The organism is Pseudomonas sp. 210_17 TE3656 (assembly GCF_054821965.1).
In genome coordinates, this window is sequence record NZ_JBTRBC010000001.1 from 4,778,462 (window position 1) to 5,004,906 (window position 226,445).

The 226,445-nt window shown below is 61.5% G+C and carries 204 protein-coding genes, 3 pseudogenes and 1 riboswitch (2 of these 208 running past the window's edge); of the genes and pseudogenes, 94 read left to right on the forward strand and 113 right to left on the reverse strand.

The annotated features are described in order from the left end of the window. The 4 genes in view from ACVI9W_RS22230 to ACVI9W_RS22245 are tightly spaced (at most 37 nt apart) and all read right to left on the reverse strand, a layout consistent with a single transcriptional unit that may run on beyond the window. A protein-coding gene (locus ACVI9W_RS22230) for an FAD-binding oxidoreductase (RefSeq protein ID WP_461531222.1) crosses the window boundary here: on the reverse strand, window positions 1–525 show its 5' portion. Its footprint begins 1,044 nt before the window's first position; only the first 525 of its 1,569 coding nucleotides appear in the window; the start codon lies at window positions 523–525; its stop codon lies off the left edge, out of view. A gap of 11 nt (window positions 526–536) precedes the next feature. Further along, window positions 537–1,226, reverse strand: a complete 690-nt coding sequence (locus ACVI9W_RS22235; RefSeq protein WP_461531223.1) for a hypothetical protein — start codon at window positions 1,224–1,226, stop codon at window positions 537–539. Between the two features lie 13 nt (window positions 1,227–1,239). Further along, window positions 1,240–1,575, reverse strand: a complete 336-nt coding sequence (locus ACVI9W_RS22240) for a c-type cytochrome (protein WP_157192086.1) — start codon at window positions 1,573–1,575, stop codon at window positions 1,240–1,242. Window positions 1,576–1,612: 37 nt separating this feature from the next. Next, entirely contained in the window at window positions 1,613–3,088 is a 1,476-nt protein-coding gene (locus ACVI9W_RS22245; protein WP_461531224.1) for an aldehyde dehydrogenase family protein, read from the reverse strand. A 332-nt stretch (window positions 3,089–3,420) separates the two neighbouring features. Here ACVI9W_RS22245 and ACVI9W_RS22250 point away from each other — a divergent pair, with 332 nt between their 5' ends. Beyond that, window positions 3,421–5,259 carry a sigma 54-interacting transcriptional regulator gene (locus ACVI9W_RS22250; RefSeq protein WP_461531225.1) on the forward strand — a complete coding sequence of 613 codons (1,839 nt, stop codon included), beginning with the start codon at window positions 3,421–3,423 and terminating at the stop codon, window positions 5,257–5,259. Between the two features lie 16 nt (window positions 5,260–5,275). Here ACVI9W_RS22250 and ACVI9W_RS22255 read toward each other — a convergent pair whose 3' ends face one another. Together ACVI9W_RS22255 and ACVI9W_RS22260 are read right to left on the reverse strand one after the other, a co-directional pair. After that, the gene (locus tag ACVI9W_RS22255) at window positions 5,276–6,199 is read right to left on the reverse strand and encodes a SphA family protein (RefSeq protein WP_461531226.1); all 924 of its coding nucleotides are present in this window, start codon (window positions 6,197–6,199) and stop codon (window positions 5,276–5,278) included. 275 nt (window positions 6,200–6,474) lie between these two features. Further along, on the reverse strand, window positions 6,475–7,353 hold the full coding sequence (locus tag ACVI9W_RS22260; RefSeq protein ID WP_038609764.1) for a helix-turn-helix domain-containing protein: 879 nt from the start codon (window positions 7,351–7,353) through the stop codon (window positions 6,475–6,477). A gap of 166 nt (window positions 7,354–7,519) precedes the next feature. Here ACVI9W_RS22260 and pobA point away from each other — a divergent pair, with 166 nt between their 5' ends. Both pobA and tatA read left to right on the forward strand, forming a co-directional pair. After that, window positions 7,520–8,707, forward strand: a complete 1,188-nt coding sequence (gene pobA, locus ACVI9W_RS22265; protein ID WP_461531227.1) for a 4-hydroxybenzoate 3-monooxygenase — start codon at window positions 7,520–7,522, stop codon at window positions 8,705–8,707. Between the two features lie 17 nt (window positions 8,708–8,724). Then, a complete protein-coding gene (tatA, locus tag ACVI9W_RS22270; protein ID WP_461531228.1) occupies window positions 8,725–8,901 on the forward strand; it encodes a twin-arginine translocase TatA/TatE family subunit in 177 nt (58 codons plus the stop codon). A 14-nt stretch (window positions 8,902–8,915) separates the two neighbouring features. Here tatA and ACVI9W_RS22275 read toward each other — a convergent pair whose 3' ends face one another. Continuing rightward, entirely contained in the window at window positions 8,916–9,590 is a 675-nt protein-coding gene (locus tag ACVI9W_RS22275) for an ankyrin repeat domain-containing protein (protein ID WP_461531229.1), read from the reverse strand. A gap of 78 nt (window positions 9,591–9,668) precedes the next feature. Between ACVI9W_RS22275 and ACVI9W_RS22280 the strand changes: the two genes are divergently transcribed. Beyond that, window positions 9,669–10,550, forward strand: coding sequence for a LysR substrate-binding domain-containing protein (locus ACVI9W_RS22280; protein WP_157192091.1), 882 nt, complete (start codon window positions 9,669–9,671; stop codon window positions 10,548–10,550). On the opposite strand, the gene ACVI9W_RS22285 is transcribed toward ACVI9W_RS22280, so the two are convergent. The 3 genes from ACVI9W_RS22285 to ACVI9W_RS22295 all read right to left on the reverse strand — a co-directional run bounded on the left by ACVI9W_RS22285 (window position 10,551) and on the right by ACVI9W_RS22295 (window position 13,301). After that, entirely contained in the window at window positions 10,551–11,189 is a 639-nt protein-coding gene (locus tag ACVI9W_RS22285; protein ID WP_461531230.1) for an START domain-containing protein, read from the reverse strand. It lies immediately after the preceding gene. A gap of 111 nt (window positions 11,190–11,300) precedes the next feature. Continuing rightward, window positions 11,301–12,137 carry a bifunctional allantoicase/(S)-ureidoglycine aminohydrolase gene (locus tag ACVI9W_RS22290; protein WP_342625052.1) on the reverse strand — a complete coding sequence of 279 codons (837 nt, stop codon included), beginning with the start codon at window positions 12,135–12,137 and terminating at the stop codon, window positions 11,301–11,303. Window positions 12,138–12,320: 183 nt separating this feature from the next. Beyond that, window positions 12,321–13,301: an aliphatic sulfonate ABC transporter substrate-binding protein gene (locus ACVI9W_RS22295; protein ID WP_191833567.1), complete on the reverse strand. Its 981-nt coding sequence runs from the start codon at window positions 13,299–13,301 to the stop codon at window positions 12,321–12,323. A 214-nt stretch (window positions 13,302–13,515) separates the two neighbouring features. Here ACVI9W_RS22295 and ACVI9W_RS22300 point away from each other — a divergent pair, with 214 nt between their 5' ends. Next, complete coding sequence (locus tag ACVI9W_RS22300) at window positions 13,516–13,977, forward strand: FAD/FMN-containing dehydrogenase (protein WP_191833566.1); 462 nt, start codon at window positions 13,516–13,518, stop codon at window positions 13,975–13,977. A gap of 2 nt (window positions 13,978–13,979) precedes the next feature. On the opposite strand, the gene ACVI9W_RS22305 is transcribed toward ACVI9W_RS22300, so the two are convergent. Continuing rightward, the gene (locus ACVI9W_RS22305; protein ID WP_461531231.1) at window positions 13,980–14,450 is read right to left on the reverse strand and encodes an Lrp/AsnC family transcriptional regulator; all 471 of its coding nucleotides are present in this window, start codon (window positions 14,448–14,450) and stop codon (window positions 13,980–13,982) included. Between the two features lie 100 nt (window positions 14,451–14,550). Here ACVI9W_RS22305 and rarD (ACVI9W_RS22310) point away from each other — a divergent pair, with 100 nt between their 5' ends. Beyond that, complete coding sequence (rarD, locus tag ACVI9W_RS22310) at window positions 14,551–15,489, forward strand: EamA family transporter RarD (RefSeq protein WP_461531232.1); 939 nt, start codon at window positions 14,551–14,553, stop codon at window positions 15,487–15,489. Here rarD (ACVI9W_RS22310) and ACVI9W_RS22315 read toward each other — a convergent pair. Next, window positions 15,453–16,457 carry a GlxA family transcriptional regulator gene (locus ACVI9W_RS22315; protein ID WP_461531233.1) on the reverse strand — a complete coding sequence of 335 codons (1,005 nt, stop codon included), beginning with the start codon at window positions 16,455–16,457 and terminating at the stop codon, window positions 15,453–15,455. The two genes, rarD (ACVI9W_RS22310) and ACVI9W_RS22315, sit on opposite strands and share 37 nt — an antisense overlap. Before the next feature lie 219 nt (window positions 16,458–16,676). Between ACVI9W_RS22315 and ACVI9W_RS22320 the strand changes: the two genes are divergently transcribed. The 6 genes from ACVI9W_RS22320 (at window position 16,677) to ACVI9W_RS22345 (ending at window position 22,819) form a co-directional block, all read left to right on the forward strand. Next, window positions 16,677–17,240 carry a hypothetical protein gene (locus ACVI9W_RS22320; RefSeq protein WP_038609787.1) on the forward strand — a complete coding sequence of 188 codons (564 nt, stop codon included), beginning with the start codon at window positions 16,677–16,679 and terminating at the stop codon, window positions 17,238–17,240. Window positions 17,241–17,356: 116 nt separating this feature from the next. Next, on the forward strand, window positions 17,357–18,082 hold the full coding sequence (locus tag ACVI9W_RS22325) for an IclR family transcriptional regulator (protein WP_038609790.1): 726 nt from the start codon (window positions 17,357–17,359) through the stop codon (window positions 18,080–18,082). A gap of 20 nt (window positions 18,083–18,102) precedes the next feature. After that, complete coding sequence (gene hutG / locus ACVI9W_RS22330; protein WP_461531234.1) at window positions 18,103–19,041, forward strand: formimidoylglutamase; 939 nt, start codon at window positions 18,103–18,105, stop codon at window positions 19,039–19,041. A gap of 46 nt (window positions 19,042–19,087) precedes the next feature. Further along, on the forward strand, window positions 19,088–20,296 hold the full coding sequence (gene gltS / locus ACVI9W_RS22335) for a sodium/glutamate symporter (RefSeq protein WP_461531235.1): 1,209 nt from the start codon (window positions 19,088–19,090) through the stop codon (window positions 20,294–20,296). A gap of 162 nt (window positions 20,297–20,458) precedes the next feature. Further along, a complete protein-coding gene (nspC, locus tag ACVI9W_RS22340; RefSeq protein ID WP_461531858.1) occupies window positions 20,459–21,556 on the forward strand; it encodes a carboxynorspermidine decarboxylase in 1,098 nt (365 codons plus the stop codon). A 27-nt stretch (window positions 21,557–21,583) separates the two neighbouring features. Further along, on the forward strand, window positions 21,584–22,819 hold the full coding sequence (locus ACVI9W_RS22345; RefSeq protein WP_038609797.1) for a saccharopine dehydrogenase family protein: 1,236 nt from the start codon (window positions 21,584–21,586) through the stop codon (window positions 22,817–22,819). Window positions 22,820–23,694: 875 nt separating this feature from the next. Here the strand turns inward: ACVI9W_RS22345 and ACVI9W_RS22350 are convergent. The 19 genes from ACVI9W_RS22350 to ACVI9W_RS22440 form a co-directional block, all read right to left on the reverse strand. Next, window positions 23,695–24,126, reverse strand: a complete 432-nt coding sequence (locus tag ACVI9W_RS22350; RefSeq protein WP_461531236.1) for an MAPEG family protein — start codon at window positions 24,124–24,126, stop codon at window positions 23,695–23,697. Between the two features lie 69 nt (window positions 24,127–24,195). Further along, on the reverse strand, window positions 24,196–25,872 hold the full coding sequence (locus tag ACVI9W_RS22355) for an MFS transporter (protein ID WP_461531237.1): 1,677 nt from the start codon (window positions 25,870–25,872) through the stop codon (window positions 24,196–24,198). Window positions 25,873–26,074: 202 nt separating this feature from the next. Then, entirely contained in the window at window positions 26,075–28,210 is a 2,136-nt protein-coding gene (locus tag ACVI9W_RS22360; protein ID WP_461531238.1) for a TonB-dependent receptor, read from the reverse strand. Window positions 28,211–28,316: 106 nt separating this feature from the next. Further along, window positions 28,317–28,523: riboswitch (cobalamin riboswitch) on the reverse strand. A gap of 108 nt (window positions 28,524–28,631) precedes the next feature. Then, window positions 28,632–29,195 carry a GNAT family N-acetyltransferase gene (locus ACVI9W_RS22365; protein WP_461531239.1) on the reverse strand — a complete coding sequence of 188 codons (564 nt, stop codon included), beginning with the start codon at window positions 29,193–29,195 and terminating at the stop codon, window positions 28,632–28,634. Between the two features lie 85 nt (window positions 29,196–29,280). Then, window positions 29,281–30,378 (reverse strand): type VI secretion system protein TssA, encoded by a 1,098-nt coding sequence (gene tssA / locus ACVI9W_RS22370; protein ID WP_461531240.1) that lies wholly within the window; start codon window positions 30,376–30,378, stop codon window positions 29,281–29,283. 94 nt (window positions 30,379–30,472) lie between these two features. Further along, the gene (locus ACVI9W_RS22375) at window positions 30,473–30,991 is read right to left on the reverse strand and encodes an Hcp family type VI secretion system effector (RefSeq protein ID WP_045183963.1); all 519 of its coding nucleotides are present in this window, start codon (window positions 30,989–30,991) and stop codon (window positions 30,473–30,475) included. A gap of 145 nt (window positions 30,992–31,136) precedes the next feature. Beyond that, entirely contained in the window at window positions 31,137–33,632 is a 2,496-nt protein-coding gene (gene tssM, locus ACVI9W_RS22380; protein WP_461531241.1) for a type VI secretion system membrane subunit TssM, read from the reverse strand. Then, a complete protein-coding gene (gene tagF / locus ACVI9W_RS22385) occupies window positions 33,629–34,552 on the reverse strand; it encodes a type VI secretion system-associated protein TagF (RefSeq protein WP_461531242.1) in 924 nt (307 codons plus the stop codon). The genes tssM and tagF overlap by 4 nt, the downstream gene beginning before the upstream one ends. Next, the gene (locus ACVI9W_RS22390; RefSeq protein WP_461531243.1) at window positions 34,549–38,367 is read right to left on the reverse strand and encodes a type VI secretion protein IcmF/TssM N-terminal domain-containing protein; all 3,819 of its coding nucleotides are present in this window, start codon (window positions 38,365–38,367) and stop codon (window positions 34,549–34,551) included. The genes tagF and ACVI9W_RS22390 overlap by 4 nt, the downstream gene beginning before the upstream one ends. Before the next feature lie 30 nt (window positions 38,368–38,397). Then, on the reverse strand, window positions 38,398–39,111 hold the full coding sequence (gene icmH, locus ACVI9W_RS22395) for a type IVB secretion system protein IcmH/DotU (RefSeq protein ID WP_157192110.1): 714 nt from the start codon (window positions 39,109–39,111) through the stop codon (window positions 38,398–38,400). After that, window positions 39,108–40,451 (reverse strand): type VI secretion system baseplate subunit TssK, encoded by a 1,344-nt coding sequence (tssK, locus tag ACVI9W_RS22400; protein ID WP_461531244.1) that lies wholly within the window; start codon window positions 40,449–40,451, stop codon window positions 39,108–39,110. The genes icmH and tssK overlap by 4 nt, the downstream gene beginning before the upstream one ends. Beyond that, window positions 40,448–41,200: a type VI secretion system lipoprotein TssJ gene (gene tssJ / locus ACVI9W_RS22405; RefSeq protein ID WP_461531245.1), complete on the reverse strand. Its 753-nt coding sequence runs from the start codon at window positions 41,198–41,200 to the stop codon at window positions 40,448–40,450. Before tssJ ends, tssK begins: the two co-directional genes overlap by 4 nt. 23 nt (window positions 41,201–41,223) lie before the next feature. Then, complete coding sequence (gene tssH, locus ACVI9W_RS22410; protein ID WP_461531246.1) at window positions 41,224–43,827, reverse strand: type VI secretion system ATPase TssH; 2,604 nt, start codon at window positions 43,825–43,827, stop codon at window positions 41,224–41,226. Beyond that, window positions 43,824–44,894 (reverse strand): type VI secretion system baseplate subunit TssG, encoded by a 1,071-nt coding sequence (gene tssG, locus ACVI9W_RS22415; protein WP_461531247.1) that lies wholly within the window; start codon window positions 44,892–44,894, stop codon window positions 43,824–43,826. Before tssG ends, tssH begins: the two co-directional genes overlap by 4 nt. Beyond that, complete coding sequence (gene tssF, locus ACVI9W_RS22420; RefSeq protein WP_461531248.1) at window positions 44,858–46,678, reverse strand: type VI secretion system baseplate subunit TssF; 1,821 nt, start codon at window positions 46,676–46,678, stop codon at window positions 44,858–44,860. Before tssF ends, tssG begins: the two co-directional genes overlap by 37 nt. Further along, entirely contained in the window at window positions 46,678–47,160 is a 483-nt protein-coding gene (gene tssE / locus ACVI9W_RS22425) for a type VI secretion system baseplate subunit TssE (RefSeq protein WP_461531249.1), read from the reverse strand. The genes tssF and tssE overlap by 1 nt, the downstream gene beginning before the upstream one ends. 28 nt (window positions 47,161–47,188) lie before the next feature. Next, the gene (tssC, locus tag ACVI9W_RS22430; RefSeq protein WP_157192117.1) at window positions 47,189–48,691 is read right to left on the reverse strand and encodes a type VI secretion system contractile sheath large subunit; all 1,503 of its coding nucleotides are present in this window, start codon (window positions 48,689–48,691) and stop codon (window positions 47,189–47,191) included. Between the two features lie 14 nt (window positions 48,692–48,705). Continuing rightward, complete coding sequence (gene tssB / locus ACVI9W_RS22435) at window positions 48,706–49,239, reverse strand: type VI secretion system contractile sheath small subunit (protein ID WP_157192118.1); 534 nt, start codon at window positions 49,237–49,239, stop codon at window positions 48,706–48,708. Window positions 49,240–49,306: 67 nt separating this feature from the next. After that, window positions 49,307–50,056, reverse strand: a complete 750-nt coding sequence (locus tag ACVI9W_RS22440) for a hypothetical protein (protein WP_157192119.1) — start codon at window positions 50,054–50,056, stop codon at window positions 49,307–49,309. A 648-nt stretch (window positions 50,057–50,704) separates the two neighbouring features. Here ACVI9W_RS22440 and ACVI9W_RS22445 point away from each other — a divergent pair. Then, window positions 50,705–51,415, forward strand: coding sequence for a hypothetical protein (locus ACVI9W_RS22445; RefSeq protein ID WP_157192120.1), 711 nt, complete (start codon window positions 50,705–50,707; stop codon window positions 51,413–51,415). Between the two features lie 162 nt (window positions 51,416–51,577). Here ACVI9W_RS22445 and ACVI9W_RS22450 read toward each other — a convergent pair whose 3' ends face one another. The 4 genes from ACVI9W_RS22450 to ACVI9W_RS22465 form a co-directional block, all read right to left on the reverse strand. Beyond that, window positions 51,578–52,054 carry a hypothetical protein gene (locus ACVI9W_RS22450; protein WP_232478260.1) on the reverse strand — a complete coding sequence of 159 codons (477 nt, stop codon included), beginning with the start codon at window positions 52,052–52,054 and terminating at the stop codon, window positions 51,578–51,580. A 653-nt stretch (window positions 52,055–52,707) separates the two neighbouring features. Further along, window positions 52,708–53,823 (reverse strand): ADP-ribosylarginine hydrolase Tri1, encoded by a 1,116-nt coding sequence (gene tri1, locus ACVI9W_RS22455; RefSeq protein ID WP_461531859.1) that lies wholly within the window; start codon window positions 53,821–53,823, stop codon window positions 52,708–52,710. Window positions 53,824–54,013: 190 nt separating this feature from the next. Beyond that, window positions 54,014–54,289 (reverse strand): DUF6966 domain-containing protein, encoded by a 276-nt coding sequence (locus tag ACVI9W_RS22460; protein ID WP_157192121.1) that lies wholly within the window; start codon window positions 54,287–54,289, stop codon window positions 54,014–54,016. Beyond that, complete coding sequence (locus ACVI9W_RS22465; protein ID WP_157192122.1) at window positions 54,286–55,644, reverse strand: DUF6861 domain-containing protein; 1,359 nt, start codon at window positions 55,642–55,644, stop codon at window positions 54,286–54,288. Before ACVI9W_RS22465 ends, ACVI9W_RS22460 begins: the two co-directional genes overlap by 4 nt. Window positions 55,645–56,256: 612 nt before the next feature. On the opposite strand from ACVI9W_RS22465, the gene ACVI9W_RS22470 reads away from it, so the two are divergent. The 11 genes and pseudogenes from ACVI9W_RS22470 (at window position 56,257) to ACVI9W_RS22520 (ending at window position 68,503) form a co-directional block, all read left to right on the forward strand. Next, on the forward strand, window positions 56,257–58,110 hold the full coding sequence (locus ACVI9W_RS22470) for a type VI secretion system Vgr family protein (protein ID WP_461531250.1): 1,854 nt from the start codon (window positions 56,257–56,259) through the stop codon (window positions 58,108–58,110). An 11-nt stretch (window positions 58,111–58,121) separates the two neighbouring features. Further along, the gene (locus tag ACVI9W_RS22475; RefSeq protein ID WP_461531251.1) at window positions 58,122–58,706 is read left to right on the forward strand and encodes a hypothetical protein; all 585 of its coding nucleotides are present in this window, start codon (window positions 58,122–58,124) and stop codon (window positions 58,704–58,706) included. 37 nt (window positions 58,707–58,743) lie between these two features. Then, window positions 58,744–59,211 carry a DcrB-related protein gene (locus ACVI9W_RS22480; protein ID WP_461531252.1) on the forward strand — a complete coding sequence of 156 codons (468 nt, stop codon included), beginning with the start codon at window positions 58,744–58,746 and terminating at the stop codon, window positions 59,209–59,211. A gap of 6 nt (window positions 59,212–59,217) precedes the next feature. After that, window positions 59,218–63,417, forward strand: a complete 4,200-nt coding sequence (locus ACVI9W_RS22485) for an RHS repeat-associated core domain-containing protein (protein ID WP_461531253.1) — start codon at window positions 59,218–59,220, stop codon at window positions 63,415–63,417. Further along, complete coding sequence (locus ACVI9W_RS22490) at window positions 63,414–63,788, forward strand: hypothetical protein (protein ID WP_461531254.1); 375 nt, start codon at window positions 63,414–63,416, stop codon at window positions 63,786–63,788. Before ACVI9W_RS22485 ends, ACVI9W_RS22490 begins: the two co-directional genes overlap by 4 nt. Before the next feature lie 109 nt (window positions 63,789–63,897). Then, window positions 63,898–65,579: pseudogene (locus tag ACVI9W_RS22495) on the forward strand (RHS repeat domain-containing protein); the annotation flags it as partial. Beyond that, complete coding sequence (locus ACVI9W_RS22500) at window positions 65,579–66,142, forward strand: hypothetical protein (RefSeq protein WP_461531255.1); 564 nt, start codon at window positions 65,579–65,581, stop codon at window positions 66,140–66,142. The pseudogene ACVI9W_RS22495 and the gene ACVI9W_RS22500, both read left to right, overlap by 1 nt. Next, on the forward strand, window positions 66,142–66,480 hold the full coding sequence (locus ACVI9W_RS22505; protein WP_425356109.1) for an AHH domain-containing protein: 339 nt from the start codon (window positions 66,142–66,144) through the stop codon (window positions 66,478–66,480). Before ACVI9W_RS22500 ends, ACVI9W_RS22505 begins: the two co-directional genes overlap by 1 nt. Window positions 66,481–66,498: 18 nt before the next feature. After that, window positions 66,499–67,080: an imm11 family protein gene (locus ACVI9W_RS22510; RefSeq protein ID WP_461531256.1), complete on the forward strand. Its 582-nt coding sequence runs from the start codon at window positions 66,499–66,501 to the stop codon at window positions 67,078–67,080. Window positions 67,081–67,176: 96 nt separating this feature from the next. Continuing rightward, window positions 67,177–68,216 (forward strand): annotated as a pseudogene (locus tag ACVI9W_RS22515) (type IV secretion protein Rhs); the annotation flags it as partial. Window positions 68,217–68,269: 53 nt separating this feature from the next. Next, on the forward strand, window positions 68,270–68,503 hold the full coding sequence (locus ACVI9W_RS22520; protein ID WP_461531257.1) for a hypothetical protein: 234 nt from the start codon (window positions 68,270–68,272) through the stop codon (window positions 68,501–68,503). Window positions 68,504–68,514: 11 nt separating this feature from the next. Here ACVI9W_RS22520 and ACVI9W_RS22525 read toward each other — a convergent pair whose 3' ends face one another. The 8 genes from ACVI9W_RS22525 to ACVI9W_RS22560 all read right to left on the reverse strand — a co-directional run bounded on the left by ACVI9W_RS22525 (window position 68,515) and on the right by ACVI9W_RS22560 (window position 78,666). After that, complete coding sequence (locus ACVI9W_RS22525) at window positions 68,515–72,216, reverse strand: hypothetical protein (protein ID WP_461531258.1); 3,702 nt, start codon at window positions 72,214–72,216, stop codon at window positions 68,515–68,517. A gap of 260 nt (window positions 72,217–72,476) precedes the next feature. After that, window positions 72,477–73,376, reverse strand: coding sequence for a lipid A hydroxylase LpxO (gene lpxO, locus ACVI9W_RS22530; RefSeq protein WP_461531259.1), 900 nt, complete (start codon window positions 73,374–73,376; stop codon window positions 72,477–72,479). 193 nt (window positions 73,377–73,569) lie between these two features. After that, a complete protein-coding gene (locus ACVI9W_RS22535) occupies window positions 73,570–74,475 on the reverse strand; it encodes a MurR/RpiR family transcriptional regulator (protein ID WP_342625086.1) in 906 nt (301 codons plus the stop codon). 82 nt (window positions 74,476–74,557) lie between these two features. Then, on the reverse strand, window positions 74,558–75,322 hold the full coding sequence (locus ACVI9W_RS22540; protein WP_461531260.1) for an ABC transporter ATP-binding protein: 765 nt from the start codon (window positions 75,320–75,322) through the stop codon (window positions 74,558–74,560). A gap of 19 nt (window positions 75,323–75,341) precedes the next feature. Beyond that, on the reverse strand, window positions 75,342–76,454 hold the full coding sequence (locus ACVI9W_RS22545; protein ID WP_461531261.1) for a succinylglutamate desuccinylase/aspartoacylase family protein: 1,113 nt from the start codon (window positions 76,452–76,454) through the stop codon (window positions 75,342–75,344). Window positions 76,455–76,463: 9 nt separating this feature from the next. Next, complete coding sequence (locus tag ACVI9W_RS22550; RefSeq protein ID WP_461531262.1) at window positions 76,464–77,162, reverse strand: ABC transporter permease; 699 nt, start codon at window positions 77,160–77,162, stop codon at window positions 76,464–76,466. 13 nt (window positions 77,163–77,175) lie between these two features. Continuing rightward, window positions 77,176–77,865 carry an ABC transporter permease gene (locus ACVI9W_RS22555; RefSeq protein WP_461531263.1) on the reverse strand — a complete coding sequence of 230 codons (690 nt, stop codon included), beginning with the start codon at window positions 77,863–77,865 and terminating at the stop codon, window positions 77,176–77,178. Between the two features lie 24 nt (window positions 77,866–77,889). After that, the gene (locus tag ACVI9W_RS22560; protein ID WP_461531264.1) at window positions 77,890–78,666 is read right to left on the reverse strand and encodes an ABC transporter substrate-binding protein; all 777 of its coding nucleotides are present in this window, start codon (window positions 78,664–78,666) and stop codon (window positions 77,890–77,892) included. A gap of 160 nt (window positions 78,667–78,826) precedes the next feature. On the opposite strand from ACVI9W_RS22560, the gene thpR reads away from it, so the two are divergent. After that, a complete protein-coding gene (thpR, locus tag ACVI9W_RS22565) occupies window positions 78,827–79,375 on the forward strand; it encodes an RNA 2',3'-cyclic phosphodiesterase (RefSeq protein WP_461531265.1) in 549 nt (182 codons plus the stop codon). A 398-nt stretch (window positions 79,376–79,773) separates the two neighbouring features. Further along, window positions 79,774–80,244: a hypothetical protein gene (locus ACVI9W_RS22570; protein ID WP_461531266.1), complete on the forward strand. Its 471-nt coding sequence runs from the start codon at window positions 79,774–79,776 to the stop codon at window positions 80,242–80,244. 149 nt (window positions 80,245–80,393) lie between these two features. Here the strand turns inward: ACVI9W_RS22570 and ACVI9W_RS22575 are convergent, their stop codons facing one another. From ACVI9W_RS22575 to ACVI9W_RS22590, 4 genes are all read right to left on the reverse strand, one after another. Then, window positions 80,394–82,835: a TonB-dependent siderophore receptor gene (locus ACVI9W_RS22575; protein WP_461531267.1), complete on the reverse strand. Its 2,442-nt coding sequence runs from the start codon at window positions 82,833–82,835 to the stop codon at window positions 80,394–80,396. Window positions 82,836–82,928: 93 nt separating this feature from the next. Next, entirely contained in the window at window positions 82,929–83,906 is a 978-nt protein-coding gene (locus ACVI9W_RS22580) for a FecR domain-containing protein (protein ID WP_461531268.1), read from the reverse strand. Next, on the reverse strand, window positions 83,903–84,409 hold the full coding sequence (locus tag ACVI9W_RS22585) for a sigma-70 family RNA polymerase sigma factor (RefSeq protein ID WP_157192139.1): 507 nt from the start codon (window positions 84,407–84,409) through the stop codon (window positions 83,903–83,905). Before ACVI9W_RS22585 ends, ACVI9W_RS22580 begins: the two co-directional genes overlap by 4 nt. 123 nt (window positions 84,410–84,532) lie before the next feature. Further along, a complete protein-coding gene (locus ACVI9W_RS22590) occupies window positions 84,533–85,735 on the reverse strand; it encodes an NAD(P)/FAD-dependent oxidoreductase (RefSeq protein ID WP_461531269.1) in 1,203 nt (400 codons plus the stop codon). A 300-nt stretch (window positions 85,736–86,035) separates the two neighbouring features. Here ACVI9W_RS22590 and ACVI9W_RS22595 point away from each other — a divergent pair, with 300 nt between their 5' ends. Beyond that, a complete protein-coding gene (locus tag ACVI9W_RS22595; protein WP_461531270.1) occupies window positions 86,036–86,581 on the forward strand; it encodes an RrF2 family transcriptional regulator in 546 nt (181 codons plus the stop codon). Between the two features lie 132 nt (window positions 86,582–86,713). On the opposite strand, the gene ACVI9W_RS22600 is transcribed toward ACVI9W_RS22595, so the two are convergent. Then, window positions 86,714–87,328 (reverse strand): cell wall hydrolase, encoded by a 615-nt coding sequence (locus ACVI9W_RS22600; RefSeq protein ID WP_461531271.1) that lies wholly within the window; start codon window positions 87,326–87,328, stop codon window positions 86,714–86,716. A gap of 134 nt (window positions 87,329–87,462) precedes the next feature. On the opposite strand from ACVI9W_RS22600, the gene ACVI9W_RS22605 reads away from it, so the two are divergent. Continuing rightward, a complete protein-coding gene (locus ACVI9W_RS22605; RefSeq protein ID WP_157192143.1) occupies window positions 87,463–88,314 on the forward strand; it encodes a CAP domain-containing protein in 852 nt (283 codons plus the stop codon). A 9-nt stretch (window positions 88,315–88,323) separates the two neighbouring features. Here the strand turns inward: ACVI9W_RS22605 and ACVI9W_RS22610 are convergent, their stop codons facing one another. After that, window positions 88,324–89,769, reverse strand: coding sequence for a SulP family inorganic anion transporter (locus ACVI9W_RS22610; RefSeq protein ID WP_461531272.1), 1,446 nt, complete (start codon window positions 89,767–89,769; stop codon window positions 88,324–88,326). A gap of 83 nt (window positions 89,770–89,852) precedes the next feature. On the opposite strand from ACVI9W_RS22610, the gene ACVI9W_RS22615 reads away from it, so the two are divergent. Further along, window positions 89,853–90,206, forward strand: a complete 354-nt coding sequence (locus ACVI9W_RS22615) for an SH3 domain-containing protein (RefSeq protein ID WP_461531273.1) — start codon at window positions 89,853–89,855, stop codon at window positions 90,204–90,206. Between the two features lie 104 nt (window positions 90,207–90,310). On the opposite strand, the gene argC is transcribed toward ACVI9W_RS22615, so the two are convergent. Next, the gene (gene argC, locus ACVI9W_RS22620) at window positions 90,311–91,243 is read right to left on the reverse strand and encodes an N-acetyl-gamma-glutamyl-phosphate reductase (protein ID WP_461531274.1); all 933 of its coding nucleotides are present in this window, start codon (window positions 91,241–91,243) and stop codon (window positions 90,311–90,313) included. A 111-nt stretch (window positions 91,244–91,354) separates the two neighbouring features. On the opposite strand from argC, the gene ACVI9W_RS22625 reads away from it, so the two are divergent. Beyond that, window positions 91,355–92,248, forward strand: coding sequence for a LysR family transcriptional regulator (locus ACVI9W_RS22625; protein ID WP_038609864.1), 894 nt, complete (start codon window positions 91,355–91,357; stop codon window positions 92,246–92,248). Here the strand turns inward: ACVI9W_RS22625 and ACVI9W_RS22630 are convergent. Together ACVI9W_RS22630 and fusA are read right to left on the reverse strand one after the other, a co-directional pair. Next, entirely contained in the window at window positions 92,245–92,967 is a 723-nt protein-coding gene (locus ACVI9W_RS22630; RefSeq protein ID WP_461531275.1) for a GNAT family N-acetyltransferase, read from the reverse strand. The genes ACVI9W_RS22625 and ACVI9W_RS22630 overlap by 4 nt on opposite strands. Window positions 92,968–93,095: 128 nt before the next feature. Continuing rightward, on the reverse strand, window positions 93,096–95,201 hold the full coding sequence (gene fusA, locus ACVI9W_RS22635) for an elongation factor G (protein WP_461531276.1): 2,106 nt from the start codon (window positions 95,199–95,201) through the stop codon (window positions 93,096–93,098). A gap of 186 nt (window positions 95,202–95,387) precedes the next feature. Between fusA and dsdA the strand changes: the two genes are divergently transcribed. Further along, entirely contained in the window at window positions 95,388–96,740 is a 1,353-nt protein-coding gene (gene dsdA, locus ACVI9W_RS22640; protein WP_461531277.1) for a D-serine ammonia-lyase, read from the forward strand. A gap of 2 nt (window positions 96,741–96,742) precedes the next feature. Continuing rightward, on the forward strand, window positions 96,743–97,675 hold the full coding sequence (gene dsdC / locus ACVI9W_RS22645) for a DNA-binding transcriptional regulator DsdC (RefSeq protein WP_461531278.1): 933 nt from the start codon (window positions 96,743–96,745) through the stop codon (window positions 97,673–97,675). Between the two features lie 18 nt (window positions 97,676–97,693). Here the strand turns inward: dsdC and ACVI9W_RS22650 are convergent, their stop codons facing one another. The 4 genes from ACVI9W_RS22650 to ACVI9W_RS22665 all read right to left on the reverse strand — a co-directional run bounded on the left by ACVI9W_RS22650 (window position 97,694) and on the right by ACVI9W_RS22665 (window position 101,493). Next, the gene (locus ACVI9W_RS22650; RefSeq protein WP_461531279.1) at window positions 97,694–97,957 is read right to left on the reverse strand and encodes an Ada metal-binding domain-containing protein; all 264 of its coding nucleotides are present in this window, start codon (window positions 97,955–97,957) and stop codon (window positions 97,694–97,696) included. An 88-nt stretch (window positions 97,958–98,045) separates the two neighbouring features. After that, window positions 98,046–98,732 carry a TIGR04211 family SH3 domain-containing protein gene (locus ACVI9W_RS22655; protein WP_461531280.1) on the reverse strand — a complete coding sequence of 229 codons (687 nt, stop codon included), beginning with the start codon at window positions 98,730–98,732 and terminating at the stop codon, window positions 98,046–98,048. A 180-nt stretch (window positions 98,733–98,912) separates the two neighbouring features. Next, window positions 98,913–100,286 (reverse strand): nucleotide 5'-monophosphate nucleosidase PpnN, encoded by a 1,374-nt coding sequence (gene ppnN, locus ACVI9W_RS22660; RefSeq protein ID WP_157192153.1) that lies wholly within the window; start codon window positions 100,284–100,286, stop codon window positions 98,913–98,915. A gap of 85 nt (window positions 100,287–100,371) precedes the next feature. After that, a complete protein-coding gene (locus ACVI9W_RS22665) occupies window positions 100,372–101,493 on the reverse strand; it encodes a DmpA family aminopeptidase (protein ID WP_461531281.1) in 1,122 nt (373 codons plus the stop codon). 178 nt (window positions 101,494–101,671) lie between these two features. On the opposite strand from ACVI9W_RS22665, the gene ACVI9W_RS22670 reads away from it, so the two are divergent. Together ACVI9W_RS22670 and ACVI9W_RS22675 are read left to right on the forward strand one after the other, a co-directional pair. Then, entirely contained in the window at window positions 101,672–102,466 is a 795-nt protein-coding gene (locus ACVI9W_RS22670; RefSeq protein ID WP_461531282.1) for a helix-turn-helix transcriptional regulator, read from the forward strand. Window positions 102,467–102,469: 3 nt separating this feature from the next. Next, window positions 102,470–103,093, forward strand: a complete 624-nt coding sequence (locus tag ACVI9W_RS22675; RefSeq protein WP_461531283.1) for a glutathione S-transferase family protein — start codon at window positions 102,470–102,472, stop codon at window positions 103,091–103,093. A gap of 5 nt (window positions 103,094–103,098) precedes the next feature. Here the strand turns inward: ACVI9W_RS22675 and ampC are convergent, their stop codons facing one another. After that, window positions 103,099–104,265 carry a class C beta-lactamase gene (gene ampC / locus ACVI9W_RS22680; protein ID WP_461531860.1) on the reverse strand — a complete coding sequence of 389 codons (1,167 nt, stop codon included), beginning with the start codon at window positions 104,263–104,265 and terminating at the stop codon, window positions 103,099–103,101. Window positions 104,266–104,398: 133 nt separating this feature from the next. Here ampC and ACVI9W_RS22685 point away from each other — a divergent pair, with 133 nt between their 5' ends. After that, window positions 104,399–105,322 (forward strand): LysR family transcriptional regulator, encoded by a 924-nt coding sequence (locus tag ACVI9W_RS22685; RefSeq protein ID WP_461531284.1) that lies wholly within the window; start codon window positions 104,399–104,401, stop codon window positions 105,320–105,322. Between the two features lie 25 nt (window positions 105,323–105,347). On the opposite strand, the gene ACVI9W_RS22690 is transcribed toward ACVI9W_RS22685, so the two are convergent. The 3 genes from ACVI9W_RS22690 to ACVI9W_RS22700 form a co-directional block, all read right to left on the reverse strand. Continuing rightward, complete coding sequence (locus ACVI9W_RS22690) at window positions 105,348–107,960, reverse strand: DUF4132 domain-containing protein (protein ID WP_461531285.1); 2,613 nt, start codon at window positions 107,958–107,960, stop codon at window positions 105,348–105,350. 3 nt (window positions 107,961–107,963) lie between these two features. Then, window positions 107,964–108,341, reverse strand: a complete 378-nt coding sequence (locus ACVI9W_RS22695; protein ID WP_461531286.1) for a hypothetical protein — start codon at window positions 108,339–108,341, stop codon at window positions 107,964–107,966. 81 nt (window positions 108,342–108,422) lie between these two features. Beyond that, entirely contained in the window at window positions 108,423–109,235 is an 813-nt protein-coding gene (locus tag ACVI9W_RS22700; RefSeq protein ID WP_461531287.1) for an AraC family transcriptional regulator, read from the reverse strand. Between the two features lie 79 nt (window positions 109,236–109,314). On the opposite strand from ACVI9W_RS22700, the gene ACVI9W_RS22705 reads away from it, so the two are divergent. Both ACVI9W_RS22705 and ACVI9W_RS22710 read left to right on the forward strand, forming a co-directional pair. Next, window positions 109,315–110,277 carry a bile acid:sodium symporter family protein gene (locus ACVI9W_RS22705; RefSeq protein ID WP_461531288.1) on the forward strand — a complete coding sequence of 321 codons (963 nt, stop codon included), beginning with the start codon at window positions 109,315–109,317 and terminating at the stop codon, window positions 110,275–110,277. A 115-nt stretch (window positions 110,278–110,392) separates the two neighbouring features. Continuing rightward, on the forward strand, window positions 110,393–111,535 hold the full coding sequence (locus ACVI9W_RS22710) for a DUF1624 domain-containing protein (RefSeq protein WP_461531289.1): 1,143 nt from the start codon (window positions 110,393–110,395) through the stop codon (window positions 111,533–111,535). A gap of 7 nt (window positions 111,536–111,542) precedes the next feature. Here ACVI9W_RS22710 and ACVI9W_RS22715 read toward each other — a convergent pair whose 3' ends face one another. Next, window positions 111,543–112,271 (reverse strand): DUF899 domain-containing protein, encoded by a 729-nt coding sequence (locus ACVI9W_RS22715; RefSeq protein ID WP_461531290.1) that lies wholly within the window; start codon window positions 112,269–112,271, stop codon window positions 111,543–111,545. Between the two features lie 242 nt (window positions 112,272–112,513). On the opposite strand from ACVI9W_RS22715, the gene ACVI9W_RS22720 reads away from it, so the two are divergent. Together ACVI9W_RS22720 and ACVI9W_RS22725 are read left to right on the forward strand one after the other, a co-directional pair. Further along, window positions 112,514–113,164, forward strand: coding sequence for a c-type cytochrome (locus tag ACVI9W_RS22720; protein WP_157192162.1), 651 nt, complete (start codon window positions 112,514–112,516; stop codon window positions 113,162–113,164). Further along, window positions 113,161–114,072 (forward strand): c-type cytochrome, encoded by a 912-nt coding sequence (locus ACVI9W_RS22725; protein ID WP_461531291.1) that lies wholly within the window; start codon window positions 113,161–113,163, stop codon window positions 114,070–114,072. The genes ACVI9W_RS22720 and ACVI9W_RS22725 overlap by 4 nt, the downstream gene beginning before the upstream one ends. Before the next feature lie 55 nt (window positions 114,073–114,127). Here the strand turns inward: ACVI9W_RS22725 and ACVI9W_RS22730 are convergent, their stop codons facing one another. Further along, window positions 114,128–114,559, reverse strand: a complete 432-nt coding sequence (locus tag ACVI9W_RS22730) for a hypothetical protein (RefSeq protein ID WP_038609905.1) — start codon at window positions 114,557–114,559, stop codon at window positions 114,128–114,130. 155 nt (window positions 114,560–114,714) lie between these two features. On the opposite strand from ACVI9W_RS22730, the gene ACVI9W_RS22735 reads away from it, so the two are divergent. Then, window positions 114,715–115,002, forward strand: a complete 288-nt coding sequence (locus tag ACVI9W_RS22735; RefSeq protein ID WP_461531292.1) for a hypothetical protein — start codon at window positions 114,715–114,717, stop codon at window positions 115,000–115,002. A gap of 7 nt (window positions 115,003–115,009) precedes the next feature. Here ACVI9W_RS22735 and ACVI9W_RS22740 read toward each other — a convergent pair whose 3' ends face one another. Beyond that, window positions 115,010–115,501 (reverse strand): DUF2938 domain-containing protein, encoded by a 492-nt coding sequence (locus ACVI9W_RS22740; RefSeq protein WP_461531293.1) that lies wholly within the window; start codon window positions 115,499–115,501, stop codon window positions 115,010–115,012. A gap of 209 nt (window positions 115,502–115,710) precedes the next feature. Between ACVI9W_RS22740 and ACVI9W_RS22745 the strand changes: the two genes are divergently transcribed. After that, entirely contained in the window at window positions 115,711–116,208 is a 498-nt protein-coding gene (locus ACVI9W_RS22745) for a PaaI family thioesterase (RefSeq protein ID WP_342625122.1), read from the forward strand. Between the two features lie 17 nt (window positions 116,209–116,225). Here ACVI9W_RS22745 and ACVI9W_RS22750 read toward each other — a convergent pair whose 3' ends face one another. The 3 genes from ACVI9W_RS22750 to ACVI9W_RS22760 all read right to left on the reverse strand — a co-directional run bounded on the left by ACVI9W_RS22750 (window position 116,226) and on the right by ACVI9W_RS22760 (window position 118,716). Next, window positions 116,226–117,374 carry a M14 family metallopeptidase gene (locus ACVI9W_RS22750; protein WP_461531294.1) on the reverse strand — a complete coding sequence of 383 codons (1,149 nt, stop codon included), beginning with the start codon at window positions 117,372–117,374 and terminating at the stop codon, window positions 116,226–116,228. A 48-nt stretch (window positions 117,375–117,422) separates the two neighbouring features. Then, window positions 117,423–117,935, reverse strand: coding sequence for a DUF4880 domain-containing protein (locus ACVI9W_RS22755; RefSeq protein ID WP_038609918.1), 513 nt, complete (start codon window positions 117,933–117,935; stop codon window positions 117,423–117,425). A gap of 448 nt (window positions 117,936–118,383) precedes the next feature. Next, complete coding sequence (locus tag ACVI9W_RS22760) at window positions 118,384–118,716, reverse strand: DUF6124 family protein (RefSeq protein ID WP_461531295.1); 333 nt, start codon at window positions 118,714–118,716, stop codon at window positions 118,384–118,386. 164 nt (window positions 118,717–118,880) lie between these two features. Between ACVI9W_RS22760 and ACVI9W_RS22765 the strand changes: the two genes are divergently transcribed. Beyond that, the gene (locus ACVI9W_RS22765; protein ID WP_461531296.1) at window positions 118,881–119,507 is read left to right on the forward strand and encodes a LexA family protein; all 627 of its coding nucleotides are present in this window, start codon (window positions 118,881–118,883) and stop codon (window positions 119,505–119,507) included. Between the two features lie 109 nt (window positions 119,508–119,616). On the opposite strand, the gene ACVI9W_RS22770 is transcribed toward ACVI9W_RS22765, so the two are convergent. The 4 genes from ACVI9W_RS22770 to ACVI9W_RS22785 are packed head-to-tail and all read right to left on the reverse strand — an operon-like array spanning window position 119,617 to window position 125,180. Further along, window positions 119,617–121,572: an acetyl/propionyl/methylcrotonyl-CoA carboxylase subunit alpha gene (locus ACVI9W_RS22770; protein ID WP_461531297.1), complete on the reverse strand. Its 1,956-nt coding sequence runs from the start codon at window positions 121,570–121,572 to the stop codon at window positions 119,617–119,619. Then, window positions 121,569–122,387, reverse strand: coding sequence for a gamma-carboxygeranoyl-CoA hydratase (locus tag ACVI9W_RS22775; protein WP_157192169.1), 819 nt, complete (start codon window positions 122,385–122,387; stop codon window positions 121,569–121,571). Before ACVI9W_RS22775 ends, ACVI9W_RS22770 begins: the two co-directional genes overlap by 4 nt. Before the next feature lie 2 nt (window positions 122,388–122,389). Continuing rightward, on the reverse strand, window positions 122,390–123,997 hold the full coding sequence (locus tag ACVI9W_RS22780) for a carboxyl transferase domain-containing protein (RefSeq protein WP_461531298.1): 1,608 nt from the start codon (window positions 123,995–123,997) through the stop codon (window positions 122,390–122,392). A 19-nt stretch (window positions 123,998–124,016) separates the two neighbouring features. Further along, window positions 124,017–125,180: an isovaleryl-CoA dehydrogenase gene (locus ACVI9W_RS22785; RefSeq protein ID WP_461531299.1), complete on the reverse strand. Its 1,164-nt coding sequence runs from the start codon at window positions 125,178–125,180 to the stop codon at window positions 124,017–124,019. A 207-nt stretch (window positions 125,181–125,387) separates the two neighbouring features. Here ACVI9W_RS22785 and ACVI9W_RS22790 point away from each other — a divergent pair, with 207 nt between their 5' ends. After that, complete coding sequence (locus ACVI9W_RS22790; RefSeq protein WP_461531300.1) at window positions 125,388–127,061, forward strand: AMP-binding protein; 1,674 nt, start codon at window positions 125,388–125,390, stop codon at window positions 127,059–127,061. A gap of 102 nt (window positions 127,062–127,163) precedes the next feature. On the opposite strand, the gene ACVI9W_RS22795 is transcribed toward ACVI9W_RS22790, so the two are convergent. After that, window positions 127,164–127,331, reverse strand: a complete 168-nt coding sequence (locus ACVI9W_RS22795) for a hypothetical protein (protein ID WP_422419743.1) — start codon at window positions 127,329–127,331, stop codon at window positions 127,164–127,166. A 142-nt stretch (window positions 127,332–127,473) separates the two neighbouring features. Between ACVI9W_RS22795 and ACVI9W_RS22800 the strand changes: the two genes are divergently transcribed. The 14 genes from ACVI9W_RS22800 to ACVI9W_RS22865 all read left to right on the forward strand — a co-directional run bounded on the left by ACVI9W_RS22800 (window position 127,474) and on the right by ACVI9W_RS22865 (window position 145,312). After that, window positions 127,474–129,498 (forward strand): alpha-1,4-glucan--maltose-1-phosphate maltosyltransferase, encoded by a 2,025-nt coding sequence (locus ACVI9W_RS22800; protein ID WP_461531301.1) that lies wholly within the window; start codon window positions 127,474–127,476, stop codon window positions 129,496–129,498. Window positions 129,499–129,511: 13 nt separating this feature from the next. Next, window positions 129,512–132,820 (forward strand): maltose alpha-D-glucosyltransferase, encoded by a 3,309-nt coding sequence (treS, locus tag ACVI9W_RS22805; protein ID WP_461531302.1) that lies wholly within the window; start codon window positions 129,512–129,514, stop codon window positions 132,818–132,820. Then, window positions 132,821–135,031, forward strand: a complete 2,211-nt coding sequence (glgB, locus tag ACVI9W_RS22810; RefSeq protein ID WP_461531303.1) for a 1,4-alpha-glucan branching protein GlgB — start codon at window positions 132,821–132,823, stop codon at window positions 135,029–135,031. Between the two features lie 181 nt (window positions 135,032–135,212). Next, window positions 135,213–135,506 (forward strand): transposase, encoded by a 294-nt coding sequence (locus ACVI9W_RS22815; RefSeq protein ID WP_038608001.1) that lies wholly within the window; start codon window positions 135,213–135,215, stop codon window positions 135,504–135,506. Then, window positions 135,503–136,363, forward strand: a complete 861-nt coding sequence (locus ACVI9W_RS22820; RefSeq protein ID WP_461531304.1) for an IS3 family transposase — start codon at window positions 135,503–135,505, stop codon at window positions 136,361–136,363. The genes ACVI9W_RS22815 and ACVI9W_RS22820 overlap by 4 nt, the downstream gene beginning before the upstream one ends. A 144-nt stretch (window positions 136,364–136,507) precedes the next feature. Then, window positions 136,508–136,951: a CopD family copper resistance protein gene (locus ACVI9W_RS22825; RefSeq protein ID WP_191832077.1), complete on the forward strand. Its 444-nt coding sequence runs from the start codon at window positions 136,508–136,510 to the stop codon at window positions 136,949–136,951. Window positions 136,952–137,040: 89 nt separating this feature from the next. Next, window positions 137,041–138,387, forward strand: coding sequence for an oxygen-independent coproporphyrinogen III oxidase (locus tag ACVI9W_RS22830; RefSeq protein ID WP_461531305.1), 1,347 nt, complete (start codon window positions 137,041–137,043; stop codon window positions 138,385–138,387). Beyond that, a complete protein-coding gene (gene hemN / locus ACVI9W_RS22835; RefSeq protein WP_461531306.1) occupies window positions 138,371–139,759 on the forward strand; it encodes an oxygen-independent coproporphyrinogen III oxidase in 1,389 nt (462 codons plus the stop codon). Before ACVI9W_RS22830 ends, hemN begins: the two co-directional genes overlap by 17 nt. 100 nt (window positions 139,760–139,859) lie before the next feature. Next, window positions 139,860–140,663 (forward strand): AAA family ATPase, encoded by an 804-nt coding sequence (locus tag ACVI9W_RS22840; RefSeq protein ID WP_461531307.1) that lies wholly within the window; start codon window positions 139,860–139,862, stop codon window positions 140,661–140,663. Next, window positions 140,647–141,228 (forward strand): cytochrome c oxidase subunit 3, encoded by a 582-nt coding sequence (locus tag ACVI9W_RS22845; RefSeq protein WP_461531308.1) that lies wholly within the window; start codon window positions 140,647–140,649, stop codon window positions 141,226–141,228. The genes ACVI9W_RS22840 and ACVI9W_RS22845 overlap by 17 nt, the downstream gene beginning before the upstream one ends. 9 nt (window positions 141,229–141,237) lie before the next feature. Beyond that, window positions 141,238–141,486, forward strand: a complete 249-nt coding sequence (locus ACVI9W_RS22850; protein ID WP_461531309.1) for a cytochrome C oxidase subunit IV family protein — start codon at window positions 141,238–141,240, stop codon at window positions 141,484–141,486. 97 nt (window positions 141,487–141,583) lie between these two features. Next, window positions 141,584–142,024, forward strand: coding sequence for a c-type cytochrome (locus tag ACVI9W_RS22855; protein WP_038609979.1), 441 nt, complete (start codon window positions 141,584–141,586; stop codon window positions 142,022–142,024). 3 nt (window positions 142,025–142,027) lie between these two features. After that, entirely contained in the window at window positions 142,028–143,455 is a 1,428-nt protein-coding gene (locus tag ACVI9W_RS22860; RefSeq protein ID WP_038609981.1) for a cbb3-type cytochrome c oxidase subunit I, read from the forward strand. Between the two features lie 18 nt (window positions 143,456–143,473). Then, window positions 143,474–145,312 carry a nitric oxide reductase activation protein NorD gene (locus tag ACVI9W_RS22865; protein ID WP_461531310.1) on the forward strand — a complete coding sequence of 613 codons (1,839 nt, stop codon included), beginning with the start codon at window positions 143,474–143,476 and terminating at the stop codon, window positions 145,310–145,312. Window positions 145,313–145,314: 2 nt separating this feature from the next. On the opposite strand, the gene ACVI9W_RS22870 is transcribed toward ACVI9W_RS22865, so the two are convergent. Next, window positions 145,315–145,506 carry a hypothetical protein gene (locus tag ACVI9W_RS22870; RefSeq protein ID WP_038609987.1) on the reverse strand — a complete coding sequence of 64 codons (192 nt, stop codon included), beginning with the start codon at window positions 145,504–145,506 and terminating at the stop codon, window positions 145,315–145,317. Then, the gene (locus ACVI9W_RS22875; RefSeq protein WP_461531311.1) at window positions 145,503–146,186 is read right to left on the reverse strand and encodes a Crp/Fnr family transcriptional regulator; all 684 of its coding nucleotides are present in this window, start codon (window positions 146,184–146,186) and stop codon (window positions 145,503–145,505) included. Before ACVI9W_RS22875 ends, ACVI9W_RS22870 begins: the two co-directional genes overlap by 4 nt. 479 nt (window positions 146,187–146,665) lie before the next feature. Here ACVI9W_RS22875 and ACVI9W_RS22880 point away from each other — a divergent pair, with 479 nt between their 5' ends. Beyond that, window positions 146,666–147,856, forward strand: coding sequence for an NnrS family protein (locus ACVI9W_RS22880; RefSeq protein WP_461531312.1), 1,191 nt, complete (start codon window positions 146,666–146,668; stop codon window positions 147,854–147,856). A 25-nt stretch (window positions 147,857–147,881) separates the two neighbouring features. Further along, window positions 147,882–148,319, forward strand: a complete 438-nt coding sequence (locus tag ACVI9W_RS22885) for a CopD family copper resistance protein (RefSeq protein ID WP_461531313.1) — start codon at window positions 147,882–147,884, stop codon at window positions 148,317–148,319. A gap of 81 nt (window positions 148,320–148,400) precedes the next feature. Here the strand turns inward: ACVI9W_RS22885 and ytfE are convergent, their stop codons facing one another. After that, on the reverse strand, window positions 148,401–149,066 hold the full coding sequence (gene ytfE, locus ACVI9W_RS22890; RefSeq protein ID WP_461531314.1) for an iron-sulfur cluster repair protein YtfE: 666 nt from the start codon (window positions 149,064–149,066) through the stop codon (window positions 148,401–148,403). Between the two features lie 153 nt (window positions 149,067–149,219). On the opposite strand from ytfE, the gene norR reads away from it, so the two are divergent. The 7 genes from norR to ubiT all read left to right on the forward strand — a co-directional run bounded on the left by norR (window position 149,220) and on the right by ubiT (window position 155,854). Then, window positions 149,220–150,749, forward strand: a complete 1,530-nt coding sequence (gene norR / locus ACVI9W_RS22895; protein ID WP_461531315.1) for a nitric oxide reductase transcriptional regulator NorR — start codon at window positions 149,220–149,222, stop codon at window positions 150,747–150,749. A gap of 81 nt (window positions 150,750–150,830) precedes the next feature. Then, window positions 150,831–151,478: a pyridoxamine 5'-phosphate oxidase gene (gene pdxH / locus ACVI9W_RS22900; RefSeq protein WP_461531316.1), complete on the forward strand. Its 648-nt coding sequence runs from the start codon at window positions 150,831–150,833 to the stop codon at window positions 151,476–151,478. A gap of 96 nt (window positions 151,479–151,574) precedes the next feature. Next, window positions 151,575–152,129 carry a molybdenum cofactor biosynthesis protein B gene (moaB, locus tag ACVI9W_RS22905; RefSeq protein ID WP_461531317.1) on the forward strand — a complete coding sequence of 185 codons (555 nt, stop codon included), beginning with the start codon at window positions 151,575–151,577 and terminating at the stop codon, window positions 152,127–152,129. Next, window positions 152,126–153,361, forward strand: a complete 1,236-nt coding sequence (locus tag ACVI9W_RS22910) for a molybdopterin molybdotransferase MoeA (protein ID WP_461531318.1) — start codon at window positions 152,126–152,128, stop codon at window positions 153,359–153,361. Before moaB ends, ACVI9W_RS22910 begins: the two co-directional genes overlap by 4 nt. A 132-nt stretch (window positions 153,362–153,493) precedes the next feature. Continuing rightward, window positions 153,494–154,489 (forward strand): ubiquinone anaerobic biosynthesis protein UbiU, encoded by a 996-nt coding sequence (gene ubiU, locus ACVI9W_RS22915; protein WP_038610010.1) that lies wholly within the window; start codon window positions 153,494–153,496, stop codon window positions 154,487–154,489. Between the two features lie 10 nt (window positions 154,490–154,499). After that, window positions 154,500–155,390 carry a U32 family peptidase gene (locus ACVI9W_RS22920; protein WP_461531319.1) on the forward strand — a complete coding sequence of 297 codons (891 nt, stop codon included), beginning with the start codon at window positions 154,500–154,502 and terminating at the stop codon, window positions 155,388–155,390. Next, a complete protein-coding gene (ubiT, locus tag ACVI9W_RS22925; RefSeq protein WP_038610015.1) occupies window positions 155,384–155,854 on the forward strand; it encodes a ubiquinone anaerobic biosynthesis accessory factor UbiT in 471 nt (156 codons plus the stop codon). The genes ACVI9W_RS22920 and ubiT overlap by 7 nt, the downstream gene beginning before the upstream one ends. A gap of 55 nt (window positions 155,855–155,909) precedes the next feature. Here the strand turns inward: ubiT and ACVI9W_RS22930 are convergent, their stop codons facing one another. The 4 genes from ACVI9W_RS22930 to ACVI9W_RS22945 all read right to left on the reverse strand — a co-directional run bounded on the left by ACVI9W_RS22930 (window position 155,910) and on the right by ACVI9W_RS22945 (window position 159,512). Then, a complete protein-coding gene (locus ACVI9W_RS22930; protein WP_422416108.1) occupies window positions 155,910–156,284 on the reverse strand; it encodes a putative zinc-binding protein in 375 nt (124 codons plus the stop codon). Window positions 156,285–156,308: 24 nt separating this feature from the next. Next, window positions 156,309–156,986, reverse strand: a complete 678-nt coding sequence (locus ACVI9W_RS22935) for a Crp/Fnr family transcriptional regulator (RefSeq protein WP_461531320.1) — start codon at window positions 156,984–156,986, stop codon at window positions 156,309–156,311. Between the two features lie 79 nt (window positions 156,987–157,065). After that, window positions 157,066–157,713 (reverse strand): two-component system response regulator NarL, encoded by a 648-nt coding sequence (gene narL / locus ACVI9W_RS22940; RefSeq protein ID WP_461531321.1) that lies wholly within the window; start codon window positions 157,711–157,713, stop codon window positions 157,066–157,068. Then, window positions 157,710–159,512: a HAMP domain-containing protein gene (locus tag ACVI9W_RS22945; protein WP_038610032.1), complete on the reverse strand. Its 1,803-nt coding sequence runs from the start codon at window positions 159,510–159,512 to the stop codon at window positions 157,710–157,712. Before ACVI9W_RS22945 ends, narL begins: the two co-directional genes overlap by 4 nt. Window positions 159,513–159,827: 315 nt before the next feature. On the opposite strand from ACVI9W_RS22945, the gene ACVI9W_RS22950 reads away from it, so the two are divergent. The 11 genes from ACVI9W_RS22950 to ACVI9W_RS23000 all read left to right on the forward strand — a co-directional run bounded on the left by ACVI9W_RS22950 (window position 159,828) and on the right by ACVI9W_RS23000 (window position 174,383). After that, a complete protein-coding gene (locus ACVI9W_RS22950; RefSeq protein ID WP_461531322.1) occupies window positions 159,828–161,123 on the forward strand; it encodes an MFS transporter in 1,296 nt (431 codons plus the stop codon). Next, window positions 161,110–162,507 carry a NarK family nitrate/nitrite MFS transporter gene (locus tag ACVI9W_RS22955; RefSeq protein WP_157192197.1) on the forward strand — a complete coding sequence of 466 codons (1,398 nt, stop codon included), beginning with the start codon at window positions 161,110–161,112 and terminating at the stop codon, window positions 162,505–162,507. The genes ACVI9W_RS22950 and ACVI9W_RS22955 overlap by 14 nt, the downstream gene beginning before the upstream one ends. A gap of 69 nt (window positions 162,508–162,576) precedes the next feature. Beyond that, the gene (locus ACVI9W_RS22960) at window positions 162,577–166,344 is read left to right on the forward strand and encodes a nitrate reductase subunit alpha (RefSeq protein ID WP_461531323.1); all 3,768 of its coding nucleotides are present in this window, start codon (window positions 162,577–162,579) and stop codon (window positions 166,342–166,344) included. An 11-nt stretch (window positions 166,345–166,355) separates the two neighbouring features. Beyond that, entirely contained in the window at window positions 166,356–167,894 is a 1,539-nt protein-coding gene (gene narH / locus ACVI9W_RS22965; RefSeq protein ID WP_038610041.1) for a nitrate reductase subunit beta, read from the forward strand. A gap of 2 nt (window positions 167,895–167,896) precedes the next feature. Continuing rightward, window positions 167,897–168,652 (forward strand): nitrate reductase molybdenum cofactor assembly chaperone, encoded by a 756-nt coding sequence (gene narJ / locus ACVI9W_RS22970; protein WP_038610044.1) that lies wholly within the window; start codon window positions 167,897–167,899, stop codon window positions 168,650–168,652. Next, complete coding sequence (narI, locus tag ACVI9W_RS22975) at window positions 168,645–169,325, forward strand: respiratory nitrate reductase subunit gamma (RefSeq protein WP_038610047.1); 681 nt, start codon at window positions 168,645–168,647, stop codon at window positions 169,323–169,325. The genes narJ and narI overlap by 8 nt, the downstream gene beginning before the upstream one ends. A gap of 10 nt (window positions 169,326–169,335) precedes the next feature. Beyond that, window positions 169,336–170,259, forward strand: coding sequence for a peptidylprolyl isomerase (locus ACVI9W_RS22980; protein WP_461531324.1), 924 nt, complete (start codon window positions 169,336–169,338; stop codon window positions 170,257–170,259). Window positions 170,260–170,281: 22 nt separating this feature from the next. Further along, the gene (gene moaA / locus ACVI9W_RS22985) at window positions 170,282–171,274 is read left to right on the forward strand and encodes a GTP 3',8-cyclase MoaA (protein WP_461531325.1); all 993 of its coding nucleotides are present in this window, start codon (window positions 170,282–170,284) and stop codon (window positions 171,272–171,274) included. 204 nt (window positions 171,275–171,478) lie between these two features. After that, window positions 171,479–173,491: a ribonucleoside triphosphate reductase gene (locus ACVI9W_RS22990; RefSeq protein ID WP_461531326.1), complete on the forward strand. Its 2,013-nt coding sequence runs from the start codon at window positions 171,479–171,481 to the stop codon at window positions 173,489–173,491. 32 nt (window positions 173,492–173,523) lie between these two features. Next, window positions 173,524–173,691: an anaerobic ribonucleoside-triphosphate reductase gene (nrdD, locus tag ACVI9W_RS22995; RefSeq protein ID WP_038610059.1), complete on the forward strand. Its 168-nt coding sequence runs from the start codon at window positions 173,524–173,526 to the stop codon at window positions 173,689–173,691. Further along, window positions 173,688–174,383 (forward strand): anaerobic ribonucleoside-triphosphate reductase activating protein, encoded by a 696-nt coding sequence (locus tag ACVI9W_RS23000; RefSeq protein ID WP_461531327.1) that lies wholly within the window; start codon window positions 173,688–173,690, stop codon window positions 174,381–174,383. The genes nrdD and ACVI9W_RS23000 overlap by 4 nt, the downstream gene beginning before the upstream one ends. Before the next feature lie 20 nt (window positions 174,384–174,403). On the opposite strand, the gene ACVI9W_RS23005 is transcribed toward ACVI9W_RS23000, so the two are convergent. Genes ACVI9W_RS23005 through ACVI9W_RS23020 form a run of 4 tightly spaced genes read right to left on the reverse strand, consistent with a single transcriptional unit; the run spans window position 174,404 to window position 177,518 of the window. After that, entirely contained in the window at window positions 174,404–175,783 is a 1,380-nt protein-coding gene (locus ACVI9W_RS23005; RefSeq protein ID WP_461531328.1) for a 4Fe-4S binding protein, read from the reverse strand. Further along, window positions 175,771–176,625, reverse strand: a complete 855-nt coding sequence (locus tag ACVI9W_RS23010; RefSeq protein ID WP_461531329.1) for an FTR1 family iron permease — start codon at window positions 176,623–176,625, stop codon at window positions 175,771–175,773. Before ACVI9W_RS23010 ends, ACVI9W_RS23005 begins: the two co-directional genes overlap by 13 nt. A gap of 23 nt (window positions 176,626–176,648) precedes the next feature. Then, complete coding sequence (locus ACVI9W_RS23015) at window positions 176,649–176,987, reverse strand: cupredoxin domain-containing protein (protein WP_038610070.1); 339 nt, start codon at window positions 176,985–176,987, stop codon at window positions 176,649–176,651. After that, window positions 176,988–177,518, reverse strand: a complete 531-nt coding sequence (locus tag ACVI9W_RS23020; RefSeq protein ID WP_461531330.1) for an iron transporter — start codon at window positions 177,516–177,518, stop codon at window positions 176,988–176,990. A 176-nt stretch (window positions 177,519–177,694) separates the two neighbouring features. Between ACVI9W_RS23020 and ACVI9W_RS23025 the strand changes: the two genes are divergently transcribed. After that, a complete protein-coding gene (locus tag ACVI9W_RS23025; protein WP_075226491.1) occupies window positions 177,695–177,949 on the forward strand; it encodes a DUF3079 domain-containing protein in 255 nt (84 codons plus the stop codon). 10 nt (window positions 177,950–177,959) lie between these two features. On the opposite strand, the gene ACVI9W_RS23030 is transcribed toward ACVI9W_RS23025, so the two are convergent. The 3 genes from ACVI9W_RS23030 to ACVI9W_RS23040 all read right to left on the reverse strand — a co-directional run bounded on the left by ACVI9W_RS23030 (window position 177,960) and on the right by ACVI9W_RS23040 (window position 179,435). After that, window positions 177,960–178,208 carry a hypothetical protein gene (locus tag ACVI9W_RS23030; protein ID WP_157192210.1) on the reverse strand — a complete coding sequence of 83 codons (249 nt, stop codon included), beginning with the start codon at window positions 178,206–178,208 and terminating at the stop codon, window positions 177,960–177,962. Between the two features lie 135 nt (window positions 178,209–178,343). Then, window positions 178,344–178,865 (reverse strand): lactoylglutathione lyase, encoded by a 522-nt coding sequence (gene gloA, locus ACVI9W_RS23035; protein WP_461531331.1) that lies wholly within the window; start codon window positions 178,863–178,865, stop codon window positions 178,344–178,346. Window positions 178,866–179,075: 210 nt separating this feature from the next. Next, on the reverse strand, window positions 179,076–179,435 hold the full coding sequence (locus tag ACVI9W_RS23040) for a histone-like nucleoid-structuring protein, MvaT/MvaU family (protein WP_038610081.1): 360 nt from the start codon (window positions 179,433–179,435) through the stop codon (window positions 179,076–179,078). A gap of 364 nt (window positions 179,436–179,799) precedes the next feature. On the opposite strand from ACVI9W_RS23040, the gene ACVI9W_RS23045 reads away from it, so the two are divergent. Together ACVI9W_RS23045 and cobF are read left to right on the forward strand one after the other, a co-directional pair. Continuing rightward, the gene (locus ACVI9W_RS23045) at window positions 179,800–181,089 is read left to right on the forward strand and encodes an OprD family porin (RefSeq protein WP_461531332.1); all 1,290 of its coding nucleotides are present in this window, start codon (window positions 179,800–179,802) and stop codon (window positions 181,087–181,089) included. Window positions 181,090–181,157: 68 nt separating this feature from the next. Then, entirely contained in the window at window positions 181,158–181,907 is a 750-nt protein-coding gene (cobF, locus tag ACVI9W_RS23050; protein ID WP_461531333.1) for a precorrin-6A synthase (deacetylating), read from the forward strand. On the opposite strand, the gene ACVI9W_RS23055 is transcribed toward cobF, so the two are convergent. Further along, the gene (locus ACVI9W_RS23055) at window positions 181,873–183,192 is read right to left on the reverse strand and encodes a glycosyltransferase (protein WP_461531334.1); all 1,320 of its coding nucleotides are present in this window, start codon (window positions 183,190–183,192) and stop codon (window positions 181,873–181,875) included. The genes cobF and ACVI9W_RS23055 overlap by 35 nt on opposite strands. A gap of 42 nt (window positions 183,193–183,234) precedes the next feature. After that, a complete protein-coding gene (locus ACVI9W_RS23060) occupies window positions 183,235–183,597 on the reverse strand; it encodes a response regulator (RefSeq protein WP_461531335.1) in 363 nt (120 codons plus the stop codon). A 276-nt stretch (window positions 183,598–183,873) separates the two neighbouring features. Between ACVI9W_RS23060 and ACVI9W_RS23065 the strand changes: the two genes are divergently transcribed. The 4 genes from ACVI9W_RS23065 to ACVI9W_RS23080 are packed head-to-tail and all read left to right on the forward strand — an operon-like array spanning window position 183,874 to window position 189,933. Further along, window positions 183,874–187,368, forward strand: coding sequence for a response regulator (locus ACVI9W_RS23065; protein WP_461531336.1), 3,495 nt, complete (start codon window positions 183,874–183,876; stop codon window positions 187,366–187,368). Further along, complete coding sequence (locus ACVI9W_RS23070) at window positions 187,365–188,186, forward strand: CheR family methyltransferase (RefSeq protein ID WP_461531337.1); 822 nt, start codon at window positions 187,365–187,367, stop codon at window positions 188,184–188,186. Before ACVI9W_RS23065 ends, ACVI9W_RS23070 begins: the two co-directional genes overlap by 4 nt. Next, complete coding sequence (locus tag ACVI9W_RS23075; protein WP_342622553.1) at window positions 188,183–188,758, forward strand: chemotaxis protein CheB; 576 nt, start codon at window positions 188,183–188,185, stop codon at window positions 188,756–188,758. Before ACVI9W_RS23070 ends, ACVI9W_RS23075 begins: the two co-directional genes overlap by 4 nt. Next, a complete protein-coding gene (locus ACVI9W_RS23080) occupies window positions 188,752–189,933 on the forward strand; it encodes a hybrid sensor histidine kinase/response regulator (RefSeq protein ID WP_461531338.1) in 1,182 nt (393 codons plus the stop codon). The genes ACVI9W_RS23075 and ACVI9W_RS23080 overlap by 7 nt, the downstream gene beginning before the upstream one ends. Window positions 189,934–190,039: 106 nt before the next feature. Here the strand turns inward: ACVI9W_RS23080 and ACVI9W_RS23085 are convergent, their stop codons facing one another. The 3 genes from ACVI9W_RS23085 to ACVI9W_RS23095 are packed head-to-tail and all read right to left on the reverse strand — an operon-like array spanning window position 190,040 to window position 192,695. Then, window positions 190,040–190,633: a TetR/AcrR family transcriptional regulator gene (locus ACVI9W_RS23085; RefSeq protein ID WP_461531339.1), complete on the reverse strand. Its 594-nt coding sequence runs from the start codon at window positions 190,631–190,633 to the stop codon at window positions 190,040–190,042. A gap of 11 nt (window positions 190,634–190,644) precedes the next feature. Continuing rightward, window positions 190,645–191,493: a 3-hydroxybutyryl-CoA dehydrogenase gene (locus tag ACVI9W_RS23090; protein ID WP_038610104.1), complete on the reverse strand. Its 849-nt coding sequence runs from the start codon at window positions 191,491–191,493 to the stop codon at window positions 190,645–190,647. Between the two features lie 17 nt (window positions 191,494–191,510). Then, the gene (locus tag ACVI9W_RS23095; RefSeq protein ID WP_422418602.1) at window positions 191,511–192,695 is read right to left on the reverse strand and encodes an acetyl-CoA C-acyltransferase family protein; all 1,185 of its coding nucleotides are present in this window, start codon (window positions 192,693–192,695) and stop codon (window positions 191,511–191,513) included. A 167-nt stretch (window positions 192,696–192,862) separates the two neighbouring features. Here ACVI9W_RS23095 and ACVI9W_RS23100 point away from each other — a divergent pair, with 167 nt between their 5' ends. Beyond that, the gene (locus ACVI9W_RS23100) at window positions 192,863–193,876 is read left to right on the forward strand and encodes an AraC family transcriptional regulator (RefSeq protein ID WP_461531340.1); all 1,014 of its coding nucleotides are present in this window, start codon (window positions 192,863–192,865) and stop codon (window positions 193,874–193,876) included. Here the strand turns inward: ACVI9W_RS23100 and ACVI9W_RS23105 are convergent. Continuing rightward, a complete protein-coding gene (locus ACVI9W_RS23105; protein ID WP_422418598.1) occupies window positions 193,853–194,755 on the reverse strand; it encodes a dihydrodipicolinate synthase family protein in 903 nt (300 codons plus the stop codon). The genes ACVI9W_RS23100 and ACVI9W_RS23105 overlap by 24 nt on opposite strands. Window positions 194,756–194,792: 37 nt before the next feature. After that, window positions 194,793–195,575, reverse strand: coding sequence for an aldolase (locus tag ACVI9W_RS23110; RefSeq protein ID WP_107023150.1), 783 nt, complete (start codon window positions 195,573–195,575; stop codon window positions 194,793–194,795). Between the two features lie 159 nt (window positions 195,576–195,734). Between ACVI9W_RS23110 and ACVI9W_RS23115 the strand changes: the two genes are divergently transcribed. Next, window positions 195,735–196,277, forward strand: a complete 543-nt coding sequence (locus tag ACVI9W_RS23115) for a helix-turn-helix domain-containing protein (RefSeq protein WP_157192226.1) — start codon at window positions 195,735–195,737, stop codon at window positions 196,275–196,277. Between the two features lie 5 nt (window positions 196,278–196,282). Then, window positions 196,283–197,068: an AraC family transcriptional regulator gene (locus ACVI9W_RS23120; RefSeq protein WP_461531341.1), complete on the forward strand. Its 786-nt coding sequence runs from the start codon at window positions 196,283–196,285 to the stop codon at window positions 197,066–197,068. Here ACVI9W_RS23120 and ACVI9W_RS23125 read toward each other — a convergent pair. Then, window positions 197,057–197,644: a LysE family translocator gene (locus ACVI9W_RS23125; RefSeq protein ID WP_461531342.1), complete on the reverse strand. Its 588-nt coding sequence runs from the start codon at window positions 197,642–197,644 to the stop codon at window positions 197,057–197,059. The two genes, ACVI9W_RS23120 and ACVI9W_RS23125, sit on opposite strands and share 12 nt — an antisense overlap. A 265-nt stretch (window positions 197,645–197,909) precedes the next feature. On the opposite strand from ACVI9W_RS23125, the gene ACVI9W_RS23130 reads away from it, so the two are divergent. Further along, window positions 197,910–199,481 (forward strand): TerC family protein, encoded by a 1,572-nt coding sequence (locus tag ACVI9W_RS23130; RefSeq protein ID WP_461531343.1) that lies wholly within the window; start codon window positions 197,910–197,912, stop codon window positions 199,479–199,481. Here ACVI9W_RS23130 and rarD (ACVI9W_RS23135) read toward each other — a convergent pair. Beyond that, the gene (rarD, locus tag ACVI9W_RS23135; RefSeq protein ID WP_191832014.1) at window positions 199,444–200,331 is read right to left on the reverse strand and encodes an EamA family transporter RarD; all 888 of its coding nucleotides are present in this window, start codon (window positions 200,329–200,331) and stop codon (window positions 199,444–199,446) included. The two genes, ACVI9W_RS23130 and rarD (ACVI9W_RS23135), sit on opposite strands and share 38 nt — an antisense overlap. 32 nt (window positions 200,332–200,363) lie before the next feature. Then, window positions 200,364–201,944 carry an EAL domain-containing protein gene (locus ACVI9W_RS23140; RefSeq protein WP_461531344.1) on the reverse strand — a complete coding sequence of 527 codons (1,581 nt, stop codon included), beginning with the start codon at window positions 201,942–201,944 and terminating at the stop codon, window positions 200,364–200,366. Between the two features lie 310 nt (window positions 201,945–202,254). Between ACVI9W_RS23140 and hppD the strand changes: the two genes are divergently transcribed. Next, window positions 202,255–203,331: a 4-hydroxyphenylpyruvate dioxygenase gene (hppD, locus tag ACVI9W_RS23145; protein WP_038616518.1), complete on the forward strand. Its 1,077-nt coding sequence runs from the start codon at window positions 202,255–202,257 to the stop codon at window positions 203,329–203,331. Window positions 203,332–203,392: 61 nt separating this feature from the next. Here the strand turns inward: hppD and ACVI9W_RS23150 are convergent, their stop codons facing one another. Both ACVI9W_RS23150 and ACVI9W_RS23155 read right to left on the reverse strand, forming a co-directional pair. Next, the gene (locus tag ACVI9W_RS23150; RefSeq protein WP_461531345.1) at window positions 203,393–204,097 is read right to left on the reverse strand and encodes a CSS-motif domain-containing protein; all 705 of its coding nucleotides are present in this window, start codon (window positions 204,095–204,097) and stop codon (window positions 203,393–203,395) included. Between the two features lie 207 nt (window positions 204,098–204,304). After that, window positions 204,305–205,009 carry a type 1 glutamine amidotransferase domain-containing protein gene (locus ACVI9W_RS23155; RefSeq protein WP_461531346.1) on the reverse strand — a complete coding sequence of 235 codons (705 nt, stop codon included), beginning with the start codon at window positions 205,007–205,009 and terminating at the stop codon, window positions 204,305–204,307. Between the two features lie 153 nt (window positions 205,010–205,162). Here ACVI9W_RS23155 and ACVI9W_RS23160 point away from each other — a divergent pair, with 153 nt between their 5' ends. Continuing rightward, window positions 205,163–205,621 (forward strand): nucleoside deaminase, encoded by a 459-nt coding sequence (locus ACVI9W_RS23160; protein WP_461531347.1) that lies wholly within the window; start codon window positions 205,163–205,165, stop codon window positions 205,619–205,621. Here ACVI9W_RS23160 and ACVI9W_RS23165 read toward each other — a convergent pair. The 10 genes from ACVI9W_RS23165 to ACVI9W_RS23210 all read right to left on the reverse strand — a co-directional run bounded on the left by ACVI9W_RS23165 (window position 205,618) and on the right by ACVI9W_RS23210 (window position 219,303). Continuing rightward, complete coding sequence (locus ACVI9W_RS23165) at window positions 205,618–206,571, reverse strand: lysylphosphatidylglycerol synthase domain-containing protein (RefSeq protein ID WP_461531348.1); 954 nt, start codon at window positions 206,569–206,571, stop codon at window positions 205,618–205,620. The two genes, ACVI9W_RS23160 and ACVI9W_RS23165, sit on opposite strands and share 4 nt — an antisense overlap. Continuing rightward, window positions 206,568–207,779: a cardiolipin synthase ClsB gene (gene clsB, locus ACVI9W_RS23170; protein ID WP_461531349.1), complete on the reverse strand. Its 1,212-nt coding sequence runs from the start codon at window positions 207,777–207,779 to the stop codon at window positions 206,568–206,570. The genes ACVI9W_RS23165 and clsB overlap by 4 nt, the downstream gene beginning before the upstream one ends. Beyond that, window positions 207,776–208,531 (reverse strand): endonuclease/exonuclease/phosphatase family protein, encoded by a 756-nt coding sequence (locus tag ACVI9W_RS23175; RefSeq protein ID WP_461531861.1) that lies wholly within the window; start codon window positions 208,529–208,531, stop codon window positions 207,776–207,778. The genes clsB and ACVI9W_RS23175 overlap by 4 nt, the downstream gene beginning before the upstream one ends. A gap of 182 nt (window positions 208,532–208,713) precedes the next feature. After that, the gene (locus ACVI9W_RS23180) at window positions 208,714–209,769 is read right to left on the reverse strand and encodes a tetratricopeptide repeat protein (RefSeq protein ID WP_461531350.1); all 1,056 of its coding nucleotides are present in this window, start codon (window positions 209,767–209,769) and stop codon (window positions 208,714–208,716) included. A gap of 890 nt (window positions 209,770–210,659) precedes the next feature. Then, window positions 210,660–212,087, reverse strand: coding sequence for an efflux transporter outer membrane subunit (locus ACVI9W_RS23185; protein WP_461531351.1), 1,428 nt, complete (start codon window positions 212,085–212,087; stop codon window positions 210,660–210,662). Further along, a complete protein-coding gene (locus ACVI9W_RS23190) occupies window positions 212,084–215,263 on the reverse strand; it encodes an efflux RND transporter permease subunit (protein WP_461531352.1) in 3,180 nt (1,059 codons plus the stop codon). Before ACVI9W_RS23190 ends, ACVI9W_RS23185 begins: the two co-directional genes overlap by 4 nt. Window positions 215,264–215,275: 12 nt before the next feature. Then, entirely contained in the window at window positions 215,276–216,517 is a 1,242-nt protein-coding gene (gene mexE, locus ACVI9W_RS23195) for a multidrug efflux RND transporter periplasmic adaptor subunit MexE (RefSeq protein ID WP_191833753.1), read from the reverse strand. A gap of 195 nt (window positions 216,518–216,712) precedes the next feature. Further along, window positions 216,713–217,009 carry a hypothetical protein gene (locus tag ACVI9W_RS23200; RefSeq protein WP_461531353.1) on the reverse strand — a complete coding sequence of 99 codons (297 nt, stop codon included), beginning with the start codon at window positions 217,007–217,009 and terminating at the stop codon, window positions 216,713–216,715. Window positions 217,010–217,116: 107 nt separating this feature from the next. Next, on the reverse strand, window positions 217,117–218,355 hold the full coding sequence (locus tag ACVI9W_RS23205; RefSeq protein ID WP_461531354.1) for an NADH:flavin oxidoreductase/NADH oxidase family protein: 1,239 nt from the start codon (window positions 218,353–218,355) through the stop codon (window positions 217,117–217,119). A gap of 117 nt (window positions 218,356–218,472) precedes the next feature. Next, a complete protein-coding gene (locus tag ACVI9W_RS23210) occupies window positions 218,473–219,303 on the reverse strand; it encodes an alpha/beta fold hydrolase (protein ID WP_461531355.1) in 831 nt (276 codons plus the stop codon). 90 nt (window positions 219,304–219,393) lie between these two features. On the opposite strand from ACVI9W_RS23210, the gene ACVI9W_RS23215 reads away from it, so the two are divergent. From ACVI9W_RS23215 to ACVI9W_RS23225, 3 genes are all read left to right on the forward strand, one after another. Beyond that, window positions 219,394–219,804 (forward strand): MerR family transcriptional regulator, encoded by a 411-nt coding sequence (locus tag ACVI9W_RS23215; RefSeq protein ID WP_038610160.1) that lies wholly within the window; start codon window positions 219,394–219,396, stop codon window positions 219,802–219,804. A 180-nt stretch (window positions 219,805–219,984) separates the two neighbouring features. Further along, the gene (locus tag ACVI9W_RS23220; protein ID WP_461531356.1) at window positions 219,985–220,680 is read left to right on the forward strand and encodes a tRNA (adenine(22)-N(1))-methyltransferase; all 696 of its coding nucleotides are present in this window, start codon (window positions 219,985–219,987) and stop codon (window positions 220,678–220,680) included. 134 nt (window positions 220,681–220,814) lie between these two features. After that, window positions 220,815–221,915 (forward strand): DUF3616 domain-containing protein, encoded by a 1,101-nt coding sequence (locus ACVI9W_RS23225; protein WP_461531357.1) that lies wholly within the window; start codon window positions 220,815–220,817, stop codon window positions 221,913–221,915. Window positions 221,916–221,921: 6 nt separating this feature from the next. Here ACVI9W_RS23225 and ACVI9W_RS23230 read toward each other — a convergent pair whose 3' ends face one another. From ACVI9W_RS23230 to ACVI9W_RS23240, 3 genes are all read right to left on the reverse strand, one after another. Next, window positions 221,922–222,323 carry a hypothetical protein gene (locus ACVI9W_RS23230; protein WP_461531358.1) on the reverse strand — a complete coding sequence of 134 codons (402 nt, stop codon included), beginning with the start codon at window positions 222,321–222,323 and terminating at the stop codon, window positions 221,922–221,924. A gap of 155 nt (window positions 222,324–222,478) precedes the next feature. Next, on the reverse strand, window positions 222,479–223,048 hold the full coding sequence (locus ACVI9W_RS23235) for an HD domain-containing protein (RefSeq protein WP_461531359.1): 570 nt from the start codon (window positions 223,046–223,048) through the stop codon (window positions 222,479–222,481). An 85-nt stretch (window positions 223,049–223,133) separates the two neighbouring features. Further along, the gene (locus ACVI9W_RS23240; protein ID WP_461531360.1) at window positions 223,134–223,691 is read right to left on the reverse strand and encodes a helix-turn-helix domain-containing protein; all 558 of its coding nucleotides are present in this window, start codon (window positions 223,689–223,691) and stop codon (window positions 223,134–223,136) included. Between the two features lie 689 nt (window positions 223,692–224,380). Here ACVI9W_RS23240 and ACVI9W_RS23245 point away from each other — a divergent pair. Then, window positions 224,381–224,794 (forward strand): hypothetical protein, encoded by a 414-nt coding sequence (locus ACVI9W_RS23245; RefSeq protein ID WP_461531361.1) that lies wholly within the window; start codon window positions 224,381–224,383, stop codon window positions 224,792–224,794. A 68-nt stretch (window positions 224,795–224,862) separates the two neighbouring features. Here ACVI9W_RS23245 and ACVI9W_RS23250 read toward each other — a convergent pair. The 3 genes and pseudogenes from ACVI9W_RS23250 to ACVI9W_RS23260 all read right to left on the reverse strand — a co-directional run. Continuing rightward, window positions 224,863–225,004, reverse strand: a pseudogene (locus ACVI9W_RS23250) (GNAT family N-acetyltransferase); the annotation flags it as partial. Window positions 225,005–225,243: 239 nt separating this feature from the next. Further along, window positions 225,244–225,585 (reverse strand): DUF6124 family protein, encoded by a 342-nt coding sequence (locus ACVI9W_RS23255; protein ID WP_461531362.1) that lies wholly within the window; start codon window positions 225,583–225,585, stop codon window positions 225,244–225,246. Window positions 225,586–225,866: 281 nt separating this feature from the next. Further along, window positions 225,867–226,445 carry the 3' portion of a peptidoglycan-binding protein gene (locus tag ACVI9W_RS23260; RefSeq protein ID WP_461531363.1) on the reverse strand. The gene runs 354 nt beyond the window's last position, so the window shows 579 of its 933 coding nt (coding positions 355–933); its start codon lies beyond the right edge, outside the window — the gene reads right to left on this strand; the stop codon is at window positions 225,867–225,869.

The window sequence follows — 226,445 nt, forward strand, 5'->3', positions numbered from 1 at the left end:
GGGCGTGTAGCCGACGCCACGGTCCATGGTGTTGCCCAACGGCCCGGCAATCGCCGAGGGCGCGGAAAACGACAGCATCAGCGGCAGCTTGTGCTCCTGGATGTAGTCGTAGAGCTGCTGGTAAGTCACCCCGGGTTCGACCAGGGCGGTACACAGTTCAGGGTCGACGTGAAGGATCTTGTTCATTTTCTTCAGGTCGAGGATCACCTGGCCGCGCTGGCCGGGAGCGGCCGAGCCATAGCCGAAGTTGCGGCCGGTGGAGATGGTCCAGACCGGAATCTTGAACTGGTTGCAGATCTTCACCACGCCCTGCACCTGTTCCACCGTGGTGGCGGTGACGGCAGCGGCGGGCGCATGTTCGGCGTTGTCCACGGCCATCATGATCTTGTTGTAGGGGATCAGCTGATCGTCCTTGACCAGGACGTTGTCGTCGCCCAGCAGGGCGCGGAACTGCGCCAGGGCTTGCTCGAAACGGGCGGCATCGACGCCGCGGGGCAGCAGGGTATTGGCGGTTGCTTGGCTCATGTGGGAATCCTTCAGACTGCGATCGAGAACGACACATAGGTGCCGGTCAGTGCCGAGGGGCGGCTGGCAAGCAGCGGCGCCTGGCCGGTGTCGGTGCTGCCGAGTACGGCGAGGGCGTAACCGAGAGTGGCCGCCCATTGGTCGCCAGCCACGCCGCGCTTGGCGCTGGCCAGTTGCAAGGTCGGCGCCGGGCTGTGCAGGCGCTGCTCGTGCAGGCTGAAACCCTGGCCGCAGGCATGCAGTTGCTGGCCCAGCTGCAACGCGCAACCGTGGGAGGCCTGGGCGCTGAGCAGGCGGTGGCGTGATTGCCCGGCATGGGTGCTGTGCTGGCCCAGCCACTGCACGCGTGCGCCGGCGCTACGCGCCAGGTCGACGATCAGCGCAGCGCTGGCATCGTCGAGCAGGCCGATCAGGCGCTGCGCTTGGCCGTTGGCAAGGCGCTGCTGCAGCTCAAGCATGACTGCCAGCTCCAGGCCTGCGGGTATCACCTGCAGCTGCGGGGCGGCCGGGCTAGCCTGCAGACCCTGGACAAAGGCCGAGCGGGCGACCTCGGCACTGACCAGCGCCAGGCTCGCGGCCTGGGCGTGAGCGGAGCGGCCCAGCACGCTGTTGGCCAGGCTCAGGCTGGAACTGCTCAGGGCAACACCGGCCAGGCCGCCAATGGCCATGCCCTTGAGCAGCGAACGACGTTCGACATTCATCATCACAGCACCCTCAAGGCTTGGCCGCTGGCGCGGGGGATTTGGAGAGGTAGTCGCCGACCTGTTGCAGGGCGTTGTCGTCGATGAACGAAGCGGGGAAGGCAGGCATGGCACGAAACCCGTTGCGCACGATGGCGCTGATGTAGGCCGCGGGCAGCTGCCGGCCTTTGAGCTGCGGGCCGACCTGGCCTTCATGGCAGTGGCCGCAGACTTTCGCATAGACATTCTCGCCGCCTTTCCACACCCCGTCGCCATCGGCGGCGGCAGTGCCGGCTAGCAGGATCAAGGGCAGGGCAAGGCAGGTGGTGACGGTCCGTCGCACAGCCTGGCGGTTGGGCAGTAGGGACATTGCGGACTCCTTATTGTTATGGGGGTAGGTCAGGCAATCAGAACGGGTATTGGCGCGGCTGGTGCTGCACGGTGATCCAGTGGTCGGTGGTGAACTCTTCGATCGCCCAGTCACCGTTGAAACGCCCCAGCCCGGAGTTTTTCTCGCCGCCGAACGGGGCGTTGGGCTCGTCGTTGACCGGGATGTCGTTGATGTGGCTCATGCCGGCGTGCAGGCGTTGGGCGAACTGCACCGCACGTTCCAGGCTGGCGCTGAACACCGCGCTGGACAGCCCGTATTCGCTGCGGTTGGCCAGCTCCAGGGCATGTTCGGCATCGCGTGCAGCCTGGATACCCACCAGCGGGCCGAAGATCTCGTCGTGGGCGATGTTCATCTCGGCGCTGACGTTGCCGAACACATGCGGCGGCAGCACGTTGCCCTTGGCCTGGCCACCGAGCAGCAGCCGGGCACCTTCGGCCTGCGCGGTGGCAATCTTGTCTTGCAGGCCTTCCAGCTGCCGGGCGTTGATCACCGGGCCGATCACCGTGCCGGGCAGGTTCGGGTCGCCGCAGGGCAGGGCCTTGACCCGCTCGACAAAGCGTTGGGTGAACGCTTCGAGCAGTGGCTGCTCGACGATGATGCGGTTGACCGCCATGCAGATCTGGCCCTGGTGCAGGAACTTGCCCACCACCGCGGCATGGACGGCCTGTTCCAGGTCGGCATCGGCCAGGACCACGAACGGGCTGTTGCCGCCCAGTTCCAGCGCCAGGTGCTTGAGGTGCTCGCCACCGCTGGCGATACGGCCGATGTTGCGCCCGACCTGGGTCGAACCGGTAAACGAGATGAACGCAGGCACCGGGTGTTCGACAAAGGCGTCACCGATCTCGGCACCGGCACCCACCACCACGCTCAGCGCACCGGCTGGCAGGCCGGCCTCTTCGAAGATGCGTGCCAGCAGCAGGCCGCCGCTGACCGGCGTGTCGCTGGCCGGCTTGACCACCACGGTATTGCCCAGGGCCAAGGCCGGTGCCAGGGAACGGGCGGTCAGGTGCAGGGGGAAGTTCCACGGGCTGATCACCCCGACTACCCCCAGTGGCTTGCGGTACACCCGGCTTTCCTTGCCGGGAATGTTGGAGCTGACAATGCGCCCGTGGACGCGGCTGGGCAGGCTTGCCGACTCCAGGGTGATGGCGCGGGCGGCGCCCCATTCGATCTGGGCCTTGATCCGGGTGCTGCCGGACTCGCGGATGATCCAGTCGATGATTTCCTCACGACGCTCATCGAAGATGCGCACGGCCTGGAGCATCACCTGGCTGCGCGCGGCGGGGGACTGTGCGGCCCAGTCAGGCTGGACCTGACGGGCGCTGCGGTACGCCGCGTCGAGGTCGTCGCGGTTGGCCATGGGAATCTGCAGCAGGGTCTGCTGGTTGAACGGGTCGACTACCGTCAGCGCGCGCTCGGCGCTGCCAGCACGCCAGTGTCCGGCCAGCGGCTGCAGGTGAAGGTTCTGGTAGGCAGGGCGGGTAGGGGTCATCGGTTTCTCTCTTATTGTGTCGAAAAGGTTTCGATGAACAGCCCATAGCTACTATCGTGCCATGTCGTTTTAATGGTTAAAAATATATATAAAACAAATAGTTATATTGTTTTTGTATGAGGGCTTGGAAAGCGCTGACAGCAGCAGGTGCGAAAATTTATGCAGAGAAGTCGCCGAATGCAGAAAGCTCGACGCAGGTGCCGCCAAGGAAAAAATCCGGGCGGTAATCGGTCATTTGCGCGCCTGGACGTTACCCTTGGCCTGTTGGCTGATTGACCGGGCCGAGGTGGGGGGCATACTGCAAGCCTTACCTTCTGCCTTTGGTATTGCCTATGACTACTACAACACCTGGCAAGCCTGGCCGTACCGTCGATGAAGCGTTTTTCCGACAGGTACTGGGCCGCCACAAAAGCCTGATCGTCGACCGCACCAACCAGTTCGGCGCCACTGGCCTGCCTTCGGCCGAACAGCTGGCGCAGTCCGTGGCGTTCGCGCCGCAGGACGGCAGTATCTGGCTGTGTGGCCAGCGCATGATGCTGCTGCAAGGCTCGGCCTTCGGCGCCATTCGCCGTGAACTGATCGAGGCCCTGGGCCTGGACAAGGCTCGCGGTCTGCTCACCCGCATTGGCTGGCAGGCGGGCGCGCGCGATGCCGCCCAGGTCAGCGAGCAGTGGCCCGAGGGCGATCACGCCAGCCTCTACAGTGCCGGCCCGCGCCTGCACATGCTCGAAGGCATGGTCAATGTCGAAGTCGTGCGCTTTGAGATCGATTCGGGCATCGGCCACTTTTATTCCGAGTTTCTCTGGCACAACTCCCTGGAGGTCGATGAGCACATCGCCGCCTACGGCCTGGGCGGGGAGCCAGCGTGCTGGATGGAGATCGGCTATGCCAGCGGCTACGCCTCGTCACTGCTCGGGCGCCTGGTGGTGTTTCGCGAGCTGCAGTGCCGGGCCATGGGCCATCCGGCATGCCGCATCGTCGGCAAACCGGCAGAGCAGTGGGAAGACATCGATGTCGACCTGGCCTACCTGGACCCTGGCGACTTTCTCAGCCGCAGCACTTATACCTCGGCAGTCGACACCCGTGTCGCCGAGCTCGACGTGCCAGCCGACGGCAAGCAACTGGTGGGTATCTCCGCCAGCTTCGTCGCCGCCAGCCAGTTGTTGCAGCGCGTGGCGCCGACCCAGGCCACGGTGCTGTTGACCGGTGAGTCCGGGGTGGGCAAGGAACTGTTCGCCCATACCTTGCACCAGGCCAGCCGGCGTCAGCACACACCGATGGTGGCGCTGAATTGCGCAACCCTGCCGGAAAACCTGGTCGAGGCCGAACTCTTCGGTGTCGAACGCGGCGCCTTCACCGGTGCCGAGCGTTCGCGGCCCGGGCGTTTCGAAAGGGCCAATGGCGGTACGCTGTTCCTCGATGAGATCGGCACCTTGAGCCTGCATGCCCAGAGCAAGATTTTGCGCGCGCTGCAGGAGGGCGAGATCGAGCGAGTTGGCGGCACGTCGTCGATCCAGGTCGATGTGCGGGTGATTGCCGCGACCAATCTCGACCTGCGCAAGGAGGTCGAAGCGGGGCGTTTTCGTGAGGACCTGTTCTATCGCTTGAACGTCTTCCCCATTCACTTGCCCCCGCTGCGCGAGCGGCGCGAAGACATTCCGTTGCTGATGAGCTATTTCCTGCGGCGCTTCAGCCAACGCCACGGCCGGCAGTTGGCGGGCTTCAGCATGCGTCTGGTCAATGCGCTGTTGACCTATCGTTTCCCCGGCAATATTCGCGAGCTGCAGAACCTGGTGGAGCGCGGGGTGATTGCCGCCAGCGATGGTGAGGTAATTGATGTGGTGCACCTGGCCGAGGCCGGCGCGCCGTTGATTGACTCGGCCATCAGCCTGACCGCCGAGGGGCGCCTGGCCCTGGATAGCGCTGCACCTCGGGCCACCGTCAGGGACACTGAAACAGAGCAAGGCCAGAGCGCAACTGAAGCCCCGGAACTCGCCAGCCTGCAGGCCTTCTTCGCCGGCCAGGAGCGGGTGCTGGGCACCTCGCTGGAGGAAATCGAGCGACGCCTGGTGCGTCTGGCGCTGGACCGCTCGGGCGGCAACGTGACAGCGGCGGCACAGATGCTCGGTATGAGCCGGGCCCAGGTCAGCTACCGGCTCAAGGGCAGCTGACCCGGATGGCTGAGGGTTAAAGCGGCGTGGTGAACTTGAACCAGTAAGTCTGGCCCTCGGCGCGGTTGCGTACGCCGGATTCGTCCTGCCATTTGGCGCTGAACATCCAGCCTTGCTTGCTGCTGTATTGCACGGCGGGGCCGATCGAGAACGAGCGCCCGCGGTTGCCGTCACTGGCCTCGACCAGGGCGGCGGCTGCGCAATCGCCGGCGCTGCACTTGTCGTCGCTGACCTGCTGGTAGGCATGCCCGCCAACCCCCAGTACCCAACCGTTGCCCAGGCCCCAGCCGAGGGTGTAATCGGCGTGCAGCTCGCGGCCCGACTGATAGTCGGTGGCCTTGTTCTCGAAGTTGTAGTCGTACATCAGGCGCACATCGGCATTCAGTCCGGCGGGGTCGAGGTAGGTCATCGCCAGCACGCCTTGCACCGTGTAGTAGTGGTTGCCGAGGTTGATCAGATCATCCTTGTCGTACTCGCTGGCCGTGGGCAGGACGAAGTCGACGCCGGTGGCGATGTGCAGCTTGTCACTGGGGTGAAAGCCGATCACCGGCCCCAGATGGGCGTCACCGATGCCGCGCTTGTGATCGTGCGGGCCGCCCTTGACGTTCAGGCGCATGTCATTGAGCGGCAGCAGGGCGTGAAAGCCCAGGTCGCCGCCAAACACTTTCTGTTCCGTAACCCAGACGAAACGCGGTACCAGCGTGGTAACACGCAGGTCGATATCGGCGGCCTTGTCACCGCTATTGTCGCGCAGGCTGTCGGCCAGGTAATTGCCAACGAACAGCTGACCGTAGGTGCCCGGTGGCGGCAGGATACCCATGCCATAGAGCTCGATGCCCATGGGCCAGGAGGAGATGCCGCCTTCGGTGGCCTGGGCCTGCCAGGTGGAGGTGGCCAGCAGCAGGCTGGCGGCGAGGTGCAGCGGGGCGCGTTTGAACATGAGAGGGTCAACCTTATTGTTATGGGTACGGCGCCGTGCAGCGCCTGCACGGGCCCTCTCAAGTTCTGTGCCAGATTTATATTCTTTATATATCAATCGCTTACTGAATTTGTCCGGCTGTGTATGTGCTGTGTTGTTAGTGTTTGTTAAGAAATTTCAGCAGGTTGTAGAAAAGTCGGGAGCGCTTTGGCCCCTCCTCGGTGGGAGCGGGCTTGCCCCGCGAAGCGATGTGGCTGACAGATCGCAATCGCGGGGCAAGCCCGCTCCCACAGCAATCACGACACCCCGGCCTGGCGAAACGCATTCGGCGTCTGCCCGCAGAGACGACGGAAAAAGCGCGAAAAGTAGGTCGGGTCACTGAAGCCCAGACTGTCCGACAGCTGGCTGATGCTCATGTTGGTGTAGATCAGGTTGCGCCGGGCTTCGAGCAGCAAGCGCTGGTGAATGATCTGCAGTGCGGTCTGCCCGGCAAGTTCACGGCAGAGATTGTTCAGGTGCACGCTGGAGACACCCAGGCGATGCGCGAACAACTCGACCGACAGGTGTTCGCGGTAGTGCTGTTCGACCAGCTTGATAAAGCGCGCAAGCAATTGCTGATTACGCTCGTCACGGTTGCTCGACAGGGTGTTCTGCTGGCTGCGGCGGCTGATCCAGACCATCAGTGAAGTAACCAGCGAATGCAGCAGCAGCTCGCGTGCCGGGGCGCTGCCTTCGTATTCCTGGTGCAACACCCTGATCAGGGTGTGCAAGGCGCGGCGGTCTGCGCCCAGCCGATAACAGCCCGTCGAGGCCAGCACCGTGAGCGGTGCACCTAGCTGCGCTTCCAGTTGCGCCACCAGTGGTGCGCCGAGGGTCAGCACGTAGCCATCGATGTCTTCGGAAAACTGAAAGCCGTGGACGGTCATCGGCGGGATCACCTGTATCGCCGCTTCGCGCACTGTGTTGCGCCGCCCTTCAAGCTCGATCACGGCCTGGCCGCGACGCACATACAACAGCTGAAACAGGTCGGCATGGCGATGCGCTTTGATCTCCCAGTGGTGCAGGCTGCTGCGTTTGGGGATCGATTCACAGTGCAGCAGGTCGGGCGTCGGCCAGGCCTGGCTTTCGCCATACAGCTTGAACACGGGGATTCTGGGGAGGCTGGATCTTGTCATTGTGGGCCTGTCCGATAATCGAACTGTATTTGTAAAAGTGCAATTCGCAGGAGGAATATCACCTTTTTATCCGATTTTTGTCAGCAAAAATGCAGGGGCACACAACAACAATAGCTGCCAGGCGCTCGCGTCCCCAAGCCTGGAGCCCCAAAGCGAGACAAGAATAATGAGAACTCAGGTAGCCATTATCGGTGCCGGCCCCTCGGGCCTTCTGCTGGGCCAGCTGCTGCACAAGGCTGGCATCGACACGGTGATCGTCGAACGTCAGACCCCGGAGTATGTACTCGGGCGCATCCGTGCCGGTGTGCTCGAGCAAGGCACCGTCGATCTGCTGCGTGAAGCCGGTGTGTCCGAGCGCATGGACGCTGAAGGCCTGGTGCACGATGGCGTCGAACTGTTGGTGGGCGGCAAACGCATTCGCGTCGACCTCAAGAAGCTGACCGGCGGCAAGACGGTGATGGTCTACGGCCAGACCGAAGTCACCCGCGACCTGATGCAGGCTCGTGCAGTCAGCGGCGCGCCGATCATCTATGCGGCCGACAATGTGCAACCGCACGAGATGAAAGGCGAGCAACCCTACGTCACCTACGAGAAAGACGGCCAGACCCATCGCATCGATTGCGATTACATCGCCGGTTGCGACGGCTTCCACGGGGTGGCGCGCAAGAGCATTCCCGAAGCCGTGCTGACCCACTATGAGCGCGTCTATCCTTTCGGCTGGCTGGGACTGCTGTCCGACACTCCGCCGGTCAACCATGAACTGATCTATGCCCATCACGACCGTGGCTTTGTGCTGTGCAGCCAGCGCTCGTTGACCCGCAGCCGTTATTACCTGCAAGTGCCGCTGACCGATCACGTAGACGACTGGTCGGACGAGCGCTTCTGGAACGAGCTCAAGGCGCGCTTGCCCGAGGAGGTTGGTGAACGCCTGGTCACCGGCCCCGCGCTGGAAAAAAGCATCGCGCCGCTGCGCAGCTATGTGGTCGAACCGATGCAGTACGGCAAGCTGTTCCTGGTCGGTGACGCCGCCCACATCGTCCCGCCTACCGGCGCCAAAGGCCTGAACCTGGCGGCTTCGGATGTCTGCTATCTGTATCGGATCCTGGTCAAGGTCTATCGCGAGGGCCGTACCGACCTGCTTGATAGCTACTCGGAACTGGCCTTGCGCCGGGTCTGGAAAGGCGAGCGCTTCAGCTGGTTCATGACCAACCTGCTGCACGATTTCGGCGAGCACAAGGACGCCTGGGATCAGAAGATGCAGCAGGCTGACCGTGAGTACTTCTTCAACTCGCACGCCGGTCTGGTCAACATCGCCGAGAACTACGTGGGCCTGCCGTTCGAAGACATCGAATAAGCGAAGGAGGGTGGAGCATGGGTGTGTTCGACTGGAAACACTGGGGAGTACTGCTGGTTGTGGTGGTACTGGTGTTCGGCAGCAAGCGGCTCAAGACCCTGGGCAGTGATCTGGGGGAGTCGATCAAGGGCTTTCGTCGTTCGGTGAATATTGACGAAGAGCCAACGCCTCCCGCCAAGATCGATAAGGTTTGAAGCGCATCGCGGGGCTAGCCCCGCGATGCTGCCTCCAGAATCTTCACCATCGCCGTATAGCCACGCTTGCGTGCATGCGCCAACGGCGTCACCCCATCTTTGTCGGCAATGTTCACATCGGCCCCGGCCTTGACCAGCATCTCGACAATCTCCACATGACGCGGTCCGCCGTCGCTGAGCACGATGGCTTCCATCAAGGCCGTCCAGTGCAGGCGATTGAGGTGATTCACGTCGACACCGGCGTCAATCAGGGTGCGCACGTTGTCGACATGACCACGCTCGGCCGCCGGGATCAGCGCCGTACCGCCATAGCGGTTGGTGCTCTTGAGGTCGGCGCCGTGGGCCAGGGTCAGGCGCAGGATCTGGTTGAAACCACGCGCACCGGCATACAGGTAAGGGCTGTCGTCGATGTTGTCCTTGGCATTGACGTCGGCCCCGGCCTCGATCAGCACCCGTGCCGCTTCGACCTGGTTGCGATGGGTCGCCAGCAACAGCGGCGTGCGCCCCAGCTTGTCGCGGGCTTCGCGGTTGGCGCCTTGTTCAAGCAGGCTGCGTACGCGCGCGGCGTCGCCGTTGTCAGCGGCTTCGCGCAGCTGGCTTTCCAGCACGCCGCCTTCGGCGCTGGCGGTGATCGAGGTCATCATGGCCAATAGGAATGCGAAAAAAACGTTGAGGTGTTCCAGGCGCATCCGCTGGTCTCCGTGGGTTGTCCCGTGAATGGGGGCATGATAGAAATCGTGCTCGCCATTTAGAAGTTAAATATTTACATGGACATCAGTGTAAAACCGAATAGGTCGTTGTTCGATCTGGACCTGCTTCGGGCCATTGTCGTGGTGGCCGACTGCGGAAGTTTCACCACCGCGGCTGCGCGCCTGCACTCCACCCAGTCGACCGTCAGCCAGAAAGTACGGCGCCTGGAAGACATGGTCGGCCACCGCCTGCTGGTGCGTGGCAATCGCGATGTATTGCCCACCGATGCCGGCCAGACATTGCTCGGTTACGCCCGTCACATGCTGGCCCTCAATGACCAGATGCTCGAAGCCCTGGCCGGCGCCACCGTAGGCGTGACCGTGCGCCTGGGGGTGCCGGAGGATTTTGTCGGTGGGCGCACCACCAACGCCTTGTCGGCGTTCAATCGCAAATACCAGCAGGTCAAGCTGGAGGTCACCAGCGGCCTGTGCCGTGACCTGAGCCAGAGCTACGACAACGGTGAACTCGACCTGGTATTGCTCAAGCAGCGACGCAACAGCCGCGAAGGGGTGGCCTGCTGGCCGGAAGAGTTGCAGTGGATCGACAGCGCCAGCACGCCCTCGATCGACCTCGACCCGATTCCACTGGTGACCTTTCCGCCGCGGGGGCTGTACCGCGACGACATGATCAACGCCATCGAAAGCATGGGCCGGCGCTGGCGCATCAGCTTCACCAGCTCGAGCCTCAGTGGTATCCAGGCCGCGGTGGCCGATGGCATGGGCATCAGCCTGCTGCCGCCGCGCGCGGCGACCCGCGAGCATGCGGTGCTGGGTGAGCAGAACGGCCTGCCGGTGATCGACAGCTACGAAATCGTCATCGTCCATCGACCGACCGCCGATCCGATGGTCAAGGAGTTGGCGGGGGTGTTGGCGAGTCTGCTGGAAGCCCATGAGGTGTAGTCATTCTTCGGGTGTTTCCTGCTCGGGGCGCAGGCCTTGACGCTCCGCCACCGCCCGCAAGGTGCGCAGTGAAACCATGGGCGCATCGATGACGAATTCGTTGGCCAGCCACGAGGGAATGTCCCCGGCCGGCTCGGCCTCCAGTTGATAGGTCACTTCGGTGAGCTGCTCACCTTTGGGGATCAGGGTCCACAGGCCCTTGAGCTGGCGGACGCGGATCAGTCCCGGTTGCCGTTCTACCTTGCCGGCTACGGCGCTGAGGTGGCGGATCAGCCCACCATCGTCGCTGTGCTCGGTCTGCACCTTGATCACGATGTCGCGCGGGCTGGCCGGCCAGGGCAGTTCGGTGGTCAGGTACACCCAGGTGCTGTCGCCTTCGATGTCCAGCAGGCGCATGCTGGCGCAGCCGTATAACCATTTGCACGCCACCCGCAGGTTCTCTTGCAGGTCACTCAGGGTGCGCACATCGGCCTTGATCAGGGTCACGCCGCGAAAGCGCTGGTACTTCGAACCGGCCACATCATCCAGATACACCTGAATGCCGTCTTCGTCCTTGGCCAGCTGCCAGTTATCTGCCGCCTGGACTAGGCTGCACAGCAACAGGGCCAGGATTGCGCCGCAGAGGGATCTGGAGTTCATGGGCGCAGGCTCCAAGGCGGGCGGGCGTCAGGTCTCTCCAGCATAGGCCAGCGTCACGGCAACGAAAAAGCCCGCCAGTAACGGCGGGCTTCTTGTGCATCGAGCCTGGGCTTAGCGCTGAGGGTTCAGCACCAGGTTCATATGACGGTTTACATCTTTGTACAGCAGGTAGCGGAACGGACCTGGGCCGCCGGAGTAGCAGGCTTGTGGGCAGAAGGCGCGCAGCCACATGAAGTCACCGGCCTCGACCTCGACCCAGTCCTGGTTCAGGCGGTACACCGCTTTACCTTCCAGCACGTACAGGCCGTGTTCCATGACGTGGGTTTCAGCGAACGGAATGACGCCGCCCGGCTGGAAGGTCACGATGTTGACGTGCATGTCGTGGCGCATGTCGGCCATGTCGACGAAGCGCGTGGTAACCCAGGCGCCGTCGGTGCCCGGCATCGGGATCGGCGCGATGTCCTTCTCGTTGGTGACGAAGGCTTCCGGCAGCGCCAGACCTTCAACCACCTGGTAGTGCTTGCGGATCCAGTGGAAGGTGACGTTCTTGCCGCTGGTGTTGCGCAGGCTCCAGTCGGCCGCCGGCGGAATGAAGGCGTAGCCGCCTTCTTTCAGGGTGTAAGGCTTGCCCTGCAGGGTGATGTCGACTTCGCCTTCGACGACGAACAGCACCGCTTCGGCGTTCTTGTCCAGCTCAGGGCGCTCGCTGCCGCCTTCTGGCGCCAGCTCCACGATGTATTGCGAGAAGGTTTCCGAGAAACCGGTCAGCGGACGGGCGATGACCCACATGCGCATCTTGTCCCAGAACGGCAGGTGGCTGGTGACGATGTCACGCATCACGCCCTTGGGGATCACGGCATAGGCTTCGGTAAACATGGCACGGTCTGTCAGCAGCTCGGTTTGAGCCGGGTGCCCACCGTGAGGGGCGTAGTAAGAAGATTTCGACATGGACAGTCTCGACTTGTTGTTGTGTCCCCGTGCCTGGCAGCGCCGGCCGGCGCTGCGTGGGGATGCATTGACACGATATAGACAAGGTCGTGCTATCCACAAATTAAATGTTGAAATACCCGGTATTTGATTAGTGAATGCCGATCGGGCTTATCCGCGAGTCGGCATTACCGGTCAGTCAGCTCAGGGCAGCACCGAGACCGGGTACACCGCATCGGCCACCCGCAGGGCTTTGGGAATCAGGCCCAGGCCCTGGAAAGTGTCGGCCAGTTTCTGTTGTTCGGCGGTGATTTTGCTGTCGATCGGCACGGCATTGTAGTTGCGCCGTTCACTGGCCACCTGCAGTACGTCGGCGCCGATGCCCAGTTGCGGGGCGAGCAGGGCGGCGACTTCATCGGGTTTGTGGTTGGCCCAGTCGCTGACCTTGGCCAGTTCGCTGAAGAAGGTCTTGAGCAGGGCGCGGTTGTTGTCGGCAAAGGCGGCAGACGACAAATAGAAGGTGCGGTTGTTGGACAGTCCGCTGCCGTCACGCAGGTTTTTCAGCCCCGGTTGTTTTTCTGCGGCGGCCAGGAACGGGTCCCACAGGGTCACGGCCTGGACACTGCCCGACTGCAGCGCCGCCACCGCGTCGGCGGCGTTGTTGACGTAGGCCGGGGTGATGTCCTTGTAGCTCAGGCCGGCATCCTGCAGGGCCACGGCCAGCAGGTACTGGGCGTTCCAGCCGCGGCCGGTGGCCACGCGCTGACCCTTGAGGGCCTGGACGTTGGCAATCTTGTCCTGCTCACGGACCACCAGGCCGATGCCGCGTGGGTAAGGTTGCTCGGCGGCCAGGTACACCACCGGCTTGCCCGCCGCCTGGGCGAACACCGACGGCGCATCGGCAGCGTGGCCCAGGTCGATGGCGCCGGTGCTCAATGCCTCCAGCAGTTGCGGGCCGGCGGCAAACTCGTACCAGCTGACGCTCACGCCTTGTGGCGCCAGGGCTTTTTCCAGGGCGCCGCTGCCTTTGAGAATGTTGATGCTGTTGAATTTCTGGTAGCCGATGCGCAGGGTTTTGCTGGGCTCGGCCACGGCGCTTTGGCCGGGTAACAGCAGTGCGGCGAAGGCGGCAATCAAGCCGCCAGTGAGTAAGCGGCGCAGGGGCGAGTGGGGCTGTTGCGGCATGGGCGGACTCCAGAGACTCAAGGACGGTTGGTGTCCAAAAATATAAGCAGCCCGGTTAAGTGCTTCAATTTGTTTATTCTGTTTAGTTAGATTGTTTTGTTATTTTTATATCCTTTTGTTTTATTTGTTTCAGGGTTTTCTCATGCATGGACTGGCTCGGCGGCAACGGCCTACCATGCACGCTGCATTCTCTTACAAGCCATTGAGGTCACTTGTGAAATACGCCATAGCACTACTGTTGAGCCTGTCCCCGCTGCTGGCCCAGGCGGTCGAAGTCGGCGAGCGCCTGGCGCCCTGGACCCTGCTTGACCAGTACGACCAGGCCTACAGCCTCAACGACCAGACCCGCACCTTGCTGGTGGCGCGCAACATGGATGGCGCCAAGCTGGTCAAGGCGGCCCTGGCCGACCGTCCCAAGGGCTACCTGGAAGCCCGCCAGACCGTGTTCGTCGCGGACATCCAGCGCATGCCGGCGCTGATTTCCAGGCTCTTTGCCATCCCGGCCATGCGCGACTACAGCTACCGGGTGCTGCTGGACCGTGAGGGCAGCGTGGCTACGCGCTATGCCGGTGCCGAAGACAAGGTGCTGTGGTTGCAACTGGACAAGGGGCAGGTGGTCAGTCAGCGGGAGTTCGCCACGGCCGAAGAGTTACGTCAGGCGCTAGAGCAGAATTGACTTCATCGCGGGGCAATCGGCACATGCAAGGTCGATTTCACCCGCTCCAGCACGACAATGGTGCGAAACCACTTCACATTCGGGTTGTCATGAAACAGCCGTTGAGCGAGTGCCTGAAACTCGCTCATGCTCGCCACCGTCAGCACCAGCATGAAGTCAGCATCGCCGGTGACGTAGTAGCACTGCTGGATCTCGGGCCCGGAGAAGGCCTGTTTCATCAGCTCAAGGTCTGCCGACTGGGTGCGGTCGGCATGCACCTCGACCATCAAGGTAATTACCTGACCGACTTTTTCCGGATCGACCACTGCCGCGTTGGCCTGGATAAAGCCGGCTGTCTTCAGCCGCTGGATGCGCCGCTGCACGGAGGCTGACGACAGGTGTACCCGCTCGGCCAGTTCCCGCAGCGGCAGGCTGTTGTCCTGCTGCAGGATGTTGAGCAGGGCAAGGTCGAAATCATCCAGTGCAGGTTTCATGTGCAAAAATTTCTCATCTTCAGGGTGAAAAACGAGGGCACTTATCGGGCGCTACGCAATAAATTATCACCAACCGAACCGCTACGTGAAGGATGCCGCCATGCACTCGCCCGCTATCCCCAATGCCGCCCTGGGCGTGCTGCTCAACGTACTGGCGTCGGTGCTGTTTGCCGTGATGTATGCCTATACCCATTTGCTCGAACCCTTGGCCGGCGACGAAATCTACGGCTGGCGAATTCTCCTGACTGTGCCCTGCCTGACCCTGATGGTGTTCGCCAGCGGCCACTGGCACGAAGTGCGCCGGCTTGTTCGGCGGGTGTTTGAAGAGCGCTGGTTCTGGGCGGTGCGTCTGTTATCGGCGGCGTTGCTCGGGGTGCAGTTGTGGTTGTTCATGTGGGCGCCGATCAATGGCTACGGCCTGGATGTTTCGCTTGGCTACTTCCTCATGCCACTGACCATGGTGATCGTCGGCCGTCTGGCCTTCAACGACAACATCAGTCGCCTGCAACTGCTGGCCTGTGCGCTTGCGGCGCTGGGCATCATCAACCAGATCGCCATTGCCAAGGCCATCACCTGGCCGGTGCTGGCGGTGGGGTTGGGGTATCCGCTGTACTTCTGGCTGCGCCGGGTCAGCGACAGCAACAACATGGGCGGCCTGTGGTTCGACATGAGCCTGAGCCTGCCGGTCAGCCTGTTTTTCGTGCTCAAGGGCGGCGTAGTGCTGAGCGTTGCCGCCAGTGGCTCAAACTTGCCGTGGCTGGTCGCCGGGCTGGGGGCGATCAGTGCATCTGCGCTGGCCTTGCAAGCGCTGTCAGGGCCACGCTTGAACCTGACCCTGTTCGGCCTGCTGATCTATGTCGAACCAATTCTGCTGGTGCTGGCCGCGATCCTCCTGGGGGAAAGCATCGCCGCGGCGCAATGGCCCACCTACATCGCCATCTGGCTGGCGGTGCTGGTGCTGGTGGTGGAGGGCGGCTTGAGCCTGAACAGCAGTCGCCGTGGTTACTCGCCCAGCCGCTGTTCACGCGAAGGCGGGTAGCCGAAGTAGGCGCTGTAGCACTTGCTGAAATGCGACACCGAGACAAAGCCACAGGCTATCGCCACATCCATCAACGGCAGATCGGAATACTGCAGCAGGCGCCGACTTTTGGTGATGCGCAGTTCCATGTAGTAGCGGCTGGGCGAGGTGCCCAGTTGCGCCTGGAACAGCCGGTCGATCTGGCGGCGCGAGCGACCGCTGTAGGTGGCCAGCTGATCCAGGCTCAGGGTTTCTTCCAGGTTGTTTTCCATCAGTTCGACGATGGTCCGCAGCGGTGCGCTCATGGATTTTTTCGAACTGCTGTCGACCCGCCGAAAGCGTGCCCCGGAGAACGCCAGAATCTCCTCGACCCCGGCCGCCAGTGCTTCACCCTGTTGCAGCTTGAGCAGCGCCAGCATCATCTCCAGCGCGCCGTTGGGGCTGGCGGCGGTCAAGCGGTCGCGGTCGAGGACAAAACTGGCCGGGGTAATCGTGCTTTGCGTGAGCTCGGCCAGGCTCGCTCGCTGTTCGGGGTGGATGGTGCAGTTGTAGCCTGTCAGTACCCCGGCACGCCCGAGAAAGTAGGCACCGTTCCACAGCCCGCCCAAAGCCAGACCATGGCTTGCCGCCTCGCTCAGCAGACGGTCCAGCTGCGGGTATTTGAGCGGTGTGCGCAAGCCGCCACAGACTACCAGCATGTCCAGGTTATCCAGGGTGTTGCGCTCAAGGCCTGTGGCATAGATCTCCAGCCCCAGGTCGCTGATCACCCGTTCGGCCCCCAGTGACAGCGGTGTGCTGACAAACAGTTCGTTTTGCAACAGGTTGGCGGTGACCAGCACATCCATGGCCACGGTGAAACTGGCCATGGAGAAATTCTCCAGCAGCAGGAAGCCGACGCGGTAGGCGGGCGAAGAGGGCCCCTGCGGGTGCTTGAGGTTCAGCATGTTTGTTGTACTGGATTTCTGGCTGAAGTGGCGAGGGGTGGGCAATTTCGGCTCCGCGCAGGCATAGAGGGGTAAAGCATGCGCTGCTGATCATGCCTGACAACCAGGGGGATGCGAATACACCGCAGGCTCATCTTTGCGCGCCAGAGCCTCTTGGGGTAACCGGCTGGCGTCTGGTCGTTGTAGGATCCATGAATCATTGCGGCAAGGCTTGATGCAAAAATGCCGGAATCCGACGCCTGACCCCTACAGCAGAGTCGCGACATGCCCTCATCCCATCTTGACCCGCTGCGCCGGGTGATCGAACAGCTTCAGGTCGCAGCAGCGCCTGAACCGTGGCAGTTGAAGACGCGATTGACCATTGCCGGTCTGCTGGAAATCGGCTTTGACCGTGACAGCGAACTGCTGCTGGTCGCCTCCAGCTCCGGGCGCAGTGTGATCGATTGCCAGACCGGCGAGAAAGTCGCCCGCGACCGCACCGACAACCTCGGCAGCGACCGCCACCTGGAAACCCGCGGCATCGGCCCGTTGCACGAGCGGGTGATCCGCATGGCCGGTATCAATGGCGGCGGTCTGCCGCTGGCCACCGCCGATGGCTGGATGGTCGAGGACATCGTTCTGGCCTGGCCCGAGCAGCACCTGCTGCTGGTTGAACCGGGGTCGTGGCTGCACGGCGCGCGCTACAACCGGCCAGCGCTGTTCCACAAGCTGGGGGTCGAACTGGAGGTGAGGGCGTTCGGGTTTTCCTACACCGGCTTGAGCCTGGTGATTGCCACCGCGGGAGAGATAGTGGTCTACGGGCGCTGCGGCAAGTCCTTGTCGGCCTGATCCTGCCTGCCGTTTACACACCCCTCATCGTTTTTAATTGCGAAATTTCCCACTTAGTGGGAATCCTGTTTCACCCTTTGGGAAAAGCCTGTGCACCATGTTCGCAAGGAGCACATATGAACTACAACACGCCCACCGATCGCCTGCTGCAGATCCTCGTTGCCCTTGGCCAGGCCGATGAGGCGCTGTCGGCCAAGGAACTGAGCCTGCAACTGGCACAGCCCCTGAGCAGCACCTATCGGCACCTGAAAACCCTGCTGCGCTGGGGCCTGGCGGAAGACAACGGCCATGGCCGCTACCTGCCGGGGCCGGCCTGCCTGCAGCTGGCGAACAAGTTCGACCGTGAAGCGTTGCTGGTATCGCAAGCCCTGCCTGAGCTCAAGCGCCTGGCCGAGTTGAGCCGGGAAAGCGTTGCGCTGATGGTGCCGAGTAATGGCCAGGCGATTTGCATCGAGCTGATCGACAGCCCGCAGCCGCTGCGTTGCTGCTATCAGAAAGGCCTGGCCCAGCCGCTGCTGGTGGGGGCTTCGGCGCGGGTGTTGCTGGCGCATATGGCGCCGGAACGCAGCGAGGCGATCCTCCACGAACAGGGCGTCGATGCTGACGGCATCGCGGTCTATCTGCAGAGCTTCATTGCAATTCGCGACCAGGGCTATGCCGTCAGCCTTGGCGAAATCGACGACGGTATCTGGGGCGTCAGCGCCCCGGTGCTCGACAGCCGCAACCGTTTGCACGGTGCAATCAGCCTGATGGCCCCGGCCATTCGTGCCCAGCAAAACAGCGAACGCCTGACCCGCTGGACCCGCGAGGTCGCCCTGCGTGTAGGCGCGCGGCTGGACTGAATCAACCTGGAGTACCCCGCATGACCGCACATCTCGCCATGCCCGTGTGGCAAGGCCGTATTGACGCTGACGAAGGCTCGTCGGCACTGCGCTGGCACCAGTGGGTGCAGCCCTGCAGCAGCGCGCAAGCGCCCGGCAGCGCCCTGGTGGGCCTGGCGTGCGACGAAGGTGTCAGCCGCAACCAGGGCCGCAGCGGCGCCCGCCAGGGGCCAGAGGCCTTGCGCAAAGCCCTGGCCAACCTGGCCTGGCGTGGCCAGCGGGCACTGTACGACAGCGGCGACATCGCCTGTGTCGGCTCTGACCTTGAGGGCGCGCAGCAGGCCTACGCCGAGCGTGTCAGCCAACTGCTCGATCAGGGCCATCTGCCTCTGGGGCTGGGCGGCGGCCACGAGATTGCCTACGCCAGCTTTCTGGGCCTGGCCGAACACCTGCGCCAGCGCGAGGCGCGCCCGCGTATCGGCATCCTCAACTTCGACGCCCACTTCGACCTGCGCCACGCCGCGCAAAGCAGCTCCGGCACGCCGTTCCGGCAGATCGCCGAGTACTGCCAGCAGGCCGGCCTGGACTTTGACTACTGCTGCCTGGGCGTGAGTGAGTTGAACAACACCCAGGCGCTGTTCGATCAGGCCCGGCGCCTGAACGTGCGCTATCGCCTCGACCGGCAGATGCAGCCGTGGAATGTCCCGGCCATCGAAGCCTTTGTCGATGAGTTCTTGAGCGGCATCGATCACTTGTACATGACTGTCTGCCTGGACGTGCTGCCTGCCAGCCAGGCGCCCGGCGTGAGTGCGCCGTCGGCCCATGGCGTCGACCTGATGGTGGTCGAGCACCTGGTCCGCCGGGCCAAGGCCAGCGGCAAGCTGCGCATGGCCGACGTTGCCGAACTCAATCCGGGCCTCGATCAGGACCAGCGCACTGCACGCATCGGCGCGCGGCTGCTGGCCAGCCTGGCCGACTAAGCCTTTCTCCCCATTAATCCAAGTATAAAAACAAGAGTATTCACCCATGCTGACCCTGCAACTCGATGCATTGACCACCGTCGCCCTGGCCCTTGTGCTGCTGGCGCTGGGGGCGCAACTGAAAAAGCACAGCTATTGGCTGCGCCAACTCTGTGTACCGGCCCCGGTGATCGGCGGCTTCGGCTTTGCCCTGGTGGTGTGGCTGCTGCGTAACCAGCAATGGCTGGACATCAAGCTCGACACCGCGATGCAAACCCCGCTGATGGTGGCGTTTTTCACCACCGTCGGCCTGGGCGGCAGCCTTGGCCTGCTGCGCCAGGGCGGCAAAATCCTCTTCGTCTACCTCGGCGCCTGCTGGGGCCTGGCCTTGCTGCAGAACGTAGTGGGTGTCGGTATGGCCGAACTGCTCGGCATCGATCCGTTGCTGGGGATCATGGCCGGTGCGGTGTCGCTGGAAGGCGGTTTTGGAGCCGCGGCGGCCTTCGGACCGATTGCCGAGAGCCTCGGTACCAGTGGTGCGACTACCGCAGCGCTGGCCTCGGCGACTTTCGGTATGGTCGCTGGCGGCTTGCTCGGCAGCCCGGTGGCGCGCTTCCTGATCGACCGTAAAAAGCTGGCGGTCAAGGCCGATCAGGTCGACACCCTGCAGGCCCTGGAAAAAGCCAACGAAGCCCCGAGCGCGCCCCTGGATGCCGCCGTGCTGCTGCGTCTGTTGACCTGCATGCTGGTGATCATGGTGCTCGGCTTCTGGATCGGCGATGCCTTGAAGGAGCACCTGGGCATCGTCCTGCCGGTGTATGTCGGTGCGATGTTCGTTGCCATCATCCTGCGTAACCTCAACGACCGTGCACGTGTCATCGAGATACCGGACAACGCGGTCAGTACGGTGGGCGACATCAGCCTGGGCATGTTCCTGACCATGGCGATGATGAGCCTGAAGTTCTGGGAGCTGGAACAGCTGGGCCTGCCGTTGCTGGTGATCCTGGTGGTGCAGGTGCTGATCATGGTGTTGCTGTGCGTTTTCGTGCTGTTCCGCCTGTTTGGCGGCAACTATGACGCCGCAGTGCTGTGTGCCGGCTACATGGGCCATGGTCTGGGCGCTACGCCGAATGCGGTGGCCAACATGGGCGCCATCTGTGACCACTACAAGGTGTTCTCCTACAAGGCCTTCATTATCGTGCCGCTGTGTGGCGCGGTATTGATCGACATCGTTGCCTTGCCGTTGATTACCTGGTTCATCAACGCCTTCGCCTGATCGAAAGCCCCACAGGTGGCTGAAATGCCACCTGCAACAGGCCCGAAACACGGCCCACACGACCACTGACTTGGCGAAAATCGCTTTTCTCCCTTTCGAGTTCCGTCAAGGGAGGGCACAATGCGTGTCCTTTTTTTGGCCGGCCTTGCCGGGGGCCTCGAAATGATCAAAACGCCGTATTACCTCATCGACAAAACCAAGCTGCTGCGCAACATGGAGAAGATCGCCTACGTGCGTGAAAACTCCGGCGCCAAGGCCCTGCTGGCACTCAAGTGCTTCGCCACCTGGTCGGTGTTCGACCTGATGCAGCAGTACATGGACGGCACTACCTCGTCGTCGCTCTACGAGCTCAAACTGGGCCGTCAGAAGTTCGCCGGCGAAGCGCACGCCTACAGCGTGGCCTGGGCCGACGACGAGATCGGCGAGATGGTCGAGAACTGCGACAAGATCATCTTCAACTCCATCGGCCAGCTGCAACGCTTTGCCGAACAGACCGAAGGCACTGTGCGTGGCCTGCGCGTCAACCCACAGGTGAGCAGCTCCGACTACCTGCTGGCCGACCCGGCGCGTCCGTTCAGCCGCCTGGGTGAATGGGATCCGGTGAAAGTCGAAGAGGTAATCGAGCAGATCTCCGGCTTCATGTTCCACAACAACTGCGAGAACGACGACTTCGGTCTGTTCGACCAGATGCTCAGCACCATCGAAGAACGCTTCGGCCACCTGCTGCACAAGGTCGAGTGGGTAAGCCTGGGCGGCGGTATCCACTTCACCGGTGAAGACTATGCGCTGGACGCTTTCTGCGCGCGCCTGAAGGCCTTCTCCGAGAAGTACGGCGTGCAGGTCTACCTGGAGCCGGGCGAAGCGGCGATCACCCAGAGCGCCTCGCTGGAAGTGACCGTGCTCGACACCCTGTACAACGGCAAGCACCTGGCCGTGGTCGACAGCTCGATCGAAGCGCACATGCTCGACCTGCTGATCTACCGCCTCAACGCTAAGCTCGCGCCAAGCACCGGCGATCACACCTACATGGTGTGCGGCAAGTCCTGCCTGGCTGGCGACATCTTCGGCGAATACCAATTTGATCGTCCGCTGGCCATCGGCGATCGGCTGTCGTTTGTTGACGCAGCGGGTTACACCATGGTCAAGAAAAACTGGTTCAACGGCCTGAAAATGCCGTCCATCGTAGTGAAACAACTCGACGGTACAGTCGAGGTGGTTCGTGAATTCGGGTTCGAAGACTACTTGTCCAGCCTGTCGTAAGCTGGCAGTAAAGGAGAGAAAGAGAAATTGAAGAAGAACGTTCTTATCATTGGTGCAGGAGGTGTCGCCAAGGTGGTGGCCCACAAGTGCGCGCAGCACAACGACGAACTCGGTCGTATTGCTATCGCGTCGCGCAACATCTCCAAATGCCAGGCCATCATCGACAGCGTCAAGGCCAAGGGCAGCCTCAAACAGCCTGCTGAAATCAAGGCATTTGCACTCAATGCCCTGGATGTCGAAGCGACCAAAGCGCTGATCCGCGAAACCGAATCGCAGATCGTCATCAACGTCGGCTCCGCCTTCCTCAACATGTCGGTGCTGCGTGCCTGCATCGATACCGGCGTGGCCTACCTGGACACCGCCATCCACGAAGAACCGGGCAAAATCTGCGAAACCCCGCCCTGGTATGGCAACTACGAGTGGAAACACCTCGAAGAGTGCCAGCAGAAGAACATTACCGCCATTCTCGGCGTAGGCTTCGACCCGGGTGTGGTCAACGCTTATGCGGCGCTGGCGCAACAACAGTATTTCGACCGCATTGATTCGATCGACATTCTCGACGTCAATGCCGGCTCACATGGCAAGTACTTCGCCACCAACTTCGACCCGGAAATCAACTTCCGCGAGTTCACCGGGCAGGTGTGGAGCTGGCAGAACAGCCAGTGGACCAGCAACACCATGTTCGAAGTCAAGCGTACCGACGACCTGCCAGTGGTAGGTTCGCAAAACCTGTACCTGACCGGCCACGATGAAGTGCACTCGCTGTCGAAGAACCTCGACGTACCGAACGTGCGCTTCTGGATGAGCTTTGGCGAGCACTACATCAACGTGTTCACCGTGCTGAAGAACCTTGGCCTGCTCTCCGAGCAGCCGGTCAAGACCGCTGAAGGCCTGGAAGTGGTGCCGCTGAAAGTGGTCAAGGCCGTACTGCCTGATCCGTCCTCGCTGGCGCCGGGCTACACCGGCAAGACCTGCATCGGTGACCTGGTCAAGGGCACCAAGGATGGCCAGCCACGTGAGATCTTCATCTACAACGTGGCCGACCATGAAGAGGCCTACGCCGAGACCGACAGCCAGGGTATTTCCTACACCGCAGGCGTTCCGCCAGTGGCGGCAGCCTTGCTGGTCGCCCGTGGTGAGTGGGATGTGCAGCGCATGGCCAACGTCGAGGAGCTGCCGGCTGAGCCGTTCCTCAAGGCGCTGGACGTGATGGGCTTGCCGACTCGCATCAAAGACGAGAACGGTGACCGTCCCTGGAGCTGATTGAGTTTTAGCTCACAGGTTGCACCCGAGCGGGATTGGCACAGTGCCAATCCCGTTTTTTTTGGGCTCTTCACGGAATTCCGGGGGGCTATGATCCTTGGGTTGGGTTTTGATTGCTGTGGTTGTGAGCTTATCCATTTTGTGTGGCGATGTTGCCGGCCCCTTCCGCCTTTACGGCGGGTCCCTTTTGTCTTGGCAAAAGGAACCAAAACCGCTGGCTCCTGCATCCGGCCCTACGCTGCGCTCCGGGTTCCTTCGCTACGGCACCTTCCGGGGCCACGCGGCCTACGACTTGCTTCGCCAAGTCTACGGCTCGCGCTCTTCGGCTACGCCGAAGGTGCTACGCACTGGCCCCTACAGGCACCTCCACTCAGCCTCCTGAAGTCGCAGTCCGCAGCGCTCGAACTTACGCGCACGAAGATCAAGAGCGAGAGCGAGTCGAGCTTGCTTTGCAAGCGGGTTTGCCCCGCGTGACTGGCTCCGCCAATATCTAATTTCGAAGATGCGTCAGTGCAGGCGCCGCCCGTAACTTAGCGACTTCAGGAGGCCGAGTGGAGGTGTCTGGAGGGGGCTGGTGCGCAGCACCCTTCGGCCAAAGCCGAAGTTCGCGAGCCGTAGACTTGGCGAAGCAAGTCGTAGGCCGCGATGCCCCTGGAAGGCACCGTAGCGAGGGGACCCGGAGCGCAGCGTAGGGCCGTATGTAGGAGCCAGCGGTTTTGCCTACTTTTTCCAAGAAAAAAGTAGGCCGCCGTAAGGGCGGAAGGGGCCGGCAGCATCGCCACACAAAATGGATAAGCTCACAACCACATCATCCCAACCCAACCCAAGGATCATAGCCCCCGGGATTCCGAGAAGAACCCTTGTTTGCGGGACGCTCAAAGGTGGCGCACGGCCCCCATAGTCACCATAGCGGCCAGCCCCAACAGACAGACGATCGCCACCGCGTAGGCAATCGTGCGCCACGGCTGCCAGCGTGCCAGGAAGCACAGGGTGTGCACCACCCGTGCGGCCGTGAACACGACCATCAGCCCGACGGTCAGCGCAGCGGGAGGATTGAACACCAGGCACAGCGCGCCGAGGACAAAGAACAACGGAATGTTCTCAAGGTCATTGGCCCAGGCCTGCGCCGCGCGGCTGACTTGTGGCAACTCCTCCGGGCTGGCCTGGCGTCCGACAAAACCGGCGTCTTCGGCATTCTTGAAGGTCATACGGCTGATGCGATAGAAACCCTGGTAGCAGGAAATCGCCAGCATCTTCACAAAGAGTACGACGACACACAAAGCAAAGACGCTCATAACATCGTGCATGTTCATTCCATTGACAGCGGGTGGGGCGCGATCATCGCCCAACCCGCAGGGCTGCGTACAGTGTCGGCTTCAGGTGTGATGTATTTCCCGGTCCTTGGTTTCCGGCAGGAAGCATATGCCGAGGACGGCGGTCATCACCGCGATCACGATCGGGTACCACAGCCCGTAGTAGATATCCCCGGTCGCCGCCACCATGGCGAATGCCACCGTGGGCAGGAAACCGCCGAACCAGCCGTTGCCGATGTGGTAGGGCAGCGACATCGAGGTGTAGCGGATGCGCGCCGGGAACAGCTCCACCAGCCAGGCGGCAATCGGGCCGTAGACCATGGTCACGTAGATCACCAGGATGGTCAGCAGGAGCAATACCATCGGGTAGTTGGTCTTGGCCGGGTCGGCTTTTTCGGGGTATCCCGCGTCCTTGAGCGCGCCAGTGAGGGTCGCGACGAAGGCATCGTTCTGAACCTTGAAATCGGCAGCCGGCATGCCGGTGCCCTCGAAGCTCTGCAGCACTTTGTCACCGATTCGGATCTGCGCAACGACGCCAGGCTCGGCCTTTACGTTCTCGTAGGGAATGGCCCGTTTGGCCAGCACGCTTTTGGCCAGATCGCAGGAGCTGGTGAATTTGGCTTTGCCCACCGGGTCGAACTGGAACGAGCACTGGTTGGGATCGGCGATCACCGTCACCGGGTTCTTCTCCTGGGCGAGGAATACATCGGGGTTCCCGTACTCGGTCAACGCTTTGAAGATCGGGAAGTAGGTCAGCGCCGCGATGATGCAGCCGGCCATGATGATGCCCTTGCGCCCGATGCGGTCTGACAGGCTGCCGAACAGGATGAAGAACGGCGTGCCGATCAGCAGCGAGCCGGCGATCAGCAGGTTGGCGGTTTGTGGGTCGATCTTGAGGGTCTGCAACAGGAAGAACAGCGCATAGAACTGGCCGGTGTACCAGACCACCGCCTGGCCGGCGGTGCCGCCCAGCAGGGCCATGATCACCACCTTGAGGTTGTCCCAGCGGGCGAAGGATTCGGTCAGTGGCGCTTTGGAGGCTTTGCCTTCGGCCTTCATCTTGACGAACACCGGCGATTCACTCAGTTGCAGACGGATGTACACCGAAATGATCAGCAGCAGAATCGACAGCAGGAACGGAATCCGCCAGCCCCAGGCCTCGAAGGCTTCGGTACCGAGAATCGTGCGGCAGGCGAGGATTACCAGCAACGACAGGAACAGGCCGAGGGTCGCGGTGGTCTGGATCCACGAGGTGAAGTAGCCACGTTTGCCTTTCGGCGCGTGTTCGGCCACGTAGGTTGCAGCGCCGCCGTACTCACCCCCAAGCGCCAGGCCTTGCAACAGGCGCAGGCTGATCAGGATGATCGGCGCGGCCACGCCGATGGTGCTGTAACTGGGTAGCAAGCCGACGATCGCGGTGGACACGCCCATGATCACAATGGTTATCAGGAAGGTGTACTTGCGCCCGATCATGTCGCCCAGACGCCCGAACACAATGGCGCCGAAGGGCCGTACGGCAAAGCCTGCAGCGAAGGCGAGGAGGGCGAAGATGAACGAGGTGGTTTCGTTGACACCGGCGAAGAAGTGCTTGGCGATGATCGCCGCGAGCGAGCCGTAGAGGTAGAAGTCGTACCACTCGAAAACGGTACCCAGGGACGATGCGAAGATAACCTTGCGCTCCTCCTTGGTGATCCCGCGGTTGGGTGTACTGCCACTGGAAGTGGTGTCGATGGCCGCCATGAGTGTTCTCCGTATTGTTCTTGTAGGCCGGAGTACCCACGCGCGCTACCGCACCCTGGCCCTGGGGGTGGCGGTCTCGCAATGCTGCAAGGCTTCTTGAAGCATAATCATGTTTTCCCGGTTATCCACTTGGCTTGCTGCGGTGGGAGCGGGCTTGCCCCGCGATGCAATGTGACTGAACAACCGCAATCGCGGGGCAATGTCAGAAGCTGTAATCCAGCGTCGCGAAGTACGAGCGCGGCTCACCCATCAACCACTGCTCGCCACTGTGGGCGGTGGCGGCGTAACGGCGGTCCAGCAGGTTGTTCAACTGCAGGCCCAGGCGTACATCCGGCAGTACCTGCCAGCCGAGATTGGCATCGACCACGGTAAAACCGGGAACCGTCTGGGTGTTGGCGATGTTGGCGTAGCGCTCATCGACATAGCGCAGGCCGATGCCGGCATCCACCCCATACCCCAGACCTTTGCTCACCCACAGGTTGGCAGTGCGCCGCGGCACATTGCTCGGGCGGTTGCCCGCACGCGACAGCGACTGGCCGCTCACGGTCTGGTCGAAATCGTCGTACCTGGCACGTACCACCGAGGCGTTGGCCGAGACCTGCCACTGGTTGGCCAGGGCCAGTTCCAGGGTCGCTTCCAGGCCGTCGGAAGTCTGCTGTCCGGCCTGCTGTTTCTGGTGGGTGATCGGGTCGTCGACCAGCAGCTTCTTCTTGACGATGTGATAGGCCGCCAGCGTCCACTCGCCACGGCCGTCCCAGAACAGTTGCTTGAGGCCGAACTCGGTCTGCCTGGCTTCGGTCAGGTCGAAGTTCTGCTGGCTGGGGCTGAGGGTGACCAGGTCGCTGACACCATCTTCGCTGGTGGAGTACTGGCCATACAGCGACAGTTCATCGGTTACCGCAAACACCAGCCCGGCACGCCAGTTGCCACCGTTGAGGCTGCGGTCGGTGCGGCTGTTGTCGACCAGGTTGTCACGGTCGATGTGGTTCTGGTCGCGGCGAACGCCGGTCACCAGCGACCAGCGTTCAGACAGCTGGGTGCGGTTTTCGGCGAACAGGGCAAAGGTGCGGGTGGTGCTCTGGGATTGCGGACGGGTCAGGCTGTTGCTGTGGAAGTAGCCTGGCGCCGGGTTCCACGGATCGATGAAGTCGCCGCCGATATCGTTGTACGGTGAGTTGCTGTTGATGCCGAAGCGGATACGGTTGAACTCGGCGCCGACCACGGTCTTGCTGGCCAGGCCGAACAGCGTGTGATCGAAGGTAAAGCTCTGGCGATCGCCGACCTGTTCCTGGTCGTGTTTGATCTCCAGGTAGCTGCCGCGCTGCAGTTGCCCCTGCGCGCTGTCCCAGGTGTAGTCTTCGGCGTTGCGCCAGTGCCGACGGCTCTTGATGTAGTACAGCTGGTTGCTGGCACTGATCGAATCGCTGAGGGTCCAGTCGGTGTTCAGGCGGGTCCACTCGTCGTGGTAGCGCTGCTCGTCATCGCGCACGTTGTAGTTCTTCTTGCGCAGGCTGTCGCGGTAGTGGCCGTCAATCAGCGGTGTGCCGAAGTAGTTCATCGGCTCGGCGTCGCCACGTTCGTGGGCCAGGGTGAAGCTCAGGTCGTCGCTGGCGTCAAAACGCAGGGCGGCGCTCATGGCCAGGTTTTTCGAGTCGCCGCGATCCACCCAGCCGTTGCTTTGCTGGCGGTTGAGGGTCACCCGGTAGCTCAGGCGCTCGCTCAGCGAACCGCCACTGTCCAGGCCCAGTTGCTGACGGTCATAGGCGCCGTAGCCCAGGCGCAGCTGGTTGTGAATCTCACCGGCGAAGGGCTTCTTCGGAATCACATTGATCACCGCGCCGGTGGCGCCTTCGCCATAGAGTACCGAAGCCGGGCCACGGATGATGTCGATGCGCTCGACCATCCACGGGTCGACCGGAAAGGTCTGGGTGCCGGCACCGGTGTACATTCGCGAGCCGTCGAACAGGGTCATCACCGAGCCGTGGCCTTCAAAGCCACGGGCCGAGAGGGCGGTGTTGCCGTTGCCCGGGGTGGCCACCGAGGTGATGCCCGGTGAGCGACTGACGGCGTCCTGAACCGTGCGATTGTTGCGCCCTTCGATTACCTCGGCACTGATGCTGCTGGTGCTCGCCGGGGTGTCCATGGCGCTGAGGTTCAGGCGCGAACCGGCTGGCAGTGGCGTGGCCAGGCTGATGGGGACGTTGTCGCTGCTGCTGGTGATGGCCGTCGAGGGCAGGGCCAGGGTGCCGGTTTCAGCGGCGTAGGTTGGCAAGGAGAATGCCAGGCAAGGCGCCAGGGCATTGGCCGCCAGGGTATGAAGCTTGGAGTAACGGGACATGTCGTTCCACAATCTGCTGGAAGAATGAATCCCGGAGGGAACAACGCATGGAGGAATTGCGCGCGCAGGCGCCCGCAAACCGGCCTGCGCCCGCCCACCGCGGGGTTGCCAAACGAAGCTTCAGGCCGGTCTCCGGGCTTGCGAGGGTCATGAAGGCCTTCACCTTCCCATGCCAGGGCACAGTGGTGTTTCGAAGGCTTCGCTCGCTTACCGTTGCGGGGGCAGCGCCGGACTGGTCACTTTGAGTGACGCACCGGCTTCCCGTTTCACCCTGCGCACGGCGGCGCAGGACACCTGAAACTGGCGCGCATCTGAACATTGAAAGTCTTTGCAGTCAATGAGTTGCAAAAGCTTCGCGGGGCAAGCCCGCTCCCACCGGGACTCTTGCAGCCTCGGTGGGAGCGGGCTTGCCCCGCGATAATCAACGTCCGCGCTTGCGCGACACTACTGCCTCGATGTTCTTGCGCCCGATCAGCATGGGTTGCGGTTGCTGGGGTTGCTCCAGCCACTTGTACATCACCAGGCAATCGACCAACCCCAGACGCGCATGCCGATACGCCCGCGGCAAGCGCCCGACCACCTCGAAACCCAGCTTTTGCCACAAGGCCACCGCCACCTCATTGCTCGACACTACCGAGTTGAACTGCATGGCCAGAAAACCCTGTTCGCGGGCCAGGCGTTGCGAGTGCTCGCACATCAACCGGGCGACACCGCGCCCACGCGCAGCGTCGCTGACCATGTAGCCGCAATTGCTTACATGATTGCCCGGGCCGGCGGCATTGGCCTTGAGGTAGTAGGAACCGAGCAGTTCGCCATCCTCTTCGGCCACCAGGGTGTGCAGCGGTGCCTCCAGCCACAGCTGACGCGCCTGTTCCTGGCTCATGGCCGGGTCAAAGGCATAGGTTTCGCGGGCAGCGACAATGGCCTGGAAGGTCGGCCAGAAGCGGTCGAAGTCGGCGGTGGTCATGGGGCGGATGTTGATCATGGCGGTTCCTGGCAAGGTGAACCGCGAGTCTGAAAGCGTTGGTGCCGGCATGCAACTGTTTGTGCATGCCGCCCTCGCCAGCGGATCAGGTACGCGGTTCGCGGGTGCCAAGCACATCGCGAATGTTATCGACCACATTGCTGTCCTTGATCACATCGCTCAGCCAGCCTTCGAGCGGCATGTTGCCCCACTTGATCGCCCGTTCGATCAGATAAGGCACCGGGCTCTGCGGCTCGCTGTGCTTGAAGAACTGGGCAATACCGGCAAGCATGGTGAAGGCTTCGTCGCGGGTCAGTGGCGTGGTCCGCATCGGGGCGGCTGGCGCGTCCTGGACAAGGTTGTTCATGGTGACACCTGGCGCGGGGGAAGGGGAGGTGTCGGCGACCGCTTCAGTCGGTGTCGGCACGGGCGGGCTGAGTTCGATGCCACGGTCTTTCAGCAGTTTCTCCGCCAGTTGGCTGGCCCGCGCGAGGATGTCGACGAGGCTCGCGAAGCTTGGCGCTTCAGCACCGAACAGGCGGTCTATGGTCTGTTGTAGCTGGCGGCAGGCCGTGAGGCTGTCGGCGATCTGCAAGGCCTTTTGGCGCAAGTGGTCCGAGTCGCTGAGCACCACCGAGCGCTGGAAGATCTCGGCGTTGATCTTGCCTTCGTCGAGGGCCACCTGCATGGCCTTGGGGTTCTGCAGGGCGAGGTTTTCCACGTGACGGGATTCGTCATAACGAAGCACGCCGAAATGCTGCCCTTGAGTAATGGGCAAACCACCGACGATGTCGGTGAGTGAGGTTTTCAGCCAGGACAGCCGCGCGGCGCGTTCGTCCAGGCCTTCTTCCAAAGAGGGGTAAAGGGTGTCCCAGAAGGACTGCAGGATCTGCTCGGCCAGGTTCAGGCCGAAGGTGATGCCCTCGAAGTGATGGCGTTGCGCCATGCCTTCGTTGAGCCAGGCCACCAGCATCAGGTCCTTGCTCTGTTGCGTCAGCCCTTGGGCCGACAGGTTGATGGTCAGGTCCCAGTCGGCGGATTTCAGGTCGGTTTGCCAGTCGCCCAGGGTCAGGTAGTCGGGATCTGCCCGGCGAGCCTCCTTGATCTGGTCGAACAAGGTGGAAAAGCTCAAGTCTTCGCCGCTCCCGCCCTCAATCGGCGCTGTCAGTCCGGCCAGCGAAAAGTCGTTGAGAAATTCAGCCATAAAGCACTCTGCTCAGAATTAAGGAGCACCGCGCCCAGCAACTGGCCGCGGTGCCGAACACGGGCCGCTGACGCGGCCCGCTGGTACTACCGACTCAAGCGAAGACTTTGTTGGCAGTCCGGTCCCAGCCGCCGGTGACGTTGCCGCCGCCCTGGCCGTCGGCACGGCTCTGCTGGGTGTAAGTGGTTTTGATCCGGGCGAAGTTGAAGCTGATTTCTTCAATTGGCAGGTCGCTGACGGCTTTGTCTTCGCCGCCCTGGTTGCCACCGGCAACGGCTTTGACCGAAGACACCACGACTTCTTCCAGGTTGATGGTCAGGTAGGTGACCTTGTCGCCGCCGGCGCGGTTGACGTTCAACTGGATCTTGGCGATGTGCGTGCCTTTGCAGCAGGCTTCGAACAGTTTGGCCGAAGCCTTGTCCACTGCCTTGCGGATGCTGAAGTCGCTCAGGGCAACACGCTCGGACGAAGCACCGCCCGAGGAACTGGCGGTCGCCGAGGTGGCCTGGGTGGCGCCGTACTCGTAGCCCAGCACTTCGATCCAGTCCTTGTGCTTGTCATCCAGTACTTCGCCAGGGATGCCGTCGATTTGGATATATGCGTCAAATGCCATTTCTAAACTCTCCTTTCCTTCATATAAAGGGGCGCCTGGGACGTCCCTTCGTTTGACCTCTTTGAGCGAGTCAACAGAGGTAGCTTGCCGCTGCCTTGACCTCCTCCTGTGAGGGCTCGGCAGCCGGTTCTTTACAGCCGCGGCCTCAATTGAGCCCGCGGACTTCGATTTCTACCCGACGATTGGGCTCCAGGCAGTTGATCAACTGCGCCCTGGGCATCTGCATGTCGCAGTTGACCAGAGGCTTGCGGCTGCCTTCGCCCTGGGCATCGACCAGTTCGCCAGGCACACCCTTGCCGACCAGGTAGGTACGGATGGTCTGTGCCCGTTGCCGGGAAACCTGCAGGTTGCTTTGCGGGTCGCCCAACTGGTCGGCGTGCCCGGAGATAATGATTTTGCCGATGTTGGGGGTGTTCAACAGTTTGTTGGCGATGGCACTCAACTGGTTCTGGCCTTCGCTTTTGAGGCTCTGGAAGTCGGCACGGGCGAAGGCGAACAAGGTGTCCGACTCCAGGGTGATGGTCTCGATCGAGCGCAGCGACTGGGTCAGCAGGCTGTTGATGTAGTTGCGCGAGCTGGAGATCAAAAAGGCGTTGTCGAGGATCCGTGGCACGTCCGCTTCGCGAATCTGGTCGCTGTAGAATTCGATCTGGCGGCTGGCGTACACGTAGTCCTGATTGGCCCCGGCCTGAGTGCCGGCAGCGGCCATGGTTTTGCCGGTCTGGCGGGCAATCGCCGGGTACCAGTAGTCGGGAATTTTTGCTTTCAGGAAGGCCGGGTCGGCTTTCTCGCGCTGGGCGGGCGAGAGCATGACGTAGGTGTCGAGGGTCGCCTTGCCGAAGTCGGCGATCGACTGGGCGCGGTTGTCGTGCGGCAGCGCCTCGGGTTCGACACTGTCGACGCCGGTCACTGGCATCAGCTCGCGGCTGTTGCGCTGATAGACTTTGAGGGTGGTCAGCAGGTACAGCGAGCGGGTCAGGTTGTCTGCCGTCGGCTTGAGCATCACGCTTTCCAGCCAGCTGAAGTAACGGCTGCGCAACAGCGGTTCGACCGCATGGCCCTGGTACAGCCCCAGGCGCAGGCGCAGCGGTACGCCCTGGTCGTGGTGCTGCTGATAGTAGTGGGACGTCCAGAAACGCAGGCGGTCCAGGCTGTTCCAGGCGGTGTACTGGCCGCTGGCTTGGCTGTCTTGTGCGACGGCCTCGGTGAGCTCGGCGGAGATCTCGGCAAGGGTGCTGCGGTTGTTGTAATACGACCAGCCCCACAGGCTGCACAACAGCACCGCTGCCAGGCTGGCGCCACCGATCCAGGCGGCCTTGCGCCGGCGTTGACGATGGTTGCTGGTGTACAGCGCCACCAGATGCTGGTCGGGGATGATCACCTTGCGAAACAGGCTGTTGATGAACAGCGGGCCCGGCTGGCCGTTGCCGCTGGCCGCTGGCTGGTCGTGCTGCAGCGCGAAGCGCTCGCTGACCCACTGGGTATGGCCGCCCGGTTGCGGTTGGTCGGCGTCCAGTGCGCTGGTGAAGTAGAAACCGCGCAGCAGTTCGGCGTTCTGGTAGGGGTTGGCGCGCAACAGGCTGTCGACAAACTGTTGCAGGCGTGGTTTGAGCGCCGCCAACTCCAGCGGGAAGCGGTAGGCCGCGTTGTTCTGGCGGGTGACCTGGATGTCCTGCAGCACCAGTTGCTGGCGTGCCACCTGTTGCCAGTAGCCGACCAGCTCATCCATCGCCTGGCCGAAGCGTTGCCCCCAATCGGCCTGTTCATAGCCCTTGTGCGAGAAGGTCTTGCCCATCACTTCACCACGGGCGCTGTCATCGAGCTGGCGGTAGAAGGCGGCGAAGCCGGGGATCAGGTCGCATTTGGTGAACACCAGGTAGACCGGCAGGCGTACTTCCAGCAGCGCGCAGCTTTCCTGGATGCGTTCGCGCAGACGCTTGGCCAGGCGCTCCTGGTCCTCGGGCGAGGACTGCAGAATGTCGGCGATGCTGACGCTGACGATCAGGCCATTAAGTGGGCGGCGCTGACGCTGCTGGCGCAACAGTTGCAGAAACGCACGCCACTTGCCGGCTTCCTCGGGGCTGTTCATGTAACGCCCGGCGGTGTCCAGCAGCACGGCTTCGGCGCTGAAGAACCAATCGCAGTTGCGTGTTCCACCCAGGCCGGCGACCCGTGCACCTTCGCGCTCGGCATAGGGGAAGCTGAGTCCCGACTGGTAGATCATCGTGCTTTTGCCGGCAGCCGGCTGGCCGATCACCAGGTACCAGGGCAGGGCATACAGCACATCCTTGGTCGGGGTGCCACGCGGCTTGTTGCTGTGCAGGCGTTCGATGCTTTGCAGCAGGCGCTCACGCAGCAGGCTGACCTCCTCGCGGTCGGCCGGGTTGGCGTTGAGCACCGCCTGGTCAGCGTCGTCACGCAGCAGCGCTTCGAGGTTGTGGTGTTGCGATGCGCCACGGTAGAGCAGCAGGACATAGCCCGCCGACAGCAACAGGAACAGACCGATACCTGCCAGCAGGCTGTGCAACGAGGCAAACCCCAGGCTGCGCCCAATGGCCCAGACGACAAAGATCGTCAGGAAAAAGCACACCCCTAGAATGTAGGGTTGGTAGCGCAAGCAGTAGTATTTGATCTTGTTCATACAAACGTGGCATCCAGCGCGTCGACAAAGCGGTCGATAACGTGATCAAGGGGGCGGTCGATATCAGTCAGCGGTGTGCTGCGCCGCGAGGTTTCGAGCAGTTCGCCGGGCGCCAGCAGCTCAATGTGTTGTGCGGCCTCAGCGGTTGCGCTCAGCACGCGGTAGGCGTTGGCACTGTGACGGGAAGGAAAGCTGTACAGCTTCGGGCGCATGAAGTCGTCGGCCAGCAGGCTGACGGGCGGGACGTTGCCGCCGCGCATGCGCGTCAGCCAGGTCACCCACAGGTCGGCGGTCGGGTTCTTCAAACCACGTTGCGCCGGCAACGGCAGGCCGATTCCAGCCTCGCAAGCGTTGTGCAGCAGTGGCGCCAATGCCTGTAGCCGGGTCAGTGCCACAGTGCTGTCGAACGCCGGGTATGTATCGTTCAAGGCTGTGGTGATATCAGCGAAACTGAAGTCCTGCAGGAACTTGGCATGTACCCGGCGAAACAGATCGAAGTCCTGCCCTTGCAGAGGCCGCATTGCCTTGATGCGTTCGAACAGCGACGCGCTGAAACTGCCTTGCACGGCCATGTGCAGCAACGGTTTGATCTGCGCGCAGAACAGCTCGCCAAGGGTAAAGGGGTTGACCAGTGGTTCGCCGTCCTGGGGCTTGATCAGCTGAAAAATGAAGAACGGATAGCGCCGGTTGCTGGCGTCGTGCGAGCTGATCAGGCCACCCAGCAGCCAGTTGCCGTTGCCTGCGCGGTAGCTGAAAAAACACACCGGCAAACGCTCGAACAGCGTCGGCCAGTCGTCGCGATGACGCATGGCCGCCAGCGCGCCCTGCAGCCAGGCGTCGAACTCGCAGACTTCCTCCGCCGCGCCATGCAGGCTGACGAAGTCCGCGCTCGCCGGGAGCTTGCCGAAGCAGCCGATCACCGTGCGGACCTGCCAGCGTCATTGAGAGCGCTCAGTGCTTTGACGTCGCCAAGGTCGGTCAGCTTGACGCCACCGAAGTTGCGCACCACCAGGCTGACCCGGCCACTGGCGGTGTTCCAGCTGAAGCGCTGCTGGATGCCGTCGAGGTCGTCGACCCGGGCGCTTTCGTTCATGCGCAACAGGCCCCAGCGTCCGGGAAAGTCGAACACGCTGATGCGCTCGCCAGTCAAGGTGACGACGTCCAGACGAGCGCCCGGTGTCGGCGTGGTGGCCGGCCAGGAGAAGCGGCTCCAGCTGCTGCGACCGTTGCGGTAATGCTGCTGCTGGCCATCGAGGGTGAAAACGATGTCGGTGAACTGCGCCGAGGGTTCGAGCATGATTTCGAAGCCGTTGTCGCGGTCCGACAGGCTGGCAATCACCTGGCCCACCGAGCTGGCCTTGTCGATGCTGTTGATCATGTTCGGGTTCACCAGCGCCGTGGCCTTGGCGCCGCTGCCCAGCCCCAGGCCTTCACCGCCGGACAGGTTGCCGATTTCGTTGCGCTTGAAGGTCGGCAGCAGCCCCGACTCGGGGTCGACGAAGCGCTGCAGGTCTTTGATCGAGGCTTCGTTGCGGCTAGCGGTGGAGATCGGGTAGCGGTGCGCCATGACCTGTTCCCAGGGCTTGGCGATCTGCTGCGCCCAGGCCTTGGCGATCTGCGCGCCGGCCGGGTCACGCAGGGTTTCCCAGGCGTACTGGATCGGCAGGCTGAACAGGCTCTGCAGCGAACGCGACAGGCCGCCCTGACTGGTGTCGACGCTGGTCTCGACATAGTTGCGCACGTTGCTCACTTCGCTCGGCTGGCCTTCGAGGGTCTCGCTGATCAGCTGTTTACTGCTCTTGCCGACGTCCTGGGAGCGCTGGATGTTGTTCATGCGCACCTTGAGCTTGCGCAGGGCCGCCAGGTAGCGATCCATGATGGTGCTGTCGGCGCCTTCGGCATTGTGTTCGGCGAACACCCGCGCCACCGGTTCGAAGCGCTTGGCCAGGCTGCCGTCGTCGACTGCCGGCAGTGGCGAGGTCAGGGCATCGGGCAAGGCGTTCTTGTCATCGAAGACGCCGGTGACTTTGCCCCAGAAGCCGTCATTGGCTTTGCTACCCGATTGCGGTGTTTGTCGAGGGGCAGGGAGGTCCCACTGGGTGTTGTCGTTGACCGCCGTCAGGAGGACCTTCACTGGCGAGTTCTGCACATCGCTGAGCAGCGACAATTGCTGTGTAGCGCTAGCCAGGTCGGCGAAATGCCGCACGCCCACGCTGCTGATCAGGCTGTACCAGGCCTGGGTGTAGTCGCGCTTGTAGCGGGTCATGAACTCGCGGATGAAGTTGGCCTTCTGCACGATGCTGTCACCGCCCTCGCCATCGAGTACCCAGTCCGACTCGTTACGCAGGTTGCCGGACACCAGCTTGATCAGCTCGGGTTTGACGAACGACTCCCAGCCCTGGCGGGTGAAGATCGCCGGTACGGCTTCGGAGGCATACAGCAACGAACGGCCGGGCATTGGTACCAGGTCGTTGAGGCTCAGGGCCGGGAACTGCCGGCTCGACTCCAGCTGCAGGCGCAGGTATTCACGGTCTACCAGCGAGCTGGAGATCATGAACGATTTCAGGCTCTGGCGGGTCTCGCTGACCAGCTGTTCGTTGCGCGGCAGGGCAGGGGCCTGACCTTGCTTGAGCAGTTGCACGTACACCGGCGAGTTCTGTGCGATGACCGCGCTATCAACCGGCGTGGTTTCGCTGGCCGACGCGGCCCAGGCCTGGGGCAGCGTCGAGGCGACGAACACCGGCTCCGGATGCGCTTTCGGGTCGGTCAGCACCAGGTACAGCTTCAAGGCGTTGTAGGCCTCGATGATGGACGCCACCTGCTGCTCATCCAGACGCCCGAGCATCTCTTCGGAAAGCGACAGCCCACCGGTGGTGGCGGACAACTCCGCCGCATCGCTGGTGGTGGCCGGGTTGAGCGGGGCGACGTAGGCGCCGGCGCGGGTCTTGCTCAGTGCCTGTTTGGCCTTGGCGCTCAGCCGCGCATTGAGTTTGTTGGCTGTACTGCCCTTGGCTGTCGGGGCGGGGGTGAAGTCCAGCTGTTGGTTCATGCTGTTGGCGAAGGTATTGAACGCGCGCATCTGTACCTGCATGCGCAAGGCTATCGGCTCCAGCGCCTGGGTGCGCAGTTGCTGCAGGTAGGCGCTCTGAGTGGCGTTGTAGACCGAATCGCCGCGATACAGCCCGGCACTCAAGGGCAGCGGCACACCTTTGAGGCGATGCGCTTCGACCGCCGCCATCTGCTGACGCAGCAGTTCCAGGCCCTGGCCTGCGGCAAGCCGTTGCTCGCGCTCAGGCGACTGCTGCAGCTCGATCAGTTGCTGACGCAAACCGGCCAGCCACTGACGGTTGTTGACGAACGCAAAGCTCTGCCAGCCGACCAGCGCTACGCCCGCCACCAGCGCCAGACCGATCAGTACCGGGCTGAACCCTTGCTTGCGGCCCAGGCGCGACTGATACAGAGTCAGGTCGCGGTCGGGGAAGATCACCCGGCGGAAGGTGTCGGTAATGAAGTAGCTGCGGTTGCCGTTGGGCTTGCCGCTGTCTTTAGCTTGACCTTGGCCGTCGGCAGCCGGTTGCAGGGCAAAGGATTCGGCGATGTCGTCCTCATAGACCTGGCTCAGCTGTTGCTCGGTCTGCAGGGCGCTGGTGAAGTACAGGCCACGCAACAACAGCGGGGTGCCACCCTGGCGGCCGCTGGCGAAGTGCTGTAGGAACTGCTCCAGCACCCCGGAGAGTTCGGTGAAATACTGCGGGAAGTGCAGCAGCGTGCTGTCGGCATCCGGGCCAAGGGCAATCATCTGCGCGTCGACATGCTGGCGGATGCGACGGTGCAGGTTGTTCAGGCGGGCGTTGAGCACCGTGCGCAAGCCATCGTTGTGGATTTGCCCAAGGCTGAAGGTCATGCCCAGCGGTTGCTGGCGCTCGTGCAGGTCCAGGCCCTCGAAGGCCTGGCGGAAGCCCGGCAACTGGTCGGTCTTGCTCAGCATCAGGTAGATCGGCGGGTTGGCGTCCAGGCACTCGGCGTATTCTTCGACACGCGACACCAACTGCGCGGCCAGGCTATCGCGCTCCTCGGCGCTTGCCGCCAGCAACTCGGGCAGGCTCACCACCAGCACCAGGCCGTTGATTGCGGCTTTGCCGCGTTGCTTTCTGAGGGTGCGCAGAAACGCCGAGAACTCACTGGCCGACTGGTCATCGTGCAGATAGCGGCCGGCCGTATCGATCATCACCGCATCGGGGCTGAAGTACCAATCGCAGTGCTGCGTGCCGCTTTCACCGTCGCTGCCGGTGGCGACACTGGCGGACAGGCCGGAGTGGGTCAGCAGCGAGGTTTTGCCTGCCGCCGACATGCCAACCACCAGGTACCAGGGCAGGTCCGACAGCGCCGCCGAGCCGCCACCACCGGCAGAGCGGTCGGTGCGTAGCATGGCGATGGCATGCTTGAGGCGGTCACGCAGAACCTGTTGGTCGCGGAACTCGCCGGTGGCATTCCATGAGCGATCGGCTTCGATCTGCAACAGGTTTTCCAGGTTGTGCTCGGCGCGGATACGCTGGTACTGACGCAGCACGATGACCAGCAGGAAGCAGGCGCTGATGATCGCCATTGCTTCGAGCACATGCTCACCCAGCCACGGCACTTGCGGGGCCACCAGCCAGCAGGCCAGCAGACTTGCCAGCCACAGCAGCGGCACGATAAACCAGAAACTCTTCAACAAACGCAATAATGTTTTCATGTCTTCCTGACCCGGTTACCTGACCTGTGCTCAGGCACTGAACAGCTGGCTGATTTGTTCGGACAGTGCCGCAACGTCCTTGTCCAGCAACCAGTCGAGCGTCAGGTAGACAGCGACGCAGACCAGTGCGATCAACGCCATGTACACCCACACCGGCACCTCGTAGCGGAGCATTTGCGACACCTGGTCGGGCAACGCCCAGTCCGGCGACAGCGCTTTGGGCGGCTTGCGGTAGCGGGCGATGTCCTGGCCCAGGGTATTGGCCAGGTAGCGCAGCTGGTCCTTCTGGCCGAGGCTGAACTTGCCTTCGAACCCCAGGGCCAGGCACAGGTGATAGACCTCCAGCACGTCGAGGTTGTGCTTGACGTCGGCGCGCAGCGTATCGATCTTCTCGAAGAAGCCTTGCCCGGCCAGGTGCACGCCGAAATAGCGGAACTGCAGGGGCTGCAGCTCGAAGTGCCGACGCAGTTCGTTGTCACCGGAACGCAGTACGCTTTCATCGAGGAAGGCGCACAGGGCGTATTGGGTGTCCTTGACTTGCTCGACGCTGTAGTTGGCCGCGCGGGCATCGCGCTCCAGCTCGGCGAAGAAGCGCTCGACACTGCTCTCGAAGGCATTGATCGAGGTCACCTGGCGGCCACGGCGAACGATCAGCGCCATGCTGATGAAGTCTTGCACCAGGTCTTTGAGGCCCGGCTTGTCGTTGGCGGCCGTCACGGCGCCCTGGATTACGGCTTCGGTCATTTGAGCACCGCCATCAGTTCAAGCTTGAGGTTGGTAAAGGCGCTGGGCGCGTAGAAACAGATGGTCTGGGCATTCATCATTCGCTCATAGACCAGGCCATGGGGTTCGATGGTGAAGTACTGATTGTCCAGGCGCACCGGTATGGCGTTGGGCAGGCGCGTCGAGTGGTTGAGGGTGACGCCGGGCATGGCGCTGTTGACCACCACTTCGATGTCTTCCGGCGAGCCGACCTTGAAGGCCCGCGGCACCAGCTCCAGCAGGCTGGCGCCGGGCATGTCGGCGTGCACCGAAATATAGAAGTCGGCCTCGGTCAGGCGCGGATCGAGCAACTGTCCCTGCCAGTACGAAGGCTTGGTTTGCGTCAGGTGGATGACGACGCACTGGTTGGGCACGACGTTGTCGAGCAGCACCCGGATCATCTCGTCGAGCTTGACCAGCGACGCCGCCGGGTCGTGGTGGTCGTACTCGGGGATGTCGTTGAGCTGGGTGTCGAGGGTGAACGTCAGCAGGCCGCCGGCAAGGTCGGCGAGGAACAGGTACAGGCGTTCCGGGTGCAGCCGCGGGTGGGCCAGCAAGTGGGCGAGTTGCGGGTAGGCGCGGTTGACGGTGTTCAGCAGCCAGAACAGGGTGACATCGCTGGAGCCGAACTCGGCGATCTGGTCGGCACGTTCGCGGCGCCGCCCCGACAGCGCCTTGCTCTTGGCGTGCAGCGCGCCGAGCAGACGCTTGCCCATGCCCACCAGGGTGTCGTGGCTGCCCAGGTGCAGGGTCGGGTGAACGAAGTGCGGGTCGAGGTTGAAGCCGCCCATGTTGTTACGTGACAGCCTGGCTACCGGGCAATAGCTGTAGCCATCGAGGTTGTCGCCATCGACCAGCATCACCACGTTCAGACGCAGGCTGGTGATTTCGTTTTCCAGGTCGCCTTCGTTGAGGTCTGGCAGGGTGTCGAACTGCTTGCGAAAACGCCGCGCGCTCTTGTGCTCCTGACCGTCCTCGACGTAGTTCAGGCCAAACGGCTCGGGCAGTTTCAGCGCGGCGTAGACTTTCAGGTCATTGCCTTTGAGCAGGTCCTTGAGGTCCCGGGCAGCGGGTAGCGGGTCGTGCTGCGGCGCGTCGAACAGGCTGCCATCGGGGAACACCAGCTTCAGCCGCTTCAGCTGCAGGGAGCCGTTGGCCAGGGCATCCTCGTCCACCTGCAAGGCTTGTACCCCCCAGTGAAACGGGGTGCTGCGCAGCGTCGCCTCAGCCAGCTGATGCTGGTGGAACTCATCCTGGTACTGGAAGTGCTGAGGCAGCAGGAACATGCCCTCTGACCACATCACCCGGCTCTGCTTGCTCATTTGACGCTTTCCAATAAAGAGTTGAAGGTTGAATCCATGGCCTTTTGCGCCGACTGGCCGGCAACGTCCCCGGCCTTCTCCAGCACGGCATCCTCAACCTTGTCGGTGATGCTGTTCTGCGCAGGCTCAGCGGCCTGCTGGCGAGCGGCGGCCAGCTGTTCGGCGGAGGGCGGCTTGTTGAGGACATCGACGCCGCGCAGGGCGGTGATATCGGTTTTGTCCACCAGCACCCGCAAACCGTCGGAGGAGAACCAGATGCCATCCTTGCGAAGCGAATTGGCGTCGAAGGCGACCTTCCAGCGGCCGTTGTCATCAACCCGGAAGAACGCTGCCACGCCCACGTAGCGCGCGCCCGGGCTCAGCGGCCACTGGTCGATCTGGCCGATGCCCGGCAGCAGCGTGATCTCGCGGCTTTCGACCAGGGTGTTGCCCAGGGCTTTCTTCGGGTCGTCCCAGAGGCTATCGGCGTCGGTCGAGGTGAAGCGTTCGAGGCTGGTCAACTGGTAGACCCGCATCACCACCGACAGCGGCGTACCGCTGGCGTCGGGGTTCAGCTGGTTACCGCCGTCGGCGGTGAGAATGACTTTTTCGCTGTCGGCGAGCATGTCGGCGGCCCAGGTGTCGTCCATGCGCTTGCCGATGCGGTCGGTGACGCCACAGCCGGCGAGCACCAGCACCATTGCCATTGCCGTCAGGTGCCTGAACTGCACCGGCCTTGCCGGTGGCTTCCCTGTTTGTCTGTATTCCATGGTGTTTACCTGTAGGTACTCGCTCAGGCCAGGCGATAGGCGAAATCGCCGTCGCTGCCCAGTTCGATCGTCAGCCGCTCGATCGGACTGTCCTGGGCCATGCGCTCCAGCACGCGCTGGGCGAGCTCCGGCATCAGGGTCCTGGACAGGATGTTGTCGATGTTGCGCGCACCGCTGTCGACTTCGGTGCAGCGCGAAGCGATGGCCTTGACCAGGGCGTCGTCGTAGCTCAGCACGGCCTGGTGATTGCGTTCGAAACGCTTGCGGATGCGCTCCAGCTTGAGCGCGACGATGCGCTCGAGGATCGCGTCCTGCACCGGGTAGAAGGGGACGATGCTCAGGCGCCCGAGGAACGCCGGTTTGAACACCCGGTTCAACTCCTCGCGCAACCCTTCGACGATGGCGTCGGGCGTCGGCGGGCACTCGGTGTTCAGGCAGTCGTGCATGATGCGTTCGGTGCCGGTGTTGGAGGTGAGGATGATCACCGTGTTGCGGAAGTTGATCTCGCGCCCCTCGCCATCGTCGAGCACGCCCTTGTCGAACACCTGGAAGAACAGTTCGAGCACATCCGGGTGGGCTTTTTCCACCTCGTCGAGTAACACCACGCTGTAAGGCTTGCGGCGCACCGCTTCGGTCAGCACGCCGCCTTCGCCGTAACCGACGTAGCCGGGCGGCGAGCCCTTGAGGCTCGACACGGTGTGGGCCTCCTGGTACTCGGACATGTTGATGGTGATCAGGTTGCGCTCGCCGCCATACAGGGTGTCGGCCAGGGCCAGCGCGGTTTCGGTCTTGCCGACGCCGCTGGGGCCGAGCAAGAGGAACACGCCGATGGGTTTGTTGGGGTCTTCCATGCGCGCGCGGGAAATCTTGATGCGCTTGCCGATCTCGTGCAGGGCGTGGTCCTGACCCAGCACCCGCTCACCGAGCAGGGCCGGCAGGCGTTGCACGGTGTCGATTTCGTCACGCAGCATCTTGCCCAGCGGAATGCCGGTCCAGCCACTGATCACCTGGGCAATGGCACTGCCATCGACCAGGGCGTGAACCAGCGGTTGATCGCCTTGCACGCGGCTCAACTCGGCGCGCAGCGCGGCGATATCGCTGGCATCGGCCGATTCGCCGGTCGAGGCGTCGAGGGCCTTGAGACGCTCGACCAGCTCCAGCTCCTGCTGCCATTGCTGTTCCAGGCGCTGACATTGTTGCTGCTCGACCTGCAGCGCTTCCTGCAGTGCAGCCAGGCGTCGTGCGTGGTCGTGGCCTTTAGTGGTTTCCTGGGCCAGGACGCTGATTTCTGCCTGAAGGTTGTCGATCTGGCGCTTGCAGTCTTCCAGCGCTCCGGGTTGCGAGGATTGCGCCAGGGCAATCCGCGCGCAGGCGGTGTCGAGCACACTGACCGCCTTGTCCGGCAACTGGCGGCCGGTGATGTAACGGTTGGACAGGCGCACGGCCTGGACCAGGGCTTCGTCCATCACCGCGACCTTGTGATGCTCCTGCATCTTGCCCAGCAGGCCACGGAGCATGTAGATCGCCTTGTCTTCATCCGGCTCTTCGACCTTCACCACCTGGAAGCGGCGCGCCAGGGCGGCGTCCTTTTCAAAGTACTTTTTGTACTCGGCCCAGGTGGTTGCGGCGATGGTGCGCAACTCGCCGCGGGCCAGGGCGGGTTTGAGCAGGTTGGCGGCGTCGTTTTGCCCGGCCTGGCCGCCGGAACCGATCAGGGTGTGCGCTTCGTCAATGAACAGGATGATCGGGTGCAGGCTGCGTTTGACCTCTTCGATCACCGCCTTGAGGCGGTTCTCGAACTCGCCCTTGACCCCTGCACCGGCCTGCAGCAGGCCCAGGTCCAGGGTGTGCAAGGCGACATCCTTGAGCACTGCCGGCACGTCACCTTGCGCGATGCGCAGGGCCAGGCCTTCGACCACAGCGGTTTTGCCGACCCCGGCTTCACCGGTGAGGATCGGGTTGTTCTGGCGACGGCGGGTGAGGATGTCGACCATCTGCCGTACCTCGAACTCGCGGCCCAGCACCGGATCGATGCGGCCTTCGCGGGCGCTTTGGGTCAGGTTGATGGTGTACTGGTCCAGCGCCGGGGTCTTGCCATTGGCTTTGCCGACAGCAGCGACAGGCGTGGCCGGGCTGGCGAGGGGGCTGGCCAGTTTCGACTCGGCACTGCCTTCGACCAGCGCGGCGAAGTTGAGCCGCAGGTGGTCGGCGTTGATTTTGTCCAGCTCTGGTGCCGAGTCGATCACCACCCGGCGCAGCTCGGCGTCATTGAGCAGGGCCTGCAGCAGGTGGCCGGTGCGGATCTGCCCCTGGCCGAATTCGATCGAGGCCAGCATCCAGGCCTGTTCGATCATCCGGGTGATGTGTGGCGACAGTGCCGGTGTGCGGGTATTGCCCTTCTTGAAGGTGCCCAGCGCCGTCACCAGTTGCGCCTGCAAGCGCTCGGCAACCACATCGTAGTGGCGCAGGATGGCCGGCAGGTCGTTGTCGTTGCTGTCGAGCAGTTGCAACAGCAGGTGCTCGATCTCGACATCGTAATGCTGCTCCGACAGGCACAGGGCCGCCGCGCTTTCAGTGGCCGTGCGGCTGGTTTCATTCAGCTTGGCGAACAGAGACTTCAGGTTCACAGGGCGACCCCATCAAAAGGAATTTGGAAAACGGCGCAACGCGAAGGCTCGACGTCGGCACCTGGGCGTTTGAGCCAGCCCAGCCAGCCCAGGCGAACATTGCCGCCACGGCCCAGGCGGGCCAGCGGAACGGCGTCGGACTTGAGTTGCGGGGCGATGTGGAAATCCAGCTCGGCCCCGACATAAAAACGCACCAGCTCGACCAGCCGGCGGTAGTCCGCGGTGCCAGGCTGGAAGCGTTGATAATCGGCCAGCGCCAGTGGCCCCAGCTCGATACGCACGCACGACTGGTAGTCCCAGACCCGGTTCCCGGCCACGGCGCTTTGCCCCAGGCGGGCGTTCTTGCGGCCTAACTGCGTGCATTGCGTGGCGTCGAGCTTCAGCCAGCGACCGGCAAACGGCTTGACCTTCACGGGCAGCGAAAAGTAGAAGCCGAGCATCACTTCCAGGTTCAGCGCATTGCGTGGCTTCTGGCTGAACAGGCCGGAAAAGTAACTGAACAGCTCGCGGCGCAACGGCGATTCGCGGCGCTCGAACTTCTGCTGCTGTGCCTGCGGCCCCAGGCCCACCAGGTTGAGCAGGTAGCGATCAAAGCCCGAGGTGCCGTTGCGCTCGTGCTCGATGTAGAACTTGTACTTCTGCCAGGCCTCGTAGAACAGCGTGGTCATGCGATGGGAAAAGATGTCGAGAAACGCATGGGCGGCGTCGTCGCGGTACTGAATGTGCCGCTCCAGCAACAGCTCGGTATACGGGCGCGGCAAGACCCCGGACGGGCCCACCAGCCCCATGAACGTGACCTGGACTTCCGACAGCGGCAGACCGGTGGCCGACACCTTGCCTTCGCGTTCGAAGTGCAGGTCGCTGACCTCGCTGGCGGGAAAATTCAGCGACAGCTGCGAGCGAAACCGCAACGGGTCCTCGTGCGGTCGGGTAGCCAGGTCCATGCGCCCGGTTCTGCTGTAATGCAGGCGGAGCAATCGCACCAACTGAAAGAATTCGAATCGGTGCGGCTCGGCCCTTGCCTGATCAATCAGACCAGGGGCTGATCGCCGGTTCGTGCGGGCCATTGGACGACTCTCTTCTCACGTTGCAAGGTGCGTAGGGTTAATTGGGTGAAGCTGTTCATCGAGCAGTACTGGCCAAAGAAGTGATCCAGCACCATGCCGAACAGGAACACGCCGCTACCGGTGTACTGGCTTTCATCGAAGGTCAGGGTGATGCCTACGCCGCGCACGAAGTTCGGCCGCGGGTGGCCGATGCGCGCCACTACCGGCTCGCTGCTGACGGCTTTGATACCGTTGATCTGTTTGCGGATCGCCGAAACGTTGCGGTAGTTGTAGAGCGACAGCAGCTCCAGCAGCACTTCGCGGCCCTGCGACACCAGCGACATATGGTTGAGCGACAGGTGCGAGATCAGCCGCCAGATCAGGCCGTTGCCCAGCGGTACGCGCACCGAGGCGGTGGGTTTGCGCAGGCAGCGGATGTCCTGGATCACCGAGTTGGCGGGCATATTGAAGTCGCCGCGTTCGCCGCCGAAAGGCAGCATCAGCGGCACATCACGGTTGCTGCAGGTCAGGCTGATGCTCAAGGTGTCGCTGTTGCCGTCGATCAACTCAAGGTCGCGATCCACCACACGGATCAGCATGTTCGAGCCTTCGCGCTGGGCGTGGCGGCGGACGATCCAGAAGCTGTTGTCCTGGCCCTGGTCCTCGCGCGGTTCGAAGAACGGATGGCAGGTGCCGACCTGATCGATGCCACCCAGCTTCCTGACCCGACGCACGCGGTCGATCGACACCACTTCGGCAGCGTTGTGCAGGCGGATATCCGGCGTTACCGCATATTCGTGCTGGGTGTGCGACAACTTGATCGGCTCCGCCTGCTGGCGGAACAGATTGATGATCGGCGTGCAGTTGAGCTTGAAGTTGTTGCGTCCGATGTTCTGCGTCAGCCGCGCCAGGCGTTCGCTCAGGTCGTAGTCGGCGAAGTAGAAGTTGATCTCTACGTGCTCGAGGTCCTTGCCCTGAAGAATGCGCGAGAAGCCCGACAGGTCGAAGAACATGAACTTGTCGGGGAAGGTGAAGTACTCGTGCAGCAGGCGATAACCGAGGAATGAGCGTTCGGAGTAGTCCACCAGGCCTTCGTCACGGGAATAACCCACGGCTTTCAGCGCGTCTGCCGGCAAGGCGACTTCGCGAGCGCGGCCCTGGTCCTGGAAACTCAGGGTGGCCTTGGCCAGGTTGTTGAACAGCAGTTCGTACAGCTGCAGCATCAGGGTGCTTTCGCCGTCGAGGAAAAAGCGCAGGCTGTCGAGCTCCATCTTGCCGAACATCACGTCCGAGGTGGCTGCCAGGCGGATACGCAGGCGTGCGACCAGGTCGGCGCTGTGGCCGTTGAAGGCCGAGCGTTCCATCTCGACGAAAGAGGCCTGTTGCACCGACACCGGCCAGACTTCCACCGGATAGCAAGTGCGAAACTTGCACACCACGCCTTCCACCGGGTTGGCATGCAGTTCGGTGTGGCGCGCCACGCGATAGGCTTCGGTGACCTTTTCCTGCTTGCCCAGGTTGAACTCGACGATCGACATCGACGGAGTAGGGCGCAGGTAATGCGGATAGAGCACTTCCAGAAACGATTCGACAATCTCGGGAAACTCGTCATCGAGCTTCTTGTGCACCCGTGCGGCGAGGAACGAAAACGCCTCGATCAGCCGCTCGGTATGCGGGTCCTCGCAGTTGTCCCCCTCGATCAGCAAGCGCGAGGCGATTTTCGGATACTGTGCAGCAAACTCCTGGCCGAGAAAGCGCAGGTGCGACAGTTCCTTTTCGTAATAGGGCAGCAGATCGTCGAGCATCAGTTGAGGTTCTGCACTTTGTATTCCTGGGTGTTGACCTGCAGCACCGCGTCAAACGAGACGTGGCGGCTGATGTCCTGCAGACGCAGCACGGCGTCTACCCGGAAGGTCAACATGCGATGGCCGGTTTGCTGGGCGAGCAACTGCACCCGGACGCTGCGAAAGCGCCGGTCGCCAGTGGTAATGGCCTTCTCCAACTGGCGTTGGATCAACGCGCGATCCTGCGGGTCGAGCACGCTCTTGCTGATGAAATCGGGCATGCCGTAGTCAAGGATGGTGCCGTGCAGGTGGGTGAACCCCTCCAGCTCGTTGGCGACCAGGGACTGACGAGTGTTCACCAGAATCTCCAGGTCGCGAACGATGCTGGCCTTGTAGTCGGCAAGCGAACATGAGCGCTGCGCAGACGCTTCCACCGATTGATACGGACGGTCGTCCAGCAATCGGTCCAGCAGCGAGGGCAACAGCCGGTGTTGGTTGCTCATGTTTTCTATCCTTGAAAACAGTCGTCGGTCAGCCGCGGGTCGATTGCGGTAGTTCGGCGACCAGCCGCAACGATGCGGTCAGTTCATCCAGTTGATAGTGCGGCCGCAGGTAGGTCACAGCCTTGTAAACACCTGGCTTGCCCGGCACCTCGAAGACCTCGGCGCGCGCTTCGCGCAGCGGGAACTTGGCCTTGGCTTCCTGGCTGGCGGTGTCATCGAGCAACACATAGCTGGCCAGCCATTTGTTGAGGAACAACTCGACGTCCTTGCGCGAGGCGAAGCTGCCGATCTTGTCGCGCATGATTGCCTTCATGTAGTGGGCAATGCGCGAGGTGGCGAAGATGTATTGCAGCTGCGCCGACAGGCGTGCGTTGGCATTGGCGATGTCGGTGTTGTACTGCTTCTGCTTCTGCGTCGACTGGGTACCGAAGAACGCCGCATAGTCGGTGCCCTTGCAGTGCACCAGCGGAATGAAACCCAGATCCGAGAGCTCTTTTTCGCGGCGGTCGGTGATGGCGATCTCGGTAGGGCACTTGAGGGCGATTTCACCGTCGTCGGTCTTGAAGGTATGGGTCGGCAGGCCTTCGACCAGACCGCCACCTTCGACCCCGCGGATCGCCACACACCAGCCGTAGCGCGAGAACGCATCGGTGACCCGGGTGCCCAGTGCATAGGCGGCGTTCATCCACAGGTACTTGTTGTGATCGCGGCCGTCGACGCTTTCAACGAAGTTGAATTCTTCCACCGGGGTGGTATCCGGACCGTAGGGCAGACGGCCGAGCACGTGCGGCAGGGTCAGGCCGACATAGCGCGAGTCTTCGGAGGCGCGGAACGACTTCCACTTGGCGTATTCGACGGTGTCGAAGATCTTCGCCAGGTCACGCGGGCCGGCCATGTCAGTGAACGAGTCCCAGCCGAACAGCTCCGGCGAAGCCGCCGAAATGAACGGCGCGTGGGCGGCAGCGGCGACGTGGGAAATCTCTTCGAGCAGGTACATGTCTTCCGGGTTGCGGTTGAACTCGTAGTCCCCCAGCAACATGCCGAACGGCGCACCACCGAAGGTGCCGTACTCTTCTTCGTAGATCTTCTTGAACAGCGCGCTCTGGTCGAATTCGGAGGCGGCCTTGAGGTCGCGCACCAGGTCCTTCTTCGAGGCGTTGAGCAGGTGAATCTTCAGCGTGGTGCTGGTCTCGGTCTGGTCGACCTGGTACTTCAGGCCGCGCCAGGAGGCTTCCAGCTGCTGGAACTCACGGGCATGCATGATTTCGTTCATCTGCTCGGAGAGCATCGCGTCGATCTCGGCGATACGCGCATCGAGCACCGCGATCAGGTCTTTGCTCGGCGTCATTTCGCCTTCCAGCACCTGGCCCACCAGTTCGCCGATCAGGTCGCGGGTGCGGGTGCGCTCGGTCTCGGAGCGGGCCACGCGGCTTTGCGAGATGATGCTGTCGAGCAGCGAGGATTGCGGGGCGAAGGCTTCCACTTCCACCAGATCGCTGGCCTGTTGCGGCACGGCTTGCTTGTCGGTCATCGTCAGGCTCCTGCTTACGCGTTGCGATCAGTGGCGGGAACTTCGGCGTCGCGACCGAATTCCTTGCCCAGGGTTTTGAGCTTCTCGGTGTTCTGCAACACGTCCATCAGCAGCTCTTCGAGCTTGTCGTTGCCGCCCATCTTGTTGCGCAGGTCTGCCAGCTTGTTGCGCACCTCCAACAACTTGCGCAGCGGCTCGACCTGCTTGACCACGTTCTGCGGCTCGAAGTCTTCGAGGCTGTTGAAGTTCAGCTCGACCCCCAGCTGGGTACCGTTCTTGGCCAGGGTGTTGTCGACGCGGTAGGTCAGGCGTGGCTTGATGCCCTTGAGCACGCCGTTGAAATTGTCGCGGTCGATGAACACGAACTTGCGGTCCTTGAGCTTGGGCAAAGGCTCCAGCGGGTTGCCGGAGAAATCGCCCAGCACACCGACGACAAACGGCAGCTCTTTCTTTTCCTGAGCATCGCCGATATCGACGTCATAAGTGATATGGACCCGAGGCGCGCGGACGCGGTCGAGTTTGTGCTGGGTACTTTCCTTCTTCGCCATCGTGATCTCCTGTGCGAGCAATGCGCTGCAAATCGTTTGCGTAGCGGTCTTTATGCTTGACCGCGGGTTACAGTCCTTCGATCGTCAGCAGCAGGCGCTGACGGATTTCGTCATTCATTTCCAAGATGTTGTCGCGGCTGACCAGCTCTTCGAAGCTGGTGTTGCCGGCAATCTGCGTGCTGCTGCGGATGACGGATTCATCGGGCAGTTCCGAGCGTACCGGCGAGCTGATGATGCAGAACGGCAAGTCGCCAAAGCCCTTGAGGCGTTCGAAACTCAGGGCAAAGCGCAGGCCTTCGAACAGGCGGCTCAAGCCGGGCGACTTGCTCAGGCAGTAGAACAACACCAGGTAATGCACCACGAAACGGTACAACTCGGCGCTGCTGCGATTGGGGTCTTTGATCACGCTGCGAAACTGTGCGAGGTCGAAAGAGCTGAAGCCCACGACCCAGCGCACCGGGCTGGTGATACGGATGCTCTGACCGCTTTGCGCGAGCACTTTGTCGTATTCCAGCGGGAACAGTTCGGGGGTGGTGCTGATCAGGTTGAGCGGGACTTCCAGCTCGCTGACCAGCTGGAAAGGGGAGGCCGAGCCGATGCGCTCGTAGAGCTCGATGAGCTCCTTGAAGTGGTGCTGGGTTTCGCGGCCGCTGCTGCGTTGCGCGCCCTGCAGGTATTCACCGAACAGCGTTTGCGGACGGATCAGCAGGGCCAGGGTCGAGAGATAGTCCGACGCCTGCGCTTTCAGCGCATCGGAAATCACCCGGGTCTGGCTACGCAGCCTGATCAGTGCTTCGACATCAAACGTCTGTGTCATCGGTGCATCGTCCTTGAGCCTTCTTGTTCGTCCCGTAACACCGGTACGCATGGAAGCTGAATCACATCTCCCACGCACTTTGGTGCGATTCTGGGAGTGGTACTGGCACTTGAATATCGAGTTGCCAGCAATGTCCTGTAGGGCAGTCTTCTTGGGGAGAAGTTCCTGAGAGTCGGGCAATTTTTTCGTGATTTTGTGATGTACCGCAATGATGTCTTAGTGCTACTAAATAGTGGCCTTTTGGTATTCTAATTAAGTTTTACCCAATAAAATCAGATGGTTAGGCGGTGTTTGTTGGATCCAATCCGCAGTGCGGATTTTTTTCGAAAAAGTGAACCAGGTCCGTTTTTGAGAAAGGTTTTTTCGAAAATGAACAGGAAGGTCGGGAGAGAAGGGCGACTGAATGATGGCACTGTAGGAGCGGGCTTGCCCCGCGATTAGGCCGGTAGAACTCCCGCTGCCTGCACTACGCCCGCTTAGCTTTTTAAAATTGGCTCATGGATTACTGGTTGGTACGGCCGACATGGCAGTTATTGTGGTTGTTTTCATGATTTAGCGGTGGGAGTGGCTATTCAGCTAATTGTAAGTGAAAATGCTACGCGGCTTGGGACTTCCATTGATAACTATTTGGCAGGCAAGGATTGACTTATGTTCGCGGCTGAGGCGGAAAGTTTCTTTTCCAGAATACTGGCGACATGGTTTTTTTTTACTATGTTTGCTTTTTTTGCTGCGGCTCTTCTGCCCGGTCTGTTAACTGTTCCTGCGGTCATTGCTTGTATGGGGTTGACCTATTGGTGTGTCGACTGCGCCTATCGCACTGAGCGGTTTGGGAGGTTCGCGGCTTTTCGACTTTTCAGTATCCTTGGACTTGCTCCAGTAATAGGGTTCGTTTGTGCTTTGATGACCGCAAGCAAAGAGTTGAAGCTAGGCCCTCTACTCTCGGTGGCGTTCGGCTGTATTCCAGTGATTATCGCTGTGGTTGCCTACCTGGCCGTTTATCAATGGTGCGGCCAACATAATGATCTGGTTGTTCGGGGGCAGCGCGTGGAAGTGGCTGAAGTCGCTCCGCGCCGTGGAAGTACTGTGATGCTAAGTGGTTTGGCGGCAGGGCTAAGTAGCATGATCTATCCTATGGTTAAATCCCATAATATATCTACTGTGGCGCTGGTTCTTGCAGTTGTGGCTCTTTCCTTGTTTGTTATTTTCTATTATCGCAACAACATCGCCGCGTTCAGAGAGTTAAAAGAACGTGAAACACGCGAACGCTGCCATTACACCTTCATGAATGTCGAAGAGATCCGAGAGAGACGCGTGGCGTCTTTGCTCGGCCGGATTTTTGCTGTCAGAACCCGCCGTTAAGGTCGGCCAAGAAATCAGTTATAAAGAAGGGTGCCGAGTTAATGGGCCCTCTTTCCATGCTGAGCCTGCAAAAATAGTTGAATTCACACATAACATCGACTGGTGGCGCCTATCCGGGAAGTTGGCGCACTTTGACAGGTACTACGGAGTTCTGTTCGGGGCTTACCGGCCGTCCACCTGGATGCAGACTTCTTTGTCACCGATTATCTTGCAAGGCCAGTTATCATTGATGTAACGGCTCGGTTTGAAGCAGGCACGCTCATCGTTTACCCAGAATAGTTGCCAGGCAGAACCTGATATTAGTAGTTTTGGGCAAGGTGAATAGTTTCTGGCTAGTAGTGTCAGCGTGGTAGCTATTATTAGTGCGGGCACTATGTAAAGTATTATTTTTATAGATGAGCTGAACATTAGGTTTTGGAAGCGATAAAGTTTCGATGAGCGCGGGGGGTCGAATTTTTTTCCGTTCCAGGCTGCGATGGATGCCCCTACGACTGCAATAAGAACGGCCGGTGGTGCCATGAGCAGGCCAAACGCCAAGTAGGGCACCTCTATGACAGGTGCGTCACGGTAGAGACGTCCGTAAATAGGGAGAACATTGGTCCAGAGCCAGTAAAGAGAAAATACCCCGATAAGCAGCATGCCGGGTATAAACACCAGGGCAAGTAGCCTGAGTTTCGTTGCGGATATTTCAGTCAGTGAATTCAAATTTTTTGAGCCAGTATTGATTGAATTTGCTTTTGTACTGAGTGACTAATTGGTCGCCTTGGAGACTTGTTGATTTCAGCGAAATCATTGTCGAGAAGTCATCATGCGCGAGAAAGAATTTTTCATTGTCTATGAGAATTTCCCAAACGCGAATGTCCACTGAATCTGACTTTTTACAATCTTTCCATTTAGCAAGCCAATAATGGTTGCTGCGTAAGCTGGAAAGTCACCCCAGTCGACGCATGATGTCAGGTTGAGGCAAAGCCTTCCGGAGTGCATGGTTTCAATGCCAATGGCATCTAGCCTGGTTGAGTTGTCCATCAAAAATATCTCCGTCGCTGAAGGTCTTCTTCGCTGAAGAGGTTGGTTCGATGAAGAGGTAGTGACCAGGAATATCGCACCACTGCATGGGTGTGCGCATCTGGCCGCGTTCAGCAGCGCTGATCAGGGGCTCCAGTGCGAAGCTGAGTTCATGACCACGGGGCCCCTGGTTCTCAGCACGTCAATGGAGGCCCGTAGTTTCAGCGATTTTTCTTTCAGTGATTCAATGTTCATGCACGACCTTGGCTGAACTTGAAGCGTGTGTCTCAGCGACTCCCATAGATAAGATCATCCATCTCATCATGAAGCGGTGCGCGTTCGAACAGTTTCCGCGCCAGTTCTTGAATATGTTCCGACCAAGCGACCTTTCTGACCCAGTCCTGTGGCATTCCTGAAACGCCATACAGTGCGCCTGCAATTTGGCCCGCTGTCGCTGCAACACTGTCAGCGTCATCCGCAAGGTTGGCAGCTAACAAAATCGCATCTTTAAAGTTGTCGGTATTCCAGACGGCCCAAAGCGCTGCTTCCAGTGTGTCGATGACGTAGCCGGAAGAGCGGATCTGATCACGGGTCTTCTGTTTGTATTCGCTGGCGTTGATGATCAGTGGTCGTGGGAGGAGTGCCCGTACCATGGCTGACAGGGCTTCATCTTTGTCAGCGCCATTGAGAGCCAAGTGCAGTTGTGCAGCAAGAAGCTGGCAACAGTTGATGGCTTCTTCAGCACTGTGTGTGATTCGGCTTTGTGTAGCGCTTTCTCGCCACGTTGCAGATAGCGAGTGCCGACGAAATATTGCGGTCGGGGCAAGCCTTATGATCGAGCTATTGCCTGCCGTTGACGGAGCATAGTTGCCTTGCCAGGTGAGACCTTGCGTTTCCCAGCCTTCCAGTGCGTTGCGGGTGGCATTACCAATGTCGAAGCACCTGCCATTGGCACTGTTTTCTCCACGCCTGTACCAGCGCACCAGCGCATCGGAATAGGTTGTAAAGTCAAACGTTTCCTTGGCCAGATAGGTATCCGCCAGGCAGAGCGCCATGCTGGTGTCGTCAGTCCATTGTCCCGGGGCCAGCTTGAAGGGGCCGCCGCCAACCATGTCGCTCACCTGTGCTCGATCACGAGGCAGAAACTCGAGGGTAGTACCCACGGCATCACCTATCGCCAGGCCTAGCAACGCACCTTGCGCTCGGTCCAGTGCCTGGTCGTCCGACAGCGTGCACGTTCTCGCGGAAAGCCACGCAGGTTTGCTATAGGGCAGCCTGGGGGCGTCGGGCCGCAGGGTATAATCCATGCGTTGCTGTAGTTGTGGGGACGGGAGCGGGAGTAAGTGGTCGTATTGCTCTACGTACTTTGACAAGGCTTCGTTTGAATTTCTTAGATCAATCATTTCATTCCCCGAAAAGGCTGCGCAGGCCAGCATGTGCTCGCACTGGTACTCTGAATCCATCCGTTGATTGAGTCGGCGCAACGTCGTAACGTGCCGTTCGGATGAGAATAAGGCCGACTTGCCTAGAGCAGTCTTGTCTGCGAACTTTCCTCCAGTTGATTTCCACTGAAATGCTTACAGAGCGTGAAACTCAATGGTTTCTGCATCGATCATGTAGCTTGCTGAGTAATTGATCTAACTCATTGTTTTCCTTGATCATGGGTTGTCCGTTATTATAAAGGACAATGTCATTGATTGAGCCCATGCCTCCAAAGAGAAGTGAGATTTTTGATAAAGTATCAGTTGTGTTGTGCGGTAGTTCTGCGCGGTATTCATCTAGCAGTGCCGCCCAATCCAGCCGGTCGCCGAGGCGAAGCAGCTCGGAAATTCGTAACATGATTGCGGTGAGTTCAGCAGTGTTTATCATTTTAGAGGGTTCGATCCAATTATTTGCACACCATCAATGGTCCATGGTTTTACGACAACTATTTGCTCGGTGCCACCTATATAGAATCCTCCTTGCGAGCCAACCTCTCCTATATAGACTTCAGTGCCTGCTGGGATTTTAACTTTGAAAGCAGTATCAATTGGAGACTTTCCTCCGCCTGGCCAAATTGGCAATACGGCTTTGTCGATTCGGGTTTGCAAGACGCCAGCAGGGGATTCCAAACTGAAAAACTGCCCTAATGGCTGACCTTCCACTCCAGCTCTGGTGAGAACAGTGTCCTGGTCAAGAATGACAGCAGTATATCGGCCCCCAGCAAAAGTTTCTGCCAACCTTGGGTCAAGTGGACCTGGCTCGATGGCAGAATAGGTACCTGTCACTCTTCCTAATTTGTGTCGGACTGGCTCCAAAACTTTCTGGAGAGTCGCTGACTTTTGAGGTGGCAGTTCAATCAAGGCTTCCTCTGCCTTGGTCAATCGTATCGGGTTGCTGGTGCGCAACTCCGGCTGAGCAAGCAACTTCTGCTCGTTCTTCGCCAGCCACGCCGCCAATTGCTTGTTGGATATCTCCGCCTGCAGCTTGGCGCTGCGTGTGGCAATGCTTTCCATGCTGTTCATCACGCCCGCTTTCATCTGCCCGCGGGTGAGGTAGGTGACGATGGCGGTCAGCAGCAGCAGCACCAGTTGCTCCTGGCCCCGGGCCAGTTGCCGTGCCGCGCGTTCGGTGCGTTCCTGGGCCTGTGCCGATGAGCCGCCGCTGGGGTCCAGTCCGACGGGTTTGAGGCCGTCCTCGGCGTACCAGGCGGTGGCCAATCCTTCCTGCAACGTCGACAGGCAAGAGGGTAGGCCCTGGTAGAAATATTCGGCGATGGCCGACAAGCCCAGGCCCATAAGAATCAGGTTGCCGACCTGCAAGCCGATGCCCGCTCCAGCAACCGCTCCAGGCGCAGCACCGACGCCAAAGGCGAAGGCACCTGCCGCACCGCCGGCAACGGTTCCGATGGCAACGCTGCCGCCGAGAATCATCGTCACCTCTTTGACCAGTTGCAGCAGCACCGGAAGGATCTGCTCGATGTTGATCGAGGCCCACTTGTGCTTGAGGTTGCTCTGGATGATCGGGTAGGAGAGGTTCATTGCCAGGAGGACGTTGTCGATCCGCTGTCCGCCCATGTAACCGTAGGCCTGGCCTGCGCCATTGCTGACGCGTCGGGTGAAACCGTCCCAGCTGTCGTTGGCGCTCTGCAGGCCTTCGTTGACGCTCTGGTTCAGTTCACTGAATTTCTGATCGAGGTTTCGTTCGATATCGCCCCAACTGGGGATGTTGGCTAGAAGGTCCATTTTCGCATCACAGTCCCTGGATGAAGGTAGCGCTTGCCGAGCCTGTCGAGCGCCCGGCGCAGGAGACTGGTTACCGAAGTCAGACCTGCGCTCGCTCACAAAAATTTCGACATGGATCCCATTTTTCTTCTTAACGCCGTACATCGGCAATGATGTCAAAAAGATACTAATGGCATTTTTCTGTGTATCGAAACTCCGCTCGGGTCAGGCGTTGCGCTGCTTTCAAGGCCAACAATGGCCTGTAAAGTTGGCATGGAAAAAATGCTTGAAACGTGAAACACGCCAACGCGCTGCACATTTTTCTCAGGTGCTGCGCAAGGTGCAACAAAATCGAAAGCCCTGCGAAATGCGGTAAATGCTGGCTAATTGACATAGTTGACAGGGCATATTCTCCCGGTGTCTCCTTTGGATCCATTTTGGCCGTTTTGCCGTTCAAAAGTGTGATGCAAGTCGCGTTTCCGGCAACGTCCCAAGGCACTTTTTCACTGCCTCGCAGTCGCATGGACCGACGGGGTTCGCGCGCGTATCGCGAGCAAGATAAGCGCCCGACACGAACAGAGTTGTTGCTGAGCATAGCGGTAGCGTGCTGGCCGTGCTTTCAAGGAGAAACACATGATCATGGATCTGGCCGCGCTGCTTGCCCCGCAGAATCGCCGATTGTTCAAGTTCCACAACCTGGCCAACCCCGAACAGCAATTACTGCTCGAAACCTTCAAGGGTGTGGAAGGCCTGTCGCAGGCCTTCAACTACGAGCTGTTGTTGGTGTGCGAAGAGTCCGGCGTGCCGCTCAAGTCGATGATGGGCCAGCAGGTAAGCATCGAGATCGAACTGGCCGAAGGCGGTCCGCGCTATCTCACCGGCTACCTCACGCGCTTCGCCAGCATTGGCAGTGACGGTGGCATGGCGCGCTACACCGCGACGCTTAATCCCTGGTTTTCGATGCTCAAGAACCGCTTCGATACACGGATCTTCCAGGGTAATACGGTCGAGGAAGTCGTCACTGAAGTGTTCGCCTTGTGCCCGGCATTTTCCCGTCACGAGTTTCGCCTGACCCGCCCGCAAAAGCGCTACACCTACATCACCCAGTACCGTGAAACCGACTTCAACTTCGTCCAGCGCCTGCTGGAAGAAGAGGGCATGTTCTACTACTTCGAGCACACCGCCGAAGGTCACACCATGATCATCTGCGACGATTCCAGCACCCTCGTCGCACTCCCCGAACAGCCGCAGATACGCTTCCACAGTGCTTCGGTCACCGAGACCTCCGACTCCATCACCCAATGGAGCGGTAACCGCCAGCTGCAGTCGGGCAAGATGGCTACCCAGACTTTCGACTACCGTCAGCCGGGCAACCGCCTGCCGGTGGCGATGAACAGCCTGAACAAGCAGGGCGATGTCGAACCCTTCGAGATTTACGACTTCCCTGGCCAATATACCCACGGCACGTACGACGAGGGCGAAACGCTGCTTCGCTTGCGCATCGAGGCGCTGGAACTGCGTGGCAAGAAGTTCGAGGGGGCCAGCAACTGCCGGGCCATGAAGCCTGGCTATACCTTCGAATTGCTCCAGCACTACGCTCACGAACAAGGCAGTATCGAAGACCGCCAGTTTCTACTGATGAAGGTGGAAAGCGAAGGCCACAACAACTACCTCAGCGGCCAGCAGGCCAGCTACTTCAACACCTTCTCGTGCGTGCGCAAGAAGATCCCTTTCCGCCCGCAACTGACCACCCCGCGACCGACCATTTCCGGGCCGCAGACCGCCATCATCGTTGGCCCTCCCGGGGAAGAAATCTTCACCGACGATCTAGGCCGGGTGAAGATCCAGTTCCACTGGGACCGCAACGGCAAATACAACGACCACAGCTCCTGCTGGGTCCGTGTCGCCCAAGCCGGCGCCAGTGGTGGCTTCGGCAGCATCCAGATCCCGCGGGTCGGTGACGAAGTGGTGGTGGTGTTCCTCGACGGTAACCCCGATCGCCCGCTGATCATGGGCAGCCTCTACAACAGCCAGAACACCCCGCCGTGGTCGCTGCCGGCCAACAAAACCCAAAGTGGCTTCCTCACCCGCTCAATGAAAGGCGATGGCGGCACCGCGAACTTCTTCCGCTTCGAAGACAAGGCCGGCGCCGAGCAGATCATCATGCACGCCGAGCGCAACATGGACACCGAGATCGAGCTCGATGAAAGCCATGATGTCGGCAACAACCGCAGGATCACCGTGGGTGGTACCCATACCGAGATCGTCAAGAAAGACACCGTGGTGCAGATCCAGGAGGGTTCGTACACCTTGCAGGTGGACAACCAGTTCATCCAGGTCAGCGCCCAGCAGCACATCATCCTGCAGGTAGGGCAGAGCAGCATCACGCTCACCCCGGATGGCATCGAGATCAAGGGCAAGGTCATCACCACCACCAGTAGCGAAACCACCACGATCACCGGCGCTACAGTCCGGATCAACGACTGAGGCCGCGGGCGATGAGCAGACCGTCGATCTACGACCGCATTTCCGCCAAGCGTATAGCGCAGGAAGAAGCTGCGCGCGTTGCAGCATTGGCCGAGGCTGCCAGCCAGGCTGAACCACAGCCTGAGCCGGAACCCGAGCCTGTTGCGTTACAGGACGTCACCAGCAGCTTCACATTTTCCGGCTTCAACCTGATGTTCCCGGCCGGTTTTCGCTTTCGCGATATCCACACCACCCTCGAACATGACGGTGAGCCGGTGACCTTGACGATCCGCCGGCGCGATGTGCGTCCCGGGCAAACGCTCGAGCAGTTGTTCGCGACAGCAACCCGGACCCTTCACGAACGCAACCCGCAGATGCGGGTGATCCGTCAGCGTGACTGCCGTATTGCCGGGAGTGCGGCCAAGGCCGTGGATTTTCATTTCAGCGCAGGCCATGAGCCTCGGCACGGTCGCCTGGTGGGGGCACTTGTGCCTGTCGAAGGCCGAGACGCCGTGCAATGGCTGGATATTTCATGCGTGATCGATCCGACCAGACCCGGGCTGAGCCTGTGGCTGACGGAGTTCGATCGCCTGCTCGACGGCCTTGCGCTGCGCTGACGTAACACCCTTTTTTGATACCAGGAATTTTCATCGCATGGACTATGAGCTGCAGGAAGGTGGCATCGCGCTGCCACAAGGTTTTGAGGATCGCACGGTCAACATGTTCGTGCTCGGGGCGAGTATTCCCGCGCCGTTGAGCATCACCATCTCGCGCGACACACTACTGCCCGGCGAGCAGTTGCAGGCGTATGTCGACCGGCAGGTGAAAATGCTCACGTCGAAGTTGCGTGGCTATACCCGGATGGGTAGCAAGCAGGTCAACCTCTCGAGCAGCGCACCCATCGAAGGGCTGCAGATCGACGCCTACTACATGAACCAGGGACGGCCGCTGTACCAGCGTCAGGCGGCGTTCCTGCTGACACCTGAACGCGCCTTGATTTTCTCCACCACCGCGCAAGCAGACTTCAGCCCCCAGCAGAACCAGGACTGGGACAACCTGCTGGCCAGTTTCACCCCGCGCACCCCGGTCGTGACCAGCACCGAATCCGGCGAACAGGAGTAACCCCTCATGTTCGAAGCGGCCAGGTTCGGCGACGAGATTTCGCACACCAGTGCATTGGGGGGCTTTCTGATCGGCGCCGCCCTGGGTATCGCGCTGATTGCCACGGTGGCCATCGCCACCTTCACTTGCGGATTCGGTGTGGCCTTGCTCGCCGGCCTGGCAGCGGGCATCGGGGGCAGCTTGCTGACCGCTGCCGGGGAGGCCATAGGCAGTATGTTTTCATCCCCCTCCGGGACGATACTTACTGCCTCACCGAATGTCTTCGTCAACAGCCGCAAGGCCGCCCGGGTCGAGAAAAGCCTGGGGGCATGCGACAAACATCCAGGCCCGGTGCAGATCGCCGAAGGCTCGACCAACGTCTTCATCAACAGCTCGGCCGCAGCGCGCAAGGGCGACAAGCTGACCTGCGGCGCCACCATTTCTGGCGGTTCGGGCAACGTCATCATCGGCGGCGGCACCTACCGCTACCTGCCGGTGGACGATGAAATCCCCAAATGGCTGCGCACCACCGTCGATGTACTGATGGCCGTTGCCGGTGCGGCCGGTGGTATCGCGCAACTGATCAAGGCCGGTACCCAGGCCGGCATGAAAGCCGTCATGCCCTGCGCCTTGAAATTCACCGCAGGCTTCGTCGCCGGTGAGGTGGCCAGCCGCTACGTGGTCGAACCGGTCGCGCGCAAGGCCATCGGTGGCCTGGTCGGCAACCCGGTCGATCTCACCACCGGGCGCAAACTGATCCCCGACGAAATCGACTTCAGCCTGCCGGGCCTGATGCCGATCGAATGGTCGCGCTTCTACGCCAGCGACCTCAGCGTCGACAGCGTGCTCGGCCGTGGCTGGGTGCTGCCCTGGGAGCAAAGCCTGCGCCGGCGCGGCAGCTTCATCTACCTCACCGACAATCAGGGCCGTGAAATCCCGTTCGTCACCCTGCAACCGGGCGAGCGCATTTACAACCCGCACGAGCAGGTGTACCTGGTGTGCACCGAGGGCGGCCACTACCTCCTGCAAACGCTGGACAATCTATTTTTCTACTTTGGCGAAGTGCCGGACGACGACAGCCCGGTGCCGCTGCAGCGCATCGAAAACGCCCTCGGCCACTTCCTGCATTTCACCCGTACCGCGCAAGGCACGCTGACCGACATCAGCGCCACTGGCGGCACCCGCGTGCACCTGCACTACGACCACCCGCTGGGTCGCCTGACCGAGATCAAACGGCTGGTCAACAACCAGGCGGTCGAAACCCTGACCCAGTACCGCTACGACGAGCAGGGTCAGCTCAGCACAGTGATCAACCGCAACGGCGACAGCGTACGCAGCTTCAGCTACGTCGACGGCCTGATGGTGAATCACAGCAACGCGTTGGGCCTGGGTTGCCATTACCGCTGGGAAACCCTCGGTGGCCAGCCCCGGGTGGTCGAGCACTGGACCAGCGACGGCGAGCACTTCCACTTTCGCTACGACCTCGAAGGGCGCACCAGCTGGGCCACCGATGTGCTTGGTCGTGAACTCGAGGTGCATTACAACGCCGACCACCGGGTGATCGCCAGCCGCGACTATGGCGGCGAGCACTACGCGATCGAGCTGGACGACAATGGCAACATGGTCGGGCTGAGCTTGCCGGACGGGAACCGTCTGCAATTCAAATACGACGAATTTGCCCGCCTGCTTGAAGAAACCGACCCGCTGGGCCGCACCATCGCCTACGAATATCACCACCTGACCACCCTGGTGACCAAGGTCAGCTACCCGGACGGTAGTACCTGGCAGGCGCGTTACGACGACAAGGGCAATCTGCTCGCCGAGATTGATGCCCTGGGCCAGTTGACCGAGTACCTCAATGGCGACGATGGCTTGCCGCACACCATCATCGACGCCAACCACAAGTCCAAGTACCTGTGGTGGAACACCCAGGCCCAGGTCGAACGCTATCAGGACTGTTCGGGCAAAAGCACCTCCTACCGCTACGATGAGCGCCAGCATCTGGTGGCCGTGACCGATGCGCTGCAGCAGACCACCACGCTGGAGCGCAAGCCGGACGGTGAAGTCCTGCGCATCAACCATCCGGACGGCACTGCGGAAAACTTTACCTACAACGTCTATGGCCAGGTGCTCAGCCACGCCGACGGCAAGGGCCAGGTCACCCGCTTGCAACGGACAGCGCGGGGCTTGCCGAGCAGCCGCCAGGATGCCAAAGGGCAGCAGATACGTTACGAGTACGACAAGGCCATCCGCCTGACCGCGTTGGTCAACGAGAACAACGCGACCTACAGCTTTGCCTACGATGCCGCGGATCGGCTGAGCGAAGAAGTGCGGGTGGATAACCTGACGCGGCGTTTCAGCTATAACGAGGGCGGTTACCTGACCCGCGTTGATGAAATCGGTTATGGCGAAAATGGCGAGCAGCCGCAACGCGAGACACTGTTCGAGCGCGATGCGATTGGTCGTTTGCTGGCCAAACTCAACAACGATACGCGGCAGCAGTATGAGTACGACGACGGTGATCGATTGCTGAGCATTCAACGCCAGCCAACCGTGACCGGCAAGCAACTGGATGTAACCGAAGAGAAGCTGGAATACGCCTACGACCTGCTGGGCCGGCTGACTCAGGAAGTCACTGCCGATGGAGCCCTGAGCTACGAGTACGACCCGCTCAGCAACCTGACCACGCTGACCCTGCCGGACGGGCGCAAGATCAACCATCTGTATTACGGCAGCGGCCACCTGCACCAGTTGAACCTGGACGGCCAGGTAATCAGCGACATGGAGCGCGACGACCTGCACCGTGAGGTGTACCGCACGCAGGGCAAGCTGACCAGTTGCTTCGGCTATGACGCGATGGGGCGCAAGGCGTGGCAGTTCGCCTCGACCTTGCCAGCTGAAAAGCTGTCACAGGTGCATAACACGGGGATCAACACCTCGTTGCTGGTGGAGCATGCCTACAACCCGGTTCACCGGCGCTACCAGTACGATCCGGCGGGTGAGTTGGTGCGTACGCTGGACAAGCTGCGCGGCGAGATCAAGTACGAGTACGAGGCCAACGGCCAGTTGCACAGCCGCGATACCGGTTCGTTGATTGGGAGCGAGGAATTCCGCTACGACGCCGCAGCCAACCGGCTGAACTTCAATACCAGCCAGTTCGACAAGGTCAAGGACAACCGCATCAGGCAGTGGCGGGATCAGGAGTATCGCTACGATCCCTGGGGCAACCTGATCGAGAAGCGCTCGGGGCACGGCAAGCTGCAGAGCTTTGTCTACGACTGTGAAAACCGGTTGGTCCGTGCCGAGACGTTAGTCAACGGCAAGCTGGAGAGCACGGGCGAGTATCGCTACGACAGCCTCGGGCGGCGGGTGGCCAAGCAGTCCGAGATCAATGGTAAGGCCGAGCAGAAGCGCTTTCTTTGGCAAGGGCTGCGGATGTTGCGGGAGGAGGTGCCGGGGCAGAGCAGTTTGTACCTGTATGAGCCGGGTAGTTATGCGCCACTGGCGCGGGTCGATCAGGCCGAAGGCGAGGAGCAGAAGCTCTATTACTTCCACACCGACCAGATCGGTACGCCGCTGGAGATGACCAACTGTGATGGAGAGATCGTTTGGCAGGCGACGTATCGGTCCTGGGGAGCGATTGAACAGCTGGCGGTCAGTGAAGTCGAGCAGAATCTGAGATTTCAGGGGCAGTACTTTGACGACGAGACCGGACTGCACTACAACACCTTTCGGTACTATGATCCTGAGGTGGGGCGGTTTGTATCACAGGACCCGATTGGTCTTCTTGGTGGCCTGAATTTATATGGCTATGTTTCAAGCCCATTTACCCGAATCGATCCTTGGGGTTGGTGCGAAACTAAAGGGATGGGAGTAAGCAAGTCTGGGCATCATGTACCATCCGTACGGAAATCAAAAGGACGACCGTTTGCAGTGTCCAGGTCGGATAAGACCCGGCCAACACTTTTCCCTAAAGGAGAAAATCCAGAGCATGAGCATTGGCTTTTGCATGAAGCTGAGAGGGGACCGATTGGGCCGAGACAGGGTGACTTCTCAGGGACAGATGATCAACTTTTCGCTGCATACCGTGAAGCATACAAGGATTTGGATCACATTAAAGTAGATGTTGTTTCACCAAATGGTACTCATGTGTTGGGTGAAAATGTAACCCCGCGCGCTGCAGTTGATTTAATTGAGAACTGGCTAAGAGAGGGTGGATTAAGATGAAAGTTGAAACCTTGAACGATGTTAGGGACATAATCCAGAAGGCAGGCTTTTTTGAGGCTGTCATTTCCAGTGTAAGTGATTGGGATGAGGCTCTGGAAGAAAGGGATAGTGAGGACTTTGATAAGGCTTGGGTGGAGTGTTTCAATAAGCTGAATAGTCTCACTTATGACGATCTGGCTGACGAAAAAATTGTGAAGGAGTTAAGAGAGTTCTCCTTCAAAAAAGTATTCTCGCTAGCTCATAATTCTGAGGTTGCAAGTTATATATCTGATGATATTGGTCTTGTGGCTGACGCAGTCTCAAAGACTACCCTCAGTGGTTGGGTCTCTAAACTTTTTGAGGTGTACTTGTCTGGTGAGTTTCCTCGCTAGCTTAGAGGGCTGTGGTTTTTAATGTATTGTATCTGGCTAGTTTATTGTGGTGTTGTTCTTGTAGGTTATGAAGTTTGTTAGAGTGCTTTAGTCGTGATTTTACGTGACCGGCAAGCAACTGGGTGTAACCGAAGAGAAGCTGGAATACGCCTACGACCTGCTGGGCCGGTTGACACAAGAAACCACACCGCAAGGCGTGCTGGGCTACGAGTACGACCCGCTCAGCAACCTGACCACGCTGACCCTGCCGGACGGGCGCAAGGTCAACCATCTGTACTACGGCAGCGGCCACCTGCACCAGTTGAACCTGGACGGCCAGGTAATCAGCGACATGGAGCGCGATGACCTGCACCGCGAGGTGTATCGCACCCAGGGCAAACTCACCAGTTGCTTTGGCTATGACGCGATGGGGCGCAAGGCGTGGCAGTTCGCCTCGACCTTGCCAGCTGACAAACTCTCACAAGTGCATAACAGCGGGATCAACACCTCGTTGCTGGTGGAGCATGCCTACAACCCGGTTCACCGCCGCTACCAGTACGATCCAGCGGGTGAATTGGTACGCACCCTGGACAAGCTGCGCGGCGAGATCAAGTACGAGTACGAAGCCAACGGCCAGTTGCACAGCCGCGATACCGGTTCGCTGATCGGTAGCGAAGAGTTCCGCTACGACGCCGCAGCCAACCGGCTGAACTTCAACACCAGCCAGTTCGACAAGGTCAAGGACAACCGCATCAGGCAGTGGCGGGATCAGGAGTATCGTTACGATCCCTGGGGCAACCTGATCGAGAAGCGCTCGGGGCACGGCAAGCTGCAGAGCTTCAGCTACGACTGTGAAAACCGGTTGGTTCGTGCCGAGACGTTAGTCAACGGCAAGCTGGAGAGCACGGGTGAGTATCGTTACGACAGCCTCGGGCGGCGGGTGGCCAAGCAGTCGGAGATCAATGGCAAGGCCGAGCAGAAACGCTTTCTCTGGCAAGGGCTGCGGATGCTGCGGGAGGAGGTGCCGGGGCAGAGCAGTCTGTACCTGTATGAGCCGGGTAGTTATGCGTCACTGGCGCGGGTCGATCAGGCTGAAGGCGAGGAACAGAAGCTTTACTACTTCCACACAGACCAAATCGGTACGCCGCTGGAAATGACCGACAGCGAGGGCGAGATCGTCTGGCAGGCGACGTACCGTTCGTGGGGGAGATAGAACAGCTCGAAGTCAATGACGTCGAGCAGAACCTGAGATTTCAGGGGCAGTACTTCGACAGCGAAACGAGTCTGCACTACAACACATTCCGCTACTACGATCCTGAGGTGGGAAGGTTTAGTACTCAGGATCCTATTGGTCTGAACGGTGGATTCAACCTTTACCAATACGCTCCGAATCCATCATCTTGGATTGATCCATGGGGATGGATGCCATTTTGGAAGCCTTTGAAACCTGATGGAATGGGGCATCACCCCTTCCCACGCGCACATGCAAATGCTCATGGGTTTCCAGAGCTCGGAACTAAACTCGACTCCCCATCATGGTTCCCTAATGAGCTCGAGGGTTCTGATAAGCTGCATCAGCAGTTTCATGAGGCTATAAAAAAAGAAGGGGTTCCGTTTAATAGTAAATTCGAAGGAACTTCCGATGAGTTGATCAAGAAGCTGGACAAAGCCTATGAGGGATTCCCCCAAAAAGGGACTCTAAAAATCCCGCGTTCCGGTCAAGTCCTTGCAAAAAATGTAACGATTGGGGAAACACTAACCAAGTCACTTGGCAAAGGGCCAGGTAACAGTTCAGCAGGAGGGTGTGGCTAATGAAACGAGATGCTTTGATAGAGTTGTATACGCCCGGGATTGTTGTCTTCGATCCTGTCATTCTTTCGGATTTTATTAAAAATAATGGCGTAATTGATTCGAATATTTTTGAGGTGCTTTTGCGAGATGAAAATTTGGGGCGAGCGGCTGTTGAGCAAGGAGTGATATGTCCGATATATCAAATATCTGAGCAGGAGTATTCTGTTTTCATAGTAGGTGCGATGGGGGGTGAGGTTTTTCTGCCTACTCCTAAATTTAGTTATTCAGGTTTTCCACTTAAGGTTAGTTCTGGCGTTTTGATCGTATCTGATCTCAACGCACTTTTTGATTGGGATGACGACTTTTTCTTGAACTATAAGCTCAGGTATGGTTCTCGTCTCCCAAGTAACGACTATATTGAGGTTGAGTCAGGGTTGTATAGTTTGACCATAAAAGGCTATGTCGGGCTAAGTAAGCCATTTTCCAATTTTGGCTACGGCCTCGAAATGAGGCTTGTGCAGGATTTACCCATCATTGGCGAAAGTTCTTCCGTAGATGATTTGGATTTTGAGTTAGAGAGGTGATGACATACGCTGGTAAGTCTAATTTAATTAAAGAGGCAGTGAAAAGAGGTATATATAATCCAAATGGTGCAAGTAACGGATCTGCACCGCCCACAACTTCTGCTGAATCTTTAGCAAATGGTAAGCCACTGCATAGTGGTGGGCATCTCGGGTCGTATTTTGATGCTGCACGTAGTAGGTTGACTCTCTCAGAACAGAAGATTGGAAATCTTACTACGGCTTCCGATAAGCAAATCCTCGGGAAGATTAGAGCAGTTGAGCGAAGTATGAGAATGAGTTTAGGCGCCGACGTGCTGCGCTTACAGAATACTGATCCGAGACCCAAAGGTACTCGGTAAACTTGTTAAGGAGGAACTATGAAATATTATATTCTTCGTCATGAGGATGCTGGTGGTGAATTCATCGATGGTGAGGTTAGCTTGCACCCGTCAATTGAGGGTTACTATCAAACTGGAAAGAGCGTGGTGTCAGCTGGTACGGTGGTCAAGGTAAAGCTAGACAAGCCAATAAAGAAATTGAATAGTGATTTTTTCTTCACTACATCGGGCGCTTTTTTTGTTTCGGGTAAAATGAGAGAGGTTCTTGAAAAACATCATACTTTGATCGAGTTCTATGAAGCCGATATACAATATTTTGGAGGGGTGAGCGTTGAGGGGGAGTATTATTTTATTCACGTAAGCTGCAAGGTGCCATGTTTTGATTATTTTAACTCTGAATGCTCTGGGAAGGTGATGGTTCTTGATAGGATTAGTAAAAAAGAGCTTTCGCCTGATTATAAAGTTAGGGGTGTAAAAAAAATGGCGGTCGTGGAGGGCGAGACATCGGGTTTGGATTTTTTCTTTGTTGATAATGTTATATGGATTGATCCCATCATAACGGAGTCTGTTGTGATATCTGTTGCGGCGGAAAAATTGAATTTGAATATTGAGCAAATTTAGGCTTAATTGTGGTGGTTTTTATGTTTCATAAATTATCTATTGAGCTTTTCAATTGGGTTTGGTGTTGTGTGGAAGTGTTTTAAAGTTAATTATTTGGCGGCTTTTTTAACTAAATACCTGTGGTGGAACACTCAGACCTAGGTCGAGCGCTATCAGGACTGTTCGGGCAAAGTACCTCCTATCGCTACGATGAGCGCCAGTACCTGGTGGCGGTGACCGATGCGCTGCAGCAGACCACCACACTGGAACGCAAGCCAGACGGTGAAGTCCTGCGCATCAACCATCCGGACGGCACTGCGGAAAACTTTACCTACAACGTCTATGGCCAGGTGCTCAGCCACGCCGACGGCAAGGGCCAGGTCACCCGCTTGCAACGTACAGCGCGTGGCTTGCCGAGCAGCCGCCAGGATGCCAAAGGGCAGCAGATACGTTACGAGTACGACAAGGCCATCCGGCTGACCGCGCTGGTCAATGAAAACAACGCGACCTACAGCTTTGCCTACGATGCCGCGGATCGGCTGAGCGAAGAGGTGCGGGTGGATAACCTGACGCGGCGTTTCAGCTACAACGAAGGCGGTCACCTGACCCGTGTTGACGAAATCGGCTACGGCGAGAATGGCGAACGGCCGCAACGCGAGACGCTGTTCGAGCGCGATGCGATTGGCCGACTGATTGCCAAGCTCAACCGTGATGCACGGCAGCAGTATGAGTACGACGACGGTGATCGGTTGCTGAACATTCAACGCCAGCCAACCATGACCGGTAAGCAACTGGGTGTAACCGAAGAGAAGCTGGAATACGCCTACGACCTGCTGGGCCGGTTGACTCGGGAAGTCACTGCCGATGGAGCCCTGAGCTACGAGTACGACCCGCTCAGCAACCTGACCACGCTGACCTTGCCGGATGGCCGCAAGATCAACCATCTGTATTACGGCAGCGGCCACCTGCACCAGTTGAACCTGGACGGCCAGGTAATCAGCGACATGGAGCGCGACGACCTGCACCGCGAGGTGTACCGCACCCAGGGCAAGCTCACCAGTTGCTTCGGCTATGACGTGATGGGACGCAAGGCGTGGCAATTCGCCTCGAAGCTGCCTGCCGACAACCTCTCACAGGTGCACACTTCCTGCATTTCACCCGTACCGCGCAAGGTACGCTGACCGACATCAGCGCCACTGGCGGCACCCGCGTGCACCTGCACTACGACTATCCGCTGGGTCGCCTGACCGAGATCAAACGGCTGGTCAACAACCAGGCGGTCGAAACCCTGACCCAGTACCGCTACGACGAGCAGGGTCAGCTCAGCACGGTGATCAACCGCAACGGCGACAGCGTGCGCAGCTTCAGCTACGCCGACGGCCTGATGGTGAATCACCGCAACGCGCTGGGCCTGGGTTGCCATTACCGCTGGGAAGCCCGGTAAAACCGCACCCCTCAAAACTTGGAAAAATTGATCGCATCGACAATGATCGAGCCGCCAATACCGGTCAGCGAAAGCAGCAATGCCCGCACCAGCGGCTCTTCCGAGTAACGCGAGAAGGCACCGGTACTGAGCGCAGCAACGCGGGCACGGATCATTTCCAGCTTGTCCTGTTTCAGGTTGTCTTCAACAGCGCGCAACAAATAATCATCGATACGCAGCAAGGCGATGCGCCGTGCTTTTTCGGCCGCGCGGCGCAGCGATATCGCTGAGCTGAGCAGTATCACGGCGGTGAGCAGAAACGAAATGACAATGCTCGGCGGGGTCGGCCAGTTATCGAAGTAGCTGCTGCGCGAGGCGATCATGATCAACAGGACGACAGTCGGTGCATAGATCAGGCGATTGACCGCCGCCGTACGCTTGGCGATCAGGACCATGTCCATCCAGTCGTCGATACAGGGGTGCGCCGGGGTTTCAAAGATTTCCTTATGCTCGATTCGCAAAGGCTTTGGCCAGATACCGTGGAGATTGCTCAATTGGTGGATGAAGCGCGTGAGCAGGCGGTTGGCGTCCACCACCCAGAACACCAGCAGCTGGAAGAGGACAAAGGGCAGTAGCCAGCTCCAAAGCCATATTGGCGAGTTGCCCCGAACCGGGATGCTCTCCATGGGCCATACCACCATCAGTACGCTGGTGATCACCAGGAAAAACCAGGTGGCGAGCGCCGCCCGCAGCAAGCGCGCGGTGAAGGTGCCGCATTCGCAATGCTCGCGCCAGAAGCTCGAAATGAACACCAGCGGGCGCGGGTCACGGCTGGCAGGCAGGCGCAAGGCACGCCGGGTCTTGTCGCTGATGTGCGGGATATCGCTTGGCGACAGCGGGAAGATGATCTTGAACAGCCAATGCCCCAATTGATTGAGCCAGTGGCGCCATGACCATTTTTTGTAGCGTTGATTGAACAGCGGAAAATGTCGCCACAGCCTTGCCCGGTAAATGGGCGTTAAATGGCTCAGGTGGTAGAGGTTGCGGATCTCGATGCGGTTGATCTGCAGGTTGCGCCAACCCCAGAACAGCGCCGAAATCGAGATCAGTGCCGCCAGCAGGCGCAACGCGACGGTAGGCCAGGCGCTGATGCCCTGGAACAGGAACATCGGCTCACCCAGGCCGTTGTCGGTCAAGTCGCGGCGAACCTGGTACGCCCACAACAACGCCAGGATAAACACGACCAGCGGCACCAGGATGTACCACCCCGAGGCGTCGAACAAACCGGCAATGCCGGCAGCACCCCGTCCAGGTCGCAAGGATACGGGCGTCGTTCGGCGAATCAGTTCGGCGCAAATAATCCCCAACAGGATCAGCACGAAGGTGATCCACATGAATTCCACTCGCCAGTACAGGATACCGACCAGCGCGGACAGGGCAGACGCCGCATAGAGCGATATGGGCAACCTGCAGACCCAGGGCGGGAGCTGGTAGAGGAATTTCGAGTCTGTCTGATCCGCAGAAGGGGGAGGTACTGTGTTGACCAGACTTCTGTTGGTCCACCACCAGCCCAGCGACAATGCCAGCAACAGCAAGATCCACGACAGTGGCCCGGCCCCGAAGAACGACAAGCGCGCAGTAAAGTCTTGACGCATTGCCGGGGACATTTCCGGAAAGGGGAGTTCTGCGCGGTCCTGTAAACAGCGCAATGCCATGATGTCTTGCGGACGCACTCGGCTGATGCGGTCGGAGCGCCGTGAATCTGGCGCTGCACAATCCTCTGGGCGTGACTTGTTCAGTCGGCTTGCGAGGGGAATGAAACCTTTTATTCCCACCTCGTAGATACCCGGCGAGAGTAACCCGGACTTGTTGTAGTCGAATTTTGCCCGCTTGGCATCGAAGCTTTGCGGCGCTTGCGCCGTCAGCACGGCGATGAATACGGCACTTTGCAAGCTGTCGCGAAACGGCGGTACATCCTGTTGCAGGGCCCGGGTCAGGGTCAGGCCATAGGGGGCTGCCAGCACCAGGTTGCGGGTGGTCTCGGCCTGGCCGCGTTGCAACATGCGGGCATCGAGATCCGTGGAGAAATATACCTTGTGCGGCATTCGCGACTTCAGCGCTTGCAAGGCGAGTAATTTGTCATAGGTATCGAGCCCCAGGATGCCGATGGCACCGATGCCGTTTTCACCTTTGCGCCGATAAAGCTCGTCTTCTTCGGCGATGTGGTCGGCCAGGCGGCGCAGGTAATCGAGCTGGGAGTTGCCATCGGACTTTTCCAGGGGGCTGGTGTCCAGTTCAAGGCTGTCTTTGCTGCTGTCTTTGCCAACGGCCCTGTCTGCGCTGGCAGCTTCCTCCGGAAGGCGTCCGTCCAGGCCGCGCAGGTAGCTGAAGCGCAGTACCCATTCATCGACGGAGGCCTTGTTGTCATCGCTCAACCTGGCGGTTTCGACCACCTGAGACTTGAAGCTTTCTATCAATGCCCGGCTGTAAAAACTGTCCCACTCGGAGATCAGTGCGATGCGATTCTGGCGTTGGAAGCCTTTGCGACGACAATCGTTGCCGACGCGCATGACCGCGTTCGGTGCACACTGCAATCCGGTGACAGGGTCGACTTTGCGCAGTTTCAGTTCGTCGAGCAGCAGGGTTGTCATGGTGCGGTCGTCGCTGATGGTGCGCAGCAACTTAAGCGTCTGTTTCGGGTTATCTGTGTTCGCTTGTGGCTGGCCTGGACGGCCTTTGGGCTTTTCGAACCCGCGCAGCAGCATCTTCCTGTCGGCGGTGGCCAAGGGTGAGTAAATCTCTATGTTGGGCGGTACCACTTTGCCCTGGTATTCCTGGCGGTACATGTCACGCAGCACGGTCGAGTCGGCAGGCCCGATGACCTTGAGGATTCTATCGTCGAACGGGGTGCAGGTTGCGGGCGAGGACGTCCCATCAAGCGCGCTGACTTTGCACGACAGGGTCTGGCGCAGCTGTTCAAGCTTTTGCAATGGCTCGGTGCCGAGATGGCTTTGTTTGAGCCAGAACAAAATGGTGCGGGCGGACGGATGCGCGTTGTCGTCCATATCAGTCGGTGGATCGAAAGGGTTGGCGACAAAGATTTCATAGGGCAGTTCTGCGCGCCTGCGATTGCCTTGCCCGTCGTCTTGTGACGCGATCGGACTGTCTTTGAGGTTGTCTGCCAAGGTCAGGCAGCGGATGTTCTGTTCGTCCTCGGGCACCATCCGCGCGGTCTTGAAGCCGGCGAGCATGGCGTAACGCATGCGTCGGCGCAGTTCCACTTCCTCGGCGTAGGGCCCACCTTCGACCAGGGCAACCATGATGCTGGTCGGTTCTGCGTCTGTTACTTTGGACGCTTCAGCCGGGCCCTGCGCAGAGGCCGGATCGGCCATTTCTGCTGCGGGGCTGTATGAAGTCCGGCGCAATTGTGAGAGTTGCACCTGGAGCTGGTCAGATGGGGCCGATGATTTGTCAAACAGCTCAGGGATGCATTCAGCGCCGGCCAGCTGGCTTTTGTTGTCTTTGAGTCGCTTGCGGTAGCGCTCCAGTGCATCGAAAGGGTCTTGCCACAGGCGTGCTTCTATCGGCAGCTGTGTCTGGAACTGCGCGCCAAAGGGGCGTTGCTCGAGGAACGGGGCACGGGTGAGTGCAAAGGTGGAGACAATCAGGCTAAGAACAATCGCACTGCCAGGCAGCCAGAAACCGAGGTTGCTCCCCGAGTCATTGCCGTTCATTTCTCTGGCCCTCAGGTGTCGAACCGACCACCAGGAACAAGGTAAAGAACCCAATCGAGGAGCGCGCTTCGTACTAAAGGGCCTTGGCCATCGCTGAAACTCGCCAGTTTATGAGCCTGCTGGCGAGACCGGTTCCAGTCGCTCTGTGACTGCCAGGGTACCGGTGCTTCTGATAATTGTAGTTCAGCTGGTCAATTGTCCAGTTTGGATCCGGATACGGCTGTGAGCGTTACTTACGGCCGCAGCCATCCGGCCAGGCATCAGATATAGATAAACACCAACACCAACGCCGCCACCACTGCCCATTTCTCCAGGTAATAACGGGTGCGGTTGCGTTTCTTCAGCGCCTTGCCGCGTGCGCGGATTTTGTAGATACGGGTGAACAGGCGGTTGATGCCGCCAGTCTTGTCACCGGCATCGTTGGGCGCGGCGGCTGCGGCCATGACGCTACGGCTGAACCAGCGGTTGAAGGCGCTGGCCCAGCGATATTTGAGCGGACGCTCGACGTCGCAGAACAGGATGATGCGGTTGTGGTCGGTCTGGTTGGAGGCGTAGTGGATGTAGGTCTCGTCGAAAATCACCCCTTCGCCGTCGCGCCAGGCGTAGTTTTCGCCGTCTACACAGATGTAGCAGGCGTCGTCGTTCGGCGTGTCCAGGCCCAGGTGGTAGCGGTAGGAGCCTGCATACGGGTCGCGATGGCGGACCAGTTTCGAGCCTGGTGGCAGGGTGGCGAACATCGCCGCTTTGACGCTGCCGATGCCTTGTAGCAGTTCGGTGGTGCGCGGGCAGAGTTTCATCGCCGAGGGGTGACTTTCGCCGTACCACTTCAGGTAGAAACGCTTCCAGCCGCTCTTGAAGAAGGAGTTGAAACCGACGTCGTCGTAGTTCTGCGAGCTTTTGATTTCACCGACATGAAGCAACTGCTGGGCTTCGGCGCGGATTTCCTGCCAGTTGTCTTGCAACGGCTTGAGTTCGGGGAACGACTCGACCGGCAAATAGGGCTTGGCCGGGAGCTTGGAGAACAGGTAGAGGAACACGTTCACCGGCGCGAGGAAGCTTGAGTGGTCACCTAGCTGGCGGCTGATTTTGTGCCTGACGCGCCCGCGAAAATGGACGTAGGCAATTGAAAAAACAAACAACAAAACAAGGAAGATTTTCATGGGCGGATACTTGTCGATGTGGCGATGCGCCATGGCATGAGCTGGCCAGCATAAACAATCACAACCGGGGTTTGTACTAAATGTTACCGGGTCGGTGCCCGACATTAGTCATAGGCGCAAAGGTTTGCTTTTAGGCTTTATAAGCTTTTTCGCGGGCCTGTGGGAGCGGGCTTGCCCCGCGAAAAGGTCGCTACTACTTTCTGGTCACCTTGCCACCTGGCACATGCAGGTATGACATCACACTCTCGGTCAACTCGGTAGCCAGTTTCACCGCTTCCTTGTTGCGCGCCATGACCCCGGCCACCAGGCCTTCGATCAGCGCCAGCACGGCAATATTGGAGCTGGTCAGCACCGGATGATCGGCGGGGGCGAACAACACGTGACGGGCGATCGGGGCAAGCGGCGAGGCGGGCGAGTCGGTGATCGCCAGCACTGTGGCACCGCGCTCCTGGGCAAAGCGCGACAGTTGCAGGGTGTCTTGAGAATAGCGCGGCAGGGCGATGGCCAGCAGCACGTCCTGGTCGGTGATCGCGGCCAGCCGGTAGGCAGCATTCTCGTTGCCGCCTTCCATGCTGATCGCGCAAGCGTCGGCGCAGAACGGCACCAGGGTCGAGGCCGCCAGCCCGGCCAGATAGACGCTGTTGCCGAAGCCCAGCACATACACCTTGCGCGCGTTGATCAAGCTGCTGACGAAGGCTTCGAAGGTCTCGGCCTGGTTGTTGCTGCTGGTGGTGGCCAGGTTGCTGCTGGCGCTCTGGATCTGTTCATGCAGGCCGAAATCACCACCGGGGCGCTGGGCCAGCTCGTTGCGCAGCTTGTCTACCGGCGAAACCATCTGCTGCAGGGTCGCCACCAGCTCGGTTTTCATGCCGCTGTAGCCACCCAGGTCGAGGGCCTTGGCCAGACGATTGACCGCCGCCGGCGAGGTCGCGGTGGCCTGGGCCATTTCTTCGATGGTCAGGGTCGCGGCCTTGAGCGGATGGCGCAGGATGTAGTCGGCCACTTTGCGCAACGAGGGTTGCAGTTCGCTCAGGCTCTCCGACAGTTTGCGCATGACCGGCGAGGCGTAGACGGTGGTGTTCTTCGTAGTGCTCGGCATCCGGCGCACAGCTCCCTGAAAGATTGGCGCTAGTGTATCCCAAGGCACTCCCCGGCGCGCGGCCGGGGCGTGCTGCGGGAAGTTACTTGAGGCTGCCGGCGAGAAACTGCTGCAAGCGCTCGGACTGCGGCCGTGCCAGGACTTCACGCGGGTCGCCGCGCTCTTCGGCAATACCCTGATGAAGGAACAGCAACTGGTTGGACACCTCGCGGGCAAAGCCCATCTCGTGGGTCACCACCACCATGGTCCGCCCCTCCTGGGCCAGGTCCTGCATGACCTTGAGCACCTCGCCGACCAGCTCCGGGTCGAGCGCCGAGGTCGGCTCGTCGAACAGCATCACCTCCGGCTCCATGGCCAGGGCACGGGCGATCGCCACCCGTTGCTGTTCGCCACCGGACATGTGCGCCGGGTAAGCGTCACGGCGATGGCTGACGCCGACCTTATTGAGGTAATGCTCGGCCTTGTCGCGGGCTTCTTTGCGGTTCATGCCGAGGACATGCACCGGCGCTTCCATGACGTTGTCCAGGGCGCTCATGTGCGACCACAGGTTGAAATGCTGAAAGACCATGCTCAGTCGTGCGCGCAGGCGTTGCAGCTGACGCGGGTCGGCGGCGCGCAACCCGCCACGCGGGCAACTGCGCAGTTTCAACTGTTCGCCGTTGACCAGGATCTGCCCGGCGTTGGGCTGCTCGAGCAGGTTGATGCAGCGCAGGAAGGTACTCTTGCCCGAGCCGCTGGAGCCGATGATGCTGATCACATCACCCGCTTTGGCGTGCAGCGAGACACCCTTGAGCACCTGGTGGGTGCCATAGCTTTTGTGCAGGTCCTGAATTTCCAGTTTGTTCATCAGTCGGTACTCGGTGGTGTCAGTCGCTGAGCAAGCGACCCTGGCGAATGGGAGTGCTGCCGGCGACCTTGGCCAGCCACAGGCCGGGCTGGGCAAAACGCAGGCGTTCGCGGGCGTAGAGGATGCCGTCGGTGGTGGCCCTGACGATGCTGTGGCGATCGCTGAGCGGATCGATGACCTCGAACAGCGGATCACCGACCCGGACCTGGGCACCCAGTGGCTGCAGGTAGCTGACCACGCCGGGGTGTTCGGCATAGGCGTACTGCGCACCGGCAAACGGCGCGGCCTGACAGCAGTGGCCTGGCGCATCCGGCCATGCGCCACTGATCAAACCCTGGTCGGCGAGGTAAGCAAGAATCTGCTCGGCGCTGGCCTGGCACGGTTCGCGTTCGGTGTCGGCCATGCCGCGCAGTTCAATGGTTGTGGCGACGCAGGCCAGCGGGATCTCGGCTTCGGGGAAGAAATCGGGCAGTTTCACCCAGGGCACCGCGCAGGCTTCATCGAAGGCATTGCCACCGGCGTCCTCGGCCAGCAGCGCTGCCTCGGCACCCAGGCGCGCCGCCAGCGAGCGCAAGCGCGGCCAGTTCTGCGGCAGGGCGTAAAGCAGCATCACCGATTCGAAATCGCAATGCAGGTCGAGCACCAGGTCCGCGTCGCACGCCTGTTGCAGGAGCAGGCGGCGCAGGCCGTCGAGCTCCGATTGCGCAGGTGGCAGTGCGGCGAGGATGGCAAGCATGGCGTGGCGGATGGTTGCCACGTTGGCTTCGCCATCGCTACCCAACTGACCTTCCAGACGCTCGACCAGCGCCTCGGTCAGTGCCGGAAAATCGCGGTTGAAGTTCTTGCCACTGTTGAATTCGAAGCGGCCCTGATGGGTGGCCTGGAACATCTGGCCGATACCGATCGGGTTGGCCAGCGGCACCAGCTCGATCACTCCGGTCAGCCGGCCCTGGGCTTCCAGCTCGCGCAGGCGCGCCTTGAGCTCGACGGCCACGCGCATGCCCGGCAGTTCATCGGCGTGCAGCGATGCCTGGATGTAGGCCTTGCGCGGGCCGCTGCCGAAGCGGAACAGGCTCAGGGTGCGCCGGGTGCCGCAGGCACTCCACGGCAGGATGTGTTCAATGTGCTGCATGAAAGCTCCTTAGTGCTTGCGCGGGGCCAGGTAGGCCAGCCAGCGGCGCTCGGCCAGTTTGAACAGGCGCACCAGCATGAAAGTCAGGACCAGGTAGATCAGCCCTGCGGTAATGAACGCCTCGAACGGCAGGTAGTAGCGCGCATTGAAGGTTTTCGCCGCGCCAGTGATGTCGACCAGGGTGACGATCGAGGCGAGGCTGGTGGTCTGCAGCATCATCAGCACCTCGTTGCTGTACTGCGGCAGCGCCCGGCGCAGGGCCGACGGCAAGAGGATGCGGCGGTACAGGGTCAGGCGTGACATGCCCATGGCGCGCGCGGCTTCAATCTCGCCCCGTGGGGTGGAGCGCAGGCTGCCGGCCAGCAACTCGGCGCTGTAGGCACTGGTGTTGATGGCGAATGCCAGGCAGGTGCAGAAGGTCGCGCTGGACAGGTACGGCCACAGCGGGCTGTGACGCACGGCTTCGAACTGGGCCAGGCCGTAGTAGATCAAGAACAGCTGCACCAGCATCGGTGTGCCACGGATCACATAGGTGTAGAGCCAGGCCGGGTAGCGCAGCAGGCACGCACGCGAGACCCGCATCAGTGCCAGCGGGACCGCCAGTACCAGGCCGCAGCCCAGGGAAATCAGCAGCACTTTGAGCGTCAGCAGAATGCCGTTCAGGTACAGCGGCAGGTTCTGCCAGATCAGGTGGTAGTCGAGCATCATCGGATTGATCCCCTCACAGCTCAGCGGCTTTGAAGCCGACCGAGTAACGTTTTTCTACACCGCGCAACAGCAGCAGCGACAGGCTGGTCAGCAGCAGGTACAGCGCTGCCACGGCGAGGAAGAAAGTGAATGGCTGATGGGTGGCGTCGGCGGCGTTCTTGGCCTTGAACATCATGTCCTGCAGGCCGATCACCGAGATCAGCGCGGTGGACTTGGTCAGCACCAGCCAGTTGTTGGTGAACCCGGGAATCGCCAGGCGCACCATCTGCGGCACGCTGATCCGCCAGAACACCTGCACAGCGCTCATGCCATAGGCCGCGCCGGCTTCGGCCTGGCCTTTGGGAATGGCCAGAAAGGCCCCACGGAAGGTCTCCGACAGGTAGGCACCAAAGATGAAGCCCATGGTGCAGACCCCGGCGATAAAGGGGTTGATGTCGATGTACTGCTCGTAACCCATCCCAAGTGCCAGGCGATTGACCAAGTCCTGGCCGCCATAAAAAATCAGCAGAATCAGTACCAGGTCAGGAATGCCGCGCACCACCGTGGTGTAGACCTCGCCCAGTGTCGCCAGCCATTTCAGCGGCGATAACCGGCAGGCTGCGCCGATCAGGCCCAGGCTGATGGCCAGGGCCATTGCCAGCAGCGCCAGGTTGATGGTCAGCCAGGCGCCATCGAGAATGCTCGATCCATAGCCGTAAAGCATGATGAAAGTCCTCGCCAGCCGGGCTTACTGGCCGTAGATATCGAACGGGAAGTATTTGCTCTGCACCTGTTGGTAGGTGCCGTTGGCGCGGATCGCGGCGATGGCGGCGTTGAGGCGGGTCAGGTTGGCGCCGTCACCCTTGCGCACGGCAATCCCGGCGCCGCGGCCGAAGTACTTCGGGTCGCTGATGTCCGGGCCGACCAGGGCAAAGCCTTGACCGGCGGGCGTCTTGATAAAGCTCTCTTCGGTATTGACGATGTCGGCGAGGGTGGCGTCCAGGCGCCCGGAGGCCAGGTCGAGGAAGGCTTCGTTCTGCGAGGCATAGCGCACCACTTCGACACCGGCGACTTCCAGCTGCTCGGTGGCGAAACGGTCATAGGTGGAAGCGCGCTGCACCCCGACTTTCCTGCCCTTGAGATCGACCAGCGGATCGTTGATCTGGCTGCCGGCCTTCATCGCGAACTTGCCGGGCGTGTGGTAGTACCTGGCGGTGAAATCGACCGATTTCAGCCGGTCCTCAGTGATCGACATCGACGACAGTACGGCGTCGATCTTGCGCACCTTCAATGACGGAATCATCCCGTCGAACTCCTGGATCACCCACTGACACTTGACCTGCATCTGCGCGCACAAGGCATTGCCGATGTCGTAGTCGAAGCCGGCAAGGTCGCCTTGCGGGGTGCGGTAGGAGAAGGGCGGGTAGGCGGCTTCGATGCCAATCCGCAGGCTGCCTTCGTCGGCCTGGGTCAATGCGCTGCAGGCACAGAGTGCCAAGGCGCCTAGAAGTCCGGTCTTGTTCATATTGTTGACTCCGGTGGTGGGGCTCAGGTGCAGATAGAAATGACATGTTTAATTTCAGAAATCAAATTCATGAAAATAAAAATATCAAAAAGGCGACTGACGGCTGCTGGCGCGGAGCGTTAGACTGGGTGGGACGACGAAAGAAAAGGGAGGCAAGGGCATGAGCCAAGGCGATCGCGAAACCGGCGAGCCCTTCAAGCGGCTGTTCTTCGCCGTGGACTGCACACCGACGCAACGCCGGGCCATTGCCCAATGGCGTAGCGAGCTCGGTATGGACAATGGCCGGCCGGTGCCGTCGGCGAATTTCCATCTGACGCTGATGTTTCTTGGGACTGCAGGCACGGCGCAATTGCCGGCCATCCTCGCGGCGGCTGCGGGGGTGAAGGTGCCCGGCGAGGCACTGACCGTGGGGCTAGACCGTCTGGAGGTCTGGCGCCGGGCCAAGGCTCTGGTGCTGGCTCCCAGCCAGACGCCGGTGGCCTTGCGGCAGTTGGTCTATGCCTTGCAGCAGGCCCTGTTGCCCCTGGGTTTTGCCGAGGCGCCGAGAGAGTATCGCCCGCACCTGACCCTGTTTCGCGACTTTCACGGCCCGGTACCGGAAGCGTTGGAACCGGCGCAGTTCAGCCTGCGAGCGCGTCACTTCACCTTGTTTGAATCGCGTAGAGGGCGGTACTGGCCACTGGCGCATTGGCCGTTGCACAGGGATTAGGTGAGGGGCACGCCGCCTTCATCGTCGGTGTTCTTGGGGATCTGGCTGTTCCCGTGACGCGCCAGGCAACAGCGGTGCCCGTTTGGCGCTATAGGGCTGGGTAGGCCCATTGATGAGTCATTGATTTGGTGAGCGTGAGTGCAATTGGCTAGGGTGTTACGTTCAATCTGGAATGGGTAGTTAGCTGGCGATTCGACGCTTGGGCTCGGCTCGAACTTGCGGTGCTTTTCGGGCTAAGCCATGAAGGCGTCATTCCATAATGCATCTCCTTACTCGACGGTCTACCACGATTTCTCGATATTAAAAACCTAGTAATTTTGACAGTTGCAGGTCACTCCTCCGTACGGGAACAATACGAGCGAAAACGACGGATTAATCGTAAGTAAGGAGTGTGGGCGATGAAGTTAAATGACTTTAACGTTTATTATGGAAATGAACTTGTCTCCGATCCCGATGTGCAAGATCTAGTGACGGGCTGCATCGGTAACGAATACCATGGAAATACTTTTTATGGTTTTCCTCCCGCTCGTGATGTTTCATTCAAAGATGAAAAGCTCACATGGAGACTTGAGCATCCAGATTCATTGATTGAAAATCGCGCTAAAAAGCCTGACTTGTATGAGGTCAAGCTCGATGATAATGGCGAGGAGCGCGTTGGAAGCATAAGTGTTTATAGGTGGTTAGTGGGCGAGGGGAGCGCTCATTTGGTAACGAGTTCACTGCGTCAGGCACTTCTGCGCTTGCCAATCAACGCTGAATTTCACGACAATGGAACATATTATCGGATTCAACTGCGAGATATCCGTGTCTACCCGCCTGAACGTGCAGAGGTTGTAGTTATGTTAAAGCCGCTAGGGGTGGAGCGTTGAGCGTCTGAAGTGTCCTGTTCTGGAGATGCTCTGAAGTAGCCAGTTATATTTGGTTTGCTTCACCCCTCACTGATTCGACGAATCAGTGAGGGGTGACCCTGTCGCAGGTCAAGCCCACGGGTAGAAGCGGGCTTGCCCCGCGATGCGGCCTAGAACTGCGGCGTGTACTTCACGGAAAACATGAAGTTGCGCGGCTCGCCAAAGTTGTTGTTGCCACTGAGCTGGTTGTAAGCCGCCACGTAGTAGCGTTTGTCGAACAGGTTTTTGCCGTTCACCGCCAGGCTCACCTCAGGCGTCAGCTGATAGGCCAGGCGCGCATCCCACACGGCATAACCCGCTACGTCGTAGGTGTGTTCGTAACCCAGGGTGTGGCTTTGCGCGGTGAAGCCCAGGCCTGCGCTGACCTTGCTCCAGTCCCCCGGCAACTGGTAGTCGCTCCATACCCGCAGCATGTGTTTGGGCGTCCAGGTGCTGAAGGTCTTGCCTTCGTTCTCCGGGTCGTCCAGGTATTTGGTGGTGTTGTAGGTGTAGCCGGCAAACAGTTGCAGGCCGCTGAGTACCTCGCCGCTGATCTCGGCTTCGATGCCCTGGCTGCGCACCTTGCCGGAGGCGGTGGAGCAGTACCAGTCGTCGCAGGCAAAACCTGAGGCCAGGTCCTGGGTCGCGCGGTTTTCCTGGTCGAAGCGGAACACTGCCAGGGAGGTATTGACCCGGCCGTCGAACAGCTCGCCCTTGATACCCATTTCGTAGTTGCTGCCGATGATCGGTTTGAGCACCGAGCCACTGACGTCACGCTCGGACTGCGGGACAAAGACGTCGGTGTAGCTGGCGTACACGGCCCACTCGCGGCTCAGGTCGTAGATGATACCGGCGTAGGGCGTGACTTCACCGGATTCGGTCATGGTGCTGGGGGTATTGACCGTGGCCGCGTGAGTGATCGCGGCGTAGTTGGTCGAATCGTAGGTTTGCTCGAACCAGCTTACTCGCGTGCCAAGTATCAGGGTCAGCGGCTCGGCAAGCTTGACTCGCCAGCTGCCATACAGACCTTTCTGGCGTACGTCGTAGGCGCTACCGGTGCCGCGGCCGCCGGGGTTGGCCAGTAGGCTGTCGTAGTCGATGTCAGGGCGGTGGTGGTCGATATCGAACACATTGTCGTCGCTGGCATTGAAGGTGCGGGCGAAGAGGTCATCGGTGGTCAGCCTGGAGTAGTTGCCGCCCAGTGTGACCTCTTGTTCCAGGCCGAACCCCTCGAAGCGACCGACTACGTTCATGTCCACACCCACTTTGGTGGAGTCGAAATCCGTCACCCAGTCGGCGTACGTCACACCGCTGCCATCGAATTCCAGGCCGTCGCCGGTGGATTGCACGCGCTGGTGGGCAGAGGTGTTGGTTTCGCTCATGCGCACGCCGGCGACGCGAAACTTCCAGTCGTCGTTGAAGCGGTGTTCGAGGTCGGCGTAGAGGGTGGTGACGTCGATTTCCGAGTGGTTCCAGCGCGAGCCGGTGAAGGTCGAGCGGGGTACGTCCAATGGGCTGCCGTCGATGTAGCGCGGCAGGCCACGCAGCATGGGCCGCGACTCGGCATCGGAGCGGCTGACCGCCAGGCCCAGGGTGGTGTCTTCGCGCAGGTCGAAGTCGAGGGCGCCGTACAGCGAGTGGGTCTTGCTCCATTCGTAGTCGATGAACGAATCGCTCTGGTCTTCATCGGCGACAAAGCGTCCGCGCACGGTCCCGGCGTCGTTCAGCGGGCCGCCGACATCCAGTTGCAAGCCGTAGTGATCCCAGCTGCCGGCCTTGCCGGTAACGGTCACGGTCGGCGCGCTCTGGCCGCGTTTGCGTACCAGGTTGACCGCGCCACCCGGGCTGCCAGTGCCTTGCAGCAGGCCCGAGGCGCCGCGCAGGACTTCCATGCGGTCGAAGAAAATCAGGTCCTGGGTTGCCCAGTTGCCCAGCGAGTAGGTGTTGCGCGGAATCGGCACGCCGTCGTACTGCCAGTCATCGATCTGAAAACCACGCGAAGAGATGATCAAGCCCGGGCCCACGCCCTGCAGGCCGACCAGGCCGGTGGTCCTGTTGACGGCGTCCTTGAGATCGACGATGTCCTGATCGTCCATCTGCTTGCGGGTCATGACCGACACCGACTGGGGGATTTCCTTGAGCGTGTGAGTGCCCTTGCCGATGGTGATTGCCCGTGCGGCGTAGGAGCCCGAACCCTCGGTGGTGGCGCCCAGGCCGCTGTCGTTGATGCTGGTGGCACCCAGCTCCAGGGCATCGCCGGCATCGATGTCCGCCAATACGCTGAAGTTGCCCTGGTCGGTCACCAGCAACTGCAGGCCACTGCCGGCCAAGGCCGTTTGCATGGCCTGCACGGCGCTCATGCGACCGGCGATTGCCGGTGCCTGCTTGCCCTGCACCAGCGCAGGGTCGAGGGAGACGATGCGTCCGCTCTGGCTGGCGATGGCATTGAGGCTGCTGGCCAGGCTGGCGGCTGGCAGGTTGAACGACAGCAGCTGTTCCTGGGCCGCTGCGCCAGTGGCAAGGCTGGCCATGGCAACGGCCACAGGAAGGGCGTGGGACCAAGGGTTGAGCACGGAATACTCCTGATGAAAAGGTGTTGTCAGGAGATAGGTGCGACGAGAAATGAAAACCGGACACAAATACGATTGATTTTCATAAGTAATTTTTCAAGACGGATTTTTCGCCCGGATCAGGGTCAGCCACGGGCTGTAGTGTTCGACCCGTACCGGCAGGGTTTCGGCCAGGGCGGCGAAGGCGCGTTGCGGTTCGTCGAGGGGGAATACCCCCTGCACCCGTAGTCCGCGGACCTCAGGTTCGACCCGGACAAAACCGCGGTAGTAGGGGCGCAGCGCCTCGACCACGGCTTGCAGGGAATCATCCAGCACATTCAGGCGCCCGTTGAGCCAGTCGGCGCGGTGGCGCTGGTCGTCGCTCAGGGCTTCGATGCGCTGCGAGTGGAGCAGGGCGGCACGGCCTTCGTGGATATCCAGCTCGGCGCCATCGGGCAGTCGTGCCCGGACCGAATGCTCAAGCACCACCACACGGGTGGCGTGCGCTTCCTGGCTGACCAGAAAACGTGTGCCCAACGCGCGCACGTCGGCCTGGGCACTGCGCACGTGCAACGGGCGTGTGGGGTCGGCGGCGACCTGAATCAGCAAGCTGCCCTGACGCAGGATCAGCAGGCGTTGCTGCGCGTCGAACTGCAGGTCGACCGCGCTGTCGGCATTCAGGCTCAGACGGCTACCGTCGGCCAGAGTGAAGCTGCGCCGCTCGCCGCGACCGGTGCGCATATCGGCCAGCAGCGCTTCGCCCATTTGGCTGCGCGAGCCCAGCCACAGGCCGCTGCCAAGCACACCGAGGGCGGCAATGCTGCGCAGCAGATCGCGGCGCGAAGTCGTCGGTTGCAACAACACCCGGCGCGCTTCCCCGGCCTGGCCCGGCGCCCGGCGGTCGAGGCTGCGCACCGTCTGGCAGGCGCCGCCGAGGCGCTCTTGCAAGCGCTTCCAGGCTTGGGCATGGCTGGGGTCGCTGGCAAGCCACAGGTCGAACTGGGCCTGCAGTACGGCGTCGGGATTGCCGGCGCTCAAGCGCACCATCCAGTCGATTGCGCCTTCGGCGGCAGGGTCCAGGCGCGGCTGCTTCATGGTGCCAGCTCGCTCAGGTAGCACTGCTGCAAGGCCTGTTTCATGTAGCGACTCACGGTGCGCTCAGACAGCTCGAGCTTGCGCGCGATGTCCACATAGCTCAGCCCGTCCAGCTGGCTGTAGAGGAAGGTGGCCTTGACGATCATCGGCAAGCCGTCGAGTACCTGGTCGATGGTCACCAGCGCTTCGATCAGCAGCAGTTGTTCTTCCGGGGAGGGCGCCAGCGGTTCGGGCAGCGCCGACAGGCGTTCAAGGTACGCCAGCTCCAGCTGCCGGCGACGGTGGCGATCGAAGATCAGGCGACGGGCGATGGTCGAGAGGTAGGCGCGCGGTTGCTGGATGCTTTCCGGGTCGACCCGGGCCGCGAGCATCTGGCAGAAGGTTTCGGCGGCGGTGTCTTCGGCGTCGGCGCGGTTGCGCAGGCGCTTGTGGATATGCTGCAGCAGCCAGCGGTGATGGTCGCTGAAAAAGAAGCCCAGTTTGCGGGTCGACGGGTTTTGCACCGGTGGCTGTCCAGACGTTAGTGAAAATCGTTCTCAATGCTACCTGTCTCTTGTCCGACAGTGCAATTGTTCGCTTCACACAACGGCAAAGGGGCCGCAGTGGCGGCCCCTCGGGGTGGTGCATCAGGCAATCGGGATCAGCGGGTCGGCGGCGGCCAGTGCAGTGGCGCGGTCAGCTGCTGGCGGGTAGATCCAGGTGGTGTTGATCTGGGTCTTGAGGTCTTTGGCCTCTTTGCGCAGCAATTTGACCTGGCGATCCCAACCCTCGGTGTACACCGCACCCCAGGCACCCAGGTCCAGGCAGGTAACGTACTTGGGCTGGCTGTAGGGCGTAGGTTCGACGCCGAGCAGGTCGGCGGCGACGTTGTTGCCGCTGTGACGGCCGAGGACGATGGCGTGCTGGCAGGACATCACGGCGAAATTGCCCAGCTCGTCGGTTGCAGCGTAAGCCACGTCACCGGTGGCGTAGACGTGCTCCTGGCCTTTGACCTTGAGGTGGCGGTCGACGTGCAGGCGGCCTTGCCCATCACGTTCGCCTGGCACTTGTGCGGTCAGCGCGCTGGCGCGCACACCGACAGTCCAGATCACGGTTTTCGCCTCGATCCGCTCGCCATCGGCGAGGGTCACGCCGTCGACATCCACACCCGCTACCGAGGCGTTGACCCGCCACTCGACGCCCAGGGCCTCGGACGCTTCGATGATGGTCGGGCTGATGCCTTCACCCAGGGCCGCACCGATCCTGGCACCACGGTCGACGATGATTACCCGCACCTTGGCGTCGGCACCGAGAATGGCGCGCAGGCGTTCTGGCATTTCGGTTGCGGTTTCGATCCCGGTGAAGCCACCACCGGCCACCACCACGGTGTTGCGTGCAGCCGATTCCGGCAGCGTGGCCAGCGACTTGAGGTGCTGCTCAAGGCGCGCTGCCGATTCGATCTGGTCGACGTCGAAGGCGTGCTCGTTGAGCCCGTCGATGTTCGGGCGCCACACGCCGCTGCCGGCAGCCATCACCAGGCGGTCGTAGCTGATGTCGCTGCGCTGGCCCTGGGCGTCGGTGTAGCTGACACGCTTGCCGGCCACGTCGATCTGCTCGGCAGCACCCTGGATGAAGTTCACCCCTACGGCATTGAACAGGTCGCCGAGGGGCGCTTTCATCTGATGCACGTCCGGCTCGTAGAAGCGCGGACGAATGCGCAGTTCGGCTTGTGGCGCGAGGACGCTGATGGCGACATCGCTACGGCCGTGCTGGTCCAGAAGGCGGGCTGCGCTGAGCGCGCTCCAGACACCACCAAAACCTGCGCCGACAATCAGAATGTGCTGTTTCATTGGTTGCTCCACAGAAAGAGATTGTTGTGTGAACGGGGGGCGTTGAAGGCAGCCTTGGCTGCGCCGAACAACTACGACTGTATTGGTCGTAGTTGTTCGGCGCAAGTATTTTTTCCTGTCGATCCGTGCAGCGATCCGGGTAACCTTGTGCGTTCACTGCTCTAATTCAGCCTTTCTTCATAGAATATGGGCTTGTGGCGGGTGACCGAAAACCGACGTGCGGTAGCGTCTGGGGACGGCTGGAGCGTGGAAAGCCTGTAAAGGCTGTTAATATTGCGACAAAGTTAGTCGGAGATTGTCATGTCACTGTATAGCGCCGGGGTGGAGTACGGCATCCATTGCCTGGCCTTCCTGGTCGATGAGCTGGGTGATAGCCGTGAAGCCAGTGTGCGGGATCTGGCCGACCTGCAGGGGGTACCTCAGGAGTACCTGGCCAAAGTCTTTACCAAGCTGGCCAAAGCCAAATTGGTGGTCGCCACCGAAGGCGTGCGCGGCGGCTTCAAACTGGCCCGGCCGGCAGACGAGATCAGCGTGCTGGATATCGTCACGGCCATCGACGGGCGCAAGATGATCTTCGAGTGCCGGGATGTGCGTGATCGCTGTGCGCTGTTTGACGGCTCGCCGCCGAGCTGGGCGCAGGAAGGCACCTGCTCCATTCATGCGGTGATGCTGACTGCGCAAAAGCGTATGGAAGAAGCGCTGGCCCAGCAGACCATCCTCGACATCGCCCGGCGCGTGGGGCGCAAGGCACCGCCGGAGTTTTCAGCCCAGGTGGTCGACTGGATGAACGATCGCCGTGCAGGCAAGGCGGCCGGGGATATCCCGCTGGCGGATGTTTCCGAGTAACCCCGGGTGGGAGGAGCTACCTGTGGGAGCGGCGGTGCGACGACTCGACTTGCCCCGCGACGCGATGTAACTGGCAGCTTGCAATCGCGGGGCAAGCCCGCTCCCACTGGCAGTTCCCACTGGCAATTGTCTCTACCGCGCCGTGCCGTTGCGCGGTTTGTAGAAGAGAAAATCCCCGGTCTCGGTGGTCTTCACATAGGCCCGCGCCCAGTCTGGCGACACACGCCGGTCATGAAAGTACAGCGCACCGCGGGTGCGGTCATCCAGTTGCCGGTTCAGGGCTTTGCGCGCGATTTCCTTGGCGATGGCATAGCGGTTTTCTTCCTGCACCGAGTCCGAGCGCCCGTCGCACCACCAGGAAAACTGGCAGTTACCGGTCTCCGAGCCCTGCTTGACCACACCACAGACCGTATCGGGAAAGCCGTTGTGACCGAGGCGGTTCATCACCACGCTGGCCACCGCTTCCATGTCCGCCGGCTTGCCACCTTTCGATTCCCAGTAGATGCTGCGCGCCATGCAGGTGATGGCGTCGTCCAGGGCTGCTGCGCCAGCCGGGTCGACCGCCTGGACTTCGCTCTGGGTAATGGCTTTGCTCTTGGGCGCTGGCGGCGCATCGGGTTGCACGGCAGCTTTGTGTTCCAGTACCTGGGCCTTTTCTTCGGCCACCTGGGCTTTGGGTTCTGCGGCCAGGGTCAGCGGGGCTGAGAAGGCCAGTAGCAGGCAGGCTACAATCGTTGGCAGGCGCATAGGGGACCTTTGCAGGTGAGGGAGGCAAAACTTCCCGTTACAGGGTCGACCGCACGGCGCTCAAAACATTCCAGCTGTTCGACGACGGGTGACTTCGCGCATCATGGGCGCAGTCCGTTCCAAGGGAGAATTGCATGCGCGTCCTGTCATCCGTTTTGCGTCTGGCCAGCCTGCCGCTGGCCCTGGCGTTCGCTAGCGTAGCCCAGGCCGATGAGCCGGCGCAGTTGATCGATTCGATCAACAGCTACCGCAGTCAGCCGCAGAAATGCGATAAACAGGTGTCCCTTGAGCTGCCGCCACTGGTCAGCGATCCCCGTCTGGTGCTGCCAGCTACCGGCAGCGTGGATTTGCGCTCGGCGCTGGCACAGGCCAACTACCCGATGGTCAGCGTCCAGGCCATTACCCTCAATGGTCCCCAGGATGCTCAGGCCGCGATGAAAGCGGTACAGGAAAGCTTCTGCCAGGTCGTACTGGCCCCGCAGTTCATCGATATCGGCGTCAGCCAGCAGGGCCGCGATTGGCGTATCGTCCTGGCGCGGCCGCTGCTGGCCGGGAAGCTGGGCGACTGGCAGGCCGAAGGCCAGAAGCTGCTGACGATGATCAACAGCGCCCGCAGCCAGCAGCGCCAGTGCGGCGGCCAGACCTTTGCAGCCACCACGCCGCTGGCCTGGAACGCAGTCCTGGCCGGGGTGGCTGAAAGTCATACACGGGCCATGGCCAACCAGAACTTTCTCGATCACGTCGATCGCGATGGCCGCACCCCGGGTGACCGGGCGGAGCTGGCCGGCTATGCCGGTCAGGTGAACGGCGAGATCATCGCCGCCGGCCAGGACACCCCGCGCAAGGTGGTCGATGGCTGGCTGGCCAGCCCCGGCCATTGCGCCAACCTGATGAACCCGCAGTTCAGCGAGCTGGGTGCTGCCTATGCGGTCGATCCGAAGAGCGATGCCGGGATCTACTGGACGGCGATGTTCGGCGCGCCATAAGCGCGCTCTTCAGCTGTAGTGCAGGTCCGTGCGCTTGAGCAGTTGCTTGCAGCGCTCGGACAGATGCACCACGCGCAGGTGCTTGCCGTTGTTGCTGTAGCGCTCGCGCAGGGTCTTGAGCGCGGCAATCGCCGAGTAGTCGACAAAGTTCAGGTGCTGGCAATCGAGGGTCACCTGCGCCGGGTCGTTGGCCGGGTCGAACTGGTTGAGAAACGGCGTGGTCGAGGCGAAGAACAAGGTGCCGTGCACCCGGTAGAGCTTGCTGCCGTCACTTTCCAGGTGGCTGTCGGCGTACAGCTCGCGCGCTTGCTGCCAGGCGAAGTTGAGCGCGGCGATAACGATGCCGAACAGCACCGCGGTGGCCAGGTCGGTGAGCACGGTGACCACGGTTACGGCGATGATCGCCAGCATGTCGTTTGCCGGCACTTTGTGCAGGACCCGCAGCGAAGCCCAGGAGAAGGTCTGCTGCGCCACCACGAACATCACCCCGACCAGCGCCGCCAGCGGAATACGCTCGATCAGCGGCGAGAGGAACAGCACGAACATCAGGATCATCACCCCGGCGACCACCCCGGACAAGCGTCCGCGACCGCCGGAGCTGAGGTTGATCGCAGTCTGGCCGATCATCGCGCAACCACCCATGCCACCGAACACACCGGAGGTCATGTTGGCCACACCCAGGGCCACGCATTCGCGGTTGGGGTAACCGCGGCTTTCGGTGATCTCGTCGGTGAGGTTGAGGGTCAGCAGGGTTTCCAGCAAACCCACCAGCGCCATCAGGATCGCGTAGGGCGCGATGATCTTCAGCGTCTCAAGGTTCCATGGAATGTCGGGCCAGCTCAGCACCGGCAGGCCGCCGGCGATGTGGGCCAGATCGCCCAATGTGCGGGTCGGCAAATCGAGCAGGTAGACCCCGGCGCCGACGCCGAGGATCGCGATCAGCGCTGGAGGCACGCTGCGGGTCAGGCGCGGTAGCACGTAGACGATGGCCATGGTCAGCGCCACCAGGCCGGCCATCAGGTACAGCGGCGAGCCGCTGAGCCAGGCACCGTCATGCTTGAAATGCTCAAGCTGGGCCAGGGCGATGATGATTGCCAGACCATTGACGAAACCGAGCATCACCGAATACGGCACCATGCGCACCAGCTTGCCCAGGCGCAGCAAACCGAAGGCAATCATGATCAGCCCGCCGAGCAGCACTGTGGCCAGCAGGTACTGCACACCGTGCTGCACCACCAGGGCGACGATGACCACGGCCATCGACCCGGCCGCGCCGGAAATCATCCCGGGGCGGCCACCGAGCAGGGCGGTGAGGGTGCAGATAATGAAGGCGCCATAAAGGCCCATTAGCGGATTGAGATGCGCCACCAGCGCGAAGGCGATGCACTCGGGCACCAGGGCAAAGGACGTGGTAAGGCCGGCCAATATGTCGGCGCGGAGAGAGGTTGTTCTCATGGAGGGGAAGGCTGCCGGCGAAAAAGGCTAGGATGCTACGGAAGTTCCTGGCAGCGGACCAGTGTTCAAATGGAGGTGAACCAATGAAATTCGTGGTTGTTGCTCAGCATAGAAGCGAGTACCCAGCGCCCATTACCTTTGCCAAGGGCGCCGAGTTGGTCGTTGGCGAATGTTATGCCGGTGAGGAAGGCTGGGATAACTGGTACTTGTGCAGTACCCCCGGTCAGCAGGACGGCTGGGTGCCGGGCCAGGTGATCGAGCGCTTGGACGGCAACCGGGGCAGGGCGCTGGAGGATTATTGTGCCCGCGAGCTGGATGTTGATCCGGGCGATAGCCTGGTGGGCGGTCGGCAGTTGAATGGTTGGGTGTGGAGTTGCAGAGACGCCGATGGCGCGACGGGGTGGGTGCCGCTGGCTGCGGTACAACCGGTAATCTAGGCCGCCCCATCGCCGACAAGGCCGGCTCCCACAGAGTTCGGTGATCACCCTGATAAATTGTGGGAGCTGGCCTTGCCAGCGATGGGGCGCGTAGCGGCCCCGGATCAGGCCATCGCCGCCAGCATCAGCTCCAGGTTCTGCACCGCCGCCCCCGAAGCGCCCTTGCCGAGGTTGTCGAACACCGCCGTCAGCAGCACCTGGCCGTGAGCCTCATTGGCAAACACCGCCAGACGCAGATCGTTGCTGTCATTCACCGCCTGTGGATCGAGCATCGGCGCTGCCTCGCCATGTTCCAGTGCCGCCACCTGTACATAGCGCGAGCCATGATAGTGCTGACGCAGGCAGTCATGCAGGCGAGCAGCACTCGCCCCTGGCGGTAGCAGGCGGGTCTGCAAGGCAATGGTCAGGGCGATGCCCTGACGGTAGCTGCCATAACTGGGCACAAATACAGGCCGCTGCGACAGACCGGCATGCTGCTGGATCTCCGGCACATGCTTGTGATCCAGGTTCAGGCCATACACCAGCACCCCTTGCGGCGCTTGCACGCCCGGTGTTTCGTGGCGCTCGACCGCTGCACGGCCACCACCGGAATACCCCGAGACGGCATTGACGGTCAGTGGGTAATCAGCTGGCACCAACCCTGCGGCCACCAATGGTCGCAACAAGGCAATCGCGCCGGTGGGATAGCAACCAGGGTTGCTGACCCGCTTGGCCTGGGCGATTCGTTCGGCCTGCTGCTCGTCCAGTTCAGGCAAGCCATACACCCAGCCTGCCGTGGTGCGGTGCGCGGAGCTGGCATCGATCACCCGTACCTGCGGGTTGACGATCGCCGCCACCGCCTGGCGTGCGGCGTCGTCGGGCAGGCACAGAATCGCCACATCGGCACTGTTGATCGCCTCGGCGCGGCGCTGTGGGTCTTTGCGCTCGCTGTCGGGCAGGGTCAGCAAACGCAGGTCATCCCGACCGTGCAGGCGGGCGTGGATGAGCAGGCCGGTGGTGCCTTGGTCGCCATCGATAAAGACTAGAGGCTGGTGCATGGTGCTCTCAAACAATCAGTACTGGGAGTGCCTATGCTCGCGCCGATCTGGACGAAAGAAAATTTGAATATCATGATGCTGACATTCATAAATACTGAATGATCAAAGCCTATGCGTGAAATCAGCCTCGACCGCTTGCGCACTCTGGTGGTGATTGCCGACCTCGGCTCCTTTGCCCAGGCCGCGCGCGTCCTCAACCTGGCGCCGCCCACTGTCAGCCTGCACATTGCCGACCTCGAAGCGCGCATCGGTGCGCCGCTGCTGACGCGCAAGCGCGGGCAGGTCCATCCGACGACCATTGGCCAGACCTTGCTTGAGCGCGCGCGCCGGCTGTTGGCCGATGCCGAACAGGCGCTGGATGAGGTGCAACGTCAGGTTCAGGGCCTGAGCGGCCGCGTGCGCCTGGGCGCGTCGACTGGTGCCATCGCCCATCTTCTGCCGCAAGCACTGGATATTCTTGGCGTGCGCCACCCCGGCATCGATGTGCAGGTGCAGGTGCTGACGTCGCGTGAGTCGGTGGGCCGCCTGCAGGATGGCACCCTGGACCTGGGGCTGGTGGCACTGCCGCAAGCGGCGGTCAAAGGCGTGCAGATCCAGCCCTGGCGCCGCGACCCGATCATGGCCTTCATTCCGCTCAGCTGGGCGCCGCCGGCGCGCATCACACCGGCCTGGCTGGCCAGTCGCGCATTGATCCTCAATGACAGCACCACGCAGTTGTCACGGGTGACCAGCGAGTGGTTCGCCACGGCGGGCTTGCAACCGGATGCGCGGATCCAGCTCAACTACAACGACGCGATCAAGAGCCTGGTGGCGGCCGGTTACGGTGCCACCTTGCTGCCCCATGAAGCCCGCGCGCCGGAGCCCGACTCACGCTTGTGCATGCGTCCGCTGCGTCCGGGTTTGTGGCGACATCTGGGGATTGCCAGCCGCCAGGGGCAGGTCGAGCAGAGCAGCGCCTATGTACTGCAGGTGTTGCTCGAGCTGGCGGCGCAGGACAGCCGCTAGACCAGGCGAATCCGGCTGCCGCGCTGCTGCCCGGCGCGCTCGCCCAGACGTTCCTGGACAAACGCCAGGGCTTTGCGCTCCAGCTGATCGAGGTGGCGGTCGCGTTGCTTCTCGGCATCGACCATGGCCCGTTTGCCATGCTGCTTGAGCAAGTAGCTATGGATCTGCTGCACTTCGACCGTGCGGTAGATCGGCGCAACATCGAGCATCGCGACCACGCCATCGCTGGCATATTCGCGGGTGTTCATCAGCACCTGAGGGCCGCGTGCGGCAATCACGGCAAAACCCATGGCCTCGAAGTACGCCACCTTGTTCACCGCGCAGGCCAGCTCCGCATGGGGGTAGCGTTCGCTCATCTGCGCAAGCATGGCCCGGGCGATGCCCTGGCGGCGGTACTGGCTGCGCACGGCCAGGTAAGCCACGCTGCAGGCTTGCGGATCGTCCTGCAGCGGCAGGTACAGGAGAAAGCCGGTGACGGTGTGTGGATCTCGCGGGTCGGTAGCGACGATCAGTTCGACGCACAACTCGCCTGGGCCGCCCATGGCCTCCAGGTACTGGTGCACTTCAAAGCCGATGGCGTACTGGTAGAGGTTGTACAGCGGGTTGCTCGGGGGGATGGCGACAGCGCTGATGTCGGTCAGGTTATCGACCACCATCTGCAGGATCTGGCTCTTGATCGACTCCTCGGGCGGGGCGACAAAGTGGGTGAGGGCGAACATGAAGGCAAACTCCAAACGAAAAAGCTTGGGGCAAGTCTACAGGTCTGGCGTCGTGGATGCAGGTTATCGCGGGGCAAGCCCGCTCCCACAGATCAACTGTGGGAGCGGGCTTGCCCCGCGAAAGGTCTTCACCCCTGTTTCTTGATGATCACATCGGCAATGCTCGCCGGCGCCTCGGCGTATTTGGTGAACTCCATGGTGTAACTGGCCCGGCCCTGGGTCATGGAGCGCATCTGTGTGGAGTAGCCGAACATCTCGCCGAGCGGCACTTCGGCGCGAACCACCTTGCCGGCCGGGCTGTCTTCACCTTCCTGGATCAATCCGCGGCGGCGGCTCAGGTCGCCGAGGATATCGCCCTGGTACTCTTCGGGTGTCACCACCTCGACTTTCATCACCGGCTCCAGCAGCACCGCGCCGCCTTTTTGCGCCAGTTGCTTGGTGGCCATCGAGGCTGCGACCTTGAAGGCCATCTCGTTGGAGTCGACATCGTGGTACGAACCATCGAACACCGTGGCCTTCAGGCCGATCAGCGGATAACCGGCCAGTACCCCGTTTTTCATCTGTTCTTCGATGCCTTTCTGGATCGCCGGGATGTACTCGCGAGGCACCACGCCACCGACCACTTCGTTGACGAACTCCAGGCCTTCCTTGCCTTCTTCGGCCGGTGCGAAGCGAATCCAGCAGTGGCCGTATTGGCCACGGCCACCGGACTGGCGGACGAACTTGCCTTCGATCTCGCAGGTGTTGCGGATTTTCTCGCGATAGGCCACCTGCGGCTTGCCGATATTGGCCTCGACCCCGAATTCGCGCTTCATGCGGTCGACAATGATGTCCAGGTGCAGCTCACCCATGCCGGAAATGATGGTTTGTGCGGTTTCTTCATCGGTACGCACGCGGAATGACGGGTCTTCCTGGGCCAGCTTGCTCAGGGCGACGCCCATTTTCTCCTGGTCGGCCTTGGTCTTGGGTTCTACCGCCACCGAGATCACCGGGTCAGGGAAGTCCATGCGTTCGAGGACGATCGGCTGGTTGATGTCGCACAGAGTGTCGCCGGTGGTGACGTCCTTCATGCCGATCAGCGCGGCGATGTCGCCGGCGCACACGTCCTTGATCTCGGCGCGCTGGTTGGCGTGCATCTGCACCATACGGCCGATACGTTCCTTCTTGCCCTTGACCGAGTTGAGCACGGCGTTGCCGGAGCTGAGCACGCCGGAGTAGACCCGGGCGAAGGTCAGGGTGCCGACGAAGGGGTCGGTGGCGATCTTGAACGCCAGCGCCGAGAACGGTTCGTTGTCGTCGGCATGGCGTTCCAGGTGCTTGTCTTCGTGATCCGGGTCGGTGCCTTTGATCGCCGGGATTTCCGAGGGGGCCGGTAGGTAGTCGATCACCGCATCGAGCATCAGCGGCACGCCCTTGTTCTTGAACGACGAGCCGCAGATGGCCGGGACAATCTCATTGGCCAGGGTGCGTTTACGCAGCCCGGCCTTGATCTGTTCGTTACTCAGTTCCTGGCCATTGAGGTACAGCTCCATGAATTCGTCATTGGCCTCGGCGGCGGCTTCGATCATGTGCGCGCGCCATTCATTGGCAAGCTCGAGCATGTCGGCCGGGATCTCTTCTTCGCGGTAGGTGGTGCCCTGGTCGTCTTCGTTCCAGTAGATGGCCTTCATTTTCACCAGGTCGATCTGGCCTTTGAAGTTTTCCTCGGCGCCAATGGACAACTGGATCGGCACCGGATGGTGACCCAGGCGTTTGTCGATCTGCTTGACCACGCGCAGGAAGTCGGCGCCCTGGCGGTCCATTTTGTTGACGTAGGCCATACGCGGCACGTGGTACTTGTTGGCCTGGCGCCAGACCGTCTCCGACTGCGGCTCGACGCCATCGGCGCCACTGAACACCACCACTGCACCGTCGAGCACGCGCAACGAGCGCTCCACCTCGATGGTGAAGTCGACGTGGCCGGGGGTGTCGATGATGTTGAAGCGGTACTTGTCGGGAAACTGCTTGGTCGAACCTTGCCAGAACGCCGTGGTGGCGGCGGAGGTAATGGTGATTCCGCGTTCCTGTTCCTGGGCCATCCAGTCCATGGTCGCGGCACCGTCGTGCACTTCGCCCATTTTGTGGTTGACCCCGGTGTAGAACAGGATGCGTTCGGTGGTGGTGGTCTTGCCAGCGTCAACATGGGCAACGATGCCGATGTTGCGGTACAGCTCGATGGGGGTGGTGCGCGCCATGATGGGTCACCTGTACGTGATGCGTCAGACAATTAAGAGGGTATTCCCAAGGTAGCAGAAGTGAGCCGGCTTGCACGGCGCTGCATGGTTGAACCGGGATCATCCATAGCCTGAGTAACCATCGGTTGTAATGCACCCGGCGTCTGACGCTTAATCGTTCTATCCGCTTGCCGATGGAGCATGACAATGCCGCTGCAACAACCTGTGAACGTCTGGTGCCAGACTCATCCGCTGATCGCCGAGCTGGTGGCGTTGCGCCCGACCAGCTGGTTCAACCCGCAGCTTGCGCCAAGCGCGCAGGCCCTGGGGGATGTGCCGCTGAGCAGGCAGGACGTGCGTGAGGCCAGTGAGCGTTTGCAGCGTTTCGCGCCGTTTATCCAGTCGGCGTTTGCTCAAGCAGCGGCCAGCGCCGGCATAATCGAGTCGCCCTTGTTGCCGTTGCCGGCGCTACAGGGCGTGCTGCGCGCCGAATATCAGTTGCCTGAAGGCGGTGCGCTGTGGCTCAAGGCCGACAACCTGTTGCCGATTTCCGGCTCGATCAAGGCCCGCGGCGGCATCTATGAGGTGCTCAAGCACGCCGAAGACCTGGCCCTGGCGGCCGGGCTGCTGCAGCCGGGTGATGATTACGCCAGGCTCGACAGTGCCGAGGCGCGGGCCTTCTTTGGCCAGTACAGCATTGCCGTGGGTTCTACCGGCAACCTCGGCCTGTCGATTGGCATCATCAGTGCGCGCCTGGGCTTCAAGGCCACGGTGCACATGTCGGCGGACGCCCGCCAGTGGAAGAAGGACCGCTTGCGCGCCCATGGCGTCGAAGTCCGTGAATACAGCGCCGACTACAGCGTCGCGGTGGAGCAGGGGCGGCGCGAGGCCGAGGCGGACCCGCTTTGCCATTTCGTCGACGATGAGAACTCGCGCAACCTGTTCCTCGGTTATGCCGTGGCGGCCGAGCGCCTGCAGCGCCAGTTGGTTGAACAGGGCATTGCGGTGGATGCCGAGCATCCGTTGTTTGTCTACCTGCCCTGTGGGGTGGGCGGTGGTCCTGGTGGCGTGGCGTTCGGCCTGAAACTGGTGTTTGGCGATGCGGTGCATTGCCTGTTCGCCGAGCCGACCCATTCGCCGTGCATGTTCCTTGGTGTCTATACCGGGCTGCACGATAAGGTTTCGGTGTATGACTTCGGCATCGACAACCAGACCGCAGCCGACGGCCTGGCGGTGGGCCGGCCTTCGGGCTTTGTCGGGCGGGCGATGCAGCGCTTGATCGACGGTTACTACACCGTTGACGACGCCACCTTGTACCGTCAGCTGGCGCAGATGCAGGCGTGTGAAGGCCATGAGCTGGAGCCTTCGGCGCTGGCCGGTGTGTCGGGTATGGTCCGGGTGCTGCAGGAACAACAGGGTTATCGCCAGCGCCTGGGCCTTACTGAAGAGCGCATGACACGGGCGACCCATCTGGTCTGGGGCACGGGTGGCAGCATGGTGCCGCGTGAGGAAATGGACGCCTACCTGGCCAAGGGCCGCGTCGAACTGGCCGGACAGTAACCATGCTCAATCTGCCGCCGCGCCTTGGCGCCCGTCTGACCGGGGCGCAGTTTGCCAACCTGCACACCTTCGCCGTGGCCGCGCGGCACTTGAGCTTTACCCTGGCGGCCGAGGAGTTGTGCCTGACCCCGAGCGCCGTCAGCCACCGCATCGCCCGGCTTGAACAGGCGCTGGAGCAGCGTTTGTTCGAGCGCCTGACCCGGCGGATACGCCTGAGCGCCGAAGGTGAGCGTTTGTACCAGCTGGTGCAGGGATTGCTGGAGGACCTGGAAGAAGCCCTGCAACCTGACGCGACGGCCACCGTCAGCGGTGCGTTGACCCTCTACGCCCGGCCGTCCATCACCCAGTGCTGGCTGGTGCCGCGGCTGGCGGACTTCCAGCAGCGCTATCCACAGATCAGCCTGGATATCCGCACCGGCAACGAGGCGGTGGATTTTCGCGCCCGGCATATCGACCTGGCGTTGCTCTACGGTGATGGCGATTTTCCCGGCCTTGCCAGTGAGCTATTGATGAGCGAACAGGTAGCGCCGGTGTGCAGTCGCCAGTATGCCGAGCGTCATGGCCTGATCGATGCGCCGCAGCGCTTGCAGCAGTGCACGCTCTTGCATGATGCATTGGCCTGGGATCACGCGGCGTTCGACGCCGAATGGCAGCGCTGGGCGCGTCGGCATGATGCCCTGGCGTATCTGCCGAGTGGCGGTTTGACCTTCGATCGCGCTGATCTGTGTGCGCTGGCTGCGAGCAACCATGTGGGCGTCGCCATGGGCCGTCGGCACCTGGTGCAACCTTTGATCGATCAGGGGCAGTTGATCTTGCCGTTTGGCGATTTCGAAGCGGCTGCCGGACAGGGCTATTACCTCGTGCATCCGCCGCGCGAACCGTTGCTGGTACGGGTACGGGTGATGATCGAGTGGTTGCGTGAGTGTGCGCGGTGATGGGCTGATTTCATTGGATCAGTGGGGGCCAAGCTTCCACTGTTTGTATTTCTCAGGCATACACACCGCACAGGGGCGATAGCCCGCTGCGCGGGCTGCTTCGGCATCGAGAAAAAACACCCGATGCTTTACATATCCACCGCGGGCAATTGCCCGCAACGCCCCCGGACAATCCAGGCGCCCATAGATCTTGCTGCGCCGGTGCCCGCCAAACTGCCCCGGCTGTTCGCTCAGGTATTCGACGCCATTAGCGCCTAACAGCCGCCACAGCCTGCTGTTCATACCCATACCCTGCCGGTGGGAGCGGGCTTGTCCCGCGATTACAGTCTGTCAGTCACATCGCCTCGCGGGGCAAGCCCGCTCCCACCCCTTAGAACCAGCGGTCGTTGCGCTTGCGCCCCCGGCTCAGGGCCGGAAGGATCAGGCCGGCGAGCAAGCCGGCACCGGCGATGCCACCGCCGTAGACCATATAGCGCATCAATACCTGTTTGTTCTCATCGCCCAGGCGCGCCTGGGTGCTGCGCAGTTCCGACTGGGTGTCGCTCAATTCGGCATTGAGCGCCTTGTTACGGGCTTCCAGTTCATCGATCAGGGCTTTGCGCGAGTCGAGGGTTTCCTGCATGCCCTGCACGCGGGTCTTCCAGCTGTCGTCAATGGTTGTGAGTTGCGCGCTCAACTGGCCGACCTGTTCGGTCAGCTGCGGCAGACGTTCGGCCTGGCCGGGAACCGCCTGCAGGTCGCTGCTGGTGATCCAGACGATATCGCCGGACTCGCCACGCACCTGGCTGTAGTTGCCCTGGGTGTCGAGCAGGGTGACTTTCTGCCCGGACTTGAGGTTGCCGACGATCCGGTGGCCGTTGGTTGGCCCGCTGCGCACGAAGGTGGTCAGGCTGTCGCTGACCCAGCGCTCGCTGCTGGTGGGCGCTTCTTCGGCCTGCGCAGTAGCGCTCAGGGCAATCAGGGCGCCGATCAGGCCGATGGCAAGTCTGTTGCGCGGGCGCAGGGAAGAAGTGAAAACAGGGGCATGCGCCGCAGGAACAGGACGAGAGATAGGCATGATGGTCTTCGCGTGAAATAAAAAATATAGCCCGATGATTGGGCCGGTGAACACGGGCGAGCACGCAAGCCGCCAGCTGAAAGACCACGTTTCTGCAGGCAGGTTCACTGAAGGGGGTAGGAAAATGGTAGCAAATGTTGCGGGCACAGGCTGTGCCCGCAACTCAGGGGAGGGCAGGAATCAGGTCACGACGCGGTAGCAGGGCACGTACTCGGCGCCTCCGGGCAGCTTCATGCGGTGCTGGGCGACGAAGGCTTCCAGCAGTTTGCCCAACGGGTGCAAGACCGCCGAATCGCCATGAATCTCGTACGGACCTTTTTCTTCGATCAGGCGGATACCCTTGTCCTTGACGTTGCCGGCGACAATGCCGGAGAACGCCCGGCGCAGGTTGGCGGCCAGTTCGTGGGCGGGCAGATTACGGCGTAATTGCAGGCCGGCCATGTTCTCGTGGGTCGGGTCGAAGGGGCGCTGGAAGCTTTCTTCGATCTTCAGCAGCCAGTTGAAATGGAACGCATCGTTGCGCTCGCGGCGGAACTGCTTGACCTCTTTGAGGCCCTCAACCATCTGTCGGGCCACTTCGGCCGGGTTGTCGATGATGATCTGGTAGTAGTTGCCGGCCTCGTCGCCGAGGGTGGCCTGGACGAAGGCGTGCAGCTGCTGCAGGTACGGCTCGGCGCTTTTCGGCCCGGTGAGGATGACCGGGAACGGCAGGTCGCGGTTGTCCGGGTGCATAAGGATGCCGAGCAGGTAGAGGAACTCTTCGGCAGTCCCGGCGCCACCGGGGAAGATGATGATGCCGTGGCCGACGCGCACGAAGGCTTCAAGACGCTTTTCGATATCCGGCAGGATCACCAGCTCGTTGACAATCGGGTTGGGCGCTTCGGCGGCGATGATGCCCGGCTCGGTCAGGCCCAGGTAGCGGCTGCTGCTCATACGCTGCTTGGCATGGGCAATGGTCGCGCCCTTCATCGGCCCTTTCATCACGCCGGGGCCGCAGCCGGTGCAGACATCCAGCTTGCGCAGGCCGAGCTCGTGGCCGACCTTCTTGGTGTACTGGTATTCCTCAGTGCTGATCGAGTGACCGCCCCAGCACACCACCATCTTCGGCTCCACGCCCGGGCGCAGGGTGCGGGCGTTGCGCAGCAGGTGGAAGACGTAGTCGGTAATGCCCTGGGAGCTTTCCAGGTCGATGCGCTGGCTGGCCAGCTCGCTTTCGGTGTAGACGATGTCGCGCAGGGCGCTGAAGAGCATTTCGCGTGTGCTGGCGATCATCTCGCCATCGACAAAGGCATCGGCCGGGGCATTGAGCAGCTCCAGGCGCACGCCGCGATCCTGCTGGTGAATACGCACCTCGAAGTCCTTGTAGGCTTCGAGGATGGTCTTGGCGTTATCGACGTGCGCGCCGGTGTTGAGGATTGCCAGCGCGCACTGGCGGAACAGGGTGTACAGGCTGCCGGAACCGGCTTCACTCAGTTGCTGTACTTCTCGTTGAGACAGTGTTTCCAGGCTGCCTTTTGGGCTGACAGATGCATTGATAACTTCACGTTGGGGCATTCTGGGTTTCCTGTGAGCGGGTAAACGTCCATCTTCTGAATAGCACCATACCGACAAATTGTCGCAGCAACGAGTGTCTTGTCAGTCAGGAGCGCTCTGCGGCGCGCGGATCGGCTTTCCAGCCGACGGCATGCAGGGCCTCAAGCAGTTGTTCGGGTTTCAGCGCCAGCGCTTGCTGGCCATTGGCTTGCAGGTCGGTAGCGGCCAGCATCGCGTTGAGAATGGCCTCTTCGACAGCGTCGGCAGCGGCGCTGAACAGGGCCGAGATATGGTCGTTGTTGACCATCTGCACCGTGGTGGTCGGTACGCCCGGGCGGCCGACATTGGTCACCGGCAGATCGCTGTTGCCCACCGAGAAGGCCACGAAGATATCGCCGCTGGTGTCCTCGGTACCGCCACCGACCCGCGCCAGGCCGACACTGGCACGCTGGGCCAGACGGGTGCACTGGTGGGGCAGCAGCGGGGCATCGGTAGCCAGGGTCACGACAATCGAGCCCATACCGGCTTCACCGATGTTGTCGCTGCCACGAAACGGCGAGGGCAGCTCGCCCAGCACCTGGCCGACCGGATAACCGCCGACCCGCAGGGCTTCACGTACACCATAGTTGGCTTGCACCAGGGCACCGACGGTCCAGCCACCGGCTTCAGCGCTCAGTACCCGCGAGGAGGTCCCGATGCCGCCCTTGAACTCGTGGCAGATCATTCCGGTGCCGCCGCCCACGCAGCCTTCGGCCACCGCTCCGCTGCGGGCATCGGCCAGTGCGGCATGGACGTGTTCGGCAGTGACATGCTGGCCCCAGATGTCATTGAGCACGCCGTCGTAGGTTTCCAGCACTGTCGGCATGCACCAGTAGGTGCGTTGCTTGCCCAGTTCACGCTCGGCCGCCACCAGCGCATCGCGGACCACGCCGACACTGTGGGTGTTGGTGTAGGCGATCGGGGTGGTCAGCAGGCCGGCCTCGCGAATCCACTCAAGGCCGCTGGCATCGCCGTTGCCGTTGAGCACATGCACGCCGGCGAAGCACGGTTGCAGGTGCGCCGGTTGCGGCCGCGGCTCGATCACGGTGACGCCGGTGTGTACCGATTGTTCGCCGTTTTCGCGGTGGATCGTGTGATGGCCGACGCGCACGCCAGGGACATCGGTGATGGCGTTGAAGACGCCGGGTTTGCCCATGCCGATACGAATGCCCAGGTCACGAATACGCATTGCTTCACTGCTCCATCGGGAAGGTTCGAAGGCCGCTCGCTGCGCTGTTTGCCCCGCGATCATGGCGTGCATGACAAACGGGGCGGACAACCGCAATACTGCGTGCCGGTATGCAGAGTCTAGGAACTCGGACCGCCGTTGGCGATTACCCCCAATCGTTACCCCCCAGGAGTTATCGGTGCAGACGCTATTCGAAGCAGCAGCCCATCATCATGGGCTGGCCAAGGTGATCGGAGAGTTGGGACGGCCGGGGTTCTGGCAACAGACCCTGATGCTGCTGAACCAGATGCTGCCGTTCGACAACGGCCTGGTGATTTTTGCCGAGAACGACTGCGCGCCGGTGGTGCTGGCCGAGTTCGACCGCGGTTTCAGCGATGCCCCGTCGCCCATGCCGCTGTACCTCAGTGGCCTGTACCTGCTCGACCCGTTCAACCAGGCCATGCAGGACGGCCTGGCCGACGGCGTCTACCGCATGGAAGAGGTGGCGCCGGACGAATTTCGCCAGAGCGACTATTTCCAGAACTATTTTCGCTCGGCCATCGGCGAGGACGAGCTACAGTTGATCCTTAACCTGGCGCCGGGGCAGCGGCTGGCGATTTCTCTGGGCGCGAGCCAGCGTTTTGAAACTGTACACCTGGGCCAGATGACCCTGTATGCGCCCTGGCTGTTGGCGTTGTTGCGCCAGCACTGGCAACTGCAGAACCCGACCCAGGAACATGACGCTCAGGTGACCCCGGTGGAGCGCGCGCTGGAGCATTTCGGCAGCGATACCCTGTCGGCCCGTGAGCTGGAAATCGCCCGTCTGGTATTGCGTGGCAACTCCAGCAAAGCGATTGCCAAGCGTCTGGCCATTTCCCAGGAAACGGTGAAAGTGCACCGCCGCAATCTGTACGCCAAGCTGGGTGTTTCATCCCAATCGGAACTGTTCAGCCTGTTTCTGCAACGGCTGACGCAACCGCAACCACAGGAGTGAGTGATGCTGCGAATACTCGGTAAGGCTTCATCGATCAACGTGCGCAAAGTGTTGTGGACCTGTGCCGAGATGGGGCTGGCATTCGAACGCGAAGACTGGGGCTCGGGCTTTCAGTCGACCCACAGCGAGGCCTTCCTGGCGCTCAACCCCAACGCCATGGTGCCGGTGATCGAAGACGGCGATTTCGTCTTGTGGGAGTCCAACAGCATCCTGCGCTACCTGGTCAACCAGTATGGCGGCGAGCAGCTGTATCCGGCGGCGCCGCGATTGCGTGCGCGGGTCGACCAGTGGATGGACTGGCAGGCGACCGACCTCAACGGGGCCTGGAGCTATGCCTTCATGTCGCTGGTGCGCAAGTCACCTGCGCACCAGGATCCCGAGGCATTGGCAGCGGCGTGTCGCAACTGGGCGCGCAACATGACCATCCTTGAGCAGCAGTTGCAGCGTACCGGCGCCTACGTCAGTGGCGAGGCGTTTTCCCTGGCCGACATTCCCATCGGCCTGTCGGTCAACCGCTGGTTCCAGACCCCGCTGGAGCGTCCTGCGCTGCCAGCGGTGCAGGCCTATTACGAGCGCTTGAACGAACGCGAGGGCTATCGCCTGTATGGGCGTAACGGCACGCCTTGAGGGTGTCAGTGGTCCAGTGCGGTGAGAATCGCATGGGCCACTTTGACCCGCTCGGCATTCGGGTAGTTCTTGTTCGCCAGCAGCACGATACCGATGTGTTTCGACGGTACGAACAGCACGTAGGCGCCAAAGCCGTTGGTTGAGCCGGTCTTGTTCAGCAGCATGTCGTCCTGCAGCGGCCGGGCCGGTTTCAGCCAGGTTACCCGCTGCGGTTCAAGGGTCATTGCAGTGGAGTTCCCCGCCAGCAACTGATCCAGGCTGACCGGGTAGCGGTACTGCTCCCAGCCCAGGCCCTGGATCATTTCGCCTACGCGGTAATAGCCGGTCTGGGTTGTGGCGATGGCCCGTTGCAACGGCGCGCTGAGGCTTTGCGGCTGCAGGTTCGCCTCGACAAAACGCAGCAAGTCGGCGGACGTGGTTTTCAGCCCGTAGGCTTCTGCATCCAGCGGTCCCGGACCGACTCGCACGGCTTGATCGTCCTTGTCATAGCCCTGGGCGTAGTGGCCCATTTGTGTCGCAGGCACCTGAACATACGTGTGCAGCAGGCCCAGTTGCGGGAGCAGCTGCTTTTGCATCAATTCCACGAACGGGGTGTCCAGGCTTTTTGCTGCCAGGTAACCGAACAGGCCCAGGCTCGGGTTGGAGTACAGCCGGTGCGTGCCGGGGGCATAGTCGGCTTTCCAGTGGCGGTAGTAGTCGAGCAGCGAGGCCTGGTCCTTGACCTGTTCGGGGAACTGCAACGGCAAGCCGCCAGCGCTGTAGGTGCCGAGGTTGAGCAGGGTGATGCCATCGAAGGCGCTGCCCTTCAGCTCAGGCCAGTGCTTGCTGGCCGGATCGCTGAGTGACAGCTTGCCGTTGGCCTCGGCGTAGGCTGCGAGGGTGGCGGTGAAGGTTTTGCTTACCGAGCCGATCTCGAACAGCGTCTCGGCACTGACGGGCTGGCCGCTGTGTTTTGATGCTTCCCCGTAGTTAAAGTAATGCTGATTGCCGTTGACGCTGATGGCGACGGCCATGCCCGGGATGGCCTGTTGCTGCATCAACGGGTGGATTGCAGCGCTTACCGTCGACTCCAGTTGTGCTTCGGAAAGAGGGCTTGCGATACTCTGGCCGGCAGCGATACAAAGTGTTACAGCTAACAGAATCCCTGGCTTGAGCCTGGTTTTGTAATGCATCATCGGACACGGTTCCATGTGGGTTGATAGAGGGCAGCCCGGCTGCAGCAGGGACCGCCAATCTAGGCGCTTTGTGCTTGCACGACAAACAATGATATTTCGCAGCAGGTATTAGAAAAATTAAGGGGAGCAAGTGATTCGGCCGCATTTACCTCTCAATGCGTTACGTGCCTTTGAGGCCTCGGCGCGGCACTTGAGCTTTACCCGCGCAGCGATCGAGCTGTGCGTGACCCAGGCGGCCGTCAGCCATCAGGTCAAAAGTCTCGAAGCCCAGCTCAAGGTCACGCTGTTCAAGCGCCTGCCCCGTGGCCTGATGCTCACCAGCGAGGGCGAAACCCTGTTGCCGGTGTTATGCGAAAGTTTTGACCGCATCGCCCAGGTCCTGGACCGTTTCGAAGGGGGACACTACCGTGAGGTGCTGACGGTGGGGGCGGTGGGTACCTTCGCCGTTGGCTGGCTGTTGCCACGCCTTGCCGACTTTCAGGCGCGCTATCCCTACATCGACCTGCGCCTGTCCACCAACAATAATCGCGTGGATGTCGCCGCCGAAGGACTCGACTATGCCATCCGCTACGGCAGTGGGGCCTGGCACGGTATCGAGGCCATGCCGCTGTTCGATGCACCGTTGTCAGTGCTGTGTACGCCGCAGATCGCGGCGCAGTTGCGCTCGCCGGCAGACCTGCTGCAGCAGACGTTGCTGCGCTCCTACCGGGCCGAGGAATGGAATGAGTGGTTCCTGGCCGCAGGAATGCCCGGTACCAGCCGACCCACGCGCACGGTGGTCTTCGACTCTTCACTGGGCATGATGGAGGCGGCACAACAAGGTGTTGGCGTGGCCTTGGCACCGCCCTCGATGTTTGAACGGCTGTTGGCCAGTGGCGTAATCCAGCAGCCGTTCGCCGTGAGCATCAACACCGGCAGCTACTGGTTGACGCGCTTGCAGTCACGCGCCGAGAGCGTGGCGATGCTGGCGTTCAAAGCCTGGTTAGCCAGCACCGTGATGGCCGGGCAGAGTGCACGGCAACAGGACCCTGGCAGCGCTGGCGCAGGTCAGTAGCTGAGCGCTGATGGGCATTCCCGGATCAGTCAAGCGCCAGCTGGCGGGTGATGGCCGGGTCACTGATCTTGTCATCATCAATGAGCAGCAGGGCCTTGGACAGGATGATCGACAGCATGGCATCGCCCTCGAAGGGCAAGTACTGTGGCGTGGACTGAGTGCGCGCTTTGGCATCGGGGACGATGCACAGGTACTGATCGTTTGGCAGCATCAGAATGTTGCTTGAGCCCAGGTGAATCTTGTAGCTGCGCAGTTTGCCGGTGACTTCGAGGAAACGCCCGTGCAGGGCCCATTTGCCCTTGAGGCGGGTCATGCGCGGCAGCAGTTTTTCCAGAAGCTGCTTGCGGGTCTGGGCGGTGGCACCCAGTTCACCGAACGAATGCTGCTGCCAGTAATCACGCAAGCGAACATCAGGCCCGCTGTCGACCCATTGCGGATCGTTGGCCAGCGAAGCCACGCCGACAAACAGGTCGATGTCGCGCATGACCTCACTCAACACCAGTGGCGGCACCTGGTCCAGCGCCAGCGCGGTATCTTCGCCTTCGCGGGCGTAGAAGCGCACCTGGTCTGTGCCCAGGTGCAGGAAGGTGCCGGATTCATTGGTGTCGACGCCGAAGTTGTCGCCCATGCCATCGACCTGGAACTCGGCGCGCAGGCCATAGGCCGGCAGCTCGCGAGTGGCCGGCGGGTAGCTGTCGTCGACCAGCAGGCGCAGGGTGTTGCGCCAGCCGCGGCCAGTGGCTAGGGCATGGAACTGGTGCTGACGCAGAATGTGCGCGGCGAAGCGGTTGGAGTAGGTCGCAGTGCGGCGCTCGGCTTCGGTCAGCAGGTAGACCTCCCGGTGCGCCTGCTTGAACGGTTGGGTGATCTGCAGGGCTTCGATGCGCTCGCGCCAGGCGAGGACCTCTTCCAGCGTTCGCTCGATGGGGTGCCACAGACGCACTTCAGCCGCGCTGGAAAAACTGACGTTGCGGCCGTCGAGGGTCTGTAGGCCACCGTCGGCGAACAACACCGCAAGGCACTGGCCGTCTTCGCGGATCTCCCAGATCAGCCGCCGGGCCAGGGTGCCGACCAGCGGGTGATCGAGGTAGCGCTGCTGCCATTGTTCGAGCGGCCAGTGCTTTTCCAGCAGGAACAGGGTGTCCAGGCGCACTGCCTGGGCGGTGAGCATGAGCGCGATGTCTTTGGCCGCGGCTTGCAGTTCCTTGAGGGCTTCAGGGCATTCGGCCTTGACCTTGGCCGGCACCGATTTCTGTGGCGTACCATCGGCATGAAACCAGTTCAGGCTCACCGTCTTGCCGTCGACGCGCAGCTCGGCCAGGTAAGCACCGTCGGCCAGCTGTTCGCGGCGCAGGCCAACCTGTTCCAGGCCGTAGCTGGGTACGCTGAGCTCTTCGATCTGGTCACGGGGCAGGGCGAGCGTTTCGGCGGCGCTGGTGAAGGCTTTTTCCAGCTCTTTCTGGGCGCTGTTGAGCCTGACCCGGGCCTTGAGCAAGGCCAGCTGGCCAACGGCCTCGGTCGTCGCAATCGACGCCAAGGCATACACCGCGGTGTTGCCGACCTTGGGCGCCCGGGCACCGATGCCGCGGACTTTGCGGTAGGCGCTCAAGGCCACCCGCGCGAGTGCCCGGGTCAGCTCGCTGTCGGCCAGCATCGGTGTCATCCACAGCAGACCACGCAGTATCGTGGCGTTGCTTTCGCTCATGCGCGCGCGATCATCGATCTCGTTCCAGCGGTCGCACAGCAGCGCCCCGGTGCGTCCGCTATCGATGTGGGCGAACCAGCGCAACAGGGCAGCGCGCAGCGGCGCTTCACCGACGTCCGTCACCAGCGCGCGGGCGTGTTTGAGCCACTTTGCCGAAGGCCGCGCTGCGGTGGCGGTGCTGGCCTGACGGAGCAACGCCAGCCAGGGCTCGCTGCGATCGGCAGGCAACGCTTGCAGTTCATTGACGGCCAGCTGCGTCCAGTGTTCGCAGGGCACCAGTAATTGCCAGACGCCGTTGCCCAGCAGTGGGTCGAGCTTTGCCTGTAGATGTTCGGCGATGTTGCCGTACCTGACCGCGTTGCCGTAATGGTCGCTATCGGTGCATTGGCTGCGCAGCAGCCTGAGCAGCTGGCGTAGCGCGTCGGGCATTGGCAGGTGCTGCCTGGCAACGGCCCAGTTGACTACCGTGAGCATCGGCACGACGTGGTCATAGGCAAAACGGTAGCCGGTAATCCATTGCAATACCGGCACGGCCACCTGCTCGAGCACCTCGTCGGTTTGCATCAACAGGCTGACCAGCGCCGGCATGATCCCCTTGTCGAAACTATGGGTGAACTCATAGTTGAGCGCAGCGCTGCTCAGGCCGCCATCGTAGGCCACGATCCGTTCGATCAGTGCCAGCACCAGACGCACGCGTTGTTGCGGCTGCGCCAGGCTCTGCACGGCGGGCAGTGCTCCCAGCGCCTGGTAGATCGCTTCGGGACGGCCGTCAATGCTCTGCAGCTGCGGCAGCAGTGTGCTGATCAACTGGTGTTCGTGGCGCAGCTCGCTGCTGGCCAGCAACGGATAGCCATCCGGCGCGAGGTGCTCGACGGCGCCGAGGTCGGTTTGCGGGAAATCGTGGACAAAAGCCCGGAGTTGTTCGAGTGCCATGGCTCAGCCGCCTACCAAAGGAGTGAGTTTGATGAAGCTGGCCACGCTGTCATGGCGGATGATCAGGATATCGTCGAGGTGCTCGGCCTGGTGTTCATCGAGGAGGATGACGAAGCCGTTGCGTTCAAAGGCCTGACAGGCGATGTCAACCTGTTTGCGCCAGTCCACCGGTGGCTGTTCAGTGGCCTGACGCGCACTGTTGAGGCTGGCCTCCAGTGCAGTGGGAACCACCAGACGCTGTCGGGTATGCAGCAGGACCTCCTGGTGAACCCGTTCGCGGATCAGCTGGCGCACGGTGATGGTGGCGTTGGGGAAGTGCAGGGCGAAAGCTTCAAAGACTTCCCCCGAAACGGTTTCGTCGCGCACGGTGAGCGTTGCCATGGAAACTCCTTTTTCTGGCATGAGGCTTGGCAGGCGGGCAAAAGGGTAGCAGGTTGGGCAAGCAGATCGAAGGTTCTGTGTTTACAACACGCTGCTCTGCCGTGTTCGGAAGAATGCCCCCGGCGGCGCGCCGAACTGTTTGCCGAACGCGGCGATGAACGCCGACAGCGAATCATAGCCGCAGGCCAGGGCGACATCGGTGACCCGTTCACCACGCTCCAGCGCCGGCAGTGCGTTCAACAGGCGCATGCGCTGGCGCCAGAGCCTGAAGCTCAAACCGGTTTCGCGCTGGAACAGCCGGCTCAGGGTCTTTTCCGACACCGCCGCCTGTGCCGCCCATTCACCCAGGCTGGTTGCCGCGTCAGGTTGCGCCTGCAGGTGGCTGCACAATGCACGCAGGCGTTGGTCCTGGGGCAGCGGCAACATCAACTGCTGTTCGCCCGCCATTGTCAGCTGATCGAGCAGCACCTGTACCAGACGCCCATCGGCACCCTGCGGATCGTAGTGCACCGGTAGCTCGCTGAAGGTACGGATCAACTCGCGCAATAACGGGTTGATAGCGATCACCCGGCATTGGCTGGCCGACCACCCGGCGGGCGCGTGCTCCAGGTAGAGACTGCGCAGGCAGGTGTCGCCCTGGCAGCTGACCCGGTGCTGGACCTGCGCCGGGACCCACACGGCGCGTTGCGGTGGCACCAGGTAGAAACCCCGGTCGGTATGCACTTGCAGCACGCCGCCAATGGCGTAGGACAACTGCCCCCAAGGGTGCGCATGGCGGTAGCCGAGGACGATGTTGGGCAACGCCTGGACGTGACCGTAGACCGGGCGTGGCAGCCGGGTCAGGTGTTCGAGGCGCTGCGGTTCGGGCAGGCTGGGTTGTCCGTTTGGCGACACTGCAGGGGTTCTGGCGTTAGTGAAGTAGGTGCAAAGACCTTATCGTCTGGCGCGCCACAATAACAAGTCAGGATCGACCATGAAGTACCTGCGGATGCTGTTCGACAATTTCACCCTGGCCCTGCTCGGGGTGATTCTGCTGGCCACCTTGCTGCCCTGCGAAGGCGATGGGGCGGTGCTGTTCGGTTGGCTGACCAACCTGGCCATCGGCCTGCTGTTCTTCCTGCACGGGGCCAAGCTGTCGCGTGAAGCGGTGGCGGCCGGTGCTGGACACTGGCGCCTGCACCTGCTGGTGTTCGCCTGCACCTTCGTGATGTTTCCGCTGCTGGGCATGGCGCTCAAGCCGTTGCTGCTGCCACTGGTGGGCGATGAACTGTACCTGGGCGTGCTCTATCTGTGCGCGTTGCCGGCGACGGTGCAATCGGCGATCGCCTTCACCTCGCTGGCCCGCGGCAACGTCCCGGCGGCGATCTGCAGCGCAGCGGCGTCGAGCTTGCTGGGCATCGCCCTGACGCCGTTGCTGGTGGTGCTGCTGATGGGCGTGGAGGGCGACAGCGGTTCGGGCCTGGAGGCGGTGCTGAAGATTGTCCTGCAGTTGCTGGTGCCCTTTGTTGCCGGGCAACTGGCGCGGCGCTGGATCGGCCCGTGGGTGGCACGCAATACGCGCTGGCTGAAGAGCGTCGATCAGGGTTCGATCCTGCTGGTGGTCTACACCGCCTTCAGTGATGCGGTGGTCAGCGGCCTGTGGCATGCGGTGGCGCCGTTGCGCTTGGCCGGGCTGGTGTTGGTCTGTTGCCTGTTGCTGGCCGTGGTGCTGTGGTGCACCAGTGCATTGGGGCGGTGGCTGGGCTTTAACCTGGAAGACCGCATCACCATCCTCTTCGCCGGCTCGAAAAAGAGCATGGCCACCGGCGTGCCGATGGCCCAGGTGCTGTTCGTCGGTGGCGGCATCGGCGCGATGATCCTGCCGTTGATGATCTTCCATCAGATCCAGCTGATGGTGTGTGCGGTGCTGGCGCAGCGGTACGCGGCCCGTGCCTGAGTCGGTAATTCGCGGGGCAAGCCCGCTCCCACAGGGTGAATGAAAACCTGTAGGAGCGGGCTTGTCCCGCGATAATAATGTTATGTTATACCGTTATTTCTGCCATGAGCCCCCCATGCCCTTCAACCACTCCCGCCTGCAATCGATCGACGCCCTGCGTGGCCTGGTGATGCTGTTCATGCTTCTTGACCATGTACGCGAAACCTTCTTTCTGCACCGCCAGGTCAGTGATCCGATGGATGCCCTGAGCGTTGCCCCCGAGCTGTTTTTCACCCGCCTGCTCAGCGCCCTGTGCGCGCCGGTGTTCATCTTTCTGACCGGGCTGTCTGCCTGGCTTTACAGCCAGAAGCACAGCCGCCGGGACACCTCGTTGTTCCTGCTCAAGCGCGGGCTGTTCCTGGTGCTGCTGGAGCTGACCCTGGTCAACCTGGCCTGGAACGCTACCTTGTTGCCGCAGACGCTGTGGCTGCAGGTGATCTGGTGCATCGGCATCTGCATGATCGTGCTGGCTGGCGCGCTGTATCTGCCGCGTGGGGTGTTGCTGGGCCTTGGTGCCTTGATTGTGGCCGGGCACAACCTGCTTGATTCACTGGTACTGAACCATGAGTCACCCTGGTTTGTACCTTGGGCGATCCTGCACCAGCGTGAATTCATCGACCTGGGCGGCGTCACCCGGGCCCGCACCACTTACCCGGTGCTGCCATGGATCGGCGTCATCCTGCTGGGCTGGGTCGCCGGACCCTGGTTTGCCCAAGGCATGGCCCCGGCACGGCGGCTGAGGCTGTTGCTGAGCGGGGGAATCGCGCTACTGGTGGCGTTCGTCGCCATCCGTTACCTGAATGTCTACGGCGAACAGCCATGGCTCGCCACCGGTGATGCCCTGCGCACCAGCATGAGCTTTCTCAGTGCGCGCAAGTATCCGCCATCGCTGATGTTCCTGCTGCCCACCCTGGGCATGTGCCTGGTGCTGCTGGCGCTGCTGGAGCGCTATCAAGCCCGACTCTGGGTGCCGTTACTGGCACTGTTCGGCGCTGCGCCGATGTTCTTCTACTTGCTGCACCTGTACGTGCTCAAGGCCCTGTACCTGATGTCGGTAGCGCTGTGGGGGCGGAACCAGGGCGATTACTTCGGTTTCGATCAGCTCGCCAGTGTCTGGCTGTGCAGCCTGCTGTTGGCGATGGTCCTGTATTACCCGACGCGCTGGTTCGCGGCGCTGAAACAGCGGCGTCGGGATGTGACCTGGCTGAAGTACTTCTGAACCCTGTTTACTTGTGGCAGCACTGGGACTTGTCGGCATCCGCGCCCTCATAGCGGTCGTGATGGCGCACCCAGTCCATGGTGCCTTCTTCATTGCGCCCTTTGGGCATCAGGTCGAGGAAGTTGTACGCGCCGACGAGGATGTCCAGGCCTCGGGCATAGCTTGAGTAGGTGTGGAAGATCGTGCCGTCGGCATCGCGATAGAACACGCTCAAACCGGGCAGTTCGGTTTCGCTACCCGCGTAGGGTTCGTAGTTGTACTGGCTGCTGCCGTCGTCGCTGACGCTGACGCCGAACTCCCGGTTGAAGGGGCTGCCGTGGGACGAAACCCAGGGAAACTTCCAGCCCATGCGTTGCCTGAACGCCTGGAACCGGGCGAAGGGCGCCCGCGACACCGCCACCAGCGAGACATCGTGGTGGGCCAGGTGCAAGTTGGCGCCATCGAAGTGGTCGGCCAGGAACGAGCAGCCGCTGCAGCCTTCGCTCCAGCCCTCGTCGAACATGAAGTGGTAGACCAGCAACTGACTGCGGCCGGCGAACAGGTCGGCGAGGCTCAGGTGCCCGTGCGGGCCTTCGAAGCTGTAGTGCTGCTCGATCCGTACCCAGGGCAGGGCGCGACGGGCCCTGCTGAGTTCGTCACGCTGATGGGTCAGGGCCTTTTCATGCAGCAGCAACTGTCGGCGGGCACTGAGCCATTCACTGCGGGAAACCACTTGCGGGTTGCGGTAGTTGTCCATGGTTACGCTCCTGCGGGGGAATGTATTCATGGTCGTATGGGCGAGGGCGGATTCGACAGGCTTGGCGCAACCGGTGTGCCTGACTGATGAGCGGTAACCCTGGCGGTACGCGCTAATCGTTTCAGCTGGCGATTTGCCATTTTCTCCGCCGCTTCAGCGTTGTCGCTGACGGCAGATAGGCCTACTATCCATGTGCTTATGAAAAATAAGCCTAAGCTTATAACAAAAGAATGGAGTCCGTGATGATCCCACTGGATCGAATCCTGATGAGTAGCCTGCTGCTGTTTTCAGTCACCGCCGTCAACGCCGCAGACGGTCAGAAAATCTTCAGCCAGGGTGGGCAGAACCCTGCCGCAATGGCCTGTCTGGGCTGTCATGGTGTCGACGGCAAGGGCATGGCCGCAGCCGGTTTCCCGCGCCTTGCCGGGTTGCCGGCGGCTTACCTGAGCAAGCAACTGCATGATTTTCGCAGTGGCAGTCGCAAGAACCCGATCATGGAGCCGCTGGCCAAAGCCCTCAGCGATGAGGAAATCCAGGCCGTGACCAGCACCCTGGCAGCCATGCCAAGCGAGCCGGTGGCAGACACCCGCAGGCAACAGATGGCCGCTGACAGCACACAGAAGCTGGCCCTGTACGGTGACTGGAGTCGCCAGATCCCGGGCTGCGTGCAATGCCATGGCCCCGGCGGTGTCGGGGTGGGCGAGCATTTTCCGCCGTTGGCCCATCAGCCTGCCGCCTACCTTGTGGCACAACTCAATGCCTGGCGCGATGGCAGTCGCAGCAACGACCCTAACCAGCTGATGGTTGGCGTCGCCAAGGCCATGAACGATGAGGAAATCAAGGCGGTGGCCGATTACTTTGCCGGTGCCGCCAGCCAGGAGGTCAAGCCATGAAGCCCCTTATGTTCGCAGCCCTGGCCTTGGCCCTGGGGAGCGCCCACGCCGCACCGATTGCCATGGAAGACCAGTCGCAGCTCAAGGTGCCAGCGGCAGGCAGCGCCTCCGGTTTTGTGCCACCGGCGGAAAGCGAATTGCCGGACAACGCCTTCGGCAAGATGGTCCGCGAAGGCCATGCGCTGTTCGTCGACACCAAGCGCCTGATGCCGGACAAGGTCGGTAATGGCCTCAATTGCAGTAACTGTCACCTGGATCAGGGGCGTTTGGGCAATTCGGCGCCGCTGTGGGGTGCGTATCCCATGTACCCGGCGTATCGCAAGAAAAACGACAAGGTCAACACCTTCGCCGAACGTATCCAGGGCTGCTTCCAGTTCAGCATGAACGGTACGCCACCGGCCGCGGACAGCCCGCAAATGACGGCGCTATCGGTGTATGCCTACTGGTTGGCGAGCAAGGCGCCGATTGGTGTGGAAACCCCGGGGCGTGGCTATCCCGAGGTGGCGCAGCCGGCGCAGGGGTATGACTTCAAGCGTGGCGAGCAGGTGTATCAGCAGCAGTGTGCGATCTGTCACGGTGCCGAAGGGCAGGGCCAGAAAGTCGCGCAGGACTACGTGATGCCGCCACTCTGGGGCAAGGATTCGTACAACTGGGGGGCGGGCATGCACCGGATCAACACTGCGGCGTCTTTTATCAAATACAACATGCCGCTGGGCAAGCCTGGAAGTCTGAGCGATCAGCAGGCCTGGGATGTCGCCGCCTTCATCAACCGTCATGAACGGCCGCAGGACCCGCGGCTGGTGGAGGGTTCGATCGAGAAGACGCGGGTCAAATACCACGCCAATGATGGCGTCAACCTGTATGGGCAGAAGGTTGATGGAGTGCTGATCGGTAAAGGCGTCCTGTAGAGGATCTGCGCGGTGGAGCGGTCCGCAACGTCGCGGAGCTCCACCGCCATGACGATCAATCGCCCGCTTGCGCCTGCAATACCAGTTGCCCGTCAACGTCCCTGGCCAGGCCGCTGGCCAGCAGCAACGGCACCAGGCGCTTGTGCAACTGCGGCTCGACGAAGGCGCGCAAGGTATCGAGGTCAAGATTGCCCAGCGCCGGCAGTTCGGCCTTGGTGTACGACAGCCAGGCTTTTTTCAGCACCATCAGCACGTCGCTGCCCGCAGTGGTGGCAAAGCGCCGATGCAGTTTTTGCCCGGCCAGCTCGAAGCTGTGGGCGTGCTCGTAGCCCGACTCATCGCCGGCAGCGGCCAGGCAGCGGCTGCAACGGCAGGGACCGTCGCCGAAGGCCTTTTCCAGGTAAGTGTTGAAATCCACCACGGGCTTGAGGCCCAGGCGCTTGTCGACTTCGAACAGGTCCGAGGTCAGGTGTTGTTCAGCGGTCAATGTATTTTCCCTGAATAGTCTTGGCGGGGGCGCACAATACCAGTGTTTGGCGCTGCCGGATGTCGATGCGAACGGGATTTTTCCGTGACACTCCATTACCCTAGGCGCCCGCGTGCGTCAGCAGACGCCGATCTATCCGTCGTTGGAGTTCAAGCATGTACAACTACACAGCCACCGTGACCGTCAGCGACGATCTGCATGATGACGTCGAAGCGGTGGAAAACGTCGCGATCCGGGTCGGTCTTGAGGCGGTGACTGAAACCCTGAAAAAAGTGCATTTTGTCGGCACCCTGGCAGCACCCGAAAAGGCCACGCACATCTGCGTGACCCTGGACAACGGCCTGAGCTACTACGGGCCGATCGTCAATGGCCACGCTGAACTGGAAGGTGGCTGGATCGCTTTCGAATGCGACATGCTCACCCCACAGGAACTGGGCCTGTAACAGGCTCTCAGGCCAGCAGCGCAGACCACAGCAACCCCGCCAGGTACAAGGCCACGCCGAACACCGTATGGGCCAGCAGGCTGCGCGCGCGAGCGGCGCTGGGGTTTGGCGTTTTCGAGGCGAAAAACCCTGAGCCCATGCCCGGCTGCATGATCAGCAACGGCGCCAGCACCGTGGCCACGCCCAGTGCCAGGGCGGGCAACAGGGTCGGCTGGCGCACCCACTCCAGGCCGTTGAGCGCCAGCAGCAGGCCAGCAAAGACGATGCCGATCACATAGTGCGCCGACCACCCCAGCACCCGTTCCCCCGGTAAGGCCTGGGCCTTGGCGATACTGGCGTGCACAAAACGCCCGCGTGGCATATGCCCGAGCCAGCGGCCGACCAGCGCCCAGTTCGGCCCCGGCATGCCCAGCACGCGCTGCTGTAGCAGCGTCCACAGGTCGGCCAGGGCGGTGGCCGTCAGGCCAATCAGTACTGCAAGCACCAGTCCTTCGAGCATGAGCGTCTCCTGGTTGAACGTTCAACTTGCTGCATGATTAGCCAATGCCTGGGTATCGGCAAGTGGAGCGCCCGCACGCAACTTGCGTACGGCCGTTGCTGGCTTGGCATGCTTGGGGCCTCTGCGAGCTGCGCTGTTCATGGGCTTTTGCGTTTCACGGCGGTACTATCGGCAACGCTTTCCCTCCAAAACAGACAACCAGGAAGCTTATGAGCAATTCTCTGTTATCCGTTCAGGAACTGGCTGCGCCCGAGGGCGTCTGCTATGGCTGCGGCTGTTCCCACCCAAGCGGTCTGCACCTGAAAAGCCATTGGGATGCAGACGGTATTCACCTGATCTGCCGGCATTCGCCCGACAGCACTTTTCTCGGCTGGCCCGGCCTGGTGTATGGCGGCCTGCTGGCCATGCTGGTCGATTGCCACTCCAACTGGGCTGCCATGGCTTACCACTACCGTGCCGAAGGCCGCGAGCCGGGTAGCCTGCCACGTATCGACTGCGTCACCGGCCAACTCAACCTGAGCTACCTCAAGCCCACGCCCATGGGCGTCGAGCTGCTGCTCAAGGCCCGGGTCGAAGGCGAGGTAGGGCGCAAGAGCCGGGTGATCTGCGAAGTCTGGGCCGACGATGTGCTGACCGTGAGCGCCGACTCGGTGTTCGTCCGGGTCGATACCGAGAAGCTCAAGCACAAGGCCCACGGTCAGGCCTGAGACAGCGTCGGCGCACCTCAGCGCAGGGTGCCGACCATTTGCCCCAGTACGTCCAGCACGGCGTTGGCCAGCGCCTTGGAGCGTTGGCCGTCCCAGCCGGTTTGCGCATTCGGCGCATCGTCGTGGTCCTTGAACGGCATCTCCAGGGTCAGCGACAGGCAATCATGAGCCTGGCCAACGCTATTGGCGCCCAGGGTCAGGTTGGCCTGGCCCGGGGCCGAACGCGGGTAGCCGTGGACCTGCTGGAAATCGACGGTGCGCTTGCACAGGCTGTCGCGGAAGGTTTTTTCCAGTGCTTCGATACGCGGCGTGAAGCCGGGATTGCCTTCGCAGCCGGCGGTGAACACATGCGGGATTTCTTCATCGCCATGCACGTCGAGGAACATGTCGACGCCGTGCTGCTTCATCTGCACCTGGGCGAACAGCACTTCCGGGCTCTTGTCGATGCTTGCGTTCTGCCAGGCGCGGTTGAGATCCTGGCCGGCGGCATTGGTGCGCAGGTGGCCGCGTATCGCTCCATCAGGGTTCATGTTGGGGATCAGGTACAGGTCGGCTTGCTGTAGTAGGGCCTGCAGGGTCGGATCATTGTTTTGCAGACGTTCAATCACGCCTTCCATGAACCACTCGGCCATGTGTTCGCCCGGGTGCTGCTGGGCAATGATCCAGATCTTGCGTTTGCCGCTGGCACCGTCGCCTGCGCGCAGCAGTTGAATGTCACGCCCTTCGACGCTACGACCGGTAGCCAGCAGTTCGACGCCAGGCAGGCTGGTCGCGCGTTCGATCAGTTGATTGTGGCGGGCGCGGGGATAGGGTTCGAAATAGGCGAACCAGGCTTGCGCGTGCTCGGCGTTGAGCTCGAAGCTCAGGGCTTTGCCATCAAACTGGGTAGGCACCCGGAACCAGCTCTGCTGATCATAGGACGCTACCGCCTGATAACCCGTCCAGGCTTCGTTGTAGGAAGACTGCCCGGCGTTCTCCAGGATAAAGGTGTGCGCCTGGCCTGGCGTCAGGCCACTGGCTTTGAAATGGAACCACTGGAAGTGATCGCTGTTGGTGTCAGGACGAATCGCCAGGCGCACACGGCGCGGGTCACTGGCATCGTTGATCAGGATATTGCCGGAATCGAAATCACAGTCGATGTACAGAGGGGGCAGCGTCACAGTCATCACCAAGCTCCAGTAGCGTTGTTGTGATGCCCACTCTACACGCCTGGATCAGGACCAGAAACCAATCGCTGCCAATGCCGCCAAGGCAAGGCCGATGGCCACCGAGCAGCCGCCGATCGACAGCGCTGCGCGCGGTTGACGATACCAGGCGTCATGGCCCAGTTGCCGCGCCGGGGCCAGCAGGGTGCGCCAGCGCAGTTCGGTGGCGTGGAAGGCTTCGCGGTGTTCGGGGGCGGCGTCCAGCCAGCGGCGAAAATCAATGCGTTCACTGGCGGTGACCTGCGGGCTTTGCAGGCGCACGTACCACTGGCCGGCCATGCTCGCCAGCACGTCACGCTGCGGGCGTACGCTCTGCAGGGCCTGGTTCATGTGGCGCTCCACCGTCAGTGCAGGCAGGTCCAGGCGCTCGGCGATGGCGGCAAAACTCAGCTGGTCGAGGCGGCTGAGCAGAAAGACCTGCTGGACGCGACGCGGCAACTTCTTCAATTGCTGCAGCAGGGTATCGTCAGTCAGGTCCTGGGAATGGGGGTGATGCTCAAGGGGCAGCAACAGACGGGTCATGTACAAGCTCCTTGCTGAATAAGGGGGAGGGGGCGTCCTCCGTGACGCGATAACAGCTTAGTCGTAACGAGATTGATTCTCAAGTGCTAATTCCGCAAAGCGCTGTTACACGCTTCACCACGCGACATTCATTTGCTATCATCGCGGCCATTCAAGCAACACCCGCCTTCATTAGCCTGAAGAGCCAAAAAAAAGACCCGGCAAAAAGCCGGGTCAAAAACCGTGATTAGCCTGATGAGGAGATAATCTGAGAGTCCGACCTAAGGGCTTTCAGGTTATCCAACCAGTCTCGCGACCAGTTGCGAGCAATAATAATCGTTATCATTTGCAAGTCAAATGAATTTTCTATCATTCCGTAAAAATCTTTTACCGAATGTGCTCCCTCGTTCAATGAACGGCTCTAGCGCCGTTATCGCAGCGACTCCCCACGTATCCTTCCTACGCTCGTTCAAGACCTCTGTTGCGTGATCGACAGATGTTCGATCACAGTCCTGGCCGTATTGACCATGTGCGCCACCGCCAACACCTGATCCCGCTGTGTGCCCTGCAGGCCATTGGCCGACTCGTGTGCCGTGGCTGCTGCCCAGCGCAGTAGCTCGGTCGCATGCTCGGCGGTCCGGGTTTGATCGAGGCCCTCGCGCGGCACCAGCCAGCTGGTTTGTGCCGACTCGGCGGGTGGGCTCGGGTTCAGGTAGAAATCCAGTGCACGCCGGGCGGCATCGCTGTTGCTCAGGGACTCGTTGTCCAGGGTGAGATCCTTTTCAGAAAGTGTCTGTTTCATGCGGCAGCCTGCCTTGTGAATGAACAATGATCGGACACGGCAAAGATTAATACGTTTTGTAGTTGCTACTAATCTTTAAATACTACAATTTGTGTATTGAGCGCCATGGGGCAGTCCGTATCGTGCCAGCGATGGATAATTGGACTGATCTGGTTAAAGCCAGGATGCGTGACATAAACCTCACGCAGGAAAAACTCGCCGAGCGCCTCGGCTACACGCAGGGCGCCGTGGGCCATTGGCTGTGCGAGAGACGCCAGCCGAAACTGCAGATGATCAACCAGATTCTGGTGGAGGTGGGGTTCCCGCCGCTGCAGATGGTGTATCCCCACCAGTTGCGGGAAAACAGCGGTGTTTATGACGCAAACGCGTTCCCGCTGGCCGTGACCGGTGCCGACGGTCAACGGCACGAATTGTATTTTCGCTACCCGATTCTGAGTTGGGACGATGTGGACCTGACCGAGGTGCCGGAAGGCGCTGAGCGCCAGGCGAGCGACTATGCGGCGCAAGGGCGCGGGTACTGGTTACGTGTCGAAGGTGATGCGATGACCGCGCCGATGGGCTTGAGCGTGCCGCAAGGCATGTTGATCCTGGTCGACAGCGGTGTTGCCGCCGAACCCGGCAAACTGTTGATCGCCCGCTCAGCGGACAGCACGGCGACGGTGTTTCGCCAGTTGATCGAGGAGGGTGGTCAGCGCTATCTGAAGCCGCTCAACCCGACCTATCCCAAGGCGCTGTTTACCGAGCAGACGCAAGTGCTGGGTGTGGTGGTGCAGGCACTGATTAAGTTCTGAAGGTAGAAACAACTACGGTGGGGGCGGGCTTGCCCCGCGATGCGATCTGGCTGACAGACCGTAATCGCGGGGCAAGCCCGCTCCCACCGGCAGTATCACAGCAAAGCCATCAGGCCTCTTCCAGCTCCACCAGCACAGCCCCTTCACTGACCATCTCGCCTTCCTGGCAAAACAGCGCTTTGACTGTCCCGGCCTGGGACGCACGGATGCTGTGTTCCATTTTCATCGCTTCCAGCACCACCAACTGAGTACCGGCCTCTACCGCCTGGCCGACCTCCACCAGCACCCGCACGATACTGCCGTTCATGGGCGCGCTGAGGCCGCCCTGGTGGCTGTGGCTGGCATCGGCCTCGGCAATCGGATCGAAGGGCGTCACTGCGTGCAGTTCGCCGTCCCACTGCAGGTACAGGGTGTCGCCACGACGGATCGCCAGGTGCTGGCGGCGCACACCGTTGTCGTCGATGAGCAACTGCTCGCCTGCAAGCTTCAGGGCCGGTGCCGCGGCGTGGGTGAGGCTCAACGCCTGGCTCTGGCCATTGCTGTTCAGGTGCAGGCTGATCTGCGCCGGTACCCCGGCACGGAAACCGCTGTTGGCCGCCCACGGCGAATGGCGATCGTCCTGGCGCGGTGCCAGTGGCTGACTCTGGATGTAGGCTTCGCCCGCCGCTTGCCAGAACAGCGCCGGCAAGGGCTGCGGTGCCGGCAGCAGTTGTTCCTGATAGCGCGGGATGAAGCCGGTATCCAGTTCGGCGCTGGCAAACGCCGGGTGGGCCAGAATACGCCGCAGGAAGGCGATGTTGGTCTTCAGGCCGCCAATGGCAAACTCGTCGAGCATCGCCAGCAAGCGCAGGCGCGCCTGTTCGCGGGTCTGGCCCCAGGCAATCAGCTTGCCCAGCATCGGGTCGTAGAACGGCGAAATGCTGTCGCCCTCGCTGACGCCACTGTCGACCCGACGGCCTTCGCCGGGTGCCGACTCGCGGTACAGCGCCAGGTGTCCGGTGGCCGGCAGGAAGTCGTTGGCCGGGTCTTCGGCATACAGCCGCACTTCGATGGCATGGCCGTTCAGCGGCACCTGATCCTGGGTGATCGGCAACGGCTCGCCGCACGCCACACGGATCTGCCAGGCGACCAGGTCGAGACCGGTGATGGCCTCGGTGACCGGGTGCTCGACCTGCAGGCGGGTGTTCATCTCCATGAAGAAGAACTCGCCACGGGCATCGAGCAGAAACTCGACGGTGCCCGCACCGACATAGCCAATGGCCTGCGCGGCCTTGACCGCAGCCTCGCCCATGGCCTGGCGCTGGGCGTTGCTCAAGCCCGGGGCCGGGGCTTCTTCGACGACTTTCTGGTGGCGGCGCTGGATCGAGCAGTCGCGCTCGTTGAGGTACAGGCAGTTGCCGTGCTGGTCGGCAAACACCTGGATCTCGACGTGACGTGGCTTGAGTACGTATTTCTCCACCAGCATGCGCGCGTCGCCGAACGAGGACTGCGCTTCACGCTGGGCCGAGGCCAGGGCTTCGCCGAGCTGGCTTTCGCTCTCGACGACTTTCATGCCCTTGCCGCCACCGCCAGCGGTGGCTTTGAGCAGCACCGGATAGCCGATTTTCTCGGCAGCGGCGCGGAAGGTTTCCAGGTCCTGGGCTTCGCCGTGGTAGCCCGGCACCAGCGGCACACCGGCTTGTTCCATCAGGGCCTTGGCCGCCGACTTGCTGCCCATGGCGTCGATGGCGCTGGCCGGTGGGCCGAGGAAGATCAACCCGGCCTGTTCGATGGCGCGGGCAAAGCCGGCGTTCTCGGACAGAAAGCCGTAGCCCGGGTGAATCGCCTGGGCGCCGCTGGCTTTGGCAGCGGCCAGCAGTTTGTCGATGTCCAGGTAGCTTTCAGCAGCTTTGGCGCCGCCCAGGTCAACGCGGATATCGGCTTCGCGGCTGTGCCGGGCATCGCGGTCGATGGCGCTGTGCACGGCGACGGTGGTCAGGCCCAGGGCCTTGGCGGTGCGCATCACCCGGCAGGCGATTTCGCCACGGTTGGCAACCAGCAGGGTGGTCAACGGCGTACGGGTCATGGGCGCGGTTCCTTGTTCGACGATTCGGCCTGCCAGGCCGGGCTGCGTTTTTCCAGGAAGGCGCGCAAGCCTTCCTGCCCCTCGGGGCTGACCCGGATACGGGCGATGGCGTTCTCGCAGTAGCGGCGCAGGGCCGGGGTCAGTTGACCATGGCCGACTTCACGCAGCAGCTCTTTGCTGGCGCGCATGGCTTGCGGGCTGTTGAGCAGCAGGTTGTCGATCCATTGTTCGACCGCCTGTTCAAGCTCGGCAGCAGGATAGGCTTCGGCCAGCAGGCCCAGCTCGCGGGCGCGTTCACCGCTGAAGCGCTCGGCGGTCAGGGCATAACGGCGCGCGGCACGTTCACCCATGGCCTGCACCACGAACGGGCTGATCACCGCAGGCGCCAGGCCGATGCGTACTTCCGACAGGCACAGTTGCGCGTCAACGGCGCCGATGGCCATGTCGCAGCAACTGATCAGGCCCAGCGCACCGCCGAAGGCAGCACCCTGGACCACGGCCAGGGTCGGCACCTTGAGCTTGGCCAGGTTGTACATCAGTTCGGCCAGCTCGCGGGCATCGTCGAGGTTGGTGCTGTAGTCCAGCGCCGCCGACTGCTGCATCCAGGCCAGGTCGGCACCGGCACTGAAGTGCCGGCCACGGCCGCGCAGCAGGACGAAGCGCAGGCTGGCGTCGGCGCCGAGCTGGTCGATGGCCAGGATCAGCTCGCGGATCATCTGCGCGTTGAAGGCGTTGTTCTTGTCTTCCCGGCTTAGCCACAGGGTGGCGAAACCACGGGGGTCCTTGATCAGTTCAAGGGTAGTGAAGTCGCTCATGGTCACATCCGGAAAATGCCGAAACGGCTTTGTTCGATCGGTGCGTTGAGGGCGGCGGACAACGCCAGGCCAAGAATCTCGCGGGTTTGTGCCGGGTCAATGACACCGTCGTCCCACAAGCGGGCGCTGGAGTAGTAGGGGTGGCCCTGGTGCTCGTACTGGTCGAGGATCGGCTGCTTGAGCCGTGCTTCGTCCTCGGCGCTGAACGGATGGCCACTGCGCTCGCTCTGTTCGCGCTTGACCTGGGCCAGCACGCCGGCCGCCTGTTCGGCACCCATCACGCCGATGCGCGCGTTCGGCCACATCCACAGGAAGCGTGGATCGTAGGCGCGGCCACACATGCCGTAGTTGCCCGCACCGAAACTGCCGCCGATGATCACGGTGAACTTCGGCACCTGGGCGCAGGCCACTGCGGTCACCAGCTTGGCACCGTGCTTGGCGATGCCACCGGCTTCGTATTTCTGCCCGACCATGAAGCCGGTGATGTTCTGCAGGAACAGCAGCGGAATGCCGCGCTGGCAGGCCAGTTCAATGAAGTGCGCGCCTTTTTGCGCAGCTTCGGCGAACAGAATGCCGTTGTTGGCGAGGATCGCTACCGGATAGCCGTGCAGGTGAGCAAAGCCACACACCAGGGTGGTGCCGAACAGCGCCTTGAACTCATCGAACACCGAACCGTCGACCAGGCGGGCAATCACTTCACGCACGTCGAACGGCTGCTTGGCGTCGGCCGGTACCACGCCGTACAGCTCCTGAGCGTCGTACAGCGGTGCAATCGGCGCCTGCCGGGTGAGCTTGCCCAGCTTGTGCCAGTTGAGGTTGGCCACGCAGCGCCGGGCGATGGCCAGGGCATGCTCGTCGTTGTCGGCATAGTGGTCGGCAACGCCACTGGTCTTGCAGTGCACGTCGGCGCCACCGAGGTCTTCGGCGCTCACCACTTCACCGGTCGCCGCTTTGACCAGCGGCGGGCCGGCGAGAAAGATCGTCGCCTGCTGACGGACCATGATCGCCTCGTCGGCCATGGCCGGCACATAGGCGCCGCCCGCGGTGCACGAGCCCATGACCACGGCAATCTGCGGAATCCCCAGGGCACTCATGTTGGCCTGGTTGAAGAAGATCCGCCCGAAGTGCTCGCGGTCCGGGAACACTTCATCCTGACGCGGCAGGTTGGCGCCGCCGGAGTCCACCAGGTACAGGCAGGGCAGGCGGTTCTGCAGGGCAATGGCCTGGGCGCGCAGGTGTTTTTTTACCGTCAGCGGGTAGTAGGAGCCGCCTTTGACCGTGGCGTCGTTGGCCACGATCATGCATTCGACACCTTCGACCCGGCCGATCCCGGCGATCACGCCAGCGGCCGGAACGTCTTCGCCGTACACCGCATGCGCCGCCAGCTGGCCGATCTCGAGGAATGGTGAGCCGGGGTCGAGCAGGCGGTCAATACGCTCGCGCGGCAGCAGTTTGCCCCGCGAGGTGTGGCGCTCCTGGGCTTTGTGGCCGCCGCCCTCGTGGACCTTGGCCAGCAAGGTGCGCAGAGCCTGGACCTGTTCAAGCATGGCCGCGCTATTGGTGGCAAACTCGGCCGAACGCGGGTTGATCTGGGTGTGCAGGGTAGCCATGGGCGCGTTGTCCTTGTGCTCAGCGGGTTTCGTTGAACAGTTCGCGCCCGATCAGCATCCGGCGGATTTCGCTGGTGCCGGCGCCGATCTCGTAGAGCTTGGCGTCGCGCAGCAGGCGACCGGCCGGGAACTCGTTGATGTAGCCGTTGCCACCGAGGATCTGGATCGCTTCGAGGGCCATCTGGGTGGCGCGTTCGGCGGTGTAGAGAATCACCCCGGCAGCGTCCTTGCGCGTGGTTTCGGCGCGATCGCAGGCCTGGGCCACGGCATACAGGTAAGCGCGGCTGGCATTGAGCTGGGTGTACATGTCGGCGATCTTGCCCTGGATCAGCTGGAACTCGCCGATGCTTTGGCCGAACTGCTTACGGTCGTGGATGTACGGCACCACCAGGTCCATACAGGCCTGCATGATCCCGGTCGGGCCGCCGGAGAGCACCACGCGCTCGTAGTCCAGGCCGCTCATCAGCACCTTCACGCCGCCGTTGAGCACACCAAGGATGTTCTCCTTGGGCACTTCGACGTTGTCGAAGAACAGCTCGCAGGTGTTGGAGCCGCGCATGCCCAGCTTGTCGAACTTGTTGCTGCGGCTGAAGCCTTTCCAGTCACGCTCGACAATAAAGGCGGTGATGCCGTGCGGGCCTTTGTCCAGGTCGGTCTTGGCGTAGATCACATAGGTGTTGGCGTCGGGGCCGTTGGTGATCCAGGTCTTGCTGCCGTTGAGGACGAAATGGTCGCCGCGATCTTCGGCGCGCAGCTTCATCGACACCACGTCGGAACCGGCATTCGGCTCGCTCATGGCCAGGGCGCCGATGTGCTCGCCGCTGATCAGCTTGGGCAGGTACTTGGCCTTCTGTTCGGCGTTGCCGTTGCGGTTGATCTGGTTGACGCAGAGGTTGGAGTGGGCGCCGTAGGAGAGGGCGACCGAGGCCGAGCCGCGGCTGATTTCTTCCATGGCCACCACGTGGGCCAGGTAGCCCAGGCCGGCGCCGCCGTATTCTTCGCTGACGGTGATGCCGAGCAGGCCCATGTCGCCGAACTTGCGCCACATATCGGCAGGGAACAGGTTGTCCTGGTCGATCTGCGCGGCGCGCGGCGCCAGCTCGGTGGCAACGAAGGACTGCACCTGGTCGCGCAGCATGTCGATGGTTTCGCCCAGGGCGAAGTTCAGGGTCGGATAATGCATGCGGGCACCTTCTGTTGTTTATTGTTGGAATTTCATCGCGGGGCTGTGGGAGCGGGCTTGCCCCGCGATCAGCAATCACCTTTACGTTAACGTAAACCTGAGCCGTGCGACTGTCAATCTCACCATGACCTTTACGTTAACGTAAATATACGCCAGAGTAAGACCCGCTTGAATCAGCTCCCAGAACAACCACAACAAGGGATCGCCATGAATCAACCGAGCTATACCCAGGGGCGTCAGGACAAGCCCTTGCTGGCCATGACTATCGGCCAGGCGTTTGACAATACCGTGTCACGTTTCGCTGATCGCGAAGCCCTGGTGGTACGCCACCAGCAGCTGCGCTACAGCTGGCAGCAATTGGCTGACAGCGTTGACCATCACGCCCGGGCACTGATGGCCCTGGGCCTGAAGAGCGGCGATCGCCTGGGGATCTGGGCACCGAACTGCGCGCAGTGGTGCATTGCCCAGTTCGCTACAGCGAAGATCGGCGTGATCCTGGTCAACATCAACCCGGCCTATCGCACCAGCGAACTTGAGTATGTGCTCAAACAGTCAGGTTGCCAGTGGCTGATCTGCGCCGGGGCATTCAAAACCTCTGACTACCACGCCATGCTCGCTGAGTTGCTGCCCGACCTTGACGGGCAACAGCCTGGGCAACTGAGTTGCGAACGGTTGCCGGAGCTGCGCGGGCTGATCAGCCTGGATGCCGCGCCGCCTGTGGGCTTTTTGCCCTGGAACGGGTTGGCGGCACTGGCCGGGCAGACCACTTTGGCCGACTACCAGGCCCGCCAGCAAAGCCTGCAGTTCGATCAGCCGGTCAATATCCAGTACACCTCCGGCACCACCGGCTTTCCCAAGGGCGCGACCCTCAGCCATTACAACATCCTCAACAATGGCTACATGGTCGGGGAAAGCCTGGGCCTGAGCGAGCAGGACCGCATGGTGATCCCGGTGCCGTTGTATCACTGCTTCGGCATGGTCATGGGCAACCTGGGCTGCGTCACCCATGGCAGCACCATGATCTATCCCAATGACGCCTTCGACCCCTTGCTCACCCTCGGCACGGTCGCGGAAGAACAGGCCACCGCGCTGTATGGCGTACCGACCATGTTCATCGCCATGCTCGACCATCCCCAGCGCGGCGATTTCGACCTGTCGAGCTTGCGCACCGGGATCATGGCTGGCGCCACTTGTCCGATCGAAGTAATGCGCCGGGTCATCGACCAGATGCACATGAGCGAGGTGCAGATTGCTTATGGCATGACCGAAACCAGCCCGGTGTCCCTGCAAACCGGCGCCGATGACGAGCTGGAACTGCGGGTGACCACGGTCGGGCGCACCCAGCCGCAGCTGGAGAGCAAGATCGTCGACGAACACGGCTGCATCGTCCCGCGTGGGCAGATGGGCGAACTGTGCACGCGCGGTTACAGCGTGATGCTTGGTTACTGGGGCAATCCGGAGGCCACCCATGAGTCCATCGACCCGGCCGGCTGGATGCACACCGGCGACCTGGCGACCATGGATGAAGCGGGTTACGTGTGCATTGCCGGGCGCAACAAGGACATGATCATTCGCGGCGGCGAGAACATCTATCCGCGTGAGCTGGAGGAGTTTTTCTTCACCCACCCGGCAGTGGCGGATGTGCAGGTGATCGGCATTCCGGATGAGCGCTATGGCGAAGAGATCGTGGCCTGGATCAAGTTTCACCCCGGCCACAGCGCCAGCGAGATCGAACTGCAGCAGTGGTGCAAGAGCCGCATTGCCCACTTCAAGACCCCGCGTCACTTCCGCTTTGTCGATGAATTTCCGATGACGGTGACCGGCAAGGTGCAGAAGTTCCGGATGCGCGAAATCAGTATCGAAGAGCTTAGTAGTCGCTGAAATCGGCATCAGGTGGGAGCGGGCTTGCCCCGCGAGGCGATGTGGCTGACAGATTGCAATCGCGGGGCAAGCCCGCTCCCACAGCCCCAACCGCGATACAGGCTATGCTTTCGCTTCCACCGGCGGCTCGTCGCTTGGCGGGTCGCCCACGGTGGGCGGCACGGTCGGCTTGACCGGCAATTCATCGGGTTCTTCATCCGGCTCCACAGGCGGTAATGTCGGGTCGTCTATATTCGGATCGGGCGTTTCTGCCGGGATGGGAATGTTCATGGCCTGACCTCGCAACGGGGCTGGAAATGATCGGGTTCAGTTTTTTCGACTACAGGCAGCTCCAATCGCTCATTTTTTTTGAACCCCACGCTCGCCACCGGCTCTGAACTCTTACCGCCATCTGGTAACGGAGCAACGTTCGATGACCCGCGATGAGCCCTTCGAAACCGACCGCTTGGCCCCGGCAAACGATCAACCCGAGCAGGCCATCAGCCTGTCCCAGGCGCTGCTGGAGCCGCGCATCGTGATCGAGAACACCCAGCCGCTACTCGATGGCGGGTTGTTTGCGGTCAAGGCGGTGGTCGGCGAGACGATCGAGGTGAGCAGCAAGGTCTATGCCGACGGTCATGACGTGCTGGCGGTCCGGCTCAACTGGCGCCAGGCCCACAGCCGGCATTGGCATTGCGTCCCGATGAGCTTTGTCGTCAATGACCTGTGGCAGGCACGGTTCAGCGTGAGCGAGCAGGGGCGGCACCTGTTCAGTATCGAAGCCTGGATCGATCCCTTCGCCACCTATTGCCACGATCTGGAAAAGAAATTCAACGCTGGCCTGGCCGTTCCGCTGGAGCTGCAGGAAGGCTTGGTGTTGCTCGAGCAGAATATCCAGCGCAGTCACGGCCCGCTGCGGGAACAGTTGCAGGCACTGCACCAGGCGTTGCCGGGTCTGCCAGCCGAAGAGCAGGTGGCCCGGCTGCTGCACCCAGACATCGCCGTGTTGATGAGCGAGGCCGACCATCGCACCTATTTGAGCCGCAGCCCCGAATACCCGGTGGATGTGGAGCGCCAGCAGGCCGTATTTGCCAGCTGGTATGAGCTGTTTCCCCGCTCGATCACCGACGATCCCGAACGCCATGGCACCTTCAACGATGTTCATGAACGCTTGCCGATGCTCCGCGACATGGGCTTTGACGTGCTGTATTTCCCGCCGATCCATCCCATTGGCATGCGCTATCGAAAAGGCCGTAACAATGCCTTGGAGGCCGAGCCGGATGACCCGGGCAGCCCTTATGCGATCGGCAGCGAAGAGGGTGGACATGAGGCGATCCATCCGCAGCTGGGCAGTCGCGAGGATTTTCGCCGGCTGGTCGCCGCCGCTGCCGAGCACGGCCTGGAGATAGCCCTGGACTTTGCCATCCAGTGCTCCCAGGACCACCCCTGGCTCAAGGAGCATCCGGGGTGGTTCTCCTGGCGTCCGGACGGCAGCATTCGCTACGCGGAAAACCCGCCGAAAAAGTACCAGGACATCGTCAATGTCGACTTCTATGCCGCAGAAGCCGTGCCGTCGTTGTGGCTGGCCCTGCGCGATGTCGTGCTGGGCTGGGTGCAGGAAGGGGTGAAGATGTTCCGGGTCGACAACCCGCACACCAAGCCGCTGCCGTTCTGGCACTGGATGATCGCCAACATCCGCAGCCGCCACCCCGAGGTGATTTTCCTCGCCGAGGCCTTTACCAAACCGGCAATGATGGCGCGCCTGGGCAAGGTCGGTTACTCCCAGAGCTACAGTTATTTCACCTGGCGCAACACCAAGGCCGAACTGCAAAGCTACTTCGAAGAACTCAACCAGCCGCCGTGGTGCTACTGCTACCGGCCGAATTTCTTCGTCAACACCCCGGACATCAATCCGTTTTTCCTGCATGAATCCGGCCGCGCCGGTTTTCTGATCCGCGCCGCCCTAGCGACCATGGGCTCGGGGTTATGGGGCATGTATTCGGGCTTCGAACTGTGCGAGGCGACACCGATCCCGGGCAAGGAGGAGTACCTGGATTCGGAGAAGTACCAGATCCGTCCGCGGGACTTCAGCCAGCCCGGCAACATCATCGCCGAGATCGCCCAGCTCAACCGCATCCGCCGCCAGAACCCGGCGTTGCAGACGCACCTGGGCGTGGCCTTCTACAACGCCTGGAACGACAGCATCCTGTACTTCGGCAAGCGCACCGCCGCACGCGACAACTTCATCCTGATTGCCGTCAGCCTCGACCCGCACAACGCCCAGGAAGCGCATTTCGAATTGCCGCTGTGGGAGCTGGGCCTGGATGACAACGCCGACACCTTCGGTGAAGACCTGATGACCGGCCACCGCTGGACCTGGCACGGCAAAAGCCAATGGATGCGCATCGAGCCCTGGCATTTGCCATTTGCTGTCTGGCGTATCGAAAAAGCCCTCTAGAAAGGAGTCGAACATGGCCAAGCGAAGCCGCCCGGCAGCCTTCATCGACGACCCGCTGTGGTACAAGGACGCGATCATCTACCAGGTGCACGTCAAATCCTTCTTCGATTCGAACAACGACGGCATCGGTGATTTTCCCGGCCTGATCGCCAAGCTCGACTACATCGCCGGGCTTGGGGTCAACACGCTCTGGCTGTTGCCGTTCTACCCCTCGCCACGCCGCGACGATGGCTACGACATCGCCGAGTACAAGGCCGTGCACCCGGACTACGGCACCCTGGCCGATGTGAAGCGCTTTATCGCCGAGGCGCACAAGCGCGGCCTGCGGGTGATCACCGAGCTGGTCATCAACCACACCTCAGACCAGCATCCCTGGTTCCAGAGGGCCAGGCACGCCAGGCCCGGCAGCAAGGCCCGGGATTTCTACGTGTGGTCCGACACTGACCAGAAGTACGACGGCACGCGGATCATCTTTCTCGACACGGAAAAGTCCAACTGGACCTGGGACCCGGTGGCCGGCCAGTACTTCTGGCACCGCTTCTACTCGCACCAGCCCGACCTCAATTTTGACAACCCGCAGGTGCTCAAGGCGGTCATCGAGGTGATGCGCTACTGGCTCGATCTGGGGATTGACGGCCTGCGCCTGGATGCCATCCCGTACCTGATCGAGCGCGACGGCACCAACAACGAAAACCTGCCCGAGACCCATCAGGTGCTCAAGCAGATTCGCGCCGAGATCGACGCCAACTACCCCGACCGCATGCTCCTGGCCGAGGCCAACCAGTGGCCGGAAGACACCCAGCTGTATTTCGGCGAAGGGCAGGGCGACGAGTGCCATATGGCCTTTCACTTCCCGCTGATGCCGCGCATGTACATGGCCGTGGCCCAGGAAGACCGCTTTCCGATCACCGACATCCTGCGTCAGACCCCGGAGATCCCGGCCAACTGCCAATGGGCGATCTTCCTGCGCAACCACGATGAACTGACCCTGGAAATGGTCACCGACCGCGAGCGTGACTACCTGTGGAATTACTACGCCGAGGACCGCCGGGCGCGAATCAACCTGGGGATTCGCCGGCGCCTGGCGCCGCTGATGCAACGTGACCGGCGGCGGGTGGAGCTGCTCAGCAGTCTGCTGCTGTCGATGCCCGGCACGCCGACCCTGTACTACGGCGACGAGATCGGCATGGGCGACAACATCTACCTGGGCGACCGCGATGGCGTACGTACGCCGATGCAGTGGTCGATCGACCGCAACGGCGGCTTCTCCCGTGCCGACCCTGCGCGCCTGGTGCTGCCACCGATCATGGACCCGCTGTACGGCTTTGCCTCGGTCAATGTCGAAGCCCAGGCGTACGACCCGCATTCGCTGTTGAACTGGAACCGCCGTCTGCTGGCGGTGCGCAAACAGCAAAAGGCCTTTGGGCGCGGCAGCCTGCGCATGCTCTCGCCGAGCAATCGGCGGATTCTGGCCTACCTGCGCGAGTACACCGGCACCGACGGCAAGCGCGAAATCATCCTCTGCGTGGCCAATGTCTCGCGTGCTGCGCAAGCCGCCGAACTCGACCTGTCGCAGTATGCTGACAGCGTGCCGGTGGAGATGCTCGGCGGCAGCGCCTTCCCGCCCATCGGCCAGTTGCCGTTCCTGCTGACCTTGGCGCCCTATGGGTTCTACTGGTTCCTGCTGGCCGCCAAGGACCAGATGCCCAGCTGGCATGTGGAACCGGCGCAGAGCCTGCCGGAGTTCACCACCCTGGTACTGAAAAAGCGCATGGAAGAGCTGCTCGAAGCCCCTGCGCGCAGCACCTTGCAAGACAGCATCCTGCCCCAGTACCTGCCCAAGCGCCGCTGGTTCGCTGGCAAGGAAACCGGTATCGAGCACGTGCAGATCGCGTACGGTGTGCGCTTTGGTACTGCCACGTACCCCGTATTACTGAGTGAGATTGAAGTCACCAGCGCCGGCCAGAGCAGCCGTTACCAATTGCCCTTCGGCTTTGTCGGTGAGGATCAGATCACCAGCGCCCCCCCGCAGCAACTGGCCCTGGCACGGGTCCGGCGTGGACGCCAGGTGGGGCTGATCACCGATGGCTTCGTCCTTGAAAGCTTTATCCATGCCGTGCTGCTTGCCTGCCGGGATGCTGTCCGCCTGCCGTGCGCCGAAGGTGAACTGCGCTTTCACGCCACCGAACAACTGGCAGCCCTGAACCTGGCCGACGATGCCCAGGTGCGCTACCTCTCTGCCGAACAGTCCAACAGCTCGGTGGTGGTCGGCGGCAGCCTGGTGCTCAAGCTGATTCGGCGGATCAATCCCGGGGTACACCCGGAGCTGGAGATGAGCGCCTACCTGACCGCTGCCGGGTTCGGCAATATCTCGCCGTTGCTGGGCTGGGTGAGCCGGGTGGACAGCCAGCAGCCGCATTTGCTGATGATCGCCCAGGGCTATCTAAGCAACCAGGGCGATGCCTGGGACTGGACCCAGAACAACCTTGAGCGCGCCATTCGTGATGAACTGGAGCCTGCAAACGCGGTGCAGGAAGGCCACACCAATGCCTTGCAGGACCTGGCCGGCTTTGCCGCCATGCTCGGCCAGCGTCTGGGTGAAATGCACCTGTTGCTGGCCGCGCCGAGCAAAGATCCGGCGTTCCGGCCGCGGCCCAGCACCGCGCGTGATTGTAAGGCCTGGGGCAAACACATCGGCGCCCAGCTGAGCCGCGCGCTGGAGCTGTTGCAGGCGCATCGGGCGGAGCTGGACAGCGACAGCCAGGCGCTGGTCGACGAGCTTGAGCAGCAACGTCAGGACCTGCTGGCCACTGTCGCCACCTTGAGCGCCCAGGCCCAGGGCGGGCTGTTGATGCGGGTGCACGGCGACCTGCACCTGGGCCAGGTGCTGGTGGTGCAGGGTGATGCCTACCTGATCGACTTTGAAGGTGAACCGGCCCGGCCGCTGGAAGAGCGGCGTGCCAGACACAGTCCATACAAGGATGTCAGCGGCGTGTTGCGATCCTTCGACTATGCTGCTGCCATGGTGCTGCGCAGTGCCTCCAGTGTCGACCTCTCGGACAGTGCCCGCCAGGCCCGTCAGCGAGTCGCCAGGCGTTATCTGCACCAGGCCCGACATGCCTTTGTCGAGGCCTACGGGCTGGCCACCGCGGCCATGCCTCATGCCTGGGAACATGCCGACGGCGAGCGTGCGGCACTGGAACTGTTCAGCCTGGAAAAGGCTGCCTACGAAATTCTGTATGAAGCCGAAAACCGCCCAAGTTGGTTGGCCGTGCCTTTGCATGGCCTGTATGGCCTGACAAGTACCTGGGGAGAAAGCTGAATGAATCAACGCAAGCGCGAGGAAGGCGGGCTGGATCAACGTGACATCGATGCCCTGGTCAGGGCCGAGCATGCTGACCCGTTCGCTGTGCTTGGCCCGCACCCTGATGGTGCAGGCGGCCAGTTTGTCCGCGCCTATTTGCCCAATGCCTTGAGCGTGCAGGCCCTGAGCCGTGACGATGGGCGGCTGCTGGGTGAGCTGGAGCAGCAACCGGTGCCGGGCCTGTTCATTGCCCATCTGCCTGAGCAGCAACCCTATGTGCTGCGGATTCAGTGGGCCAGCGGTGAGCAGGTCACCGAAGACACCTATAGCTTCGGCCCGTTGCTGGGGGACATGGACCTGTACCTGTTCGCCGAGGGCAACCACCGTGACCTTGCCGCCAGCATGGGCGCGCAGCCGCTGCTGATCGACGGTATCGAGGGTGTGCGTTTTTCCGTGTGGGCGCCCAACGCCCGGCGGGTGTCGGTGGTCGGCGACTTCAACAACTGGGACGGCCGGCGCCATCCGATGCGCCTGCGTCATGCCTCAGGTGTGTGGGAGCTGTTCGTACCGCGCCTGCAGGCCGGTGAAGCCTACAAGTACGAAGTACTGGGCCGCGAAGGCATCCTGCCGCTCAAAGCCGATCCCCTGGCGCGGGCCACCGAGTTGCCGCCTAGCACGGCGTCAAAGGTCGCCGGCCCGCTGGCCTATGACTGGCAGGACCAGCAGTGGATGCAGGAACGTGGAGATCGCCAGGCCACCACTGCGCCGCTGTCGATCTACGAATTGCACGCCGGTTCCTGGCAGTGCGAAGTGGACGACACCGGCGAAGTGGCGCGCTTCTACAACTGGCGCGAACTGGCCGAACGCCTGGTGCCCTACATCCAGAAAACCGGCTTCACCCATATCGAGCTGATGCCGATCATGGAGCACCCCTTCGGCGGCTCCTGGGGCTACCAACCGCTTTCGTTGTTTGCGCCTACCGCGCGCTATGGTTCAGCCGAAGACTTCGCCGCCTTTGTCGATGCTTGCCACCAAGCGCAGATCGGCGTGATCCTCGACTGGGTGCCGGCGCATTTCCCCACCGACAGTCATGGCCTGGCGCGTTTCGACGGCACCGCTTTGTATGAATACGAGAACCCGCTGGAAGGCTTTCACCAGGATTGGGACACCCTGATCTACAACCTCGGACGTACCGAAGTGCACGGCTTCATGCTGGCCTCGGCGTTGCACTGGCTCAATCACTTTCATATCGACGGTCTACGGGTCGATGCCGTGGCCTCGATGCTTTACCGCGACTACTCGCGCAAGGCAGGCGAATGGGTGCCCAACCGCCACGGTGGACGCGAGAACCTGGAAGCCATCGATTTTCTCCGCCACCTCAACGACGTTGTCGCCATCGAAGCGCCGGGTGCGCTGATGATCGCTGAAGAGTCCACGGCCTGGCCTGGCGTCAGCCAGCCGACCCAACAGGGTGGCCTGGGTTTTAACTACAAGTGGAACATGGGCTGGATGCACGACACCCTGCACTACATCCAGAACGACCCGATCCACCGCACTTACCACCACAACGAAATGAGCTTCGGCTTGATCTATGCGTATTCCGAGCATTTCATCCTGCCGATTTCCCACGATGAAGTGGTGCATGGCAAACATTCGCTGATCGACAAAATGCCCGGTGACCGCTGGCAGAAGTTCGCCAACCTGCGTGCCTACCTGACCTTCATGTGGGCGCATCCGGGCAAGAAGCTGCTGTTCATGGGCTGCGAGTTTGGCCAGTGGCGTGAGTGGAACCATGACAACGAGCTGGACTGGTACCTGCTCAAGTACCCCGAGCACCTGGGGGTTCAGCGCTTGGTCGGCGACCTCAACCGGCTGTACCGCGATGAGCGTGCGTTGCACGAACAGGACTGCCTGCCGCAAGGCTTCCAGTGGCTGATCGGCGATGATGCGCACAACAGTGTGTATGCCTGGTTGCGCTGGAGTGCCAGTGGCGAACCGTTGCTGGTGGTGGCCAACTTCACCCCCGTGCCGCGGGAGGGGTACCGCATCGGAGTGCCGTTCGGGGAGCGTTGGGTCGAGGTGCTCAACAGCGATGCCGAAGGGTATGCCGGGTCCAACTACGGCAACCTCGGGGAAGTGGCGAGTGAGGCGGTGGCCAGTCATGGGCAGCCGTTGTCGCTGGGGTTGAATCTGCCGCCGTTGGGGGTGTTGATCTTGCGGCCGCATTAAGCGGCTGGAATCTGTTCAGGGTGGGAGCAACTGTCTTGTAGGGGCGGATTTATCCGCGATGGGTCGCAACGCGGCCCCAAAAGATGGGACTGCTGCGCAGTCCATCGCGGATAAATCTGGAACTGTCCCATGACAACGGACGCCAAGAAGCGATACTTACATCGCTAACTTGGAGGTTCCCATGTACCCACCAAACCGCCGTAGCTATACCGACGAATTCAAGGCCCAAGCTGTTGCACTGGCTGAAACGGTCGGCAGAACCGAAGCCGCTCGTCAGCTAGAGATGTCTGTTAAGACGCTGGATAACTGGGTCGATGCGTCACGCAAAGGTCTTCCGTTGAGTTCACCAGAGCGTCAACCTGTTACCAAAGAGAGCAGCGAGCTGGCGCGATTACGGGCCGAAAATGCTGAACTCAAAATGGAGCGTGAAATCCTAAAAAAGGCGGCGGTATTCTTTGCCAAAGAGTCCAGGTGAGATACGCCTTCGTCGCTAAAGAGCGGGCTCAGTTCCCGGTGCGTTTGTTGTGCCGGGTGTTGGGCGTGTCAGCTTCAGGATTTTACGATTACCTAAACCGCCCGGTTCGCCCGGATCCAGACAAACAGATTCGAATTGATCTGCGCAGGATCCATGCGGCCAGTCGAAGCACCTACGGGCGGCCACGGTTGGTCGAGGCATTGCGTCAGATACCTCATCGAGTCGGCCACAAACGGGTTACGCGGCTGATGCACGAGGAAGGTATCCATGGCAAATCCAAGGCTCGCTTCCGGCCCCAGACCACGGACAGTCGCCACTTCCAGCCTGTCGTACGCAATGTGCTTGACCGTCAGTTTTCGGTACAGAGTGCCAATCCAGCCTGGGTGAGCGACATCACCTACATTTCAACCCGAGAAGGCTGGCTGTACCTGGCGGTGGTCTTGAGCATCCAGACCCGCCAGGTGCTGGGCTACAGCTTGGCGGACAGGATGCCGGATGATTTGGTTGAGCGCGCATTTATCAACGCTTGGAACGCCAGTTTGGGGGCTTCTGGGGTTGTGTTCCATTCCGACCAGGGACGCCAATATACGAGCAGCAAATTTCGCCAAGCATTGGCCGAAAAAGGCTTTACGCAGAGCATGAGCCGCAAAGGAAACTGCTGGGACAATGCCGTCGCTGAAAGCTTTTTCGCTACGCTTAAGAAGGAAGAAGCAAGTGGGGTCTATCAGAGCAAGAGGCTAGCTTATGGGGCAATCGCGAGCTACATCCATGGTTTCTACAACAGCAGTCGGCTGCATTCGGCGTTGGGTTATCGTTCACCGAACGCTTATGCAAAGGGCTTGAGGCAGAAGCCTTAACACCCAGCTTCTTGGCGTCCGCTGCCAAGGGACAGTTCCAATCCGCTCCTACAGGCTGCCCTTTCTTGATCCCCATCAACCGCATTCACCCCCCCAACCCTGTAGGCTCAAATCCAGGTATAGAACGCGAGCCAAGAGGGTCCAATGATCTACCCATTGCTGTTGACCCTTCACCTGTTCGCCGCCCTGATCTTCATCGGCACGGTGTTCTTCGAGGTGCTGTTCCTGGAACACATCCGCAAACAGCTGCCCGCCAAGCTCATGTTGTTGCTCGAACAGGCCGTTGGCCAACGCGCCCGGCAACTGATGCCCTGGGTGTTACTGGTGCTGTTCGGCGCCGGGGCAGGGATGGTCTGGCTACGCTACCTGCCGTTGCTCGAAGCGCCATCAAGTTCATCATTCGGCACCTTGTTGCTGGCCAAGATTGTGCTCGCCGCCAGCGTGCTGGTGCATTTTCTCGGCGCCATGCTGCTGTTCAAGACCGAGCGCATGACAGCCCGCTGGGTGAAGTTCATTCATGCCAGTGTATTTACCCACCTGGTGCTGATCGTCTTGCTGGCCAAAGGCATGTTCTACCTGAGCTGGTAGGCATGCCACCGGCGCTTGATGCAAATCAAGGCGCTCAGGGCGTTATCGGCAGACACTGAAACTCCGCAGCCCGTCTCGGAGCTCCCGTCATGCTCGATGTCCTTCACCCCCGTAACGAGCAGGTCGTTAGATGCGATCAAGGCGTGCTCGATCCCAACAGTTATGTCGACGTCCGCAGGTTTCATGGCGGTGTCGGTTCGCTGGATGTGTTGCGCGCGCTACGCAGCAGCCGCCAGCAGCAGCGGCCGTTATCGTTGAATGTGCAGGTGCCGACCTGCTTGCGCACGGACAGTCAATCCGTCGAAGCCTATCTGCAAGCCCTGGCCCGGGAGATCGACCTGGTGGGGTGCCACCTGGGCACGCAACAACGGGTCGAGCAATTTCACCTGGGCGGTAGCACGCCTGCACCTGAGCAACTGCAGCGGCTAATGGCCCAACTGCACAAGCGCTTCAACTTTCTCACCCATGAGAGCGGCGACTACAGCGTCGATGTCGATCTGCACCACACCACATGGGCAACCATGGGGTTGTTGCGCGATCAGGGTTTCAATCACGTCAGCATCGGCGTGCCGGATATCGGTGAGGGCAGCGAGCTGTCGCAGGACTGCTATCAGAACCCGGCGCCGATCAATTCGCTGATCGATGCCGCACGGACCTTTGATTACCGCTCGGTGAGTGTCGATCTGGGCTACGGCCACGCCTGGCAGACCCCGGCGAGCTTTGCCCTGAAACTGACCACCCTGATTGAGCTGGAACCCGACCGCCTGCAGGTGTTCGACTACGCTCATCCGCCGCTGCGCTATGCCCGATGTGCCCAGCGCACCGCCAGTAGCGAGCAGGACAAGGCGATGATGCGACGCATCTGCTTCGAGCTGTTGCTTGCGGCAGGGTATCAGCACATCGGCCTGGGGCAGTTCGTCCGCCCGGATGACGACCTGGCGATTGCCCAGGAACGTGGTCGTCTGCGCCGCAACTGTCAGGGCTTTACCCGTTATGGCTATTGCGATCATGTCGGCTTCGGCCTGGGCGCGATCAGCCAGCTCGATGCGCTGTATGCGCAGAACACCGAGGTGCTGAGTGATTACCTGGAACAAATGCAACAGGGCCAGCTGGCCACTGCGCGCGGTTGGCGCTGCGAGGACAGCGACCAGGTCAGGCAGCGGGTCATGGAGCGTCTGGCCTGTGACCTGCAACTGGATATCCGGGCCATTGAAACCCGCTACGGCCTGAATTTTCAGCAGTACTTTCCGACGGCATGGCGGCGGCTGGAGGCCATGAGCCACGCAGGGCTGGTTGAACTGAGCGAGGGCTTGATCAGCATCCTGCCCGCCGGCCGCCTGGAAATTGATGCAATCTGCCAGCTGTTCGAACAGGAGGTGAACAATTCGGCGCTTTCGTCCCGACACGAGTGGATCGATCATGATGCCTGCCTTTGATTTCAACCGCGCCCTGGTCAAGAAGTACGACCGGCCGGGGCCACGCTATACCTCCTATCCCACCGCGCCGCAGTTCCATGAGGCCTTCGCCGTCGATGATTACCTGCAGGCGGCGCATGCCAGCAATCAGGCGGCGAGCCCCAAGCCGTTGTCGGCTTATATCCACATTCCGTTCTGCCAGAGCCTTTGCTACTACTGCGCCTGCAACAAGATCATCACCCGCAAGACCCATCGCGCGACCGAGTACCTGGCGTACCTGAAGCGTGAAATCGCCATGCAAGGGGCGTTGTTCGATCGCCGTCGCAAACTCACCCAGTTGCACCTGGGTGGCGGCACGCCGACCTACCTGACCGGCGAGCAACTGGCCGAACTGATGGACAGCCTGCGTCAGGCGTTCAACCTCGACGACAGTGACAACCACGAGTTCTCCATCGAGGTCGACCCGCGCACCATCAGTACCGAACAGATCCAGCTGCTACGCGGCCTGGGCTTCAACCGCTTGAGTTTCGGCGTGCAGGATTTCGATGCGGATGTGCAGGCGGCGGTCAATCGCCAGCAAAGCGAAGAACAGATTTATGCCCTGGTCGCGGCGGCGCGTCAGGCGCAGTTCAAATCGGTCAGCGTCGACCTGATCTACGGCCTGCCGCTGCAGACGGTGCAGAGCTTCGACGTCACCCTGAGCAAGATCATCGCCTTGCGCCCGGACCGTATTGCCGCCTACAGCTACGCCCATCTTCCCGAGCTGGTGCGCGCACAGCGGATGATCCGCCCCGAGGACATGCCACCGCCGGAGCGCAAGCTGGAGCTGCTGGAACTGACCATCCGCCGTCTGACCGAAGCCGGTTACGTGTACATCGGCATGGACCATTTCGCCTTGCCGGATGACGAGCTGACCCTGGCGCGGGCCAATGGCACGCTGCAGCGCAACTTTCAGGGCTACTCGACCCATGCCGATTGCGACCTGATCGGCCTCGGCGTGTCGGCGATCGGCAAGGTGGGGGATAGCTATAGCCAGAGTGTGAAGCTGCTGTCGCAGTATTACGCGCGGCTGGATCAAGGCATGTTGCCGGTGCAGCGCGGTTACCGCCTGAATCCGGATGACCTGCTGCGACGCGAAGTGATCAACGCGCTGATGTGTCACGGCCGGATCGACTTCGGCACCTTCGAAGCTTCCCACGGCATCCGTTTCCATGACTACTTCGCCGAGGCACTTGAGCAACTGGCCGAACAGGTGGATGACCACTTGCTGGCACTGGAGCCCGGTGCACTGCAGCTATTGCCCCAGGGGCAGCTGATGATGCGCAACACCGCCATGGCCTTCGACGCCTACCTTGGCGGCGGGCGCAAGGGCCAGTTTTCGCGCACGGTCTGAGGCTGCTTGACGGCGATCAAGTTTGCCCCGCGCGGCGCTTGTCGAGCGGGGCCTGGCTCTTTAGCGTGGTCTGCGAACCCGCTGCCGAGTCAGGTGCCGCATGAGCCTCAAGCCTGTTTGTGAACCCCGCCCCGAACTTTTCTACCAAGCCCAGCGCAATGAGCTGGCGCTGTTTGAACAAGCCTGGCGCCACGGCCTGCCGGTGCTGATCAAAGGCCCCACCGGCTGTGGCAAGACCCGTTTCGTCCAGCACATGGCCCAGCGCCTGAACCTGCCGCTGCACACCGTGGCCTGTCACGATGACCTGAGTGCAGCGGACCTGGTCGGCCGTCACCTGATCGGCGCCCAGGGCACCTGGTGGCAGGATGGGCCGCTGACCCGTGCGGTGCGCGAAGGTGGCATCTGTTACCTCGACGAAGTGGTCGAAGCGCGTCAGGACACCGTAGTGGTCCTGCACCCGCTGGCCGATGACCGCCGCGAGCTGTTCCTGGAACGCACCGGCGAAGTGCTGCAGGCGCCGCCTTCGTTCATGTTGGTGGTGTCCTACAACCCCGGCTACCAGAACCTGCTCAAGGGCATGAAACCGAGTACGCGCCAGCGCTTCGTGGCCATGCGCTTCGACTATCCGCCTGCCGCCGAAGAAGCCCACATCGTACGGCGCGAGGCTGGGGTGGACGCTGCCCTGGCCGCTCAGGTGGTCAGGCTGGGCCAGGCCTTGCGCCGTCTGGAGCAACATGACCTGGAAGAGGTCGCTTCGACCCGGCTGCTGATTTTCACCGCCCGCATGATCGGCGCCGGGATGAACCCGCGCGAAGCCTGTCTGGCCTGCCTGGCCGAACCCTTGAGTGATGATCCGGTGACGGTGGCTGCGTTGATGGACGTGGTCGATGTCCACTTCGCTTGAGACTGTTGCAACCCGGCGCTTGCCGGGGGATCTGGCAATGTGGCTGTTCATTCTCGCCGAGCTGTCGGTGTTCGCCCTGTTGATCCTGGCGTTCGCGGTCACCCAGGCCCTCAAGCCGCAACTGTTCGCCGCCAGCCGCCAGTTGCTCGACACCTCCACCGGGCTGGCGATGACCTTGAGCCTGCTCAGTGCCGGGCTGCTGGCAGCCCTGGCGCAACAGCGGGTGCGTCAGGCACGGCCAGGGCAGGCCGCGCTGTTATTGCTGCTGGCGTTACTGGTTGCCTGCGGCTATCTGGGGCTCAAGCTCGGTGAGTATCGACACTTGCTGAGCCTGGGGCTGGGCCTTGAGCACAACACCTTTTTCACCCTGTACTGGATTCTCACCGGCTTCCATTTCCTCCATGTGCTGCTCGGCATTTTGATCCTGGCCTGGCTGGCCGAGGGGTGCCGCCGTCGTCGCTACGGGCCGGGCAACTGCAGCGGGTTCGAATCCGGGGTGCTCTACTGGCACATGGTCGACCTGGTCTGGGTGGTGCTTTTTCCGCTGGTCTACCTGCTGGGATAGGAGGTGCACATGCTCGCTTCGAGGTTCTTGCTGGGCTGCTGGCTGGCCCTGGCCGTGCTCAGCCTGGCCACCGTGGGGCTGGCACAGGGCGCAGTGAGCAGTGGCGCGATCCTGGTGCTGGCGGTACTCAAGGCCTGGTTGATCTCCGACGGCTTCATGGAGCTGCGTCACGGCCCGTGGCGCTGGCGCGTCCTGCTGCTGGCATGGGCTGGCGTACTGGCGCTGGTAGTGGGCATCAGCCTCAACCTGCGTGGTTAATACCCGAGTAAAACCATCGGCGTTTCTTGATTGCCATCAAGCAGATTTCCAGCCCGCGCTTCCTATCATGGCCAGGCCAAGCCATGAGGAAGTGACCATGTCAGAGACCTTCACCAAGGGCATGGCCAGGAACATCTATTTCGGGGGGAGTGTGTTTTTCTTCCTGATATTCCTGGCCTTGACCTATCACACCGAGCAGACCTTTCCCGAACGCAGCAATGCCGCGCAATTGAGCGACGCCGTGGTACGTGGCAAGACGGTCTGGGAGCAGAACAACTGTATCGGCTGCCACACGTTGCTGGGCGAGGGCGCGTATTTCGCGCCGGAGCTGGGCAACGTGTTCCAGCGCCGTGGCGGCGAGGAAGGCTTCAAGCCCTTCATGCACGCCTGGATGAAGATGCAGCCTTTGGGCGTGCCGGGGCGCCGGGCCATGCCGCAGTTCAACCTGAGCGAGCAGGAAGTCGACGACATCGCCGAATTCCTCAAGTGGAGCTCGAAAATCAATACCAACGGCTGGCCGCCCAACAAGGAGGGCTGAGTGATGAGCAGTGCCAATCCCCATCTGAAATTCGCTTCGCAAGCCGTGGCCAAACCTTACTTCGTGTTTGCCCTGATGCTGTTTCTCGGCCAGGTGCTGTTCGGTTTGATCATGGGCCTGCAGTACGTGGTCGGTGACTTCCTGTTCCCGGCCATTCCCTTCAACGTCGCGCGAATGGTGCACACCAACCTGCTGATTGTCTGGCTGCTGTTCGGCTTCATGGGCGCGGCCTACTACCTGGTGCCGGAAGAGGCGGACCGCGAGCTGCACAGCCCGAAACTGGCGATCCTGCTGTTCTGGGTGTTCGCTGCCGCCGGTGTGCTGACCATCCTCGGCTACCTGCTGGTGCCCTATGCCGGGCTTGCCAGGCTGACCCACAACGAACTGCTGCCGACCATGGGCCGCGAGTTCCTCGAACAGCCGACCATCACCAAGATGGGCATCGTCGTGGTGTGCCTGGGCTTTCTCTACAACATCGGCATGACCTTGCTCAAAGGCCGCAAGACCACGGTCAGCATGGTGATGATGACCGGGCTGATCGGTCTGGCGGTGTTCTTCCTGTTCTCCTTCTACAACCCCGGCAACCTGGCCCGCGACAAGTTCTACTGGTGGTGGGTGGTGCACCTGTGGGTCGAAGGGGTGTGGGAACTGATCATGGGCTCGATGCTGGCGTTCGTGCTGATCAAGATCACCGGCGTCGACCGCGAAGTGGTGGAGAAGTGGCTGTACGTGATTATCGCCATGGCGCTGATCACCGGCATCATCGGTACCGGACACCACTTCTTCTGGATCGGTGCGCCCGAGGTCTGGTTGTGGGTCGGCTCGATCTTCTCGGCGCTGGAGCCATTGCCGTTCCTGGCCATGGTGCTGTTTGCCTTCAGCATGGTCCGCAACCGTCGCCGGCAACATCCCAACCGCGCCGCCACGTTGTGGGCCAAGGGCACCACGGTAACGGCGTTCTTCGGGGCTGGCGTGTGGGGCTTCCTGCATACCTTGGCGCCGGTGAACTTCTACACCCACGGCACGCAATTGACCGCGGCCCACGGCCACCTGGCGTTCTACGGCGCCTACGCGATGATCGTCATGACCCTGATCAGCTATGCCATGCCACGTCTGCGCGGGCTGGGTGAGGCCGCCGATGAGCGCTCACAGAACCTCGAGGTCTGGGGCTTCTGGCTGATGACCTTGTCGATGGTGATGATCACCTTGCTGCTGACTGCGGCCGGTGTGGTTCAGGTCCTGCTGCAACGCTGGGCCGAAGACGGCAGTGCCTTGCCGTTCATGTCCACCACCGAGCATCTGCGCGGGCTGTTCTGGGCGCGCCTGGTCAGTGGCCTGGGCTTTATGGCGGGGCTGCTGTGCTACCTGCTGAGCTTCCGCCAGCGCGGCCGCGCAGCGTTGCGCGCGCCGGCCCGGGTAGTGCCGTCATAAATCGTGGCAGGAGGCAACATGGCGTTCAGCCTTGAACTGGAAGAGTGGGTTGGCAGTGTCTGGCATCGCTTTATCACCCGCCGCGCCAGCCCGGATTTTCCTCAGGCGGGCATTGACCTTGCCCCGCGTCAACGCGCCCTGGCCCTGTTGTTTCGGGCCATGGGCGGGGCCGGCAACCAGGGTGTGGAGGCGGCCAGCGAGCGCGATCTGCTGCTGCGCCGCACGCTGTTGCAGCAGATCGCCGGTACCTGCAAGCAGGTGCCGCTGGCCTGGTGCGACGGGCGCAATCTGCGCTTGCCCAGCCACCTTGCGGTGTTTCCCGAGGCCGGGTTGAACGAGGAACTCTATCGTTGGCTGGCCTTGTTGGCGGCACACGCAGGGCCGATGCGGCACTGGGGGCGGGACAACCAGCGCTGGACCCAGCGCTTGTTGCAGCGCTACCCGGCGCTGGCGAGCCGTTACCAGCGGCTGGTCGACGCCCACCTGCAACTGCGTCCGGACCCTGCCGCGATGAGTCCTGCCGAAGCGGCCCTGGAGCGTGCGCTGCGTCAGGCCTTGCGCGAGCCGGGCAGCGTCAGCGAGTTTCCCCGCAGTGAACGGGCGGCGTGGCCGTTGCCGCTGTGGCTGTACCCGCCGTTGCATCAGCCAGGTGCTCCGGCCGGTGACCTGGAAGACTCCAGCGAACACCTGGCAACGCCGCCCGGCGAGCAGCGCAGCGGCCGAAAACGCGCTACCCGCATCGATGAAACCCGCCGTGAGGGTGGGTTGCTGGTGGTGCGCCTGGAGAACCTGTTTAGCTGGACCGAACATGTCGACCTGGACCGCTGGAGCGACGACAGCGAAGACCCGGATGCCGCGCGGGTCGCCGACGATCTTGATCAGTTGACCCTGTCGCGCACGCGCTTGCGCAAGGGCGGCGGCCTCAAGCTGCACCTGGATTTGCCACCCGCAGAGGTCGACGACATTCCCTTGGGCGAGGGCATCAAACTGCCGGAATGGGACTATCGCACAGGGCGTTTGCAGGCGAACTTCGTCAACCTGCAGCTGTTCGAGCCACGTGATTGCCAGGCGCAGCCCTTGCCAGCTCGCCTGCAACCGGCGGCGCGGCGTCTGCGCCGCCAGTTCGAGCAGCTGCGCAATGACCGCCAATGGTTACGTCAGCAGCCTCAGGGCAGCGAGCTGGACCTGCAGGCCTGGCTGGATTTTCATGTCGAGCGCAGCCATGGCCAGTGCGCCGAGCGCGGCCTGTTCATGGCGCAACGGCAGACCCGTCGCGACCTGGCCTGCCTGCTGCTGGCCGATGTGTCGATGTCCACCGATGCTCACCTCAACGATGAACACCGGGTGATCGAGGTGATCCGCGACAGCCTGTTGCTGTTTGGCGAAACCCTCTCGACCCTGGGGGATGACTTTGCCTTGTACGGGTTCTCTTCATTGCGTCGCCAGCAAGTGCGCCTGCAGGAACTCAAGACGTTCGCCCAGCGTTACGACGACAGCACGCGCGGCAAGATTCAGGGGCTGACGCCGGGTTACTACACGCGCATGGGCGCCGCGATTCGCCAGGCCACGCGCCTGCTTGGCAGCAGCAAACGGCGGCGCAAGCTGTTGCTGTTGCTGACCGATGGCAAGCCCAATGACCTGGATCTGTATGAGGGGCGCTATGGCGTCGAAGACACCCGCGAGGCGGTGCGTGAAGCGCGGCGGCAGGGGCTGATCCCGTTCTGTATCACCATCGACCGCAAGGCGGCTGATTACTTGCCGTATATGTTCGGCAGCAATGGCTACAGCCTGATTCGCCAGCCCGAACAGTTGCCGCTACGCCTGCCGCAACTGTATCGCCAGCTGACTCAGCCTTGAGCCTAACGTGGTAACCAGAACACCATCACCACGCAGAACAGCGTCAGGCCGATGCAGAACCACAGAAAGCGCAATTGCCGCCGGGCCGCAGCGTGCGCCTGGGAGGCCGGCAGCGGCATGCCGCATTGCTCGCAGGTGACGCCCTGGGGCGGATTGCTGTGTTGGCAGTACAGGCACACGGGCAGGGCCTTCATTCGAACTGCTCCAGCCGTGGACGGTCGAGAATGACGATGTGCCGTCCGTCCTGGGTGATGATCTGTTCATCGATCAGGCGGCGGATGATCCGCGAGAAGGTTTCCGGCTGGATCGACAGATGGCCGGCGATCAGTTGCTTGGCCATCGGCAGTTCGAACTGGTGCTCGACCGGCTGGGCCTGCATCAGTTGCGTCAGCAGATAGCGCACCACCCGGTGGGTGGCGTTCTTCAGCGACAACGTCTCGATTTCGTTGACCCGCTGATGCAAGCGCACGCACAGCTTGCCGAGCAGGGCGAAGGTCAGGCGGCTATTGTTCTGCAGCAGGCGCATGTAGGTGTGGGTCGACAAACGATAGAGCTGCGAAGGGCCTATCGCTTCGGCCGAGGCCACATAGTTCGGGGTGTCCATCAGCATCATCGCTTCGGCGAAGGTTTGTCGTGGGCCGACCACTTCAAAAACCTTTTCCTGGCCGTCGGGGGTCAGGCGGTAGATCTTCACCGCGCCGGCAATCACGAAATAGAACGACTCGGCGGGCTCGCCCTGGTGGAACAACGGTTCGCCCTTGTCGACATTGAGCAAGTGGCTGGACGCCATCAGCTCATCCAGTTGTTCGTCATTCAACGGCTCGAACAGGTGATGGCTGCGCAGAATCTGGTGATGGACGCGATGCAGGACCATGGGAGTTCATCCTCAGGCTGGAGGGGAAGGGCGCCTCAGACAAGACTGAGGGCGACGCGGCTGGCGACAGCAATGAACGAACTCAAAGCGGCAAACCACGCCAGCGGCTGGATGATGTTTCTCATGTGAACTCCAATGGAATGACTGACAGGCCTGTTCAGCAAGACTCGGGCCAGGCGCCAGGCCCGCGGATTTACTTGCTGTGTCCAGTGCTATGGTTAAAACAACCCTTGGCATTAGGGTAATAAATACCCTTGAAGGGTTTTTTCTACCCTGTGGGAGCGGGCTTGCCCCGCGATGCGATGTGTCTGACAGCTTGCAATCGCGGGGCAAGCCCGCTCCCACAGGGGCCTGCCGGGGTGGCGGCATGGCCCTTGCAGCTTACGCAGTTGTCGCTAACGGGCGTTGACGTGCGACAAGGGCAAGGATCGGTAAATCGCAGATGATGGCGCCCGACAATCGGGTTAAGGAGTGGTTCCATGCAAGTACTTGATCGCCGTAAAGCGCTGGCCATCGTGCCGTTGTTACGGCTGGCGTTCCGTCCCTTTTTCCTCGCCGGTTGCGGCCTGGCGTTGCTCGCCGTGCCGCTGTGGCTGGCCGCATTGAATGGCTCGCTGGGCGACTGGCAGCCTGCCGGTGGCTGGCTGGCCTGGCATCGCCACGAATTGGTGTTCGGCTTCGGCCTGGCGATCATCGCCGGTTTTCTGCTCACTGCAGGACAGACCTGGACCGGCCAGCCGGGCCTGAGCGGTACGCCGCTGGCAGCGTTGGCGCTGCTGTGGCTGGCCGCGCGAATTGCCTGGCTGGCCAACCTGCCGTGGCCGCTGTTGGCGCTGCTGGAACTGGCCTTCCCGCTGATCGTGGCGCTGCTGATGGGCGCCATGCTCTGGCGCGTCCGGCAGAAGCGTAATTATCCGGTGGTGCTGGTGTTGCTGTTGCTGACGGCCGCCGATGCGGTGTCGGTCTACGGGCTGCTCCAGGGCCATGATGGCTGGCAACGCCAGGGTGTGCTCAGCGCCATCTGGCTGGTGGCGGCGATGATGGGCCTGATCGGTGGCCGGGTGATTCCATTCTTTACCCAACGTGGCCTGGGCCGGGTCGAAGGCGTTGCGCCCTGGCCCTGGCTCGACTGGTTGCTGCTGGCAGGTGCCGCCCTGGTGGCAGTGCTGTATGCCGCTGGCCCTGCGTTGTCGGCCAATGTCTGGATCGGCCTGCTGTTTGCCGTGCTGACACTGGGTCACGGGGTGCGTCTGTGGCGCTGGCATGATCGCGGCTTGTGGCGTGTGCCGCTGCTGTGGTCGTTGCACCTGGCTTATGGCTGGTTGGCACTGGCATGCCTGGGCATGACCCTGTGGCACTTCGGTGTCGCGCTGAACCCCAGCCTTGCGGTGCACTGCCTGACCATCGGTGCCATGGCCGGGTTGATCCTGGCGATGATCGCGCGGGTCAGCCTGGGCCATACCGGGCGGCCCTTGCAGCCGCCAGCGGGGATGACCCTGGCGTTCATCCTGCTTAACCTCGCGGGTGTGAGCCGGGTGCTGCTGGTGCTGTGGTTGCCATTGGCGGGGTTGTGGCTGGCCGCGGTGTGCTGGGTCGGCGCGTTTGCCCTGTATGCCTGGCGGTACGCGCCGATGTTGCTGCGCGCCCGGGTGGACGGACATCCCGGATAATCCGCACACAAGCAGGAGGCAGGCGATGTTGTATCCCTATTTACTGGTTATCCATTTACTCGCGGCCATTGCCTTTATCGGTACGTTGTTCTTCGAGGTGTTCATCTGGTATTCGGCGCGTCGGCAAGTGCCGGATACTGCGCAGACTGCGGCGGACCAGGCGATCGCCACGCGTTCGCGCAAGGTGCTGCATGCGGTGGTGCTGGTGTTGTATGGCGCCGGTATCGGCCTGGCCTGGCACCATCGCGGCGCCCTCAGTCAGCCGCTGGCCAGCAGTTTCGCCAGCTTGTTGAGCCTGAAGATCATCCTGGCCCTGAGCATTATCGGCCATTACCTGCTGCTGGCTTACTGGCTGCAGCGCGGACGCTTGAGCGAGACGCGGGCGCGCTGGATCCGCTGCAGCATCCTCGGGCACATGCTGCTGATCGTGATTCTGGCCAAGGCGATGTTTTATTGGCATTGACATAATCGCGGGGCAAGCCCGCTCCCACCGGGTGGCCTGCAGTGACCCGGTGGGAGCGGGCTTGCCCCGCGATAAGGTCTATCAAGCAAGCGCTTTGACGAACAGCACGTTGTTCTCCAGATGAATGTGCTGCATCAGGTCATCACGAAATTCCGCCAGGCCGCGATATAAGGCGCGCCAGGTGTTGCAGGCATCCTCCGGCGGGATGATGTTGTTGGTCAGCGTCAGCAGGATCTCCAGCGCTTCGCCGTGCTGATCATGCTCCAGGCGCAGCACCCGGATCGGTGGCGTTGCCTGGCGGCCCATGCCCTGTTGCAGCATCGGGAACAGCACCTGTTCTTCCTTGAGCATGTGCCCTTCAAGTTCCTGCTGCATGTCTTCCAAGTGGTTGGCCAGGCCATTGGGGCAGCTGCTGCGGGCACCGTGTACCTGCTCCACGCGCCGGGCCAGACGGATCAGCTCCGGCAGTTGCTGGCGGTGGCGATCGTGATAGCGCAAGAGAATGTGTGTGATCAGTTCGGCTTCGGACGCGTCCCGCCAGTCGTCGGCATTGGCGCCGCTGCTTTGCAGTTTGAACAGGGCTTCAGCGATCAGGACCGGGTCCAGGTGTTTACCCAGGGCGGCTTCGCGCAGGGTTTTCTGCCCGCCGCAACAGAAGTCCAGGTTGAAGCTGTGGAAAATGCGCGTGGCGCCAGGGATGTCGCAGGCCAGTTGACCGAGGCTGTGTTCGAGAAGTGTCTGGCTCATCAGGGTTCCTTGGTGTGGTTGCAAAGGTCCCTGTAGCGATTGCATCGCGCATGCCATGTTCAACCGCTTGAGATTCAAGGCGTTGTATTTTGTTGTGGTGAAAATCACCCTGATGCGTCAGGGTAGATGCAACCCTTAAAGGTGATAACTACCATGCTGCGTGAAAGCCTGGCGGCCGATCTGATTGTCGAGTTGCCCAATGCCGTACGGTTGCAACGCCTGGTGCAGACCCTGCGCGAATACTTCAACTGCGGCGCGGTCGGTTTGCTGCACCTGGATGACGACAGCCTGCGCCCGGTGGCGACGGTGGGGCTGGTCCACGAAGCCCTCGGGCGGCGCTTTGTGATTGCCCAGCATCCGCGCCTGGCGGCGATCATGGCCTCACGCGAGCCCACCTGGTTCGAGCCCGACAGTCGTCTGCCCGATCCTTATGACGGCTTGCTCGATACCCCGCTCAACGAGCCGCTGGCCGTGCACGATTGCATGGGCGTGAGCCTCTATGTGCAAGGCCAGGTCTGGGGCGCGATCACCCTTGACGCGCTGCAGGCCGGCACCTTCGACAGTGCGGCGCGCGATGAGCTCAAGCGCTGCACCCTGCAGATCGAAGCGGCGCTGCGGGTTACCCGGCTGGAGCAGGAAAACCGCAGCCTGCGCCTGGCCCGCAGCGACCCTCAGGACCTGCGGATGCCGGTGCAGGAGAGCGAGATCCTCGGCCAGAGCCCGGTGCTGCACCAGTTGCTGACAGAGCTGGACGTGCTGGCCGATTCCGAACTGCCAGTGTTGCTGCTGGGCGAGACGGGGGTGGGCAAGGAGTTGTTTGCCCGGCGTTTGCACAGTCTTTCGCGGCGCCGTCACAAGCCGCTGGTACAGGTCAATTGCGCCGCGTTGCCGGAATCACTGGCCGAAAGCGAGTTGTTCGGCCACGTCAAAGGTGCCTTTTCGGGGGCCAACAGTGACCGCGCCGGGCGTTTCGATGCGGCCAATGGCGGCACGCTGTTTCTCGACGAAGTCGGCGAGCTGCCCTTGAGCGTGCAGGCCAAACTGCTGCGCACCCTGCAAAACGGCGAGATCCAGCGCCTGGGGGCGGACAAGCCGTTGCATGTGGATGTGCGCATCATCGCCGCCACCAACCGCCACCTGCCCGACAGCATTCGCGAAGGCCTGTTCCGCGCCGATCTGTACCATCGCCTGTCGGTCTATCCGGTGCCGATTCCGCCGCTGCGCGAACGCGGCAATGACGTGCTGATCCTCGCCGGGCAATTTCTCGAACTCAACCGTACCCGCCTGGGCCTGCGCGGTTTGCGCCTGTCGGCGGCGGCCGAGCGCGCGCTGCTGGCCTACCACTGGCCGGGCAATGTGCGTGAACTGGAACATGTGGTCAGTCGTGCCGCGCTCAAACAGCTCAGTCGCGGTGGCAGCCGCAACCTGATCATTACCCTGGAGCCGGAAGTGCTGGACCTGGACAGCAGCGGGCACAGCGCCGCCGCCATCGAACGGCCGCCGGAGGTCGTTGCGCAGTCATCGCCGCTGCTGTCCTTGAGCGAAACGGTCGACGCCTGCCAGCGCAAGGCCATTGTCCGGGCGCTGGAACTGTGCGGCGACAATTGGGCCAGCGCTGCGCGCTTGCTGCAGGTCGATCCGAGCAACCTGCACAAGCTGGCCAGGCGTTTGCGCCTGAAGTAAGCGCGTGATGTTGATGGCGGTCAAGGTGGCGAGGGCAGCGAGTCAACAGACTGTGAGTTCCATCCACCGGAGATCACTGTCATGCCCCTGTCCCTGGCTCAGATGCGCCGCAACTACACCCTGGGTGGCCTGCAGGAAGAGGCCGCACTGCACGACCCTTTGCCGATGTTCAACCAGTGGCTGCAGCAGGCGCGGGAAACCGAGAGCGCGCCGGTGGAGGCCAACAGCATGCACCTGGCGACGGTCGACCGTCAGGGCCGGCCCCACGGCCGGGTATTGCTGCTCAAGGGTGTGAGCGAGGCGGGCTTTACCTTTTTCGGCAATTACCTGAGTGCCAAGGGGCAGGAGCTGGAGGCCAATCCGTGGGCGGCCATGACCTTCTTCTGGCCGGCGCTTGAACGTCAGGTGCGCATCGAAGGGCAGGTGCGCCGGCTCGATCCGCAGCTCAGCGATGAGTACTTCGACAGCCGTCCGCTGGCCAGTCGCCTGGGGGCCTGGGCCTCGCCGCAAAGCCGGGTGCTGGCCGATCGCGCAGCCCTGGAAGCGTTGCTGGCGCAGACCATCCGCCGTTTCGTCGATCAGCCGCTGCGTCGCCCGGAACACTGGGGCGGCTACTGCCTGCAGCCTGAGCGCATGGAGTTCTGGCAGGGCCGCGCCGACCGTCTGCATGACCGTCTGGACTATCGCTTGCAGGACGGGCAGTGGACACGCAGTCGCCTGGCACCGTGAACCGTATGCTCCGTCGAGGTACCTCCTTGGAGGAATAGGTTCGGCTGCTGTTTCGGTTCAGGCTTGGGCGCATTCACATCATGGGAGGGTCCGCACATGGCCCATCTGGCGCAACGTACCTTTGAACCGCTGAACATTGCCGTACTGACCATCAGCGACACCCGCAGCTTCGACACCGACACCTCGGGGCAGACCCTGTGCGATCTGCTCCAGGCGGCCGGGCATCGACTGATCGACCGTGACCTGGTCAAGGACGACATCTACCAGATCCGCGCCACGCTTTCGCGCTGGATCGCCGACCCCAGGGTGCAGGTGGTGCTGACCACCGGCGGTACCGGGTTCACCGTGCGCGACAATACCCCGCAAGCCGTCCTGCCGTTGCTGGACAAGCATGTGGAGGGCTTTGGCGAACTGTTCCGCCAGGTCTCGCTGGCGGAGATCGGCATGTCCAGCCTGCAGTCGCGGGCATTGGCCGGGATGAGCAATGGCGTGCTGGTGTGTTGTGTGCCCGGTTCGCCTGGGGCCTGCCGCACCGCCTGGAACCAGATCCTTCTCGGGCAACTGGACAGCCGCACCGGCCCGTGCAATTTCGCGCCGCATCTCAAGGCCCAGGTCGAGCAGGTAATCGAGGCCTGTGGAGAACGCTCATGAGCCGCCAGGTGTGTGACAGCGGCAAGCTGATACCGGTCGACCAGGCCATCCGCCATCTGCTCGACCAGGCGCCGCCACCGCCGGCGGCGCAAACGGTGTTGCTGGAAAAAGCCCTGGGCCGGGTGCTGGCGCTGGACATTCATTCGCCGCTGGACCTGCCGGGCTGGGACAACAGCGCCATGGACGGTTTTGCCTTGCGCGCCGCGGACCTTCCCGCAGCCGGTGGCTGCCTGAACCTGGCCGGTCGCATCGCTGCCGGGCAGGCCGCCACCACGCCGCTGCTGGCCGGGCAGGCGGTGCGCATCTTTACCGGCGCGCCACTGCCTCCGGGCGCCGACACGGTGGTGCCGCAGGAGCTCTGCCGGGTCGAGGGCGAACAGGTCTGGTTGCCGCCAGCCAGCCTTGGCGATCATGTCCGCAAGGCCGGCGAAGAGGTGCGCAAGGGTCATCTGCTGCTCCAGGCCGGCAAGCGTCTGCGCGCCCAGGAGCTGGGCTTGCTGGCCGCTGCCGGGGTCTGCTGGGTCGAGGTCTATCGGCCGTTGCGGGTGTGTCTGCTGAGCAGCGGTGACGAACTGCGCGAGCCCGGCCAGCCTTTGGCGCCGGGGCAGATCTACAACAGCAATCGCTATTGCCTGGCGGCGCTGTTGGAGGGTTGGGGCGTCGAGGTGCATGACTATGGGGTGATGGCCGATGATCTGGCGGCCAGCCAGCATGCCCTGAGACTGGCGGCCTCTGAATGCGATCTGCTGCTGACTTCCGGTGGCGTTTCGGTGGGTGAAGAAGACCACCTCAAACACGCCATCGAAGCGCTGGGCAGCCTGGATTTGTGGCGTCTGGCGATCCAGCCGGGCAAGCCGCTGGCGTTTGGCGAGGTGGCCGGCAAGCCGTGGATCGGCATGCCGGGCAATCCTGCGGCGGCGCTGATCACCGCCCTGGTGGTGGTGCGTCCGTTTCTGCTCAGGGCCCAGGGCGTGCGCGATGTATTGCCGCGGCCGATGGCGTTGCCGGCAGGCTTTGACTGGTTGCAGCGCAACAAGCGCCGCCAGTACCTGCGCGCCAGATTGACCACGGGCGGCGATGGCCAGGTGAGCGTGCAGTTGCACCCGCAGCAAAGCTCGGCAATGCTCGCGGCCGCGTGCTGGGCCGATGGTCTGGCGGTGGTGGAGTGCGAGCATCAGCTGCACAAGCATGACAGCGTGACCTTCCTGTCGTTCGCCGAACTCATGCAGTGACCGGCCTTGATTGCCGTCAAGGTCTGCGCTGGCGGTCTGGCTAGACTGGCGGCGCATTTTCGATTGCACCGGGCCTGCTCGCGTTACGCATCGGAGGCGGGGTCGAGACACGTTCTTTCATGAGGAATGCCCATGCAACTGGTCTGCCCGGCAGGGAACCTGCCTGCGCTCAAAGCGGCGGTGCGCCAAGGCGCCGATGCTGTCTACGTCGGTTTTCGTGATGACACCAATGCCCGGCACTTCGCCGGTCTGAACATGGACGACAAGCAGTTCGACGCCGCCGTCGCCCATATCCGTCAACATCAACGCAAGCTCTATGTCGCGGTCAACACCTACCCGCAGCCGCAGGGCTGGGAACGCTGGCAACGGGCGGTGGATCGCGCTGCCGACCATGGCGTCGATGCCCTGATCGCCGCCGACCCCGGTGTGCTCGGCTATGCCAGTCAGCGCCATCCGCAACTGACCCTGCACCTGTCGGTACAGGGCTCGGCGACCAATGCCAGCGCCCTGGCGTTCTATGCCCAGCACTACAACATCCGCCGCGCGGTGCTGCCACGGGTGCTGTCGCTGGCCCAGGTACGCCAGGTCGCGGCCAACAGCACGGTGCCTATCGAAGTCTTTGCCTTTGGCAGTTTGTGCATCATGGCCGAAGGACGTTGCCACCTGTCTTCCTATATCACCGGCGAGTCGCCGAACTTGTGCGGCGTGTGTTCGCCGGCCAAGGCGGTGCGCTGGAGTGAAGATGCCGAAGGTTTGAGCGCACGCCTGAGCGAGGTGCTGATCGACCGCTACAGCGCCGATGAGCCGGCCGGTTACCCGACCTTGTGCAAGGGGCGCTTCCTGGTCGGCGGCAAACGCTTTCATGCCCTCGAAGAACCCACCAGCCTCGACACCCTGGACCTGTTGCCGGAGCTGGCGGCCATGGGCGTCGAAGCGGTGAAGATCGAAGGGCGTCAGCGCAGCCCGGCGTATGTCGAGCAGGTCACCCAGGTGTGGCGCGCCGCACTTGATGCCCACCGCCTGGCGCCCGAGCGCTTCGCGGTCAAAGACCAGTGGCGCCAGGTGCTGGCCGGTTTATCCGAAGGCAGCCAGACCACCCTGGGTGCTTATCATCGATCATGGCAATGAGGGACTGCAGATGAAACTCAGCCTGGGACCCGTTCTGTATTACTGGGACAAGGAGCAATTGGGGCGTTTCTATTCCGAGATGGCCGCGTTGCCACTGGATGTGATTTACCTTGGCGAAACCGTCTGCTCGAAACGCCGGGCGATGAACCTGGAGCATTGGCTGGGCCTCGGCCGCGAGCTGCAGGAATGCACGCAGGCACAGATCGTACTGTCGAGCCTGACCCTGGTCGAAGCCGCTTCCGAACTCTCCAGCCTGCGGCGCTTGTGCGACAACGGCCAGTTGCTGGTGGAAGCCAACGACATGGGCGCGGTGCAGTTTCTGGCCGAACGCAAACTGCCCTTCGTCGCTGGCCCGGCGCTCAACCTGTACAACGGCCATGCCCTGGCGCAACTGCAGGACTGCGGGATGATCCGTTGGGTGCCGCCGGTGGAATGTTCGGCGGCGTTGATCAGTTCGATACTCGACCAGCTCAAGGCGTTGGGCCGTGAGCTGCCAGAGGTCGAAGTCTTCGCCTATGGGCACCTGCCGCTGGCGTATTCGGCGCGTTGCTTTACCGCCCGCGCCGAAAACCGGCCCAAGGATGATTGCCAGTTCTGCTGCCTCAACTACCCCGATGGCCTGGCGTTGAGCAGTCAGGAAGGCCAGCCGCTGTTCACCCTCAACGGTATCCAGACGATGTCGGCCGAGGTCACTAACTTGTTGGCCGACTATTCCGGCCTTGCCGCCAGCGGTGCCGATCTGCTGCGCTTGAGCCCGCGCGCGCAGGGCATGGCCGAGGTGATCGCGGCGTTCCAGCGGGTGCGTGAAGGTGCAGCGCCGCCCTTGCATGTCGAGGGGTGCAACGGTTATTGGCATGGCCAGGCGGGAATGTTGCGTGTCGAGGAGGTGGGCCTGTGTTGAACCAGAAAAAATGGCTGCTGCGCGGTGCCGACCGCTTGCTCCCGCTGATCCGGCGGGTGCCGTTCGTGCTGCAACGTGTCGCGCTGCAACAAGCGCTGAACCGCTGCCTGGCTGAGCCACTGAAGGACGGCGAGTTCGATTTGCTGCGCGGGCGCTGGCTGTGCCTGCGGATTCCCGACCTGGACCTGACCTGGTACCTGACCCGCAGCCTTTACGGCTTGCAGATTGCCGAAAAGGCCAAGGCGGATGTCACCATTCGCGGCAACTGGCGCGAGTTCCTGCTGCTGGCCAGCCGTCAGGAAGATCCGGACACCTTGTTCTTCCGGCGGCGGTTGGTGATTGAAGGCGATACCGAACTGGGCCTGACCCTGAAGAACCTGATCGACAGCCTCGACCCGGAAGTGTTGCCGGTGTGGTTGTGGCGAAATCTGGAGCGGGCAGGGAAGGGATTGGCAACAGGCTGAACGCATTATCACAATGCCCGCTCCCGGTGGGAGCGGGCTTGCCCCGCGATTGCGGTCACTTTTGACCGGCAACTATCACCAGTAGCTGACTCACCTCGGCAAACAACTCATCGGCCTGCGCCTCACTGCAATCCTCGCCATAACGCTTGCGCAAGCCCTGCTGGCTGAGGATCAGGTGTTTGTCGGCCTGCAGGCCGTGCTGGCGCAGGCAACCGGCAACACACTGCAGCGGGCAGCCGTCCAGCGCCAGAATCCAGCGTCCCGAGCAGGCCAGATTGACCAGCGCCGGCACCTGCCCGCCGACCCCGGCGATGCACGACATCTGCGCCAGGCCTTCACGGTCGAGGCGCAGTGCGACATTGTTGGCCAGTTGCGCAACGTTGGAGCAACCGGAGCAGGCGTAGACCAGGGGCAGGGCAGTGCGGGGCATGAAGACTCTCCAGTGACAGGTCCGTCAGGCTTGATATTCGACCAGCGCCTCGGTCGCCAGAATGCGGATGTCGCGACGCTCCATGGCAATCAGGCCGCTCTCCACCAGACGATGAAGGATGCGTGAAAAGGTTTCCGGCTGGATCCCCAGCTTCGACGCCACCAGGCGTTTGGACACCTGCAGTACGACGCGACCATCCTCGGGGTCCTGTTCCTGCAAAAGAAAGCTGATCACCCGCTGGCTGGCGCTGGCCAGGGTCAGGGTATCGATGTCCTTGAGCCGTTGATGCAGGTGGATGCTCATGCTCGCGAGGATCGCCAGGCACACTTGCGGCTGGTCTTCCAGGGCATTGCGGTAGTGGCCGCCCTCGATGCTGACCACCACGCTGTCCTTGAGCGCGGTGGCGCTCACCGGGTAGTAGCGGGTCTGGCTGAACAGCAGGGCTTCGGCGAAGGATTGCCCGGGCTGGATGATCTCTACCAGGTTCTCCTGACCCTGGGCGGTGATGCGGTACAGCTTGATCTGGCCACTGACCAGCAGGAAGAAGCGTTTGGCCGGGTCGCCCTGGTGCATGAGGGTGTCGTGACAACCGAGGCGGCGTTGCATGGCCAGGCCGCAGACCTGTTCGAAAATGCGTTCGGGCAAGTGGCTGAACAGGTGATGACGGCGCAAAAACAGTACGAGGGAAGGGTGGGTCAGCATGGCGTACCTCCTGCCGGCCATGGTAGAACGCCCGGCACCTGCGGCCTATGCCTCCGCAGGTCTACCTCCAAAGGGGCAGTCAGCCGTGTTGACGCAGATGCTCCATGGCCCAGACAGCCGCCTCGACCCGTGAGCGCAAGCCAAGCTTGTGCAGCAGGTTCTTCACGTGGACTTTGACCGTGCCTTCGGTAATCCCCAGCTTGTGGCCGATGACCTTGTTGCTGTAGCCGCTGGCGATGGTCTTGAGCACTTGGCGCTCGCGATCGGTCAGCTCCACTTCGGCATGCCGGGGCGGTGAGCGCAGGGCCTGGGCCATGACCTGGGTGAGGCCGGGGCTGATCACCAGCGCGCCGTTCATGGCATCGCGGATGTACTGGATCAGCAACTCCGGTTCCATGTCCTTGAGCAGATAACCATCGGCGTCCAGGCGCAGGGCATCGCGGATATCGTCTTCGGCATCGGAAACGGTGAACAGCAGGACTTTGCCGCCGAAGGCCAGGCTGCGCAGGTGGCGCAGGGTTTCGATGCCATTCATCTGCGGCATGTTGTTGTCGAGCAGCACCAGGTCCGGTTGCAGCGGCTCGATCATGGCCAGGGCTTCTTCGCCGTGATTGGCTTCGCCGACGATCTCGAAATCGTCTTCCAGTTCGAGCATCTGGCGGATGCCACGACGCATCATGGGGTGGTCGTCGACCAGGAGGATGCGGCAACGCGCAGGGCTATTCATGTGACATTTCCTTGGGGATGGCGGCCGAGGAATTCCGGGCGGAACTCCATCTGGACGAGGGTGCCTTGCGGCTCCCTGGAAAGAATCTGCAACTGGCCGTGCAGGCTGCGCGAGCGCTCATCCATGATGTTCAGGCCGTGATGTTCGCGCGGGTCGCGACTGCCGATGAAGCCGCGCCCGTCGTCTTCGATCGACAGACGCACGGTTTCACCGTCCTGGCGCAGCTGCAGCCAGGCGTTTTGCGCATGGGCGTGGCGCAGGCAGTTGGACAGCGCCTCGCGGGTGATCTGCAGGATGTGGATCTGTTCGCTGGCCGACAGTTCGAAGGCCAGGTTGTCGACGTGCAGGTGAACCTGGAAATCACCGCGTCGGCTGAACTCCTTCGCAGTGTCCTTGAGACCCTGCATCAGGCCGGCGTCGTGAATCTGCAGGCGAAAGGTGGTGAGCAGTTCGCGCAGTTGGCGGTAGGCGTTGTTCAAGCCTTCGCGCAGCTCGGCGGTGACACCTTCCAGGGTCTCTACCGGCTCGCCGCGACGCATCAGGGTCTGCATGCGGCTGACCTGCAGCTTCATGTAGGACAGCGCCTGGGCCAGTGAGTCATGCAGCTCGCGGGCGATGATGGCGCGCTCTTCGAGCAGCAGCAGGCGATGGTCCTGCTCGCGTTGGCGTTTGAGTGACAGCGAGGTGCCGATCAGGTTGGCCAGGGCCTGGATAAGCTGGGTTTCCCAGGCCTGCGGTGCATGGCCATCGATAAAGTGCGCCTTCAGTTCACCCAGCGAGCTGCCCTGGTTGCTGATGCTGTAGATGTGCGGATTCAGTTGCTCATGGCGCTGGCAGGTGGCGCAATCGCTGCTGGCGCAGACCTTGCGGCTGTCGGCACCGTCCAGAGCGAGCAATTGCTGGGCCGGGGCCTGTAGTTGACCTTGCAGGCACAGCGACAGACGCAGGCCGGGCAGGCGTTGCTGAAAACGGCGGATCAACTCATCCAGCCCCTCGGCATTGGCCAGGCGCGTGGCCAGGCTGCGGCTGCTTTGATACAGCAGTTCGAGTGCGGCGTTGGCCTGCTGCAGGTTCAGGGTTTTTTGTCGGACCTGGGTTTCGAGGGTGCGGTGGGATTGCTCGATGGTCTCGGCCATGGCGTTGAAGCTGGTGGCCAGCTGGCCCAACTCATCTTCGGATTGATGGTTGACCCGCGCCTGGTACTCGCCGCGGCGAAAGCGCTGGGTGGCGTCGACCAGTTCCTGCAGCGGGCTGATCACGCTGCTTTGCAGTTCGTAGAGGCCAACCAGCAGGACGATCATGGTGATGAACAGTGCCACGCCTTGAATAATCTGTTGCCAGGATTGCTTGTGTTCGCTCTGGCGCTGCAGCAGGTTGACGAACTGGTTGAGCTGCTCGATGAAGGGCAGGGTGCTGGCCTGGAACGCTATGGCATCGCCACGCTCAAGGGCCGGGCCGAGGGTGTTCTGCCAGTAGTCCTGCAACTGTTGGTAGCTGCCATTGAGCGCCTCGTTGCTGCCGTCTTCCAGCACGCTCTTGAGCGTTTGGCTGTTGAGCCGCTGTTGCAGGCTTTGGCTTATGCGGTTGATTTCTTCGCGACCGGCGCCGGAAGCCAGGTTCCAGCTCAGGCGGTAGGTCTCCATGCGCACCGAGCCTGCGGTGTTGATCGCTGCCGCATCGCCCTGGCTGAACCAGGCGATCAGGCCGGCGCTCAGCGAGCTGGCTAGCGCCAGCACCGCGATCAGGATCACCGCTACGCCCGCCCGCGCGGGCAGCGAGCTACGTAGCCAACGGGTCATGGCCGCAGGCCTGAGCGCAGGAGGGGGAAAGTGCACATGCAGGGCTCCATTGGGGGGCTGCCGATGGTTTGGCGACCGGTCCCTGGCGCTCTACCTCTAAAGAGTTCTTGTCCGAAGGCTTCGCCCGAATATCCTGCATGAAACCGGCAAGACACTGATAAACAAAGGGTTTAGAGGTTTTTCGGACCTACCTCGTTGGAGGTAGGCAGTACAAGCATAGGCCTGGAGGCGTCCAGGCTTCTTTGATCCGGGTCAAGTTTTTCCGGGGTTTGCCTCTCTAGTCTGCGGCCATAGCGAACTGACTGGAGACCCAACATGACCCCACCGCGTGTACGACAAGGCCTGGTACTGGGCATGAGCACGCTGGCCTTCACCGTCTGTTTTATGGTCTGGATGATGTTTGCCGTGCTCGGCGTCCCGATCAAGGAACTGCTCCAGCTCAACGAAACCCAGTTCGGCCTGCTGGCCGCCACCCCGGTGCTGACCGGCTCGCTGGTGCGCCTGCCGCTGGGGCTGTTGACCGACCGTTTTGGCGGACGCAGCGTGTTCTGCCTGCTGATGCTCGCCTGTGTGCTGCCGCTGTACCTGATCAGCCATGCCACCGCTTACTGGCAGTTCCTGGTGCTGGGGTTGTTTGTCGGCCTGGCCGGGGGCTCGTTCTCGGTCGGTATCGCCTACGTCGCCAAATGGTTCGACAAAGACAACCAGGGCTTTGCCATGGGCGTGTTCGGTGCCGGTAACGCCGGCTCGGCAGTGACCAAGTTTCTCGCCCCGGCGCTGATTGCCGCAGGCAGCTGGCAGCTGGTGCCGAAAGTCTTCAGTGCAATCCTGTTCATCACCGCGTTGTTGTTCTGGTTCCTCAGTGCCGACAACAAGGCCCACCGCAGCGCCAAGGGCGCCAACCTCGGCGAGCAGCTCAAGGCCCTGAAAGATCCTGCGGTGTGGCGCTACTGCCAGTACTACTCGATCGTCTTCGGCGGTTACGTGGCCCTGGCGCTGTGGATGACCAAGTACTACGTCGCCGAATACGGTTTCAGCCTGCAAAGCGCAGCGCTGCTGGCCGCCTGTTTCTCCTTGCCCGGTGGCGTGCTGCGCGCCGTCGGCGGCTGGATGTCGGACCGCTGGGGCGCGCAGAGCGTGACCTGGTGGGTGCTGTGGGTCAGCTGGATCTGCCTGTTCCTGCTGTCCTACCCGCAGACCCAGCTGCAGGTGCAAACCATCAATGGCCCGCTGGACTTCCACATCGGCCTGAATCCGGTGCTGTTCACCGCACTGCTGTTCATCATCGGCATTGCCTTCGCCTTCGGCAAAGCCTCGGTCTTTAAATACATCGCCAATGACTACCCGCAAAACATGGGTGCCGTGTCCGGCATCGTCGGTCTGGCGGGCGGCCTGGGCGGCTTCATCCTGCCGATCATGTTCGGCGCCCTGGTGGACCTGACCGGCGTGCGCTCCTCGGCCTTCATGCTGATGTACGGCGTGGTCTGGGTGTCGCTCATCTGGATGTACTTCAGCGAAATCCGCAAACGCCCGCTGCTCGGCAAACAGCCGCAGGCGACCTCAAGCCCGTTTTCCAGCATTGCCCAAGGAGAAGACCATGTCGGTTCTTAAACAGCCTGACGCAGGCCCGGTCATACACGACTGGCGCCCTGAAGATCCCGCATTCTGGGGGCGTAGCGGCAAGAAAACCGCCACCCGCAACCTGTGGATTTCGATTCCCGCACTGCTGCTGGCCTTTGCCGTGTGGATGGTCTGGAGCACGGTGATCGTGCGCCTGAACGCCATCGGCTTTACCTTCAGCACCGATCAGCTGTTCTGGCTGGCGGCCTTGCCGGGCCTGTCTGGCGCCACCTTGCGGGTGTTCTACTCGTTCATGGTGCCGATCTTCGGCGGCCGCCGCTGGACCGCCCTGAGCACCGCCTCGCTGCTGCTGCCGACGCTGTGGATGGGCTTTGCCGTGCAAGACCCGAGCACCCCTTACAGTGTGTTCGTGATGATTGCCCTGCTGTGCGGCTTTGGCGGCGGCAACTTCGCCTCGAGCATGTCCAACATCAGCTTCTTCTATCCCAAGTCGCAGCAAGGCACGGCACTGGGCCTGAATGCCGGCCTGGGTAACCTCGGCGTCTCGGTGATGCAGTTCGCCGTGCCGCTGGTGATCACCTTCGGTGTGTTCGGTGTACTCGGCGGGCAACCCCAGGTGCTGGCCGACGGCAGCCAGTTGTGGCTGCAGAACGCCGGCTTCCTGTGGGTGCCGTTCATCATTGCCGTGACCTTGCTGGCTTGGTTCGGCATGAACGATTTGTCCAGCGCCAAGGCCTCGTTCAGCGAGCAGGCGGTGATTTTCAAACGCAAGCACAACTGGCTGATGTGCTGGCTGTACCTGGCCACCTTCGGTTCGTTCATCGGCTTCTCCGCGGCCTTCCCGATGCTGATCAAGACCTCGTTCCCTGAGGTCAACGCCCTGGCATTCGCCTTCCTCGGCCCGCTGGTCGGTGCCCTGGTACGCCCTCTGGGCGGCTGGGTGGCCGACAAGTTCGGCGGCGCCCGGGTGACCCTGTGGAACTTCGTGCTGATGATCGTGATGGTCTTCGGTGTGCTGCATTTCATCCCGCAGCAGGGCGCGGCCGGCAACTTCTACGGCTTCCTCGGCATGTTCATGCTGCTGTTCTTCACCACCGGCATCGGCAACGGTTCGACCTTCCGCATGATCCCGGTGATCTTCCGCACCCTGCATGAAAAGGCCGCTGCCGGCAAAGGCGCGAAGGGCCACGAGCAAGCGCTGAAAAACGCCGGCAAGGAATCCGCGGCGGTGCTCGGTTTCAGTTCGGCCATGGGGGCCTTTGGCGCCTTCTTCATTCCCAAAACTTTCGGCAGTTCGATGGCCATGACCGGTAGCCCGGCGCTGGCTTTCTACATGTTCGTCGGTTTTTACCTGAGCTGCATTGTCGTGACTTGGTGGTGGTACGCGCGCAAAGGCGCCGAAGCACCCTGCTGACAGGACCCGAATTCAACTTTTGCGTGGGTGGGGCACAGAACCCCGCAGCAAGCCTGAGAGGAAAGCATCATGAGTCATCTGCTCGATCAATTGCGGTTCTTCAACCGCAAGCAAAACGAGTTTTCCGACGGTCACGGCGAGACTCGCAAAGAGTCGCGCGACTGGGAGAACGTCTACCGTTCACGCTGGCAGTACGACAAGATCGTGCGCTCCACCCACGGGGTGAACTGCACCGGCTCCTGCTCGTGGAAAATCTACGTGAAGAACGGCCTGATCACCTGGGAAACCCAGCAGACCGACTACCCGCGGACCCGCAACGACCTGCCCAACCACGAACCGCGCGGCTGCCCGCGGGGCGCCAGCTACAGCTGGTACATCTACAGCGCCAACCGCCTCAAGTACCCGAAGATCCGCAAGCCGCTGCTCAAACTGTGGCGCGAGGCGCGCCAGAGCATGGCGCCGGTCGAGGCCTGGGCGAGCATTGTCGAGAACAAGGCCAAGGCCGATTCGTACAAGAGCAAGCGCGGCATGGGCGGCTTTATCCGCTCCAGCTGGGATGAAGTCACCGAGATCATCGCTGCGGCCAACGTCTATACCGTCAAGCAGTACGGCCCTGACCGGGTGGTGGGCTTCTCGCCGATCCCGGCGATGTCGATGGTCAGCTACGCCGCCGGCGCCCGTTACCTGTCGCTGATCGGCGGCACCTGCCTGAGCTTCTACGACTGGTACTGCGACCTGCCACCGGCGTCGCCGATGGTCTGGGGCGAGCAGACCGACGTGCCGGAATCGGCCGACTGGTACAACTCCAACTACATCATCGCCTGGGGTTCCAACGTCCCGCAGACCCGTACCCCGGATGCGCATTTCTTCACCGAGGTGCGCTACAAGGGCACCAAGACCGTGGCCATCACCCCCGACTACTCGGAAGTGGCCAAGCTCACTGACCTGTGGCTGAACCCCAAGCAGGGCACCGACGCGGCCCTGGCCCAGGCGTTCAACCATGTAATCTTCAAAGAATTCCACCTCGACCAGCCGAGCGCTTATTTCACCGAGTACGCCAAGCGTTACACCGACCTGCCGGTGCTGGTGCTGCTCAAGCCCATGCTTGGCACTGCACCGGGCGCCGGGTATCAGCCGGATCGTTTCCTGCGGGCCTCGGACCTGGCCGACAACCTTGGTCAGGAAAACAACCCCGAGTGGAAAACCATCGCCCTCGATGCCGACGGCGAGCTGGTGTCGCCGCAGGGTTCGATCGGCTATCGCTGGGGCGAGCAGGGCAAGTGGAACATCCTGCCGCGTGAAGGCGGCGCCGGTCGCGACATCGACCTGACCCTGAGCCTGATCGGTGGCGACGTCGCCGAAGTGGCCTTCCCGTACTTCGCCGGCGAATCCCACGAGCACTTCCAGCATGTCGCCGGTGATGCCGTGCAATACCGCCGTGTGCCGGTGCGCAGCCTGACCCTGGCCGATGGCAGCCAGGTCAAGGTAGCCACCGTGTTCGACCTGTCGGCAGCTAACCTTGCCATCGACCGCGGCCTGGGTGGCGCCAATGTCGCCCGCGATTATGACGACGCCAGCGTGCCCGGCACCCCGGCCTGGCAGGAGCAGATCACCGGCGTCAGCCGCGAGAAAGCCATCCAGATCGCCCGCGAGTTTGCCGACAACGCCGACAAGACCCGTGGCCGCTCGATGATCATCGTCGGTGCGGCGATGAACCACTGGTACCACATGGACATGAACTACCGCGGGCTGATCAACATGCTCATGCTCTGCGGTTGCGTCGGCCAGACCGGTGGTGGCTGGGCCCACTATGTCGGCCAGGAAAAACTGCGTCCGCAGTGCGGCTGGTTGCCATTGGCCTTCGGCCTGGACTGGAACCGTCCGCCTCGGCAGATGAACGGCACCAGCTTCTTCTATGCCCACAGCTCGCAGTGGCGCCATGAGAAGATGAACATGCACGACGTGCTCTCGCCGCTGGCCGACAAGAGCCAGTTCCCCGAGCACGCCCTGGACTACAACATCCGCGCCGAACGCGCCGGCTGGCTGCCCAGCGCGCCGCAGCTCAACCGTAACCCGCTGGACATCTGCCGCGATGCCGCCGCCGCTGGCATGGCGCCGAAAGACTACGTGGTCAAGGGCTGGCAGGATGGCAGCCTGCGTTTTGCCTGCGAACAGCCGGACAACCCGGTGAACTTCCCGCGCAACATGTTCATCTGGCGTTCCAACCTGCTCGGCTCCTCGGGCAAGGGCCACGAGTACATGCTCAAGTACCTGCTCGGTACCCGCAACGGCGTGATGAACGAAGACATCGGCCAGGTCGGCGACTGCAAGCCGCAGGAAGCCGAGTGGGTCGATGAGGGCGCCATTGGCAAGCTCGACCTGGTCACCACCCTGGACTTCCGCATGTCCTCGACCTGCGTGTATTCCGACATCGTCCTGCCGACCGCGACCTGGTACGAGAAGGACGACATGAACACCTCGGACATGCACCCCTTCATCCACCCGCTGTCGGCGGCTATCGATCCGGCCTGGGAATCGCGTTCCGATTGGGAAATCTACAAGGGCATCGCCAAGGCGTTCTCGAAGATGGCCGAGGGTCATCTGGGCATCGAGCAGGACCTGGTCACCGTACCGCTGATGCACGACAGCGTCGGCGAACTGGCCCAGCCGTTTGGCGGCACCGACTGGAAAACCGCGGGCGTCGCGCCGCAGCCGGGCAAGAACGCGCCGAACATCCAGGTGGTCGAGCGCAACTACCCGAACATCTACAAGCAGTTCACCTCGCTCGGCCCGCTGCTGGAAAAACTCGGCAACGGCGGCAAGGGCATCAACTGGAACACCGATGAGGAAGTGAAATTCCTCGGCGAGCTGAACTACCGCGAGAACGATGCGGGCATCAGCCAGGGCCGGCCGAAGATCGATACCGCGATCGATGCGGCTGAAGTCATCCTCTCGCTGGCTCCAGAAACCAACGGCCATGTGGCGGTCAAGGCCTGGGCGGCTTTGTCCGAGTTCACCGGCATCGACCACAGCCACCTGGCGCTGTCCAAGGCGCACGAGGCGATTCGCTTCCGCGATATCCAGGCGCAGCCGCGCAAGATCATCTCCAGCCCGACCTGGTCGGGACTCGAAGACGATCATGTCAGCTACAACGCCGGCTACACCAACGTCCACGAGAACATCCCGTGGCGCACCATCACCGGCCGCCAGCAGTTCTACCAGGATCACCCGTGGATGCAGGCCTTCGGTGAGCAATTGATGAGCTACCGGCCGCCGGTCAACACCCAGACCATCGCCGCGGTGAAAGGCAAGCGCAGCAACGGCCACACCGAGATCGTCCTGAACTGGATCACCCCGCACCAGAAGTGGGGCATTCACAGCACCTACAGCGACAACCTGCTGATGCTCACCCTCAGCCGTGGCGGGCCGATTGTCTGGCTTTCGGAAATCGACGCACAGCGCGCCGGTATCGAGGACAACGACTGGATCGAGTGCTTCAACGCCAACGGTGCGCTGACCGCCCGCGCGGTGGTCAGCCAGCGGGTCAAGGAAGGCATGGTGATGATGTACCACGCCCAGGAACGGATCGTGAACGTACCCGGCTCGGAAACCACCAAGACCCGCGGCGGCCACCACAACTCGGTGACCCGCGTGGTGCTCAAACCGACCCACATGATCGGCGGCTATGCCCAGCAGGCCTATGGGTTCAACTATTACGGCACGGTCGGTTGCAACCGCGACGAATTCGTCGTGGTACGCAAGATGGCCAAGGTCGACTGGCTCGACGGATCGCGCGGCGATGAGCTGCCACGTCCGCTGCCGACCGAGATGGAATAAGGAGTGCTGTCATGAAGATTCGTTCACAAGTTGGCATGGTCCTGAACCTGGACAAATGCATCGGCTGTCACACCTGTTCGATCACCTGCAAGAACGTCTGGACCAGCCGTGAAGGCATGGAATACGCCTGGTTCAACAACGTCGAAACCAAGCCAGGGGTCGGTTACCCGAAAGAGTGGGAAAACCAGGACAAGTGGAAGGGCGGCTGGGTCCGCAACAGCAATGGCAGCATCAACCCGCGCATCGGCGGCAAGTTCCGGGTGCTGGCGAACATCTTCGCCAACCCCGATCTGCCAGGCCTTGACGATTACTACGAGCCGTTCGACTTCGATTACCAGCACCTGCATACCGCGCCTTTGGGCGAGCATCAGCCGACGGCGCGGCCGCGCTCGCTGGTGTCGGGCAAGCGCATGGAAAAGATCGAGTGGGGCCCGAACTGGGAAGAAATCCTCGGCACCGAGTTCGCCAAGCGCCGCAAGGACAAGAACTTCGACCAGATCCAGGCCGACATCTACGGTGAGTACGAAAACACCTTCATGATGTACCTGCCGCGCCTGTGCGAGCACTGCCTGAACCCGGCCTGTGCGGCATCGTGCCCGAGCGGGGCGATCTACAAGCGTGAGGAAGACGGCATTGTCCTGATCGACCAGGAGAAGTGCCGCGGCTGGCGCATGTGCATCAGCGGCTGCCCGTACAAGAAGATCTACTTCAACTGGAAAAGCGGCAAGTCCGAGAAGTGCATCTTCTGCTACCCACGGATCGAAGCCGGCATGCCTACGGTCTGTGCCGAAACCTGTGTCGGACGTATCCGTTACCTCGGTGTGCTGTTGTACGACGCCGACCGCATCAGCGAAGTGGCCAGCACGGCCAACGAGCATGACCTGTACGAGAAGCAACTGGAGATTTTCCTCGATCCGAACGATCCGGCAGTGATTCGCCAGGCCCTGAAAGATGGCGTACCGCAGTCGGTGATCGATGCCGCGCAACGCTCGCCGGTGTACAAGATGGCCGTTGACTGGAAGCTGGCGCTGCCGCTGCACCCTGAGTACCGCACGCTGCCGATGGTCTGGTACGTACCGCCACTGTCGCCGATTCAGAACGCTGCCGCCGCGGGCACCGTGGGCATGAACGGGGTGATCCCGGATGTCGACAGCCTGCGCATTCCACTGCGCTACCTGGCCAACCTGCTCACCGCCGGTGACGAGAAACCGGTCAAGCGTGCGCTCAAACGCCTGCTGGCCATGCGCGCCTACAAACGTGCCGAACAGGTTGAAGGCGTTCAGGATCTGCAGGTGTTGAAAGACGTTGGCTTGAGCGTGAACCAGGTCGAGGAGATGTACCGCTACCTGGCCATCGCCAACTACGAAGACCGTTACGTGGTGCCGAGCGCGCACCGTGAAGAGGCCATGAGCGACGCCTTCGCCGAACGTTCCGGGTGCGGCTTCAGCTTTGGCAGCGGCTGCAGCGGTAGCTCCGACACCAACATGTTCGGGGCGAAGAAGGCCAACCGCCGCGACATCCTCAAAACCGTACAGTTGTGGGAGGACTGAGCATGCGCATCCTTAAAGTGATTTCGCTGCTGCTCGATTACCCGACCGAGACCCTGGTCGCCGGCCGTGATGAACTGGAACAGGCGATCCTTCAGGCGCGGGAAATCAGCCCGCGCCAGCGTGGCGCGCTGTTCGAACTGCTGGAGCTGATCTGCAACAACGACCTGATGGATGGCCAGGAGCACTACGGTGCGCTGTTCGGCCGTGGCCGGGCACTGTCGCTGCTGCTGTTCGAGCACGTGCATGGCGAGTCGCGCGACCGTGGCCAGGCCATGGTCGACATGCTTGCCCAGTATGAAGAGGCGGGTTTTGCCATCGGCGTCAAGGAGCTGCCGGACTATATCCCGCTGTATCTGGAATATCTCTCTACCCGCGACGACCTCGAGGCCCGCGAGGGCCTGGCCGATGTCGCGCACCTGCTGGCCTTGCTCGCCGCACGTCTGGAGGAGCGCGAGAGCGCCTACGCCAGTTGCTTCCGCGCGCTGTTGCAGATCGCCGGTGCCGAACCGCACCAGGCCGTGGCCGACCTGCGTGAACAGGTCGCCGCCGAGCAGCGCGACGATTCCCTCGAAGCCCTGGACAAGATCTGGGAAGAGGAGGCGGTGGATTTTCTCAAGGCCGAGCAGCAAGAGCGTTGCAGCGCCATGCCAAGTGCGCCGGGCAAGGCCCGCGAAGAAAGTGCGGTACCGCTGCACTGGGTTGATTTTCAGCATCAAGGGCCTGCCAGCGCGCAGGCTACGGAGGTGGGCAATGTCTAAATGGAATCTGTTGGCGTTCGGGGTGTATCCCTATATTGCTCTGGCGATCTGCCTGCTGGGCAGCTGGGCGCGTTTCGACCTGTCGCAGTACACCTGGAAGGCCAGCTCCAGCCAGATGCTTTCCGGGCGCGGCATGCGCGCGGCAAGCAACCTGTTTCACGTTGGCGTGCTGTTCGTCCTGGCCGGGCACTTTGTCGGCCTGCTGACCCCGGCTTCGGTCTATCACCATGTGATCAGCACTGAAAACAAGCAACTGCTGGCGATGGTCTCCGGCGGCTTTTTCGGCCTGCTGTGCCTGATCGGCTTGATCATGCTGATCCACCGGCGCCTGACCGATCCACGGGTTCGCGCCACCTCCAACACCTCGGACATCCTGATCCTGCTGGTGCTGTTGGCGCAGCTGGTGCTCGGTTTGCTGACCATTGTTGCCTCCACCGGACACATGGACGGCTCGGTAATGGTGATGCTCGCCGAGTGGGCGCAGAACACCGTGCTGTTGCGTCCTGTAGAGGCCGCGGCCGCCATTGCCCCGGTCAGCCTGGTGTACAAGCTGCACGTGTTCCTGGGCCTGACTCTGTTCGTGCTGTTCCCCTTCACCCGCCTGGTGCACATCGTCAGTGCACCGGTCTGGTACCTGGGACGGCGCTATCAAATCGTTCGGCAGAAAATCTGAGGAGGTTGTCATGTCAAGCGGATGTGGATGTGGCGGTGGTAATGACGGCGGCGGTTGCGCCTCTTCAACGGTCGTTGAACCCGAGCTGGCGGTAGAAGCGGTAGAGGCGGTGGAAGTCGTAGCGCCAGCGCAGTTGATCGCCAGCAGCGAACAGGAGTGGCCGATCATCAGCGTCAATGCGCTGCCGATCAGCCCTCAGGCCATGGCCCAGGAGCTGCAATATCACCCGGCAGCGGACCGAGAGGAGGCGCTGTTCATGGCCGCCCGCGCCCTGGTGATCCGCGAGCTGTTGCAACAGCGGATCGCCGAGCTGGGCCTGTCGCTGCAGGTCGGCGCCGGTGAGAACGAAGAGGAGGCGGCGACGCGCTTGCTGCTGGAGCGCGAGGTGCAGGTGCCCGAGTGTGACGAGGCCACCTGCCTGCGTTACTACGACAGCAATCGCGGGCGCTTTCACAGCGCGCCGCTGCTGGCGGTACGGCACATTCTGCTCGAATGTGCCCCGGACGATGCCGAGGCGCGCAGCCAGGCGCTGGTTCAGGCCGAGATCCTGCAACAGCGTCTGGCACAGTTCCCTGAGCAGTTTGCCGAGCTTGCGGTGAAGTACTCGGCTTGCCCGTCGAAAGCGCAGGGCGGGGAACTGGGGCAGATCAGCAAGGGCCAGACGGTGCCGGAGCTGGAACGGCAGCTGTTCACCCTGGCGCCGGGGCTGGCCGACAAACCGCTGGAAAGCCGCTATGGCTGGCATGTCATCAGCGTCGACCAACGCATCGAAGGCCAGCAATTGCCGTATGAGGCGGTCGCCACGGCGATCCGCACCCAGCTGCAACAGGGCGTGTGGCAGAAGGCGGTGGTTCAGTACCTGCAGACCCTGATCGGTGCTGCGGATATTCGCGGTATCCAGCTACAGGGCGCTGATTCGCCGCTGGTGCAGTAACCAGGTAAGCAAGGGGAATGTGATGAGCACGGTGATGCAGGATGGATTCGGGCGGCAGATCGATTATCTGCGCATGTCGGTGACCGATCGTTGTGATTTTCGCTGTGTCTACTGCATGGCCAAGAACATGACCTTCCTGCCGCGTCAGCAGGTACTCACCCTTGAGGAACTGCAGCGCTTGGCAACGCTGTTCGTTGGCCAGGGGGTGCGCAAGATCCGCCTGACCGGAGGGGAGCCGTTGATCCGTCCGGGGATTGTCGATCTGTGCCGTCACATTGCCGCCTTGCCGGGCTTGCGCGAACTGGTGATGACCAGCAATGGCTCGCAGTTGCAGCGCCTGTCCCGACCGCTGGTGGATGCCGGGGTCAAACGCATGAACATCAGTCTCGACAGCCTGGACAGTGAGCGCTTTCGCGCGATTACCCGCAATGGCGATCTTGATCAGGTGCTGCGGGGAATCGAAGCGGCAAGCACTGCCGGGTTCGATCGGATCAAACTCAACTGTGTGGTGATGAAGGGACGCAACTTCGATGAGGTGCTGGCGTTAGTGCAGTACGCCATCGACCTGGGCATCGACATCACTTTCATTGAAGAGATGCCGCTGGGTGAAGTAGGGCGCTCGCGTGGCGAGTCATTCTGCTCCAGTGACGAGGTGCGGGCGCTGATTGCCAGCCGCCATGCCTTGCTCGACAGCGCCGAGAACAGCGGTGGGCCGGCGCGCTATGTGCGCCTGGCGCAGCATCCGCAGACGCGTATCGGGTTTATTTCGCCCAACAGTCATAACTTCTGTGCCAGCTGTAACCGGGTACGGATGACCGTGGAAGGGCGTTTGCTGTTGTGCCTGGGGCAGGAGGATTCGCTGGACTTGCGCGGGTTGTTGCGCCGTTATCCGCTGGATGACCAGCCGATTGTCAGTGCGGTGCAGCAGGCCTTGCGGGGTAAACCGCTGCGGCATGATTTCGATGCCGGGGGAGTGGTGCAGATTCTGCGCTTCATGAATATGAGTGGAGGGTGATCTTTATGCCGCCGGTGGGAGCGGGCTTGCCCCGCGATTACGGGCTGTCAGTCACATCGATTCGCGGGGCAAGCCCGCTCCCACCGGGTCCATCCTGCCATTCTTGATATCAATCAATTTTCTCCAGCGCCTTCAGTCGTAACCTCTACTGCATATTGTGTTTTGAATTTCATAAATACCTATATGTAGTGTTTTGGGGGCAAGATGCACAGCACGCTGATCAGGGTAGGGCACAACCAGCTACACAAGCGCGACGGCAGTCTGGTCGCTTTCGATGCCGACAAGATCCGCCAGGCGTTGATCGCTGCCGGCAAGGCCACCGGGGAGTACGCGGAAGCCGAGGCCGAAGGGTTGCTGGCAGCGGTGCTGGCGCACTTGGAGGGCTATTCGCAGCTGCACGTCGAGCAGATCCAGGACCGGGTCGAGCGGGTGCTGATGGACGCCGGGCATTTCCTTTCGCTACGCGCCTATATCGTCTACCGCGAACAGCACGGGCGCTTGCGTCGCGACCGCAAGACCCTGGTCGAAGTGGCGACCTCGATGAACGAGTACCTCAACCGTGAAGACTGGCGGGTTCAGGCCAACGCCAACCAGGGTTACTCGCTGGGTGGGCTGGTGCTCAATGTCTCCGGCAAGGTCACCGCCAATTACTGGCTCGATGAGGTCTACAGCGAAGCCATTGGCCGCGCCCATCGCGAAGCCGACCTGCATGTGCATGACCTGGATATGCTCGCCGGCTACTGTGCCGGCTGGTCGCTGCGCACCCTGCTGCACGAAGGCCTCAATGGCGTACCCGGACGGGTCGAGGCCGGGCCGCCCAGGCACCTGAGCAGCGCCCTGGGGCAGATGGTCAATTTCCTTGGCACGCTGCAGAACGAGTGGGCCGGGGCCCAGGCCTTCAGTTCCTTCGACACCTACCTGGCGCCCTATGTGCGCAAGGACCGGCTGCCCTACGAAGAGGTCCGCCAGGCCATCCAGGAGTTCATCTACAACCTCAACGTGCCGTCGCGCTGGGGCACGCAAACACCCTTTACCAATCTGACCTTTGACTGGGTCTGCCCGGAAGATCTGCGCGAACAGGTCCCGGTGATCGGCGGAGAAGAAATGCCCTTCGCCTATGGTGAGCTGCAAGCCGAAATGGACCTGCTCAATCGCGCCTACATCGAAGTGATGCAGGCCGGCGATGCCAAGGGCCGGGTGTTCACCTTCCCGATCCCGACCTACAACATCACCCACGATTTCCCCTGGGACAGCGACAACGCCGAGCGTCTGTTCGAGATGACCGCACGCTACGGCTTGCCGTATTTCCAGAACTTCCTCAACTCCGACATGCTGCCCAACCAGGTGCGCTCGATGTGCTGCCGTCTGCAGCTGGATGTGCGCGAGCTGCTCAAGCGCGGTGGCGGTCTGTTCGGTTCGGCGGAGCAGACGGGCTCGCTCGGTGTGGTGACCATCAACTGCGCACGCCTGGGCTATCTGTTCAAAGGTGACACCAGCGGTCTGCTGCAGCGCCTGGATACCTTGATGGAACTGGCCATGGAGAGTCTGGAGGTCAAGCGCAAGGTGATCCAACACCACATGGACGCCGGTTTGTACCCCTACACCAAACGCTACCTGGGCACCTTGCGCAATCACTTCTCCACCATTGGCGTCAACGGCCTGCATGAAATGCTGCGCAACTTCAGCGACGACCAGATGGGCTTGCATACCGAGCAGGGGCGGCGTTTTGCCTTGAACCTGCTGGACCATGTACGCGCCACCCTGGTGCGCTTCCAGGAAGAAACCGGGCACCTCTACAACCTCGAGGCGACACCGGCTGAAGGCACCACGTACCGCTTCGCCAAGGAAGACCTCAAGCGCTATCCGGACATACTCCAGGCCGGCTGCGCGCAGGCGCCGTACTACACCAACTCCTCACAACTGCCGGTGGGCTACACCGATGACCCCTTCGAGGCGCTGGAGCTGCAGGACGAACTGCAGTGCAAGTACACCGGCGGTACGGTGCTGCACCTGTACATGGCCGAGCGGATTTCTTCGGCCCAGGCCTGCAAGCAACTCGTGCGCAAGGCCTTGGGGCGCTTCCGCCTGCCTTACTTGACCATCACCCCGACCTTCTCCATCTGCCCGGTACACGGCTATCTGGATGGCGAACACGAGTTCTGCCCGAAATGCGACGAAGCCCTGTTGCTGGCGCAGCAGGTCGACACGGTTCACTGATTTCGAATTACCCAACCGCAAGGAGCTTCATCATGACTGCACTGCAAACCCTGCCTGTGGCACAACGCCAACGCTGCGAAGTCTGGACCCGGGTGATGGGCTATCACCGGCCGGTGTCGGCGTTCAACCCAGGCAAACAGTCCGAGCACCGCGAGCGCCAGCATTTCACTGAGGGTGCGGCAGCGGCCGGGCATCCATGAGTCGAGCACTACGGGTCGGGGGCATGGTGCCCCTGACCACTCTCGACTACCCGGGCAAGTTGGCTTGTGTGTTGTTTTGCCAGGGTTGCGCCTGGCGTTGCCGTTACTGCCACAACCCGCAATTGATCCCGCCGCGCGGCAGTCAGGAGCTTGATTGGAACCAGGTGCTGGCATTCCTCCAGCGCCGCCAGGGCCTGCTCGATGCGGTGGTGTTCAGTGGCGGCGAAGCAACCCTGCAGGACAGCTTGCCGGCGGCGATGGCCGAGGTCCGGCAGATGGGCTTTGCTGTTGGCCTGCACAGTGCCGGCATCAAACCTGAGGCGTTCGCCCGAGTGTTGCCGGGGGCCGATTGGGTCGGCTTCGACGTCAAGGCTCTGGCCGAGGAGTGTGCGCTGATTACTCGGGTAAAGGGCAGCGGGGTGGCCAACTGGCGCAGCCTGGAATTGTTGTTGGCCAGTGGTGTGGAGTATGAGTGCCGTACTACGGTACATTGGCATTTGATCGACCCAGAGCGCCTGCTTACGCTGGCACGGCGTTTGAGTGAACGCGGGGTCATACGTTTCGTGGTACAGATGGTACGTACCACGCAGATGCTCGATGCAAGTTTGCCAATGGTATCGATGCACACTGCGTTGCCGGTGCTGTGGGATGCGCTTGGCGATCTGTTTCCGGAGTTTGAAGTGCGCGGCTAGATCGCCGCGCCCTTTAGTCGCTAGAGCCATCCCCAAAACTGCAACCACCAGCCATAGCCTACCGCGACAATGGCTGCCAGCAGGCAAACACTAGCGGCGCAGCGCCGGGGCAGGGCAATGTCCTGGCGTACCAGCAGCTTCCAGCCCAACCAGGCGCTCCAGGCCATGGCTGCGATCAACAGCAAGGCCCTGGCCGGTTGAACCCACTCCAGCAACAAGCCTTCATAGCGCAGCAGCTTCACCGTGGTTGCCGACAAGCCGAGAAACAGCCCGGCGCCGCCCAGAGGTGTAAGGGTCAGGCTCAAGGCTCCATACAGATCAGGCTTGCCCGTCAGCCGTGCTGCCAGGCGCAACAAAACCAGCAAACTGCCGCCCAGTAACAGGGCGCTGGTGCTCAGGTACAGGACGATACTGAAACCGTCCAGCCAGCTGAAACTGTCGTTGAGCTGCGGGTAATGGGTCAGCAGCCACCAGGGGGCGTTGTCGTGCAAGGGCCAGAGCACATCGTGCTCCACCAGCCACTGCGCCAGGTGCTGTTTGAGGGTGATGAACCAGGGGCTGACGGTCCACTGGAAGGCCCCCATGGCCAGACCGATGACGCCGAACAGCAGCAGGCGGCTATCCCAGGCTGATGGGGCGCGCGTGGCCGCCTGCAGGATCTCTTCGTTGCTGGAGCGGGCAATCAGTTGCACCGCGCCGCGTTGCCCGCTGCAGCGGCCACAGGCATGACAGTCGCTGGCGCCCTGCAGGCGACGGATGTCCAGCAGCGGTGCGCAGTTGGGGGGTGGCAGGCGCGGTGCGGCGTTTGTTTTCCAGCGCTGTTCATCGACCTGGAAGTGTACCGGGGCGAGGCGCGCGAGCAGGGCAAAGACGCCGCTGACCGGGCACAGGTAGCGGCACCAGACCCGCTTGCCGCGGGCGAACAGTAAACCGATGGCAATCGCCGCCAGCGTCGAGCCGCCGAGAATCAGCAGTGCCGCGTGGGCATAGTCGTAGACGCTGATCAGCTGGCCATAAAGGGTGGTCAGGCAGAACGCCAGGGTCGGCCAGCCACTCCAGCGCATCCAGCGTGGCACGCCCATGCCCCGGCCATACTGGCTGGCCCATTCGCTCAGCGAGCCTTCCGGACAAAGCACACCGCACCAGAGCCGGCCGAACAGCACGATCGACAGCAACACGAACGGCCACCAGAGGCCCCAGAACAGGAACTGGGCGAACAGGGTCAGGTTGTCCAGCATCCGCGCCTGGCTGCCGGGTAAGGGCAGCAATGCCGGTACTACCAGCAGTACGGCGTAGAACAGCACTACCGTCCACTGCAGGGTGCGAATCACCCCGGCATGGCGGCGCATGCTGTTTCCCAAACGCTGCAACAGGCGATTGTGCCCACTCAGGCTGGACATGCGGCACTGCCTGTTTTGCGTTGCAGCAGCCAGCACCCGACGCTCAGCCAGTAGCCGCAGAGCACCAGCAGGGTCAGGGCGCTGGGCGTGGCGCGGTAACCGGCGAACCCGGCGAGAAAGGCGCCCAGGCCCTGGCTGTCGCTGAGCACTGTGCTGCTGTCCCAGAGCGCATCGCCGACCAGGGTATAGGTCATCTCTGGCAAATCCATGGCCAGCAGTTGACCGCCGATTCGCTCGGTCGCGCTGACCAGCAAGGCTGCCGCGAGCAGCAGTAACAGCGCTTCACTCAGGCCAAAGAAATGTCGCCATGAAATGAACCGCCGGCTGCTGTGCAACAGGGCAATGGTCAGCCCTGACAGCAGCAGTCCGGCGATGGCGCCGATGAAGAATTGCACCAGCGCCAGGCCTTGCAGGAGAGCACCGGCGCCATACAGAAAGACCACGGTTTCACTCCCTTCGCGGCTGACTGCAAGCATGGCCAGCAGCAACAATCCGACACCACCCTGGCGCGCGAGTTGCTGCTCGGCGTGGCGCCGCAGATCGTCCTTGAGCGAGCGTGCATGGCGGTGCATCCAGCCGACCATCTGCACCATCAGCATACTGGCCAGTAACGCCAGGGCGGCCTGGAACCATTCGCTGGCAGTGCCGCTCATGGCCTCGCCGGCAAACAGGATCAGCAGCGCCAGCATGGCCGAGAGCAGCAAGCCCAGGGCGACGCCGCTCCACAGATATTTCAGTAGTCGCTGGCCGCGAGTTTGCTGGCTGACCCAGGCCTGGAGAATGCCGATCACCAGCAGCGCTTCGACGCTTTCGCGCCAGACGATAAACAGTGCTTGATTCATCAAGACTCCCTGCACACCCTCGGCTACTGCGCGAGGATGGCGCCCTCGGGCAGTTGCGGATTGAATTCGTCGAAGAACGGATAGCGGCCAGGCCTGAGTGGGTGGATGACGACAAAGGTCGTCACTCCCGGCGACAGCACTTTCTCCACCCGCAAGGGCGTGCTTTCGAACTCTGCCGGGCCTTCGCCCTGATTCTTCAGGACGATCTTGAAGCGTTGCCCGGCGGGAACTTCCAGCACCGCAGGGGTGAAGTGTCCGTCACGCAGGATCAGCTCGTAGCTGGGCAGTGGCGCGGCGCTCAGGGGCGTGGCTGCACCGGCCAGAATCAACCAGGCCAGGCGCTGGTGGAGGCGGGCGTTCATTCAATAGCCGCCTTTCTTGCCAATCCCGGCGTAGACGAAGGTGTAGTGCAGTTCGCAGCGCTCGAACCAGGGTTCTACCCCGGTTTCCTTGTCGGTGTGGCGCCCCAGCGAAGCATGACCGCCCGGAGGCAGGAGGGTGAAGGTCAGCTGGTATTTGCCTGGCCCCTGCAGTTTGACGTTATCGCCATAGTGCGGGCCGTCGTTGGCGACCATGGCATGGAAGTCACCGCTGATGGGTGTGTCGCTGCCTTGCTTTTGCAGGCTGAAGGCGACATTCAGGTAGGGCACGAAACTGCCTTCCTGAAAACCCTGGCGATTGTCGGCGGTGGCGCGGATATCGGCTTCCAGGTGGATGTCCGAGTCGGCAGTGGCGCGCATCATGCCGGCCGGGGCCATTTCAATCGGCTGCAGGTACACCGCGCCGACCTCCAGCCCCGGGCACAGTTGCGGCTTGCCGATGGGGTATTCCTTGGCCAGTGCCGGCGGGGTGATCAGGAGCAAGGCGAGTGACAGCGAAAAGGGGGTACGCATGACGACTTCCTGGGTGCTGACGAGTGGGAGCCCGAGTCTAGGAAGCTTCTGCGTGAATAATAATGATTATTATCAATTTTACTGTCGATCCGTCAGCGCCCTTGATCTGCATCAAGGGCAAAGCCGTAGCGAGGCAATAAGGTGGAAGCTCGCCCATAGCCTGCCTGGGGAATATCATGGCCAAGCCCTTTCCCGTCAGCCCGAAACACCCTGAACGTATCTGCTGGGGTTGCGATCGTTATTGCGCGGCGAATGCCCTGGCCTGCGGCAATGGCGCCGACCGGACCATGCATCCGGTAGAGGTGTTCGGTGAGGACTGGAACGTGCCAGGGGACTATGGCCTGGGGTTGCCTGACAGCCATGATCGCGGGGCAAGCCCGCTCCCACCAAGTTCTGATACACCCTGTGGGAGCGGGCTTGCCCCGCGATAGATCTAAATGCTCAGAACAGGTGCTGACGCTTGTCCAGCTGCTGATCGACCAGCCACTTGCCATGCGCAAGCGACACGTGTTGGGCATTTTCGAGGTCGGCCAGAAAGGCCATCTTCAGTGGCAGCGGCAGACGCCGGCTAGTGTGGCCTTCGGGATCGGTGATCAGACACCCGCCGGCAAACGGCGTAGGGATGCCGTCATGGGTTTCGACACTGGCGGTGATGGTGTAGTTGCGATGCACACATTGAAGGGTTTTCATCGTCCTGACCTCGCTGCTGGGGTATCGATGGCTCGCCGTTGTTGAAGCTCCTCGCTAAGGTGCTTTTTCGGGTATACCACAGCAGTGGCCCGGAGTGACCCGGGCCGACGAACGTATGCGATCGAGAAAGGCTGCTTAGAGCTCGGTAGGCTGGATGATCTCAACCCAGTAATCGTCCGGGTCCTTGATGAAGGCCAGGTGCTTCATCCGGCCGTCGCTCAGGCGCTTCTGGAAGGTTACGCCCAGTTGCTCAAAGCGCTCGCAGGCAGCGCGAATATCCGGTACCGAAATGCAGATATGGCCAAAACCACGCGGGTCGGTGTTGCCGTTGTGGTAGGCAAAATCCGCGTCGTTTTCAGTGCCGTGGTTGTGGGTCAGTTCGAGGATGCCGGGCATCGATTTCATCCACTCGGTGCGCTTGGCGGCATCGGCCGGAATCTGCGCCTTGTCGACCAGAGCGAGGAAATACAGGCTGAACTCGGCTTCAGGGAAGTCGCGCTTTTCCACCAGGCTGAAACCCAGGACACGGGTGTAGAAGTCCAGCGACTTGGCAACGTCCTTGACCCGCAGCATGGTGTGGTTGAAGACAAAGTTCTGGGTCGCGGCATCCGGTTGCGCGGTGACACCAGGGAGGGTGTCGAGATGGTTCAGGCTCATGGGCACTCCGCTTGAAGAGGCTGGCAACAGCAATGCCAGCAAGACCCCACATGATACGGAACTGAAACAATTGCGCAAACGAATTGCGCCCCGCCTGTGAAGGGCGGGGCGCAAGAATTAGAAGCCCGCCGAGGCGGGCGTATGGGGCGCTATTCCGTTAGCGATCTTCATCCTGATTGAGTGGATGTGAAAAAAGTGTGAAGGACACTTTCACGAACGCAACCAGCTGTCGACTGTTTTCGCCCCGTACTGTTCTTTCCAGGCTTTGAGGCCACGGTGGTTGCCACCCTTGGTTTCGATCAGCTCGCCGGTGTGAGGGTTTTCATACACTTTGACCACCCGTGCGCGGCGGGTTTTCGGTGCGCTCACCGCACCTTTGGCCACGGCTTTGGGGTCGAGAATGGAAATGATATCGCGCAAATTCTTGCCATAGCTGTTCATCAGCTCGACAAGTTTGCGTTCGAACTCGATTTCGCGCTTGAGGCCGGCGTCCTTTTTCAGCGCCTCCAGTTGCGCCATCTGTTCTTGAAGCGCTTTTTCGGCAGCACGAAACTCTGCAAGTCTGGACACTGTCATCACTCCTTTATGTCTGCAGTGGCCCGGCACGCGTAAAACGAGGAGTAACCTGAATAACGCAGCGAGCACTGGGTTGGGCACAACATCGCACTAATAAAGAGTGTAGTAGTCCCAGGGCGGCGGGTAAACATATGAAATTTAACTTTGCTGCAATGGAACTTTCTTACTTGCCCGCGCGTTAATACAAAACAACTAGTCGATTGCCTGCCAAGCGCCTTAGACAAAGGTCCAATGGCCCGGTCTAGAGCGGTTTCGAGATAATTTGCGGTCAGCCTCGAGCTTTATTGGCGCTGGATGCATTGCCGGTGCCTGGACGGCTGCCGGTTGTTTTTTGTCACTCTTTCGGATTGTGCTTCTGATGTTTGCCCCATACCCCCTCGCGCCCGGGCGCGGCCTTGCCGGCCTGCTCGCGATGTTCACTGCCGCTTCGACTCAGGCTGCCGGTTTTCTTGAAGACAGCAGTGCCAAAGTCGAAGCACGCAATGTCTATTTCAATCGAGATTTTCGTGACGGCCATGTCAGTTCCAGTCAGGGCGCTTCGAAACGCGAAGAATGGGCTCAGGGATTCATTCTCAATGTGCAGTCCGGTTATACCCAGGGTCCTGTAGGCTTTGGCGTCGATGCCCTGGGCATGCTCGGGATCAAGCTCGACTCCAGTCCGGCTGATAGCAACAGCGGCTTGATGCCGTCCAGCGGGCATGACCCGCGGGAGTCGGTGGACCAATATGCCAAGCTCGGCTTGACCGCGAAAATGCGCTATTCGAAGACCGTACTCAAATACGGCTCGATGCTGCCGGACATGCCGCTGCTCAAATACAACGACGGCCGCCTGCTGCCGACGATGTTCCAGGGGGCGATGCTCACGTCCGAGGAAATCAATAACCTCAAGTTCAGTGTTGCCCGTCTGGACAAGTACACCGCGCGCGATTCCACCGATCGCCAGGATATTCGCGTGCACTGCAAGAACAAGCGCTATGCGTGCAATATCACCGCCGATCATTTCGACATGGCTGGCGTCGATTACAAGTTCAATGAACGGCTGAGCGCCCAGTACCAGGTGGCCAAGCTGGAAAACATCTACCGCCAGCACTTCCTCGGTGTGGTAGCCAGCCAGCCGCTGAGCGTCGGCAGCCTGTCGGCCGACCTGCGCCTGATCAAGAGCGATGACATCGGCAATGCCCATGCCGGTGATATCGACCACCGCGCGTTCAGCGGCATGCTCGGCTACAGCCTGGGCGGGCACAAGGTCAGCGCCGGCTGGCAGCGCATGTACGGTGAAAACTCCATGCCGTACCTCGATGGCAGCAATCCGTACCTGGTCAACTACGCCCAGGTCAACGACTTCGCCGCCGCTCAGGAGCGCTCCTGGCAGTTGCGCTACGACTACGACTTCAAGGCCCTCGGCGTGCCGGGCTTGAGCTTCTTCACCCGCTATATCAACGGTGACCATATCAAGGTCCCCGGCAGCCTGGCCGAGGGCAAGGAATGGGAGCGCGACAGCGAGCTCAAGTACCAGGTCCAGAGCGGTACCTTCAAGGACGTCAGCGTACGCCTGCGTAACTCCACCTACCGCAGCAACTACGAGAAGTGGGCGCGGGACATGGACGAAACGCGGGTAATCGTCAGCTACAACTTCTCGATCTGGTAAGCAGCGCATTGCCACTGCCCCTCGGCCGGCCGACAATGGCGGCTGGCCGAGCCATGGAATGAACTGCAATGAAACAGCTGTTGTTGATCGGTATCGGGCCGGGCAATCCGCGTCAGATCACCCTTGAGGCCATCGATGCGCTGAACCGTGCCCAGGTGTTCTTCGTCCTCGACAAAGGCGCGGTCAAGGATGAGCTGCTGCAACTGCGCAAGGACATTCTCGAACGCTATATCCAGCAGCCGGGCTATCGCCTGGTGCAGGTCGAAGATCCGCAGCGTGAGGGTGCAGCCAGCGACTATGTCGGTGCCGTGCATGACTGGCACCACAAGCGCGCCACGCTCTATGCCCGCTTGATCGAAAGCGAACTGGCCGAGGGCGAGTGCGGCGCCTTTCTGCTCTGGGGCGAGCCAACCCTGTATGACAGCACTTTGCGCATCCTCGATCTGGTGCAGGCCGCTGGCGTCGGCATCGAGCTTGAAGTCATTCCCGGTATCAGCAGCGTACAGGCCCTGGCTGCCCGTCACCGGATTCCCTTGAACCGCATTGGCGAGCCACTGACCGTCCTGCCAGGCCGGCGCCTGGCCGAGCAGTCACGGATCGACAACCTGGTGGTGATGCTCGACGGCCAATGCGCGTTCGCTGCGCTCGACGACCCCGAGCTGCTGATTTATTGGGGCGCCTACCTCGGTACCGCCGACGAGATCCTTATCGCCGGGCCGTTGCAGGCAGTGCGCCAACTGATTCTTCAGCAGCGCGAGCAGGCCCGTGCGCGCAAGGGCTGGATCATGGACACGTATCTGCTGCGCCGGCCGCTGTAGCCAGGCGGTTCTTCGCTTCGATCCATTGCGCCATGTACTGCGTGCTCTTGTGCTGGTGGTGACGCAGCATGGCCCCGGTGAAGTTGAACAAGCGGTGCTGGTCCAGGTCGCTCAGCGCGTACTCGATGCGTTCGACCAGCGCGCTGCTGTGCTGGCGCCGGTCATAGCGCGCGGCAAGCAGCTGCAAACCCTGTTGTTGTGCTTGCTGCCAGCGTGCCGGGTCGTTGTACAACTGCACCGCCGCTTCGGCCAGCGCTTCGCCGGTGCTGGCCACCGCGCCTGGCCAGGGCAGGGCGCCGTGCATGGCTTCGGCGCCGATTGGTGTGGTCACGCTGGGGGTGCCGCAGAGCATGGCGTCGGTCAGTTTGCCCTTGATTCCGGCGCCGAAGCGCAGCGGTGCCAGGCAAATACGCGCATTGCTCATCACCTCCAGGGCATCCTCGGCCCAGTTCATGATGTGGAAGCCTTCGGCAGGCTTGTGCAGCGCCGTGGCCTTCGGTGGCGTGTAGGCGCCGTAGATGTGCAACTGCGCCTGGGGCAGGCGGCGGCGGATGATCGGCCACAGCGTATTCTTCATCCACAACACGGCATCCCAGTTCGGGGCGTGGCGGAAGTTGCCGATGCTGAGGAAGTGCGCACGCTCGTCGTAAGGCTTGAACGCTGCACCGGGCACATCGACCATCAGCGGGCACCAGTGCAGCAGGTGCTCGGGCACGCCGAAGCCGTTGATCAGCAGGTCGATCTCGACGTCCGAGATCATCAGGCTCAGGTCGCTGCGGTAGATGGCCGCCAGTTCGCGCAGGGTCAGGTCGGCCGTGGCCATTTGCCGATACAGCTCGGGGCCGGAGGTGGCGAACAGCGCCCGGAAATCGTTGGGGTCCAGCCCTTCGATCAGGCGGCGGCGCAGCAGTTGCTGACGGGCGTCGCGCAGGCTTTGCAGGTCCGAGGTTTCCAGCACACGCAAGGCGTTGGGGCAGTGTTTTTCCACGCGCCAGCCGAATTGCTCTTCCATCATGAAGCGGTCGAACAGCACCACATCCGGGGCCAGTTCACTGACGAACTGGTCGAAACTGCTGTCATTGAGGGTGATGGCCTGCTCGGCAATGCCCAGCTCGGCAAGATCCGCCTTGTGCTCCCCGATCGTCGCCGGGCTGCTGAAGGTTACGCGCCAGCCACGTTGTACGAAACTCTCGAGGATCTGCATCATGTGCCCGCCGGCGGCCGAAGAGCGCGGTTCGGGCCAGACGTAGCCGATGACCAGGACGTTGAGGGCGGGCTTGAACATGAGGGGAAGAGGCCTTGTAAAAAGTGCCTATTCTACAACGTATTACGCAGACAGGATGCTTTGCACCTTGTCGCGCAACTGATCGATGCTGAACGGTTTGCCGATCAGGTGCATACCCTCTGGCACGTCGATGTTGTCCCCAAAGCCACTGGCGAACAGGATCGGCAGCAACGGTCTGGCTTCCCGTGCCTTGACCGCCAGTTGTTTTCCGTCCATGTCCGGCAGGCCGATATCGGTCATCATCAGCGCCAGCGCCTGTTCAGGATCCTCGAGGATCTTCAGGGCGTTCTCAGCGTCCTGGGCCTCGACGACCGAATAGCCCAGCGCTTCCAGCACCTCGACGATCAGCATGCGCACGATAGCGTCATCTTCGACAACCAGAAGGGCGGGGGCAGATGAGGGCATGGCAAAGGTCCTGTACTAATGTCTGTTCATACTCTGTAAGCCAGGTGTGGCCTGAAGTTCCCTGCTGCCTTTGCAGGATAGCGATGTGCACAGCTGCAGGGAACGATTGACGTCTGTTGGCCTCAAATGCTGGCTAAATGCCCTGCCAGCACCGGCAAAGCTGTTTAGACTCAGGGTCAGAAGGCCGCAGGGATCGCCTTCGCAGCGAAAAATAGAACAATTACTCGAAAATCCGCCACACTTCTTTTGTTTGATTCACTTGCTTGGATGTATGTGATGATTCAACCAGCCTCGATAGATCAGCAAAGCTTCCGCAAGTTGCTGAGCCGTAACATCGGCCTGCCTCTGGGCGTCGGCCTGCTCAGCGCTGTAGTGTTCATAGCCATGATCAATTACCTGTTGTCGGCCATTCAGTGGGTGGAACATACCGACCGGGTGATCAACAACGCCAACGAGGCGGTCAAGCTGTCGATCGATATGGAAACCGGCATGCGCGGCTTCCTGATCACCGGTGACGAGCGCTTTCTCGAACCTTACGAGGTGGCCAAGCCACAAGTGCTGTCCGGCCTGATGAGCCTGCAGACGATGGTGACCGACAATCCGCAGCAGGTCGACCGGCTGGAGCGCTTGATGGCGCTGCAGCAAGAGTGGAATACCTTTGCCAGTCAGATGATCAGTCTGCGCCGTCAGGACAGTGACTACCAGGAGCCGATCCGGGCCGGTCGCGGCAAGCGCATCACCGACGAAATCCGCAAGGAATTCGATACCTTCATCGGCATGGAGCAACAGCTGCGGGTCGCCCGTAACGAGCAGGTCAGCACCCTGACGCGGGTGGCGATTTCCGTATACCTGGTGTTCATCATCCTGCTCAGCGCTTTGTTGGCATTCCTCGGGCGCCGCGATCTGTTGGCGTTGTCCTCCAGCTACACCAGTAATTTGCAAGCCCAGCAACGTTCGACCCAGCGCCTGGAACAGCAAGCCTGGTTACGCAGCGGGCAGACGCAACTGGCCGGGCAGGTGCTCGGGCAACTGACGCTGCCGATGCTGGGCAACAATATCCTGCGCTTTTTCGCCACCTACCTGGGCAGTGTGGTGGCGGCGCTTTATGTCCGTGATGACCAGGGTGCTCTGCGGCGGGTGGCAAGCTACGGCTTTTCTGCCGAGCAGGAAGCCCGCGAACAGCTGATCGGCCATCAGCAAGGCCTGCTCGCCCAGGCGGTGAGCCAGGGGCGCCTGCTGCGTCTTGATGACGTGCCTGAGGACTACTTCAAGGTCAACTCCGGCCTGGGTGAAGGCTTGCCGCGCAGTGTGCTGGTGGTGCCGGCCAGCAACGACGGGCAGATCAACGGGGTGGTCGAGCTGGGTTTCCTGCGGCCGCTGACTGATCGCGATATCGAGCTGCTCGAGCTGGTCGCTGACAACCTCGGCACCTCCATTGAAAGTGCCCGCTATCGTCAACGCCTGCAGGATGTGCTGGCCGAAACCCAGCAGCTCAACGAAGAGTTGCAGGTGCAGCAGGAAGAGCTGAAATCCGCCAACGAGGAACTCGAAGAACAGTCGCGGGTGCTCAAGGAGTCCCAGGCCCATCTGGAGACCCAGCAAGCCGAACTGGAACAGACCAACGAGCAACTGGCCGAACGCACCCAGGCCCTGGCCGAGCAGCGCGATGCGCTGAACCGCAAGAACAGCGAATTGAACCAGGCCCAGGCCGAGCTGCAGACGCGCGCCGAGGAGCTGCAGCGCTCCAGCAAGTACAAGTCCGAGTTTCTCGCCAACATGTCTCACGAGCTGCGTACACCGCTGAACAGCTCGCTGATCCTGGCCAAATTGCTGGCGGAGAACGCTCAGGAGAATCTCAGCGAAGAGCAGGTCAAGTTTGCCGAGTCGATCTACTCGGCGGGCAACGACCTGCTCAACCTGATCAACGACATTCTCGACATCGCCAAGGTCGAAGCCGGCAAGCTTGAAGTACGCCCGGAGGCCACCCAGCTGGCGCGTTTGACCGAAGGCCTGCAATCAATGTTCGAACCGCTGGCCAGCGACAAGCAGCTGAGCTTTAGCGTGGTCATCGAACCCGAGGTACCGAGCACGTTGTACACCGACCGCCAGCGCCTGGAGCAGATCCTCAAGAACCTGCTGTCCAATGCCGTGAAATTCACCGAGAAAGGCCAGGTCAGCCTCACTGTCAGCCTGCAGCCGGGCACCGGCATTGTGTTCGCTGTGCGCGACAGCGGTATCGGCATCGCGGCCGATCAGCAACAGCGTATTTTCGAAGCCTTTCACCAGGCCGATGGCACCAGCAATCGGCGTTATGGAGGTACCGGCCTGGGCTTGTCGATCTCCCGCGATCTGGCGCAATTGCTCGGGGGGCAGATCAGTGTCGACAGCAGCCTGGGCAAGGGCAGTGTGTTCAGCCTGATCCTGCCGGAACGCTATGAACCGGTCGACAGCCAAGGGCCGGCACTGATCGTCAATCAGCCCCTGGCCACAGTAGTTGCAGCGGAACCCGAGGCGCCGGTCGACGTTGCCATGCCTGCGCGCAGCACACCGGCGTTTGCCGATGACCGGGCGCTGGCACCGTTCAGCAACCGCTGCATTCTGGTGATCGAGGATGAACCGAATTTCGCCCGCATTCTCTTTGATCTTGCCCATGAGTTGGGTTACAGCTGCCTGGTGGCCCAGGCCGCCGACGAAGGCTTCGAGCTGGCCGCAGAGTTCATTCCCGACGCCATCCTGCTCGACATGCGCCTGCCGGATCACTCCGGCCTGACCGTGCTGCAAAGGCTCAAGGAGCAGGCCGGCACCCGCCACATTCCGGTGCATATCATTTCTGTCGAAGACCGGGTGGAGGCGGCCATGCACATGGGCGCCGTCGGCTATGCGGTGAAACCCACCAGCCGTGAAGAACTCAAGGCCGTGTTTGCGCGCCTGGAAGCCAAGCTGACCCAGAAGCTCAAGCACATTCTGCTGGTCGAAGACGATGATCTGCAGCGTGAGAGCATTGCCCGGCTGATTGGCGACGATGACATCGAGATCACCGCTGTCGGCCTGGCCCAGGAAGCCCTGGACCTGCTGCGCGAGAACGTCTACGACTGCATGATCATCGACCTGAAACTGCCGGACATGCTCGGCAACGAGCTGCTCAAGCGCATGTCGTCCGAGGATATCCGCGCTTTCCCGCCGGTGATCATCTATACCGGGCGCAACCTGACCCGCGATGAAGAGGCCGACCTGCTCAAGTACTCGCGCTCGATCATTATCAAAGGGGCGCGCTCGCCGGAGCGTCTGCTGGATGAGGTGACACTGTTTCTGCACAAAGTCGAGTCGACGCTGTCTCATGAACGTCAGCGCATGCTCAAGACCGCACGCAGTCGCGACAAGGTCTTCGAGGGGCGCAAACTGCTCTTGGTCGACGACGATGTACGGAACATTTTCGCCCTGACCAGCGCGCTTGAGCACAAAGGCGCGATCGTCGAAATCGCCCGCAATGGCCGCGAGGCCATCGAACGGCTGGAACAGAACGTCGATATCGACCTGGTGCTGATGGACGTGATGATGCCGGAGATGGATGGCTACGAAGCCACCCGGCTGATCCGCCAGCAACCGCGCTGGCGCAAACTGCCGATCATCGCGGTGACGGCCAAGGCCATGAAGGATGACCAGCAGCGTTGTCTGCAGGCCGGCGCCAATGATTACCTGGCCAAGCCCATTGACCTTGACCGTCTGTTCTCGCTGATCCGTGTCTGGCTGCCGCAACTGGAGCGAATTTGACCATCGAGCGTAATACCGACATCGAAATACGGCTGTTGATCGAGGCGATCTACCTCAAGTACAGCTATGACTTTCGGGACTACTCCGGTGCTTCGATCAAGCGCCGGATCCTGCATGCCGTGCGCCAGTTCGAGTGCAACACGGTCTCGGCGCTGCAGGAGCGGGTACTGCACGATCCAGGCATGTTCATGCAGTTGCTGCAGTTCCTGACCATCCCGGTCAGCGAGATGTTTCGCGACCCGGAGCACTTTCTGGCGTTGCGCCGGGAGGTGGTGCCGCTGCTGCGTACCTGGCCGTCGCTGAAGGTCTGGGTTGCCGGCTGCAGCACCGGCGAGGAGGTTTACTCGCTGGCTATCCTGCTGCGCGAAGAGGGCTTGCTGGAACGCACCATCATCTATGCCACCGACATCAACCCCAGTTCCCTGGACAAGGCCAAACAGGGCATCTACTCGATGCAGAACATGCGCGGCTACGCCGAGAACTACCGCAAAGCCGGTGGCCAGCGCGACTTCAGCGAGTACTACACCTGCGCCTACGGCAACGCCATTGTCGACAGCAGCCTGCGCGACAACGTGACCTTCGCCGACCACAGCCTGGCCACCGACAGCGTGTTTTCCGAAACCCAGCTGATCTCCTGCCGCAATGTGCTGATCTACTTCAACAAGACCTTGCAGGATCGTGCGTTCGGGTTGTTTCACGAATCGCTTTGTCACCGTGGCTTTCTGGTCCTGGGCAGCAAGGAGACCCTGGATTTTTCCGCCTATACCGGACAGTTCCAGGCCCTGGTCAAGCCAGAACGGATCTACCGTAAATCATGAACGGCATTCAGGCGATCACCCTGGGCGCCTCGGCCGGTGGCGTCAGTGCCTTGCTCAACCTGTTTCATGCCTTGCCGCCGGATTTCCGGATTCCGCTGGTGTGTGTGCTGCACTTGCCGGATGACCGTCACAGCCAGCTGGCCGAAGTGTTCAGCCGCAGACTGGGGCGCCCGGTGACGGAGGCACGGGACAAGCAGGAGGTGGCCCCCGGGATGATCTATTTCGCCGGGCCCGGTTATCACCTGTCGGTGGAGCGCGACCGCAGCTTCTCCTTGAGCCAGGAGGAGCGGGTGTATTTCTCCCGGCCTTCAATCGACATCCTGTTCGCATCCGCCGCCGATGCCTATGGTCCGGCGTTGCTCGGTGTGCTGTTGACCGGGGCCAACGAAGACGGTGCCCATGGCCTGGCGCAGATCAAGCAGTCAGGCGGCTACACCATCGTTCAGGACCCGCGCGAGGCGCAGGTCGCCACCATGCCGAAAGCGGCGCTGGCCCTGCACCACCCAGACTACATACTGCCGTTGCACGGCATCGGGCAATTGCTCGCCAAGCTGGAATTCACTGAATGCTAAGCCACATCCAAGCCAAACTTCTGATCGTCGACGACCTGCCGGAAAACCTGCTGGCACTGCAGGCGCTGGTCAAGGGCAGCGACCGTGAGGTGTATCAGGCACAATCCGCCGACCAGGCGCTGTCGCTGTTGCTTGAACATGAGTTCGCCCTGGCCATTCTCGATGTGCAGATGCCGGGCATGAACGGTTTCGAGCTGGCCGAGCTGATGCGCGGCACGGAGAAGACCAAGAACATCCCGATCGTCTTTGTCAGTGCTGCCGGGCGTGAAATGAACTATGCCTTCAAAGGCTATGAAAGTGGTGCGGTGGACTTCCTGCACAAGCCGCTGGACAACCAGGCGGTGAAAAGCAAAGTGGCGGTGTTTGTCGATCTGTTCCGCCAGCGCAAGGCCCTCGATCAGCAACTGCAGGCGCTGGAGCGCAGCCGTGAAGAGCAGGAGCAGTTGCTGACCCAGCTGCAGGTTACCCGTCGTGAGCTGGAACACGCGGTGCGCATGCGCGACGATTTCATGTCGATTGTCTCCCATGAGGTGCGCACGCCGCTCAACGGCCTGATCCTGGAAACCCAGCTGCGCAAGTTGCATCTGGCCCAGGACAACGCTGATGCCTTCACCCTGGACAAGATGCGCGCGATGGTCGAGCGCGATGAACGTCAGATCAACAGCCTGATCCGTCTGATCGAAGACATGCTCGATGTGTCGCGGATCCGTACCGGCAAGCTGTCGATCCGTCCCAGTCAGTTCGACCTGACGCAGCTGGTCGCTGGGCTGGTCGAGAACTTCGCCGCCCAGGCTGCGGCGGCGGGCTCGCTGATCGAGTTCAAGGCCGAGGCGCCATTGATGGGGGTATGGGATGAGTTTCGTATTGAACAGGTGGTGGCCAATCTGTTGACCAATGCGCTGCGTTACGGGGCCAGGCATCCGGTCCGGGTGCGTGCCTTTGAGCAACAGGGGTTGGCGTGTATCGAGGTTGGCGATCAGGGCATTGGTATCAGTGCGCAGAATCAGCAGCGCATTTTTCAGCAGTTTGAGCGGGTGGCGTCGAATCCGGGGAATGCAGGGCTGGGGCTGGGGTTATACATCTCGGAACAGATTGTCCTGGCCCACGGCGGCAGCATTGATGTAGAGAGTATCGAGGGGCAGGGGGCGACGTTTACGGTACGTCTGCCACTGTAACGGGGTGCGGTTGTCCAGGGTGGGAGCGGGCTTGCCCCGCGATTGCGGGCTGCCAGTCACATCCGATCGCGGGGCAAGCCCGCTCCCACCGGGGATCTGGTTTCGATCACACCATGGTATTAAGGCTTTCGCCGCGCAAGGTCCGTTCGATCCCGCCCATCAACATGCTTTCCATCAGCGCCAGGCCTTGGGCCTGAGGCAGCTGCGATGCCTGCAGCCAGCTGGGCAGGCTGTTGAGCAGGTTGGCAATCACATGGGCAGTAGCGGCCAGGGCCTGGCCGCGCAAGGTCGACTTGGGCACGATCAGACGCAGCAGCGACGCTTCGTACTGTTGGCGCAATTGACCGATACGCGCCTGCTGGTCCGGGGTCAGGCAGCAGAGATCGCGTTTGGCCAGACGGAACTGCAACGGACGCTCGGCATGCAGCGCCCAGTGTGCGGCAATCACTTCAGTCAGGGTTTGCTGGTGAACGCGGCGGCCCTGGTTGAGGGCGGCAAGCAGTTCTTCGTAGACCTCTTCGATCAGGTCGTACAACAGGTCCTGCTTGCTGGGGAAGTGGTGATACAACGCCCCGGCCGTCAAACCCAGATGGCTGGCCAGTTCGCGCATGCTGACCTGGCCAAAGCCCTTTTCGGCAAACAGCGCCAGGGCCCTGTCACGCCGCTCTTCAAAGCTCGCACAACGCAAAGCGGCGTCCATCGGTTCGCTCCTCAGTAGGTGAAGAAACCGCGACCGCTCTTGCGACCCAGGTAGCCGGCGGCAACCATTTCCTTGAGCAGGGGGGCAGGGCGGTATTTGCTGTCGTTATAGCCTTCGTGGAAGGCCTCCATGATGGCCAGCAGGGTGTCCAGGCCGATCAGGTCGGCCAGGGCCAGCGGGCCGATCGGCTGGTTGCAGCCAAGGCGCATGCCGGTGTCGATGTCCTCGGCACTGGCCAGGCCTTCCTGAAACACGAAGATCGCTTCGTTGATCATCGGTACCAGGATGCGATTGACCACAAAGCCTGGACGGTTACCGGCGCTGATCGGCGTTTTGCCAACCTGCTCGGTCAGGGCCAGGGCCTTGGCGTAGGTGGCATCGCTGGTTTGCAGGCCGCGAATGATCTCGACCAGGGCCATCATCGGTACCGGGTTGAAGAAGTGCACGCCAATAAAGCGCTCAGGCTGGCTGACCGCCGCACCCAATTGTGTGATCGACAACGACGAGGTGTTGGTGGCGATCACGCAGTCGCTGCTGACACTGGCAGCGATCTGCTGGAGGATGCGTAGTTTGAGCTCGAGGTTTTCAGTAGCAGCCTCGATCACCAGCTGCGCCTGTTGCAGCTGGGCGTAGTCGGTGCTGGTGCGGATGCGCGCTACTGCGGCTTCAGCAGCTTCGGCGGTCAGGGTCTGTTTGCTGACCTGACGCTCCAGGTTCTTGCGCAAGGTGGCCAGGCCGCGCTCCAGCGCGGCGTCGGACACATCGATCAGGGTGACCTGGTAACCGGCCACTGCACACACCTGGGCAATGCCGTTGCCCATGGTGCCTGCGCCGATTACTGCAATGTTTTGAATACTCACCTTGAAAACTCCTGGGTTCAGACGCGCTCGAAGACCACGGCGATGCCTTGGCCGCCGCCGATGCACATGGTCGCCAGTGCGTAGCGGCCTTCAATACGCTGCAGCTCGTGGATGGCCTTGGTGGCGATGATTGCGCCGGTAGCACCGACCGGGTGGCCGAGGGAAATACCCGAACCGTTGGGGTTGACCTTCTCCGGATCAAAGCCCAGTTCAGCGGCGACAGCACAGGCCTGGGCGGCGAAGGCTTCGTTGGACTCGATGACGTCCAGGTCGGCGACAGTCAGGCCAGCCTTTTCCAGGGCCTTGCGGGTGGCCGGGACCGGGCCCAGACCCATCAGCTCAGGCTCGACGCCAGCATGGGCGTAGGCCACCAGGCGTGCCAACGGCTTGAGGCCATGGCGTTTGACGAAGTCACCGGTGGCCAGCACCAGAGCGCCAGCGCCGTCGTTCAGGCCGCTGGCATTGCCGGCGGTGACGGTGCCGTCTTTCTTGAAGGCGGGCTTCATGCCGGCCAGTTGTTCGGTGGTGACTGCGCCACGCACGTGCTCGTCGATTTCAAAGCGCACGGTGCCTTTGCGGCTAGGGATATCGATCGGCACGATCTGGCTGTTGAAACGGCCTTCGGCAATCGCGCGGGCGGCGCGCTGCTGGCTGACCAGGGCCAGTTCGTCCTGCATCTGACGGGTGATGCCATTGCGCTCGGCAACGTTTTCGGCGGTGATGCCCATGTGGAAACCGGCGAACGGGTCGTGAAGGGCGCCGAGCATGTAGTCCACGCCTTGCAGATCACCCATGCGCGCACCCCAGCGGGCTTGCGGCAGCAGGTAAGGACCACGGCTCATGGATTCGGCACCGGCGGCAACGACCGCTTCGGCGTCGCCCAGCAACAGGCTCTGGGCGGCGGAAACAATGGCCTGCAGGCCCGAGCCGCAGAGGCGGTTGACGTTGAAGGCGGGGGTTTCCTTGGGGATACCGGCATTCATGGCGGCCACACGCGACAAGTAGGCATCGCGGGCTTCGGTTGGGATCACGTTACCCATGACCATATGGCCGATCTGCTCAGGCGCCACACCGGCGCGCTCGATGGCGGCGCGGGTCACTGCCGTGGCCAGGTCAGCCAGAGGCAGGTCCTTGAGGGTGCCGCCAAAGGTGCCAATGGCCGAACGGACGGCGCTGATTACGTAGATTTCCGGGGTGCTCATGATCGACTCCAGTGTGCGAAAGCATGGCGGGGCGGGGGCAGGCTCTGAGAGAATGCACGCCAAGCCAGTTCAGGTTGTCATCGAGTCTAGGCAAAGCCTTTCGCCGGGCCTATGCCATAACTGTTCACTGAATCTGGTATTTTTTGCCATACCTTGCGGAATCCGCCATGCGGGAAAACGATACAGTCGCGGTTTACTTCGTCCATAGCATGTTGCACGCCCTACGCGACCAGCCGCAGCGGGCGCAGGCTTTGTTGCGCGAGGCCGGTATCGATCCGGCAGTGCTCGGGACCGTGGGGGCCCGAGTGCCGGCCACCGCCTTTACCCGGCTCTGGTTGATCCTGATCCAGGACCTGGACGACGAATTCTTCAATCTCGACAGTCATGGCATGCCGACCGGCAGTTTTGCCCTGATCTGCCGTGGTCTGATTCAGGAACCGACCCTGGAAAAAGCCCTGCGCCAGTGCCTGAGCTATTTCGGTCTGTTCTTGCGTGACATTCATGCCAGCTTGTCGATCAAGGGCGCGCGGGCGGTGATCAGCGTGCAGTCACGAATCGAAGATCCAGTGACCCGGGTGTATGCCGATGAGACTTTTCTGGCCTTGGTGATCAGCCTGTTGTGCTGGCTGGGCGGGCAACGCCTGGTCATCGATCGCACCGCGCTGACGGATATGCGCCCGGCGCAGGACGATGATCCGCTGCTCTGGGGCCCCAATCTGCAGTTGGGGGCGGGCGTGAGCGAGATTGAATTTGCCGCTGATTATCTGCGTTTGCCGGTGATCCAGGACCTGGCCGGGCTCAAGACGTTTCTGCGCAGTGCCCCGCAATGGCTGGTGATTCGATACCGCAACCACAGCGGCCAGGTGGCCCAGGTCTATCGCTACCTGCGTGAGCGTGATCAGGGCCAATGGCCAACGCTGGTGGCCATGGCCAAGCGCCAGGGCCTGAGTGCCAGCAGTTTCCGCCGGCAGCTGGAACGTGAAGGCCGCTCGTTCCAGCAAATCAAGGATGAAGTTCGCCGTGCCACGGCCTTCGAATGCCTGCGCGAAACCGACATGAGCATTGCCGAGATCGCTGAACGCACCGGGTTCCAGGAACCCAGCGCGTTCCACCGCGCGTTCAAGAAGTGGACCGGCGAAAGTCCGGGTGGCTATCGGTTACGCATGGCTACCCGGCGTTAGCAGGTCGTCCAGCAATGCGCGCAGATGATCCTGTCCAGCCTGGTTCAGGGCGAATACCGGCCGCCGAGGCTCGCCTACCGGCAAGCCGCGCATGGCCAGGCCGGCTTTGACCGTAGCAGGCAGGCCTGCCTTGAGGATGAAGTCAAGCAGCGGCAACTGACGGTAGAACACCGACTTGGCGGTTTTCAGGTCGTTGCAGACGATGGCCTTGTACAGGGCCTGGTTGAGTTCGGGAATCAGGTTCGCCGCCGCGGTGCACCAGCCGCTGGCACCGGCGATGAACGCTTCCAGGGCCAGTGGGTTGCAACCGTTGTAGAACGGCACCTTGCCTTCACCGAGCAGTTGCAGCTTGTGCATGCGTTGAATGTCGCCGGTGCTCTCCTTGACCATGGTGACGTTTTCAACCTCGCGCACGATGCGCAGGATCAGTTCCACCGACATGTCGGTGCCGCTGGTGGCGGGGTTGTTGTAGAGCATGATCGGCACGTCGATGCTGGCGCCGATAGCACGGTAGTGCTCGAAGATTTCTGCTTCGCTGAGTTTCCAGTACGCCGTTGGCAAGACCATCACCGCATCGGCGCCATGGGCCTGGGCAAAGCGGGCACGGCGGATGGCGCCGGCAGTGGTCAGGTCCGAGACACTGACGATGGTCGGCACTCTGCCTGCGATGTGGGCGAGGCTGAACTCGGTGGCCTGGTCCCATTCCCGATCACTCAGGTAGGCGCCTTCACCGGTGCTGCCCAGCGGGGCGATGGCATGCACGCCACCGGCGATCAGGCGGTCGATGGACTGGCCCAGAGCCGGCAGATCAAGGTGCTGGCCGTCGCTGCTGAACGGGGTGATGGTGTAGCCGATGATGCCGTGGAATTTCGTGGTCATGAAACGTACTCCGCAAGTAAGGCAAAAGGGCGAACAATCAGTTCAGGCAGTCGGCATGCACCCGCAGGCACTGCCGCGCATAGTAGTTGAAGGCGGCGCTGTGGCGTTTTGGCCGGGAGATCCAGTCGTGGGCTTCGCGGCCCAGCGCCGGCTCGATCGGTTTCACTTCGCCTGCGGCCATCGCCAGCAACTGCAGCTTGGCCGCACGCTCGATCAACTGGGCGATGACGCAGGCTTCCTCGATGCTGGCGCCGGTGGACAACTGGCCATGGTGCGAGAGCAGGATGGCGCGTTTGTCGCCTAGGGCTGCGCTGATGATTTCACCTTCTTCGTTGCCGACCGGCACCCCGGGCCAGGCTTCAAGAAAGGCGCAGTCTTCATACAGCGGGCACAGGTCCATGTGCGAAACCTGCAGCGGCACTTCCAGCATCGACAGCGCGGCGACATGGGTAGGGTGGGTGTGGATGATGCAGTTCACATCCGGGCGTGCCCGGTACACCCAGCTGTGGAAGCGGTTGGCCGGGTTGGGCATGCCCTGGCCTTCGAGTACTTCGAGGTCTTCATTGACCAGCAACAGGTTGCTGGCGGTGATTTCGTCGAAGCCCAGCCCCAGTTGTTGGGTGTAGAAGGTGCCCGGTTGTGGCCCGCGGGTACTGATTTGCCCGGCCAGGCCCGAGTCGTGGCCGTTGTCGAAGAGAATTCGACAGGTCAGGGCCAGCTTTTCCCGTGCAGTCCACGTATTATCGGCAAGCGAGCCTTGCATCTGTGTAAGGGCCTGCTTGATCAGTTGGTCCTTGGGCAATGCCAGAGTCTTGGCCATGGGGATATCCTCGATGGTGTAGAGAAATGTCAGGCTGGCCCGCCCCGGTTACTTGGAAGGTGAAGGGGCGGTTAAGCAAATGACACAAAAAAGGATAAATGACACAATGTGTCATTAGCAAGAAAAAGCTTGCCCGTGGCACTGGGAAAATTGCACCACATGTCTATCCGATTGAAATTGCTGAGAAAAAAACTGGGGATTACCTTGGAGGTGCTGGCCGAGAAGTCCGGCATGACCAAGAGTTATCTTTCCAAGGTCGAGCGTGGCCTGAACACGCCGTCGATTGCCGCTGCGCTGAAGCTGGCGCGGGCGCTGAGTGTCAATGTCGAAGAGCTGTTTGCCGAAGATGCGCCCGGCCAGGCCCGCTTTAGCCTGGTACGCAGCGCTGAGCGCCAGGCACTTTCCGGGAGCGCTCAGGGCCCGGGTTATGCGGTGTTGGCCAACCATATCGGCAGCCGCAGCTTGCTGCCGTTCATCATCAGCCCGCCCGCTGACTTCAGCGACTCGACCTTCAAGGAGCACCTGGGCGAGGAGTTTCTGTTTGTTCACGAAGGCCAGGTGGAAGTGGATTTCATGAGTGAGCGGGTCATCCTTGAACGCGGTGATGCGCTGTACTTCAACGCCCAGACGCCGCATCGTCTGCGCTCGCTGGGCGAGGTGCAGGCGCAGTTGCTGGTGGTGGTACATGACGCCGAGGACTGAAGCCGATGGACAGCCACTCTCGTTTCTGGCGTGACCCGGCGCTGCCGTTCATCGAGGCGCGCAGCGTCGAGGATGGGCGCAAAGTCTGCTATTCGGCACATTCCCACGAGAGCTTCAGCATCGGGGCGATCACCGCGGGTCGCAGCACCTACGTGAGTGGTGTCAGCCAGCAACAAATCATCGCCGGCACCGTTGTGCTGATGAACCCCGGTGCTGTGCATGCCTGCAACCCGATCGATGGGGAGCCCTGGTCTTACCTGATGCTGTATGTGGACCTGCCCTGGTTGCAGGCGTTGGGGTTCCAGCCGTTTTCGGCAATCAGCAGCCGTTCGCCATCCCTTTACCAGGATCTGTGCCGATTGCATGCGGTGTTGCTCGATGATCAGTTCAGCATCGCCAGCAAGCACGCCGCGTTATGTATTTTTTTCAGTGAACTGATCCAGCGATTGCCCTCCCGCGTTCCTGGGGTGGGGCGGGTCAATCCGGGCTTGCTGACAGCTGCCGCCTTCATCCGTGAGCACTGCACCCAGCCGCTGCGCCTGCAGGACATTGGCGCCGCAGCCGGGCTGTCCACTTCGTACCTGATCCGTGCATTCAAGCAGCAGTTCGGTCTGACGCCTCACGGCTACTTGCTGGATCAACGCGTGCAATATGCCCGGGCCCGGTTGCGTCGTGGCGCACTGATCGCCGAAGTGGCACTGGAGGCCGGGTTTGCCGACCAGGCCCATCTGCAACGGGCGTTCAAGCGTCACCTGGCGGCGACACCGGGGCACTATCGATCAGGCCAGTAACAGGTACAGGGCACTGGCCACCAGCAGCGCCGCCAGCACGCGGTTGAACACACGCACGCGGTGCGGGTTGCCCAGGTACTGGCTGATGACACTTCCCGCCCAGGCCCAGCTGGCGATGGACAGGTAGCAGATGACAAAGTAGATCCCGGTGAACTGCCAGAGCAGGGCGGTTTCGCCTTCGCCGACATAAGCGCCGACCCCGGCCACGCAGGCCAGCCAGGCCTTGGGGTTGAGCCATTGCAGGATTGCCCCGGCGAGCATCGAGGGTGCTGCCGGGGCGCTGCGGTTGGCCAGTTCACCGCGGTCGCTGGCCAGTTTCCAGGCCATGTACAGCAAAAAAGCCACGCCGCCGGCATGCAGAACCTCGGTCATGGCTGGCCAGTAACGCAGCAATTCGTGCAGCCCCAGGCCGATCAGCAACAGCAGCAGGCTGAAGCCCAGGGTGGCACCGGTGACATGCCTGAGGCTGGCACGCAAGCCATAACGGGCACCGCTGCCCAGGGCGACGATGTTGACCGGACCGGGGGAGATGGAGGCGGCCAGCGCAAAGGCGGCCATGGACAGGGTCAGACTCATTGGTGTTCATCCTGTAAGAAAGGTGAACTCAGTCTGCTGGCCTGGCTCGAGCAGGTATTGAAGGAAATTACCCTGTGGCAACTGATACAGAATTTGAAATAGTTTTGCGCTGTAAGAAATCCCTGCTGCAATTGTAGGATCTCATCCCCAATTGATATTAGGTTGTTATGACTTCGTTCTCGGAGCCCCCCAGTACCTGGCCGTCCTGGCCATTCTCCCGTCCCTGTGACGTTTCCCCGCTGTTCGCCCAGATGAGTACCCGCCCATGGAATGGCTAGCCGACCCCACGGCCTGGCTGGGCCTTGCCACGCTGATTGTTCTGGAACTGGTGCTGGGTATCGACAACCTGGTGTTCATCGCCATCCTTGCTGACAAGCTGCCACCGCATCAGCGCGACCGTGCGCGGGTGATCGGTTTGTCCCTGGCGTTGATCATGCGCCTGGGCCTGCTGGCCAGTATTTCCTGGATGGTGACCCTGACCGAGCCGTTGTTCGAGGTGCTCGGCAAGAGTTTCTCCGGCCGTGACCTGATCATGCTCTTCGGTGGTGTGTTCCTGCTGTTCAAGGCCACCATGGAACTGCACGAACGCCTGGAGGGCCATGTCGCGCAGTCCGGTGGCAGCACCCGTCATGCCGCGTTCTTGCCTATCGTCGCGCAGATCGTGGTGCTCGACGCGGTGTTCTCGCTGGACGCGGTGATCACTGCCGTGGGCATGGTCGAGCAGTTGTCGGTGATGATGATCGCGGTGATTTTCTCGATCGGTATCATGATCGTCGCCAGCAAGCCGTTGACACGTTTCGTCAACAGCCACCCGACGGTGATCATGCTGTGCCTGGGCTTCTTGATGATGATCGGCTTCGTCCTGACTGCGGAAGGGCTGGGCTTCCATATTCCCAAGGGCTATCTGTACACGGCTATCGGTTTCGCCATTGTGGTCGAGCTGTTCAACCAGGTGGCCCGTGCCCGACGCAAGCGTAGCCTGCAGCAACACCGGCCGTTGCGTGAACGCACGGCCCATGCAGTGCTACGCCTGTTGGGCGGGCGGCGTATCGAGGCAGACGAGGTCGGTGAGGAAATTGCCGACCTGGTCGAGGGTGGCGAGGAGCAGGTGCTGTTCGATCGGCGCGAGCGGGTGATGATCAGCGGTGTGCTGAACCTTGCCGAGCGTCCGATCAAGACGCTGATGACTGTGCGGGCCCAGGTCGATGCCATCGACCTGGCGCAAACTCCGCAAGCCATTCGTACGGCGTTGATGCATTCGTCCTACTCGCGCTTGCCACTGATCCGCAACGGTCGTATCGAAGAACCACTGGGCTTCGTGCACAAGAAGGAGTTGCTCAAGGAGCTGCTGGCCGGTAACGAGCCGGACCTGGAAAGCCTGGTCCGCGCGCCGCTGAACCTGCTGGAGAGCTTCAGCATCCTCAACGCCCTGGAACAGATGCGCAACCAGTCGACGCACATCGCTTTTGTGGTCAACGAGTTCGGTGACTTCACCGGCATCCTGACCATGACCGACATCCTCGAATCCATCGCCGGTGAATTGCCTGATGCCAGCGAGGTCGAGGGGCCGGGGATCGTCGAGGACGAGCAGGGCTTTGTCGTCAGCGGTGCCTTGAACCTGAGCCAGATCCAGGCGCGCACCGGCTTTGCCGCCAAACCGACCGAGGATTACCAGACCCTCGCCGGTCTGGTCATGAGCCTGCTTGATCGCTTGCCGGTTGTCGGCGACTGCCTGCAGTGGAATGGCTGGCAGATGACTGTGGTTGCGGTGGAGGAACGTCGGGTCCGCGAGGTACGCCTCAGGCCGAGCGCCGCTGATGGCGTAGCAGGTGCTTGACGCCTTCAAGGATCAGCACCACGACTGCCAGCCAGATCGGCAGGTAGGTCAGCCACTGGTCGGGACCGATGGTCTCGCCCAGTAGCAGGGCCACGGCCACCAGCAGTACTGGTTCGACATAACTGAGCAGGCCGAACAGGCTGAACGCCAGCAGGCGGCTTGCCAGTACGTAGCAGATCAGCGCCAGCGCGCTGATCACCCCCAGCAACGGAATCAGGCCGTACAGGGCCGGGTGTTCGACCAGGTCCTGGGCGCTCAACGGGCCCTGGATGACAAAGTACAGCGCCGTTGGTAGCAGCAGACACATGTCGGCCCACAGGCCACCGAGGTGGTCGGTGCGGCATTTGCGTCGCAGGATGAAGTACAGCGGATAGCCGATGGCGACCAGCAGGGTTTCCCAGGCGAAACTGCCGTGCTGGTACAGCTCGTGGGCAACGCCGGTTGCGGCACAGGCCACCGCCAGCTTCTGCAGGCGCGACAGGCGTTCACCGTAGACCACGCGCCCGGTCAGGACCATGGTCAGCGGCAGCAGAAAATACCCCAGCGACACCTCCAGGCTGCGCCCGTGCAATGGCGCCCAGAGGAACAGCCAGAGCTGCACACCCATCAGCGATGAGGTGCCGATCAACCCCAGCAGCAGTATCGGCTTTTGCCGGATCCGTTTGAGCAGGCCGGTAATCAGCGGCCAGTCCTTGCTCAGCAGCATGAACAGGGTCAGGCAGGGCAGGGTCAGCAGGGTACGCCAGCCAAAGACTTCCTCACCGTCAAGCGGTGTTAACAGCGAGGTGTAGAAATACATCACGGCGAACAAGCACGACGCCATGACTGATGAAACGATGCCTTTGGACACGAGGGCCTCTGTAGCAGGAAAAAGAAGGGCGCTCAGCCACCCTGGATCAGCACCTGGTTGTCAGTGGTTGACGCCAGGCCTTGTGCCTCCAGGGCCTGAATGAATGCCTCGGCCGACATTGGCCGGGCAAACAGGTAGCCTTGCTGGAAATCGACGTTGTGCCGGGCCAGGTAGTCACGTTGTGCCTCGGTTTCCACCCCTTCGGCAACGATACCCAGGCCCAGCTTGCTCGAAAGCTCGATGATACTGTCGAGGATATGCAACGACAGCGCATCACCGCCAATCATCGACACGAAGCTCTGGTCGATCTTCAGATAGTCGACCTGGAACTGCCGCAAGTAAGCCAGGCTCGATTGTCCGGTACCGAAGTCGTCCACGGCAATCATCACCCCCAGGTCGTGGAGCCCGGCAAACAACGCATGGGTGACCTCGCTCGGGGAAATGAGTTTGCGCTCGGTCAATTCCAGGGTCAGGCGCACGCGGCCCTTGGGAAAGGCTGCGAGGAACGCATGGCAGTCATCGAGCAGGGCCAGATCCTGGCAATGATCGGCGGTGATGTTGATACCAATGTGAAAGCCATCCTCCATGCGCTCGGCATGCGGGGCCAATACCTCGACGGTACGGGCCATCAGCTGGCGGGTCATGGGCACGATCTGGCCGCTGTGTTCGGCATAGGGAATGAACAGGTCAGGACGGACCAGACCTTCACGTGGATGCTGCCAGCGCATCAGCACCTCGACACCGGCCCAGCGGTAGTCGCCATGGCGTACCACGGGCTGGAAGTAGGGGATGAACTCGTTGGCCTCGATGGCCCGCTGCAGTTCCACCCGTGGCGAGCTGGCCCGGCGCAGTTGCCAGTAGCAGGTAACGGCCGCCATGGCGCCGAGCATCACCAGCAGACCGAACAGGGCCGGATACTCGCTGCGCATTTGTTCGCCAACCTTGCCCTGGGTGTAACCGCTGTGAATAGAGAAGGGATAGTGCGTCGAAACATACTCACTGGCGGCCACCTCAGATGTTGGGGCAAGGCCTTTGTGGACCTGACCACTGCGGTCTATCCAGTTTTGTCCGACTTGCAGGATCAATTGATTGTCGGTGCCGAGCAGGTAGAGGGCCCCGATCAGATGATCGCCATCGACTGTGGTGATAGCGCCCCGTTCGCCTTCAGACACCCGGTAAACCAGCAATGGATGCCCGGGGGTTACCGAATTGCCATCCATCAGCCACAGTTTGCCTTGAACGTAGTCATCGACGTTGACCGGCTCGCTGTAAGGCCCGAACAGTGAGTTGCAATACAGTTCGCCGCGGTATTCGAGGTTGGTGGAGCGAACAAAGGCGCGCCGCGTGACTTGATCACGCAGGGCCAGTTTTTCTTCAACGCACGGATGACCGGCCAGCGGCAGCAGTTCACTGGCGGCGCGAGAGGCACTGTCGAGGATCCGTTCAATCTGGCCACCTACCCGTTGTGCACTGGCCTCGCTGCGGTTCTGCAGCTCCCGGCCGGCTTGCCAGTACATGATCAGCAGGCCGCACACCATGGGCAAGGCACCGACCAGCCAGGGCAAGAGTGTGCGCCAAAGGCGTAAAGGACGGTGTTTTACCGAAAAGGGCATAGGGACTAACCTGAAAAATACAGAACTGTGCAGAGGATAGCCGTACGTCGGAATTGTGTCTGAACTTAAAGTGCGACAAATTGGATTACGCACTGTAGAATCATCTTACGCATACAATAATAAGGTTCCTCGCCACTCGAGGAATCAACCCGCCGAGAATGGGTCCATATGAAGTGTCATGGGTTCAAGCTGATCTATGGTGACTACCTCGCACGCAGTGTGAGGGGCATCTCCTGCGCGCCGCCATCTTCGCTCGACATCGATAGCAAGTAATCACCGTTTTTAGCGCTTTGATGATGAGGTAATGAGCATGGCCGACATTTTTGAAAACCCGATGGGCCTGATGGGCTTCGAATTCATCGAGTTCGCTTCGCCGACCCCTGGCGTCCTGGAGCCGATCTTTCAGATCATGGGCTTCACCAAGGTGGCGACCCACCGTTCCAAGGATGTGCACCTGTACCGTCAGGGCGACATCAACCTGATCCTCAACAACGAACCGAAAAGCATCGCCTCGTACTTCGCGGCCGAGCACGGTCCGTCGGTGTGCGGCATGGCTTTTCGCGTGCGCAACGCCCATGAGGCCTACGCCCGCGCCCTGGAGCTGGGGGCTCAGCCGGTAGAAATCGAAACCGGTCCGATGGAGCTGCGCCTGCCGGCGATCAAAGGCATCGGCGGTGCGCCGCTGTACCTGATCGACCGTTTCGAAGAAGGCAGCTCGATCTACGACATCGACTTCAATTTCATTGAAGGTGTCGACCGTCACCCGGTCGGTGCCGGCCTGAAGATCATCGATCACCTGACCCATAACGTTTACCGTGGACGCATGGCCTATTGGGCGGCGTTTTACGAGAAACTGTTCAACTTCCGCGAAATCCGTTACTTCGACATCAAAGGCGAGTACACCGGCCTGACCTCCAAGGCCATGACCGCGCCCGATGGCATGATCCGTATCCCGTTGAACGAAGAGTCGTCCAAGGGCGCCGGGCAGATCGAAGAGTTCCTGATGCAGTTCAACGGCGAAGGCATTCAGCATGTGGCCTTCCTCACCGATGACCTGCTCAAGAGCTGGGATGCGCTGAAGAAACTGGGCATGCGTTTCATGACTGCGCCGCCGCAAACCTACTACGAAATGCTCGAAGGTCGTCTGCCAGGTCACGGCGAGCCAGTCGACGAACTGCAGGCCCGCGGCATCCTGCTCGACGGCTCTTCGCAGCCAGACGACAAGCGTCTGCTGTTGCAGATCTTCTCGGAAACCCTGATGGGGCCGGTGTTCTTCGAGTTCATCCAGCGCAAGGGCGATGACGGCTTTGGTGAAGGTAACTTCAAGGCACTGTTCGAATCCATCGAGCGCGATCAGGTACGCCGCGGTGTGCTGAACGCCGAGTAATCGAGCGCCATGACAGTAAAAGGCCATTGAGGGTTCTCAATGGCCTTTTTTGTGGGTGCTGTCAGGGCTGCGCAGGTGTTGAACGGTTTTTTGTCTTTCTGAACATTCCCCAGTATCCGGCTGCCGAGGTCATGATGCCGACCAGCAGCAGTGACGGTAAGGCAGCGCGCATCGCATGGCGAATTGCCTGCCAGGATTCGCCGTCCGGATAACCGGCATGCACGGTGTATCCATACCTTTCCGAGGTTAGCTTCAGGGTGTTTTCTGCATGGTTGGGTACCTTGTAGTACTCGCCGTTGCCGGTTTCCCAGACATACTGGCCGCCGAATTGCAGGCTCAACACCACGGAGTTCTGGAAGCCGAGCAACTCTGCCTGCAGGACCTTGAGGTTGGCGGCAGTAATTATCGCGGATCGGCCCTCCTGCAGGCGATACAGCAGGATGTCCGAGCCCGGGGTTGCAATGTTGCTTGGATACACGCGTAGACGCCCTTCAACATAACTGCCCAGATCAAGGGTGATATCTGTCGAACCATACAGCGTGCTGCAATAGATTCGATTGTCCTTTTTCAGGGCCAATGAGCGCACGTTCGGTTGTTTGACCATTTCCATGCGCAAGTCAGACAAAATCGCATCACAGGGCTTATCCAGCAGTTTTATGGCTTGCTGACTGGTTTCGTGCAGGGACTCGATAACCCTGTCGATGGCGTACACGGCTTCGCGAGCGGTCACTTCGATGGTTTCTTCTTGCTTACGGTCGACCTGCAACACAAGTACCAGCAGGCCACAGGTGATTGGTGCCAGCCCGATCAGAAGGGTGACAAGAAACTCGATCAGGCTACGCCCGGCGTGGGAGTGTGGAACCATGGTTGGGTGCCTCTATGCTGAACGGAGGGTCAGCATAGAGAAGCGCACCCGAGTCGCCTGTAGGCGTCATTGTTAGCGGCTGTAGTACTCTTCAGCTTGGCGTCAGGCTCAAGTGGCCTTGCCTGCAGCCAGGGCCTTCACAACCAAGGCGGCTACTGCGGCCCCGGATGCCGGATTCTGGCCGGTGATCAATCGGCCTTCTTTCTGGTCAGCGATGGCAAACGCCTGCCACGGCTCTTCTGCTTTGAGATAGAGCCCGCCTCGGGCTTTCAGTTCTGTCTCGGTCAGATAGGGCACCACTTTGTCGAGTTCCGCGAGTTTCTCTTCTGTATCAGAGAATCCCGTCACTTCGCGGTCCTTGACCAGCAGCGTGTTGTCGCTGAGCTTGATATTGAGCAGCCCCACGGCACCATGACAGACTGAAGCGACCACCCCCCCGGCCTCGAAAATACGCCGCGCCAGGTCCTGCAGCCCGGCATTGTCCGGGAAGTCCCAGATAACCCCGTGTCCGCCGGCATAGTAGATCGCTGCGTAGTCCTGAGCCTTGGCCTGGCCGGGGCTCAAGGTGGTGCCCAGGCGATTCATGAAGGCTTTGTTGTTGTACCACTCCCAGTCAATGTCCTGGGCCATGCTCAGGCTGTGAGGGTCGATCGGCACATAGCCACCCGCCGGGCTGAGATAATCGACCTTGTAGCCTGCCTTCTCGACGTGCTCGACAAAATGCACTGCCTCACCCAGCCAGAGCCCGGTGGCACGTTTGAGCGTCGGGTATTTGGCCGTATTGGTCAGGACCACCAGAATCTTTTTGCTCATTACCAGACTCCCTTCACTGGATCGGACCCGGTTCGCCCGGATCACCAAGGTAAACCCCTACAGCATAGTAGTGCCTGGCCAGGTTGCCATTCCTTGCTGGCTGTGTGCTAGCCTTGCTGGAGCCTTGAATCTGACACTGGAGTCAACAGCCTCATGAGCAACACGACAGCGCAAACGGATGAATTCATGCAGGCCGCCATCGACGAGGCGCGCCAGGGGCTGGAGGAGGGTGGGATTCCGATCGGTTCAGTGCTGGTGCACAAGGGCAAGATTATCGGTCGCGGGCACAATCGGCGAGTGCAGTCCGGCAGCGCAATCCTGCATGGCGAAATGGACGCACTGGAGAATGCCGGGCGACAGTCGGCCAGGGTGTATGCCGAGTCGACGCTGTACACCACCTTGTCTCCCTGTGCCATGTGCAGTGGCGCGATCCTGTTGTACGGGATCAAGCGGGTGATCGTCGGCGAAAACCAGACCTTCCTCGGTGAAGAGGCGTTGCTCAAGTCCCGCGGTGTGGCACTTGAGGTTCAACACAATGACGCCTGCATCGGCATGATGAAGGATTTCATCAAAGCCCGGCCAGAGCTGTGGGACGAAGACATCGGCCGCTAGGAGCTATTGGCTGCAGTGTCGGTCCGCTGACTGGCCAGACGCTCCAGAAGCAGATAGACCAGTCCGGCCAGCAGCAGTGGCAGGAGAAAGTACACCGCCCGGTAACCGATCAGCGCCGCCAGCAGGGTACCCTTGCCGTAGTGGGCTTGCAGCAAGGTTAGAAACACGGTCTCCAGTACCCCCAGGCCTGCCGGTATGTGGGTGATGACGCCTGCGATACTGCTAATCATCAGCACCGCGAGGATGGTCGGGTAACCGACCTTGTCCGGTAACAGGCTGTAGACCACCAAGGCCATCAGCGCCCAGTTGCAGGCCCCCATGAGCAGTTGCAGGGCCGCCATGGGCAGGCCGGGCAGGGTGATTTCGTGGCCGCGCAGTTGCCAGGTGCGGCGCCGGGCAAAGCGGCAGGCGAGCAGATAGCCCAAGGCCGCCAGCAACAGCAGTAGGCCAACCAGGCGCAGGCCGTTGCTGCCGATTTCAAATCCCGCAGGCAAGTGTGGCAGTCCACAGAGAAACAGCGTACCGGCCAGGAAAAAATAGCCTGTCCAGTTGGTTAGCAGGCCCAGGCTGAGAATCCGGGTAACCGTTGCAACCGACAATCCCAGGCGGGTATACAACCGATAACGCAGGGCAATTGCCCCGACCCAGGCGCTGAGGTTGAGGTTGAAGGCGTAGCAGACGAATGCCAGCGGCAGAACCTGGCGCGCTGGCAGGTGATGGCCGGTGTAGCGCCGGCCGATCAGGTCGAAACTGCTGAACAGGGCGAAGCTGCAAGCGCTGACCAGCCCGGCCAGTGCCAGGGTTTGCCAGCGGTAGGACGTCAATGCATGGCGCACTTCCTGCCAGTCCAGGTTCTTGAGCAAGGTGTACAGCAACAGCGGGACCAGGATGAAAAAGCCCAGGGTGAGGAGCTGGCGGGCGCGATGCCAGCGTCCAGTGTGCGTGTTCATGTGGTCTTGCCCGTGGGCTGCTGCTCTGGCAACAGCGGCTGCAGGCGCGGCACATGGGCCGGGAACCAGCCGACCATGGCCGGGAAGTGGCGAATGAAGTGAAAACTGAGGAAGATCAGCGGCGCACGCCACCAGTACCCGCGCAGCACGCGTTTCAGGCTCACCGGCTTGCAGCGGTGGATGCACAGGTCCTGCAGGTGCTCGTACAGGCGCTCGTTGAGTGGTTGGTCGTGGATCACCAGGTTGGCTTCAAGGTTCAACGACAGGCTTAAGGGGTCGAGGTTGCTGGAGCCCACGGTCGACCAGTGCTGGTCCACCAGCGCCACCTTGCCATGCAAGGGCCGCTCGCAATATTCGAAGATCCGTACACCGTCGCGCAACAGGTAGTTGTAGAGCAGCCGTGAGCACAGGCGCACCAGCGGCATGTCGGGCATGCCTTGCAGTACCAGGGTCACTTTCACCCCGCGGCGGGCGGCATCGCGCAAGGTACGCAGCAGGCGATAGCCGGGAAAGAAATACGCATTGGCAATGACAATGCGCTCGCGGGCACGGCTCAGGGCTCTGAGGTAATGCCGCTCGATGTCGTTGGGGTGATCCTGGTTATCGCGGATGCACAGGATCATGCTGGCCTGATCGCTGTCGGCGGCCAGCGGCAGGGCGCGCTGCCACCAGTGGCGACTGCGTTGGCACAGCCGGGCGGACTCGTCGAGCAGTGCCAGGGTCGAGTTGCGCAGGTCGGCGACAATCGGCCCGCGCACCTGTACGGCATAGTCCTGCTTGGCCATGGGGCCGAAATCTTCCAGATGATCGGCGCTGTAATTGATACCGCCGACAAAGCCGACTTCACCGTCTATCACCAGGATTTTGCGGTGCAAGCGGCGAAACAGGTTGGTGCGCATGCCCAGGCGTTTGGGGCGCGGATCGAAGGCCTGCAAATGGACACCGGCGTCACTCAGGGCCTTTATGTAGTCTTGACTCAGGTCGGCGGTGCCGAAACCATCGACCAGCATCTCCACCCGCACACCACGCTGCGCTGCAGCGACCAGCAGCTGTTGCAGCTGGCGGCCGACCTTGTCTTCGAAAATGATGAACGTTTCCAGGAGGATCTCTTCGCGCGCCTGTTCGATGGCCGCAAACACACTGGGGAAATAGTCTTCACCATTGATCAGCAACTGAACCTGATTGTCGGCCCGCCATTGTCCGTTCACCAGCGCACCTCCACAGCCAAAGGCAAATGATCAGACAGGTGTGTCCAGGGTTTGCGCGACATTACCTTGGGCGTATGGGCGCGGGCGTTGCGCAGGTAGATGCGGTCCAGGCACAGCAACGGCCAGCGCGCCGGAAAGCTGCGCGCCGGCTTGCCGTAGGCCTGGGTGAAGACTTCCTGCAGCCCGCAACCGGCCAGCTGGGCATCGGCGCGCTGGCGCCAGTCGTTGAAATCGCCGGCGACGATCACCGGCGCCGTCGGCGGCAGGCTGCCGAGCAGCCGGCATAACAACCCAAGCTGTTGCTGGCGCTGGCGTTCATCCAGCCCCAGGTGCACGCAGATGGCATGCAGTTCCAGCGCTTCGGGCAGCGCCAGTACCGAGTGCAGCAAGCCCCGCTGTTCGCGGCCTTTGACACTGATATCAAGATTGTCGTGGCGCAGGATCGGGTATTTGGACAGCAGCGCGTTACCGTGCTCACCGTCCGGGTATACCGCATTGCGGCCATAGGCGAACACCGGCCAGAGGCTGTCGGCGAGGAACTCGTACTGCGGCACATCCGACCAGTTGCGGTGACGCCGCCCGTGTTGGCGATGGCTGCCCAGCACTTCCTGGAGAAACACCAGATCGGCATTTTCGCTGCGCACTGCTTCGCGCAGTTCCGGCAGTACATAGTGGCGGTTTAGGGGGCTGAAGCCTTTATGGGCGTTGACGGTCAGCACCCGCACGTGGTCCACCGCAGGTGCCGTGGCCAGTCTGTCGGCGGGCAGTTCCAGGTTCAAGGCGCGTTCGCCATGGGGCAACGGGTCGGCCACGTTGGACCTCCTTTAATAGGACCAGACAGCTTTCGCCAGAGGCGTTTACTGTCGCTGCTCTATCAAAGGACCGTGGGGCGCAGGAAGGGGTTCAACCGTATTGCCCAATGGTCGGTCCGCGCCTAGAGGCCTTGCTGTACCAGCGGATCGTCGGGGTTCAACTGTTCGAGCTGGGCCAGCAGCACCTGCACATTCTGCATCTGCCCGGTTTCTTTCCAGTACTCGATCAACAACACCCTGGCCTTACGGTTGGCCGGGTCACGGGATACCAGCGCTTCGAGCTGCTTCTGCGCCGGTTCCACCTGTTCAAGCTGGTGCAGCGTGGTCGCCAGGGTGTAGCGGTACTCGTTGTTATCCGGTTCGAGTTCCAGGGCGCGGGCAAAGGCCAGCAGGGCGTACTCATCCTGGCCGTGGCGCAGCAGCCAGTGTCCCAGTTCGTGCTGCAGGAAGGCCGAGTCCGGGCGTTGCTGCAAGGCATCGGCCAGTACCTTACGCGAGGCATCGGTCTGCTCCTGGCGCTCCAGCAGTTGTACTTTCACGGCCAGGGCCTGAAGGTTGTCCGGGTCCAGTTGCAGGGTTTTATCAAGGGCCGCAGCGGCTTCCTTGAGACTGTTTTCGTGCAGGTAAAGCTGGGCCAGATGCAGCTGCGCGGCGGGGTCGTCGGTCTGCTGCGCGAGTACTTGCTGATACTGCTCCAGGGTGTGCTGCAAGGGGCCGAAATACAGGCCGATATCGTCAGGCCCCAGCCCCAACAAGGCATCGACCACGGCGAAACGCACGCTTTGCTCTTCATCGTCGAGCAATGGTCCAAGGGCCAGGCTGCGCTGGGCACCGGGCAGCATGGCTTGAATGCTGGCGATGGCGGCACGGCGAACCAGTGGATCGTCGTGCTGCAGGTCGCGGTTGGCCAGTTTCAGCGCCAGCGGCGAGGGGTAGTTGGGCAGTTCGGCGTACAGGCCGGCACGGCGGATGGCGGAAAGATCGCTGCGCCCCAGCTGTTGATACAGCACCCTGGCCGCGCCGGGCTGGCCGTTGTGGGCCATGGCCATGGCTTTGGTATAGGAGTGCTTGAGCGCCGGCGCCGGTGCGGGGCTGTCGTCACGCCAGAAGTACCCGCCAAGGCCCAGGACGATAAGCAGGATCAGGCTGATCAGGGTGTATTGGCGCTGTTTCGACATGGGTGGATCCGGGACACGCGGCAGGCAAGGGTATCAGCTTGTGACAGGTAGGTGTCTGCGTCAAATGCTGTAGGTCTTGGTGTGGGGTGCTGATCTTTGGGTTGCGGGGTTGGGGTTGTGGGCTTATCCATTTTGTGTGGCGATGCTGCTGGCCCCTTCCGCCCTTACGGCGGCCTACTTTTTTCTTGGAAAAAGTAGGCAAAACCGCTCGCTCCTGCATCCGGCCCTACGCTGCGCTCCGGGTCCCTTCGCTACGGCACCTTCCGGGGCCACGCGGCCTACGACTTGCTTCGCCAAGTCTACGGCTCGCGTTCTTCGGCTACGCCGAAGGTGCTACGCACTGGCCCCTACAGGCACCTCCGCTCAGCCTCCTGAAGTCGCAGCCCGCGGCGCCTGTACTTGCGTGTTTGAAGATCAAGATCAAGATCAAGATCAGCTTGGCTGCGCCAATATTTGGTTTCGAAGATGCGTCAGCACAGGCGCCGCCCGTAACTTTGCGACTTCAGGAGGCTGAGCGTAGGTGTCTGGAGGGGGCTGGTGCGCAGCACCCTTCGGCCTCAGCCGAAGTTCGCGAGCCGTAGACTTGGCGAAGCAAGTCGTAGGCCGCGATGCCCCTGGAGGGCACCGTAGCGAAGGGACCCGGAGCGCAGCGTAGGGCCGTATGTAGGAGCCAGCGGTTTTGGTTCCTTTTGCCAAGACAAAAGGGATCCGCCGTAAAGGCGGAAGGGGTCGGCAGCCTCGCCACACAAAATGGATAAGCTCGCAGCCTCAATAACCCAACAACCCAACAACCCAACCCCAGGACTACCAGAAAAACCACAAAAAAGCCCCGCGAGCGAGAGCAGGCGGGGCAAAGGGCCGGTCAGAAACCAACCAAAGGAGTCGTTGAATCAGTTCGCCGCGGCAACACTGTCGACCTGCCAACCACCGCCCAGGGCTTTGTAAATCGCCACGATGCCACGGTACAGGTCAACCTCACCCTGAGCCTGAGCGTCTTCAGCGCTCAGGCGTTCGCGTTCAGCGTCGAGCAAAATCAGATAGTCGACAGTCCCCTCGCGATAGCGGATCGAGGCGAGGTCAGCGGCCTTGCGGCTGGCTTCACTCTGGCGCAGCAGAGCAAGCAAACGTTGCTGACGCTTGCTGTAGTCACTGAAAGCGTTTTCCGACTCTTCCAGCGCCAGCAAAACCTGCTGTTCGTAGTTGGCCAGAGCCCCTTCGGCATCGGCATTGGCACCGCGCAGGCGCGCCCGTACGCTACCGAGGTCGAATGCCGCCCAGGTGATGCTCGGGCCTAGTGCCCAGGCTTGCGCAGCCGATGAGCCCAGTTGTGAACCGCGACCGGCGGTAAAGCCCAGGAAGCCGCTGAGGCTGACCCGTGGGAACAGGTCGGCCGTCGCCACGCCAATATTGGCCGTTGCCGCTGCCAATTGCCGTTCGGCACTGCGCACGTCCGGACGCCGCTTGAGCAGTTCACCTGGATCACCGACCGGAAGCGCCTTGGCAATGGCCGGCAGTTGCGCTGGCGAGAGGTCGACGCTCAATGCATCCGGACGCTGGCCGAGCAAGGTGGCGATGCGATTGCGTGCACGTACCTGTTCAGCCTGCAGCTGCGGTACGGTGGCCTCTACCTGCGCCAGCCGTGCATCGGCACGGACGACATCGAGGTCATTACCGACCCCGGCATCGCGCAGGGTTTCAGTGATACCGCGCGAGTCCTGCTGGGTCTTGAGGTTGGCCAGGGCGATCTTCTCGCGCAACTGCGCACCACGCAGCTGGCCATAGGCATCGACCAGTTCGGCGATCAGGCTGACCTGCAGCTGTTGCAGGTCGGCCTGGGCCACGTCCTGCTGGGCCTCGCTGGCTTCCAGCTGGCGCTGGATGCGGCCGAACAGGTCCAGCTCCCAGGCCATGTCCAGGCCCAGGTCGTAGCGCTCGCTGTTGACCCGATCGTCGGTCTGTCCCGGAATTTGCCCCTTGCCCAAGTCGCTGCTGACACGACTGGTCACCGTCGGCAGGGCATCGTTGCTGACGTCGTCGCGGATCGCCCGCGCCGCCTTGAGCCGGGCGAAGGCCACGCGCAGTTCGCGGTTGCCTTGCAGCGACTGGCTGACCAGCTGGTTGAGTACCGGATCGTCGAACTGCTTCCACCAGATGCTTTCGAAACGGCTACGGTCGAATTCAGCCTTGGCCGCCGGGTCATTGGCGGCGCTCAGTTGCGCCGCTTCGGTGTCCGGGGCCTTGTAGTCCGGGCCTACCGCACAGGCGGCCAGGGCCAGGACCAGCAGGCTCGGCATAAAAAGTTTCAGACGGCTGTTCATGCTTGAGTCTCCAGCTTCAGCGCACGTTCCGCCTTGCGGGCCTGGCTGCGTTCGACATAACGGCGGATCAGGACAAAGAACACCGGCGTCAGCAGCAGGCCGAAGAAGGTCACCCCGATCATCCCGGAGAACACCGCCACACCCATGGCATGACGCATTTCCGCACCGGCACCGGAGGAGAACACCAGCGGCACCACACCCATGATGAAGGCGATCGAAGTCATCAGGATCGGCCGCAGACGCAGGCGGCAGGCTTCCAGTACCGCGGCCAGCGGGTCGAGTCCTTCAGCCTGTTTGTCCTTGGCGAACTCGACGATCAGGATCGCGTTCTTGCACGCCAGGCCCACCAGTACGATCAAGCCGATCTGGGTGAAGATGTTGTTGTCGCCACCCGACAGGATCACCCCGGTGATCGCCGAGAGCAGGGTCATCGGCACGATCAGGATCACCGCCAATGGCAGGCTCCAGCTTTCGTACTGGGCAGCCAGCACCAGGAAGGCCAGCAGTACGCAGAGCGGGAAGACGAACAGCGCGGTGTTGCCGGAAAGAATCTGCTGGAAGGTCAGATCGGTCCATTCGAAGGTCATGCCGTTGGGCAGTTCTTCCTTGAGCAGTTTCTCGATCGCTTGTTCCGCCTGACCGGAGCTGTAGCCAGGGGCTGCGGCACCGTTGATCTCGGCAGTGATGAAGCCGTTGTAGTGCATCACACGGTCAGGCCCGGAGGTGTCGCTGACCTTGATGAAGGTCGCCAGCGGGATCATCTCGCCCTGGTTGTTGCGCACCTTGAGCTGGCCGATCTGTTCGGCTTCGAGACGGAACTGCTGTTCAGCCTGGACGTTGACCTGATAGGTACGGCCAAAACGGTTGAAGTCGTTGGCATACAGCGAACCCAGGTAGATCTGCAGGGTATCGAAGATGTCGCTGATGGCCACGCCGTGGGTCTTGGCCTTTTCCCGGTCGATGGCGGCATCGACCTGCGGCACATTGACCTGATAGCTGGTGAACAGCCCGGCCAGCTCCGGCACGTTATGGCTCTTGGCGATGATGTTCTGGGTTTCCTTGTACAGCGCCTCGTAACCCAGGTTGCCACGGTCCTCAATCTGCAGACGGAAACCGCCGATGGTGCCCAGCCCCTGTACCGGTGGCGGCGGGAAGATCGCGATGTAGGCGTCTTCGATATCGGCGAACTGCGCGTTCAGTGCGGCGGCAATGGCGGCAGCCGACTGGCTAGGGTCCTTGCGCTCATCGAACGGCTTGAGTGGGGTAAAGACGATGCCGCTGTTCGGGCTGTTGGTGAAGCCGTTGATCGACAGGCCCGGGAAGGCCACGGAGTCGGCTACGCCCGGTTGCTTGAGGGCGATTTCACTCATTTTCTTGATCACCGCCTCGGTGCGGTCCAGGCTGGCCGCGTCCGGCAATTGCGCGAAGGCCACCAGGTACTGCTTGTCCTGGGCCGGGACAAAACCGGTCGGAGTCGAGGAGAAGCCCAGCCAGGTCATGACGATCAGGCCGCCATAAACGAACAGGGCAATGCCGCTGCTACGGATGACCCGGCCGACGGCGCCGACGTAGCTGTGGCTGGCACGGTCGAAGAAGCGGTTGAACGGGCTGAACAACCAGCCACCGAACAGGCGCTCGAGCACTTTCGAGAAACGGTCCTTCGGCGCGTGATGCTCCCTGAGCAGTACCGCGGCCAGTGCTGGCGACAGGGTCAGCGAGTTGAACGCCGAGATTACCGTGGAGATGGCAATGGTCAGGGCGAACTGCTTGTAGAACTGCCCGGTAAGACCGGAGATGAATGCCGCAGGTACGAACACGGCGCACAGCACCAGGGCGGTGGCAATGATCGGGCCGGTCACTTCACCCATGGCTTTTTGCGTGGCTTCCAGCGGTTTCAGGCCCAGGCCGATGTTACGTTCGACGTTCTCCACCACGACGATGGCGTCGTCCACCACGATACCGATGGCCAGCACCAGGCCGAACAGCGATAGCGCATTGAGCGAGAAACCGAACAGGTGCATCACCGCGAAGGTACCGATCAAGGAAACCGGCACCGCCACCAGTGGAATGATCGAGGCGCGCCAGGTCTGCAGGAACAGGATCACCACCAGGACCACCAGAATCAGGGCCTCGAACAGGGTGTGAACCACCGCTTCGATGGAGCCACGCACGAACACGGTCGGGTCGTAGACGATGCTGTAGTCCATGCCTTCGGGGAAGTCTTTCTTCAGCTCGGCCATTTTCGACCGCACTTCATCGGAGATCTCGATGGCGTTGGAGCCAGGGCGCTGGAAGATCGGGATGGCTACCGCCGGCTGGTTGTTCAGCAGCGAGCGCAGGGCGTACTGGCTGGAGCCCAGCTCGACCCGGGCGATGTCCTTGAGGCGAGTGATTTCACCATCGGCGCCGGAGCGAATGATGATGTTCTCGAACTCTTCCTCGCTGACCAGACGGCCCTGGGTGTTGACCGACAGCTGGAAGCTGGTGCTGCCCGGTGCGGGTGGCGCACCGAGCTGGCCGGCGGCGACTTGACGGTTCTGCTCGCGAATGGCGGCAACCACATCACTGGCAGTGAGGTTGCGCGAAGCAGTCTTGTTCGGGTCCAGCCACACCCGCAGGGAGTAGTCGCCCATGCCGAAGAGCTGCACATCGCCGACACCGCCCAGGCGCGCCAGCTCATCCTTGATATTAAGGATCGCGTAGTTGGACAGGTAGAGCATGTCGTAGCGGTTATCCGGCGAGGTCAGGTGCACGACCATGGTCAGGTCGGGCGAAGCCTTGTCGACGGTGATACCGATGCGTGTCACTTCCTCGGGCAGCTTGGGCTGGGTCCGGGTCACCCGGTTCTGCACCTGCACCTGGGCGTTGTCCAGGTCGGTACCGAGAGCGAAGGTGATGGTCAGGGTCAGCTTGCCGTCGGCGGTGGACTGCGAGGACATGTAGAGCATGTTCTCGACGCCGGTAATTGCCTGCTCCAGGGGGGCGGCAACGGTTTCGCCGATCACTTTCGGGTTGGCCCCGGGGAAGTTGGCGCGCACCACCACAGTGGGCGGCACGACTTCAGGGTATTCACTGATCGGCAGCTGGAACAGCGAGATGCTGCCGGCAATCAGGATCAGCAGCGATAGCACGGCGGCGAAAATCGGCCGGGTGATAAAGAACTTGGAAAAATTCATCGGACCGGTTCCTTAACCGCGCGGTGCCGAGGCACTGGCGAGCTTGACGGTGGCAGTGGCGGCAGGCTTGCCCTGGGTGCTGGCTTCCAGCGCTTGGCGTTGTTGAGCGAGGGCGGCAATGGTCGCGTCGCTGGCCATCGGTGTGTCCTGCGGGTCGACCGGCGAGCCGGGACGCACCCGCTGCAGGCCCTTGACCACAATGCGGTCATCCTTGCTCAGGCCACTGCGCACGATGCGCAGGCCTTCAAGTTTCGGGCCCAGTTCCACGGCGCGATAAGCGGCCTTGTTGTCCTTGTCCATGACCAGCACGAACTTCTTGCCAAGGTCGGTGCCTACCGCTTCGTCATTGATCAGTACCGCTGAATAGGTGGCGCTGCCGACCAGCTTCAAGCGTGCATACAGGCCCGGGGTGAACTGCCCGTCACTGTTATCGAACACGGCCCGGCCACGGATGGTGCCGGTCTTGGGGTTGACCTGGTTGTCGACGAAGTTCATCTGGCCCAGGTGCGGGTTGCCGGTTTCGTTGGACAGGCCCAGGTATACCGGGGTGCTCTGGCCGCGCTGACCGTTGCGGGCCAGTTGGGTGTATTTGAGGTACACGCGTTCGTCGGCGTCGAAGTAGGCATAAACCTTGTCGGTTGAGACCACGCTGGTCAGCGGGGTGACATCGGCGCTGACGATGTTGCCGGCGGTGAACTGGGCACGGCTGACCCGGCCACTGATCGGTGCGGTGACCCGGGTGAAGCTCAGGTTCAGGCGCGCCAGGTCCAGTTGCGCCTGGATCGCGGCGACACCGGCGCGGGCCTCGGCGGCAGCACTGCTGCGCGACTCGGCCAGTTCCGCGGAAATGGCATTGCTGCTGCGCAGGCGTTCGCCACGGCGGGCCTCGTTTTCACTGCGAATGGCGGTGGCGCGGGCTTGCTGCAACTGGGCTTCGAGACGGCGCACTTCGGCCTGGAACGGCCGCGGGTCGATCTGGAACAACAGGTCGCCCTGCTTGACCTGAGCGCCTTCGGTGAAGGCCACCTGATCGATCTGGCCGGAAACACGTGGTCGGACTTCTACCGTCTCAGGCGCTTCGAGGCGGCCGGTGAACTCGTCCCATTCATTGATCGGTTGCTCCAGTACCTTGGCGACGCTGACCTTGGCCGCTGCGGGGGCCTGTACGGCCTCCGGGGTACGACCGCAGGCACTCATCACCAGTACTGCCAATAGAGCCAGGGGGTAACGCAAAGGTTTGAGTGACTGTTCCATGGAGAATCCGCCAATGTATTAAGAATGGGCGGATTCTGCGATTTGTAACTATTAACAACGAATCGAACGGGCCGAAGGTAACTATCATTCGGAATGATGGTAGGAGCGGGCTTGCCCCGCGATTGTCATTGGTCAGTTGCATCGCATCGCGGGGCAAGCCCGCTCCCACCGGATCAAAACAGTTGCCGGCGCTCGCTATTTGCACTCGGCCAACACCACCCTGCAGGTATCGGGCGTCCCCCCGGAGCGACCGGCGTAGCGTATGCAGTTGTTCAAGGATTTTTGCCGCGCCATTTGCAGGGTCGCGCCCCAGGCCAGGCCGCCTTCGCCGGCAGTAGGCAGGGCTTTGGCGTAACAGCTGGAGCCTGCTTGTGAGCTGGAGTAGGTGGTTTTCGCCGGTTTGCTTGTGCAGCCGGCCGACACCGTCAGGCTGAGGATGAGGAGCGAAGGGACCAGCAGTGATGCGCAGTTGAACGTTGATTTGCCGGTCATCGCGTTTCCCCTCTACTAAGTCCGACTGCGGTCAAAACGGTCGATACACCAATCGTAGCTGTCAATTACGCACGATCGGCACTGCTGGTCGGAATCGGCGGGCGCTGTCATTGCTGGACTGAACGCTGCGCCATCCACCGCCGGTACTGGCGGGCGCGTAGCGTGTTCGCCAGTTGCTGCTCAAGCAGTGCGCGCAACGGTGAAACCTGCGGCCTGGGCGCTTTGCCCAGGCTGAGCTTGCGCAGCTGGAACTTGACCAGCGCCATGTTCGCCAGCGACGCCAGCGTCTTGTTTTTCCAAGTGATCGGCGGTAATGCCGGCGCGCTGTTCTTGCCCTGCTGCCAGGCGCGCGGCAGGTTGGGCTCGATGGCCAGTGCGGTACCGATGCCGACCATGGCCACGCCACTGTCGATCACCTGCTCGGCCACCGGCAGACGGCGGATGCCGCCGGTCACCATCAGCGGCATGCGCGCCACCTTGTGTACATCGCGGGCGAATTCCAGGAAATAGGCTTCACGCGCCAGGGTGCGTCCGTCACGGGCCTCGCCCTGCATGGCCGGGGCTTCGTAGCTGCCACCGGAGAGCTCGACCAGATCGACGTCCAGGGTGTTGAGCAGCCTTACCACCTGGCGGGCATCGTCGGCACTGAAGCCGCCGCGCTGGAAGTCGGCGGAGTTTAGCTTGACCGCCACGGCAAACTGCGGCGTCACCACGGCGCGGACGGCTTTGACGATCTCTAGCAGCAAGCGCGCGCGGTTCTCCAGCGAGCCGCCCCAGGCATCCGTGCGCGTGTTGCTCAACGGCGAGAGGAACTGGCTCAACAGGTAGCCATGCGCGGCGTGAATCTGTACCCCGGTAAAGCCGGCCTGTTCAGCCAGTTGCGCGCTACGGGCGAAGCGCTCGATCACTTCGGCGATCATGGCTTGCGTCATTGCCTGCGGGGGACTGAAGTGCCTGGACATCGTGCCCAGCTCCAGCGCGATCGCCGAAGGCGCCCAGGTCTGCTGGCCGAGGTTGGCCGGCATCTGTCGCCCGGGGTGGTTGATCTGCAGCCAGAACTGCGCGCCCTGGGCGCGCCCGACGCGGGCCCAGCGCTGGAAGCTGGCCAGTTGCCGGTCGTTTTCCAGCACCACGCCGCCGGGGCCGGTCATGGCACGGCGGTCGACCATCACGTTGCCGCTGATCAACAGGCCGGCACCACCCTCGGCCCAGGCCTGGTACAGGCGCATCAGCGCCGCGGACGGCGCTTGCTCGGCGTCGGCCATGTTCTCTTCCATCGCCGCCTTGGCCAAACGATTGGGGATTTCGCTGCCGTTGGGCAGCGTCAGCTTGTCGAACACGTTCATGGGGGCTACCTCGATTGATCGTGTTCAAACCATAACTTTAAAGTTAACTTTAATGTCAACAGGTGTTTTCAGTTGGCAAAGACGGGTGCCGGAGGCATTACCTCCGGCACCCGTGCATTAGCTGCGCACGAAGGCCAGCAGGTCGGCGTTGATGGTCTCGGCGTGGGTAGTGGGCATGCCGTGGGGGAAGCCTTTGTAGGTTTTCAGGGTGCTGTTGCTGAGCAGCTTGGCCGACAGCAGACCCGAGTTTTCGTAGGGCACGATCTGATCGTCATCGCCGTGCATCACCAGTACCGGCAGGCTGAGGCGCTTCAAGTCCTCGGTGAAGTCGGTCTGCGAGAAGGCGACGATACCGTCATAGTGGGCCTTGGCGCAGCCCATCATGCCCTGGCGCCACCAGTTCCAGATCACTCCCTGCGACGGGGCCGCTCCCGGGCGGTTGTAGCCGTAGAACGGCCCGGCCGGAATGTCGTAATAGAACTGCGCACGGTTGGCTGCAAGCTGCGCCTGCAGGTCGTCGAACACTGACTTGGGCAGGCCGCCGGGATTGCTGGCGGTCTGCATCATCAATGGCGGCACGGCGCCGAGGATCGCCGCTTTGCTGGCACGCTCCTGACCGTGACGGGCGAGGTAGTGCACCACTTCGCCGCCGCCGGTGGAGTGGCCGACATGCACCGCGCCGCGGACGCCCAGATGATCGGCCACCGCCGCCACGTCGTCGGCGTAGTGGTCCATGTCATGGCCGTCCCAGACCTGGCTGGAGCGCCCGTGACCGCGACGGTCGTGGGCAATCACGCGGTAGCCCTGGGCCAGGAAAAACAGCATCTGCGCGTCCCAGTCGTCGGCGCTCAGTGGCCAGCCGTGGTGAAAGAAGATCACCTGGGCGTCGCGCGGGCCCCAGTCTTTGTAGAAGATTTCAACACCATCTTTGGTTGTGACGAATGCCATGTTCGCTGCTCCTCTGAGATGTGCTTGTTGCGTGAATCGACGCCAGGGTTAAAGTAAGGTTCAAGGTCAATGCCATACTGAAGGCGAGCTATGAGAATAGGAGAACTGGCGAAACGCAGCGGCCTGAGTGCTTCGCGAATTCGCTTTTATGAAGCCAGCGGCCTGATCACATCGGCGCGCAAGGCCAATGGTTACCGCGACTATGCGGCGCAGGCGCTGTGGACCCTGCAGATCATCACCAGCGCCCAGGGTGCCGGTTTCAGCCTCGACGAGATCCGCCAGTTGCTGCCGGCGAGCCCCGAGGGCTGGCAGCATGAGCAGTTGCTCGCCGGGCTCAAGCGCAAGGTCGCCGAAATTGAGGTGCTGCAAAAGCAGCTGGAACAGAACCGCGCTCAGTTGCTGGTGGCCATCGACAGCATCGAAAACCGCCCCGAGGACAGGGCTTGTACCGACAACGCCAGAATGCTGATGGAGCGTTTGCTGGAACAGCAGGCGACCTGAACAGGCTGAAGGAAATACCCTCGGTGGGAGCGGGCTTGCCCCGCGATGCGATGTGACTGACAGATCGCAATCGCGGGGCAAGCCCGCTCCTACCGAGCATGGCCTTGGTCGCATAAACTTGAAATGCACAGCATTGCTCGACAGAATCGCGCCCCGATCAGTGGTGAATAGGGGCAGCGGTTGAACCAACAGACATTGTCCATGCGCCTGGAGCGCGTGGCGGCTCAGGTGCCGACCGGTGCGCGCCTGGCCGATATCGGCTCGGATCACGGCTATTTGCCGGTGGCACTGATGCGCCGTGGCGCCATCACCACGGCGGTGGCTGGCGAGGTGGCATTGACGCCGTTCCAGGCGGCCGAGCGCAGCGTGCGCGAGAACGGTCTGCAGCAGTTCATTACTGTGCGCCTGGCCAACGGCCTGGCGGCGATCGAGCCGGGCGACGGCATCACCGCGATCAGCATCTGCGGCATGGGCGGTGAGACGATCCGCGACATCCTCGCCAGCGGCAAAGCCCGTCTGAGCGGCCAGGAGCGCCTGATCCTGCAGCCCAACGGCGGCGAGCAGCCACTGCGCCAGTGGCTGATGGAAAATGGCTACTGCATCCTCCATGAGGAAGTGCTGCGGGAAAACCGCTTCGACTACGAAATCATCGTCGCCGAGCGCGCCGGTAAGGTGATGTACACCGCCGAAGAGCTGTACTTCGGCCCGCTGCAGATGCAGGTCCGCAGCCCGGCGTTCATGGCCAAGTGGCAGCGCAAACTGCGCCTCAAGCAAAAGACTCTGAACAACTTCGCCCGGGCGCAGCATGCCGTGCCTGAGGAGAAGGTGCAGGACACCTCACGGCAGGTCCAGTGGATTACCGAACTGCTGGCTTGAGCCCGAAGCGGTTATTCTCCAGCGCTCTATCAACTGTGAAAAAACGGACTAGCTTTTGTCTTGATTGTCGTCGGGTAGCCACTAGCCTCGACAACAGCTTCTCGTTTCAACGCGATCAAGACAGGAGAGCGCTCATGAGCGAGCGAAGCAATACTGCGATACTGCGCTTTGACCCGGCGTTTGCGCAGTTGCGCGATGGCCTTTCGGTCGCTCAGCAGATTGGCGACACACTTTGGGTCGCCAACGACGAGACCACGAGCCTGGAACGCCTGCAAATCCACGGCGCAGCACCCGGCGATGGGGTGAGGTGCGATGCGCACCAGTCGTTCGCTCTCATGAAATATCTCGACCTGCCCATCCCGGAGCCAGACGCCGAGATCGATATCGAAGGGCTGGCCTATGCCCCGGACAATGGCTACCTCTGGGTGGTCGGCTCGCACAGCCTGAAGCGCAAGAAAGCCGAGGCCGACAAAACTGCGCAGAAAAATATCAAGCGGCTATCGACGCTAGAGGCGGACGGCAATCGCTTTCTGTTGGCGCGCATTCCGGTGGCCCAGCAGAACGGCACCTATGAGCTCGCCAAGACGGTGGATAGAGATGGACGTACGGCGGCGCAGTTGCGCGGCAACAAAGTCGGTAACGACCTGACTGCGGAAATTGCCAAAGACGAGCAGTTACGCGACTTTCTACGCATTCCGGGCAAAGACAACGGTTTCGATATCGAAGGATTGGCGGTCATCGGCTCGCGCCTGTTGTTGGGCTTGCGGGGGCCGGTCCTTCGCGGTTGGACGGTGCTGCTGGAGATCGAGCCCGAACTGAAAGACGGCTCGACCGACACCCTGGTGCTCAAGAAGATCGGCCCGGATGGGCGCCGCTACCGCAAGCACTTTTTGGCCCTGAACGGCTTGGGCGTGCGTGACCTGTGCACCTGCGGCGACGATCTGCTGATCCTTGCCGGCCCGACCATGGACCTCGACGGCCCGGTTACGGTTTTCCGTTGGCGCGGCGGCTTGGCGTCCGACGAGGAAAACGTGGTGTTTACCGATCAATTGGAGACCGTGCTGCAAGTGCCGTTCGGGCAAGGCGACGATCATGCTGAGGGTATGTGCCTGTTCGATACCGGCGAGCAGGGTAGGGAGCTACTGTTGATTGTCTACGACTCGGCGGCGCAGAGCCGTAGATGCGGTGATTCGAGTGTGGAAGGAGACCTGTTTGTCCTCAATCCGCCAGGCTAGCGTGCACTAGCGACGGTAGTAGCGGTGATCGTTTTCGTAGCGATGGCGCATCGCCCGATCATGATGGCGTTCCCAATCACGGCGTCGTTCCCAGTCACGACGGCGTTCGGCTTCCCGGCGGGCCTGCTCTCTGCGCCAGTTATCTCTGCGCCAATCGTCTCTACGGTCGTCCCAACGGTGGTCGTGCCAGTAGCGGTCGTCATGGGCCAGCAATGGCCCTGGCTGCTTGTCGGCCATACTGGCCAGGCTCGGCCAAGGGTTGCCGGCGGCCGCGGCCGGAGCCTGAACGGCTGGGGCTTCGCTTGCGAAAACAGGGGTTGAGGTCTTCATTTGCGTTGCTGATGCCGAGCCCATTGCCGCGAACGCGAACAGGCCTAAGAGCACCATCCGTGGGACATGGAATTTCATGAGCGAAGACAACCTCTGAATGACAATTGGACGTGTGGCCATCGGGCTGCGGGAAACCTGCGTGTCGCACTTACCGAGCTGATGGGCTTATGCAGATAGACCCTTAAAAAGGGAAAAGTTCTACGTAGCCAATCATTCAGGCGGGCGCCTATGCCTTACGCCTTGATTATCTTTTCTTTGGTGTCCTCGTCGAGGAGGCTCCGAAGCGATTCAAACAGCGGATCGGCATCGGTGTATTTTTTGCCGTAGGCCAGATTGAACTCGTAATCGAAGTCAGGAGGATTGTTGCCCTGATTGTGCTGAAGGATTGTCTCCAGCTTGTCTAGCGCCTTGACTGCTTTTGCCTCGGCAGACCGTGCATTTTCGTAGTCATCCCAGAGCGCCAGGATCTCGGCTTTCAACGGTTCATCCAGTGCGCTGGTCAGCAGCAGAAGATCGTTTCTCTCTTGCTCGCTCTTGTTGGGAAACGCCGCTTTGCTGACGGCGGGAATATCGCCATTGATTGCCTCTCCCAGGTCGTGAATGACGCACATCTTGAGCATTTTCAGCACATCGAGACGGGGCAGTTGATCCTCGAAAACTATGGCCATCAGACACAGGCGCCAGCTATGTTCTGCCGTGCTTTCGGTGCGACCGCAAGAGGTATGCGCGCTTCTGAGTACGTCCTTGAGCTTTTCCGCCTGGCGTAGAAATTCGAGACGCCCTTTGATTTTTTCGATGTCCATACATCCCCACTGACTCAATCGCTGTGGGTGCCAGACTAGGCGCAGCGCTGTTCAGCGTCCACGCATAAAATATGCGCGGGGCAGGTCAGAGCGTCTCTACCAAGCGTGCTGCAGTGCCGTCCGAGAGGGGGATACGGGTCCAGCGACAGTGGCTCTGGCTGATGGGCACGAGGGCAGAGTGGTTGTTGCCGGTTGTGAACTCCAGCGCGGGTGGGGCGCAGGTTTCCCGCCAGCCGGACTCATCCAGAGCGAGCTCTTTGCCAATGATCTCCGGTGTTGCAAAACGCCATAGCGAACGCCCCAGCAGCTCGCTGACCGGCAGGGTGAACTCGGCTGCACGGGCGGAGGAGCAAGCCAGCAAACGATGGGTCAGATCACAAATGAGGTGAATCGGTCGTGGGCTCTCCCTGACCAGCCTGGCCAGGACTTGATCGGCGGCAGCATCAAGGCGCGCGGCCAGCAATTGCTCAAGCCGTTTATGTGCTGCCGGGTCCATTGCCTGTACGCCACTTTCCCAGCGAGAAATGGTCGATTGGGTGACGTTGAACAACTCTGCGGCATGGTTTTGTTTGACGCGGTGCAGCAGACGCCATCGCCTGAGCGCAACGCCAGGCAAGGCTGGCTTTAGCAACATGTCAGGCATTTCGGTTTCCTGGAGAGGCGGGCGGGTTGGCTAGTTTGGTTTATGTAAGTCCACCCTGCAAATTGCTTGGATAAATGGATACAGTTGGCTCAACACGCTGTCGATGTGAACCCTGCGTCAAGGAAAGCGACGACGAGATCGCTGCCCGCGCGCAATTTCATGAACAGCACCGATCAACGCCTCACCGATATGGGGCAGGGGCCGACGTTTTACGATGTGTTGGTGCAGGTGCAGAAGTATGAAGCCTGAATCGGCCGGTCGCAGGCAACTGGCGCGAAATTAACCCCTCATGGCGGGCAACTATCCCTTAGCGGACGATCCCAGCGCTCAACTGACTGAAATGGTGATCGGTTTTCAACACGTATGAACTGTTCCTATCCAGTATCTAGGCATTTGGTCCCTGGGCATTGTCCACATCACATTAGCAGGAGCGAAGTAAGGCTGCGGCGTGTTGCAGTGGCTCATCCTGTGGATAGTGTCAAACATCGCTTTCGATCAAGGGGTGGCTAAGCCGCCACAGGTTGCGAAGCATGTCAACTGATAGTTTTGTCAGTTGTTGGGTATCCCCTTGTCGTGTCAAATACAACAGGCATGGACTTTACTTTTAATTTGTTGATTGACTTTGTCTGGAAGCGTGAGCCTGTTAAAGAAGTAAACATGGAGAACTATTACAAGCTGAGGTGCGACCCATGAGCAATTTTACTGGTTCATTTCTTTTAGAGCTTGAAAAAGCCGATCTGAAAAACGAGTTGACTGATGTTGTCTGGCAGGGCAGCGGCAGTGAAGGCAGTGGGCGTCAAATGTTATTCTTAAGAGATAATGCTGTGAGTGTTAGGCTGGAGATACCTGATAGCCTAGAGTTGGGAAAATCGCATGATCTTACGGATAAAAAATTTGAAGGATCCAAAGTTAGTGCTTCATCGATGTCGTGGTTCACCGCTCGTCCAATAAGTGAGGGGAAGTTATTTGTAGAAAAGCAAGATACCACTCCAGGGTCTGAACACTTTAAAGGAAACTTTACTTTGACGGTGTGCAGTGACTCATACCCAGACAAGCTTAATCTTGTGTGTCTGAAACTTGAAGTCAAAAAATATAATCCCTAAGAGGGGGAAGTTAAGGCGGGCATATCACAGGATCTAGTTTCTACGTTGCACAAAGAGAGCGGGGCGCGTTAGGAAAGGCTTTTCATCAACGGAAAGGGCCGACCTTCTCCATCCAGAGGAGTGCGGCCTGTTTGAATAAACCCATAACGTACATAGAGTCCCATTGCCTGGCTCGTTTACATCAGCGCTCAGCGCTGAGCGCGACTTTCGGGCGCTAATCCAGTAGCGCACTGCACTGTCCGCTGGGAAGCGTTGACGTTGATAGGGGGCTGTTATCACACAAGTTTCAATGCGCCCTGATTCATTAAATTTAGCCAGACGCCGGCGAAATGCGAAATGTAAGGACCACCGGCTACTTCTGGTCTAATTCTGCCGGTCACAAAGAACTGAAAACGCGAACGACAGTAGTTGATAGGGCCGCATCGGCGGCCCAGGACAATCGCTGGCGATTACTCCGCCGCCGATTGGCCTGCTTGCATCGAGCGACGTAACAAGGCTGCCGTTGCCGAGCGCGCTTCGACCTCGTCCAGCAACGCCTCGACCAGTGCGAGGCTCATCTCTAACGATTGTTCCGTAGCCCAGAGCAACTCGCGCACCTCGGCATTGACCATTTCACAAGCGTGGGCGTTGGTCTGGTAGGCGCTTTTGAGCAGGACGGAGGCGTGGACCAGGGCGTCTTCGGACGAGACACCGGCACGGACGGCGAACAGTGGATCGTGGCTGCCATTGCAGGAGCCGAAGGTGGTGCTGGTTTGGGTGGTTAAGGGTGGATCGGGAACGGGTTTTGTCATTGTGGAGCTCCTTTTGCGTTGGAGCTGCCAACCGTCGCCGCGAAACGAATAGGGTGGCAGCTGTGCGCGGGTTCGCGGACCGAGGCAAAAGGAAACCCGGCAGACCCGAAGGTCTCCCACGCACAGCCGCCATTGCACAGAAAGCGGACACAGAGTTACTTGGAACTTTGAAGGTTAGGTTCATATGTATCGACGATCTAATGCATGCTCAAGCGGGTTAGCCGATATGCTCCGGCTGCTGTTCTGATTGCATAGAGGGCAATCAGAACAGCGGTTTGCCTTCACTCCAGCAACTGCATGATCAGCGCCGCATCAGCCACTCCGGTGGCCGGTAAACCGTTGGCGTTCTGGTAGTCCTTGAGCCGTAAGCTGCTGGTCTGGCCGAACAGGCCGTCGGCCTTGATGTTCGCGCCATGGGCGGAGAGCCCCAGCTGTACCAGGCGCACGTCCAGGCCTCGCACCATGGGCGTCTGCAAGGCCAGCTGGCGGCTGCCAGGCTGGGGCCCGTCGTAGCAGCCCGGTGGTGTTGCATTGAGGGTGGCGGTGGAAATTTCCAGGCCGCGAACCACCAGCGGCAGGTCCAGTCCCCAGTGCCCCAGCTCGATCAGTCGGCTGAAAGCCTGAGTGCGATACACCGTGGCGTGCAGCACTTTGTTGTCGTGGTTGGCGAGCCACTCTTCGCGCGCCTCGACATAGGCCGTGATCCACTCGCGTTCGCCTGCGGCGTCGGGGCTTCCCTTGTCGTTGGTGACACGGTCGCGGATAAGCTTCCAGGAACCGTGCACCGTGCTGTCGTAGACCACCGCCAGGCCAAGCGGCGTGGTGATGTGCAGGCCGTTGGCGGATTTTTCCGCGGGCTG

Bases quoted from the DNA above. Each gene is read 5' to 3' on its own strand.
- ACVI9W_RS22235 (WP_461531223.1), bottom strand. From the start codon at position 1,226: ATGAATGTCGAACGTCGTTCGCTGCTCAAGGGCATGGCCATTGGCGGC.
- ACVI9W_RS22240 (WP_157192086.1), bottom strand. From the start codon at position 1,575: ATGTCCCTACTGCCCAACCGCCAGGCTGTGCGACGGACCGTCACCACC.
- ACVI9W_RS22245 (WP_461531224.1), bottom strand. From the start codon at position 3,088: ATGACCCCTACCCGCCCTGCCTACCAGAACCTTCACCTGCAGCCGCTG.
- ACVI9W_RS22250 (WP_461531225.1), top strand. From the start codon at position 3,421: ATGACTACTACAACACCTGGCAAGCCTGGCCGTACCGTCGATGAAGCG.
- ACVI9W_RS22255 (WP_461531226.1), bottom strand. From the start codon at position 6,199: ATGTTCAAACGCGCCCCGCTGCACCTCGCCGCCAGCCTGCTGCTGGCC.
- ACVI9W_RS22260 (WP_038609764.1), bottom strand. From the start codon at position 7,353: ATGACAAGATCCAGCCTCCCCAGAATCCCCGTGTTCAAGCTGTATGGC.
- pobA (WP_461531227.1), top strand. From the start codon at position 7,520: ATGAGAACTCAGGTAGCCATTATCGGTGCCGGCCCCTCGGGCCTTCTG.
- tatA (WP_461531228.1), top strand. From the start codon at position 8,725: ATGGGTGTGTTCGACTGGAAACACTGGGGAGTACTGCTGGTTGTGGTG.
- ACVI9W_RS22275 (WP_461531229.1), bottom strand. From the start codon at position 9,590: ATGCGCCTGGAACACCTCAACGTTTTTTTCGCATTCCTATTGGCCATG.
- ACVI9W_RS22280 (WP_157192091.1), top strand. From the start codon at position 9,669: ATGGACATCAGTGTAAAACCGAATAGGTCGTTGTTCGATCTGGACCTG.
- ACVI9W_RS22285 (WP_461531230.1), bottom strand. From the start codon at position 11,189: ATGAACTCCAGATCCCTCTGCGGCGCAATCCTGGCCCTGTTGCTGTGC.
- ACVI9W_RS22290 (WP_342625052.1), bottom strand. From the start codon at position 12,137: ATGTCGAAATCTTCTTACTACGCCCCTCACGGTGGGCACCCGGCTCAA.
- ACVI9W_RS22295 (WP_191833567.1), bottom strand. From the start codon at position 13,301: ATGCCGCAACAGCCCCACTCGCCCCTGCGCCGCTTACTCACTGGCGGC.
- ACVI9W_RS22305 (WP_461531231.1), bottom strand. From the start codon at position 14,450: ATGAAACCTGCACTGGATGATTTCGACCTTGCCCTGCTCAACATCCTG.
- rarD (WP_461531232.1), top strand. From the start codon at position 14,551: ATGCACTCGCCCGCTATCCCCAATGCCGCCCTGGGCGTGCTGCTCAAC.
- ACVI9W_RS22320 (WP_038609787.1), top strand. From the start codon at position 16,677: ATGCCCTCATCCCATCTTGACCCGCTGCGCCGGGTGATCGAACAGCTT.
- ACVI9W_RS22325 (WP_038609790.1), top strand. From the start codon at position 17,357: ATGAACTACAACACGCCCACCGATCGCCTGCTGCAGATCCTCGTTGCC.
- hutG (WP_461531234.1), top strand. From the start codon at position 18,103: ATGACCGCACATCTCGCCATGCCCGTGTGGCAAGGCCGTATTGACGCT.
- gltS (WP_461531235.1), top strand. From the start codon at position 19,088: ATGCTGACCCTGCAACTCGATGCATTGACCACCGTCGCCCTGGCCCTT.
- nspC (WP_461531858.1), top strand. From the start codon at position 20,459: ATGATCAAAACGCCGTATTACCTCATCGACAAAACCAAGCTGCTGCGC.
- ACVI9W_RS22350 (WP_461531236.1), bottom strand. From the start codon at position 24,126: ATGCACGATGTTATGAGCGTCTTTGCTTTGTGTGTCGTCGTACTCTTT.
- ACVI9W_RS22355 (WP_461531237.1), bottom strand. From the start codon at position 25,872: ATGGCGGCCATCGACACCACTTCCAGTGGCAGTACACCCAACCGCGGG.
- ACVI9W_RS22360 (WP_461531238.1), bottom strand. From the start codon at position 28,210: ATGTCCCGTTACTCCAAGCTTCATACCCTGGCGGCCAATGCCCTGGCG.
- ACVI9W_RS22365 (WP_461531239.1), bottom strand. From the start codon at position 29,195: ATGATCAACATCCGCCCCATGACCACCGCCGACTTCGACCGCTTCTGG.
- tssA (WP_461531240.1), bottom strand. From the start codon at position 30,378: ATGGCTGAATTTCTCAACGACTTTTCGCTGGCCGGACTGACAGCGCCG.
- ACVI9W_RS22375 (WP_045183963.1), bottom strand. From the start codon at position 30,991: ATGGCATTTGACGCATATATCCAAATCGACGGCATCCCTGGCGAAGTA.
- tssM (WP_461531241.1), bottom strand. From the start codon at position 33,632: ATGAACAAGATCAAATACTACTGCTTGCGCTACCAACCCTACATTCTA.
- ACVI9W_RS22390 (WP_461531243.1), bottom strand. From the start codon at position 38,367: ATGAAAACATTATTGCGTTTGTTGAAGAGTTTCTGGTTTATCGTGCCG.
- icmH (WP_157192110.1), bottom strand. From the start codon at position 39,111: ATGACCGAAGCCGTAATCCAGGGCGCCGTGACGGCCGCCAACGACAAG.
- tssK (WP_461531244.1), bottom strand. From the start codon at position 40,451: ATGAGCAAGCAGAGCCGGGTGATGTGGTCAGAGGGCATGTTCCTGCTG.
- tssJ (WP_461531245.1), bottom strand. From the start codon at position 41,200: ATGGAATACAGACAAACAGGGAAGCCACCGGCAAGGCCGGTGCAGTTC.
- tssG (WP_461531247.1), bottom strand. From the start codon at position 44,894: ATGGCCCGCACGAACCGGCGATCAGCCCCTGGTCTGATTGATCAGGCA.
- tssF (WP_461531248.1), bottom strand. From the start codon at position 46,678: ATGCTCGACGATCTGCTGCCCTATTACGAAAAGGAACTGTCGCACCTG.
- tssE (WP_461531249.1), bottom strand. From the start codon at position 47,160: ATGAGCAACCAACACCGGCTGTTGCCCTCGCTGCTGGACCGATTGCTG.
- tssC (WP_157192117.1), bottom strand. From the start codon at position 48,691: ATGACCGACAAGCAAGCCGTGCCGCAACAGGCCAGCGATCTGGTGGAA.
- tssB (WP_157192118.1), bottom strand. From the start codon at position 49,239: ATGGCGAAGAAGGAAAGTACCCAGCACAAACTCGACCGCGTCCGCGCG.
- ACVI9W_RS22440 (WP_157192119.1), bottom strand. From the start codon at position 50,056: ATGACACAGACGTTTGATGTCGAAGCACTGATCAGGCTGCGTAGCCAG.
- ACVI9W_RS22445 (WP_157192120.1), top strand. From the start codon at position 50,705: ATGTTCGCGGCTGAGGCGGAAAGTTTCTTTTCCAGAATACTGGCGACA.
- ACVI9W_RS22450 (WP_232478260.1), bottom strand. From the start codon at position 52,054: ATGCTGCTTATCGGGGTATTTTCTCTTTACTGGCTCTGGACCAATGTT.
- tri1 (WP_461531859.1), bottom strand. From the start codon at position 53,823: ATGATTGATCTAAGAAATTCAAACGAAGCCTTGTCAAAGTACGTAGAG.
- ACVI9W_RS22460 (WP_157192121.1), bottom strand. From the start codon at position 54,289: ATGATAAACACTGCTGAACTCACCGCAATCATGTTACGAATTTCCGAG.
- ACVI9W_RS22465 (WP_157192122.1), bottom strand. From the start codon at position 55,644: ATGGACCTTCTAGCCAACATCCCCAGTTGGGGCGATATCGAACGAAAC.
- ACVI9W_RS22470 (WP_461531250.1), top strand. From the start codon at position 56,257: ATGATCATGGATCTGGCCGCGCTGCTTGCCCCGCAGAATCGCCGATTG.
- ACVI9W_RS22475 (WP_461531251.1), top strand. From the start codon at position 58,122: ATGAGCAGACCGTCGATCTACGACCGCATTTCCGCCAAGCGTATAGCG.
- ACVI9W_RS22480 (WP_461531252.1), top strand. From the start codon at position 58,744: ATGGACTATGAGCTGCAGGAAGGTGGCATCGCGCTGCCACAAGGTTTT.
- ACVI9W_RS22485 (WP_461531253.1), top strand. From the start codon at position 59,218: ATGTTCGAAGCGGCCAGGTTCGGCGACGAGATTTCGCACACCAGTGCA.
- ACVI9W_RS22490 (WP_461531254.1), top strand. From the start codon at position 63,414: ATGAAAGTTGAAACCTTGAACGATGTTAGGGACATAATCCAGAAGGCA.
- ACVI9W_RS22500 (WP_461531255.1), top strand. From the start codon at position 65,579: ATGAAACGAGATGCTTTGATAGAGTTGTATACGCCCGGGATTGTTGTC.
- ACVI9W_RS22505 (WP_425356109.1), top strand. From the start codon at position 66,142: ATGACATACGCTGGTAAGTCTAATTTAATTAAAGAGGCAGTGAAAAGA.
- ACVI9W_RS22510 (WP_461531256.1), top strand. From the start codon at position 66,499: ATGAAATATTATATTCTTCGTCATGAGGATGCTGGTGGTGAATTCATC.
- ACVI9W_RS22525 (WP_461531258.1), bottom strand. From the start codon at position 72,216: ATGAACGGCAATGACTCGGGGAGCAACCTCGGTTTCTGGCTGCCTGGC.
- lpxO (WP_461531259.1), bottom strand. From the start codon at position 73,376: ATGAAAATCTTCCTTGTTTTGTTGTTTGTTTTTTCAATTGCCTACGTC.
- ACVI9W_RS22535 (WP_342625086.1), bottom strand. From the start codon at position 74,475: ATGCCGAGCACTACGAAGAACACCACCGTCTACGCCTCGCCGGTCATG.
- ACVI9W_RS22540 (WP_461531260.1), bottom strand. From the start codon at position 75,322: ATGAACAAACTGGAAATTCAGGACCTGCACAAAAGCTATGGCACCCAC.
- ACVI9W_RS22545 (WP_461531261.1), bottom strand. From the start codon at position 76,454: ATGCAGCACATTGAACACATCCTGCCGTGGAGTGCCTGCGGCACCCGG.
- ACVI9W_RS22550 (WP_461531262.1), bottom strand. From the start codon at position 77,162: ATGATGCTCGACTACCACCTGATCTGGCAGAACCTGCCGCTGTACCTG.
- ACVI9W_RS22555 (WP_461531263.1), bottom strand. From the start codon at position 77,865: ATGCTTTACGGCTATGGATCGAGCATTCTCGATGGCGCCTGGCTGACC.
- ACVI9W_RS22560 (WP_461531264.1), bottom strand. From the start codon at position 78,666: ATGAACAAGACCGGACTTCTAGGCGCCTTGGCACTCTGTGCCTGCAGC.
- thpR (WP_461531265.1), top strand. From the start codon at position 78,827: ATGAGCCAAGGCGATCGCGAAACCGGCGAGCCCTTCAAGCGGCTGTTC.
- ACVI9W_RS22570 (WP_461531266.1), top strand. From the start codon at position 79,774: ATGAAGTTAAATGACTTTAACGTTTATTATGGAAATGAACTTGTCTCC.
- ACVI9W_RS22580 (WP_461531268.1), bottom strand. From the start codon at position 83,906: ATGAAGCAGCCGCGCCTGGACCCTGCCGCCGAAGGCGCAATCGACTGG.
- ACVI9W_RS22590 (WP_461531269.1), bottom strand. From the start codon at position 85,735: ATGAAACAGCACATTCTGATTGTCGGCGCAGGTTTTGGTGGTGTCTGG.
- ACVI9W_RS22595 (WP_461531270.1), top strand. From the start codon at position 86,036: ATGTCACTGTATAGCGCCGGGGTGGAGTACGGCATCCATTGCCTGGCC.
- ACVI9W_RS22600 (WP_461531271.1), bottom strand. From the start codon at position 87,328: ATGCGCCTGCCAACGATTGTAGCCTGCCTGCTACTGGCCTTCTCAGCC.
- ACVI9W_RS22605 (WP_157192143.1), top strand. From the start codon at position 87,463: ATGCGCGTCCTGTCATCCGTTTTGCGTCTGGCCAGCCTGCCGCTGGCC.
- ACVI9W_RS22610 (WP_461531272.1), bottom strand. From the start codon at position 89,769: ATGAGAACAACCTCTCTCCGCGCCGACATATTGGCCGGCCTTACCACG.
- ACVI9W_RS22615 (WP_461531273.1), top strand. From the start codon at position 89,853: ATGAAATTCGTGGTTGTTGCTCAGCATAGAAGCGAGTACCCAGCGCCC.
- argC (WP_461531274.1), bottom strand. From the start codon at position 91,243: ATGCACCAGCCTCTAGTCTTTATCGATGGCGACCAAGGCACCACCGGC.
- ACVI9W_RS22625 (WP_038609864.1), top strand. From the start codon at position 91,355: ATGCGTGAAATCAGCCTCGACCGCTTGCGCACTCTGGTGGTGATTGCC.
- ACVI9W_RS22630 (WP_461531275.1), bottom strand. From the start codon at position 92,967: ATGTTCGCCCTCACCCACTTTGTCGCCCCGCCCGAGGAGTCGATCAAG.
- fusA (WP_461531276.1), bottom strand. From the start codon at position 95,201: ATGGCGCGCACCACCCCCATCGAGCTGTACCGCAACATCGGCATCGTT.
- dsdA (WP_461531277.1), top strand. From the start codon at position 95,388: ATGCCGCTGCAACAACCTGTGAACGTCTGGTGCCAGACTCATCCGCTG.
- dsdC (WP_461531278.1), top strand. From the start codon at position 96,743: ATGCTCAATCTGCCGCCGCGCCTTGGCGCCCGTCTGACCGGGGCGCAG.
- ACVI9W_RS22650 (WP_461531279.1), bottom strand. From the start codon at position 97,957: ATGAACAGCAGGCTGTGGCGGCTGTTAGGCGCTAATGGCGTCGAATAC.
- ACVI9W_RS22655 (WP_461531280.1), bottom strand. From the start codon at position 98,732: ATGCCTATCTCTCGTCCTGTTCCTGCGGCGCATGCCCCTGTTTTCACT.
- ppnN (WP_157192153.1), bottom strand. From the start codon at position 100,286: ATGCCCCAACGTGAAGTTATCAATGCATCTGTCAGCCCAAAAGGCAGC.
- ACVI9W_RS22665 (WP_461531281.1), bottom strand. From the start codon at position 101,493: ATGCGTATTCGTGACCTGGGCATTCGTATCGGCATGGGCAAACCCGGC.
- ACVI9W_RS22675 (WP_461531283.1), top strand. From the start codon at position 102,470: ATGCTGCGAATACTCGGTAAGGCTTCATCGATCAACGTGCGCAAAGTG.
- ampC (WP_461531860.1), bottom strand. From the start codon at position 104,265: ATGCATTACAAAACCAGGCTCAAGCCAGGGATTCTGTTAGCTGTAACA.
- ACVI9W_RS22690 (WP_461531285.1), bottom strand. From the start codon at position 107,960: ATGGCACTCGAACAACTCCGGGCTTTTGTCCACGATTTCCCGCAAACC.
- ACVI9W_RS22695 (WP_461531286.1), bottom strand. From the start codon at position 108,341: ATGGCAACGCTCACCGTGCGCGACGAAACCGTTTCGGGGGAAGTCTTT.
- ACVI9W_RS22705 (WP_461531288.1), top strand. From the start codon at position 109,315: ATGAAGTACCTGCGGATGCTGTTCGACAATTTCACCCTGGCCCTGCTC.
- ACVI9W_RS22710 (WP_461531289.1), top strand. From the start codon at position 110,393: ATGCCCTTCAACCACTCCCGCCTGCAATCGATCGACGCCCTGCGTGGC.
- ACVI9W_RS22715 (WP_461531290.1), bottom strand. From the start codon at position 112,271: ATGGACAACTACCGCAACCCGCAAGTGGTTTCCCGCAGTGAATGGCTC.
- ACVI9W_RS22720 (WP_157192162.1), top strand. From the start codon at position 112,514: ATGATCCCACTGGATCGAATCCTGATGAGTAGCCTGCTGCTGTTTTCA.
- ACVI9W_RS22725 (WP_461531291.1), top strand. From the start codon at position 113,161: ATGAAGCCCCTTATGTTCGCAGCCCTGGCCTTGGCCCTGGGGAGCGCC.
- ACVI9W_RS22735 (WP_461531292.1), top strand. From the start codon at position 114,715: ATGTACAACTACACAGCCACCGTGACCGTCAGCGACGATCTGCATGAT.
- ACVI9W_RS22740 (WP_461531293.1), bottom strand. From the start codon at position 115,501: ATGCTCGAAGGACTGGTGCTTGCAGTACTGATTGGCCTGACGGCCACC.
- ACVI9W_RS22745 (WP_342625122.1), top strand. From the start codon at position 115,711: ATGAGCAATTCTCTGTTATCCGTTCAGGAACTGGCTGCGCCCGAGGGC.
- ACVI9W_RS22750 (WP_461531294.1), bottom strand. From the start codon at position 117,374: ATGACTGTGACGCTGCCCCCTCTGTACATCGACTGTGATTTCGATTCC.
- ACVI9W_RS22755 (WP_038609918.1), bottom strand. From the start codon at position 117,935: ATGACCCGTCTGTTGCTGCCCCTTGAGCATCACCCCCATTCCCAGGAC.
- ACVI9W_RS22760 (WP_461531295.1), bottom strand. From the start codon at position 118,716: ATGAAACAGACACTTTCTGAAAAGGATCTCACCCTGGACAACGAGTCC.
- ACVI9W_RS22765 (WP_461531296.1), top strand. From the start codon at position 118,881: ATGCGTGACATAAACCTCACGCAGGAAAAACTCGCCGAGCGCCTCGGC.
- ACVI9W_RS22770 (WP_461531297.1), bottom strand. From the start codon at position 121,572: ATGACCCGTACGCCGTTGACCACCCTGCTGGTTGCCAACCGTGGCGAA.
- ACVI9W_RS22775 (WP_157192169.1), bottom strand. From the start codon at position 122,387: ATGAGCGACTTCACTACCCTTGAACTGATCAAGGACCCCCGTGGTTTC.
- ACVI9W_RS22780 (WP_461531298.1), bottom strand. From the start codon at position 123,997: ATGGCTACCCTGCACACCCAGATCAACCCGCGTTCGGCCGAGTTTGCC.
- ACVI9W_RS22785 (WP_461531299.1), bottom strand. From the start codon at position 125,180: ATGCATTATCCGACCCTGAACTTCGCCCTGGGCGAAACCATCGACATG.
- ACVI9W_RS22790 (WP_461531300.1), top strand. From the start codon at position 125,388: ATGAATCAACCGAGCTATACCCAGGGGCGTCAGGACAAGCCCTTGCTG.
- ACVI9W_RS22795 (WP_422419743.1), bottom strand. From the start codon at position 127,331: ATGAACATTCCCATCCCGGCAGAAACGCCCGATCCGAATATAGACGAC.
- ACVI9W_RS22800 (WP_461531301.1), top strand. From the start codon at position 127,474: ATGACCCGCGATGAGCCCTTCGAAACCGACCGCTTGGCCCCGGCAAAC.
- treS (WP_461531302.1), top strand. From the start codon at position 129,512: ATGGCCAAGCGAAGCCGCCCGGCAGCCTTCATCGACGACCCGCTGTGG.
- glgB (WP_461531303.1), top strand. From the start codon at position 132,821: ATGAATCAACGCAAGCGCGAGGAAGGCGGGCTGGATCAACGTGACATC.
- ACVI9W_RS22815 (WP_038608001.1), top strand. From the start codon at position 135,213: ATGTACCCACCAAACCGCCGTAGCTATACCGACGAATTCAAGGCCCAA.
- ACVI9W_RS22825 (WP_191832077.1), top strand. From the start codon at position 136,508: ATGATCTACCCATTGCTGTTGACCCTTCACCTGTTCGCCGCCCTGATC.
- ACVI9W_RS22830 (WP_461531305.1), top strand. From the start codon at position 137,041: ATGCTCGATGTCCTTCACCCCCGTAACGAGCAGGTCGTTAGATGCGAT.
- hemN (WP_461531306.1), top strand. From the start codon at position 138,371: ATGATGCCTGCCTTTGATTTCAACCGCGCCCTGGTCAAGAAGTACGAC.
- ACVI9W_RS22840 (WP_461531307.1), top strand. From the start codon at position 139,860: ATGAGCCTCAAGCCTGTTTGTGAACCCCGCCCCGAACTTTTCTACCAA.
- ACVI9W_RS22845 (WP_461531308.1), top strand. From the start codon at position 140,647: ATGTCCACTTCGCTTGAGACTGTTGCAACCCGGCGCTTGCCGGGGGAT.
- ACVI9W_RS22850 (WP_461531309.1), top strand. From the start codon at position 141,238: ATGCTCGCTTCGAGGTTCTTGCTGGGCTGCTGGCTGGCCCTGGCCGTG.
- ACVI9W_RS22855 (WP_038609979.1), top strand. From the start codon at position 141,584: ATGTCAGAGACCTTCACCAAGGGCATGGCCAGGAACATCTATTTCGGG.
- ACVI9W_RS22860 (WP_038609981.1), top strand. From the start codon at position 142,028: ATGAGCAGTGCCAATCCCCATCTGAAATTCGCTTCGCAAGCCGTGGCC.
- ACVI9W_RS22865 (WP_461531310.1), top strand. From the start codon at position 143,474: ATGGCGTTCAGCCTTGAACTGGAAGAGTGGGTTGGCAGTGTCTGGCAT.
- ACVI9W_RS22870 (WP_038609987.1), bottom strand. From the start codon at position 145,506: ATGAAGGCCCTGCCCGTGTGCCTGTACTGCCAACACAGCAATCCGCCC.
- ACVI9W_RS22875 (WP_461531311.1), bottom strand. From the start codon at position 146,186: ATGGTCCTGCATCGCGTCCATCACCAGATTCTGCGCAGCCATCACCTG.
- ACVI9W_RS22880 (WP_461531312.1), top strand. From the start codon at position 146,666: ATGCAAGTACTTGATCGCCGTAAAGCGCTGGCCATCGTGCCGTTGTTA.
- ACVI9W_RS22885 (WP_461531313.1), top strand. From the start codon at position 147,882: ATGTTGTATCCCTATTTACTGGTTATCCATTTACTCGCGGCCATTGCC.
- ytfE (WP_461531314.1), bottom strand. From the start codon at position 149,066: ATGAGCCAGACACTTCTCGAACACAGCCTCGGTCAACTGGCCTGCGAC.
- norR (WP_461531315.1), top strand. From the start codon at position 149,220: ATGCTGCGTGAAAGCCTGGCGGCCGATCTGATTGTCGAGTTGCCCAAT.
- pdxH (WP_461531316.1), top strand. From the start codon at position 150,831: ATGCCCCTGTCCCTGGCTCAGATGCGCCGCAACTACACCCTGGGTGGC.
- moaB (WP_461531317.1), top strand. From the start codon at position 151,575: ATGGCCCATCTGGCGCAACGTACCTTTGAACCGCTGAACATTGCCGTA.
- ACVI9W_RS22910 (WP_461531318.1), top strand. From the start codon at position 152,126: ATGAGCCGCCAGGTGTGTGACAGCGGCAAGCTGATACCGGTCGACCAG.
- ubiU (WP_038610010.1), top strand. From the start codon at position 153,494: ATGCAACTGGTCTGCCCGGCAGGGAACCTGCCTGCGCTCAAAGCGGCG.
- ACVI9W_RS22920 (WP_461531319.1), top strand. From the start codon at position 154,500: ATGAAACTCAGCCTGGGACCCGTTCTGTATTACTGGGACAAGGAGCAA.
- ACVI9W_RS22930 (WP_422416108.1), bottom strand. From the start codon at position 156,284: ATGCCCCGCACTGCCCTGCCCCTGGTCTACGCCTGCTCCGGTTGCTCC.
- ACVI9W_RS22935 (WP_461531320.1), bottom strand. From the start codon at position 156,986: ATGCTGACCCACCCTTCCCTCGTACTGTTTTTGCGCCGTCATCACCTG.
- narL (WP_461531321.1), bottom strand. From the start codon at position 157,713: ATGAATAGCCCTGCGCGTTGCCGCATCCTCCTGGTCGACGACCACCCC.
- ACVI9W_RS22945 (WP_038610032.1), bottom strand. From the start codon at position 159,512: ATGACCCGTTGGCTACGTAGCTCGCTGCCCGCGCGGGCGGGCGTAGCG.
- ACVI9W_RS22950 (WP_461531322.1), top strand. From the start codon at position 159,828: ATGACCCCACCGCGTGTACGACAAGGCCTGGTACTGGGCATGAGCACG.
- ACVI9W_RS22955 (WP_157192197.1), top strand. From the start codon at position 161,110: ATGTCGGTTCTTAAACAGCCTGACGCAGGCCCGGTCATACACGACTGG.
- ACVI9W_RS22960 (WP_461531323.1), top strand. From the start codon at position 162,577: ATGAGTCATCTGCTCGATCAATTGCGGTTCTTCAACCGCAAGCAAAAC.
- narH (WP_038610041.1), top strand. From the start codon at position 166,356: ATGAAGATTCGTTCACAAGTTGGCATGGTCCTGAACCTGGACAAATGC.
- narJ (WP_038610044.1), top strand. From the start codon at position 167,897: ATGCGCATCCTTAAAGTGATTTCGCTGCTGCTCGATTACCCGACCGAG.
- narI (WP_038610047.1), top strand. From the start codon at position 168,645: ATGTCTAAATGGAATCTGTTGGCGTTCGGGGTGTATCCCTATATTGCT.
- ACVI9W_RS22980 (WP_461531324.1), top strand. From the start codon at position 169,336: ATGTCAAGCGGATGTGGATGTGGCGGTGGTAATGACGGCGGCGGTTGC.
- moaA (WP_461531325.1), top strand. From the start codon at position 170,282: ATGAGCACGGTGATGCAGGATGGATTCGGGCGGCAGATCGATTATCTG.
- ACVI9W_RS22990 (WP_461531326.1), top strand. From the start codon at position 171,479: ATGCACAGCACGCTGATCAGGGTAGGGCACAACCAGCTACACAAGCGC.
- nrdD (WP_038610059.1), top strand. From the start codon at position 173,524: ATGACTGCACTGCAAACCCTGCCTGTGGCACAACGCCAACGCTGCGAA.
- ACVI9W_RS23000 (WP_461531327.1), top strand. From the start codon at position 173,688: ATGAGTCGAGCACTACGGGTCGGGGGCATGGTGCCCCTGACCACTCTC.
- ACVI9W_RS23005 (WP_461531328.1), bottom strand. From the start codon at position 175,783: ATGTCCAGCCTGAGTGGGCACAATCGCCTGTTGCAGCGTTTGGGAAAC.
- ACVI9W_RS23010 (WP_461531329.1), bottom strand. From the start codon at position 176,625: ATGAATCAAGCACTGTTTATCGTCTGGCGCGAAAGCGTCGAAGCGCTG.
- ACVI9W_RS23015 (WP_038610070.1), bottom strand. From the start codon at position 176,987: ATGAACGCCCGCCTCCACCAGCGCCTGGCCTGGTTGATTCTGGCCGGT.
- ACVI9W_RS23020 (WP_461531330.1), bottom strand. From the start codon at position 177,518: ATGCGTACCCCCTTTTCGCTGTCACTCGCCTTGCTCCTGATCACCCCG.
- ACVI9W_RS23025 (WP_075226491.1), top strand. From the start codon at position 177,695: ATGGCCAAGCCCTTTCCCGTCAGCCCGAAACACCCTGAACGTATCTGC.
- ACVI9W_RS23030 (WP_157192210.1), bottom strand. From the start codon at position 178,208: ATGAAAACCCTTCAATGTGTGCATCGCAACTACACCATCACCGCCAGT.
- gloA (WP_461531331.1), bottom strand. From the start codon at position 178,865: ATGAGCCTGAACCATCTCGACACCCTCCCTGGTGTCACCGCGCAACCG.
- ACVI9W_RS23045 (WP_461531332.1), top strand. From the start codon at position 179,800: ATGTTTGCCCCATACCCCCTCGCGCCCGGGCGCGGCCTTGCCGGCCTG.
- cobF (WP_461531333.1), top strand. From the start codon at position 181,158: ATGAAACAGCTGTTGTTGATCGGTATCGGGCCGGGCAATCCGCGTCAG.
- ACVI9W_RS23055 (WP_461531334.1), bottom strand. From the start codon at position 183,192: ATGTTCAAGCCCGCCCTCAACGTCCTGGTCATCGGCTACGTCTGGCCC.
- ACVI9W_RS23060 (WP_461531335.1), bottom strand. From the start codon at position 183,597: ATGCCCTCATCTGCCCCCGCCCTTCTGGTTGTCGAAGATGACGCTATC.
- ACVI9W_RS23065 (WP_461531336.1), top strand. From the start codon at position 183,874: ATGATTCAACCAGCCTCGATAGATCAGCAAAGCTTCCGCAAGTTGCTG.
- ACVI9W_RS23075 (WP_342622553.1), top strand. From the start codon at position 188,183: ATGAACGGCATTCAGGCGATCACCCTGGGCGCCTCGGCCGGTGGCGTC.
- ACVI9W_RS23080 (WP_461531338.1), top strand. From the start codon at position 188,752: ATGCTAAGCCACATCCAAGCCAAACTTCTGATCGTCGACGACCTGCCG.
- ACVI9W_RS23085 (WP_461531339.1), bottom strand. From the start codon at position 190,633: ATGGACGCCGCTTTGCGTTGTGCGAGCTTTGAAGAGCGGCGTGACAGG.
- ACVI9W_RS23095 (WP_422418602.1), bottom strand. From the start codon at position 192,695: ATGAGCACCCCGGAAATCTACGTAATCAGCGCCGTCCGTTCGGCCATT.
- ACVI9W_RS23100 (WP_461531340.1), top strand. From the start codon at position 192,863: ATGCGGGAAAACGATACAGTCGCGGTTTACTTCGTCCATAGCATGTTG.
- ACVI9W_RS23105 (WP_422418598.1), bottom strand. From the start codon at position 194,755: ATGACCACGAAATTCCACGGCATCATCGGCTACACCATCACCCCGTTC.
- ACVI9W_RS23110 (WP_107023150.1), bottom strand. From the start codon at position 195,575: ATGGCCAAGACTCTGGCATTGCCCAAGGACCAACTGATCAAGCAGGCC.
- ACVI9W_RS23115 (WP_157192226.1), top strand. From the start codon at position 195,735: ATGTCTATCCGATTGAAATTGCTGAGAAAAAAACTGGGGATTACCTTG.
- ACVI9W_RS23120 (WP_461531341.1), top strand. From the start codon at position 196,283: ATGGACAGCCACTCTCGTTTCTGGCGTGACCCGGCGCTGCCGTTCATC.
- ACVI9W_RS23125 (WP_461531342.1), bottom strand. From the start codon at position 197,644: ATGAGTCTGACCCTGTCCATGGCCGCCTTTGCGCTGGCCGCCTCCATC.
- ACVI9W_RS23130 (WP_461531343.1), top strand. From the start codon at position 197,910: ATGGAATGGCTAGCCGACCCCACGGCCTGGCTGGGCCTTGCCACGCTG.
- ACVI9W_RS23140 (WP_461531344.1), bottom strand. From the start codon at position 201,944: ATGCCCTTTTCGGTAAAACACCGTCCTTTACGCCTTTGGCGCACACTC.
- hppD (WP_038616518.1), top strand. From the start codon at position 202,255: ATGGCCGACATTTTTGAAAACCCGATGGGCCTGATGGGCTTCGAATTC.
- ACVI9W_RS23155 (WP_461531346.1), bottom strand. From the start codon at position 205,009: ATGAGCAAAAAGATTCTGGTGGTCCTGACCAATACGGCCAAATACCCG.
- ACVI9W_RS23160 (WP_461531347.1), top strand. From the start codon at position 205,163: ATGAGCAACACGACAGCGCAAACGGATGAATTCATGCAGGCCGCCATC.
- ACVI9W_RS23165 (WP_461531348.1), bottom strand. From the start codon at position 206,571: ATGAACACGCACACTGGACGCTGGCATCGCGCCCGCCAGCTCCTCACC.
- ACVI9W_RS23180 (WP_461531350.1), bottom strand. From the start codon at position 209,769: ATGTCGAAACAGCGCCAATACACCCTGATCAGCCTGATCCTGCTTATC.
- ACVI9W_RS23185 (WP_461531351.1), bottom strand. From the start codon at position 212,087: ATGAACAGCCGTCTGAAACTTTTTATGCCGAGCCTGCTGGTCCTGGCC.
- ACVI9W_RS23190 (WP_461531352.1), bottom strand. From the start codon at position 215,263: ATGAATTTTTCCAAGTTCTTTATCACCCGGCCGATTTTCGCCGCCGTG.
- mexE (WP_191833753.1), bottom strand. From the start codon at position 216,517: ATGGAACAGTCACTCAAACCTTTGCGTTACCCCCTGGCTCTATTGGCA.
- ACVI9W_RS23200 (WP_461531353.1), bottom strand. From the start codon at position 217,009: ATGACCGGCAAATCAACGTTCAACTGCGCATCACTGCTGGTCCCTTCG.
- ACVI9W_RS23205 (WP_461531354.1), bottom strand. From the start codon at position 218,355: ATGAACGTGTTCGACAAGCTGACGCTGCCCAACGGCAGCGAAATCCCC.
- ACVI9W_RS23210 (WP_461531355.1), bottom strand. From the start codon at position 219,303: ATGGCATTCGTCACAACCAAAGATGGTGTTGAAATCTTCTACAAAGAC.
- ACVI9W_RS23215 (WP_038610160.1), top strand. From the start codon at position 219,394: ATGAGAATAGGAGAACTGGCGAAACGCAGCGGCCTGAGTGCTTCGCGA.
- ACVI9W_RS23225 (WP_461531357.1), top strand. From the start codon at position 220,815: ATGAGCGAGCGAAGCAATACTGCGATACTGCGCTTTGACCCGGCGTTT.
- ACVI9W_RS23230 (WP_461531358.1), bottom strand. From the start codon at position 222,323: ATGAAATTCCATGTCCCACGGATGGTGCTCTTAGGCCTGTTCGCGTTC.
- ACVI9W_RS23235 (WP_461531359.1), bottom strand. From the start codon at position 223,048: ATGGACATCGAAAAAATCAAAGGGCGTCTCGAATTTCTACGCCAGGCG.
- ACVI9W_RS23240 (WP_461531360.1), bottom strand. From the start codon at position 223,691: ATGCCTGACATGTTGCTAAAGCCAGCCTTGCCTGGCGTTGCGCTCAGG.
- ACVI9W_RS23245 (WP_461531361.1), top strand. From the start codon at position 224,381: ATGAGCAATTTTACTGGTTCATTTCTTTTAGAGCTTGAAAAAGCCGAT.
- ACVI9W_RS23255 (WP_461531362.1), bottom strand. From the start codon at position 225,585: ATGACAAAACCCGTTCCCGATCCACCCTTAACCACCCAAACCAGCACC.